The following is a 230,686-nucleotide window of genomic DNA, read 5'->3' on the forward strand; positions in this document are numbered from 1 at the left end:
CTTGTTCTCCTACTGTTACAGGTACTTTTATGTGATCTTCTGTTCCATCTGGATATGTCACTGTCACATCTACTTCTGTTGTGCCTGGTGTATTGCCATCTGGTAATTGTGTTTCGTCATCCACCGTAATTGTTGGTTGATCTTTATCCGTTGGATAGTCTGGGATTGTCACTGAACCTGTTACATCGTCTGTTGTCGTTGGTGTGCCATGATCTTTCGTTACACCGTCTGTAGTTGGTTCGTATTGTCTGTTATCCATAACTTTTACGATAAATGAATCAGCTGCTACATCATTGTCTCCTACTACTAAATATGCCGTGTAAATATCTCCATCTACCGCACTATCTGGAACAATAAATGTACCTTGTTGTTCACCATCTTCTAACGTATTAATGTCGCCAGTTTTTTGAACTACATTTCCGTTCTTATCTCTCCACTCAACGCGCGTTGGTAGTGGTGAAATATTTGAACCTGTTAAGTCAATGTGAACTTCATCACCTGGAACTGCCGGTTTATCTGTATTATTATATTCCAACACATCTAAGTTAATATCATTAGATGGAACCAATGCAAAGTTAACGTTATACCACATTGGATTAGCAACTAAGTTTTGAGCCGGTGCTGTTTGTGGTGCCCATGACAAGTTACTGTTTGGTGCTCTAAATTGAGGGCTTGTATAAGATGAATATGCATTCACTACATTACCATCTGGATCCATCACATAACCATACATATAGCTTGTATTTAACGTACCATCTGGGAATCTCAAAGTATATCGACCGGTATCATCTGTTTCACCATAAACAGTTGCTGAAATATAGTCAGGATTTGCTTCTAATAATGCTTTAGCTGCTGCTGCTCTTTCTTTTTCTGGTAAACTATTAACTTGAGCTTTATATTGTTTGGCACCTTCTTCAGTTAATGAAGACATAACAACTGTATAACCAGCAGCTTCTGGATCTTTACTATTATTATTTGGTCCTGTAGCTGAGTTAGCATAGTCTCCAGCACCTGTTTCAAACCAAACTTGTCCTGAAACTGAATTTTTTGCTTTTGTATCTACTGCTGGACTACTAATCGGACCTTCTTCATCATGAATCCAATTAGATTTATCTGTAGTCATATAATCATTAGTAGGTTTAACTCCCATGTATATACCAGTACGTTGCATGTTAGTGCCAATTAGTGGGAATTGCCCTAAATTAGAATTACTTACTGAATTTGTATATCTTCCAGGATAAAATCCACCAGCTTGACGTATCATTGTTGCAGTATTACCGTTCTCTGTTTCAAAATCTTCAATCCATAGACGATATAATTGACCACCAGAAGAATTATATTTATGCTCTTTTCCATTTGCGTCAGTCCAAGCGTCTCTTAAGTCAAATGCATATGCACCTGGACCTACTTGAGAACCATCTGAAGAGCTTAATTTGTTAGATGTTGTAGCCATATATGTTGGTGATACAGCTCCATCTTTATCGATCCATTGTAAGTATACTTTCGTACCTTCAGGAACTGCTGTAAGTCCATTAGACATTGTTGCAGGCGTTCCTTTATCAACAATCCAGGCTCTTCCTGACAAAGTATTTACAGCGTTAGTTGCGTCAGTTTGTGATTTGATATATCCATTCTTAATCGCATCTGCTTCGATTACTTTTGATTTATCTGTTACTGCTAATGTATTGATTAATTCATTTGAAGCAATATTTAAAGATTCTTCATCTTTTGGTGATGCCACTCTTAATGCAGTTGCTAATGGTTTATTGTTTTTCTGCTTGTTTGCTAACGCTTTGATCAATTCATATTGTAATTCTTGTTCACTTAAATTTTTAGTATCTAAATTTAAATTACTGATTACTTCACGAGCTTGTTTATCAGAAACGTTGGCAGCTTTTTTATAATATGTAGCAGCTGTTTCTTCATCACGAACTTGTGAGATTGAATAATCATCGTTTTTATTTGCGGTATTAGATTCTAAAGTTGATTTAGCTGACTGAGCTTTTTCTGTTGCTACTTTGTTTGTAGTTTTTGGTGTTGCCTCAGCTTCTGGTGCTTTCTCTTCTGTGCTTGCTTCTTCTGTTTTGTCAGCTTCTGGTGCTTTCTCTTCTGTACTTGCTTCTTCTGTTTTGTCAGTTTCTGGCGCTTTTTCTTCTGTACCTGCTTCTTCTGTTGACTCAGTTTCCGATGCTTTTTCTTCTGTGCTCGCTTCTTCTGTTGACTCAGCTTCTGGTGCTTTCTCTTCTGTACTTGCTTCTTCTGTTGACTCAGCTTCTGGTGCTTTCTCTTCTGTACTTGCTTCTTCTGTTGACTCAGCTTCTGGTGCTTTCTCTTCTGTGCTTGCTTCTTCTGTTGACTCAGCTTCTGGTGCTTTCTCTTCTGTGCTCGCTTCTTCTGTTGACTCAGCTTCCGGTGCTTTCTCTTCCGTACTTACTTCTTCTGTTGACTCAGTTTCTGGCGCTGTTTCTTCTGTGCTCGCTTCTTCTGTTGTCTCAGTTTCTGGCGCTGTTTCTTCTGTGCTCGCTTCTTCTGTTGAGGCAGATTCTTGAACAGAATCATCTATGTTTGCTTTATCCTTATTCACACCATCATCTTGTACAGTTGAATGACTCGCTTGTTCATCCGCTTTAGCTTCACTACCTATACCGAAAAGTAAAGCTGAACCAACTAAGATTGAAGCCGTACCAATCGTGAATTTTCTAATAGAATAATGATTTAATCTATTAGGTAAAAAATCTAATTTTTTAACTCTTTTTCTTTTCTTTTGTTCCATTTATATACCTCCAGAATTTTTTGGATATTCGATAAGCATTTCGAACATCAAGCACTTATCATGTAAAATTATACTAGCGCACTTTAAATTGTACAACATTTATTTTAAAAAGTTATTATTTGTATTTATATTTTGTATATTACAACGTTTTAATTTTAAGAGTATCTAAAATATATTTTATTTTTAATATCAGTAATTATTTTTCCGACAAATTTCAAATACCAATTTACTGGCATAAAAAAGACCCTGTCATTATGTATGACAAGGTCTGATTGTATTATTTAAGTTCTTCACCGTTTGTATCGATGACATTTTTATACCAATAGAATGAGTTCTTCTTAGTACGTTTTAGCCCACATCTTAAATGTTTAATTTATTTATCTTCATTTCTACGGCGACCAAATAAGAATAATGAACCAATACCAGCGAATAAACTACCTATTAATGTTGTATTATTTAGAGTTTGCTCTCCTGTAACTGGTAAATCTTTTTCTTTATTTAACTTATTAGAATCATTTATAGCAGCAGCTTTAGCAACACCTGATCCACTACTAGTGCTTGAATCATTTGAACCCATACCCATATCTGAATCACTATCTGAATCTGAATTGCTGTCTGAGTTTGAGTCGATGTCTGAATTTGAACTCATATCAGAGTCTGAGTCGCTGTCAGAATTTGAATTCATATCAGAGTCTGAGTCGCTATCAGTGTTTGAATTGCTGTCTGAATTTGAATTCATGTCAGAGTCTGAGTTGCTATCTGAAGATGAGTTGCTATCTGAGTTTGAATCGCTGTCTGAATTTGAATTCATGTCAGAGTCTGAGTCACTATCTGAGTTTGAGTTGCTATCTATATCAGAATTGCTATCTGAATCAGAATTGCTATCTGAATTTGAATCATTATCAGAATTTGAATTCATATCAGAGTCTGAGTCGCTATCTGAGTTTGAATTGCTGTCTGAATTTGAACTCATATCAGAGTCTGAGTCGCTATCTGAGTTTGAATTGCTATCTGAATTTGAATTCATGTCAGAGTCTGAGTTGCTATCTGAGTTTGAATTGCTATCTGAATTTGAATCGCTGTCTGAGTCTGAATTGCTGTCAGAGTTTGAGTCACTGTCTGAATTTGAGTTCATATCAGAGTCTGAGTCGCTATCTGAAGATGAGTCGCTATCTGAAGATGAGTTGCTATCTGAGTTTGAGTCACTATCTGAGCTTGAATCGCTATCTGAATTTGAGCTACTATCTGAGTCTGAGTTGCTATCTGTATCAGAGTCGCTATCTGAGTTTGAATCGCTGTCTGAATTTGAGTCACTATCTAAATCAGAGTTGCTGTCTGAGTTTGAATCATTATCTGAGTTTGAATCGCTGTCTGAATTTGAGTTCATGTCAGAGTCTGAGTTGCTATCTGAAGATGAGTTGCTATCTGAGTTTGAATTGTTAACTGAGTCTGAGTTGCTATCTGAGTTTGAGTCACTATCTGAATTTGAATTCATGTCAGAGTCTGAGTTGCTGTCTAAGTCTGAACTGCTATCTGAATCTGAATTCATATCAGAGTTTGAGTCGCTATCTGTGTTTGAATTGCTGTCAGAGTTTGAGTTCATATCAGAGTTTGAGTCACTATCTGAATTTGAATCGCTATCTGAATTTGAAATCATGTCAGAGTCTGAGTTGCTGTCAGTGTTTGAGTTGCTATCTGAGTTTGAGTTCATGTCTGAGTTGCTATCTGGGTTTGATTCACTATCTGATTCTGAATTGCTGTCTGAGTTTGAATCGCTATCTGAATTTGAATTCATATCAGAGTTTGAGTCACTGTCTGAATTTGAGTTCATATCAGAGTCTGAGTCACTATCTGAATTTGAATCGCTGTCAGAGTCTGAGTCGCTATCTGAGTTTGAATTGCTGTCAGAGCTTGAATTGCTGTCTGAATTTGAATCGCTATCTGAATTTGAATTCATATCAGAGTCTGAGTCGCTATCAGTGTTTGAATTGCTATCTGAATTTGAATCCCTGTCTGTATCAGAATCACTCTCTGAGTCTGAGTTGCTGTCAGTGTTTGAATCGCTATCTGAATCTGAATTTGAATTCATGTCAGAGTCTGAATCACTATCTGAGTTTGAATTACTGTCAGAGTCTGAGTCTGAATTGCTATCTGAATCAGAGTTGTTATCTGAGTTTGAATCGCTGTCTGTATCAGAGTTGCTATCTGAATCGATAATATCTTCGTCAGGTAATATAACCTCTGATACTACTCCAATATCCGCGTGATCTTCATTTACAGGAGCATAATAAGTAACAGCAGGATTTGCACGTAAGTTAAATATTTTTACATAATCAAATATTCCTGTTGATATATCTGGACCAATCGTATCCCAACTTCCAGTATTACGCGTTACCGCAATACCAGGTTGAGTATACAAGCCGTGTTCATCAAAATCTCCTGGTCTTATTAATTCTGGATGTTCTATAAACTGGTATGAAGATCCTTCACCATAGTTCTTTGAATTACCAATTGTATTCGGCCTATAATCATCCATAGATTGAGCACCATTCTCATAGCTTAAGAGAACAGCTGGTTCAAATTTTCCTCTCCACGCTAGCCTTGCATCTAAAGGTAAATATTTTGTTTTTTCAAATTGTTCTTTTGAAATATCAAATTCAACTTTGATACCAACTGGGCCAAAAACAATCGTATTAACACTAAATTGACGAACTAAATCATTAAATGTTGAACCACCTGTATAATAATACGTATCTTCACCATCTTCTTTTTCTATTTTTTTCTCAACAACTGAAAGAGGGATATTACCACTTTCTTTAAATTCTAAGTATTCTTCATACGTTGGAATATTATTATATCTCTCTTGATTCTCATCATATTCATCGAAGCTCATTATTCCTAATTCTAAATCAACATTATGAGGTTTATAACTTTCTTTCTCCCTTGTACCAATCAAAGTGAATTTTACATTTTCAGCAAATTTTGGAATTGTAATATTAAATGTACTAGCAGTTTGAATATGATCACTTGATTGAACTGGATTTAAGGAAACTATATAGTCATATATAACTCTCCCGTTTTTCTGTACTCTAGCAACACCTGGAGTTACATTGACTCCCCCTCCTCCAATTACCTTTATATTATCTGATAATACATAATTATCTGTCGCACTATAATTACTAATATAACTAACTGGTTCTGCTGCCACTCTTAATACTGGTTCTGCTACATCCTTACCTTCTGCTTCAGTTGACTCTGCTGTTTCACTCGTTTCTGGTTCTGTAGCCTCTGCTCTTTCTGGCTCTGTTGCTTCACTTGCTCCTGATTCCGTAACTTCTGCTCTTTCTGGCTCTGCTGCTTCACTTGCTTCTGGTTCTGTAACTTCTACTCTTTCTGGCTCTGCTACTTCACTTGCTCCTGATTCTGTAACTTCTGCTCTTTCTGGCTCTGCTACTTCACTTGTTTCTGAATTTTTCGGTTCCGTTACAACCTTATTTGTTTCTTCTGATAGAGACTCATTAACTTCACTGCTTATATCATTTCCATTTTCTGCTGCATAAACAGAATTGCTCACACCGAAGAATAAAAGTGTAGTTAATAAAGCTGATCCAGTTCCAAAAGATAATTTTCTAATTCCAAAAACTTGTTTCCTTTTTACATATTGCTTATTATTCATAAGTAAAACCCTTTCTTATTTTATACAAATTAACCTTCTAACTTTCCCGTGTTATACAATAGTGATTTTATTCTACCTCCTTATTTTCAAATTGTTTTTTCGAATGAATTCATAAATAAACAAATATACTAACTTACTAAAGTTATTGAAAAGTGAATATGCAATATATGTTCTATAGATGCACTTCTACTAATATATTTAATGCTTTTATAGACGTTGAATGTATAACATAGTAATAAAATAATCGTCTAAAAATTACTTTTCTAAAAAAATGTATATTTTTATAGGCTAAAAATATCTTATATACATAAAAATATCCTATTAAATTGTAAAATGATTATCAACAAATTGTTTATATTAAGTTTTTATTTACTTATGTTTTTATTCCTGTAAATTCTATATCATTAAATATTCATTATAATTATGATATAATCATTTAAAAATATTTTATCCTTACTGTTTTTATCTGATTTAAAAGAGGAGGGATTCTGAATGATTCCAAAATTCTATTATTTAGATAATCCTATGAAATACCCAAGTCGTGCTTATGATGGTTTAATCTTAGTAATATCTTTGAAGGGAAATGTAGAAATCTATATTGAGGGAAATAGTTATAATCGCAAAAATTTATATATTATAAATGAATCAGAATTGTATTATATTAATACTAATGATGTTTTGTTGTTATATTTACCTAGCTCAATTTTTAAAGAATATAATATAAATATATTTAACCAAAAGTATTCTTTATTAGAACGCGAAGAATTGATGTACGATTTATCAATTCTATTCAAAAGCTATCTAAGTAGAAATTTCCATAAAACTGAAACTACTAGACTAATTAAAAAAATTATAAATTCCATTACAAAATATAGAAGAAATATTAATTCTAATGCTAACGACACTTTTTCAAATATCACTAATTACATTACTAATCATTTAACTGATAAAATTACGCTTAAAGATTTATCTCAACAATTTTATATGTCTACAACTAGTGTTTCTACATTATTTAAGAGCAACACTAATTTAAATTATTATGAATACACTAGATCACTCAGACTTTCAAAATCTATGAAAGATATTGGAAACGGAAAAGTAAAAATCGAAAGCATTGCAAGAAAATGGGGGTATGCAAATACAACTGTTTACATAAAACATTTTAAAGAAGAATTTGGTATTACACCTAAAAAGTACAGACATATGCCTATTGAAAATAAGAAATTAAATATAGAAGGTATTAAAGAGGATTTAGCTACATTATCTAAAGTAAACTTTGATTTCCAAAAACATTTAAGTAATGTTGATATATTAATTAATGACAAAAATATTACTCAACCTGCATTTTCATTTTTTAATTTGATAGATATTGGGGAATACAATAATTTAGACCTAATTATCAATGAAGCAATCTTTACTTATAAAAATTTTAACAATTATCGACTTCCTTCATACATATATATAAGTGAAAATATAGAAAATTTTATTAACAATGATTTCCACAATATAGTATCAAGACTTAGAAAATTATTAAAAACGAAATTTTCTGTCGCTTTAAAAATTAATAGTTTAAAGTACTTTTATTTCATTTTGAAAGTGATAAAAGAATTACAAATATTAGAAGATGAACATTTGAGTACCTTCTCATTTAGCGATAGAAAAATTCTATTATTATTAGATTTAAAATATTTTTCTATTGATGATATTAAACATATTAAAAGAGATTCATACGGTAAAAGTATTCAAATTTCAATTGATATTACGGAATACTACATTAAAAATTTGGAGGTAGATTCAAGGTTGCTTCAATTGTCTCCAGATTATTTTACAATTGATTTTTTATTTTATGATGGTAAAAGAACAAAAAAACAAAATGATACTTACAATATTCTGAATAAGTCTTTACCAAAATATATTTCTAAAATTAATGCGAATAAAAATGTAATTATATTAAATTATGATAATTTATATAATGAACTCTCCATATATAATATAGGGTATTTTTTAGAAAACTCAATTTCAATTGTTAAATATATTGCTGGGGCAAGCATTCCTTTTTCAAAAGAAAAAAGTAGTATGAATCTAATATCTATTTTTGATGAAACAGAAAACAAAACACCATTTTTCTTTCTTGGTTTGATGTTATATAATTTTTCAAAAGCTAATTGTTATTATGGAGACGGATATTTAATAACTAAAAACATGTACGGTTACAATATACTTTTATACAATAGCGATGACTCAGACACTAACAATATAAGAGAATTCACTAAAAAATACTTTATTGATTTTGGTCATATTAACTCATCAAATATGATTATTACTAGCGAATTATTAAATACTAAATTTGGCAGTATAGATGGTATAATAAGTTCCAACCTCACAGAAAGAAATTGCCTTCCAAATACTTTAAAATATAAAATTAGTCAGTACAATGCTCCACTATTTAAAGTACGCAAACACAACTTTAAATTGGGACCATTTATAGCAAATGTTCCACCAAAATCGGTAATGATGATTACTATATATCATTAATATTTCTATTAGAGGAATTTACATAACCCCCTTTATTTAATGAAAAGGAATAATTTTTTAATACATTAACAAAAACAAAATAACATCTCATTTTTAACGATTAAATCATTAAAATGAGATGTTATTTTCTTTAGGTTAGGAATCATTCCTAATCTTACAAATTGTTTAATTAGTTGTATTATTTAAGTTCTTCACCGTTTGTATCGATGACATTTTTATACCAATAGAATGAGTTCTTCTTAGTACGTTTTAATGTTCCTTTTCCTGCATTATCACGATCTACGTGAATTAAACCATATCGTTTTTTCATTTCACCTGTTGTAAATGATACGATATCAATTATGCCCCATGGTGTGTAACCCATTAGTTCAACACCGTCTTCATCAACCGCTTCTATAGACGCTTGAATATGTTCTCTCAAGTAATCGATTCTTTCTTGGTCATCTATTGTACCGTCTTCTTTAAATTCATCTGTTGTACCGAAGCCATTTTCAACGATAAATAATGGTAACTGATAGCGATTGTACAGCGCATTTAAAGTATATCGTAAACCAATTGGATCTATTGCCCAACCCCATTGGCTGACTTTAATGTATGGATTCTCTACTGAATTTGGTAATCCACCATTCACAACATTACCATCAACACTTTGTTCTGCATCATGTTTAACGACTGTAGACATATAATAACTGAAGCCGATATAATCTACCGTACCTTTTTTCAAGATTTCATCGTCGCCTTCTTGCCACTTAATGTCGTAACCTTTTTTCTCAAACATTTTTAATGCATAACCTGGGTAATACCCTCTTACTTGAACATCTGGGAAGAAATATCTTAAACGACTTGCAATTTCCGCTTCTAAAATATCTTTAGGATTACATGAATATGGATAAATAGGTACGTGAGAAATCATGTTCCCAATAACAAAGTTTGGATTAATTTCTTTACCTTTTGATACAGCAAGTGCACTTGCGATTAATTCATTATGCGCAACTTGATATAGTACTTCTTCAGCATCATCTTCTTCTGTTAAAGTGACACCTGAATTCGTCCATAAGAAAATAGGATTACTTGTATCCATTTGGTTATTAATCTCATTAAATGTCATCCAATATTTCACTTTATCTTTATAACGATTGAAGACAGTTTCAGCAAAACGCACGAAAAAGTCTACAACTTTACGATTTCTAAAACCACCATATTCTCTTGCTAAGTGTAATGGCATTTCAAAATGAGATAACGTTAATACCGGTTCAATGTTATATTTTAAAAGCTCATCAATAACATTATCATAGAACTTTAGACCTTCTTCATTAGGCTCAGTTTCATCACCATTTGGAAAAATACGTGTCCATGCGATAGATGTTCTTAAACATTTTAATCCCATCTCATTGAACAAACCAATATCTTCTTTATATCTATTATAAAAATCAATACCTTCATGGTTAGGATAGTATTTGTCCGCTTCAACCTTTTCAGTAATTTCACGTGCTTTACCATGCTCACCTGCAGTCATCACATCATGAACACTTAACCCTTTACCACCTTGATCATATCCACCTTCGAATTGATTAGCAGCTAAAGCGCCACCCCATAAAAAGTCTTTGTTTAATTTAGCCATTTGAAACGCTCCTTTATTTTTTAATAATATTTAAAATAATATCGTCTTTATCTATTGATGATTTTGTAGATGGTATTACTTCACTAAATTCTGCACTATTTGTCACTATAATTGGCGTTATTGTGTTATAACCTTGCTCTTCTAATGATGATTTATCAAATTCTATAAGTGGTGTTCCAGTTGAAATTGCATCGCCTTCTGACACTAATACTTCGAATCCTTTACCATTAAGTTCTACTGTTTCTAAACCAATATGAATCAATATTTCTACTCCATCTAAAGTATTTATCCCAATTGCGTGTTTAGATGGTGCAATCATACTAATCTTCCCATCAACAGGGCTACAAATCGTATTATGAGCTGGTTCTATTGCAATACCTTTTCCCATTAAACCTTCTGAGAATACAGGGTCTGGAAAATCTTCAAGTTGTACAAGATTTCCTTCAACTGGTGCATTAATATCTAGTTCTAGTTCTTCATTTTGAGCAACTACATTAGATTGATTAGCATCCGCATCTTCAACCTGTTCTGTCGTATCTTCACCATATCCAAAAATCTGAATTAATATGATAGGAAGAACAATCGCAATTGCAGTACCTATTAAAATCCCCCATATAGATGATGCATTATCAGCATTATAACCATTTACAATCGTTAATGGTCCCGGTAATCCAGCGTATGCATAATATTTCGGATTAAAGAAACTTGCTACAAACGCTCCTATTGCACCACTAATACATGCAATAATAAATGGTTTCTTAAATCTCAAGTTAACACCATAAATTGCCGGTTCTGTAATACCAAAAATACCTGTTATACCAGCTGATGATGATACTCTCTTTATTTCTTGAGTCTTTGCTTTAATGAGTACCCCTACAACTGCTCCAACTTGCGCTATAACAGCAATTGTTTGGTAAGCTTGGAATGAATCACTTCCGTATTGTTCAAAGTTAGCAAGTACCACTGGTGTAATACCCCAATGTACACCAAATATTACAAATACTTGCCATACACCACCTATAATTGCTCCGGCAAGCCAAGGCGCAACTTCTACCAATGAATTATAACCATTTGCAATACCGTGTGCCGCTAGAGTTGAAATAGGACCAATTACTAACAATGTCACAGGTACCATAATAATGATTGAAAGAAATGGTACAAACAATGGTCTAACTACTTCATGTATCGTCTTATTAAGGAATTTTTCTAAGTAAGATAAAATCCAAACAAGAAGTAATGGTGGTAGTACAGATGATGTGTATGCTGTTTCAGTTAGTGGCATACCAAACAATCTCACTGTTTCCCCATCACCGATTCTTTCAAGAATTGCTGAGAAATCAGGACTGACTAAAGCAGCCGAACATGCAATAGCTATGTACATGTTTACGTTAAAATGTTTTGATGCTGTTATTGCAATAAAAATAGGTAAAAATGTAAATGGTGCCCATGATATAAAGTTAAATACCTCATAAGTTCCCGTTTTAGCAAATGAAGGCACAATCAAATTTATTAAGATAAGTAAACCTTGTAATATACCTGCAGCAGCCAAAATATAAATAAATGGCGCAAATACTGCTGACATTGTGGCAATAATTCTATTTAGAACACTACCTTTTTCTTCCGGTGCTTCATTATTTTGCTGGTTATTTGTGTTACCTAATAACTTTTCAAATGATTTATATACATCACTTACATTATTCCCAATAACAATTTGAAATTGACCATTATTTTCAACAACAGTCACAACACCTTCTATTTTCTTAACTTTTTCTTTAGCAGTTGGATCTGATCTTTTTAGTACGAGTCTTAGTCGTGTCGCACAATGAGTACTTTTAAGAACGTTATCTTCCCCGCCAATAACATCAAGAATTTCTTTAGCAATTCTTTCGTTCTTGTTTGACATAATTACACCTCAATTAATCTATATTCTATTTTGTATACACTTACATTATAATTATACCGATACAATTTGTAAAGATAGGTATATATTTAGTTGGTGTTATTAATTTAACTAGTGCTATAATATGAGTAATATCTATCATAAAGTGGGGATTAATATGCTTAAGTACGAGCTTATTGCTGAACGTATTGAGTCGCTTATCAATAATGGGCATTATGAAGCTGGGGATAAATTACCGAGTGTTGAAGTTTTAAGAAGTGAATTTAACGTGAGCAAGAGTACGATTATCAATGCTCTCAAAAATCTAGAAAAAACAGGTTTAATCTATCAAGCTAGAGGCAGTGGCATCTATGTAAGAAATCCGAAAAGAGATGGATTTGTTAACTTATTTACTGCTGATGGATTTTCAGATGAATTTAAAGGGCACGAGGTAACGAGTAAAATCTTAAAAGTTGCGGAGATTCAACCTGAAGATGAAGTAAAACAACAATTAAAGTTAAAAGATAATGATACTGTATATCTTGTCGATCGTGTTAGATATCTTGATGGAGAAGTATTCTGTATTGAAACTTCTTATTTTAGTAAAAATGTTGTCTTATACATAAATGAAGAAATTGCCAATGGTTCTATCTTTCATTACATTGAAAATAATTTAAAAGTCAAAGTAGGATTCACTGATATATATTTCAATATTGGTAAATTAAATAAAGAAGATGCGACACACTTGGAATTAAATGAAGGTGATCCATCGTTAGAATATGAACAAATATTCTACACAAGTACAGGTATTCCTTTCGACTACTCTAAAATCATATTCCATTATGAAAATTCTAGATTCTATATACCTTCAATTAAATAATAGAACGGGACAGTCATCATGTACGATGGCTGTCCCGTCTTTTTATGCTATTTCTGTTGGATTAATGGCTTGTATAAATTTAAATGTATTGTCTTCAAATTCAAATTCGAGTATGCAACAATTGGAGAATTTCACTTCTTTAACTTTTTCAAATGATAACCATAGTTGTAAAAACATATATAATGCCCCACCATGACTTACTGCTAAAATTGTATCGGCTTCATCTGTATTCATGATATCTGTTAAAGTTTCATTCATTCTATTTTGCAGTTCTTCACTAGACTCACCGCCATAATCAACAAAGAAGTCTCCATAAGAAGTTTCACCTGGCTTATGTGGCGGATTTAAAGTTTCACTTTCAGCTTCATAAAGTCCAAAGTTCCATTCTTTTAATCCTTTTAATCTTACATATGGCCTTTCTGGACATATAATTTCAAGTGTATCACTCGCACGTTCTTGTGTAGATGCGTAAAGCGACTCAAATGTTATATTCGATTCATCGAAATACTTTTTTGCCATACGCGCTTGTTCAATACCTAATTGTGTTAATGGTGAATCAGATGCACCTTGAATTTTCTTCTTCTCATTAAATAATGTTTGTCCGTGTCTCATTAAGTATAATTTCTTACTCAAAATCCATCATCCCTCTTATCAAATTATCATTCATTACATTTATCCTACCATTATTAAAACTTAAGTGTAAAATAACATTTATTTTCATGAGCATTCCTATTGCTTTGCTAAAGAATTTAAGTATAATAATTATAGTTAGTTTAATTTTTATCACAGAGGAGAAATATTATTATGTCACAAGTATTATTTATTACAGCTCATCCACATGATGAAACTGTTTCTTTTTCAATGGCAACAGCTAAATCATTTATCGAAAGTTATAAAGCTTCAAACCCTAATGATGAAATCGTTCATATCGATTTATACAATTCATACATTCCACAAATTGATGCAGATGTATTTGCTGGTTGGGGTAAATTACAATCAGGACAAGGATTTGAAGAACTTTCAGAAGGCGAACAAGGTAAAGTACGTCGCTTAAACGAATTAAGTGATCAATTTGTTAATGCAGACAAATATGTATTCGTCACACCATTCTGGAACTTCTCATTCCCACCAGTTATGAAAGCTTACTTAGATTCAGTATCAGTAGCTGGCAAAACATTCAAATATACAGCTGAAGGTCCAGTTGGTTTATTACCAGATAAAAAAGCATTACACATTCAAGCACGTGGTGGATATTATAGTGAAGGACCAGCAGCTGACTTAGAAATGGGTCACCGTTACATTGGACAAATGATGAACTTCTACGGAATTACTGACTTTGACGGTTTAATTGTTGAAGGTCATAATGCTAACCCAGAAAAAGCAGAAGAAATCAAAGCAGACGCAATCGAACGTGCAAAAGCATTAGGACAAACATTCTAATTTAATATTGTAATATTGAACCTGAGTCATCGTGCGATGACTCAGGTTTTCATTTATCGGCCTGATAATCTCATTTTCGGGTCGATATTTATTTTTATCGGCCTGTAAATCCCGTTTTCGGGTCGATATTTATTTTTATCGGCCTGATAATCTCATTTTCGGGTCGATAATTTTATTTATCGGCCTGGTAATCTCGTTTTCGGGTCGATATTTATTTTTATCGGCCTGGTAATCTTGTTTTCGGGTCGATATTTATTTTTATCGGCCTGTAAATCCTGTTTTCGGGTCGATAAATTTTTTTATCGGTCCATATTTCTCGTTTCTGGACCGGTAATTATTTTTATCGGTCCATATTTCTCGTTTCTGGACCGGTAATTATTTTTATCGGTCCGTATTTCTCGTTTCTGGACCGATAATTATTTTTATCGGTCCGTATTTCTCATTTCTGGACCGGTAATTATTTTTATCGGTCCGTATTTCTCTTTTCTGGACCGGTAATTATTTTTATCGGTCCATATTTCTCATTTCTGGACCGATAATTTTTCGTATCGGTCCAGAAACCCACACATCCTCCGCAAATTTCCTTCTAATCCTAAAATATATTACATTTTATTCAAAAGTTTCGTTTATACTATATTTATCAAGGAATTATTTTATGATTGGAGGCTTTTTCATAATGAAAGAGATTGTAATTTTAACGGTGAGTGATATTCATGGCTATATCTTCCCTACTGATTATCAAGAGGCTCATCAAGACTTACCTAAGGGGTTACTTAAAATTAATCAAATGATTCAAGATATCAAGCAAACTCACGAACATGTCATCGTAATGGACAATGGTGATTTTCTACAAGGGTCACCTCTATGTTCGTATTTGGCTTCGGAAACAAAATCAAGCAAGCCTTTAACGGATCTATACAACCAGATTGGTTTTGACTTCGGTGTTATTGGAAATCATGAATTCAACTATGGCTTACCTTACCTTTATGACGCGATTAAATCTTTAAACTACCCTGTGCTATCGGCAAATATTTTTAAAGATCATAAACCTTTCACTGGTAATGATGTCATTTATTTAGAAAAAGACAAAACAACTTTCGGTATTATCGGCTTAACGACTCAATATATACCACATTGGGAGAAACCCGATACAATAGCTGAATTAAGTTTCCAATCTGCTGTTGAAACTGCGAAAGAACTGATACCAGAAGTGAGACGTAACGCGGATATTGTTGTCGTGTGTTATCACGGAGGATTTGAGCGTGATTTACATACTGGTGAAGAAACTGAATTACTGACTGGTGAAAATGAAGGCTATGATTTACTAACAGAATTAGAAGGTGTTGATGTATTGATAACCGGTCATCAGCATAGAGAAATTGCAGAAGTCATTAACCAAACAGCAGTCATTCAACCCGGTGGTAAAGGAGATTGTCTCGGTAAGATCACATTGAAAATTGATGAAGAAACAAACAAAGTGTTATCAGCAGATTCAGAATTACTATTTGTTAAAGACTATCAACCACAAATTTCAATTCCACAAAATCTTACAAACTTAGAAAAAGAAATTAATGACTGGTTAGATACTGAAATCTCTCAACAATCTCAAACGATGTATGTCGACGATCATTTTAAAGCAAGAATAGAGCCACACCCACTGATTAACTTTATTAATTATGCGCAAATGAAGCTTAGTGGTGCTGATATATCCGCTTCAGCATTATTTGATAGTGGTGTTGGGTTTGGACAAACTATTACGATGCGTGACGTTATAAATAATTACCCATTCCCTAATACTTTCTATGTATTAGATATTACAGGTAAAGATCTATTACTAGCCTTAGAAAGAACCGCTTCATACTTCGATATTGAACAAGGTGAACTCGTTGTGAATAAGGCTTTCATTGAACCTAAACCACAACATTATAACTATGATATGTACGCAGGTATTTCATATACATTCAATATTCAGAAACCTATTGGCAATCGTGTAGAAAATGTTTTATTTAAAGGCAAACCTATAGAATTAGACACACATTATTCTATCGTTCTTAATAATTATAGAGCAGTTGGTGGCGGTGATTTTAACATGTATAGTGCTGATAAAATCATCAAAGATATTCAAGTTGAAGGTGCTGAAATGCTGATTGATTTCTTAGAACAACACAGTATAGAAGATGTGCCAAAAGTAATGAATTTTGAAATTAAATATTAACTAAACTCTAAAAATATGATGCATCAGACAAATCTTTAATATCCTTACAATCATTTAACAAAATTTTCTATTTTTATGTAAAAAAGCATAAGATTTTGTGGTAATATTTTTATGTAAATGGAGTCCATACAAATTATGGCATTAAATAGAAAATATATGCATATTCATGTTGTAATTTTACATAATCGAAGGGTATAATTAAATTTGTATCGAGATTTTATTTATTTGTAGTGATAATACATATTTGGAGGTTTAATTAATGGACATGAAAAAAAGTTTTAGTTTTGTAACCATACTTTTGTTGGGGGCAATGATTTTACTAGCTGCATGTGGCAACGGGAAATCAAGTATTGATTCAAAATCGTCAAGTGATGGGGATAGCAAAGGGGACAGCTATAAACCTAAAGAACTTACTATTCAATTCGTTCCATCTCAAAATGCTGACACATTAGAAGCAAAAGCAAAACCGTTAGAAAAATTATTATCAAAAGAATTAGATATTCCAGTAAAAGTTTCAGTTTCTACAAATTACAACACAATCGTTGAAGCAATGAAATCTAAAAAAGTAGACGTTGGTTTCTTACCACCTACTGCTTACACATTAGCACACGATCAAAAAGCTGCTGATGTATTACTACAAGCACAACGTTATGGCGTTAACAAAGACGGATCTAATAATGACAAACTCGTTAAAAGTTATAAATCACAATTTGTTGTTAAAAAAGATTCTGGCATTAAATCTTTAAAAGATATGAAAGGTAAAAAAATTGCCTTACAAGATGTTACATCAACTGCAGGATACACTTATCCAGTAGCTGAATTATTAAAAGAAGGCATCAATCCAATCAACGACATGAAAATTACAAATGTTAAAGGACATGACCAAGCTATTATTGCATTATTAAATGGTGACGTTGATGTAGCAGTAACATTCCAAGATGCTCGTAACATTGTTAAGAAAGACCAACCAAACGTCTTCAAAGATACTGAAATCGTAGAATTAACTGAAGATATTCCAAACGATACAATTTCAGTAAGAAGCGATATGGATGACAAATTTAGAGATAAACTTAAAAAAGCTTTTAAAGATATCGCAAAAACTAAAGAAGGTCACAAAATTGTAAGTGAAGTTTATAGTCATGAAGGCTATGTTGATAGCAAAGACTCTGAATTCGATATCGTACGTGAATACGGTAAAAAAGTAAACGATAACGAAAAATAATGATGAGATTTAATATAAAAGCTCAGCTCCTATTATGAGCAGAGCTTTTATTTTTTAAGGGGGATACATATGAGTCAAATAGAATTTAAAAACGTGAGCAAAATATATAAAAATGGTCACCAAGGTCTGAAAGATATCAATTTAAATATCGAAAAAGGCGACTTTGCAGTAATTGTAGGTTTATCAGGTGCTGGTAAATCTACCCTACTACGTTCAATCAATCGTTTACATGATATTACTGAAGGCGATATTTTAATTGATGGTAAATCCATCTCTAAAGCATCAGGTAAAGAATTATTGATGATGCGTCGCAATATAGGTATGATTTTCCAACATTTCAATTTAGTCAAACGATCATCTGTTATTAGAAACGTGTTGAGTGGCAGAGTCGGATACCACCCTACTTGGAAAATGGTACTCGGTTTATTTCCGAAAGAAGATAAGATAAAAGCATTAGAGTCATTAGACAGAGTGAATATACTAGAAAAAGCATATAACCGTTCTGATGAATTATCTGGTGGTCAACAACAACGTATTTCTATTGCACGTGCTTTATGTCAAGAATCGTCTATCATCCTTGCAGACGAACCTGTCGCGTCATTAGACCCACTTACAACGAAACAAGTTATGGATGACTTAAAGCGTATTAACGAAGAATTAGGTATCACGATTATCATCAACCTGCATTTCGTAGATTTAGCAAAAGAATATGGTACTAGAATTATTGGACTACGTGCTGGTGAATTAGTTTATGATGGTCCTGCATCAGAAGCAACGGATGAAACATTTGCCGAAATTTATGGACGCCATATTAAAAATGACGAGAAGTTAGGGGTGCAGTAAATGGACTCTAACCAAGAACGCTTTGAACCTTACTTACGTCGTAAGACTTCTTTAAAAGTTGTTTTATCAATCATTATCGTCGCTATTTTAGTCGTTTGGAGTTTCATGTTTACGAACTTTAGTATTGGTGATTTAATGTACGGTATTCCACAAATGGTCGAACTGTTCAAAAGTATGGTTCCACCAGATTTAAGTTATATTTCTAGTATCACTAAACCAATGTTAGATACCATCCGAATGGCAGTTGTAGGAACATTTATAGGTGGTCTACTTTCAATTCCTATTTCAATCCTGTGTGCCCGCAATGTAATTCGTTCAAGTTGGATAACTTATCCTTGTAGATTTATCTTGAATATTGTTAGAACAATCCCTGACTTATTACTTGCAGCAGTATTCGTTGCAATTTTTGGTATTGGTCAAATTCCAGGGGTACTCGCAATCATCATTTTATCTATTAGTATCATATGTAAATTGATGTATGAATCATTAGAAAGTATTGATGATGGTCCATTAGAAGCTATGACTGCAGTTGGTGCAAATAAATTAAAATGGATTACATATGCGATAATCCCACAAGCTATTGCGCCATATATGTCTTATGTATTATACGCATTCGAAATTAACATAAGAGCAGCAGCAGTATTAGGTTTAGTAGGTGCTGGTGGTATTGGTCTGTATTATGATCAAACATTAGGTCTTTTCCAATATCCTAAGACATTAACAATCATACTTGTAACACTTGTTATTGTTGTAATCATTGACTTAGTAAGTACGAAAGTGAGGGAAAAATTAATATGACACAAACTTATTATCAGTTAAAGCCAGAAAGACAACGCAAATCCATTATTTCTCGATGGATTACAAGTATCATTCTTGTCGTATTATTAATTTGGGCTTTTGTAGGATTACCCGCTTTCGAAATCAAATCACAGTCAGGAACAATTATGAAATCTATTGTAGATGGATTATTTCATCCTGATTGGAATTATGTATATATTCCTGAAGGTGAGGACCTTCTAAGAGGTTTATTAGAAACATTTGCAATTGCTGTTATCAGTACATTTTTATCAGCCATTTTATTTATACCACTTGCATTTATTGCTGCTAAAAACATGGTAAAATTTAAACCTGTTTCTAGCATTAGTAAATTTATTTTGAGTGTTATCAGAGTGTTTCCTGAAATTGTTATGGCAATTATCTTTATTAAAGCTGTAGGTCCAGGTTCATTTTCAGGTGTACTTGCACTAGGTATTCATTCTATAGGTATGATGGGTAAATTGTTCGCTGAAGATCTAGAAAATCTAGATTTAAGTCCAACAGAATCACTCGTAGCAAGTGGCGCCAATTCGATTAAGACACTTATGTTTGCAGTAGTACCACAAATACTACCTTCATACATATCATTAGTATTATATCGATTTGAGTTAAACTTAAGATCTGCTTCAATACTCGGTTTAATCGGAGCTGGCGGTATCGGTACACCATTAATATTTGCTTTGCAAACTCGAACTTGGGATCGAGTAGGCATAATATTAATAGGTTTAGTCATAATGGTAGCAGTAGTTGATTTTATATCAGGTAGTATTAGGAAGAAACTCGTTTAATAAAGATGAAGCGACCACGGAAATTGCGATTTCCGGGTCGCTATTTTATTTTATCGGTCCGTATTCAAACCTCATCACCTTATTCAATCTCTATTACATTTGTCTTTTTGTTTGTTCTAGAAAACGATTACAATTATAATGTAATTATACACTAAAGATTGAGGTGATGATTTATGGTAAATGTAAATAATCAAGGAATAAAGCTTTATGTGCTCGACAATGGTCGTATGAAAATGGACAAGAATCTAATGATTGCTGGGTCTAATCAAGCTACTTTGGATAATCCTAATGCACCTAATGAAATGTTTGAATTCCCTATTTACACCGTATTTATTGATCATCCTGAAGCAAAGATTTTGTTCGACACGGCTTGTAATCCTAACTCTATGGGGGAAAATGGTAGATGGATTAACCAAACTCAAAAAGCATTCCCGTATACTGCTGATGAATCTTGCTACTTACCTAATAGACTTGAACAAATTAATGTCGATCCAAGCGAAGTTGATTATGTCGTAGCTTCTCACCTTCATTTAGATCATGCGGGTTGTCTTGAATATTTTACAAACGCAACTGTAATTGTGCATGATGATGAACTTAATGGAACGATGCAGACTTATGCGCGTAACCAAAAAGCTGGTGCCTACATTTGGGCGGATATTGATGCTTGGATTAAAAATGATTTAACATGGAAAACGATTAAACCCTATGAAGATAATTTAGAAATTGTTAAAGGTGTTAAAGTACTGAATTTTGGTAGTGGTCATGCATGGGGCATGATTGGACTAGAAGTAGAAACTCAGGAACTCGGTACACTGATATTGGCTTCAGATGCTATTTACACAGCTGAAAGTATGGGAGACATTTTAAAGCCACCAGGTATTTTATATGATTCAATTGGTTGGGCAAGATCTGTTGAAAAGATTAAAAGACTCGCTAAAGAGAAAGACGCACAAATTTGGTTCGGCCATGATGGCAATCAATTTGAAGGCTTTAGAAAATCAACAGATGGATATTACGAATAATGTTAATCATATAGGAGTGAAAGCTAATGAAGACACGAGCAGCGGTATTGCACGAAATGGGTTTACCTAGTCCATATTCAGAAAGTAAACCATTAAAAATTGAAACACTTGAATTAAATAAACCGAATCAAAATGAAGTGCTCATTAAAATTGGAGCGGCAGGTTTATGTCATTCAGATTTATCTGTTATTAATGGAAGTAGACCACGCCCTACTCCTATGGCACTTGGACATGAAGCGGCAGGAGAAATCATTGAAATTGGGGACAACGTAACAAACTTTGAAGTTGGTGATCATGTTGTCTGCACATTTATTCCAAACTGTGGTCATTGTCTACCATGTAGTGAAGGTAGACCTGCACTATGTGAGAATGGCGCTGCTTCTAATGAGCAAGGAGAACTACTTGATGGTGGCATAAGACTACATAATGAAGAAGATAATATGCATCATCACCTAGGCGTTTCTGGCTTTGCAGATTATGCTGTTGTTTCACAGCACTCTATCGTAAAAGTTGATAAAGACATTCCTTTTGAAAAAGTAGCCATATTTGGATGTGCTGTTATTACAGGTATAGGCGCAGTTATTAATACAGCACAAGTAAAACCAGGCAGTTCAGTCGCAGTTGTTGGATTAGGCGGTATCGGTTTGAATGCTATTTTAGGCGCTAAATTAGCTGGAGCAGGAGAAATCATTGCATTAGATATTAATCCAGGCAAATTTGAATTAGCTAAAAAACTCGGTGCAACTGCAACTTTTAATTCAGGAGACGATGATGTCGTTGAACAAGTTAAAGCTTATGTAAAAGGCGGCGTTGAATATGCATTTGAAACTGCCGGTGTCGTGCCAGCAATGGAAGTTGCATACAAAATCACTAAACGTGGCGGATCAACAGTAACAACCGGATTACCAGACCCTAAACATGAATTTTCATTTCCACAAGTTACTTTAGCAGCGGAAGAAAGAACTATTAAAGGTTCATATGTAGGTAGCTGTGTACCAATGAGAGATATCCCAAGATTTATCGCGCTTTATAAACAAGGTCGCTTAGATATTGATTCATTACTAACAGACACGCTGCCTCTAGATGAAATTAATGAAGGATTCGACCGACTAGCAAAAGGAGACGCCGCAAGACTAGTAGTCAAAATGAATAATGGATAACTGAGATGCAAAATATGGACCGGTAAATTTTTTTATCGGTCCGTATTTCTCATTTCTGGACCGGTAATTTATTTTATCGGTCCAGAAATCTCATTTTCGGGTCGCTATTATATTTTTATCGGCCTGGAAATCCCATTTTCGGGTCGATATTTATTTTTATCGGCCTGGAAATCCTATTTTCGGGTCGCTAATTTTATTTATCGGTCCAGAAATCTCGTTTTCGGGTCGATAATTATTTTTATCGGCCTGATAATCTCGTTTTCGGGTCGATAATTATTTTTATCGGCCTGGTAATCCTATTTTCGGGTCGCTATTTTATTTTATCGGCCTGAAAACTCCATTTCCGGGTCGCTATTTTATTTTATCGGCCTGAAAACTACAATCCTACCTGCTCACTTCCTGCCCACACCCACATTCCTACATCCACCCATCCCAAATATCATTATCTTTGTGACTTTTACATGGAAAGTATACAATTATATTTAAAGAATGATTCATTATTTATAAGGGGATGAACAAATGGATACTTCATTTAATACAACAAAAGAATTTGCCGAAGCTTTGGATAAAGCGGATGTGTTACATCATGTTCGTGATCGATTTTATATACAACCTAACGAAATTTACATGGATGGGAATTCTTTAGGTCTTGCTTCTAAAGATGCTGAGGCATCATTACTCAATGCGTTAGAAGATTGGAAAAAAGAAGGCATCAAAATTTGGAATATTGAAGACAGCAAATACTATCATTATTCTAAGCACATTGCTTCAAACATGGCGCCATTAATTGGTGCGAGTCCTGAAGAAGTTGTAGTAGTTGGTAGCACGACATCCAATATACATCAAGCTATCAGTACTTTTTACGAACCAACTAAAGATAAATACAAAATATTAGTTGATGACTTAAACTTCCCTACTGACCGTTATGCAGTAGATAGTCAAGTGCGTCTAAAAGGATTAGATCCAAACGATGCAGTTAAAGTTGTTAAAAGTTCAGATGGTGTATTCATTGATGAAGATGCCATTATTGAAGCAATGACAGATGATGTTGCACTTATTCTATTACCTACCGTACTCTACCGAAGTGCTCAAGTATTAGACATGGCAAAAATAACAATGGCTGCGAAGGAACGTCAAATCTTCATTGGATGGGACTTATGTCATGCAATCGGCGCGATTGAAATGGACTTAACCCAAATTGATGCAGACTTTGCTGTATGGTGTACATATAAATATTTATCAGGTGGACCTGGTTCAACTGCTGGCTTATATATCAATAAGAAACACTTTAATCGCAGTCCTGGTACGGCCGGATGGTTTGGGAATAAAGACGAAACACAATTCCAACTTAATCATACATTTGAACATCAACGAGATGCTTCAGGGTGGCAAGTTGGAACGCCAAATATTCTATCTATGGCACCATTAGAAGGTGTGCTTAACATTTTTAACGAAGTTGGCATGCATGCTATTAGAAAGAAATCACTTCATATTACGTCATACTTAATGTATTTAATTGATGAAAAGTTAACTGACTATGGTTATTCAGTTGGGAACTTACGTGATGATTTTAAACGAGGTGGACATGTTTGTTTAGTGCATGATGAAGCATATAGAATCAGTTTAGCGTTGAAAGATAAAGGTGTGATTCCTGATTTTAGAGAACCAAATGTGATTCGATTAGCACCTATTGCTTTATATACATCATATGAAGAAGTCTATAAAGTCGTTGAGATTTTAGAAGAAATTGCACAAGATCATTTATACGAACAATATAGTACTAAACGTGGCCTGGTCGTATAATAAATTGCGTACTTAAGGAGTAGCTATATGTCCAAGAAACACGGAGAAATCATTCGATTTATACTTGTAGGTGGCATCAATACAGTTAATTATTACTGGATATATTTATTATTATTAAAAGTGTTCGGCATTCAATATTTAGTGAGTCATATATTGAGTTTCATAATAAGCTTTATCATTTCATTTTATTTGAATTGTTATTTTGTTTATCGTGTTCAACCTACCGTAAAAAAATTCATTCAATTTCCTATTACACAAGTTGTAAATATGGGGCTACAAACATTATTATTATTTGTGTTTGTACAGTTACTTCATGTAAACGAAACTTTTGCACCATTTATCGGATTAATTTTTACAATTCCAATAACATTTATATTATCTAGATGGATTTTAGTAGGTAAATAAAACGACAAGCGCCTGTAACATAAACATGTTACGGGCGCTTGTCATTTTTCTCTATAATAAGAACATAACAAAGAATGGAACGACTGCTACGACTACGATACCAACAAGAACGAGTGAAATACTGGCCATTGATTCTTCTACTTCACCTAATTCTTTTGCTGCTGCGACACCGAGTGTGTGTCCACTTGTACCTAAGGCTAATCCTCTTGCAATCGGATTTGTAATATTAAAGAGTTTCAATAATTTATTTCCTAATGCCATAATAATAACGGCATTTAAAATCACGGCTAATGATGTGAGTTCTTTAATACCTGAAATACCTTCTGAAACTGGCAATGCAATTGCAGTTGTTGCTGCTTGTGGTAACATTGATGCGATAATATCATCACCAAATTGGAATGCTTTCGCTACAATATAAATAATAACAAGTGCTGCTACTGTTCCAATCGCAATACCACCCATGATATGATGCCAATGCTTTTTAAGTACTTCACGTTTTTTGTATAAAGGAATTGCGAAACAAATTGTTGCTGGTTCTAGGAAGAAATTAATAATATCTCCACCTATTTTGTAATTTTCATATGGTATGCCTGTCGCTTTTAAAAATACAATGCCACCAACCATACTGAAAAATAATGGCGCAAACAAGAAGAATCCATTTGTTTTTTTAAATAAATAAGTACCGACTAAGAATAATATTACAGATAATCCGATACCGAAATATGGTGTATTAAGGCCTAAATGTTCCATCATGCATAATCACCTGCCACGCGTTTATTGTTAATTTCTTTCGTACGTTTAACTGATTTTTCACTTGGTTTAATGATCATTTGTGAAAAGATACCCGTACAAACAAGTAATAAAATTGTAGAAATAATAATTAGTAATATGATAAGTATTGGACTCGTACTTAAGATGCCTAATGAGTTGATTACTGAAATACCCGCTGGAACGAATAAGAATCCGATATTATTCGTTAATGCAGTACCAACCGCTTCTACTTGTTCTAACTTGATAATACCTGTCGTTAAAGCGATAAACATTAGCACTAATCCGATAACTGATGCCGGCATTGGTATAGGCATAAAGCTTTCTATGACATGTGAAATTAATAATACAATTGATATTGTTAATACTTGATGAAAGAAGTTATTGACTTTTTTCATTTAGACAACCTCCCGAAGTAATCTCTTAAGGTTATCTTAATATGAAAATCAATTTTTAAAGCGTTTTCAATGCGAAATGCAATAATTGACCTCTAAGTTACAAAATCTATGCTCTGAAAATTATACTAACCCTATTTCTGATTTAAACGACTTCATATATGATCGACTAACTTGTAATTTGATATTCCCCGTCAACGTCACTTGATACGTCGAATTAAACCAATGTTCAACCGATTGTATATGCCATTTATTAATAATACTTGCGCGATGAATACGAATAAATTTAGCGTGACTGAGCTTTTTCTCATAGAAACTGAGTGGCTCGTTTGTCGTATATTCATTGTCAGTCGTATTAATCGTCGTAATACCTTGATTGACAGATATCGCAATAATATCATCTACATTCAATACATAAATACGATCATCAATTTCAATAGGCAAGACTTCATCGTGATTAACCGGTTTCGGCTCCACTGATTGTTGTGTCTCGCTATTCGTAATTTTATTAATCGCTTGTTCAATTCTCGATTTCTCAAAAGGTTTCAAGATATAGTCTGTTGCTTCTAATTCAAATGCTTGTACAGCATATGTGTCATGAGCAGTCGCAAAGATAATATGCGGAACATGTTTCATTTTGTTGATTTTCTTCGCTAAATCTAAGCCACTTTCTTCCATCAAATTAATATCTAAAAATATAACATCAAATTCGTGTGACAGTAGTTGTTCCAATGTTTCTTCAACATTTTCTGCTTCTTCAATTTGACTAAATGAACCAATTTGATTCAATAAATATTTCAGTTCATTACGTGCTAATGGTTCATCATCAACAATTAACGCATGCATTACATTTCCTCCTCTCGATATTTGTGTGGAATAATCGTACATACTTTCGTTCCTTTATCACTTGAATCGAATTGTAATTCTGCATGATTTCCAAATAATCCTGTTAATCTTCTATTTAAATTCTCTAACGCACTTCCAGTTCCAGACTGAGAGGCAACTGTTGTCTTACCTAAAATAGCAATTTTATCTTCATGTATACCTTGCCCGTTATCTCTTACACATAATTGAATCGATTGATGATTACGACTCACTTTAACCCAAATGCGATTGTCATCTTTTCTACTTGTAAAGGCATGTTTAATTGCATTCTCTACTAATATTTGTATAACAAAAGGTGGGACAAGTGCAGAATAATGTTCTTCGGGTATATCAAATTCAATTTTAAAGTGATCGGGATATCTTGCTTGTTCTAAAGCAATATAAGCGCGTACTTGTTCTAATTCTTTTTCAATTGTAATCGTATTGTTTCTCGCACCTTGTAAATTCGACCGGAAGAAATGACTCAATTGTAATAATAATTGACGTGCTTTCTCATGATCTATTCGAACCAATGCTGAAATTGTATTAATCGCATTAAAGAAGAAATGTGGATTAACTTGAGCTTGTAACGACTTAATTTCAGCATCTTGTAATAATTTTCGTTGTGTTTCAACAGCACCAAGTTCTAACTGACTAGAGAATATTTTAGCTAAACCTTCAGCTAGTTGTTTCTCTACAAATGTTAAATCATGATGATCTGTAAAATACAACTTCAATGTCCCTACAATATCATCATGTACATATAATGGAATAACAATCGCCGCTTCAAGAGGACAGTTCGGATGTTGACACCCTATATCTTTACTAGAATAGACTTCTTTTTGCTGACCTGTTTCAATAACTGCTTTAGATAAATCAGTAATGATGGTCTTATCAGGTGTGTGATGATCACTAGCTACACCAACATGCGCCAATATATGCGTCTTATTTGTAATAGCAACAGCAGAAACTTTCATAAGATCTTTGATAACTTTTGCTGATTGATGTGCAGATGACTCAGTTAATCCTTCTTTAAAATAAGGCAATGTCTGATTGACGAGCTTTAATACATCATGCGTTTGAATCGCTCTCATTTGTTCTTCTTGTTTAACTGTCGAAATAATAATAGACATAAATATTGCAGTACCTAATCCATTAATGATAATCATCGGCAATGCAATAAGTTGAACAAGTTCCCATGCATCTGCTTTTTGAGATGAGAATATCAATATACAAATCATTTGAATAACTTCCGTTGATGCACCAACTAATGCACTTTGTTTCACGGATAAATAACTTTTTGACTTCATTGCTTGTGCACCAAAGTAACCTGCGACAAGTCCAATGACGATTGATGATATTAAATATGTATATGCATCTGCACCGCCAATATAAACTCTAAATATACCTGATAGCACACCTACGAATAAACCTACAAATGGTCCACCTATTAACCCTGAAACGCCTATTGTTAACACACGTGTATTCGCAAGTGACACTTCTGGTCCGAGATGTAAATAAATCATACTCGATACAATTTCTCCATTATGAATCGCGACACCTGTAAAATTAGATAGCAATGCAAATGATGAAAATACAATGATCAATCGCCATTTTACATACCATTTTTCGCGCTCACCCATCATATTTTTAAAATACGTGGTATTCATTAATATGTAAGCAACGAGTATAATTAAACCAACACGTTCTAATAATAAGACAAATAAATTTAACATATAAACACCTATCGTTTCTTTACTTTTCTATACGTTCATACCAACAAATATTTTACCATATGATTGTTAGAAATCTCGGAATAATGTTTAAATGATATAATAAGGAGAGCCATGCAGAAAGGGGATAATATCATGAATTTACAAACTGCATCACCAGAGGAAATTAGAGCAAGTATAAGACAAGGCGCATTAACACGACCAACTAGTGGGATGGCTAAAGGGTATGTCCAAGCAAATGTCGTCATCTTGCCTTCTAAATATGCTTATGATTTTTTGAAATTTTGCTTTAAAAATCCGAAGACATGTCCATTACTTGATGTATCCGAAGTAGGATCGCCGTCATTTAGTAAATATGGAAAAGAAGCGGATATTAGAACAGATGTTGGATTGTACAGACTTTATAAAGATGGCAAATTTGTTCAAGAATACGAAGATATTAAAGCGTTGTATTCAGATGATATGGTCAGCTTCTTGATTGGATGTAGCTTTACATTTGAACATGCTTTGCTTGAAGCGGGCATTCCAGTACGTCATATAGAAGAAAATCATAACGTACCAATGTACATCACAAATATACCAGCTCAACCAAGTGGTACTTTTAAAGGAAACATTACAGTAAGCATGCGACCTATGACGATGGCTGAAGCAATTAAAGCTACTGAAATCACAACACATTTCAAAGAAGTACACGGTACACCAATACATATTGGAAATCCAAGTGAAATCGGTATCGGAAACATTGACCAACCTGATTTCGGTGAAGCTGTAACAATTAAAGACGGAGAAGTTCCTGTATTCTGGGGATGCGGTGTAACACCACAATCTGTCGCATTAGATGCCAAACCAGATATCATGATTACGCACGCACCCGGACATATGTTTATAACAGATGTTAAAGATAGTGAAATGAGCTAGACTTAGAAGCACTTTGAAAGCAGAAAGCTGAGGCAACGGTCATTGCCTCAGCTTCATTTTCATTTCTGGACCGGTAATTATTTTTATCGGTCCATATTTCTCATTTCTGGACCGGTAAATTTTTTTATCGGTCCATATTTCTCGTTTCTGGACCGGTAATTATTTTTATCGGTCCAGAAATCTCGTTTCCGGGTCGCTATTTTATTTTATCGGCCTGAAAATCCTTATACTTCCATTCTCAACTTATAACTCTGTACGCAATTCCCACAATTCTGGGAAGAAGTTCTGGTCAATAACCCGTTTTAAATAGTTTACACCTGAACTTCCACCTGTTCCTGTTTTGAATCCAATTATTCTTTGTACGGTCTTCATATGTCTAAATCGCCACTGACTGTATCTATCTTCTACATCTGTTAATTTCTCTAGTAGTTCATACAATTCAAAGTATGCGTCTGATTGTAAATATATTGCTTTAAAAGCTTCTTTGACTGAATCATTCCGCATATAATTTTGCGTAACTTCCCTATTTAACACTTCGGAATCTATGTTAAATCCTGCTCTATGTACTGCTTTAATTGTTTCATCATATATACTTGGTCGTTCTAGTTGTGTTTTCAACTGCTGATATATATTTGGGTCTTTTTCATAGATTTTTAAAGCGTGTGTTGTTTTATATCCTAAGCTATATTCAATCATTCTATTTTGAAAAGATTGAAATCCTGAAGAATTCCCTAAGTCATCTCTAAATTTCAAATAATCACTTGGTGTCATGGTTGATAATACTTCCCATACTTGAATGAGTTGTTTTTGTATATTACCTACACGAGCTAATTTTTTAAATGCTTGTTTATATTGATCAGATTTAATATCATCACTTGCAGAATTTAATTCATGAATAATTAAGTTCATCCACAGTTCTGATACTTGATGGACAATTATGAATAATTTCTCATCGTGCGCATCTGTTAATGTATGTTGTGCTGATAATACTTTATCTAAACCTAAATATTCACTATACGTCATGTCCTTCGAAAAATCTGTCTTCACACTTTCCCCTTTAAGTGATTCATCTTGAAATTCGCTCACATCTACTCCCCCTTTTTAGAAATGACCGCTCTTATTGGCGAACCGTCTGCACCTACTATATTTAAAGGTAATCCAATGAAGTTATAATAACCTTCTGAAACATTTTCTAATAATAGATTTTCAATATTAATAATGTCGTATTGATTAAATGCATGATGATTGTCTAAAGTTTTAGAGTCGATATCATCTACTGATGGCACGTCTATACCGAATACTTTAATTCCTATTGAAGATAAATATTGAATGGCATCTTCCGTTAAGACAGGTACTGACTCTGGAAACACTTCAGAATGTGCTTCTGATTTAGTCTTTATCATTATAATAGTCCCTTTAATCTCATATTTCTTGAGTATTTCCTGGGTGATTAAAGTTTCATCCATAATTTCAATTAATGTTGCATCGCCAATTAAACGATTGACGTCAATTTCATGAATCTTGATACCTTCTTCATCAAAGTGATATGGCGCATCCATATGTGTGCCTATATGTGTGCTTGTTGAAATACTACCAATATTTACAGAACCCGTTTCTTCTTTAGTCGCTGAAAGTTTAAAATGAAATGGCTCATCACCTGGCCAGTGTGCAATATTGTTCGTCAATTGTTGTGTAATATCAATCCACATAATCATGCTCCTTTATTAATGTAATCGCTACCATATTACCTTTTAATCCAACTTTTGTACATTAATTTGTAATAATGAAAAAAGTAAAAGCCGAGACATATACATATGTCCCAGCCTTTTTTAAAATTATACAATTAAATTGACGATTAATATTAATATCAAACCTAATACAGAAAGTACAGATTCTAGAAGTGTCCATGTTAAGAACGTTTCTTTGATTGTTAAACCAAAGTATTCTTTGAACATCCAGAATCCTGCATCGTTCACATGTGAGCAGAATATACTACCTGCACCAATCGCAAGTACGACAAGTGAAATATTCACATCTGAAGCTTGTAATAATGGTAATACAATACCAACTGAAGATATTGCTGCTACTGTCGTTGAACCAAGTGCTACTCTTAATAAAGCAGCAGCTAACCATGCTAGAAAAATTGGTGACATTTCTGTACCGTGGAATATTTCTGAAATTGTGTCACCAACACCACCATCAATGAGGATTTGTTTAAATGTACCGCCCCCACCAATAATTAAAAGTAACATTGCTATTGGTCCAATAGCTTCTTCAAATGATTTCATAATCGTTGTCATATTCTTAGATTGTTTAATACCCATTGAATATATCGCAAATAATACAGCTAATAACATTGCTGTAACAGATGAACCAAGTAAGTACACGATAGATTCAAACCAGTTTGTTGGTTCTTGATCATGACCAGTTATAAGTTGGACTACTGTAGCAAATAACATTAAAATAACTGGGAATAATGCTGTTAATAAACTAATACCAAAGTTCGGTAATTTTTCATTACTAAAATCATTCATTTTACCTATACTTGCTGTGTTCCCTTTCTTTTCAAATGCTACAGGTGCAATAGCATATGCAAATTTAGGGAAGATACCACCTACTACAATTGCTAAAGGTACACCAATGATAAGACCATACATCAGTACTTCGCCAATATTGGCATTAACCGCTTCTGATATTGCTACTGGACCTGGATGTGGTGGTAAGAATCCATGCGTTACAGCAATTGAAGTTGCCATTGGAATACCAACTTGTAAATTAGAAATTTTCATTCTTTTAGCCAACGTAAACACTAAAGGAATTAATAATACAAATGCAACTTCTAAAAATAAAGATATCCCGATAATAAATGATGCAATAATCATTGCCCAAGTTACATATTTTTTACCAAACGTATTAATCAGTGTATCTGCAATTCTTGTTGCACCACCACCGTCAGATAATAACTTACCTAAAATCGAACCTAATCCAAAAATAATCGCAATATGACCGAGTGTATCGCCCATACCTTTTTCAATGGTTTCCACAATTTTATCAAGTGGCATACCTAAAATAATACCTGTTAACATTGAAGTGATAATTAAAGCAACAAACGTATTTAATTTAAAGTACATAATAAGCGCTAATAAAATTAATACACCAATTACAACACTAACCAGTGGCCAGTACTCTCCCAACATTTAAATCCCTCTCTCTTTATATATTTAACGATTTAATTCATATACACTGCTTAAAGTTTCTTCATCTCCGACATTTCCTGGGAATATAACATAAGGTATATTTTGATATTTCGCTTCAGAACCTGTTAGCCATACTGGAACCCCTTGTGTAATTTGACCGATGACTTTTGCTTTTTCAATTTTTAATCCTTTTGTCGCAACATCGCTTGAAGTTATACCACCTTTAGCGATAATAAACTTCGGTTGTACATCTAAATTTGAAACGATCGATACTAAACTATTTGAAATAGCAGTAGAAATACTTAAATTATGCTGCAAGTTCTCAGTTCTAATAACATCTCTTGACGTATAAATGACAACATCTTCTCCGTTATCAATATATCGCTCAACGAGTTGTGTAATGTCATCAACATAAGCTTGTAAATTGGATGACGCTATTTGCGTAACGTCAAATTCTATTTCACTAATAAATGAATGGTCTAATAAATATTTCAGTTGGTCTGATGACTTTTTAACATGTGAACCAACAACAATGATGCCACCATTATCATTTTCTTTATAAGAATTTAAATTGATAATTTCTCCAGGTGTTTCACAAATTGCTTTAACAAAAGATGCCGCTGTTCTAAAGATAAAGCGTTTATCATGTTGTGCTAAAAATTCAGTCAGACAAGCTACAAAGAAATCCATATCCTCATCATTTACAGCATCTACCACGACTTGATCAAAGTCATTTAAATTTGAAAATACATTAAAAATCGTTTCTTTATCTCTTTGTCGTAAATTTTCTAATGTGATGTGATAAACTTCGTCAGATTGAACTTCACCATTACTTTTTTCGCTTATAAAGTCATTCATATGTTTAGACTTAAATCCAAATGTTGTATCTTGTGCAAATTCACTTTCAGATACCGGGATATATTGCTCGCCTTCTTTAAGATAATGAATACCTTCATATGTATATCTATTCCCTTCAAAGAAAGCTGGAATATAGAATACGGCATCAAAAGCTTGGTCACTAGAATCACTTAACACTTTAGGTTCTAAATAGAAATGACCTCTTAATGTTGAATCTCCTCTACTAATAATTAGATAAGGTATATCCAACTTATTAGCAACTTTTTGTATGTTAGCGCTTACCTCCTGGTGTAAAGAAATCGTCTCTTGTTCATTTAACGCTCTAGAATTCGTCAAAATGTAAAACATATTATGGGATTGAAGAAAACCATCTTCAATCCATTCCTCAGTCCACTTCGTATATACAGGTAAATCTTTAACTGTTTGAGTGCCTGTAGGATCATCATCTAGTACAATAATTTTATATTTTAAATCTGCTAAATGTTTGTTTATATCATCATGTTTAAATACATTTATTAAATCTTTTGTTAACATCACTATCACCTACATATTATTTATTTTTTCGAAGTATTGAATGATACCTGAATGGTCATTTAAACCATTACCTTGCGCAACTTCTGATTTATAAATTTCTTTAATTTGATTAACAACTGGTAATGTTAAACCTGCTGTATCTGCTGTTGACGATACATTTTTTAAGTCTTTTAAATTAATGTTTAAAGTGCCACCTGGTTTATAATCTTGTTCAATCATTTTAGGGAATTTGGCTTCCATAACCGCTGAACCTGCTAAACCATTTTTGATTGCTTCATGCATTTCTGTCAAATCAATATCAAATTTCTTAGCGAGTACAACCGCTTCTGACAATGCTGCAATATTTGTATTCACGATAATTTGATTCGCCAATTTAACGACACTACCAGAACCAACATGACCAACTCTTACAACAGATCCAGCAATTGGACGAAGCACTTCTTTAATATCTTCTAATAAATCTTCATCACAACCAACCATTACAGCTAGTTCTCCTGTAATCGCAAGTGGTTCTCCTCCACTAACTGGTGCATCTACATACTGAATATCTTTTTCTTCAAGTACTTTACTAATTTCTAAAGATTCATTAGGTGTTAAAGAACTCATATCAATTACCATTTTGACATTAATTTCACTTTGGTTTAATACTGCCGTTTCACCACTGTATAAAACTGATTTAACAATAGCACCATTAGGCAACATCGTAATCATCACTTCAGCATCTCTAGCCATTTCTTCAATAGATACAACTTTCGCACCTAATGCCTCTACCTCTTTTTCAGCTTCTTTATTTAAATCATTCACTAATACTTCTTTATTAGCTTTGATTAAGTTTTTCACCATTGGCTTACCCATAATACCTAATCCAACAAATCCAATTTTCATTTTTATGCTCCTTTTCTGTAAACGTTTACAGGTATTGTATACCAAATTTTAATAAATGTATACATTTTATTTCAAATTTTTTTATAGTAAGATGAAGTTAACGAGGTGAAAACGATGGTAAATAAGGAATTATCCATATATCAAAAAATAAGAAATGACATTATAAATGGTGACTTAACGCAAAATGAAAAAATAACAGAAAGCAAACTTGCACAAAGATATAATGTTAGTAGAACACCGATAAGAGAAGCTTTAAAACAACTAGAATTAGAATACTTCATAAGAGATGGTTATATTTATGTACCAACAGTAGAAGAATATCGAAATATATTTGAGATGCGCATTTTAATAGAAACACACGCAATTAAAAAAGCGAGTATCGTATTCACACAAGACGATATCGAAGAATTAAAAAGTTACGCAACAATCGGAGACGACAAAACAGAAGAAGAAATCATACAAATCAACGATCAATTCCATCAAAAAATCATGAGCGCCACAAAAAATAGTTTTATAATAGATACGTATAGTAAATTGAAAAGTTATATATACCTATTCAGTAAAACAGTTATCAATAAAAAACGCCCAGGTCTTATAGAAGAACATCAAAAAATAGCAGAAATGCTAGAAAAAAGACAAACCGAAGCGGCAATAGAACTCATGAAAGAACACTTATTAAACGACTTAGAATTCAGTCTATACTATTTGAAATCATAGGAAGATGTAGTGTGGGGAAGGGTAAAAGTTGGTCTAACGATCTTGTTTTCCATTCTTGAGCGTTAGAGCGACATTTTTTCATTTTTTGCGCTAGTTCTCATGCGCTAACGATCTTGTTTCGATTTCTTGAGCGTTAGAATTTCTAACGATCTTGTTTTCCACTCTTGAGCGTTAGAGCGACATTTTTTCTGTTTTTGCGCTGGCTTACGTGCGCTAACGATCTTGTTTCGGTTTCTTGATCGTTAGAATTTCTAACGATCTTGTTTTGCAGTCTTGAGCGTTAGAGCGACATTTTTTCATTTTTTGCGCTGGTTCTCATGCGCTAACGATCTTGTTTCGATTTCTTGAGCGTTAGAATTTCTAACGATCTTGTTTTCCACTCTTGAGCGTTAGCGGGCGCAAATCCGGTCCAAAATCCGATACAAACCCCTTACAAAACCTATATATAATATGAAAAGCGACACCTTTTTCTGGCGTCGCTTTATTTTTATCATGATAACTTCTCTTTTACGTAATCATAATTTCCTTCATATTTTGTGAGTTGTTTATCTTGTAGTAAATACGTTATATCAAATAGTTTATTTAAGAAATATCGATCATGTGATACGGCTATTACGGTACCTTCGTATTCTAACAGTGCTTCTTCTATTGTTTCTTTTGAATCTATATCTAAATGGTTTGTTGGTTCATCAAGTATGAGCACGTTAAAGTCTTGGTTAACGATTTGTGCCCATCTTAATCTCATTTTTTCTCCACCACTTAAACTTTCCACTTTGTTAAATACATCTTCTCCATAGAACATAAATTGTGCAAGTATGTGTCTTGCTTGTCCTTCTGTTACATGCACGACATCCCTAAAAGTTTCTATGACTGTTTGATTTTCTATATTTTCAAACGTATGTTGAGATAAGTAACCTATTCTTAAGTTTGAAGCGCAATGAACTTCTCCATCGTCTGGTTCTACTTGATGCATCATCATTTTTAATAATGTGCTTTTCCCTGTACCGTTGTTACCTATAATGGATACGTGTTCTTTTCTTCTAATAAGTAAATCGATATCTTCGAATAGTATATCTTCATACATTTTAGAAACTTTTTTGAATTCAATCACATCATTTGAGACACGCTGTCCTTCTGTTAAGTTTACATTCATTTTTTTATTTTCTAGTACTGGTTTATCTAATCTTTTAATTCTATTTAATGCTTTTTCCATACTTTTCGCACGTTTATACATTGCAGCATTTGGTGGCTTTGCTTGACTCGCCCATAATCTTAATTGTTTAATGGAGTCTTCCATTTTTTTAATTTTCTTCTGTTGTGTCTGATATGCTTCAAATTCACGTATAATGCGTGCTTCTTTTTCTTTCACAAAATAACTATAATTACCGTGATAAATGTGCAGATGCCCTTGATCGATTTCTAATATTTGATTGACTGTTTCATCTAAGAAGTATCGATCATGCGATACAATCATAACTGCACCATTATATTGTTTAATAAAATCTGCTAGCCAATCAATGGATGAAATGTCTAGATGGTTCGTTGGCTCATCTAATAATAGTAGTTTAGGCTGTTGCAATAATATTTGTGCAAGTCCTACTTTAGTACGTTCTCCTCCAGAGAGTTTCCCCCATGTTTGATTTAATAATTGATTGATTTTCAAACCATGACTGACTCTTCTAATAAGTGCATCTCTTTCATACCCACCTATTTCTTCAAATGTTTCTTGCAATGCGCCATATTGTTTTAATAAACGTTCTAAATCATCCGTATTATTTGCCATTTCATCTTCTAAAAATTTCATTTTTTGAGAGACGTGATTAATTTCTTTAAATACTTCTGATAAACATTCATAAATTTTTTTATCTTCTTCATACTGTGGTAACTGGTTTAAATAACCAATTGAAATGTTCTTTTGCCAGCTTATTTGCCCCTCTGTCGGCACTTCAATACCAGCCATCAATTTCAATAATGTACTCTTACCCTCACCATTTCTTCCAACGAGTCCTACGCAATCTCCTTCATTCAAGTCATATTTAATATCTTCAAAGATGAGATCACCTGTGTAAGACTTCGATAGTTTAGACATATTAATAATATTCATTTTGCTTCCTCCAAAATCGGTCTATAAGGAAGCTGGTGTTAGACATTCCTTATAGCTATATTTTTCTTCAAAAAAGACATACTCCGCCAATTTTGGAAGAACATCCGCAAATTTGTTGCGTACGATTACGAAAAATCTGCAACTATGAGCTAAAAGAAACATCTAAAACACCTCCGTTAATTTAAGTTAGTTTCATTATATAGTTGTAAAAATAATAATTCAATGTCTTTATGCTATTTTAAATTCTCACCAATATTAACGGTTGTGACGTAATTATCATCTATTGTAAATATGATAAGATTGCCACCTACTAGGAATCTATATTCATCTCCGTTACTAGTTTCTTCTATAGTATAATCATTTCCGTAAGCTTTAAGAATTTGTGCTTTTGAAATGTGATGCTTTTTCACTGGGAATTTAGCACTTGCTGCATATTCTTCTTCATATTTTCCACCAAAATAGAATGTTTGATCATATGAAGTTCTATGCGTATAAATATTTCCTTCATAAGATTGTGGTTGAACAATTCTATAATTATTCATTGTAACGTTCTTATACACTAAAGCATTGATGAAAGCTGAATCTAAAATAAAACTACCGTCATGACCGGTGTAACCTTTATAAGTGTAGTAAGGTGTTGTGGCTGCTTCAACTTCATGACTGTCTTGACCAGGAAAATCTACAATGCCAAAAATTGTTCCGAAAGAAATTCCTGTTGCAATTGTTAATTTAGTTATTTTATTCATTATCATCACTCCCTTTTAGTATAATTGTACACCTTAATGTTACAACAATATTACAATGATATCAAAAATATTACACAAGAGGATTGTAGGTGTATCACTAGTAATATTACTGATAATTCAGTCTATTATCGTCAAAATTACGCTGAAACTTACGCGCACTAACTATAGAAGCATTATAAGAAACATTAAATTCTTGCTATGAACTTTTCATAATCAAAATATGATTGATTCATTTTACACATCTAAAATTTTACATTTTTATTCTATGATCTTATTTCTTAGTAATGAAATCGACTTTAAAATTTTATATATCTACTTTCAAAACCGTCATGAAAGGATTCTATTTCATTATATAAAATCCGACTATTTTATCATCCAATTGTATACAATCGGTAAATTTAGGTGTAATATTACAAAATATAACGAACGTAATTCATTATTACATTATTTCTTCTACATTGTAATCTTTTGTTATTTGACTGTAATTTACAAAGCCTCTATATATGTTATTGTTGTCTTGTCCTAAATTTAAGGGAAGAATTTTTAACTAACAAAGAAATTATCATCTTAAAAAAGATACTATAAATAAAAAATTTATTCGGAGGGTTTTAAAATTATGAAAAAAGCATTTTTAACTTCATCATTAGCAGTAGCAATCGGAGCAACAGGTGTTGCATCTACACAAGTAGCAGACGCAGCTGAACAGGACGTAAATAAAGAGCAATTAGCTCAATTAGCTCAATCTAATTCACCAGAACTTAATGAGCATGCGATTCAAGAAGGCGCATATAACATTAACTTCACATTAGATGGTTTCGAGTATAACTTCCAATCAGATGGTCATAACTTTACTTGGGAATACCATGCAACTAATGCAGCTGACTCTGAAAGCACTCAAGCTCCTGTAGCTGAGCAACAACAACCAGTAGCTGAAGAAAACGTAGCTGAACAAACTCCAGCTCCAGCAGCAAACAACACAGCTAATGAACAAGCAACTCAAGAAGCACCTCAACAAGTAGAAGCACCAAAACAAGAAACACAACAAACTCAACAAACTACTACACAAACAACTCAAACATCTACAACTTCATCTTCAGCTTCTGAAGGTTCAAGTGTAAATGTTAATGATCACTTAAAACTTATTGCTCAACGTGAATCTGGCGGAGACTTAAAAGCTGTTAACCCAACTTCAGGTGCAGCAGGTAAATACCAATTCTTACAAAGCACTTGGGATTCAGTAGCACCATCTGAATGGGTAGGTAAATCTCCAACAGAAGCTCCAGAATCAGTACAAGATGCAGCAGCTGTTAAATTATACAACACTGCAGGCCCTTCACAATGGGTAACTGCATAATATATAAGCAGTATTAAAATTTTATTCAACACATTAATCCAACGCCCCCGGCAATAGCCAGGGGCGTTTTTTTGTATATATTTTTATTTATTAAACATATTATTTACGATTTGTGCAACTTCTGGAAACTCAGTATAACCGTCTGAATCACAGAAATGACCTTCATGTTCAACAATAACCTCTTCAGATTGAAGCTTTTCTGCTAATCGTTCACTTAAATTTCTCGGGACTAAACAGTCATTAGATGCTATGACACTCACAATGTTTGGCACTTGTTTAATAATCTTTTCAAAATCTACTTGTGTTTGATCCATGTAAGTATCAATTTTATTCAAGTTAGGAATCTTTTCATAAAAACCTGCCACAAGAACAAGTCCTTTAACATTCCATTCTCCTTCAAATCTAGATAGATAATCTAATACAGTCACAACACCTAAACTATGTGCAACGATTACATTATTACCACTCGTTATATCTACTTCATCTAATAAAGTCTTATTCCAATCTTCTAACACTGGATTTGATGAATTAGGAAAGTCCAATATTTTACTATCTATATCGTCAAATTGTTCTGTTAACCATTTAAACCAATGCTTTTTACTGTTTGCAGTATAGCCATGTGCTATATATAAATGTTTATCCATATTCATCACCTCTTCTATTTATTGTAAGAGCGCATTAATGATACCTATTATAATACCTCCGAATGGAATTACGACCCACCAATATCTTGATAGGAACTCCCAACCATTCATCGGGCGATTATAATAATTTTGATTATAATTAGGGTCATTTCGATAAGTCTCAATTATCGTGTTTTTTAAATTTTTATCCCCTTTGATTAGCTCATCTAAAGAAACATCAAAGATATCGCTCATTTGCACGAGTATATCTATACCTGGATATACTTTACCGAGTTCCCATTTAGAAACACTTTGTCTTGTGACATGTAATTTGTTAGCAAGTTCTTCTTGAGACCATCCATTAATTTCTCTCTCTTCTTTAATTCTAGCTCCAATATTCATATCAACCAACTCCTTATGTTTACTATATAACGACTACTTTAAAATATCCCGATACTATACTTTGCACCGTGAGCAACTTGAAGTTGCAAACGCATGATACTAACCTTTAACACCATTATATACTTTTTTAACAATACGTCATTTATTTTTAGAGGTTACTCTGCCTTCTGTCTTATTTTCAAAAAATGCTATTAATCGTACATTCCGTAATTATAATTGTACTTTGTTATACTATATATATCATATCGATAAAGGAGCGAACAACATGACAATCCCGATTATTATTGACACGGACCCTGGAATTGATGATATTATAGCGATTTCTGCAGCACTACATAGTAAAGAATTAGATGTAAAATTAATCACAACTATTGGTGGTAATGTAGGCATTGAACGCACAACTCAAAATGCATTAGATATTGTAAGTTACTTTCATTCAAATACGCCAGTTGCTAAAGGTGTAGACAAACCACTCATCAATACACTTGAAACTGCAGAACATGTACATGGTCAAAATGGTATAGGAAATGCTCAAATCAAGACCAATTTACATAATGATATTTTAGAAGAACATGCTGTTATCGCAATGAGAGATACTATCTTGAATTCTGAAGAACCTATTACACTCGTACCAATTGGGCCACTAACAAATATAGGGCTGTTATTCTCACTATTTCCTGAAACTAAAAAGAACATTAAACAAATCGTGTTAATGGGCGGCGCAGCAGTTGGAGGAAACGCTACACCCGTTGCAGAATTTAATATTTTTGTAGACCCACATGCAGCAAAAATTGTCTTCGATCAAGATGTCCCAATCGTAATGTGTGGACTTGATGTAACAAGAGAAACTATGATCAATAAAGATGATTTAAGCATCATTAAAACACAAGGAGACTTTGGAAACATCATTATAGATATGTTATCTTCATACAACGATGTAAATGCCGGCGAAGAACATGAACATATCATTCATGACTTATGTACAATTTTCTACTTATTATATCCAGAAATGTTTACAACACAGCGTGCCGATGTATCTGTCATAATAGAAGGACAAGCAGCAGGATGTACAAACACTGAATTTAGTGATGAAGGTAAAGTCGAAGTATGTATGCATGCACAAAACGAACAATTCCGAGAAAAATTTGTAGACTTTATTAAAGCAATACATCAAGATCAATAACTATACTTTGTTTATATAAAATAATGAGACTGGAATATTGCATTCCAGTCTCTTTCATATGGGAAATTTGAGGGAGACGAGCTCTATGTTGCTTGTTTGGAGAGTCTTGCAACATACGGTGGCTCTATGTTGCTTGTTTAGGCAGTCTTGCAACATACGGGTGTTCTATGTTGCTTGTTTGGGCAGTCTTGCAACATACGAGCGTTCTATGTTGCTTGTTTAGGTAGTCTTGCAACATACGGAGTTTCTATATTGCTTGTTTGGGCAGTCTTGCAACATACAGGCATTCTATGTTGCTTGTTTGGTCAATCTAGCAATATACGGGCGTTCTATGTTGCTTGTTTGGACAGTCTTGATAAATACGAGGCGCCTATTTATCTTGTTTGGCCAGTCTTGATAAATACGAAGCTTCTATTTATCTTGTTTGCTCAGTCTTGATAAATACAACGCTCCTATTTATCTTGTTTGCTCAGTCTTGATAAATACAACGCCTCTATTTATCTTGTTTTGTCAATTTTGATAAATACAATGCCCTGAATATTGCTAGTCGCTCCTCACTTGCAATATTCAGTCCTCCAACATTGCTTGTCGCACCTCACTTGCAATATTCAGTCCTCCAACATTGCTAGTCGCACCTCACTTGCAATATTCAGCCTCTCAACATTGCTTGTCACGCCCCACTTGCAATATTCAGCCTCCCAACATTGCTAGTCACACCTCACTTGCAATGTTCAGTCCTCCAACATTGCTAGTCGCACTCCACTTGCAATGTTCAGTCCTCCATCTACATGTTTCTGAAAATATGAAAAAGCGTTTGAGACATAATTCCTAACTCAAATTAAATAACACCTCATTTACTGATTTAATCAGTAAAAATGAAGTGTTACTTTTTTATAATCTACGTTTTTGTTCGTGCATGTTTGCCTAAGGTATGGCTCGATCTTGTAGTCTCTGGCTCATACGATTCCCTCAGACATCAGCACTTTACAAAATCGATATACATTTCCACTTTATACAAAAAATAGAACACTCTCGTATAGTGTACTTGAGTATCTCAAAAACTACATTAACGAGGTGCTTATCTAACTTAAGTAGATAATGTATATCAAACTGTAACCAAAAATTTATGAAGAATAATGTGTGGAATACTTCAAGTATAAGAAAAAATGGTAGCTCTAATAGCTACCAAAAAGATTTAAAAGAGAAATATAGTGGGAATTCAAATTTACAAATGAATTTCCACTATATTTTACTTTCTAAAATATTTAAGTCTCAATACGAAAGAATTCATAAATGGTGATTGCTAGATGTATATATATATAGGTAGTCGTTTTTCAAAAACAACAACTTGATTAATTCCCTTATTCTTTATAAACATTTTTGCAGATTCGAAATTATAAAAAATATCTTTAGCTCTATGTGCATCTGAACCTAGAGTAAACATATGACCCCCTAAACTTAAATACCTATCTACTACATAATCATATAAATCTAAATTATTGTATTTATACATACTTTTTGTATTAAGTTCTAAAGCAATGTTATTTTCGATACACACTAAAAGAATTTTATTAATAATAACATCATACTTTTTTATATTTTCTAAAGTTATATCATGTATTCTTAAGCCATAATCAAAATGAGCTAAAATATTAAAATCAGACATATCTATAACAGCTTGATATAAATGATTAAAGTAATCACAAATTATATCATTACTACTTTTTTTTATATTTTCATCCATATAATCATAATAATTATTATGATGACAACTTAATATAATAGAATCGTATTCCTTATTATAAAGGTATTCTCGAATCTTGTTTTTGTCTCCTAAAGAATAACCAACTTCAATCCCCAATAAAATATCTACTTCTTCACTAATTTCTAAACTATCTTTGATTTCTAATAATTTATTATAATTAGGAATATCATCATTAAAATTCGTCATTGGATTATTTAAATCAAAGTGATCTGTATAAATTACTTTTTTACTATATTTCAAATAATTTTCTGGTAATTCCTCACAATCATATGAAAGATAAGAATGTACATGTTGATCATATAAAATAATCTTCCACCAGCCTTTTAACTATTTACAAAGTCTGATTCACGTTTCCATAAATCGGTTTATTTTATAATAGTTTTCATTCTCTTTTAAAGTCAATTTTATTAACTCGACCAAATCAATCAGAGAGATTTCAGACATAAGTTTACGCATTCTATATTTCTTTTTTACATTCTAATAAATCTATCACTATCTCTCAAACCAAAATAATTTTCTGTTTACAACTAAGGTCGTAAAACATTATTTTTCAGTGTTCTATATTATATAGTAGTTATTTAAATCTTCTTCAAATTATAAGATACATCAAATCTTGTATAACAGCTATATTCAATAATGCAGAGAACATTTCTGTCCTAGACGCTTTATATTAAAGGCTTAATATTCACCTTTATCTTCTTTATGATAACCTCTTAAGAAGTATATGATTGCCATTACGGATAAGAATACAATACCGATAATAACAGAAACGCGTGTTTCTGAATTGAACAACATACCGATTAATACTAAGATAAAGAATCCTAATGTTAAATAGTTAGAGTATGGTGCAAACGGCATCTTGAATGGATGATCTTTAATTTCATCTGAATGATTTCTTCTAAATTGAATATGACTAAATAAAATCATAAACCAAGGAACCATACCTGGTAGTATTGATGCACTGTATACATACACAAAGATATTTTCAGAACCATCAATCACTAATGGTAATACAATATTTAAAATAACACCTACAAAAATACCAATTGAAATTGCTAATACTGCAAAGAATGGTACCCCTGTTTTCATAACTTTTGTGAAAATACGAGGCATTTGTCCTTTTTGAGCTAATGTATAAACCATACGGCTTGAACTGAATATACCTGAGTTACAACCTGACATTGCTGCTGTTATAACAACAAAGTTAATTAATCCTGCCGCAATTGTAATACCTACTTTTGCGAATGTTGCAACAAATGGACTACCTACGTTACCTAATTGATCCCATGGATAAACTGTTACAATAACGAATATTGCACCTATGTAAAAGATTAAAATACGCCAAATTACACCATTAACGGCTTTTTTAATATTTTTCTGTGGATCTTTCGTTTCACCAGCTGTAATCCCTATTAATTCTACCCCTTGATAAGAACCTACAACCATAGATAATGCAAAGAAGAAACCTACGATACCTTTAGGGAAGAATCCACCATGTTCTGTTAAGTTTCCTAATCCTATAGCATTCCCGCCATTTCCAAGTCCAAAGAAGATTAGACCGAAACCAGCTATAATCATTAAAATAATTGTTACAACTTTAATCATTGCAAACCAGAATTCAAATTCACCGAAAGCTTTAACTGACGTTAAATTTGCTGCAGCTAAAGTTACTACTACTATTACCCCTGGTATCCATGTTGGTAAATCTGGCCACCAGTATTGCATATATTGACCAACAGCGATTACTTCACTCATACCTACTACTATCCACTGGAATATGTTACTCCAAGCTGTTACATAACCAGCTACTGGATGTAAATAATCACTCGCATAGTTGGCGAATGATCCTGTAGTCGGATACAAATAAACTAATTCTCCCATTGCTCTCATTACTAAATACAAGAAAAGGCCTGCTACTAAATAAGCGAATATTGCAGATGGTCCCGACCATTTGATAGTGCTTGAAGCACCCATAAACAAACCAACACCTATTGTTCCACCAAGTGCAATCATCTGTACTTGACGTGAACTCAGACCCCTTTTTAAATGATTGTCTTCCATTCTTTCGTGTCACTCCTCATTACAAACTTTTCAGTTAAGATTTATCTATTTAATTTTATTCAAACTTCATGGGACAATTATACTATAAATAATCAGAAAATAAAGCACTACTAGAAAGCGTTTTCCTTTTTTTATAAAATTATATGTATTTTGTTCATAATATTGTAATTTATTTATAATTAATAAATAGAAATAAAGAAAACGAGACATTAATTTAATGTCTCGCTCCTAAAGTTTGTTCTATTGTAATATTTCTACCAGCACGTGATCCTATAATCATAATGATAATTGACGTAACAAGTAGTATGCTAAATGACGTATTCCAACTATTTGTAGCATCGTGCAGTATACCGAATAGTAATGGACCAATCGCAGCAAATAAATACCCTACTGACTGTGACATACCTGATAATTTAGCTGCCGTTAAACCATTTTCTGTTCTTAATCCAAAGAATGTATTAACAAGACCAAATGCTAAACCACTGGCAATACCAATCAATATAATACCTAAAAATGCCCAGTTAGGTTGTAACATTAACGTTAGTATACCTAATACGAAAAGTAATCCTGTCACAAAAGTAATCAGAACTTGGTTCTTCATTTTTTCAGCAAATATAGGTGTGACAAAAGTTAGTGGAATAATGGCTAATTGAAGAATCGATAAATAAATCCCCGCTTCATTAATCGGCGTACCATGACTTAATAAAAATTCAGGTAACCAATTTATCAATGAATAAAATATCATTGACTGACCGCCCATTAATAGCGTAATTTGCCATGACAATGGTGATTTCCAAACATTTATATTTGTCGTTGTTTGAGAACTATTAACTGTTTCATGTTTGTTTAACTGGAATGACCATATAATAATCCCAATAAACGTTACAATACCAATTAAACTGATTGCTATGTTGTAATTAAAATGTTTAACAAGTGGTGCTGTAACATATGATGAAGCACTTCCGAATATATTCATCACAACTGTGTAATAACCTGTCATGATACCTATACGTAAAGGGAAGTTCATTTTAATGATACCTGGTGTTAACACATTTCCAAACGCAATCCCCACACCTATTAATATCGTACCGACATATAACCAAGAGACGCCCGTAATCGCTCTTAAAGCAATACCTATACAAATTAATATGAGTGCACCAAAAACTGTACGTTCTAATCCAAATTTATGACTAATTTTAGCAGCGAATAGTGAAATTACTGCAAATGAAAGCAATGGAATAATTGTGATTAAACTGACAGATGTATTGGATAAATTTAAAGTTTCTTTAATTGAAGGTAATGCAATCCCTACTGAAGTAATAGGTGCTCTTAAACTTGCTCCAATTAGTAAGATACCAATAAATAATATTAAAGTTTGTTTTTTACTTCTATTTATTTGATCCATCTTTTTATTATCTCCCTAAAGTGAATTTCTGTTATACTGTTCTTAACGTTCGTTATAAAGAACACAGTATATTGTACAACGCGTTCGTTATAAAGTAAATAGGAGTGTTTATATTTATGAAAGATATCCATACAATTGTTGCGCATAATTTGTCACAGTACCGAACTTCGCAACAATTAAGCCTAAGCACAGTATCTAAATTGACAGGCGTTAGCAAAACAATGCTCAATCAAATTGAGAATGGACAATCTAATCCTACCATTACAACTTTATGGAAAATAGCAAATGGCTTACATTTACCTATATCCGATTTAATTTCTAACAAAGAAGATAACATTAATTGTGTGTCTAAATCAGACATTACACCTATATATAACGATAATCAATCCGTCACGATATACCCATATTTCCCATTTAATATTGATAAAAATTTTGAAATGTTTAATATGATTTTACAAAGTGGAGCTGAAATGATATCAGAAGGCCATCACAATGGATCTGAAGAGTACATTATCGTTCATAGCGGTACACTTGAAGTCGATATCAATGGCGTTAAACACATAGTTCGTAAAGATGATGCTATACGTTTTGAATCTGACGTAACACATACTTATCGTAATATAGGTGAAGATAATGTTCATTTAACAGCAACTATACAATATCAACACAATAAATAAAGGATTGGGATAAATTTTTATCCCAATCCTTTTACTTATCATTTAATATGTCATCCATTGTTCTCTGAACACTACCTGCATACATTGAACCAAACTTCACTAAGTGCACCATCAATAAGTAAAGTTCATAAAATTTAATTCTTTCATTTGCACCTTTACTTAAAGGTAATGCTTCATCATAAGCTTTATAAAATGCCTCCGTGAAACCACCAAAGACTCTTGTTGCTCCTAAATCAAATTCACGATCTCCATATAATGGAGAAGGGTCGAATAATGCTGGTTCCCCGTTGGATAAGAACATATAATTACCTGCCCACAAGTCTCCATGTAGTAATGACGGTTTACTTTTATGTTCTGTTAAGGCTTCAATAATGACTGTACGTACTTGTTCAAATTGTTGAAGTTCGTCCTTAGACCAAAGTCCTCTTCTTACAATTTCGTCTCTTAATTGGTCTAAACGTTGCTCGACAAATATATTAATCCATGTATCTTTCCAACCATTTTCGAACGTAATATCACTACCATGATAAGGTAAATGAAATCCAAATTTACCATCTTGTTGATAATGACTATGCAATTTCGCTACCAGTTTGCCGAGTTCACTTTGACTACCTCGACGACCTTCTTCAAGATAACTTAGTATTAAATACGCATCTCCATTAATTTGACCGTAACCTTTAACAACAGGCGCTGTAACACCCGCTTCTTCAAATGCTTCTAAACCAGCAATTTCGGCAGCGTAAAAATCTTCGCTTCTATTATGTTGAACAAGTAGAAAATCCGTTCCACTCTGTCTTTCAATTCTATATGCTTCATTCACATCTCCACCACTTACTGGTATGAGCTCTTTAATATCATCTATAGGTAATTGTGATTGCCAATCTTTATTCATGACGATCCCTCCTATGTGTTATTGTATTAAAAATTATTCAAAGTTCAAAACAACAGCTATTTATTATTGTTTAACCTACTCAAAGGTTAATGATTCAAACTTATAAATCATCTGCAAAATCAACTCGCCATCTTTCGTAAGATGATAATAGATGTTTGGGGGCATAATCTCTTCAGTTCTAATATTGATAAGATTATTTTCCTTCAACAATTCTAGAGATGCTTTAATAATACTACTATCCACTTTCTCAAACGCTGAAAGTAATGCTTTTTCTTCTCTTTCACAATCACTCATATAATTTAATAGTTGAATACCGTAATTTTGAATAAGGTGATTCATATTTTGTTCAACCTTCACTTCATTAATTGAAGTCACTTAAATAACCCCATTTCATATTAAGTAAATTGATACATCCATATGTTAGCTTTTTAAATTATTTTTATACGATTTCACAATTTGCTGTTTCGCATCTTTATCTGCTTCGAAATACCAAATACCATCACTCTCTACTTGATTCACACCATCGATAGATATCTTCTCAAAATGTTCTGTTGCACTTTTATAGTCAGTGATTAGTTTTCTTGTGTCATTTAAATTAAAGCTTGTTGTAATGTTATCTTGAGCGACATTCATCAACTCATTGAAATTATTGACATTCAAATTATTTTTAAGTTTTTTACTTGTTGCTTCTATTACAATACGTTGTCTTTCTTGTCTTCCTTCATCATCTCCAGCGCCTTCTTCTTTACGGCTACGCACAAAGTCTAATGCTTCTTGTCCATTTAATTTCACTTTCTCTCCAGCTTTAAATTTTGTACCGTTAAAAGTAAATGATTTATTACTTTTAACATTTACACCGTCTAGGGCATCGATTGTCTTTTTAAAGCCATCCATATCTACTGTTATATACCCATCTATCGGTATATTGAATTCATTTTTTAATGTTTGTACTGCTGTTTTTGATCCACCGTATGCATATGCATGTGCAACTTTATCATGACTACTATATCCAGGAATATTTACTGCCATATCACGTGGAACACTAACGAGTTTCGTTGTTTTAGTTTTAGGATTAATTGAAGCTAACATGATTGAATCCGTTCTTTCACCTATATTTTCTGATTCTCTTTCTTTGTTAGAATCTACACCAAAAATCGCGATAGAAATCGGCTTATTGTTTTTAATTTTTTCTTTCACATGTTTTGTATCTTGTTTATTGATGGGTTGATAAACTTTGTTATTTATATTAATCGCCTTTACTGTTACAAATATACCAGCAATTAAGACGATGGCTGCAATAATAATTGTTACTTTACCTCTTCTTGTTAGCTTCATAGTCACACTCCTAGTTTTTATTTATAATTACCATGATAGCACTTTTAAGTAAATTACTAAATGATATTTAGGTAGTCCTAAAGTCCTATTGTCTAAAATTATTTTTATATTTACAATAGAAAAAAAGTCTAAATATTTACGTTCAAAGGAGCTTTAAGCACAATGAAGAAAGATTCCAAGCTCATTATTTGTTATGCTATTTTATTAATTTTAATCGTGTCATTGATTTTTACAAATTATATCAATCCTATTGATCAGTATGTCTATCAATTTATACAGACCCAAGCATTAGCATTTAGATTACATAATTATCTATCCATTATTTCATTTTTATTTTCACCTCTACATAGTGGTATATTAATATGCGTATTATTAATTGGATTATACTTTTATAATAGAAGAAATTTGCTACAGTATTTAATATTCTCTTTCTCATCACTATTTATCGGAACAGCGTTAAAGTATATTATTCAACGACCAAGACCTTCTGATTTAATTGATGGATACAGCTTTCCAAGCATGCATACACTAACATTATTTGTAGCCATTTTTCTCATACTAGCGTTATACAATCATGTAACGGTTAAATGGATTACTGCGATATTAATTTTATCTATGATGTGTTCAAGAATTTATTTAAGTGCACACTTCTTTTCTGATACTGTCGCAAGTTTAATTATTGTTCATTTAGTTTATTTAAGCGTTACTAAATTTATGCATCAGTACGCGCGCTCGTAAATTTCACCTCCTTTATTTTATGCTATGATAAAAATAAAGGAGGATTTTTTATGAGATATAATACTTTTAATCAACCAATTGGTGATGAAGTAGAATCATTTAAAGAACCGAATATGCCTAGTGTTGATATGCTTGAAGGTAAGTACAGTAAACTTGAACATTTAAACGAAAGTCATATCGATCAGTTATTCCCTTTATTATGTTCATCAGAAAATGATGCAAACTGGACGTATTTACCTCATGAACCGATTCACGATAAAGCTTCATTTACGCAATTAATCGAAGAAAGAATCATTTCTAAAGATCCTTATTTCTTTGCGATTGTCGACAAAGAAACACATCAAGCATTAGGTATAATGTCACTTTTAAGAATTAATCCTAAAGCTTCAACGATAGAAGTTGGCCACATTCATTATTCTTCACTACTTAAAAGAACGCGCATTGCTACTGAAGTACAATATTTACTTGCTCGATACGTTTTTGAAACTTTAAAATATAGACGTTATGAATGGAAATGCGATAGTTTGAACGCACCTTCGAAACATGCTGCCGAAAGACTTGGTTTCAAATATGAAGGTACTTTTCGACAAGCACTCGTATATAAAGGAAGAAGCCGCGATACAGATTGGTTCTCTATCATTGATAAAGAATGGCCATCCATCAAAAATCATTATGAAGAATGGCTAGATGAAAGTAATTTTAACCATGATGGTACACAAATTAATAAACTCTCAATAAACTAAATGTTTATATTTATAACGATGGGTATAATAAGTAAAAAGGATTGAGGAGATGAAGAAATGAATAATCAAAGAATTGTTCCGCATTTATGGTTCGATAACGAAGCGCAAGAAGCCGTCGATTATTATATGCAAACTTTTCCAGAATCAGAAATCATTTCAGATGTAACGTTTACAGATACACCATCCGGAGATGCAAAGCAGCTCACTTTTAATGTTTTTGGTTATAAATTTATGGCAATCAATGCTGGTCCTTATTTCACAAAAAATCCTTCCATATCATTTACAGTACTTTTCAATCAATCTGAAGCAGCGTTACTCGACAAAGTTTGGACTGCACTCGCACATAACGGGAAAATTATGATGGAACTTGGTGCTTATGACTTTAGTGAAAAATATGGATGGTTGGAAGATCAGTTTGGTGTTTCATGGCAACTCCTCATCACAGACCAACCATTCGATGATCGTATTAGACCATCATTTATGTTCATTAATGATAATGTCGGTAGAGCTGAAGAAGCAATTAACTACTACACAAGCGTATTTAAAAACAGTGGTGATATTAGTAAATTTTATTACCCAGAAGGCATGGAGCCAGACAAGCCAGATACACTCGCTCATGCAGAATTTAAATTAGAAGAGCAATATTTTGTCGCACTTGATAGTGCACATAAACATGAATTCAACTTAAATGAAGGTATTTCATTAATGCTATTTTTAGAAGACCAACAAGAAATTGATTATTATTGGGATAAATTATCTGCTGTACCAGAAGCCGAACAATGCGGATGGGTCAAAGATCAATTCGGTGTCTCATGGCAAATTGTCCCTAAAATCATGGACCAAATGGCAGAAGAAGGCACACCAGAACAAATCAGTAACGTTACAAAAGCATTCCTTAAGATGAAAAAATTCGATGTAGAAACTTTAATAAAAGCCTATGAAGGCAAATTATAGTAGTAAAAAAGACAGAAGCGTTGTGCATGCTTCTGTCTTTTTAATTTATTTAACCGGTACTGGCCATGTTTCTAAATGTTCAGCCATATCCCAGAACATATATTCATAGTAACTCGTTTTAACAATAATGTCTTCTAAGCGTTGTAATTCCGCTTCTGTCTTACCTTCTGCAACTTGATCCATCAACTGAATACAATCTTCTTTGTACTGACTAAATTCGTCCGAAGCATACATATTAATCCATTCTCCATATAAAGGATGGTCTGATGCTCCTTTAATTTCAGATAATTTTAACCCTATATAATTATAACTCCAAGTACATGTCAAAATAGCCGCAATAACATTCTCTATACCACCTTGTTGTGCCATATTCAACATATAACTCGTATAGCCAACAGTCGTTTGAGCTGGTTCTGTTTCTTCTAATTCCACTTCTGATATACCAAATTGCTTAGCATAACCTCTATGTAATGACATTTCAGTATTTAATGTACCATTCGCTAAATCAGCATAAGTCGCCATCATTTTTAAATCAGTTGATTTAGCTGCACCAATTGAGAATAGTCTCGCATATTCTATTAAATATATATAATCTTGCTTCAACCAATGTTTAAATTTTTCTTGATCTAACGTACCATCACCTAATCCTATAATAAAAGGATGTTCCATATAAGATTGCCAAATCGGTTCAACTCTATTGAATACTCTATCTGTAAATTTCATTTATAAATCCTCCTTATAATTAAAAAAACGCTATTTTCATTAAGAAAATAGCGTCATGAGTACCTTAAAATCAATACGCCACTTTCCTACGCCAGTATAAGCTGGATCAGGTTCAAGGAATTTTAAAGGTAATACTTTAATCTCAGCCTTTATAAAGGCACTTCCAGTGGTTTAAAATTATTTAATTTCTATACTCTTTCAACATATCTGTTTTATCCTAGGATTGCAAATAAAATTACATACAACTTTTATTACATGATTCTAAATAAGCTTTAGCCTGTTTATTTACTTCTTTAAAATCTATACCTTGCTTCATAGCTGCAAACACACAACCACAATAGCATTGTCTAAAAATTTCATACTCATTGCACATTTTAATCGATCTTTCATACCCCTTGTTCTTCTTAAAATCACTCGGTAAATAGTAAACATGATATAAATCTTGAACATCCATACCAAGTTCATTTATCAATTGTGCATTTTTCTTAGGTGACAACGTTAACGCACTCGCAAAATAATCATATCCAAGATCAGCTGCCGCTTCTGCAACGAGTTCTAAACGCATTTCGAAACAAGCCGTACATCTTAGCCCACCTTCATTTTCATCAGCTAAATCTTTACTTTTAACCATTTTCATAAATTTATGTGGTTCATAGGCTGCTTCAATATATTTAACATTAGAATTTGTACGCTCATTAAACTGTTCAACAAACGTTTCTTGAACTTTCGCCCTACGTTCATATTCACTTTTCGGATGAATATTTGGATTCGCAAAATAAATCGCAACATCTGCATATTGTGTTAATAACTCTAACGTATAAGTACTACAAGGCGCACAACAACTATGAATTAAAATAGAAGGTCTTGTTTCAGAACGTTCCCATTCAGAAATCATTTTACGCATAACCTTATCATAGTTAATCTTTTGATTTTTCATCTTAGCAATAATACCATCAGCTGAAATCACCATATCCCTAACCATTCCTTTATACAAAAATTGTCATTTTTACAATATTTTATAACATTCAAAAGGTGATAGCAATATGATGATTAGAGATAGTATAGGGATTTTAATAAATGACTTTTGCAATATTATCTTCACTTTGAGATTGGCCAGTTTTTAATAAAAATTGTGGCTAGGATAAACTATGTTACCCCAGCCACAATCAAATTTAAGCACTTGTTATTCTTTTTTACGATTTTTTCTTCTATTAAATAACATAATAGATCCTAATCCTGCGAATAATGTTGCGAATAAAGTACCATTATTATTGTTATTTTCTCCAGTATCAGGTAACTTACCATCGTTATTTTCATCATCCGATATTTCTGTTTCTGTATCAGCGTTCGCTACAAAATTTGTAGTAGTGTCATGATTACTTGAACTAATATTTATCAGGTCTTGATTATATTCATTGCTAACGTTACCTAAACCAAAGTCCTTATTTAAGTCATTCACTTCTGCTGTTTTGTTATCAGCATCTATTACAGAATCACTATCAACCGTTTCTGAATTTGTGCTTTCATCAGTAGCATTATTTCCTTCTAGATCTTCCTCTACATCCGAATAATTATTTCCGTTTGCATTTGTATCTTCACTTGGAACTGAATCTCCAACAGCATCTGGGTTATTATCACTTTCCGAATCAGTACCTTTTTCATCTTCAGTGTCTTCACCCTTATTGTTGTCTTTATCAGAACCAGTATTAGAACCATCTTCTGATTCTCCTCCTGATTCTTCAACTGTATCATTATTTTCTTCAGCAGGATCTGTTTCTCCTTCGTCTACATCCGAATCTTCTTCTGTATCTTCTGAGTTGTCGTCTCCGTCAGCATCTTCGTCAGTATTTGGATTTTCTTCTGAGTCTTCTTCCTCGTCTACATCTGAATCAGTATCATCGTTCTCATCCGAATCTTCGTCTGGTTCTTCTGGGTTGTCGTCTCCGTCAGAATCTTCTTCAGTATTTGGATTTTCTTCTGAGCCTTCATCCTCTCCTACATCTGAATCAGAGTCTTCTGTATTATCTTCGTCTTCGGATCCAGCATCGGAATTGTCCTCAGAATCTTCATTTTCACCAGTTCTGTCGTCTCCGTCAGTATCTTCTTCAGTATTTGGATCTTCTTCTGAGTCTTCTTCCTCACCTACATCTGAATCATCATTTTCTTCAGCATCTGGATCTTCTTCTGAGTCTTCTTCCTCGCTTACATCTGAATCAGGGTCTTCTGTATTACCTTCGTCTTCGGATCCAGTGTCGGAATCTCCATCGTTATCCTCACCTGGTTCTTCTCCTGTGCTGTCATCATTAGTATCTTCGTCGGATCCAGCATCGGAATTGTCGTCTGCATCTTCACCAGGTTCTTCTGTGTTGTTGTCACCATTGTCTTCTTCACTATTTGGTTCCTCTTCTGAGTCTTCATCATTGTCTTCGTCTGGTTCAGTTTCTTCTCCTGATTCTGAATCATCATTTTCTTCAGCATCTGGATTTTCTTCTGAGTCTTCTTCCTCGCTTACATCTGAATCAGAGTCTTCTGTATTATCTTCGTCTTCTGATCCAGCATCAGAATTGTCCTCAGAATCTTCATTTCCACCAGTACTGTCGTCTCCGTCAGTATCTTCTTCTGAGTCTTCTTCCTCTCCTACATCTGAGTCAGTGTCTTCTGTATTATCTTCATCTTCGGATCCAGTGTCTGAATTGTCATCTGTATCTTCACCAGGTTCTTCTGAGTTTTCATCTTCTGTATCTGGTTCTTCTGAGTCATCATTTGGTTCTTCTTCTGGGTCTTCATCCTCGCCTACATCTGAATCAGGGTCTTCTGTATTACCTTCGTCTTCGGATCCAGTGTCGGAATCTTCATCGTTATCCTCACCTGGTTCTTCTCCTGTGTTGTCATCTGAATCTTGGTCTTCGTCACCAACATCTGAATTGTCATCCTCAGGATCCGTTTCTTCTGAGTCATCATTTGGTTCTTCTTCTGGGTCTGGTTCATCACCAGTGCTGTCATCGTCATTCTCGTCTTCTGCTTCTGGGTCAACTTCAATAATTATAGAATCTTCATTACCATTTTTTGTTAATAAATCAAGATTTATTATTCCTGTTCCAACATCAGATTTAAAGTTATACTCGTGACTACCTGGTTGGTCAGAACCTGGTAAAATACCATCATCTGTTAATTCATTTAAATCTAACGTTAAAATATACGCCATATTAGTACCAATACTAAGAGAAACTAAACTTGATATCTTGCCGTATATCACACCAGTATTAGGATCAATATTTAAATCATTCCCCGTAATTGATTTATTATCCAACAACTTTAAATTCAAAACATCACGTGCTTCATAATCAATTCGTACTGCGTTTCTAAAATTAGGATTTGACATTAAATCTTTAAACTGAGGAGGCAACTGGAAAGTAGGGTAAGTACTTCCAATTCCCAGATTTACTAACGATCTACCTTCCATTTTTAATTGCAATTTACCATCGCTATGTGTAGCGTCAAGCTTCTTATTACTAAGAACTTCTACGTCAATTAAAGCATTGATGCTAATGTTCTCTTCTTTCGAATTTAAAGATTCTGGTTGTACGTTATCCGTTATATCTTCCGAATATGGTACATCTTCACTAATTTTTTCATCCACTTTAATATTTGTTTCTGAAGCGTTATTTGTTGTATCTACTTCATTATTTGATCCTTCTGTATTATCAAGTTCTGTTTTTTCTAGACTGTCTTCTACACTACCTTGTGTATCTTCAGATTCTTTAGCAACTTCTGATGAGCTGTTTCCATCTGTATCTATAGCATCTTCAACTTTCTCACTAGTATCTGAAGATTGATTAATATCTACTACATTTGTTCATCTGTTGAAGAAACTTCTTGTTCACTCTGTTGTTCTGTTTGTACTTCTGTTGCTTTTTCTGTATTTTGTTCTATTAAGTCACTATCTTTAACTGGATGCTCTTGAGACGATTGGTCATCATATGTAGCTTCCTCTTGTTCATTTGTTACTTTTTCATTATTTTCAACAATAGAAGCACCTTCTGAAACACTAGTATCTTCTTTATGCTCTTGTTCTAGAGTTGATTCTTCACCTAAAGATTCATTTGAGTTATTTCCCGTATTATCAGTTGTTTCATTAACTTTTGTATCTTGACCAGTTGATTTTATTGGTGCTTGTACTTGTTCAGTATTTAAGTCATTATCTTTTATGACTTCTTTTTTCTCTGAAGTTCCATCATCTTCTGATGAATTATTCGTAACCTTAATTGATGTTTCATAATTATTTTCACTTGCTTCTACTGTATTTATTCCCGAATACAGCGTTAAACCTATTAAAACTGATCCTGCTCCAACTGTAAATTTGCGTATTGAGTATCTTCTCTTTTCTCTCATGTCTTACTCCTCCCAAATTAATTAAATACACTTTTATAATACTACATAATTTTAATTTTGCACTATTTTTCTTTTACTAAAATCTAATAATATACAATCGATTTATATTTATATAAGATTTTAGTAATGTTATAAAATTACATTTAAGGCAATGTTAGAATATATTTATCCATTTAATAGTATTTATTTGTTTCGTAATATACACCGTTTTATATAGCTATAAAGAATTGTTGTATTATACAAATTATTAGTGAGACATATTTTGTACGAGTGCATACTAGATTAATAAGTGGAAAAGTAATAATCACACTATTTCGAAAACTTTATTTAAATAATAAAATTTACACAAAAAAAAGAAACAGATTTACTGTTTCTTTACTCACGTATTGTTCCTAAACCGATATTCATTTCAAATATAAATTCTATAAGACTATTCCTATAAGGAATAAATAAACCTTCTTTAATCATGCCTAATAATTCATCTTTTGTAACCCATTTTACTTCTTGTACTTCTTCTGTTGGAAAACTTAGTTTTTCTATATTTACTTCCTCGTGAATAACAAAGAAATCATCAAATGCATCATAGTAATTAATTGTGAAATGTGGTCTTTGATTAGACAAGTCTAATTGAATACCTAGTTCTTCATATGTTTCACGTTCTGCTGCATCTCTATTAGTATCACCTTGAACAGCACTACCTCCTGCTGAGAAATCCCACTTACCTGGCCACCCTTGTTTGTCATCTCTTCTTTTTTGTATTAGTAATTGTCCCTGTTTATTAATAATACAGACATGAATCACAAGATGATATCGATTAGCAGGTACTTCATTTCCTCTTGTCATCGTTTCATTTAATAACTGCCTATTTTCATCGTATAAATCCCAAGTTTCCATTCTCACCACTCCGTAATCATAGTAATTTTATTTTATCATATTGAAATTAACACCTTGTTATAGCTATTCATAAGTTATGTGTATTATTACAACTATCCATTTAGGTGTATGGTGTAAGGAAAGGGGATGATATTTTGAATAATATTTTTCATGATGAGCATAATAAGTATATGTATAGTGGACGAAAGGTTGATTATAATTGGGTAACTTTGATAAGAAGCATCATCAAACAATCTAATATTGATAAGCATAATGCACTAGACATCGGTTGTGGCGGCGGCATTTACACAAATCAATTAAGTGAATTTGGATTCAAGCATATCTTAGGTATAGACCAATCTGAAGTAATGATCGCATCAGCTAATGAACAAGCTTACAATAACCATATACAATTTGAAGTTGGAGATATATTCAATAATCATTTAGCCAACCAGTCACAGAATTTTATCCTTTCAAGAGCGCTCATTCATCATATTAAAGATTTACAAAAAGCTTTTTTAGAAACAAAGCGTATTCTAAAAGATAACAGCATATTTGTCATTCAAGATCGAACTATTGAAGATTTAGCGATTCCCGCTTCTTCAACCAATCTACGCGGATATTTATATGAGCACTTTCCAAAACTGCGGGATTTTGATTCAAAGAGAAGACATTCAGAAGCAGATGTTACAAAGGCATTATATGATGTTGGATTTAATAATGTTGAAACTTTAAAAATTAATGAAATTAGACAAACATATGCAACGATAGAATCCTTACAGCATGATTATTTATCAAGAAAAGGTCGTAGTATTCTATTTGAATTATCAGACCAAGAATTAAAAACATTTGTAGCACAATTTCCTAAATATGTAGGAGACGATTCTCCGATAATAGAAAAAGATCAGTGGACACTTTGGGTAGCATATCATTAAAAAAAGCATGGGAGGATACCCCATGCTTTTACTTCATATTCACCTAAATATGTTTTCTTTTTTCTTACCTCTCGCTAACTCATCTATTAATTTGTCTAAGTATCTAATTTCTTGCATAAGTGGTTCTTCGATTTCTTCAACTCTTATGCCACATATGACGCCTTTGATTAGTTTACGCTTTGGATTCATATTTGGTGCTTCTTCAAAAAATGTTCTAAAATCAGTTTTGTTCTCTAATTGCTGTTTTAATGATTCTTGACTATAACCTGTTAACCAAATGATGATTTCATCTACGTCTGCTTTTGTTTTACCTTTTTTCTCAGCTTTTGTGACGTAATGTGGATAAACATTTGATACTGGCATGTCGTATATTTTTTCATTCTTCATTATGCATCCCTCATTTTTTATCTTTATTTTATTATAAAGGGTAACAGCATTTATTGACTAATTTTAATCGTTATTCATCATCTTCGTCTAAGTCTTGTAGTAAATCATTTACTTTTACAATACTTTTTTGTGTTTCATTAATGATGTCCGCTTCTTGATTCAACATTTCTCCATTTAAATATGCTATAACCATAGGCAAATTCATCCCGGCATATAAATCAAACTGCTTTCCAGTCATTAAAGTTTTAGAAATGACATTGGCTGGTGTACCGCCTAGTAAATCAGTAAATACAGTTACTTGTTCATCATTGATTGCTGCTAGAAATTTCTTTTCAAAGTCTTCTTGTCCCTCGTCCGGCAAAAGCGCAACAGTTTCAATATTATCTTGTGGTCCTAATATCATTTCGACACTTTCTTTTAAACCTTCACACATTGAACCATGACTTGCTAAAATTAATTTTCCCATCGTGAAAACTCCTATTGATTAAATTTTTGCTAATACGCCTAGTGCAGATAATATAACCGTTACAATGATAACGATAAAGATTGCACGTGTTGAATTCATATGTTTTTTGCCTAATAACCAATAAATACCTAGTACAATTGCTAATGGTAATAATTTTGGTAAGATCATATCGACATTATTTTGAATATTAACCGTTAAATCACCAATTTTTGGTTCCCAAGCAAATTGAACTTTAACCATCGTGGCGACGAGTGCTCCGACCATAAATACCCCAAGCAATGTAGCAGCATTTGTTAATGATTCAAGCTTATGTTGCATCGTTGTTACTAAAGATATACCCTCTTTATATGCAAATTCTAATTGTTTCCATCTGAAGACCATAACGGCAATTTGTGCTGCTAACCATATAAAAGCACCAAACGGATTTCCGTTAATCGCCATATTGGCAGCTAACGCCCCAAATATAGTTGGAATTAATGAACCGAATATAGAGTCACCTACTGCGGCGAATGGTCCCATTAAACCTACTTTCATACCACTTACAGATTCTTTAGATTTAATTTGTTCTTGTTCTTCCATCGCGATATCAATACCCGTTACAATTGTGTTGAAAAAGTTACTCGTATTGAAGAATTGAGCATGTGTATGCATCATTTCTTTTAGTTCTGGTGTATCGTCACCATAAATTTTGCGTAATTGTGGAAGCATAATATATAAATAACCAGATCCTTGCATACGTTCATAGTTCCATCCTGCTTGGAAGCCTAATAAACTTCTTCTATTAATTTGTCTAAAATCTTTTTTAGTTAATTTATACTGACCTTCTGTTGTGACATTTTGTTCTTTAGGATCAACATTTTGATTATAGTTCGTCATCTTCAATCTCCCCTTCATCATCATTTTGAGAATTAGAAGTATTCATTTCTCCAGGTTGTACTGGTTTTGCTAAAGAAGTACGTTTGTATTCCATTGCAGCAAATGAAAATCCGATTAACGCAATGGCTAACATAGGTAGAGGATTGAATACCGCATCAAATTTCTTATCAAGTCCTGATACAGCTGTACCTAAACCACTCATACCATCAAATACTGTAGCTAATAACGCTGTTAATACAAATCCTAAAATGAAATACATATAATGTTTCTTAATAGGTAAGTATCTCAATAAGATTGCAAAACCGACTGCTGGTAATACAGCTCCTGCAGTTGTTAATCCATCTCCAAGCCACTTTAAGTCAGCGTTCAAGTAATTCACAACTGTTTTAACGACAGAACCCCCAAATGCTAATGCTAAGAATACTGGAATCATTCTTGATAATGCCCATGGAATAATACCTGCAATATAATAACGTTCAATTCCTTTATAATCCATTTGTTCGATTTTAGCGTCTATACGATGTGCAAAGAATGTATTTGTAAATCGAGCTAGAATATCTGTTTGAATCATCAAACTCGCAACAGGTACGGCTAATGTAGCAATTGCTTGCGTCGGTTGCATACCTAATGCAACTGAGAAAGCTACCGCTAAAATTGTACCTGAGTTCGCATCAATTCTAGATGCACCTCCGAATGTACCAACCCCTAAAATTGTTAACTGCATACTACCACCGATAATTAAACCAGTTGTTACATCTCCCATTATTAACCCTGCAATTAAACCTGCGAATACGGGTTGACTTATTGAAGAATAAAGATGAAGCTCATCCCATATTTGATAACCCGCATATAATGTTAAAAGCAGAACTTGCCACCATAATATTTCCATAATTAAAAACCCCTTTTTGTTTAAATATTATTTAATCAATGACATGAAATCTTCACTATTATCATTTGGAACCATTTGCGAAATAATTCGAATACCTTTGTTGTTAAGTTCTTTAAATGTTTCTATATCTTTGTCTGTAACATTAATCGAACGTTTAATTGATCTTGTTTCATTCGTTTGAGACATATTACCAACATTTAACTCATCAATTTTCACACCGTAGTTTACAAGTTCTAAAAATTGTTCAGGTCCTTTGGCAATCACCATTAATCTTTGAGAGTCATATTTACCGTTTAGTATGTTATCAGCTGCCTTTTTAACAGGTAATACACTTAATTTAACACCAGCTGGCGTTGCTAATTTAAGACCACTTTTATCTACTGTACTTTCTGCGACAACATCATCAATAACCATAAGTCTTGTAATATCTAGCTTTGTCGTCCACAAATTTGCTACTTGCCCGTGAATCAGCCTACCATCAATTCTATTCGCTATAATTGTCATTTAAATCTCTCCCTTTTTTTGAATAAATTTAGGTTCTTTCACCAAATTAATTTCTTGGTTATATGTCCCCTCAGTATCAAAAATAATTATTTCGTTTTCCCCTTCATGAAGCAGTGCTTTTGATATATATAAGGATGCTGTTGGTCCAACATTCCAATATCTACCTATGTTCACGCCATTCACTAATACTACACCTTTCGAGAAAGCGGTTACATCAATATGCGTATTGTTTGCTTCATTTAACGTAAACACATACCTGTAAAATGCAGGTGTCCCTTCAATCCATTCCTTTTCAAAATGCTCCTTGTTTAGTTGCTCTAATTGAATATGGAATTGTTCATAGTCTTGAACAAAGTGCAAATCTTGCATTAAACCTTGTCCTAAACCTTTTCTTTGTGTACTCGCGAGCAATTTATATCCATAATTGACACGCCCCATATTTTCAACGAGTATATCGATCTGAGGTTCTTCTGAGTGTAACTCAACTTCAAAAGCATCGCCGATTTCTTGTTGATAAGCCGTATAAACATGTTTACCATCGATATACATCTTTACTCTATCTCGTGCATCAACAATTCTAAATTTTTCAACTGGTGAATCTTTGTGTATTTTCGTACGATAAAGCATATAACCAAGACCATCACCCGCTTCTTCCATCGTTTCTGGATATTTAGAAGTCGTCTTGTACGATATTTCATCTAGAACATTAAACAAACTGACTTTATCTTGTAATTGAATGTGATCCAATTCAATAAAATCTTTTATTAAAGGTTCTGATTGCTCGATATGTGGTATTTCTTCTTTAAGCATTTTCTGCAAATCATAATACTTTTGAGTCGGATTGCCCATTTCATTAAGTGGTGCATCATAGTCATAAGAAGTAATTTGAGGTAAGTCTACCGTACCTCTAGCTGAACAACCGTTCCAAAATCCATAATTCGTACCACCATGAAACATGTATAAATTGATATGTCCTTGTTGAACGCAAGTTCTTACTTCGGCAACTAAATCATCACTTTCTCGTTTAATAATGTCATCGCCCCATCTATTAAACCAACCATCCCAAAATTCCATACACATGAGTGGCCATTTTTTCTGAAATTCTTCATGGAATGATTTTAAATTTTGAAAGTTTAAATCCGTCTTAGATCCAAAGTTAGCAGTTGGTAAAATATTATCTTCAGCCATACTGCCCGCTCTCAACGTTTGTGCCCATCCACCATCAGAAGTAAATAGCGGCACTGTTGTACCATGTTTAATCATTAAATCTTTAATCATATTTAAATATGATTTATCCTCACCGAATGAGCCATATTCATTTTCAATCTGCATCATGATAATCGGTCCATTATGATCAATTTGTAACGGCTTTAATATTTTAAATAATTGTGTATAATATCGGTCTACTTTATCGATAAATCGTTGGTCTGATGAACGAATTCTCATGTCTTTGTAATTGAGCAACCATGAAGGTAAACCACCAAACTCCCATTCTGCACATATAAATGGAGATGGTCTTATAATTACGTAAAGACCTAATTCTTCAGCCAATTGAATAAAGTATTGGATATCTTTTTCGCCACTAAATTCAAAGTGTTCTTCCCGAGGTTCGTGATAATTCCACGGAGTATAGGTTTCAACTGTGTTAAAACCGAGTGCTTTCAAATTGTATAACGAATGATACCAGTCATCTTTAGGAACTCTAAAATAATGAATGGCACCAGACAATATTTGAATAGGTTTATCGTCTAATAAGAAATCAGTGTTAATTTCAAATTTATGCATCTTTACACCACCTGTTTTTTGTTTATCTTATTGGAGTTGCTGTTTTCTGTATGATGTCATTGAGCGTTTTTAAATTATGAATGCCTTCACTGTTCAACCATTCTTTAGCAGCTTCTTGACCTTGTTCTTTAAGCACAACAGTTCCACCTTGCCATGTAGCACGTCCGCACAATACACCATTGAAATGCGCACCACTTTCATGTGCAAAGACAAGTGTATCTTTAAATTGTTGTGAAGTTAAACCCCCACTTAAATATATGTAAGGTATTGAAGTTGCATTGTCTTGTTCTTTAAAATATGATGCCGCTTCATCTTTACTAAAGGCATAGTCTTCTGCAAAACCTTCGACATAGTTCATATTAACGGGTGTTTCAACTTTAAGGACATCGACGTTATACTTTTCATCACTAAAAGCTTTCATCGCCTCTATCACTTTATGTGGTCTAACTTTAGCATACGATTGACCTTTTTCATCACCTATTTGATCATCATAAGTTAAGATTTCTAATAGGAATGGAATATTCTCTTCGACCGTTTCTTGTCCAACTTGTTGCACTAATTCTTTCTTTACATCATTAATATCATCCGGTTCATCGACGTCATAATAGATGAGTAATTTAATACCGTCAGCACCCATCTCTTTTAATTGTTTAACAGATAAACCTTCAACTAATCTTGGTAATCTACCGACTACTGATTTATCGTATCCAGTTTGTTCATAAGCTAAAATTAATCCAGCATCTTTAGCCTTAGCTTGTATGCCATCTTTACCATATTCAGGGTCTAATAGAATACTAGAACCACTTGGTGAAAGTGTTTCAGATACAAGCTTTTTAAATAATGCTACGTTGTCATCCGTTCCTTGTTCACCTAGTAATCTTTTGAGTGCCCCTCTTTGGTCAACAGCAATTGCAGCGAATATCCCTTTGTCATCGACGAGTTTATTAATATCTTTATTTGTCATCCTAATTTCTCCACTCCCACTTTTTTGATTAAATCATCCACATCTTGTTGAATGATTTTTCCCGTTGCAGCTTGCATCGCATTTGAAGTACCACACGCTAATGCTGTTTGAATTGTCGTTACAGGATCTAAATCATGCTCCACACTATAAGCGATACCTGCCACAGTAGCATCTCCTGAACCTACAGGATTAACCGCATTTATATTTGGTAAAGATGCTTTGTAAATTGTCTCTTTCAATTTAATAATCGCACCTTCAGAACCAAGCGTTACAAATACATCCACATCTTTAAACAACTGATTTGTTTTTAGAATCTTGAAAATATCTTGGTGACTTAACCCCTTTTGATTAACTAAGTCTTCAAATTCTGATTGATTAGGTTTTATCGCATGAATATGAGCACTCTGTCCTAAAATTGCTTTTAACGATTGACCATCTATATCGACTATGTTGTAACTATTCGTTAATGTATTTAAAATTTTAATCATATATGCAGTCTTTGACTGATTCATTAACTTTGGTGTGCTTCCGCTGATAGTTACAACTTTGTATTGATGGGCAATATCCGCCAATTGTTTAAGATACAACGCTTGAGATGCTTTAGATACTTCAGGTCCACCTTCAAGAATTTCCGTTTGATGTTCACCATCGTTAATGGCGATACACTGTCTTGTATTACCTTCTATATCTATGAATTGAAGTTGAATATTTCTTTGTTCGAGTTGTGTTTGAATCCATTGTCCATTCGTTCCACCTAAATAACCTGTAGCTGTCACGTCTGCACCTAAATCATCTAGAACTTTAGTCACATTTATCCCTTTACCGCCAGCATTTTTAATCATTTGCGTTGGTCTATGCACCGCCCCAATTTCAAGACTTTCAACTTGATAGCTGATATCGATAGATGGATTTAATGTATTGGTCAAAATCATTCTTCTCACCCTTTAGCTATATGAATATATTGTTACCCCTTTAACAACACGATTGATAAAGCCATCTGGACTCGGATTATCAGGATTCAAGCCAAGTTCGACAGATTTTTTACTTGCTAATAATTGACCAAACATTAAATAAATCAGCCCTATTTCAAAGTCGTTATAATCCTCGATATTCGGTATTTGTGTACTTTCATCTGAAGATTGACCATCTAAGATAAGCAACTGATACTTATCTTTAACTTTGTTCACTTCATTTAATAAGTCACTTTCATAGTCACGTTTATACGTTTCATTACTTCTAAGCAATATAAAAATAGACCCTTTCTTTAGTCCTGCTTTTGGACCATGTCTAAATCCTAATGTCGTTTCTCTAGCAATCTCAACATGACCGCCTGTTAGTTCGTTTAATTTCAAGCTAACTTCTTTAGTAAGTTCACCTAACAAACCAGTTCCTACGTAGAATACTTTTTCAAATGATTTTTGTAATGTTTGATCTGCTAGTTCTTCCAAATATTCAAATAGCGAATCTGCAGTATCATAAAAGCCATTCGTAATCGATCCATTAAATAATAAATAACCTGCGACAAGCATTGAAGAAAAGCTTGATGTCATTGCTAATGATTTATCATTTGTTTGTTTAGGTAGAATCACTTTAAAAACATGTTTTAAACTTTCTTCAGTTGCTAAATAACCACTTTTATTATTTGTGATAAATAAATGATGTACGTTATCTGATAATTGTTCGACTAAATCAATCGTTGCTTTCGTTTCAGGACTATTACCAGATCTAGCAAATGATACAATTAAATACGTCGTTTCTGAATCTATATACGCTTCAGGACTCGTCACAAAGTGTGTCGTTGGCACAGATTCAAAATCCCACTTAGGCATATGTTTCGTATCAATTGCTGTTCTTAAAATATCTCCGACATATGCTGATGACCCTGCTCCCGTAAATAGTACCTTTAACTTCCCAGTTACGTTTTCCTCTATATCTTTAATGAATTTGTCAAAATCTGATTTAATATCTTTAATAATCTCTTCTGTTAATTGCCACATTTCAGGTTGTTGTTTTATCTCTGAATATGTGTCCGTTGTGTTTAACAATACTTTCCCCTCCAATATTGGTAATGTTGTCATAACCAGTTTATATATATAAAGACTATATTAAGTCTACTGTGTACTTATAGTCTTTACCGCTTGTAACACTCTCTGTGTACTCAATAATCTCATCATTTACAAAACTATATCTTTCTATAAACATACATGGATCATTAACATGCTTTTCTAAATGTTGCGCTTGTTCTTTAGTTATATTTTTTGCTGTTAATGTTTCATAAGCATGATTGATTTGAATATGGTAATGCGTATTTAATGTTTCATATAATGAAACTTCATTAAAATCAAATCGATCTAACCCTTCGCAATTCTTTAAAGGTAAGTAACTAGTCTCAAACACTAACGGTTTATCATTGGCTAATCTTAACCTTTTAAGTTCATACACTTCTTGAAATGATTTGAGCTGCATTTTTTCTTGGATATAGATACTTGGCTGTATTCTTTGAATACTTAACACCTTTGTACTTGCTTTGTCGCCGCTTTTTTCAACTTCATCTTTGAAACTATAAAGATTATTCATCTTCTGATTATATTGATTACCTAATACAAAAGACCCTTTACCATGTTCTCTTTGAATTAAGCTTTCCGCTTCTAAGTTATCTAGCGCTTCTCTAATTGTAATTCTGCTAACATCATATTCATCGCAAAGCTTTCGTTCTGACGGTAACTTGTCGCCTTCTTTGTATTCACCAGAAATAATCTTATCTTTAATCTTTGTGTAAACTTGATAATATAAATGTGTATTTTTTAACATCTCAATCATTCCTATTCCAACTGGTTATAACCAGTTTTAATTATAAATCATTCTCCTTAAAATGTAAACGCTTTATAAAATTGTATATTTCCACTACTCTAACTTTTAGGTCGATACGGTCTTATGCTCATAAATATTGCGACAAGAGCGAGTATTAATAATGAAGAGGCAAATATCAACGCACCATTATAGTTATTAGAACTTCCGATAAGAATACCTGCAAAATAAGGTGCCACAACTTGTCCGAGACTATAGATAAATGTTAGTAAAGCGACTAAATTTCTTCCTGAGACAGCACTCATAAGCTGGCCACGCGACATAAATAAAGTCGTTAAGCCTAAGAATGTCCCACCAAACAGACATGAACTTATGACTAAACTTATAATATTATGCGAAAACACTGGTAAAATCACGCCAATAATTTGAAGAATGAATGCTAAATATATCGCTTTAATAAATCCAATTTTATTGCCTAAAATAGACCATAATACACATGACGGTATTGCTGCCATACCCACAAACATCCAACTAAGGGCTGCATATTCTTTTAAATCAGGAATTGATTCAACAATCGCAACTAAGAACGTACCTGTGACAATATATCCTGCACCTTCTAACAAATAAGCAATTGAGAAACATACCATAAACCATTTTGTATATAATGTGCTATTTTGATCATTTATATGTATTGTCTTTTGTTTTAAGTTAACAGGTTCTTTAATTTCTTTCATAAAGAATATAACAATAAAACCTAGTACCAATGAAGCGATACCTAAGATAATCCATGTTGATGCCCAAGTATTATAATCCGTATAAATTTGAATAAATATACTACTTGTAAAGATACCAATCCCTACACCACTATATAAAAATCCAGATAAATGAGATTTCCCGCCTTTATTTAAAGACTCGAGCACAACATTTGAAGCTAACACAAATACAGTACCACTTGTTATACCAGCAATGAATCTCAAAATATTCCATACAAGAAAACCTTGTGTAACACCCATCAATAGAACAGAGATAATATTGATTAATAAATAAATTTTTAAATCTACGACTTTACTTTTAATAATTAAAAAGGTCGGAATCATCGCACCAATTAAATATCCTAAGTAATTGACCGTAGCCAGTAAACCAGCATTTTCGTTTGTTAAATGAGTCGCCTTTTGCATAAAAGGTAAAATAGGCGTGTACGAAAATCGCCCAATTGCCATGACAATAAATAGTGATAACATTCCTAGTAGTAATTGTTTATATGCTTTATTTGCTGACAATTTATGCACCTCATTTTCTATATTTAAACATTATTATCCTCCTCATAGTATTAATATACAAGATGAATTTATAGGAGAAAGATATGGAGGATGAGTGTGATGAGGGTTGTTGCGGGTTCTTATGAACACTTTCGCCCAAACTTGTTCATAACGGAGGTGTTAGTTACAAAACTCGGCTGAAGTGTTACTATGGGCATCCTTAATTACAAAACTACTAAGAATTGTAATTACTGGTATCCTTATTTGCACTTCTTACCAAACTTGCTAAAAACAGCACTAGTATTTGCACTTCTCACCAAAACTGCTAATAACAGCACTAGTATTTGCACTTCTCACCAAAACTGCTAATAACGACCTCAGTATTTGCACCTTCAGCCAAACTTGCTAATAACGACCTCAGTATTTGCACTTCTTACCAAACTTGCTCATAAAAAAACGGGACATGCTCAATGTCCCGTTTCAAATCATTACTTTTACGCGTGTGTTCTCTTAAATCTTAATGTATATTCTTTAAAAGTAATGAAGCATTTATTTTTCTCGTCATATAATTTATATTTCAGTGATTCTAAACTCTCTTTAATTGTTATGGTTGTTGCGTGATGTAATGGTGGTGTCTTTTCGTGTGCTTGTTCTAATTGATAGTTTGGAATTCTTGGACTTAAATGATGAACGTGATGGTAGCCAATGTTCCCTGTCATCCATTGGAATACTTTTGGTAATTTATAATATGAACTGCCTTCTATAGCGGCTTTTACATAATCCCACTCTGATGATTCTTCGAAATATGAATCTTCAAATGTATGTTGAATATAAAATAACCAAATACCTAACATACCTGCAATAAACAACATTGGTAGAAATACAAGTACAAATGGAACGGCACCTACAATAAAGAAAATACCTACATAAAGAACTAGCAAGATTATATTATGCAACCAAGTGTTACGTTTTTCTTTAGCTTTCGCATCTTTAGCATTCATTCTATTTGAAATAAACATAAGGAATATTGGTCCTAAAATAAACATCACAAACGGATGTCTATACATTCTATATTTAAATTGAGTGAATTTTGAAGCTTCATGATATTCTTCAATTGTCATGACCCAAATATCACCAATACCACGTTTTTCTAAATTCCCGCTACTCGTATGATGTATAATATGCTCTCTTCTCCACTTTTCATATGGGAAGAATGTTAATAGCCCAGTTATATTTCCTAACAAATCATTGTTCTTTTTCTTACTCAAAAATGATCCGTGGCAACAATCGTGAAAAATGATAAATGTTCTAATAATAAAACCAGATGCCAATACACCACATAGGATCGATAATGACCAATGTAATTGATAACTTACCAAGCCAACAACAATAAGCGCAATTAATGGGATGATTGTGTTTATAATTTGAATTGTACTCTTCTTTAAATTGTTATTTTCAAATGGTTTAACCATTTTTCGAAGTAACTTTTTCTTTTCTTTTTCGATGATTTACACTTCCTTTTTATTCAATAAATATAAAAAAAAGAAGCACTTGAATGAATCAAGTACTTCCATCTCTATTAATCATGATATAGCATATTTACAAGCTTTACAAACAAAAAATAAACCCAATAAAACGATTACTATACTACTAAAATTTATTTTATTATAATAACAAATTATAACTTGGTCATAACAGTTGGTAACAATGACTTTTACTAAAAATTTATTTCTACTTTTTTGAAAGAAATATTATTTTGATGGTCATAATCCAATTGATAAATGTCAGGCATCTTCATACCTCATTCTCTCCGTAAACAAAAGAGAAACCAAATTGTTATTCAATTTGATTTGTCTCATGTTTAAGATATATCTTTTTTTATTCTTTACGATTCCTTACCACATAATATTTTTAACTGTTTCATCGTTTAATGCTTTTACGATTTCAGCTACTAATTTTACTGCGTTTAAGTAGTCTTCTTTATGAAGGATTGATACGTTTGAATGCATATAACGTAATGGAACGCCGATTGAGATTGTTGGTGTACCTTCGTTTGCTACGTGAATACTACCTGCATCTGTTCCGCCACCTGTTATGTTATCCCATTGCACATCAATGCCTTTTTCTTTTGCTACGTTTTTGATAAATTTTCTAAATCCAACGTGACCGATATTCGTACCGTCCATTAACAATACAAGTGGTCCGTTACCTAATTTCGTTTCGTGATCTTGCCCTTTCATTCCTGGTGTATCATAAGCAATACCTACGTCCACTGCGATAGATAAATCTGGCTTAATTTTGTTTGCAGCAACTTTCGCACCACGTAAACCAACTTCTTCTTGTACAGTTGCACCTGAAACTAAGTTTATACCAAGCTCATCATCTTTAAGTTCATTTAATACATCAACACTTAACGCACAACCGAATCTGTTGTCGAATGCTTTTGCTGTTAAGTAGTTTCCATCACCTAAAGTTTCAAACTCAGAATAAGGCGTCACCATATTGCCGATTTCAATACCTAAGCCTTCAACCGCTTCTTTATTATCAACACCTATATCAATAAACATGTCTTTAACGTCGACAGGTTTTTTACGTTCTTCTGGACTTAACACATGTGGAGGTTTAGAACCAATAATACCTCTAATTTCTTTACCTTCATCTGTAGTAATCGTTACTTTTTGTGAAAGCATCACTTGGTTCCACCATCCACCAATTGTTGTGAATTTAATGTAACCATCTTCATCGATACGTGTAACCATAAATCCAATTTCATCTAAGTGACCCGCTATTAAAATTGTTTTAGAACCATTTTTAGCGTTCTTTTTCCCGAAAATACCACCTAGATTATCTTCAATAATTTCATCACTTACAGGTTCTAAGTATTCTTTCATTTTAGATTTAACATTATACTCAAATCCCGAAATACCATTAATATCTGTAAGTGTTTTTAATAATTTTACTGAATCTGCCACAAAAAAATCCCCCTTAAAATTAATTAACACTTTTACTATATCATTCTATTTAAAAAATGTATCAAACAAAGTTTTAATTTAATTGATTTTTCAGGATTTTAAACAAATCATTACCTTCACTCATCATTTAGCCCTTTGCCGTCCAATATATGATCGATATATTTTTCTACTCGACTAACGCGTGTTGCTGGACGCTTTGCTTGGCTAATATAATAAATATATTGTCGCTGTCTTCCTGGTGTCAAATTATAGAAAGCTTCTTTTAAGTTACTATTTTGATCAAGTTGTTCTTGTAGTTCAACTGGCATTTCATATTCTTCTGTTTTCTTTAATTCTACTTTAGCACCTGATTTTTCAAGCTCGATTGCTTCTTCAACATAAGATTTAATAATATCTCGTTGTTCTTTAATCTGATCTACATTGGTAAATCTCAATTGTCTAGCGGCTTGAACATTTTTCGTTTGTTGAATCAATATTTTTTCAGTATCTTTAAGTAATGAACCTTTATGAAATAAAAGTGCGCAATATTCTTTAAATCCATGTATCAATACAACATTCTTACCTTTCAATGTATAACATGGATGCATCCACTTATAATCTTCTTCTAAATCACATTCACGTATAATTTCTCTTAATAGTTCAAATTCATCTTTCCACTTTTTTTCACGTTGCATAAAAGCTTCAACTTTAGGATTTTTCTCCATTTTTTCACTCCTCAATATTATTTCCTGAATGATTTTAATTTATTATATACTAAATGATTAAAAAAGAGCAGATATCCTTAAATATAAGAAATTCCTGCTCTTCTTTGTGACTAATGTATTAATTTTTGTCTATTTTTATCATACTTTTATTCGTATCATGATAAATTTCATCATTCATTTCTTGCATTTTGCGTTCTACATTTGTTATTTCTATTGAACATTCTTTTAACTTTTCTTCATATTGTTCAGTAGATACATGAGAATTCTTATATCTTAATTTATGTTCCAAGCTTGCCCACATATCCATTCCAATTGTACGAATTTGAATTTCAACAGGTATCATTTGAACACTTTCTGCTAAAAATACAGGAATAGATACAACTAAATGTAAACTTTTATATCCATTCATTTTAGGATTTTCTATATAGTCTTTTCTTTTTAATAATTTTACGTCTGTTTGTCTAAGTAATAATTTTTCAATTGTATAGACATCTTCTAGATAATTACAAATCACTCTTATTCCCGCGATATCTTGAATATTCTCTTTTGCTGAATTCGCATTTAAAGGAAATCCTTTGCGTCTTAATTTCTTAATAAGACTTGGAAATTCTTTAACACGCTTTTCCATATGGTGAATTGGATTATGTTTATAAGCAACTTGGAATTCATCGTCCAATATTTTCAACTTTGTCCCGATTTCTTCTAAAGCTGCAGCATATTGATGTTGTAGTTCTACAAAATTAAACAACTCTTCTAGCGCTTGTTCAGAAGACTGCGCATATTCAATTTCACCTATATTATTCGTAAATTCCTTCTTTAATTCTGCTAAATTGATTGTTGGTTTTCTTTCTATATACATAGATATGCTCCCTTATATTTTTAAATAAAAAATATATATCACTTCATCTAATTATATCATTTAAAAGTTTGCGATTAAAGAAAGTCGATATACGATTGATTGTTCTTAAACGTTTGTAAGACAAAGAAAAACGCGCAAGACTCGTAAGCCTTGCACGCTTATAAATACAAATATATTTCTCAATACTATTTCAATTCTGGCCAGTATTCTTTATTTGCTTCAATAAGGTCATCTAGTATATCTTTAGCTACTGATGCACTCGGAACTGTGCGAGATAACGTTAGTGCTTGCCATAGTTTTTGATAAGATTGTTCTTCATAAGCTTCAACTGTTAATTTCTCAACACCTACTTGTTGTTCCATTAAACTTTTTTGGAATCTTGGGATTTCACCAACTGATAATGGTTCTGGACCTTCGCTACCAACTAAACATGGAATTTCAACCATCGCTGTTGGTTCAAAGTTTGAAATGGCACCTTTATTCTCAACAATCATTAACATTCTTTCTTTCGTATTAAACGCAATCGCTCTTGCTAAGTCTACGATATAAGATGCATGTTCATCTATTGTTAATTCCGTTCCTTTAGCTGTGCCTTGAGCAATAATTTTTTGACATTCGCCGAACACAAATTTTTCTCGTCCTGCCATTACTTCATTTGCTCTTGTATAGTCTTTGTTTGAATGTTCCACAACATAATCAGGGAAGAAGTAATATTTTAAATATGTGTTAGGTAACGTATCTTTATCAAGCGCTTGTACATCACGTGCTTTCTTGAACGTGTCATTCCAACTTGCTTCTTGTTCAATATCGCTGCCCGTATCAGTCGAATACCCAAATTGTTCAACGTGTTTAATGATACTTGGCATTAAATCATTACCTGACTTATCTCTTATATCTGTCCACCAACCGAAGTGATTTAAACCATAATATTTAACGACCATTTCTTTTCTAGATTTCAGCCCAATATTTGTTGCCATCAGTTCTTCAATACCGATTGGCATATCACAAATATTTAAAATTTTAGAGTGAGGTCTTAATTTTCGAGTTGCTTCAGCTACAATTGCTGCTGGGTTTGAATAATTTAACATCCAAGCATCTGGTGAATATTGTTCCATATAATCTACAATTTCTAGTACGCCTGTAATAGAACGCATACCATAAGATATCCCACCAGGTCCGCACGTTTCTTGTCCAACTACACCGTGTTTCAATGGAATCTTCTCATCTTGTTCTCTCATCGCATATTTACCAACACGTATGTGTGCCATAACGAAATCTACATTTTCAAAAGCTGTTTTAGGATCCGTACTCGCCAGTAACTTAACACCAGGCGCTCTTTCACTAAGAAGTATTTTACAAGCATCCGCAATGGTTTGTTGTCTATCACCATCATTGTCGTATAGTTTAATCGTATCAATCGGAAAATCTTCTAAATGGTCCAGTAACATTAATATAATACCTGGCGTAAATGTACTTCCGCCACCTGCTATTGTGATGTTAAATTTCTTCATTATTTATGACCTCCATATATTTATATCATCGTTTCAAATGAATCTCTTACTTGAGGTACACTAAGTCCCACAATTACTTGAACATTTGTACCACTTTTCGCTACACCATGTGCCATTTGATTATGTGTGAAATAGTCATTATCTTTTACTAAACTTGGATCTTTAACCGTTACCCTTAATCGTGTCGCACAATTTGTAACGTCTTTAATATTGTCTTTGCCACCTAATCCTTCTAAGAAATAAATAGCTTTCGTATCATATTCTGATGCATTGTCATCCATTTGTGTATCAGCACTTGCTTTCTTAGATTTATAATCTTCTTTCGTATAAAGCTTAGCTTCTCCATCATCAGGCACACGTCCAGGTAATGGTACATTAAATTTCTCAATAATAAACTTAAATACAAAGAAGTAAATGACAACAAAGATGATACCAATGATAAATTGTGCAACGTAAGTCATACCGTGATTAGAGAATAATGGAATCCAGTTTATAGCCGCGATTTCTATCGCACCACCACCTTGAATACCCACTACACCAAATAGGTACATAATTGTAACCATTGTCGCACCTAATAATGCATGAATTAAGAATAAGTATGGTGCTATAAATAAGAACGTAAACTCTAATGGTTCTGTAATACCTGCGAAAATTGCTGTTAATCCAGCTGGTAATACTAATGCTAAGACTTTTTTCTTGTTCTCTTTCGGTGTTGAAGCGTACATCGCTAACGCAATACCTAAACAACCAAATATTTTAATGTTACCTTGTAACAAGAATCCATATGGATAAAGTTCTTTAAGAGATTTAGCAGAATTTGAGAATTCTGTTAAGTGTTGAATCCAATAAGGTTTCAATCCACCGTTGACCGCTGCAGGTCCATATTCAAATGGTGTGTATATGAAATGATGTAACCCTGTAGGAATCAATATTCTTTCTAAGAAGTGGAATAGCCAAACCCCTACAAATCCTGATTTCAACATAACACCTTGTAATGAACCGATACCTGCTTGTACTGTTGGCCATACCGCACATACGATAAAAGCGATTGGGATCATAACAAAGAATCCAATGATAACAACGTATGGTAGACCTTGGAAAATACCAACCATTTCAGGTAATTTCTTATCATAGAAACGATTATGTATCCAAATAACAATTGCTGATATGAAAATTGCACCAATAATACTTGTGTCTAATGTTGGAATACCAGCTATTTCTTTTACACCCGTTAAATTTTCAACACCCTTTGATAAATCTACACCGAACGTCTTTGGCCAAAGGGTTAAAATTGCATTAATAAAATTGTTAAATACTAAATAAATCATTAAAGCTGCTAGTGTTGCTCTACCTTGAGCTTTTTTAGCAAGTGAGATTGGAAGTCCAATCACAAACGCTAGCTCCATATGGTTGAATATTGTCCAACCACCCGCTTCAATTAAACTCCAAATTTTAAACCACATTGTGCCATCTTCAGCTATTGAACCCATAATATTTGGATTTTTAAATAATGTTGCAAATCCTACAACAATACCAAAAAATGCAAATAGTAATACCGGAACAATCATGGCACTACCAAATCGTTTAATTGCATTCATATTTTAACCCCTTTTCCTCATCAATTTATCTCAACAATATAGGAAGCGCTTACATTTGCCAATAGGTTTGACGTAAATAGAAATCACATAGTAAACTTAGATTATATTTTCATAACATGAAAATTTTTTCACTTCGAATGGAGGATTATAATGATTTTGGATAAACTGATTAATGAACATTATCAACAACTTAATGACAACGATATACATATCATACAAATGATTAATCAAAATATTCACTTGATTCATCGATTAAAAATACAAGAAATCGCCGATATATCACACACTTCAATTTCTTCTATTCACCGACTCGCTCGCAAACTTGGCTTTGATGGTTATAGTGATTTTAAAGCTTACATTAAATTAAATAGACAAACATCTAAACCATCGACAGATATCATTGAAAGTTTAGAGCAAGATTTACAACAAACTATGAAACATTTAAAAATGATCGACTTTGATTATATAAGCGAACAAATCAATCAAGCGCCTTATATCTACATATATGGTACAGGTGTCGCACAATTAAACGTTGCACGTGATGCTCAACGACACTTTCTTTCTATCAATAAAAGAGTAATGGTTATTAACGACGAGAATGAACTTAAAATCGCTATGAATCAAATGAATAAAGATGATTTAATTTTCATCATTTCATTATCAGGCGAAACATCACACTTAAGAGAGAACGTCGAAATTATGCATACACGAAATATTAGTTATATTTCTATTACAACATTAAAGGATAACTATTTAGCTCAGAATGCGAGCTACAATATATATGTTAATAGTTCACCGATAGAATTATTTAATCAAACTTCTTATTCCAGCTTCTTACCGTATCACATTGCTTTTGAAGTCATCGTACGTAAATTCAGTGAATGGAAACTTGCTCATTAGGGTATAATTATCATATAAACGATGAAAAGTTCTATAGGAGGTTACATCATGAATAAAGTATTCATAACTGGAGAAATTCCAACAGAAGGATTAGAAATGCTACAAGAACATTTTGAAGTAGAAGTCTTTGAAGGGGATCAATTAATTACGAAAGATACTTTACTTCAAAAAGTAACAGACGTAGATGCAATTATTAGTCCACTATCTACAAATATCGATAAAGAAATTATTGATCAAGCACCAAACTTAAAAATCATCGCAAATTATGGTGCTGGTTTCAATAACATTGACGTTAAATATGCGAGAGAAAAAGGAATAGATGTTACAAATACACCAAAAGCCTCAACAAATGCTACAGCAGATTTAACGATTGGCATTTTACTTGCCGTATCTAGAAGAATTGCTGAAGGCGATCAACTTTGTAGAACAACTGGATTCAACGGTTGGGCACCATTATTCTTTAGAGGTAGGGAAGTCTCCGGTAAGACTATCGGCATAGTTGGACTTGGTGAAATAGGTTCTGCTGTTGCTAGACGTGCCAAAGGTTTTGACATGAACATCCTTTATACTGGACCACATAGAAAGCCAGAACAAGAAGCTTCATTAGGGGCTACTTACGTCAGTCTTGATGAGATGTTAGAACAAGCAGATTTCATTACAATTAATGCTGCCTACTCTGATGATTTACATCATTTATTCAATAAAGATACTTTTGAAAAAATGAAAGATACAGCATATATTATTAACGCATCTCGCGGACCTATCGTTGATGAACAAGCTTTAGTTGAAGCTCTACAATCTAAAACAATCGAAGGTGCTGCATTAGATGTATTTGAATTTGAACCAGAAATTACAGATGCACTTAAAACAATGGACAATGTCGTGATAACACCGCACATCGGAAATGCTACATTTGAAGCACGTGATGAAATGGCAAGAATCGTCGCAAATAATACGATTAAGAAACTACAAGGTGGTACACCAGACTACATTGTGAATAAATAATAAAAAGATCCTCGCACTCATATTAAGAGTCCGAGGATTTTCTTTTATTTAACAAGTTTTCTTTATCGATGATCGTTCTTAATTTATAAATACTTTCTTTTATATCATGTTCATCAATATATGAATAAGAAAATCTTAAACTATGCTTTTCTTTTTCTGAATATATCTCCCCTGGATGAATGAGTAACCCTTCCTCTATGGCCAGTTGGAATAACCTTTTTAAATCAATACTTTCATTAAATTTGAACCATATATAGAAAGACCCTTCTACTTTAGACCATCTACCAATATCTGAGAAAGATTCTGTTAAAGCATCTTCCATCATATCTTTGCGTCTTTTTAAATTACATTTAATGTCTTCAATATGTGTCTCATGGTAATGTGCTAACCATTTAGTAGCTATAAATTGAGAAATCGAACTTGCACCATAGTCATTTTGCATTTTTAAATCTGCTAAATGATTAATGACCCGTTCGTTACCAATTAACCACCCTATTCTGAGGCCGGGACTAACTGTTTTAGATAGACTTCCTAAGTACAGCACATTATGACTTGTATCAAGCTCTTTCATAGATTTAGGAATCGGACCTTCAAACCATAGCTCACTATAAATATCATCTTCCACAACAGGTATACCCTTTGCTTTACACTGTTCAAGGATTTGTTCCTTTTCTTTCAATGTATATGTGTGTGATGTAGGATTGTGCAATGTAGGATTACAATAAAATATACTATTACTGTAATCTTCATCTTCTTTAAAAATCGCCTGAATATTATTTCTTATATAATCAATTGATAATGGAATCATTTTGGAATGGATTTTGTGCCACGTTCTAATTGAATTGATATAAGATGGTGTTTCAACGATAATTTTTGATTTGGGGATTAATAATCCATCAGCTATCAACTTCAAACCTTGTAATGCACCAGAAGTGATACAAATTTCTTCTACACTACACTCAATACCTCTTTTTTTAACTAGTTCTTTAACTTGTTGTCTCAACTGAATATTCCCTTTAGGTGCTTCGTAATTTGAAGTCAATTGACGACTTAAATCTTTAGAAATGATTTCATGAAATGCATCATTAGGTATTAATTCTGGCGAAAGTTCACCCGTCCCTAATCTCACCATGTCAGGTATAAATTCGCATCGATTAATTTCTCTAATATAATATTGATTGTTCTGGTTAATACTATTACCTATATAATCTTGCCAATTCAAATTATTACTCACATACTCATTCCATTTATTTTTCGAAACATATATCCCTTTTCTTTCCTTACTTTCAAGCACGCCATAACTTTTCAAAATATCAATCACATGTACAATTGTTGATCTATTTACACCATACTTTTGTGTTAAAGCTCTTTGCGAAGGTATTTTCATACCAACTTCTAATTGACCATTATTAATATCTCTTAACATATCATCTATAATTTTTTGGTAGATAGGTTTTTCCATAAATGTAACTCCAATCTGGTTGGGCATAAATTTAATTCTGGATGATTTCATTGTAGCTTATTTCTTTTATACTATACAAAAAGGAGGTTCAATCAAATGTTTCAAGCAGTCATCCACGGTCTTTTATTAGCACTCGGTTTAATTTTACCATTAGGTGCTCAAAATATATTTGTTTTTAATCAAGGCGCAAATCATAAAAGCTTAAATAAAGCTTTACCTGTTGTTATTACAGCTGGTCTATGTGACACATTACTCATATTACTTGCGGTGTTTGGCGTATCACTTATCTTAAATCATTATCCATCACTGCAATTAATCATATATATCGTTGGATTAATTTTTCTATTGTATATGGCTTGGACGTTATGGAACGAAAAATCATCAAGCAATGGTTCAGACTTAGCAATATCAGCTAAAAAACAAATCAGCTTTGCACTATCTGTATCATTACTCAATCCACACGCCATTATGGATACAGTCGGTGTTATCGGTACAAGTGCATCACTATATTCAGGGTATGAAAAAGTCGGATTTACAGTAGCAACAATCTTTATCTCTTGGTTCTGGTTCTTCGGACTCGCTATAGCAGGTAAACAAGTCGGCATGTTTGATAAATCAGGTAAATTTATCATCATATTGAATAGAGTATCAAGCATCATCATCTTATTCGTCGCAGCACTCATTATTAAAAATATAATCAATATGTAGAATGAGGTAAAAATGTTTTGGTTGGGATTTAAGGTGGGGGTTGTGGGGCTCATTTTCGCGTATTTTTAAAATTTATTGACCGCTAACGATCTTGTTTCGTTTTCTTGAACGTTAGAATTTCTAACGATCTTGTTTGCGAGTCTTGAGCGTTAGCGCCCCGTTTTCACGCATTTTTTAAAATTTATTGACCGCTAACGATCTTGTTTCACTTTCTTGAGCGTTAGAATTTCTAACGATCTTGTTTGCGAGTCTTGAGCGTTAGCGCCCCGTTTTTGCGCATTTTTTAAAATTTATTGACCGCTAACGATCTTGTTTCACTTTCTTGAGCGTTAGAATTTCTAACGATCTTGTTTTCGACTCTTGATCATTAGCGCCTCGTTTCCTCGCATTTTTTAAAATTTATTGACCGCTAAAGATCTTGTTTTACTTTCTTGAGCGTTAGAATTTCTAACGATCTTGTTTACGATTCTTGAGCGTTAGATTAGTTTAAACAAAATAAATGCTGGCACTAATTTATTAATCAGTGTCAGCATTTATTAAAAAAGTAGAATTTCATCATTATGTTTAACTTTTTATAAAGTTCCATTCAAAAATTGTGCTTCTCCTTTGAAGAAACTCCAATCTTCATCTGTATTCTCGACTATACTAAACATAACGTCTTCTTTTCTTATATTTAATTTGTCATGCAACTCATTTACAACTTCTCTATAGAACTGTACTTTTTGTTGTTGGGTTCTTGGTCTTGTAATAATCGTGAAAATTATAACACCCTCTGTTCGCTCTACACCTAATCCAGTATCTAATATTTCCATCTCATAATCTTCATGTTGCGTAACTATTTGATATCTATCACCTATTGGCGCATCAAATGCAGTTAACATTGTTTCATATGCTATATCTAATATTTGTTTGATTTCACTCTTTTTTCTTCCTTTTATTATATCTATTTTCATTAAAGGCATATTATCCACCACTTATCGTCTAATTATACTTTGCCATTAGATTGGCATTTATAAATAATTGATTCAACTGTTCGTTCGATTGCTTTTTTACTTGGATTCAAGATTTGCTGTGGATTAAACAAACTCTTATCATTAGTTAATACTTCTCTAAGTTCATTACTCCACGCAATATTTATTTCTGTATTAAAGTTAATTTTTGCGTGACCTAATTTTATCGCTTTCACTAAATCTTCGTCTGATATACCTGATGCACCATGTAATACTAAAGGTATATCAATTGTTTCTTGAATTTCTTTCATTTCTTTAAATCCTAAATTAGGTTCACCTTTATATTTACCATGTACTGACCCGAGTGCTGGTGCCAATGTATCTATATGTGCTTTTTGTGCTAAGTTTATACAATCTTCTAACTTCGCATATTGTACATTTCCTATGACACCGTCTTCGTTTCCACCAATTGCTCCAACTTCACCTTCTACAATCACGTTATTTTTATGTGCATATTCTACTACTTGTTTGGTAAGTTCTATATTTTCTTCAATTGGTAATTTAGACCCATCAAACATAACAGAATCATAACCAGCATCTACTGCTTTCTTACACCCTTCAACAGTTAAACCGTGATCTAGATGTATAATTACTGGTACTGTTATATTCATTGACTCTATTTTATTTCTGATTGTTTTACAGATAAAATCATACCCACCTAAAAAGTCTATAATTTTATCTGTCGTTCCTAAAATAATGGGGGAACGTGTTTTCTCAGCAACTTTTAAAATACATTCAATCCATATTAATCCGTTAACATTAATTTGTGGAATAGCATAATGTTCTGTCTTTGCTTTGTGTATAAATGTATTCATTCTATAACGTTCCACCTTCCTTTTTTAAAGTGTCTTTGATTGTTTATTTAATAGCGACTTAGGTTCATTTGATAGTAACGACTCTTTACATTTCACAGCAATTTCTTGAGCTTTATAGCCATCTTCTATTGAACAAATTACTTCAGTGTCATTTAAGATAGCTTCAATAAATCCATCCATTTCTACTTTATAAGCGTCACTATAACGTTCTAAGAAGAAGTATGGCGGATTGTCTTTAGATATTCCTTCAGCTCTATGATAATTTAATGTCGTTGTTTGTTCATTACCTACATCAATTGCACCTTTATCACCCAATACTTCAACTCGTTGATCATATCCATATACACTTCTTCTACAGTTTTCAATCATGGCCATTGAGCCATTTTCGAATTTAAGTGTTACAAGTGCTGTATCGATATCATCATATTGAGCAATTTCAGGATTTACAAGTGCACCACCAGTTGCATACACTTCTGTTATTTCAGATTGCATTAAATATCTTGCCATATCAAAGTCATGAATCATCATATCCATGAAAAGCCCACCTGAGCGTTTAATATATTCTACTGGTGGTGGCTCTGGGTCTCTTGAAGTAATCCTTAATGTTTGAATATTACCAAGTTCACCTTTATTTAAAATATCTCTTAACTCTTTGAAGTTTTTATCAAAACGTCTATTAAAGCCCATTTGCAGTTTCACATTTGATTGTTTTACCGCTTCTAATGCAATTTTTGCTTCATCAATAGACAAACTAATCGGTTTCTCGCAGAAGATGTGCTTTCCTTTTGCACTAGCTTCTTTAATGATATCTACATGCGTATCGGTAGGTGAACATATTACTACTGCATCTACCTCAGGATCATTAATAATATCCATATGATCCTTAGTTTTATTTTCTATTCCTGCTTTTTTGATCCAATCTTCCATCTTGTCGCAATATAAGTCTGAAATCCACTTAATATTTACATCTTTATGTGTTCTTAAATAATTTATATGTAATTGGCCAATTCTACCTGCTCCAATTACTCCGAATGTTAGTGTCATATTTTTCTTCCTCCTATGCTAATCCGAGTGGTGAGAATAATACGTATGTGCCAATAACTACAAATATGATAATACCACCTACTAAATATCTATGTTTCCATGGTGTGATATCTACTTTTGCGTAATTTACACTGAAATCAAACTCATCAGATGGTTTCCATTTATTGAATAACATCACTATAAGTAAATCTACAAAGAATAGTACACTTAATACATATAAGAAATGTATTTCTGTAATCAAAACTTTTGAAAGCGCATACAATACAATGTGTAAAATAAACATCACTTTAGCGCCAAGCTGTGATGTACGTTTTACAAAAAATCCTACCAATACAAGTACTAAAAGTGGCATGTTATAAATACCATTAAACTCTTGTACAACTGCATATAAACCTTGTGGGAACAGAGAAATCATTGGTGCAATTATTACAACAATTACACCTACTAATACTGTAACCAATCTACCAATTCTTGATACTTGTTTATTACTAGCTTCTTTGTTGATAATTGATTTATAAAAGTCTAAAGAGAACAAAGTTGCTGTACTATTTAAAGATCCAACAAACGAACTTAGAATAGCACCAAAAATAACTGCTCCAAATAGACCATATGCCCATTCTGGTAATACTTCATTAACTAGCATTGGATAAGCATTATCAGGATTTGTAACTTTGTCTCCTAACATATTGAATGCTAATACACCTGGAAATACTAAGAATAAAGCACCAAAAATTTTAAATGTACCTACATACATAGCACCCTTTTGTGCTTCTTTTAAACTTTTACCAGCAAGTGCTTTTTGAACAATCATTTGGTTAGTACACCAGAAGAATAAATTGTTGAAGAACATACCAAAGAACAACGTTGGCCATGGTACTATCTTAGAATCAATCGCACCCAGTGAATTGAGTTTTTCCGGCGTGTTCTGAACCACTTTATCAAACCCGTGTAAGAAGTTTCCATCTCCAAAAATAATGAGACCTAAAGTTGGTATAGCAAGTCCACCTATAATTAAACCGACACCGTAGATAGAATCACTATGTGCACTTAAAGATAATCCACCTATGAATAAGTATATAATTCCTACTATACCTATTACTGTTGATATTAAAATAACTGCAGTCATATCGCTTATATTTAGCATTTCACTTACATTGAAAATTTTATTAAACACTAGTGCACCAGAATATAAGACAACTGGTAAGAATGAAACAACATAAGTAAATATGAATAATAAAGATACGAGTCGTTTCGTGAAAGTATCAAATCTCATTTCAATAAAATCTGATATTGTATCTACACCATACCTAAAATATCTAGGTAAAAAGACAAGTGCTAATATTACAATGGCTACTGATGATGTTACTTCCCATGCCATAACTTCCATACCTGCAACGAAACTTTGACCATTTTGACCAACTATTTGTTCTGTAGATAAATTAGTCATAATAATTGTAGAAGCAATTGTAAAACCTGTTAAACTTCTACCACCCATAAAGAATCCATCTGAATCTTGAGTATTAATCTTTCTACTTCGTAAGTAAGCATATACACCGACACATATAACAACTAAAACAAATGAAATTGCTGCAAACATACTCATGATAATTCTCTCCCTTTAGGAGCCCTTAACTCCTATACCATTTTGTTTAAAATTTTATTGATATTGTGCTATATATTCTTTTGCTTTTTTTGCATATATAAATGGATTTGCAATCGCTGGATCTTGTTCAGCTTCAACTACAATCCACCCACTGTAATCAGATTTATAAATTAAATCTAAGATAGGTTTAAAATCTATTACACCATCTCCAGGTACTGTGAACATACCTTTTTTTACACCATCCAAGAAGCAACTACTTTCTTTATCTACAGCTTCTTTAACATCTTGTCGAACATCTTTAAAATGAATATGTTTTATCCTATCTTCATATCTTTCAAATATGTCTATCGGATCTTCGCCAGAAAGGACAAGGTGTCCTGTATCAAATAAGAGAGAAACATTATCTTTGTTTGTTCTTTCCATTAATTCATCTATTTCTTTTGTCGTTTGTACACCTGTACCCATGTGATGGTGGTATACGATTTCCATATCTTTTTCATGTGCTAATTGTCCTAGCTTCTCTAATCCGTCTATTAATAATTGCCATTCTTGTTCGGTGAATATAGGTTTTTCTTTAAATAATGCTTTCGTTAAATCTCCTTGAATACTATTGCCTTGTTCTGACACAACAATAACGTTAGCGCCTAATGCATGTAAAAAATCTCTATGTTTTATAAATGCTTCTTCTGTTACTTCATATGGTTCGGAAGTTAAATATAAGCTTAACCATGCACTTGCGACTGATAGTCCTCTTGGTTCCAAATATGATTTCAAAACTTCAGGATCTTTCGGGTACTTGTTACCAATTTCTGTACCTTCATACCCAGAGAGTGCCATTTCACTTATACATTGCTCAAATGAATTTTCACGCCCTAGTTCTGGCATATCATCATTTGTCCAAGCTATCGGTGCACAAGCGTATCGAATATTTTTAGTCATTTACTTCACCTCACAACTTAATGATTGTTTTCTTTTCATAAGATTCTTGCATTGCAATTGCAACCTCTGTACTTTTCAATCCATCAATACCTGTTATTGATGAAGGAACATTGTTATTGATAGATTCTATAAATGCATTAATTTCATTAATAAATGCTAGTTTGAATCGTTCAGGAAAATGACCTGAAGTCGGTCTAACGACGCCGTTTTTGTCATAAAGTGTAACTAAGTTTTTCTCAGGTGCATTTCCGATTCTTATCATGCCTTCAGTTCCTATGATTTCTGTTTCAACATGGTATCCATGTTGTGCATTTCTTCCTGCTAATAAGTATGCGATTGTACCGTCATCTAATTCTGCCAGACATGCACCTGTTTCCAATTCTTCACATTCTGTTAATTCAGGTGCTGCTATGTTATTACCTAGTGAATAAACAGTTTTAAATTCTGAACCTGTGAACCAGCGTACTAGATCAATATCATGAATCGACATATCTAAAAATATGCCACCACTCGCACTGTTCTTCGCAAATTGAATAAAGCTATCTAACCCTGCACTAGGATCAATTCCATAACATCTCATTGCTGTAATTTTACCTAGTTCACCATTCTGAACAACGTCTTTAGCAAATTGGTAAGAATCATCAAATCTACGCATAAAACCTAACTGAAACACTTTGTCTGAGTGACTATTTATTTTTTCAACAACTTGTTTGATATTATCTAACTCAAGTCCAATAGGTTTTTCTGAAAAGACATGCAAACCTTTATCTAATGCTTGTGAAATTTGAACTGCATGAAATCCACTTGGTGAAACAATTACAACTGCATCTAGCTCATCGTTTTCTATCATTTCTGAATAGGATGTATAGCAATTTTTTACACCTAATTCATCTTTGGCGTATGCTAATTCTTGCTCAACAACACTTGCAACAGCGAATAATTCTGCGCCTTTCACATGATTAACAATGTTTTCTGCATGCACTTTTCCTAATCTACCTAAACCAACTTGACCAATTTTTATTTTTGTCATGTTATGAATCTCCTTATTAATATTGTTTTGCTTTTTTCATAGCTTGAACCTTTTCTTGATATGATGTATTTATATTTGATTTTTCACTATGTTCGGATACACCAACATTCCAGAATGATTCATATCCGTCAGTCATTGTTTTAGGTAAAGTCTTAATTTCTATTAATGTAGATTTTGTTTCTTTTTTAGCATCTTTAATTGCATCTTCTAAAGCTTGAAGACTGTTAACCTTGTATGAAACAGCACCATATCCTTCTGCAATTTTCTTATAATCTACATTCATGACTTTGCCGTTATAATCATTAAATTCAGTACAAAAACTTTCACTACCATTACCCATTTGTAAATTGTTGATACAACCAAATCCACTGTTATCGAATAATACAATGTTAATTTTATAGTTATATTGCAATGCAGTTAGTAATTCAGTGTGCAGCATCAAGAAACTTCCATCACCAACTAATGCATATACTTCTTTTTGGGGATTTGCTATTTTTGCACCAAGTGCAGCTGCAATTTCATACCCCATCGTAGAATAACCATATTCCATATTGTAAGTATTAAATATATCGGTCTCCCACAATCTTTCTAAGTCTCCTGGTAAAGATCCAGCAGCGGCAACGATTATTGCATCATTATCGATTGTTTCATTAACTTTAATAACCGCATTTGTTTGTGGTAATTCCGTTTCTAAGGCTTCAATGTATTGATTAAGTTTTTCTTTACTAAAATGACCTGATATTTCAGCTTCAAAATCATTTTTATTAATATCTACATGAGATAATCTTTCTCTTTCTTCTGACCATTTATTTTTTAAATCATTTACTTCATCTAATGTATTAAATTGACATTTACTTAATGCTTTATCCAATAAACTAATTGATATTTTTGCGTCTCCAACTACTTGTATCGCATCTAATTTATAAGCATCAACTCTATTAACATTAATGTTTATAAATTTTGCATTATCAAAGTTAGCTACTGTCTTTGAGCTAGTTGTAAAGTCTGAATACCTTGTTCCAATACCAATAATGACATCAGCTTCTTTTGCATATAGATTGGCTGCTAAATTTCCTGTAACGCCAAGACCACCAAGATTCAATGGATGAGAGGCTTCTATTGTTGATTTACCTGCTTGAGTTTCTGCAATAGGAATATTCGTTTTTTCTATAAATGCTTTTATAGCATCTTGAGCTTCTGAATACTTAGCACCACCACCAACAATTAATAGTGGTTTTTTAGCTGTCTTCAATAGTTCAACTGCTACATCTATTGATCTATTAGAAGGTTGAAGTCTATCAACATAATGTACGCGCTTTTCAAAAAATGTTTTTGGGAAATCGTATGACTCTCCCTGAACATCTTGGCTCAATGCTAATGTCACAGGACCCGCTGTTTGAGGGTTTGTCATGACCTCAAATGCACGAATTAAGGCAGACATGATTTGCTCAGGTCTCGTTATGCGATCAAAATATCTCGAAATTGGTTTTAACGCATCATTTGTAGTAATACCAATACTTTGAGGGTTTTCAATCTGTTGTAATACTGGATCTGGTTGACGAGTTGCAAATGTATCTCCTGGTAAAAATAATACTGGTATATGATTTGCTGCGGCTGTACCTGCTGCCGTTACAAGGTTAGCAGCACCTGGACCGACAGATGTTGTCACTGCAAATACTTTTTTTCGTAAACTTTGTTTACTAAAACCAATTGCTGTATGTGCCATACCTTGTTCATTTTTGCCTTGGATTATTTTTAATTCTTTTTGATAATTTGATAGTCCTTCTCCTAAACCAAGGACATTACCGTGGCCAAAAATATTCATGACACCTTCAACAAATCTTGTCTCTTTTCCATCAATCGAAATATATTGTTTCGTCAAAAATCTAACAATTGCTTCTCCAGTTGTTAACTTCACTGTATTAACCATGTTTAATACCACCTTAAGATTGTTCTTTAATTAAATTTTCTATTTTATCAACTGTAGGCATCGCTTCAGATGAACTATGACTACTTACAACAATCGCTGCTGAAGCTGCACCATATTTCAATGCTTCTTCAACTGACTTACCTTTAACCAATGCATAAATAAATGCGGCTGCGTATGAATCGCCAGCTCCAAATGTTTTAACGACATTCGCTTTAAATGCTTTACCTTCATAAGTATTGCCTTCTTTATCAAACGCATTTGAACCTTGTACACCATGTTTAATGACAACTAAATGTGGATTAGCTTTAAATAATAGTTCACTAATTTCTTTGTCTGATAATGCTTTATATCTTTCGACCATATCAAATTCATCACGTGTTCCAATTACGACATCAGCTTGTTCAGCGACTAACTCATAGTAAATAGAAGTTTCTTCTTCGTCTTTCCAACTATAAGGTCTATAATCCAACTCAAAAATTACTTGTACATTATGTTTTTTCGCTAGTAACAGCGCTTTTAATACTGCTTCTCTTGATGGAGATTTAGCTAACGCAGTTCCTGAAATAAGCAAATATTCCGAATTTTTAACGTATGATTCATCTACATGTTCAGGTGCTAAATATAGATCTGCTACTTCTTCTCTATACATTAATATGCTAGACTCACTCGGACTTTTAATTTCTGTAAACGTTAAGCCAATTTTATGTCCATCTTCATCTACATGTATTTGAGAAGTATCAACGCCTACTTCTTCAAAGTAATTCGTAATAAATCTTCCATGTTGATCATCTGATACATTAGCAATCATACCCACATCTAATCCTAACTTTGCCGTACCAATCATGATATTAGCTGGTGAGCCACCAACATATTTGCGAAATGATTCTGTTTCTTCCATTGGTCTATTAATTTCTATTGAGTTTAAATCTATTGCTGCACGACCTATTGCTATAATTTGTTTTTTATTAGACATTCACGTACACCCCTTATTCTCTATCAATAATCCATTCATGATCTGGTTGATTATAAAATTTCCAAACTTTTTTAGGTCCTGCCATAACATTTAAGTAATAACCATCGTAACCATCAGGTACAGCTACTGGATGATAACCTTTAGGCACAACAACAACATCACTATTCTCTACTGTCATCGTTTCATCTAATGAAAGGTCGTCTGTAAACACACGTTGAAAGACGAAACCTTTACTTGGATTCATTTCATGATAGTAAGTTTCTTCAAGTAATGATTCATTTGGTAAGTTATCAACGTCATGTTTATGTGGTGGATAGCTCGACCAATTACCTTGATCTGTATACACTTCAACGACAAGTAATTTTTCGCTCGCTGTATGTGTATCAGGTAAAATATTATGAACATGTCGTTTATTTGAATATTTACCTCTATCTTCTACTGAGTTCTCAGATGCTGGGATTAATTGTGTTGCTCTTTCTTCATCTGCTGGTGAATAACAAAGTACAACTCTTGAATCTTTATTCGCTTTAATTGTCACTTCATGATTTTTAGAAATATAGATACTGTCTGTTGGTATTTTTTCAAATACTGAATCTCTTGTTCCTAAATCTTCATAAGAACTTTCTCCATCTGACACATCAATATTGCCAGTTAAAGCGACAATACATAGTTCAAAATCACCTGTTGATTCTGTGTAAGTACCTTGTGATTTTATGTCTAAAACTTTAAAACCAATATAAGCTAAATCAATATCTTCAGGTTTCAAATCATGTATCACTTGTACATCATCACTTAATGGATGATGTACAGGTTTATTTAATAATCGAGCCATCTCTATTTTTCACTCCTTAAAATTGTGGATTACCATGTCTTGCAGTTACGACCTTACGATGTGTGTAGAAATCAATACTATCTTTACCGTTTGCATGTAATGAACCATAGAATGATGATTTCCATCCTGAGAATGGGAAGATTGCCATTGGTGCTGGTACACCTAAATTAATACCTAACATACCTGCATCAATATACTCTCTGAAGTATCTAATAGATGATGCACTGTCTGTAAATAAACATGCACCGTTCGCAAATTCAGATTGATTCGCTAATTGAATGCCTTCTTTTAGATCTTTTACTTTAACAAGTGATAGCACCGGTGCGAATATTTCATCTTGCCATAATTTCATATCAGTTGTAACATCTTCAAAAATAGTCGGTTTTACGAAGAAACCATCTTTGTTGTTGTCTTCTCTACCATCTAATACGAGTTTGGCACCTTCTTCGACACCTTGATCAACGTAATTTAATGTACGTTCAACATTTTCTTCTCTAATAACTGGACCTAAGAAAACATTATCTTCTAAGCCATTTCCGATAACGATATCTTTAGAAGCTTGTACAAGTTTTTCTTTAAATTCGTCATAAACACCTTCTTGAACAGCTACTACAGCTGCTGCCATACAACGTTCACCTGCTGATCCAAATGCTGCACCAATTACATCTTTAACTGCGCCATCAATGTTCGCATCATTTAAAATGATTGTATGGTTTTTAGCACCTGTTAAACATTGCGCACGTTTTAAGTTTTCAGTTGCTTTTTTATAAACATATTCACCTACTGGTTTAGAACCAACGAATGATACAGCTTTAATATGTTCATTTTCACAAATGCCATTCACAACATCATGTGCACCATGTACAACATTGAATACACCTTTTGGAAAACCTGCTTCTTCAATTAACTCTGCAAGTTTATTAACAAGTAATGGTGTCTTTTCAGAAGGTTTAATCACAAACGTATTACCTAACGAAATAGCCATCGGGAACATCCAACATGGCACCATCATTGGGAAGTTGAATGGTGTGATACCACCTACAACACCTACTGGATATCTATAGCTTGTTCCTTCTATATTTGTAGCGATACTTGAAAGTGAGTCACCCATCATTAAAGAAGGAGCACCTGCAGCGAATTCAACATTCTCAATACCTCTTTGTACTTCACCTAAAGCTTCTGTCGTATTCTTACCATTTTCTTTTGTAATAATTTCAGCTAATACTTCTCTATTGTCTGTTAGTAATTGTTGAAGTTTGAATAAAAGTCGAGCACGTTTAGGTACAGCAACTTCTTTCCATTCTTGAAACGCTTCATGTGCAATTTTTGCCGCTTCATCTAATTCTTCTCTAGTTGAAACAGGTACTTTAGCAATCACTTCTTTAGTAGCTGGATTGTATACATCTATTGTTTCCTTACTTTTCGACGCTTGCCATTGTCCATTAATGTAATTCTTTAAGATTTCTACCATTTACATATCCTCCAGTTATAAATATTAAAGTAACCGCTTTCATCACCTTTTTAAAAAATGAGTATATATTGATTAACTATTGGTTACTTGTTGAAATAATATTATAATAACGAGTAGAATATGTCAAATTTTGAGTAACTTATATTTTTTATAGTTGTTATATAAGCAAATTTTGGGTATATTGTAAGAAATGGGGGAATCGTATATGAAATCTAAACGAATTTATGAAATAGAATCTTTCATAAAAAAAAACAAAACAGCTTCAATTGATGAATTGAAGGACACATTTAATGTATCTGTTAATACAATAAGGCGTGACATCAACCTTTTAGTAGATATGAATGTAGTTAAAAAAGTTTATGGTGGTATTGAAGTTATCGAGGATGAATATAAAGCGGTTGATTATCAAAAAAGAAATGTTGAGAATTATCAATCAAAAAAACATATCGGTCAATTAGCTGCTGCACATATCGAAACTAACGACATTATTTATATTGATACAGGAACAACAACAATACATGTATTAGATTATGTCGACAAAAAATTATCATTTACAATTATTACGAACAGTCTTGATATCATGAATAAAGCTTCACAATTTGAAAATGTAACTTTATTTATCATTGGCGAAAAATACAAACCACGTACACGATCATTCATAGGAATAGATACTAATATTTTATTGAATAAATTTAATATTAATAAATGCTTTATGGCAGCTACTGGTGTTAATATTCCAAATGGTCTATCTAATTCAGAGATGGAAGAAAATTTAATCAAACAACTTATTACAAAAAAAGCACGAGAAACTTATGTTTTAGCGGATAATAGTAAGATAGGACATTCAACATTACTAACATACTGCAATTTAAGTGACGTAGACAAAATAATTACTAATAAAGTACTCCCTCAAGAAATACAACAGTTCTGCGATGAAAATGATATTAAGGTACTATATTAGTTAATAAATATAACACGCGTGGATTTTGTGGGGCACTAACGATCTTGTTTTCAACTCTTGAGCGTTAGCGCCTCGTTTTTGCGCATTTTTTAAAATTTATTGACCGCTAACGATCTTGTTTCGGTTTCTTGAACGTTAGAATTTCTAACGATCTTGTTTTCGACTCTTGAGCGTTAGCGCCTCGTTTTTACACATTTTTTAAAATTTATTGACCGCTAACGATCTTGTTTTACTTTCTTGAACGTTAGAATTTCTAACGATCTTGTTTTCAACTCTTGATCGTTAGCGCCTCGTTTTCGCGCATTTTTTTAAATTTATTACCCGCTAACGATCTTGTTTCACTTTCTTGAGCGTTAGAATTTCTAACGATCTTGTTTGCGACTCTTGAGCGTTAGCGCCTCGTTTTTGCGCATTTTTTAAAATTTATTGACCGCTAACTATCTTGTTTCACTTTCTTGAGCGTTAGAATTTCTAACGATCTTGTTTTCGACTCTTGATCGTTAGCGCCCCGTGTTCACGCACAATAAAAGACGTGATACACTAATTTCTATCGGTATCACGTCTTTATTTATCTTATATTAAGATGTTAAGGCTATTTCATTATAGAATTCGTCTATATTTATGGATTGCCCGTGGTTCAGTCTTGATTCTTCTGCTGCGAATGCCATTAAGTGACTGATTAAGGATTTACTTGCTATGGATTTAGATACATTTTGATCTGAGCTATTAATTGCATCTATAAAATCTCTTATAATACCTTCATCTCCGCCTCCATGTCCACTGCTCACTTCTGGGAATTTAATGACTTTTTCTTCTCTTGTTAAAAAGTCAAAAATACTTATTTCATTTGTTTCCATATTCCCTCTTATTTCCCCTTTTGTTCCCATTATTTGTACTATTCTTGTTTGTTCTCTTGTAAATGCGCTCATACTAAATGTTGCTGTTGCGCCATTTTCAAATTCCATATTCACAACTTGGTGATCGACAACGTCATTATCTGATTGGAAGACGCATTTTCCATAATCCGTATGATTTAATCTTTCAATGATCGCTTCGTTAGAATTTTCTTCTGTAAATTTCATCGCCCATCCTCTACCGATACCTAAATAATACCTTCCAGCGTGAAATGGACATTCATTTTCTGCTGGACATCCGTCTAAACATCTTAATGGTGCGCCTTCTGGTTTGTTAGCTTCATTAAAGTACATCAATGAACCAAAGGAATTGATCCTTTTACAATCTTGATCCATGATATAACTGATAATATCCATATCATGGCAAGATTTAGCTAATATCATTGGACTTGACTGTTCTTTACTTTTCCAATTTCCCCTTACAAAACTATGCGACATATGCATATATTCTACATTTTCATTGAGTTGGATAGATGCAATCTGACCAATATCTCCATTTTGAACGATAGATTTTATTCTGCTCCAGAATGGTGTATATCTTAATACGTGACAAATCGTTAATGTTCTATCCATTTCTTTCGCTTTTTCTACCATTTTAATGCACTCTTCAGGACTAGGAGACATCGGCTTTTCAAGCAACACGTGATATCCTAAATCTAATGCTTTCATCGTTGGTTCAAAATGGGCTTTATCTTGAGTACATATAATTGCTATATCAGCTTCTGGCTTTAAGTCCAATAATGCTTTCCATGATTCTTGTACGTATCGTTCATCAAGATTATGGTGACTGCTTACACGTTCTCTTCTTTCTTTAACAGGTTCTGCTACCCCAATTAATTTAATTTTATGGGGTAAAGATTTTATCAAATTCGCGTAAACTCTTCCCCCACGGTCACCTGCACCTAACAAAATCGCTTTTTTTATACCCATTGAATCGTCCCCCTTTATCATTCAATAGTTTCATATTACTACTATAAAAGTAAAAAATCACACATTTATCATTATTTTTTTGTTCATATTTGTTCAAAATTGTTATTATTATAAATAAAAAAACAGTAGGCATTCAAATTATAAAAATGAATGTCTACTGTCTAAGTATTGATATATTCAATTACTGACCTTGATTTTGTTGCATTTGCATCAATTCATCTGCTGTAAATTGTACATCAGTTCCAATAATAATTTGGATATTTTTATCACTAATTACTTTGTTTCCTAATGCGCCAGATTGTTTGATTTTATCTTGATCAACAACACTTGTATCTTTTAATGTTAGACGTAATCTTGTTGCACAGTGATCGATAACTTCTATATTATCATTACCACCAATTGCTTCATATATAAGCTTTGTCTTATTAGATACTTTCACACCACTATTGTTTGTTGAAGTACCCGCTTCATCTTCTTCAAGACTAGGATCTTGCTTTGCCGCTTCTTCCATTAAGCCATCTCTACCTGGTGTCTTAAGATTAAATGTACGAATCGCAAAATCAAATACAACGAAGTATACGACACCCATAATCAAACCAAGGACAAGTAACATTAATGGCTTATTCGCAATTGGAATACTTAAACTTAATAAATAATCTATTAATCCTGCACTAAATGTAAATCCTGCAGTCCAATGGAATGTTGCTGCTATAAATAATGAAATACCTGTTAATAACGCATGAATTCCAAATAACATCGGTGCTGCTACTAAGAATGAGAATTCTAATGGTTCTGTGATACCAGTTACGAATGAAGCGATCGCTGCTGTAACCATTAAAGAACCTACTACTTTTCTATTACGCTTTTCAGCATTTTTCCAAATCGCTAATGCTGCAGCTGGTAATCCAAACATCATAATTGGGAATAAGCCTGCTTGATAACGACCTGTTATACCCGCTTCACCCTTACTAGACCAGAAGTTTGCAATATCATTAATACCCGCAATATCAAACCAGAATACTTGGTTTAATGCGTGATGCAATCCAAAAGGTAATAATAAACGGTTAAAGAATCCGTATAACCCTGCCCCAAGAGGTCCAAGTTTAGAAATCATTTCCCCAAATGACACTAATCCATTATATACTGGTGGCCAAATAAACATAAGCGCGATAGAAATCACTAACATTGCCGCCGCTGATAATATCGGCACAAGACGTTTACCACTAAAGAAAGCAAACGCTGTTGGTAATTTCGTATCTTTAAATCTATTGTAAATTGCAGCTGTAACTAGACCACAAATAATCCCGATAAATACATTACTAATACCCGTAAATGCGATATCAACTTTATCCTCAGCAATATGCAATACTTTCGCCATTGCTTCTGGCTTTAGTACTTGTGTAACCACTAAAAATGATACAAGTCCACTAAGTGCAGCTGCTCCATTTTTATCTTTAGACATACCGAATGCTAACCCTACCGCAAATAGTATTGGTAAATTATTAATAACGGCTAAACCACCATTTGCTAAAAAGTTCGCAACGCTATTTCCTTCCCCGTTAATTGCACCTGAATCAATAAAAGATGCGATACCTAAAAGTAACCCAGCTACCGGTAAAATGGAAATAGGTAGCATTAGAGACTGTGCAAATTTTTGCATATAAGCCTTCATATTTTTCTCCCCTTATATATTTGTTGGAAACGTAATCTCTATTACATATTTACCACAAAAAACATTTGATGTATATAACGAATTAATATTTCAAAAACTTAAAATAATCAATTAATTATTTTTAACAAAAAATAATAAGCATTTCGTTAATATTTATATCAACATACTTTCTAAAAAATTAAGAGCCTGCAACAATTTCAATGTTTCAGACTCTTATACGCTTATTTATTCACTTTTTTAACAACTGATGACTTCAATCCGATTTGTCCAAAGCCAGGTATTTTACAATCAATGTCATGACCATCTTCTGGGTCTACTAATTTGATACCTTTAACTTTAGTACCTTGTTTAATAGAATTAGATGATCCTTTTACTTTTAAATCTTTAATGACCGTTACAGTATCTCCATCATTTAATTCAACACCATTTACATCTTTAATAACTGTGATTTCTTCATTTGATGCATCTTCGTCGTTTATAGACCATTCATGATTACACATTGGACAAATATAAAATTGTCCGTCCTCGTAAGTATATTCTGAATCACATTTAGGGCAATTTGGTAATGTTGCTTCCATCTTTCAACCTCCGAAAGTTTATAATAACCTCTATAATTTATCACATTTTCATAAATACTGGTATTGGATTTTTCATAAATTTAAGGTTTCATGATGATATATGACGTAATCTCTTTCACTTTAGCGTCTTTTTTATGATTTTCAAATTTATACATTTCAGCAAAATAAATTTCTTCACCAGAATTCAATATAATTGTGCCATGTGTAGAACCTTCTTTACCGTGCGTAAGCATTGATTTAATTTCAAGGCTAGATACTTTTTGCAAGTGTTCATTTATTTCTTCTAAAAATGCTTTTCTACCTATTAGTTCAAAAGAACCAGGTACATTCCATACTAAATCATCTGTTAGCCATTCAGTGAGATACTTTTCGTCACCAACTATTGAAGCAATCACAATATCTCGTATAATTCTTCTTTTTGGTGCATTATCACATTTTAAATCTCCCAGTACAGTGAATTTCACATTTTTTAATTCCTTATCTAATTGACTAAATGATAACCCTTGATCTGATAATGCTTCTTTCAAAATGCCTATTGCTTTTGGTCCCATACCATGAAGTTTCGCTAAATTATGTTCATCTAATTGAGCAACCTGTTCTAACGTCGTAACATTGATCGTATTCAAAGCATTTGTTGCTGGTTTCCCTATTTTCGGCAAATTTGTCATCCGAACACAGCTCCCTTTATGAAATGTCTTTTCGTTTAAACCCTATAAATCCAATCATGATGAGCACTATAGATATTATGATTAATATACTTATACCCGAATAATTCATATCTTCAACAGGTATTTGAGGAATATGATGAAATGGCGTTATATCTTTTAACCAGTCTTTAATATTTAACAATTGTCCTAAGTAAACCACGAAAAATGTATAAGTTAAATATAAATAAACGATAAAGTGTCCTTTATTAAACCATCCTAAAAGTACAACACCGAGTGCTACGAAAGATATAATCGCTGGTATATGCACAATCCCTGCCTTTATAATTGTCCAAAAACTAAATGGATCATCTAACACAGATGCTTGGGCAATATACAAACCGAATGCAGCTATAAAAATCATAAGAATAGCATTAAATAATGAAACAACTAAATAACTACTCAACAATTTAATTCTTGAAATAGGTCGAGACATTATAAGTTCTATTCGATGAGTATCTATTTCGTTTTTTATTTTGTATAAACTTAATAGTGCAGGTATTGTTGATACGATAGCCATTATAATCATTAAAGTAGGTAAGAATGCTTCTATATAATGATCACCTTTACCAGCTACCATTTGCTGCAACATTTCATTATCTTTGATAAAATCGTCTAACTCACCAAATATTGATCCATACGAAGCGCCAAATACAAACATCCCTATTGCCCAGGAAATAAGCCCTACTTTATACAATTTAAGCTGTAAACCGAGTGGAGATAGCCATATTTTATGTGCTGTTCTTTTACCTGGTTTAGAAGGCAGTAAGCCAGACTCTATATCTCTTCTGAAATAAAGTATCATCGCTATCATTAAGAATATAATAGCCGTTATCAAAGTTATGACGATTGGCCACCAATTATTTTCAGAATAAGCAAACGTTCTTGTAATCCATCCTAGAGGTGAAACCATAGAAATATCTTCATTTATGACATCACCAACCGCTCTCACTAAATAACTTAAGAGCAATACTGTAATACTATAGCCTGTAACACTACTACTTGTTTCAGTTAACTGTGCGAATATAGCTGTCATCATACCAAATAGAATACCAATTGCCCCTAATGAAACTGCATAAACAATTGAACCTTGCCAATCCACACTATCAATATTCATTAAAGGTAATATCACCATAATCAAAATGGTTATCATGATATTCACAATTATCATCTCAATAAGTGCACTTACGAGAGGTGATACTTTTCCAACTGGCAATGCTCGAATCATTTCAATTCGACCTGCAGATTCATCTCCTCTTGTACTTTTTGAAACAAGTAAAATACTCATTATTGCAACGAGAATACCTGTAAATAGTAACATCTCATGTGTAAATAACACGCCAACTGATACGTGTTCAAATTGTCCTGGTCCTAACATTGCTTTCATTGCAGGATTTTTAGAAGTTTCAACAATTGGTTGCATATCTGATTGGTGTGGATACATACTTTTAAATGTTGGTGGTATGATAACTGTTAAAACGACAATACCTAATATCCAAAACACCATTTTCCATTTATGAGTCTTGAGGTAAAATAACGTCAATTGTCCAACACCGCTAAAGAGATTATTCATATTACTCACCTCTTTCAATATTCACACCATAATGTCTCATAAATAAATCTTCTAATGTAGGTGGCATACTTTCTAATTTCAGCAACTCAAATCGACTTAAATATTTAATAATATTAGAAACTTTCTCTGAATCCACTTGAAAATGATACATCTCTCCTTCTTTAGATATATCATGTACACCATCTTGCTCTTCTAAATCTGTTAAAGCTCCTTTAGACTGAACGACGAAATGCATTCTCGTTAAATGTCTCAAATCATCCAACGTTCCCATTTCTACGATTTCACCTTTTCTAATAATGCCGACTCTGTCACATAATTTTTCTACTTCACTTAATATATGACTCGATAATAGAACACTTTTGCCCTCTTTTTTCTTTTCTAATACACATGCTTGGAATACTTGTTCCATTAAAGGATCCAATCCAGATGTCGGTTCATCTAATATAAGCAGTTGTGCATCAGTAGTAAATGCAGCGATAAGTGCAACTTTCTGTCTATTACCTTTAGAATATGACCCACATTTTTTAGTAGGGTCTAAATCAAATTTTTTAATCAGTTCATCTCTTTTTTCATCATTTCGAGCACCACTTAATTTCAGAAATAAATCTATCACTTCTCCACCTGTTAAGTTTGGCCACAAATTCACATCACCTGGAACATAGGCTACTTGTTTATGAATTTGAACTGCATCTTTCCAAGCATCTTTATCAAATGCCTCAATAGTACCAGAATCAGGTTTAAGCATGCCTAAAATTGCTTTAATGGTCGTAGATTTCCCAGAACCATTTGGACCGATAAATCCAAATATTTCTCCTTCTTCAACAGTGAAATTTACACCGTTTAAAGCTTTAAATTTACCAAACGTCTTCGAAACATCATTTACTTTTAACAATGTCATATTAATCACGATCCTTATAGAAGATTTTACGCATTTCCTTAATATATAAATCAAATTCATCATAAAAGCTTTGATAATCATTCTGCTCAATCATTTGATGCGTTATTCGTGTCTTCATAGATTCTGCTAAACCATCAATCGAGTACTTTATAATATTGATAGACATTTCAACATTTAAATTATCTTTAAAAAGATCCTTATCTAAATCTTCAAATAGTGCATTTTGAACTTTACTTTGTAATTGTTTAATATGTTGGTCTTGTTCTTCAGATATATAATGATGTTCAGATTCCTCCAGAACAATTTTCGTTAAAAACTTCGACATATGAGGATGAATCGTCATTAAATTAGATTTTATTTTTGCTTGTTTAACTAACCTATTAAAAATATCTTTCTCAGAAGTATCAATCTGTTTAAAATAATATTCCTCAATGAAATCTAATGAATAATCCACAAGAAATTTAAATAGTCCTTTTTTATTTTTAAAGTAATAAAAAAGCATCCCTTTACCAATACCAGCATTTTCAACAATACGATTCGTAGAACTTTGTTGATAGCCATAATTAGAGAACTCCATCAGCCCTGAATTGATTATTTTTTGACGCTTTTCTTCATCTAAATTATAGAATGCATCATTCATCATATACACCTTCCAAAACATATTAGACCAGTTCGGTCGACTACATCATAACGCTATCGACCACATTGGTCAACTATTATTACTAAATAAAAAAGCCGCCAATTCGCAAAATACGAATTGGTGGCTTTTTTAGTACTTACAGCACTATGTACTGACCCCTTTGTTTGCATACACAGATAAAAAATAAATCCAATTTAAATTAAAGACCTAAAGCTGTAATCAAATCTACGATTGGTTGTAAGATACTTGTTAATATAAGAAATCTCCTCCTTTGTTTAAGTTATTCTTATTCTATATCAAATAATTATAAGTACAAAAAATGAGTAAACTTACATTACTCATCGTGTTATATATCCTCACCTTTGTCTTACATTTAAAAACATTTATTTATATTAATATGCAAAATACAAATAATCGTAGTATAATGCTTTTTATATTGTTTTTTAAATCTTATTGTTTACATATGTTTTATTGCATCTAAGGAGAGCGAATAGAAAATGGAAAATCATGAGTTAAAAAGAAGTATGTCTAACCGGCATATTCAGTTAATTGCTATTGGTGGCGCGATTGGTACCGGTCTTTTTCTTGGGGCTGGTAAGAGTATTTCATTAGCGGGTCCATCTATTTTATTAGTTTATATTATTATTGGTTTTTTCTTATTTATTATGATGAGAGCTTTAGGGGAATTATTACTTTCAAATAGTAACTATAATTCTTTCATTGATATTGCTGAACATTATTTAGGTCCTTTATTCGGATTTTTAACTGGATGGACGTATTGGTTTTGTTGGGTTGCAACGGGTATAGCGGATATTACGGCGGTTGCTAAGTATATTCAGTTTTGGTATCCGGATGTTCCTGCATATGTTTCTGCAATTGCGACTGTTGTTATTCTCTTAGGTTTAAATCTTATGACTGTTAAATTATTTGGTGAGGTCGAATTTTGGTTCGCACTTATTAAAATTATCGCCATTATATTATTAATTGTTATTGGTTTATGGATGATATTTAATGGCTTTAAATCTAGCACGGGTATTCAATCTGGATTTCATAATTTATATAGTCACGGCGGTTTCTTCCCAAATGGTACTATGGGCTTCTTACTGGCATTCCAAATGGCGGTATTTAGCTTTGTAGGAATTGAACTTGTAGGTGTAACAGCTCGTGAAACGAAAGATCCTGAAAAGAATTTACCTAAAGCGGTTAATTCTATCGGTATTCGTATTTTAATTTTCTATGTATTAAGTTTATTAATCATTATGAGTATTACACCATGGAATAAAATTGATCCTGCTGAAAGTCCTTTTGTTAATTTATTTGTATTAGCTGGTATTCCAGCTGCTGCGGGTATTGTTAACTTTGTCGTGTTAACTTCAGCTGCAAGTGCTGCAAACAGTGGATTATTCAGTAATAGTCGTATGGTTTATGGTTTAGGTCAAACAGGCCATGCTCCTGAAGGATTAAGCAAGACAAATAAACGTGGTGTCCCTTATCCAGCATTAATATTCTCAGGCGTTGTATTATTCTTCGCTGCGATATTAAATTATTTTATACCGGATGATGTATTTACACTCGTTACGACATTGGCAACGATATTCTTTATTTTTATTTGGTCTATCATTTTAATTTGTTATATCAAATTTAGAAAAGAAGACAAATCTTTACACGAAAAATCTAAATTCAAAAACCCATTCGGTGTGATTGGATCATATCTTGCATTAATATTCTTTGTATTTGTATTAGTTATTTTGTTCTTTGCAAATGATACACGTACAGCATTAATGTACTCACCTTTATGGATTATACTATTGCTTGTTGTTTATTATTTGAATCAACGCAAGCAATCTACTTCAAATAAATAATTCTTATAAACAGTAAACATCGTCATATGACATGTTTACTGTTTTTTTATTGAACAAATGTTATATACCATCGAATAATATTTAAATTCTTGTTATATATTGAATGCAATTAATAGTGTAATATTTATCTATATATTCTAAATTTTTAGAAAATACTATTAACTTCTTGATTTAGATATGCTAAAGTTTGACTATTAACTTTAAAAAGGAGGGAATGCTAATGGTTAGTGAACCGCTTATTTCAGCAACAATACTATTCGCATTAATCGTTCTCGGGGAAATTATATCTTATCTTACAAAGGCTCGTGTACCAATGCTCTTAACAGCAATGGTCAGTTACTTGCTTTTATCTTGGGCAGGCGTCTTACCTGAAAAGATATTAGATAATGCCATTTTACCTTCGCTAGGCGCGCTTATTATTGCACCAGTTATCATGCATATGGGTACAATGATGCCGCTTCATATACTTAAATCACAATGGAAAGCAGTTGTTATATCAATATTAGGTATATTGGGTTCTACAACCTTAATATTAGTCTTCGTTACGCTCCTATTTGATTTCCGTACTGCCGCTTCAGGTGTTGGACCTATTGCTGGAGGTATCGTCGCGCTGCTCATCACAGTCGAAAAGCTTCAAGATTTAGGATTGGCCAATCTCATTGTTTTACCAGCTATCGTGCAAGCACTTCAAGGTGTTATCGGTATGCCATTAAGTTCTATCCTTATGAAGCGCTATTCAAAATATTACTTAGCAAATAGACATTCAGATAAAAATGTCGCTAATATTTCTAATAAAAATGAATCCAAGAAAGAAACGATATTTAATAAGAATCCGTTACTTCAAAACAATGTCATCAGACTCTTTATTATGTTCTTCTTAGCAAGTATTGCCTTCATGATTGGCGAAGTAACAGGCATTCATTTCACACTCATCAGTTTATTATTTGGTGTCATCGGCTTGAAAATTGGCTTGTTTGAACAAAAAGAACTGGAACGTAATCAATCATTCACAATTATGATGGTTATTATCATTTTAATCGTTATCGGTTCTATGGGCGGCATTAAACCACATGATTTATGGGAATACCTACCTGCTATTTTATCTATTCTTGTTATAGGTACAATTGGTATTTTAATTGGTGGATTTATCGGTGCTAAATTAATTGGATGGAAACCAACTAAAGCATTACCTGTTGCTTTAACAGCATTATATGGTTTTCCAGGTGATTTTATTTTATGTGAAGAAGTCAGTCGATCTGTTACTGACAATGAGGAAGACAGAGAAGATGTATTTAATGAGTTATTGAGCCCAATGATTATTGGTGGGTTTACGACAGTTACTGTTGCATCTGTTATTTTAACATCTATATTAATGAACTTTATTAAGTAATTGAGGAGGACTTAGATATGATTATAAAAAACATCAATTTAATAGACGGTACTGGAAAAGACATTCAACGAGGTGTTGATATAAAGGTTGAAAATAATGTCATTTCTGAAATTGGTACTCATTTAAATGGAGACAATATAATAGAAGGCAATGGTCAATATCTATTACCAGGTATGATCGATAGTCACGTACATGTTATGTTGGAAATGGAACCTTTAGAGAGAAGATTAGCTACACCTTTTTCATATAACTTCTTCAAAGCAATTGATCATTTAAAACGAACAGTTGATGCAGGTGTTACAACCGTTCGAGATGCTTTAGGCGCAGATTTAGGTTTAAAAGAAGCTGTGAATGATGGTTTAATACTCGGACCACGTTTACAAATAAGTGTTAACGCATTGACCATTACAGGTGGCCATGGAGACAGTTATACTAAATCTGGTATACAACTCCCTATTTTGCAAGATGGCTATCCTGGATTACCGAGTGGTATATGTGATGGTGTGAATGAAGTCCGTAAAAAAGCACGCGAAATGTTAAGAGCTGGTGCTGATGTATTAAAAGTACATGCAACGGGTGGTGTAACAAGTGCAACTGACCATCCAGATTATACGCAATTCTCATTAGAAGAATTAAAAGTCATTGTAGAAGAAGCGCAATTTAGAAATAATCGAAAAGTTATGGCACATGCTCAAGGTTTACAAGGTGTTAAACAATGTATAGAAGCAGGCATTCACTCAATTGAACATGGTATCTATTTGGATGATGAAGCTGTTCAATTAATGAAAGAAAAAGAAATGTACCTCGTACCCACATTACTGGCACCTCTTTCTGTTATAGAATTCGCTGAAGAACTAGGTATGAGTGAAAATTCTATTAAGAAATCTAAACAAGTCATGCAAGACCATATTGATAGCTTTAAAAAAGCACATCAAGCTGATGTGAAAATAGCAATGGGTACAGATGCAGGTGTATTCAAACATGGAACTAATTTAAGAGAATTAGAGCTTATGGTTGAACACGGCATGACAGAAATGGAAGCCATTGTTTCGTCTACTAAGACAGCTGCTGAATGTTTAGGTTATGACGAAGACTTAGGTACAATTGAAGTAGGCAAGAAAGCAGACTTTATTTTACTAGATCAAAATCCTTTAGAAGATATCAAAGTATTAAGAGATCCAAATAACATTAAAGTTGTTTCAATAGACGGTCAAATCGTCAAAGACATTAGATAATATCATAGTATTTAAAAATGTATTCTAGAAATAGATACATATGAAAACCCCCTAAAAGTTGTCACTTTTAGGGGGTTCATTTATTACATATTACCGATTGATAAATATTTAGTTTCTAAATAAGGTTCAATACCTTCGATACCGCCTTCACGACCATATCCACTTTCTTTAAATCCTCCAAATGGCGCATGTGCTGCTGATGGCGCACCATCATTCCAGCCTATAACACCGAAATCAAGCTTCTTATAAATATCAAATCCTGTACGATAGTCATTCGTGAAGAAATAAGCGGCTAAACCATATTCTGTATCATTGGCAACTTTAATAATGTCATCTAAGTCTTCGTATGCCATGACTGCAGCAATTGGTCCGAATGTTTCTTCGTGCATTACTTTCATTTCAAGATTAGCTTGTCTAATAACGACTGGCTTTAAGAAATTTCCACCTAATTTTAATTGTTCTAATGGTAATGACAATTCTCCACCATTTTGTACAGCATCTTCAATTTGGTCAATGACTTTATCTACAGCTTGTTGATTAATAAGAGGTCCCATTTCAACGCCTTCCTCTAAGCCATTTCCTACATTTAATGCATTTACTTTTTCAGTTAAACGTTCTGTATAAGCTTGTTCTATATCTTGATGTACATAAATTCTATTTGCGCTTATACAAGTTTGACCTGAATTTCTAAATTTAGTCGCGATTGTTTGATCAACTGCAAGTTCAATATCTGCATCTTTATGAACAATAACTGGTGCTAATCCACCTAATTCCATCGTGACATTTTTAACTGTATTTGCAGAATCTTTTATTAAATGTTTACCAACTGGTGTAGATCCAGTGAATGTTATCTTCTGTATAATTGGACTTTCAGTAAATATTCTACCTGCGTCTTTACCACTTAATACAACATATTGAATGGCATCTTCAGGGATACCCGCTTCATGTGCCAATTCAACCATTCTTATCGTCGTTAATGGTGTTTCTAAAGCTGGTTTACAAACAATTGTACAACCTGCTGCTAATGCTGGCGCCATTTTTCTCGCAATCATTGCTGCTGGGAAATTCCAAGGTGTAATTGCACCAACAACACCTACAGGGAACGGATCAGTGATAATTTTTTTACCTTTTTGATTAGCAGGTATTGTCTTACCATAAATACGTTTTGCTTCTTCTTGATACCATTGAATGTAACTATTCGCATAGGCAACTTCGCCTAATGCTTCTTTATAAGGTTTACCGTTCTCTAATGTAATTAATTCTGCTAATTCTTCTTTATGTTCATCAATTAATTGATACCATTTTAATAAAAGAGATGAACGTTCATGTGCGTCTTTTTCACGCCATGATTCATATGCAACTTGCGCTTTATCAATTTGTTGAATGGCTTCTTCTTCAGAAGTATAAGGAATCGACTTAACGACTTCATTCGTTGCTGGATTGTATACTTTTAGCTGTTTCAAATACTTCATCCCCTTTTGATTTTGTTAAATATAATACTGCTGCTATGCCGTACCATACGAATACGATAATCCATTCATGTGGCCAAATAAGTGATGACGGCATTCCTGGTAAATAAATTGCGATAAATGCAATACTTAAAATAACAGCAATCCAACCGACTACTTTACCACTTTTAATACGATATGGTCTTTCTAAGTTAGGTTCACTTTTTCTTAATTTCAAAAATGCACATGCAACTAAGAAGTAACCTAATACAACACCGATGCCACCAGCATCAACAATCCATACTAATGCAGGTCGACCTAATAAAGGTGCAACAAATGCTAATACACCAAGGAATATAATACCGTGTGTTGGTGTTTTGTATTTAGGGTGAATGTATGCAAACCACTTAGGAATCATATTATTTTTTGCCATCGCATATAAAATACGACTACCACCAATAATAAATGCATTCCAACTTGTGATAATACCAGCAATTCCACCTAATACGAGTAATATACCAAATCCACTTGATCCAAATAAATTCACCATTGCATCTGCCGTAGCTAATTCACTTGTATTTAATTGACTTGGTGTTAAACCAGTTGCAACACCAAACACAATTAATAAATAGAAGATAACCGATGCTATGATAGAGACAACTAAAATACCACCAATTTTTTTAGAAGGTGCTTTTACTTCTTCAGCTATTTGTGGAATAACATCGAACCCTACAAATAGGAATGGAATCATGATTAGTACAGACATTGTTCCACCTACACCACCATTAAATAATGGTTTAAGATGTGTAAAGTCACCATTGAAACCTGCACCAAAGAATAATAATAAACCGACACCTACAATAAATATTGTAAATACAGTCTGCATAACTGCAGCTGGTTTAACGCCAAAGTAGTTTAATGACGTTAATATAACACTACCTATAGAACCGATAAGTACCCAAGTTAAGTAAACATCCCATCCAGCTAAATTCCACAATAAGCCAGAATGTTCAAATGGTATGACATAGTCTATAACAGTTGGCAATGCGACTGCTTCAAATGTAATAACAGATACATAGCCAAATAACACTGACCAACCAGATATAAATGCTACACCTGGACTAAATGCTTTCTTAACGAAGACAAATCCGCCACCTGTTTCAGGAATTGCAGAGGCAAGCTCTGCATATGTTAATCCAATAAAAATTACTAATAATCCACCAATTACAAATGCGATAATACTACCTAGAAATCCTGCTTGTGAAATCCATTCTCCCGAAAGAACAACCCAGCCCCATCCAAGCATGGCGCCAATCGCGAGAAATAATACGTCTGCTATGTTCATTGATTTATTAAATTGAGAATTCATAATTATACCCCATTTTTATTAGTCAAATTTCTTAAAGACTAGATTCTAAGATTGATAATCCTTTGTTTAATTCTTGATCTGTAATGACTAATGGTGCTAAAAATCTAATCACATTTCCGTTAATACCAGCTGATAATAATAATAAACCATTTTCATTTGCTGCTTTAACAATTTGTGACGTTTTAACTTTATCAGGTGATTGCGTTTCTGGATCAACAATTTCCATTGCGACCATTGCGCCTAATCTACGAATATCTCCTATAAATGAATGTTCTAATTTAAATGCTTCTAATCTTGATTGAATCGTTGCACCAAGTTGTTCAGCTTTAGCATTTAAGTTTTCTTCTTCAATAATTTCAATTACTTTTAATGCTGCTTCACATGCAAGTGGATTTCCTGCATATGTACCACCAATTTCGCCTGGATTTGGGCTATCGATAATTTCACTACGTCCAACAACACCACTTAATGGGAATCCTGCTGCTAGAGATTTTGATACAGTCATTAAATCTGGAATAACATCAAAATGCTCAATTGCAAATGTCTTACCAGTACGTGCAAAGCCTGTTTGAATTTCATCTGCAATAAATACGATACCATGTTCTTCACAAATATCTTTTAATGCATGGATAAATTTCTTATCTGGAATGATAAATCCACCTTCACCTTGTACTGGCTCAATCACTACACATGCCACTTCTGAAGGATCCACTGTTGCGATAAAGAAATTCTTCAAATCTTTAATGACTGAATCTATGTATGCCTCATCACTTAATCCTTCAGGTTTATCTGCTAAATAAGGATATGGTGCTTGATATACTTCTGGTGCAAATGGGCCAAACCCAAATTTGTATGGTCTTACTTTGCTTGTCATAGACATTGTTAAATTTGTTCTACCATGGAAACCTCTAATAAATGATACAACTTGCTGTCTACCTGTATATTTTCTAGCGATTTTCACAGCATTTTCTACTGCTTCTGCACCAGAATTTAGCAATACTGTTTTCTTTTTATGGTCACCTGGTGTAATTTCTGCTAATTTCTCTGCTAATTTAATATAGCTTTCATACATAATCACATTGAAACCAGGTAAAATAAATCTTTCAAGCTCGTTTTTTAAATGTTCAGTTATTTTAGGATGTGAATGACCAACGTTTAATGTTCCGATTGCTCCTGCAAAGTCAATCCACTCTTTACCATCTTTATCTGTAACTGTTGCCCCTTTTGCAAAATCAGCAATATGTGTATTACCATTACTGACACCTCTTGCTACATATTCGTTACGTAAAGATTCTAATTGTTCTTGAGTCTTACCCATCAAAATCCCTCCTATTGTTTATTTAGTACATATTAAAAAAAGATTGGTATAATGAAAAGTACCAGTTTTTAATTTTTAATAGTACCAGAGGGGGCGAACGATATGACTCAAACTTACAAATATAGAGAAATTTATCTCAAATTAAAACAAGATATACTCTCTCAGAAATATAACAGTCACGAAAAATTACCATCCAAAAGACAACTTTCAATCGATCAAAATGTCAGTATTAACACCGTTAAGAATGCTTATGAACAACTTTTTGCTGAGGGTTATATTTACACAAAGGAAAGACAAGGTTACTTTGTTGAAGCATTAAATAAGTTAATCATTCAAGATCAACATATTACGCAACCTTTAAACAATAGCCCAACTCAAATTAAATCTTCATATCGTTATTCTTTATCACATATGACAACAGATATCTCACAATTTCCAATAGACTTATGGTCAAAATATGTGAAAGAAGCTTTTCACCTTTTCAAACATGAAATGTCAGAAATTCCTGTTTATAAAGGACCGCTTGAACTAAGAAAATCAATCGCTCAATTGATTTCATACAAAAGAGGTGTCGTCTGTTACCCTGAACAAATCATTGTCGGATCAGGTACAGCGAACTTACTCAGTAGCTTATTCAAAGCAATTTCAAACAATCAAAAAATTGCTATCGAAAATCCCGGCTATTCAAGGATGAGAAATCTATTTATCGGCATGGGACAGGATGTCGTTAATATTCCACTAGACAACAAAGGATTATCTGTTGAACATGTGAAACAGGCTAAGCCTGACTTTGTCGTGACAACACCTTCACATCAATTTCCAACAGGTACGATTATGCCAATTTCAAGAAGAATTGAATTACTCAACTGGGTAACTGAACATAATAAATATATTATAGAAGACGATTATGATAGTGAATATAAATATGGTACAGACAATATTCCTTCATTATATAGTTTGGATAAGAATGAACGTGTCATATATTTGGGTACATTCGCGAAAACATTAATGCCAAGTTTGAGAATAAGCTATATGGTCTTACCCTATCCACTTTTATATAAATTCGATGCGATAACAGATACATCCATTACAGATTTAAGCTTAATTAATGCTTACGCGCTACATTTATTTATTAAATCTGGAAACTATGAGAAGTATATTCGTAAAATGCATCATACTTATACTGAAAAGAGAGAGCTTTTTCTTAAAGTATTAAAAAAAGCATTTAAAGAAGATGTCTCAATATACGACATGGAGGCAGGACTGCATTTTCTAATTAATATTAAGACAGACTTAAGTTATCAAGAGATTGAACAAAAGGCGCATGACCACGATATAGAATTATATACGATTAGACGTTTCATGGCTGATGAACCTGAAAACACACCATTTAAGACACTCATTATCGGGTTTGCGAAAATAAATCGAGAAGATATCGAACCTGCTATTTTAAAATTAAAAGACATTATTTATGAGAGTCATCGATAAATAAAAAAAAATACTTTCATAACCAACGCTTCTAAACAAGTTTGGTCATGAAAGTATGATTGTCTTCTATTATATAAACTATTTCTTATAATTGATTTGATAACTTGTGACACTATTAAATGTGTCGCCTTTTCTTAAAATTGATGGTGCTGTTTCATTTAATAAATTAATATCATTAGGTAATGATTGCGTTTCTAATGTAAAGCCACTATGTACATTAATAGAGTCTTCATGATCATTCCAATCTACTTCGTTCAATGTAAATATGACAACTTCATTCTGATCAGTCGTCATTTCAAGTTCCAATTCATCATTCGACACTTTGAAAGTGCCATCTTCTAATGTCACTGGATGATCAATACCATTAAATTGATTGATTTGTTGAAATCCACTGTCGAATATATCTTTAAAAGTTATACTATCTTTCCCAATTTCTACATTAATATTCTCTGTATCAAGAGATTCCACAATTTGATTATCTTTAAGCGGATAGAATTGAACGTTATGATGAAGTTGATGATTTTCAATAGAAGCATTTGTTTCATTCAAATTAAAATACACATGATTCATCGGATTCAATAAAGTATCTTCAGTACTCGTTGCTTCATATATAATTGTCCATTTCAAATTTGTTAAATCATATTGATGTGTTACGGTCATGTTAATATCACCTGGGAAATGATCAACTGAATGTTTCAATTCTACATGATATACAATGCGAACAATATCATCTTCATTAACAATGTCATAATCACACACTTGAGTATATAAACCGTTAGAGCCACCATGTAAATTATGAACACCATCATTTTGTTCAAGCTGATAGGATTCACCATTTAATACAAACTGACCATTTTCAATTCTTCCACCATATCTTGCAACAGTCGCACCAAAGAAATAAGGATTTTGCTCATAATATTCTATTAAATCATCACTTTCAGTCGGACCAAGGATAACGGATCTATCATCAATTTTCCAATCGACAATCCGCATACCAAAATTCGTAAATTGAATCTTTGAACGCTCATCATAGATTGTAATCAAATCTATATTCTTCTCTTTATCTAAAGTCTCAATCTCAAATGACATTAGCCTCATCCTATTCTATAAAGTGTACATGCAGTTAGTTAAAGTTTAGCATATTGTTCCAATCAATTCTCATTTACATGATCAAACGAATCAGCGTAAAAGTCATATTTCATATTATTCGTTGGTAAAATTCTTAATTTAGCTTTCCCTACAATTTGTTCGTCGGTAATGAGTCCAACATCTTGGCGACTATCGTTACTATTCAAACGATTATCACCGAGGACTAAATATTTACCTTCTGGAATTACTTTTTCACCATCAGAATTTTTTGTATCTGAAACATCAAAGTTTTCCGTTAAATACTCCGTGAATTTATGCTTCTTATTAAAATCTAAATAAGGTTCTGCAACTTTTTCATGATTGATATATAATTGATCATTCTTATAACTGACAGTGTCACCAGGTACACCTATTAATCTCTTAATATAATCCTTTTCTTCATTCGCATGAAAAATAATCACATCACCTCTATCAATCGTACCAAGCGTTTTCGAAATTTTACTAACAATCAAATTGTCTTTATCATTAAACGTAGGATACATAGACTGTCCATGCACCTCATATCTACTAAATAAAAAAGTCGTAATAAGCCACGCCACAACAATAGCAATAACGATAGACGCAACCCATTCCATTAAATTCTTAACCACTGTAACCCTCCTCAAACTCATACTATTATTTACATGTTATTCAAACGATAGCATATATTCAAGCATTCTTCCCTTTATTGCTCATTTAATATTTAAATGATAATATTACATTATTATATTATACTGAAAAGAGGTATTCTCATGAAAGTATCTTGGATATTGTGGTGGATTTTAACTATCATTGAAGTTGGTGCATTTTTAACGTTCTCAATCTTTTTATGGTTTAGAGAAGTTGATGCCACTGGAGCTGTGCAAACAACAGAAATAAAATGGTTCTCTATCGGTATCATGGCAACACTTTTTATCATTCCATTCTTAACACAACTTGTTTGGTTAATCGTCAATCTCATCACTTCTAAAAAGTTAAAAGCTCAAAATCAAAATATGTAAATATAAATTAACGATACACTCCGTCACTTTCACTTAGATAAGAGATAAAGTCATAGAGTGTATCGTTTGTTTTTTTATTCTTTATTTTGGCCATCCTAAATAAATAGCAAAGATAATAAGAACCGCACCAACAACTATAGATCCTTTATAAATATTATGTTCTTTTCTACGTTTTATGCCAACTACTACAATCACTAAACCTAATATAAATGAAAGTAACATTATATAAAAACCCATATGACATACCTCCTCATTTTATATATAATTTTACCATAAAATGTCATAAATGGTATAATGTTATATAATCAGAAAAATAACGCTATGAAAAAAGTTTAAGGAGTGTTACGTATGAAAGTTAAAGAATTAATTAAGCAAAGCTACGATGACTTATTAGAGTTAGAATTAACAAGCTATAATATAGCAGTCGTACTAGTTGCGGTTGTTGTCTTAAGTGTCCTCATCACACCTTTATTTGGGATTCCTGTCGGACTTTTAGGTGGCGCATATTACTTAAAAAATTATAAATAATAATTAAAGCCCGTTTTCAAGGAAACGGGCTTTATTGATCAATTCATTATATACTTGCTTGAATTAAACCTATTCCAATTACGACAACAAGATAAATCACAGTCCATATTACTGCTGTCTTTCCTTTAAATCTACTTGTTGCATATAATACAACTCCAAATAAATATGCTGCTAATAATGTTGATAAATCAAATACCCCGAGATAATCATTACTTTGGCTAAATACTGCCAAACTTGTAATAGAGTGTTTAACTGGATCTAAACCTACAATTGCTATAATAGCTAAAACAATGAAATTAAAGATAGTTGTAATTAATTTTACAAACGTTGCAGCTGCAAATAAACTTGAAGCTTTAACATCAGATTTCATAATTTTTGAGATGATAAGAAATATTAGAAATGAAAAAGCAATGCCTATAATTGGTGCTAAAATACCACCTATGTATGCAAATACTGTAGTAAAGGTAGACATTTGATCAATTTCAGTTTCATTTAATCCAGCTTCTTTTAAATCAGCAGTAAGATCCGTTGTTATTGATGTAATCCATATTGAAGCAACTGATAAAATAATGACTAAAATCATATTTAACAACCACTTAGGTCGTTCTCTATAGTTGGTTAAAGTTGGTGCAAATAATAAATTTGAATGTTTCATCACTATACTCCTTTGCTTTTTGTATAATTTAAGGTTAACATTCATAAAGCATTAATAAAATACTTAATTATATAATTAATATTCTTAAATTTTATAATCGTTATTTAATTTTTGCATAGAATATGATATTCATGTACTTCTTAAAGAACTATGCAAATTAAATATTCATATGATTACTCAACAGAAATAGACAAAATATACCAAATTATGCTATTATGTAAATGAAAAAGGCAACGTGCGGTAACACATTGCCTATGAGCCCGTTAAAAAGACGGTGGAAAATTTATTAGTTATTAAATAACTATCGCCTCCTCCAAAGTTAGCGATGGTTATTTTTTTGTGCTTTTTTATAGATATTTTTAATTTTACGCTCTATCAATCATGTATGATTCCACTATTGTTTGTGAATTACATAAAAAAACATGAATAATTAATTACAAATTTAATATTCTTAAATCTCATAAGTATTATTTTTTATTGTTCCTAACTGTGATAACATTTCCCATGTGAGAATAAAAATATATAGGAGTGGAATAAATTGAAGCGTAAATTATTTTGGATAATCGGGATTATCGTTATCGTTTTGTTAGTTGTTGTTGCGCTTATTGTAAAACAAACGACAAATGACACAGATGATAAAAAAGACGGTTATGATACATATAAAGTTAAAAAGGAATCTCCTTTAAGTATTTCTGGTAAGGCTGCACCTACTAAAATTAAAACTTATAACAATAATGATCAGTTAGGTGAATTTGTGAGTACTGTTGTTGAAGATGGTCAATCTGTTAAACAAGGTGATCAATTGATTAACTATAATGTGAATGATCAAAAGCGCCAAGATTTACAAGATAAAGTAAATGCTGCACAAAACAAGGTGGATCAAGACTACCAAAATATTAATCAGCAACCGAACAATAATGATTTACAAAACACTTTATCTAAAGATTTAAATACATTAAGTGAAGCTAACAAGCAATTATCACAGTATGATCGTCAAGTAAATGAAAGTATGTATGCTTCATTTGATGGTAAAGTCGAAATGGAGAATGATAATGACGCTAACAGTGGTGAAGCGATTTTAAAATTAGTCGCAAGTGAACCTCAAATCAAAACTTCTGTATCAGAATTTGATATTACTAAAATTAAGGTTGGCGATGCAGTTAATGTAACGGTGAACAGTACTGGTGAACAAGGTAAAGGGAAAGTGACAAAGATTTCTGAATTACCTACAAGTTACGATGATAGTAACCAAAGTGAATCGATGAATACTGCTGATCCAGAAAGTGAAACAACGCAGACTTCTAATCCTGTTTCAAATAATCCAAGCATTGGAAAAGGTAATTCTAAATATCAAGTAACGATTGGTAAATTAGACATTTCTGTACGTAGTGGATTCTCAACTGAAGGAGAGATTCCTTTAGATACGATTAAATTACCTAAGTCTGTATTAACAAAAGGCAATCATGTATTTGTTGTCGATAAAAATCATAAAGTTCATAAACGACATATTAATATTAAACGACAAAATGGTGAAATATATGTTGAGAAAGGACTTAAATCTGGAGATAAACTGATCATTTCACCTAAGAAAACATTAAATAATGGTGAAAAGGTTGAGATAGCATCATGATTAATTTAGTAAATGTTAATCGACACTTTAAAAACGGAGAAGAAACAAATCATATATTGAAAGATATTAATATATCTATTGATACAGGTGAATTTATCGCGATTATGGGCCCTTCAGGTTCTGGGAAAAGTACATTGATTAATATTTTAGGTTTTATAGATAGAGGATACACAGGTGAATATCTGTTTGATAATGAGAATTATCAACAAGTTTCAGATAATAAACTTGCCTTTATTAGAAATAAAACAGTCGGATTTGTCTTTCAAAATTTTAAATTGATACAAAATAATACGATTATGGAGAATGTTAGTATCCCCCTATTATATTCAGGTATGTCTTCAAAAGAACGTAAACAACGTGTTGAATCTGTCTTAAAAGACGTTGGAATAGCAGATAAAAAACATCTTGTACCGAATAAGTTATCGGGTGGTCAACAACAACGTGTCGCCATCGCGCGCTCGATTGTCAATAAACCTAAATTCATTATTGCTGATGAACCAACAGGTGCGCTTGATTCTCAAACTTCTAAAGATATTATGGATTTATTTGTGCGACTTAATCGTGAACAAAATACAACGATGATTATTGTTACGCATGATCGTAAAGTAGCTGAACAAGCTGATCGCGTGATACACATATTAGATGGCCGTGTTCAGCGAGAAGAGGTGATAGAATGAAGAACTTACCGAATATCATATCAGTCTCTCTCAAATCTATCATGAAGAATAAACGCCGTAACATCTTTACGATGATTGGTATTATTATCGGTATAGCTGCAGTCATTACCATTATGTCTTTAGGTAATGGTTTTAAAAAGACAGCATCTGATGAATTTGCTGATACGGGTGCGAGTAAAGGACAAGCTATGATTAGCTTCATGCCTGAAAATATGGAAGGCTCTAAAGAAAATCCATTCGACAAACAAGATATTGATCTCGTCAAACAAATAGACGGTGTCACAGACGCTAAAATTAAAGAAGATGACAGTCAAAGTTATGGGGCAAAAATGACCAATTCACAAAAGCAATCTGACATCAATATCTTTAAAAAAGACTATGTCGACAATGCATCTGAAGGTAAAGGTTTCACACAATCAGATAATGAATTGAAAGAAAAAGTCGTCACAATCGATCAAACAATTGCTAAAAAAGCGTTCAAAGGTGACGCGATTGGTAAGACGTTATTTATAGATGACCAAGGATTTAAAATTGTAGGTATTGTCAATAATCCTATGTATGAAAATACAGTGAATATGCCAAGCGAAACTTTCAATCGATATATGGGTGACTTAAGCCAGGACCTTCCACAACTTGAATTAAAAGTAGATAACGATGATAACAAAAAAGAAATCGCGAATAAGGCAGCTAAGCTCTTAAACAAAAGAGGTTCAGGTATGAGCGAAGGTAGTTATCAGTATTCAGATATGGAAGAAATCATGAAAAGTATCACACAAGTATTCGATGCCATTACGTACTTTGTTGCAGCAGTAGCAGGTATTTCATTATTCATTGCGGGTATAGGTGTGATGAACGTTATGTATATTTCAGTCGCTGAACGTACAGAAGAAATTGCGATAAGACGTGCTTTTGGAGCTAAAGGTCGAGACATTGAAATACAATTCTTAATAGAAAGTATCGTGCTATGTCTGATCGGTGGCATTATCGGATTAATCATAGGTATTTTGATTTCTAAACTTGTAGAAGCTGTTACGCCTGATATGGTTCAAAGTGTTGTAAGTCTAGGTTCTATTCTACTTGCTGTCGGCGTTTCAACATTAATTGGTATTGTATTTGGCTGGATACCAGCAAGATCGGCATCTAAGAAAGAATTAATAGATATTATTAAATAGTTTAAATATAATTTAACCGCCACATGAGTTGTCGTCCAACTCATGTGGCGGTTTTATTCATTATACTTCTGTTAATGCATCATTAAAATCTGCTTTCATTTTGTGCCATGCTTCATCGATACGTTCATCTAAACCGAATAGACCGCTTCTTCCCAATATATAAATATCTGGATTGGCTTTTTGAATTTTACTAAATGTCTTCTTATTTGAAGAGCCATCCATTTCAATTAAATATTTGTATTGATGCTCGTCTCTTAACTTTCTCAATTCTACTATTTTATCTAATGTTTCATCGATAAATTTTTCTCCAGCAAATCCTGGGTCAACGGTCATAATTGTGATCTTATCTAAATATTGAATATAAGGTTTAATCACTTCAACGGGTGTTTCTGGATTTAATACGATGCCTACTTTTTTACCATGATCATGGATTTTATGAATCAATCGGTAAGCAACACCATTGACGACTTCTGCATGTATGCATATATAATCTGTATCTACTTTTAATAATTCATCCACCCAAAATGATGGTTCAGTGACCATTAAATGTGCAGAAATGGGTACGTCAGAAATTTTCTTCACTTGTTCAATAAACCAAGGTGACAGTGTAATATTCGGGACATAATGACCGTCCATAATATCTATATGATAAGATTCTACGTGCTCATTCAAAAATGTAATCTGCTCGCTAAATTTATCTAAGTCCATCGTCATTAATGATGGTGAAAACTTTACATTCTCCATGTATTAAACCTCCATTAGTATACTTTAATATCGCCTAATTCTATGTCATCTTCTTCGATTTCATCGATCATTTCTTCTGATTCATTTACAGGTTTCTTAAGTAGTACAAGTACTAGAGCTGTAACAATAACATTTGCTACGATAGCGATGACGAAACCTAATGGCTGAGACATTGTTGGAATTGCTAACATGCCACCAAACGGCACTTTCGAGTCAGCGTTCATCACCATTGAAATCGCGCCACCTACTGCACCACCGATTCCTGTTGCAATAACACATCTAATAATGTCGTTTAAGACAATCGGTAAGACACCTTCAACAATTTCAATAATACCCATTGGGAATGCTGTTTTTAATGTTTCTACTTCTACTTTTTTATAAATATTTTTACGCATTAATCTTCCAATCCAATATGCAAATGCGAATCCAATTGGCGTAGCTGTGTTAACGACTATCAACGCTGTTATAGGTTCATGAATACCTTGTGCTTGTAGTGTTAATACAAATGCAAATACTGTCTTATTAATTGGACCACCATAATCGACACTTGCTAATACTCCGATGATAATGCCATAAATTAATTTAGAAGTACCACTTAGAGATTGTAAATACTCAGTTAAAATATGCGTAAATTGTGTAATTGGTGCTCCGATTACATAGACCATAATGAGTCCACCTACAAGCGAAGCAATAAATGGAATTACAAGCATCGGCATTAAGCCTTTAGCCCAATTTGGCATTTTGATATATTTAATAATTAATACAACAAGATAACCTGCCAAGAAGCCACCTATTAAACCTCCGATAAAACCTGATCCAACTGCATTAGCTGTTAAACCAATAACGAGGCCAGGTGCTATACCCGGTTTATCAGCAATTGAATAAGCGATACCTGTTGCAATGACAACTGGTAACATGCCCAGTCCAGCACCGCCAAGTGTTGCAAGTACATCCCAGAATGAATAGCCAGTCTTCGTTAAATCTGTTGATGAATCTCCACCTAACGCCATCCCAATTGCGATCATGAATCCCGCTCCACATACAACTGGAATTAAATAAGATATTGCCGTAAGTAAATGACCTTTTAAATTCAACTGATTAAAAAATGTTTTCACGTTATCTCCCCCTTTGTTAGTTAGATAAAATTGCTACAACTTCTGTTTTATTTTTAGAATTTAATAATTGTTCAATCACTTCATCATTACTCAACTTTCTTGCGATTAATGATAAGAGTTTCAAATGTTCTTTAGAATTGTCGCTATCTTCGCCAACTGCAAGTAATATAACGACTTTCGCACCTGTATCATCTAAAGATGGCCACTCTACTTCATCTTTTAAAACACCAATTGCAATACCAACTTTGTTAACGCTACTACTTTTCCCGTGTGGAATCGCCACAAAGTTACCAATACCTGTTACGCCTTCTGACTCTCTTTTATAAACAGCTTCTAAAAATGCTTCTGAATTGTCTATATATTGTTCTTTATCAAATAAATGAACGAGTGTTTCTAAAGTTTCTTCTCTATTATTTGTCTCAAGTTCTGTTAAGATTGTGTTCTCATCTAATACATCTATTAAATTCATATGGCATCTCCTTTATTGTTGTGAAATTTGTTCGATTTTTTCTATTAATTTATTTGGAGATTTTATTGCGACATCTGTCGGTATTTCGATGACTTTTTTACCTTCAAATCTTTCTTTAGCGCTTACCTTTACATCTACAGCAAGTAACACGATATCAGCTTGTTTAATATCTTCAGGTGACAATTCATTTTCTACACCTATTGTCCCTTGTGTTTCAATTTTGATATTATGACCTTTCTTTTCAGCTGCTTTTTCTAACTTTTCAGCTGCGATATATGTGTGTGCAATACCTACTGTACAAGCACAAATACTCACGATATTCATATTTCATTCCTCCAATTATAATAATGACTCTACAAAGTCTTCGTCTGCTAAATTTCTCATAAATGCTTGAATATCTTGCAATACTGCTTGATCTTCTTGTGGTTTAAGATTTAACAAAATAATCAATTTCAATGACTGGTCATGCCAGTTCATAAGATTTGTCTCATTTTTTATTAAAAATATTTTAGTCTTTAAAATATTCTCACTTTGAATATGTGGTAAAATCACTTCTGGAAAAATTTCAATATTCCCATGTTGTTCTCGCTCGTGTACTTCTTCAATAAAAACACTTTCAGACTGAATGTACTGATCTTTCTTTAACTGACTACCTATTTCTTCAATGACATCTTGATATATTATGTTAGCTGTTTTAATTTCATAAAATAACGATTCATTCATTGTTATCACCTAACATTTCTATCATCTTTCGCAATTTAATTTGATCATTCTTATTAAACATTGCGCTGATGACCACGATTGGAATTTGCTTTACTTCAGGTATATGAACAGTTGAAATAATCAAATCGATTTTATGCAAGTCATCTTCTTGTAAATCAAAAGAAGATTTAACATCTACAATCTCAATTTCTGGTACGTTTCTGTCTATTTTTGTTTTCAATAATTCAGAAGTACCTATGCCTGTAGTACAAGTAATCAGTGTTTGTATTTTCTTCGGGTTTCTCTCAAGTTCTTTCGCAAAATACAATGTTAAAAAGCCTATTTCATCGTCATTCATTTTTTTAATATGATATGTTTCAGAAATTAGATCTGAAATCTGTCGAATAACTGTAAAAACATGTGGATATTCAATTTTAATTTGTTCTATTAAAGCATTCCTGACATTTAACCCATGTTCAATTCGATTGAGCATCGGTTTAATATGTTTAAGAAGTTGCTGCTCTAAATCAATATTTTTAAATGAATGATTTAATTCTTGACTCGCACCATCTATCAATGCATTTGTTATATCGATGACTTCTTGTGAATATTGCATGTCTTCTTGATTATGCTGAACATTTTGCGTTTCAAATCTGGAAGAAATAAGATATTCAAACAAATAAATTCGTTCATTTTCAGGTAATTGAGTATGAAGATATTGTTCAACATTGCCAATTACCATGTCACTCATTCTATAAAATGATTGATACTCATTTTTTAACTTTATCAATTCAGGTGTCTTTCTATCTTTGTCTTGTTTGATCACACCTCTTTTTCTAAAGCGCATGATTAAAATATATAAATGAGAGAAAATGTTCACATTATAAGGATAAGGAATAATCATATCTTTATAACTCTCAATCTTATTGATTTGTTCTTGCACAAAATGTGCATCTTTATCCTCATTTTGATCGATAACATTATAAGCAGAGAAATTAGACAGTTGCCCATCTCCAATGAGTTCTAACAATGCATTTCGAATATCACTTTCATCACCATTTATAGATAAATGACGATTCTTTCTTTCTAAATTTAAACTAAAACGTTTTAACATCTCTTCAATTTTTTTCTCATCTGTGTTCAGAACACTCTCAGAAATATAATAACGTTCGATAATATTAAAGATAGATATCGACTTAGGGGAGATTAACAATAAATCTTTTGTCATCATATTTCGTCTTTCAATAGGAGAAAACAAATCATTTTGATGAAGATGCCCCGTTTCATGCTGTTCAATATATTCTTTATCATCAATACGATAGCCCTTACCTTTTTCAGATATAATAAGAGGCTCTTTATAATAATCATTTATACGTTTAACAAGTCGATAAATCGTTTTAGTAGAAACATCTAGATGTTTCGCCAATCGATTCGAATCGACAAACGAATGCGCATTTAATAAGTAATGAATTAACTTCTCTTGATTATCACCTTCCATGACTTTTACAACCTCCCTGTAGCTTCATCATAAAACAAATATATGTAAGCGTTTTACTTTTGTTTGTCCATTACAATAGACATTAAAATATCATTCATTATAAACTATCATGTTACTAAAGTAATGAATTAACCTCTTTTACACTTCTACATTTGTAAAAAGTCTGCATGCCAATTAAAATTGCGCACAAAAAAAACTCACTTTAGCAAAATTGCTAAAATGAGTTTGAATTTAAAGTTCTATTAAACGCCTGAATACGCCATAAACCCGCCATCGACTGGTACAGTAATGCCATTTACAAATGATGAATAATCTTTATCTAATAACCATAAAATCGTACCGATAAGTGCTTCTGGTTTCCCAAATTCTCCAAGAGGTGTTTGACTTAATATTTTTTCTGAACGTGCCGTCAGACTTCCGTCTTCATTTAATAATAAGTCTCTATTTTGTTCTGTTAAGAAAAATCCTGGTGCAATCGCATTAACTCTAATATCTTCCTCTGCAAAATAAACAGCCAACCACTGCGTAAAGTTATTAATAGCAGCTTTTGCAGCACTATATGCTGGCACTTTAGTCAATGGTGCATAACCACTCATGGAAGAGAAATTAATAATGCTTGCATGTTCTGACTTCAGTAATTCTTTGCCGAATACTTTAGCAGCGACAAATGAGCCAATAAAATTATTATTAAATACATGTTCAAATCCACTTTGTTCTAAATCAAAAAAGTTCTTTTTATCTTCAGCATTATATGACTCTGAATCTGTAATAGCGTCAGGATTATTACCACCTGCACCATTAATTAAATAGTCAATTTTTCCAAATGCTTCTAAAATTTCATCTTTAGCTTTCGTAAGCGATTCTTCATTCGTAACATCAACTGAATAGTTACGAGCAATACCACCTTCAGCTTCTATTTCTTTAACAACTTCTACACCTTTATCATAAGTACGATTTAAAATGGCAATTTGCATGCCTTGCTTGCCTAGTTCTTTCGCAATTGTTCTACAAAGCACACCGCTTCCACCTGTAATTACAACAACTTTATCTTTTAAACTTTCATGTTTACTAAACATTTTTACCAGACTCCTTTTCAAGTTGATATGCATCCCATAATCCATTTAAGTACATAATGCCTAATGCTCTATCATATAATCCGTATCCTGGACGACATTCTTCATTCCATAAATGTCTACCGTGATCTGGTCGAATGTATCCTTTATAATCTGCATCTGATAAATGTTTCATAATTTGTGCAATATCAATATTACCGTCTTCTGTAAAATGAGAAGTCTCTACAAAACTGCCATTTTCGGAGATGCGAACATTTCTAATATGCATAAATGGTGCATGCTCATGGTATTTCAAAGCAATTTCTGCCATATCATTATCTTTAGAAGCACCCATAGAGCCCGTACATAACGTAATCGCATTATTTGGACTATTATTAATCTCAAACATTCTTTCGTAGCTATCTGCACCAGTTATAATTCTTGGTAAATTGAAAATAGAATATGGTGGATCATCTGGATGAATTGCCATTTTAATCCCACAACGTTCTGCAGTTGGAATGATTGCGTTTATAAAGTATGCAAAGTTTTCCCATAATTTTTCTTCATCTATATCTTTATATGCTTCAAATAGTTCTGAAATTTGATCTAATTTTTCTGGTTCCCAACCTGGCATTGTTAGATTTTTACTCGCACTTGAAACAGTTTCTATTAATTCTTTCGGATCTAAATTTTTAACTTTTTCATAATCAAAGTATAGTGCTGTAGAACCATCTTCTAATGGATGGAACATATCTGTTCTAGTCCAATCAAATATTGGCATGAAGTTATAACAAATAACTTCCACACCATATTCAGCTAAATTCTCAATTGTTTGTTTGTAGTTTTCAATTAATTCATCACGTTCACTATTACCTAATTTAATAGATTCATGAACATTCACACTTTCAACAACTTTTGCATTAAATCCATGTGATTCAATATATTCAACTTCTTCTTTAATTTCTTCTTTTTCCCAAACAGCACCAACTGGCTTTTCATGAAGTGCCCATACAATCCCAGTTGTATTAGGTATTTGTTTAATATCTTCTAATGTAATTGTGTCATTGTTTCTTCCGTACCAACGAAATGTCATTTCCATTTTATCCATCTCCTAATTGCCGATTATCTTTCTATTATACCTTTACCACTCAAGAAACTTTCTACTTGTTCTAAATATGGCAATCCTTCGTTATCGCCTATTACTTCTGTAACCATTCCGCCTACTGCATTTGCGAATCTTACACGCTCTTTTGCTGTATATCCTTTACTTAAAGCAAACAAGTATCCGCTTGAAAAGCCATCTCCAGCGCCTACTGTATCGATTGGACTTACTGGAAAGACTTCTGTTTCAAATTGTTCTTCATTGCTTACAAATTGTGTAGGTAAATGTCCACCTTTGACAATGATTTCTTGTAAGTCTTGTTCTTTTAATAAATCTTCAATATTTTCAAATGGTGTTGCTATTTTAAGAATTTCTAGTTCTTCATCGCTTGTTAACAGAATATCAGTATAAGGTAATAATGCGCCTAGACTTTCACTTGCTGTTTCTTTAGACCAAGTTTTTAATCTAATATTTGGATCTAAAGTTACAGTTGTATTTGCTTTTTGCGCTTTTTTCATCATTGATTGAATCAGTTCGATTTTATGATGTAATAATGCGACAAACACACCACTGACGTGGAAATAATCAATATCATCAAAGTCAATATGTGCGACATCTTCTTCTGTTAAGTCTTTAATGGGTGCATTGTCTCGATAATAAAATGAAGCACCGCTTCCATCTGCATTGATTTGTTTAAAATAAACGGACGTGTTTTTACCTGGTACTTGTTCGATATGCTCTGTATCAATACCTTCTCCACGTAAATTATTGATAATGTGTTGACCAAATTCATCTTTACCAACTTTTGAATAAAAAGTTGTTTCTAACCCTAATCTACTCGCACCGATTGCTACATTTAATTCCGCGCCTCCAATTGTTCTTTGGAATGTATGATTAAATTTCAAAGGTCCTTTATTACTAGGATTCATGGCTATCATGGAATCACCTATTGTGAAAAGCCTCATTTCTACCACTCACTTTCATCGATTTCTAACAGCTTCTACATACTTTTGAGCTTTTTCTGAAATAACTTCATAATTATTTCCTGTAAATTCTTTCGTTAAGTCGCCACCAATACCTACAGCGAATGAACCTTTTTCAATCCAATCTGATACGTTATCTAAATTCACGCCACCAGAAGGCATTAGTTCTACATTAGGTACTGGACCTTTAATATCTTTAATAAATCCGGCACCTAATTGTCCTCCTGGGAACAGTTTAATTAAATCAGAGCCATAGCGTAACGCTTCTATAATTTCTGTTGCACTACTACAACCTGGTAAGTATGGAATAGAATATACATTACATAATTTAGATATATTGGTGTCTAAATGTGGACTTACAATATATTGTGCCCCTTTATTAATTGCAATTTGTGCAGTAGCAGCATCTAACACTGTTCCTGCACCAAGAACGATATCATCACCGTATTGTTTATGTACTTGATTAATCACTTCTTCAGCATTCGGTACAGTAAACGTAATTTCTATATTTTTAAATCCACCTTTAATGATTTCATCAACTATTTTCTTTGTTTCATCCTCGTCATTCCCTCTAACAACTGCAACGAGGTAATTTTCATGTAACTGGTTTAAAATTTTATACTTTTTCAAAATAGCCCTCCGTTCCACATTGTGATACAATGTATTGTATAGTAATATTTAGTATTATTATAACGTTTGTGAAAACGTTGTCAATTATTTATTTTCATCTATGTTACTTAATTCATAGAATAATTTATGCTATATTTTTATCAAAGAGGTGATGATTATGGCTTCTAACGTTCAATCGATTGACCGTGCATTAAACATTTTAGAAATCATATCTGAAAAAGAACAAATATCATTAAAAGACTTAGTAGATGAAACTCAATTATCTAAAGCAACTGTACATAGACTTGTTAATTCATTGATTAGCAATGGCTACGTTCAACAAAACGCATTGACCAATCAATATGAAATAACTTTTAAAATGTTCCAACTTGGAAACAAACGTGTACAAAATATTGATTTTTTAAATGTAGCTAAAAGTATGATTAGTCAGCTGATGACAACAGTTGGGGAAACATGTCATTTAGTAGTGGAAGACAATAACGAAGTGGTATATATAGATAAATTTATACCAAGTAATAACAATCGATCGATGGCATCAAAAATTGGGAAACGTGCACCTATGTATTGCACAGCAGTAGGTAAATCTATCCTTTCGACGTATGAGAATGAAAGAATCCAAGAAATATGGAATCAATCAAATATTGTTAAACTAACCGAGAATACAATCACAGACTATGATCAATTCATTGATGAAATAGCAGTCATCCGAGAACAAGGTTATTCAGTAGATAATGAAGAAAACGAAAAAGGCATATATTGCGTAAGTACTTATTTCGTAAACTATCGAAACGAAGTCCAAGGCGCTATCAGCCTTTCATTCCCTACAACAGAATTAGATAAGAAAGAGTTCTTTGTAGATGAATTAAAAACATGTGCTAACAAAATTTCTAGATTACTTGGGTATCATTAAGAAATTTAGTAATTTTAGAGCGGGGGTGGCGCACGATATCTCTCAGTCTTCGTGCGTTACACTCTGATTTTATACCCTAGCGCACGATATCTCTCAGTCTTCGTGCGTTACACCCTGATTTTGTACCTTATCGCACGATATCTTTCAGTCTTCGTGCGTTACACCCTGATTTTGTACCTTATCGCACGATATCTCTCAGTCTTCGTGCGTTACACCCTGTTTTTATACCCTAGCGCACGATATCTCTCAGTCTTCGTGCATTATGATGAATAGTTTATAAGGGGGCGTTTACATGTATGTACCAAAATATTATCAGATGAGTGATTATGAAAAAATCAAAGATTTTATGATGCATAATAATTTTGCAACCATCATTACTTATGACGAATTAAAACCTCTTGCTACACATTTACCTGTTAATATTGAAGAAAAAGATAATACCTTATATGTATCAGGCCATTTTGCAAAGGCTAATAAACAATGGCAAACAATCGAATCAAACGAACATATCCTTATCATATTCCAAGGTCCTCATGCTTACATTTCTTCTACATGGTATGAAAAAGAAGATGTTCCAACTTGGGATTACCAAAGTATACATGCGTATGGTAAAGGGCATTTGTTAAGTGAGTCAGAGTTAGTAGATGATTTGACGATCCTTTTAAATAAATATGAAAACCATCGACAAAATGGTGCTACTTGGAACAATTTATCAGATCAAACGAAAAAACAAGTTAAAGGTATTGTAGGTTTTAAAATGGAAATTGAAGAAATTGATGCTGCTTATAAACTAAGCCAGAATCGTAGTGACATTGATAAAAAGAATATTGTTTCGGAGCTTAATAAAAGTGAAAATCCTGTAGATACAGTATTGGCCAAAGAAATTGAAAATAATAAATAAATGTTGTTACATATAAACCCCCTCACTTTTAATATTAGTGAGGGGATTTTTTTATTTATCTAAACTCATAGTTCTTAATTTCATTTACGATCGTATTATATTTATTTGTCTTGTATCTTGATTTGTTAGACACTACAAAGAAATTTCGATTTAAATCTAAGTCGTTTGTGACGATATAATCTTCATCAAATGATTTTATAGAGAAGTTGGATAATATCGTAAAGCCCATATTTTGTTTAACGAGTTCTAAAATTAATTGGTTATCGTTAATGACGACTTTACGAGATGTTAAATTCAATTGCTGTAATAACATATCTTGATAATATCTTATTCCCGATCCTGTTTCTCTAACGTAACATCTTAATTGATTTAAATTTTGGTTTGTTTGTTTATTTTTCACGAGTAATAATTTATCTCTTGTTAGGACTTCACTATTGATTTTGTCGTCCAGTACTGGCTTTTCGATAATGCCTAGGTCTAGTGAGTAATCTTTCAACTTACTTAATATATCAGCTGAGTTATAGACATAAATATGAATATTGAGTTTCGGATATTTTGTTTGTAGATAGATTGTTAAATCTAATAACATCGATTGGCCAAATGTGTGACTCGTTCCTATGACAAACTTCCCTTTCACATCTTCTTTATGCTGATTAATTTTCGTTTGCAACTGCTCATCTAATATTGCTAATTGGCATGCATAGTTATATAACTCTCTTCCCTCTTCTGTCAAAATTATATGTTTTCTTGTATTTTCAAAAATCTTAATTTGATATTTCTCTTCAAGTGTTTTGATATCTCTACTTATTGATGGCTGTGATTTATATAACTTTTCGGCAGCATTCGTAAAGCCCTCTTCTTCTACAATAACTTTTAAGATTTGTAATTTATCTTCCACTGCAACCACCTCATATCATTTTTGTTATATTATATATTTAAAAATAACATTTCACAAATATTCATCTTGCGCTTAAACTTACGTTGAGGTGAACATTATGGGGGAGAAATTTAATAAACGTTTTTTACTCGGTATTGGCTTTACTTTTTTAGTTGCTATTGTCAGTATACTTTTATCGTATTTACCGGTATTTAATAAAGTCGGGGCACTCGCAATTGCGATTATTACAGCTATTTTATATAGACATTTCAGAGGATATCCTACGCAAATCGAATCGGGGATTGCATTTTCATCAAAAAAATTATTAAGATTTGCGATTATTCTATACGGGCTTAAGTTAAATTTATGGACGATTATTCATCAAGGTAGCACATTATTATTACTAGATGTTGGTGTCGTCGCTTTTGCGATATTGTTTATTTTGTTTTTAAATAAAATCATTAAAGGAGATAACAATTTAGTCTTGTTATTAGGTGTTGGAACTGGTGTTTGTGGTGCAGCTGCAATTGCCGCGATATCACCTATCCTTAAATCTAAAGATAGTGATGTTGGGATTAGTGTAGGTTTAGTGGCCATAATGGGTACAATATTCTCTTTAACTTACACGTTATTATTCGCTATTTTTCCAATGAATGCTCAATTTTATGGTATTTGGTCAGGTTCAAGTTTACATGAAATTGCACACGTTATTTTAGCAGCAGATGCCGGTGGTCAGTCATCATTAGGCATTGGCTTATTAACAAAATTGGGTAGAGTATTTCTATTAATACCATTAAGCATTATTTTCTTAATCATCGTTAATAGAAAGAGATCACATAAAGTGTCACAAAAAATAGACTTTCCGTACTTTTTAATTGGATTTTTAATTATGAGTGCTGTGAATACGTTCATTCCTATTCCTGAAGCCATATTAAATGTAATCAGTACATTTACAACACTCATATTAATTATGGCAATGGTCGGTATCGGTTTAAATGTATCTTTCAGTGACTTAAAAACAAAAGCATTCAAACCAATGATAGCAATGCTTATAACGTCAGTCGTGTTATCAGTAATCACATTTATTGTCATTGGATTTTTATAATAGCAATATCAGGGTATAACATAGAGATGATTCAATTTGAGAAAGATTGTGATTAAATGCTGTTATACCTCAAATTATATTTAATACTCATAATTTCCATGTTCAATTATTTATTGATACCAACTGATGTCCCTGCAACTTATAAAGATACATTTACTAAAGCAACACATCATGATTATCAAGAAGCTTTTAAATTAGGTTCACAAATTCCAAATGAACAGCTTAAAATCAAACCATTTCATTCAAACGATAAAACTATCAATCAAGCTGTTGGTAAAGTCACATCTGATAAAACAGGCAAGTCAGGAAATGGCGCAACAGGGTTTGTCGTCGATGATCATACAGTTATCACTGCGTCACATGTCGCAAGTGATGATGACGGAAACAAGGAAAAGAAACAATTTTATTTCTTTCCTGCTAAATCTAACCAGTATACTCCGCTGAAATTCAAAATTAAGCAATTTTATAAATCAAACGAAAGAGATGTCACAGTACTCATTACTGAAAAATCATTAACACCTAAAATAAAACCTTTAACTATAGCATCCGAACGTGAAATTCAACATTTGAAACCTAAATCAGCACTATTTATGGCAGGTTATCCAAATGAAGAACCATATGACGGTCAATATATGTATCAATCAAAAGGATTCTATCTTAAACCAACTCAAGACTATATCGAATATATCGGACACATGCATCGAACAATAGGATTTTCAGGATCTCCAGTATTTAATCAAGACAATCATGTCATCGGTATACATGCACATGGCATTCGTCCAACAGAAAAAGTCAAAAACCCATCAACTAGAGACAAATACACAGGCGGACCACTCATCACCGGTAAGACAAAAGCATTTATAGAAGAACATAAAAAATAAAGCTGGGATATAAAATCCTAGCTTTATTTTATCTATTTATATAGATATTAAGACATACAAGCATCTAGGACAGAAATGTTCTAGACTTTTTTCATATTTTTAGAAATAAAGGCTGAATATTGCTAGTGGGGTGTGACTAGCAATGTTGGAGGGCCGAATATTGCTAGTGGAGGGTGACTAGCAATGTTGGAGGGCTGAATATTGCAAGTGAGACGCGACAAGCAATGTTGGAGGGCTGAATATTGCTAGTGAGGCACGACAAGCAATGTTGAGGACCCTGTATTTATCAAGACTGACCAAACAAGCAACATAGCTGCTTCGTATGTTGCAAGATTGATCAAACAAGCAACATAGAACTCCTGTATATTGCAAGACAGCCCAAACAAGCAACATAGAACCTCTGTATATTGCAAGACATACCAAACAAGCAACATAGAGCTCTTGTATATTGCAAGACAGCCCAAACAAGCAACATAGAACCTCTGTATGTTGCAAGACGCATCAAACAAGCAACATAGAGGCTCACGTTTACATTGATTTTTCCATATAAAAAAGACTGGGACACAATGTAATGTCTCAGTCTCATTTAATATTTCTATGCAGTATTAATTTTTGTATCTGCGCTACAACGCCGATTATTATATATGCAGTATTAATTTTTATATCTGCGTTACAACGCCGATTATTATATGTGCAGTATTAATTTTTATATCTGCGCCACAACGCCGATTATTTCTGTGCAGTATTAATTTTTATATCTGCGCCACAACGCCGATTATTTCTGTGCAGTATTAATTTTTATATCTGCGCCACAACGCCGATTCTAATTCGTGCAGTATTAATTTTTATATCTGCGCCACAACGCCGATTCTAATTCGTGCAGTATTAATTTTTATATCTGCGCCACAACGCCGATTACTTATTAATGAGATTATACTAATTCATGTTAAATTATACAATAATTTTCACTCTAAAATTCGAGATATTTTTCATTATTGTCTGTCAGATAAAGCTCTATCTAGATTTTTATCTATTAACCATTTATAACAGGAATGAGTAAATGAGAATCATATTTATCACCTGCGTAAATATTGTGAACGCCTTTATTAACTGTTTCTTCGTGTTCATAACGTGTTTTGAGACCTGGTGTACTATTACCTTTAACGACTTCACTTGCTTTTACGACTACTTCAAGTTGTTCACCTTTTTTAAATAATGTACTTGAAGGTAAGATTTCAATTTCTACTGGCACGATTTCATCTTTAGCTAATTTAAGCTCAGTTTCGTGTTTATGCCATGGTTGTAATGGTGTTGATTTTTCAGTATCTAATTCTCTGTGTGATATACGTAACCAACCTGATGCGACTTGACCATGTTCAATATGGTTGAAGTCTGGGAAGTTTACTTCTTCACCTTGTTTATTGATTTTTTTAATGCCTACAAATAAATCCATATCATCCGCTTCTTCTGCAGATACCCATAATTTCAATTTCATATTACCAGTTAGTTCAGTATCTTCATTAAATACTTTATTAAATCTTACTTCGTCTTTGCCTTCTGATTCACTATTATAAGAAACTTTAGTTGACGCTTCTGGTTGCAAATCTTTTAAAGTCATATCTGATCCATCTAAATATAAAGCAGTTTCTTTAGTGTTAGGTAATGGGAAGTTTGTTGCTATTTTAGTATTACCTCTATAGAATTTATCTCTTACTTCATAACTTACTTTAGGTGTATCTTTCCAATCATTTTCAATACCTTTTAAATAATAATCGAAGAATTCTTTTTGTTGTTCAAGAGATTCACGTGCATAATAAGATTCCCATTCTTTACGGCCATGTATTTTGAGCCATTTATCTTCTGATGATGCTTGTTTAAATCCTTCAAAAGTACCGCGGTTATGCAATCCTTGAGTTGACCAACTTGCACATACAAACATTGGTACTTTAATTGCTGATAAATCTGCTTGTTTACCTTTCCAATATTCGTCAAACATCGTATGAAGTTTTTGTTCTTTTTTCAAATCTTCAATTTCTGTTTCTGGCCATCTTGCAACAATACCTTCATACCAGAATCTATAGAAACCAGTATCTGGTATACCACCATGGAATGCAATTTCTCTGTACATATCATTTAAACCTTCCCAAGGTATCATCGCTTTTAAGTGTGATGGATTTAATGAAGCTACCCACCATTGTGTTACAGCTAAATATGAAACACCATTTGTACCGACATTGCCGTTACTCCATTCTTGTTGTCCAGCCCATTCGATAACTTCTGCGTAATCTTTCGCTTCTGAAAGCCCCCAAGGATATAGTGCACCTTTAGATTTCGCACTACCTCTTAAAGCAACTTTTACAACAACATAATCATTTGGTACCCAGAAACCTGGATCTGGTGATTCTTCCGGCGTAATACTTGATGTAGGAATTGCACCAAGTGTTGGCCATAATGAGCCCATATTTGTAATTTTTGGTTTGTTATCTTTACCATATGTGTCAGCTGACATGACAACCGGGAATTTCCCAGGTTTATTAGGGCGAATGACGTTTACATATAATACTGCACCGTCTGACATTGGTACAGCAACATCTTTTTCCATAATCATTTCTTGATTACCATATTGAATACTATCAACAACAATATGATTGATGCCTTCTTTTATATCTTCAATTGGTGTTACTGTTAATTTTGGATTACCTAGCATTTGTTTAGTCATATATTTCAAACCCTTTCTATATATAGTGTTATTTTGAATACATACAAAGCTTAATCCCCATACACATATTTCACAATCATCACGACAACTAAAGGTGTTCGAAAATGAACAAACTGATTAAAATTGTTCATTATTTATGCTTGAAATGGCATTTTATGATTTATTTAAGGTAATTCTTTATACTAAATATACAAGTCTTGATAAGAGGAGATGTTATGAATGGCACAAGATAGAAGGAACCGAAAAACTCAAAGTGCTATTAAAGATATTTTTCTAAAATTACTACAAAAACATTCATTTTATGACATTACAGTCCAACAAATAGCTGATCTTGCTGATATTAATAGAGGTACTTTCTATTTTCATTATGTAGATAAATATGATTTATTAGAAAAAATGGAGAACGAAAAAATAAATGATATCCAAACATTTATCACTGAGCAAAATAAAAACGCTGTCTCTGATTCTCCAAAAGATATTGTCCATAATATTATGGCGTATTTAATTGAACATATTGATCATCATTTAGAGTTTTATAAAACGATGTTTAACATTGGGCAAGTTTCCATGTTACAAGAAAAGCTTTACCAATTGATATTTGATCATTTAAGTTCATATAAGAATATCAACAACACTATTGGTGATATTCCATTACTATATTTCACAAGCTATGTATCAGGTGCAGGTATTTCATTTATTAAACATTGGATACAAGACGAAAATAGAATCGATAAATCTCATTTAATCAAACATTTCACAACCATCGTCAATAATGGTCCCGTCCCATTAATGGAAAAAGAACAGTTCCCAAAATAATTTTAGGAACTGTTCTAAGTTTTTTTATGCTCATCAATTTATAAACCAGCTTGATTGTACATTTGGTCCTAGTACATTGGCATCGACATTTTGATCAAGTTCTGATGAATAGTAACTATCTGTGTATTGCCATAATACATGTTCTCTTTCAGGTTGTGTTTCTTGATATGAGGCTAACCAATAACCATCATAAGAGCCGACAGCATTCGCTGTATGATTAACCATAAAGTCTTCATAAGAGTATAATAATACTTTCTTATCGCCTGAATACTTCCTCATTTCATTCAACCAAGCGAGTGTACTTGCATTCGTATCTCCTGAAGCAACTGATTCTTCCTCATAATCATTGATATAGAAACTTGCATTAGGTGCTCTATTATATAGCGATTTCGCTTCTGTTCTTGCTTCACTTGCATTTTCATACATACTATATGTATATACACCATACTTCATATTATTGGCAGAAAGTAATTTTGAATTTGTATCAAATGTTGCATCTTTATAGTCTGAACCATACTGTGCTCTTAAAATAATAAAGTCATAATTGGCTTTAAGCTTTTTAACTTGAGCTGACGTTAATTCACCTTGCCATTCTGATAAATCAAGTATCGAATCATCTTTAGCTACTGTCGAAGATTCCTCTATTTCTTGTTTGTTTCTAAAAGTATTTTGATTTTCTATGTATTTCTTATAACCATGACCCATCGTACCTTCTTCTTGGGCCGCTTCTACTTTTTCAGATGATACATTGATGATAAACATCATCGTCACGACTGTTATCATCATTTTTAGAAATCTTCTAGACATTTAAATACTCCTTTGTCATTGATGCATATTTTATTAAACTTTATCTATTACAGGTTTTCCATTCTCGTCTAACAATGGTGTTAAACCACTGCCTGTACCTACCCAAGCATTGATATAATTAACACCTGTTTCACGATCAACAAAAATCGAAATGCGACCTAATCCTTTAACATTATCTACCGATTTAACAAAAAATCGATTATTATCTTTTGAATCATTATCTTTGTTACCAAACATATTTTTCCCTCCTTTTCTCATATAATGGTATAATATTTGCCATTATAATTAAATGATAGGAGCTAAATTTCATGAAAATCATCACAACTTTTGATGAATTAAATAAACAGATTGATGCACATACATTCACACTAATCTATGTATCTAGCGAGAATTGTTCGGTATGTAAAGCTGATCATCCAATCGTTCAAAAAATGGTGGAAGACTATGACATTCCAGCATACGAAATTGTTGCTAACCAAATGCCAGAAGCAGTCGGACAATTAAATTTATTCACTTCACCTGTCGTATTACTTTATTACAACCAAAAAGAAGTTCACCGACAAGCCCGTATAATAGACTTTGATGAACTTCAATATCGTATAGAGCAATTTAACAATCTATAACACTATTCAACAATCGTATAGAAATCAATTCTCGTTACAGTGCCTGTTTCGTCAGAAGTGAAGGCAATTTTATAACCATTTAAACTCCAAGAATATTGACCTTCAACACTTCGTGGACTGCCTGATTTACTGAAATCTGTACCGTAAGAATCAACAACATCATCTATCGATAAATTAAATTGATTTGCATTTGTCGGTTGTGCATTAGCATCTAAACCGTAGTTACTATATACATTTAAATTTTGATCATATAAATTTATATTTTTAGCCTTATCTTGATGTTCTTTAGCATAATCTTCATGTGCAGGTGTTTCATATCCATTTAACGTGAAATTACCTGATTCAAATCCTTTTTTGAATGTATCCGTTATGAAAAATCCAGGGTCATAACTCACATACCCATTGTAATAAGAAGTATAAGGTTGAGAAGCTTGGCTATCCATATTACTGTTGCTCGCCGCATCAATGGAATGACCGTTACCTGCCGCGCCTACTGTAAATACTGTCGCTACTGCTAAACCGGTTGAAACAAAAACTTTTGAAAATTTGTTCATTCGATTACTCTCCCTTTTATAGATTATGTATCATAAGATGATACACCTTCATCCTACACTTTTAAATTTCAATTACAAGGAATATTAAATAAAACATTTATTTGTTTTTATTACTTTTGTTTAATAGTAATCATTTTAATAAATTTAAAAACCCCAACCCGATATTTTCGAGTTGGGGTTTAATATATTCTTTATTCTAATACTTCTTTTGCTTTGTCAATAATGTCTCAAATTACACCGTCATGTTTTTTAATAAATGTGTAAAGATATGCCAAGATAAAGCATAATATTGCTGTAATGCTGAACGAAATAATATAGAATACTGAATTAATGTCAAAAAGTATACCTGCAACTAAAATTCCAAAAGGCATCATTACTTGTGACATTGTTTGTGACAATGCTAAATATTTACCTTTTATTTGTTCTGGCACATTTTTTTGTACATAAATGTTTATCGGTACATTACTCAGTACAACGCCGCTTCCGATAATAAATATACTTATAAAATATATTACAAGTATCGATAATTTATATAAATCTGTTATAAACGGAATACATAATATGAGTATTCCTACAGCTAAAGTAATCATGGCAACTTGCATATTTGCTACAAGTGTTCCTTTATTCTTCAACTTAGGATAAATCAAACCAAACAATATACCTGCTAATGGAAATCCTGTTTCAATGATTCCTAACTGTTTAGAATTCATATTAAATATAGTGACAAAACTTCCTGGAATACCTACCGTAACGAAACCAAACATAAAGTTAATGATAGATCCTGATAATAGTATTAAAAATATATCTTTATTTGATTTCAAAAATTTAAATACAACTTTATAACTGTTAAAGAATGTATCCTTAACTTCTTCATAGACTTTATTTACCGGAACTTTATTAAACGCAATATTAAGCACTATTATTAATGAAATGAGCTCTGTTACAAACATAATAATCATAAAAGTCTTAATATCGAAATAAGCGTATACTATTCCACCTAAAATTGGAGCACCAATTTGTAATACATTCTGAATGACATTTCTATATGAAACTGTTTGATCTATAAAACGTTCACTAACTAAACTTAATAAACCACTGTTAAAAGTGAGTGATACAGCCATATCTGTAACTGTCAAAATGATTACAATTATGTATATGTATAGAAGTTGGTTTAAACTATTTGGTATTAAGTAAATACTTATAATTGATAAAATCGAAATGCACTGCATAGATATAATAAATGCTTTTTTATTAATCTTATCTATATAATATCCGATAGCAGTACTGCCCAATATAAATATGAGCGAATATATAATCATAATATTAGAAAAGGCTTGTACACTTCCTGTTATCTTTAAAACATGAAATGAAAGCGCAAAGGTAAATAATTTACTGCCTATAATGCTAAAAAAGGTGAATAAAATAATAAATATATAGTTTTTCTTCATATTGCATACCACCATATAATGACTTACTTTGATTATATACAAATTATCCTATGTGTGGAATAAGTAATTATGCAACCTCTAAAACATTTCCAATTTTTAAGATTAGCACTTGTTATTCTCAAATAATTTTGTATAATTGAGAAATGTTATCAATTAGAAAATGGGAGGCAATCATGAAAAAGTATATTACCGTCATCGTTTGTGTACTTTTATTATTATCTGCGTGTAGTAATAGTAAAGATGAAGTCAGTCATAAAGATACTGTCACAATTAAGAAGACTTTTGAATATAAAGAAAAGAATAAAGATCATAATAGAGGCAAGAAAAAAACTGAAACTGTAACAATACCTAAGAATCCTAAAAAAGTTATTGTCATGGATTATGGCGCTCTAGATATTATGAAAGATTTGAAATTACAAAATCATATAACAGCTATTCCTAAAGGTCCAAATGGTGATTTCTTACCAAGTTATTTATCAGAGTTTAAAGATGATAAATATACCAATTTAGGGAATCCCGGCAGACCAAATTTTGAAAAAATTGCTGAAGAAAATCCGGATTTAATTTTAATATCATTTAGGCAAGCTTACACTAAAAACTTAAAAGAATTTAAAAAAGCCGCGCCTAACGCAAAAGTACTTTACGTGAGTCCTGATGATGATCGTTACATAGAATCTGTTAAGGAAAATGCACAAAATATTGGAAAAATATTCGACAAAGAAAGTGAAACTGAAGCACTCATAAAGAAACTTGATCAAAAAGTTAAATCTGTTAAAAGTAAAGTGAATGATGATACCGTTATGTTTGCGAATATTGACCAAAAAGGCATTAAGACATACGGTAAAACTGGTAGATATGGTGGCTTTTTAAGTGGTGATTTAGGTATCAAACATATTGATCCAGACATGCCAGCAAACTCAAGCGGCCAGTTAGTATCATATGAATATATCGCCGAAAAGAATCCAGACAAAATCTTCTATATAAATAGAACAGATGATGATTCAAAAGGATTACCACAAGAACTTAAAAATCCAGTTATTAAAAACGTCAGTGCAATCAAAAATAAAGATATACTGAAATTTGATTCCAATACATGGTTCTTCGGTTCTGGTGGCATTAGTTCAACAATTAAACAATTAGATGATATAGAGAAAGCTTATTAATTCAATATTTTATACAGCCCTTTTGTAATGATATAATGTAATAAATTACACATATTTTTACAAAGGGGATTTTTAATGTATACAGATAAAGAATTAACTTTCCGTACGAATAGGTTGACGATTCGACCTTTAAATTATGATGACCACAAAGGTTGGATTGAAGGTTTTGAAAATCGATATCCTTCGCAATATAAACACGACAAAGGGAAAATCAATATGGAAGAATGCGACGAAACTTGGTTTAAAGAACTCGTTGATAAACAACAAGCGCTCATTAAACAAGACGATACTTTTATATTTGGAATATTTTTAGAAAATGGCAAACATGTAGGCATGCTGGATATTAAAGTATTAAGCAGATCAGACTTCCAATGGGGAGAATGCGGCTATTTCTTACACAATCAATTTTGGAATCAAGGTTATGCATTTGAAGCTATGAAAGAAGTCATCAGTCAGTGTTATAAAACATTAAAACTACATCGAATAGAAGCACATATTAATGTGGATAACGAACCTTCTAAAAAACTCATAAAAAAATTAGGATTTGAATTTGAAGTATTAAGAAAGAACTTTATTTATGAATTTGATGAATGGACAGATAACGAAGTATATTATATTAACTTACATAACGAAAAATTGATAGAATCTTAATCATTGAGCGACCCGAAAACAAGGTTTTCGGGTCTATATTTTTATTTATCGGCCTGCAAATCCTGTTTTCGGGTCGATATTTATTTTTATCGGCCTGCAAATCTCGTTTTCGGGTCGATATTTATTTTTATCGGCCTGGAAATCCCATTTTCGGGTCGATATTTTTATTTATCGGACTGATAATCCCGTTTTTGGGTCGATATTTTTATTTATCGGCCTGTATTTCTCATTTCTGGACCGGTAAATTTTTTTATCGGTCCATATTTCCCATTTCTGGACCGGTAAATTATTTTATCGGTCCATATTTCTCATTTCTGGACCGGTAATTTATTTTATCGGTCCATATTTCTCTTTTCTGGACCGATAATTCCCACGCATCGGTCCAGAAACCTCCTCTTCTTCCTCCTCCTTCTTCTATTTCACCTTTATTTCCTATTTTATATTCCTTAACAGTATGAAGCGCCTCTTCAAAAGTGTATAATTACATTACAAGTGTGTATAAGCTATTTGAATACCCCAAAATAAATGTTTATGACACGCATGTCAAAATGGATGTGACAAAGTTGCATTTACTAATCATTGTATATGTACATACATCTTCGTATGATTAAGTTACAAAATACTTTTTATATAAGGGAAGGTGTGTTCAATATGGCAGAACAAGCTGAAAAGAAAAAAGGCATTGGTCCTAAGGTTCAAGCTTTTGGTTCATTTTTAAGTAGTATGATTATGCCAAACATTGGTGCTTTTATTGCTTGGGGGCTAATTACAGCACTGTTTATCAAAGATGGTTGGCTACCTAACGAAGAACTTTCTTCAATGGTTGATCCAATGATTAAATATTTAATTCCATTACTTATTGCATTTAGTGGTGGTCGTTTAGTTCATGGTTTACGTGGTGGTGTCGTTGGTGCGACAGCTACTATGGGTGTTATCGCGGCATTCCCAGACACGCCGATGTTAATCGGTGCAATGATTATGGGTCCATTACTTGGTTGGTTAATGAAAAAAGTTGACCAATTCTTAGTTCCTAGAACACCTCAAGGCTTTGAAATGTTATTCAATAACTTCTCAGCTGGTATTCTAGCTTTCATCATGGCGATTGTTGGTTTCAAAGGATTAGCGCCATTAGTTGAAGGACTTATGAAAGTCTTAGGTATGGGTGTTGACTTCTTAGTTTCTCATCACTTATTACCATTAGTAAGTATTATTATTGAACCAGCTAAAACAGTATTCTTGAACAATGCAATTAACCACGGTGTCTTAACACCTCTTGCATCTGAACAAGTAGCTCACGCTGGTAAATCTATTCTTTATACTTTAGAATCAAATCCTGGACCAGGTTTTGGTATTCTATTAGCTTATATGGTATTCGGTAAAGGTACTGCAAAAGCAACTTCATATGGTGCTGGTATCATCCACTTCTTAGGTGGTATTCATGAAATTTACTTCCCATATGTTTTAATGCGTCCTTTATTATTAGTTGCCGTTATTTTAGGTGGTATGACTGGTGTTGCAACATTTAGTATGTTTGACTTCGGTACTACTGGACCAGCATCTCCAGGTTCAATCTTAGCTTATATCGCTATTACACCTAAAGGAAGTTACTTAATTATGTTACTTGGTATCTTCTTAGCAACATTAGTTTCATTTGTAGTTGCATCTATCATCTTAAAATTCACTAAAGACCCTGAAGGCGACATTGAATCAGCTACTGCTGATATGGAAGCTCGTAAAGGTAAAAAATCTTCTGTTAGCGGTGCTTTAACTGGTTCTAAAGAACAAGAAAAAGGTGAAGCTTCTGAAGAAACAGAAGAAAAAGATGAATCTGAAGAACTATTAGATCAATATGACACAGAAAATATTGATGCACATGATTTCTCTAATGTTAAAAAAGTTATTTTTGCTTGTGATGCTGGTATGGGCTCAAGTGCTATGGGTGCTGGTATGTTAAGAAATAAATTCAAAAAAGCTGAGTTAACTGATATTGAAGTTACAAATACAGCTATTAACCAATTACCAGACGATGCTGATGTTGTCATTACGCAAAAAACATTAACAGATAGAGCAATTAAGAAAAATCCTAAAGCCATTCATATTTCAGTAGATAATTTCTTAAATTCACCAAGATATGAAGAATTAATTAACGAACTGAAAAAATAATTTTTATACAAAGGAGTGAAGAACGATGATGATCAGTAACCGGGAAAAGAGTATTCTCAAATTACTATCTGAGCGTCTTCACTCTTTTTTAACAATTCATGATATTGCACAAGCACTTGGTATTTCCTCTCGAACTGTTCATAGAGAGATGAAAAGCGTTGAAGATACACTGAATAAATATCACTTATCTCTGACAAGAGTTCCTAAATTAGGATTACGTATTGAAGGAGAACCAGAAGACATTGACAATTTTGTACAATCATTGACTGAACAAAATACTATTGATTTATCTGATGAAGAAAGAAAAGTTATTATTCTATACAACCTTATTCAATCTAAAGATCCAGTGAAATTATATAGTCTTGCGAATGAAATTGGTTCATCTACGCATACACTTAACAAAATCATTGAACAATTGGAACCTGAATTACACACCTTTGAACTTTCATTAGAACGAAGACGAGGCGAAGGTTTAATTCTGAATGGTGAAGAAGTCAACAAAAGACAGTTACTTGCTAGAATCATGTTAGAAAAATTAGATGGTGACAGCGTGTACTCTGTAGTAGAAGATCATTTCGTATATCATACGTTAAACGAAACACATCTTCGAGGTATTGTTGATATAGATAGATTGTTTAATGTTGAACGCTTGTTAATGGATGAACTCGGTACATTACCTTATACATTAACTGAAGCAAGTTATCTCACATTAACGATTCATATCGTTTTAGCAATTGAACGTATTAAGCAAGATGGACATGTAGAAATTGAGGATGATATTTTAAATGAATTGATTTCGACTGATGAATTTAAAGTATCAGAGAGACTTACCAATGTATTAAGCGATATATATGATGTAACATTTAATCATTCTGAAATTGCTTTTATTACAATGCATTTAAGAGGCGCAAGACGTCGCCACGAAACAACTTATGAAAACAATGACATTCATAAGCAACGCGTTACCGAACTTATAGAATTTGTAAAAGATCAAGGATTTTCATTTAAAGATGAAGATGCCCTATTCAAAGGATTAAATTTACATTTAGAACCTGCGATTAATAGACTTGAGGCAAACATTGAAACCTACAATCCGCTTACCGAAATGATAGAAACCTATGATCAAGAGTTATTTGAAGCTGTTTCATCAGGTTTAAAGATTGTATTCATGAATTATCATTTTCCAAAAAGCGAAGTTGCTTATATCGCACTTCACTTTGGTGGCATGTTACAAGCAAAACAAAGACGTTCATTACATGTTCTCGTTGTATGTAGCAGTGGAATTGGTACAAGCCGTATTCTATCCAATCGTTTGAAACAGCATTTTTCTGAAATCACGCAAACTACCGAAGTTTCTGTCAGTAGTTTGAAGTCGATTGATTTTTCAAAGTATGATGGCATGATTTCAACTGTAGCTGTAGACACAAAGTACCCACACATTACAGTTAATCCTTTATTACCAAAGCAAGACGCTGAAAATGTGAAATACTTTTTGAAATTACAGCAATCTGTTGTCCATGATCCTCAAAATACGCAAAATCAAGAACAACCACTATCATATGAAGATTATGATCGCACTGTAACTTTTATAGAAGAAAGTTTGGCACTGATTCAAAATATGATCGTTGAAAAGAAAAAAGTAACACAGTTAGAACGATATCTCATTCAAACATTGTCGAAGCATCGTGTGATTGACAATACACATACGTTCAGTGAAAAGCTTAACAGCCGGATGAATTTACAAGGCTTTGCATTAACTGGTTATCCAGTTGCTATTCCCCATCTTTCTGATGAATCAATCAAAAAGCCACAATTGATTATTACGGAATTAACAAAACCATTAATGCTAAAAACGATTGAAAATGAACAACAAGAAGTAAATTGGCTTGTATGTATGTTTATTCCGAGAAATTCGGAACAAGGACAACTTATGAGCGAAGTGTCATCCTTAATTACAGAACATTTGGATGATATTGATCAGTTGTTAAATGATAGAGTAAAGATAGAGAACACACTCAAATCATTTTTCTTAAATAAATTAAAACAAAAACTAACGAAAACGGAGTGAATTAACATGACAAAATTATTTAATCCAGAAAACATTTTTATGAATCTTTCAGTAAATTCTCAAGAGGAAGCTATCGAAAAAGCTGGCCAAGCATTAGTTGAAGAAGGTGCTGTAACTGACAAATATATTACTGCAATGAAAGAACGCGAACAAATCGTTACAACATATATGGGTAACTTCTTAGCTATCCCACACGGTACAGATGAAGCTAAAACTGAAGTATTAAAATCAGGTCTTGTATTACTTCACATTCCTGATGGCGTAGATTGGGACGGCAATGAAGCTAAAGTAGTTGTTGGTATCGCTGGTAAAGATGGCGAGCATTTAGATATTCTTTCTCAAATCGCTATTGTATTTAGTGAAGAAGAAAATGTTGAACGTGTTATCAATGCACAATCTAAAGATGAAATCCTTGCAATCTTTGAGGAGGTTGAACTTTAATGAAAGCCATTCACTTTGGTGCTGGTAACATCGGACGTGGCTTCATAGGTAAAGTATTAAATGATAATGGCTATGAAGTAACATTCGTCGATGTTAACGAAACAATTATTAATCAAATTAATGAAGAAAAAGCTTATCAAGTTGTTATCGCAAATGAAGAAAATACTAAAGAACCTGTTTCAGACGTTAAAGGTATCAATAGCATTACTGAAACAGACAAATTAAAGGAAGCGATTTTAGAAGCAGACGTCATTACGACAGCTGTAGGTGTAAACATCTTACCTATTATCGCTAAATCATTTGCATCATTCTTAAAAGAACGTGAAGCTGGTAAACCATTAAATATCGTTGCTTGTGAAAATGCTATTATGGCAACAGATCAACTGAAAAAAGCCATTTTAGATATTACAGGTCCTTTATCAGATGACATTAGCTTCCCTAACTCAGCAGTTGACCGTATCGTACCTCAAGGTCAAAAAGAAGGATCATTAGACGTATTAGTTGAACCTTTCTTTGAATGGGTTGTAGAAGCTTCAAAATGGCAAGGTACACAATTACAAGATGTACACTATGTTGATGATTTAACACCTTATATCGAAAGAAAATTATTAACAGTTAATACAGGTCATGCTTATTTAGCATACTTTGGTCAATACAAAGGTTACAACACAATTCTTGAAGCGATTCAAGATGAAGAAATTAATGCAGGTTTACGTGAAGTATTAAAAGAAACAAGTGAATATCTTGTTTCTAACTTCGCTGAGTTTACAAAAGAAGATCAATCTTACTATGTTGATAAAATAATTGGTCGTTTCCAAAACCCATATTTATCTGATGATGTAACAAGAGTTGGTCGTGGCGTATTACGTAAAGTTGGACCAAACGATCGTATCGTTAAACCGCTAGTAGCTTTATCTAAAACGAATAAAAAACATTCTGAACTCGTTAAAGCACTTTGCTATTTATTAGAATATCAAGATGAAAACGATAAAGAAACAGTAGAGAAAAACGACTATATCAAGGAACATAGCGTTGCGGAATTCTTAAGTAAATATGCAGAATTAGAATCTGACATTATCGAAGAAGTAATCATTCAATATACTTCAATCAATAAATAATTTTTAAGAAGTCGTATGTTAAATACGACTTCTTTATATGGTTAATTTTATAATATTCTCATTTAATATCGGCATATTTCGTAATTTTCAATTTATTTTATTGATAGAATTAATAATAACCATGCACTTTAATTTTTTGAGATTATATTATACCTACCTTTCGTTTGTGACAGTTATATTATTTATATTATTATTTAATTAAATCCTACTCTTATTAGTTTACATACAGTTATTTTTAGGCTAAAATAAGTAAATAATTGATAAACTGTATTTATGAATTAAAAATTTAAAACGCTTCCATGTTGATAATGCGAGGCTTTACCACCAAACTGTATTATTTCAATTACAGAAGCAAAATACTCACTTCTAGGGGGATTCAAAATGGCAATTTCTAAAATAGAAAATTGTTCCGATTTATTAGCACTTGTAACATATGTGGACAAATTAAAATCAATCATTAAAAAGGATTTTTCACTTAGCTTTGAAGAATTCGCAGTATTAACTTACATTAATGAAACAGACGATGAAGAATATCATCTTAAAAAAATCATTAGCAAGTTAAACTACAAACAACCACAAATTGTAAAAGCAGTTAAAAACTTATCACAACAAGACTACTTTACAAAAAGAAGAAATGAATATGACGAGCGTACAGTTTTAATTCTAGTTAATAAAAAACAACGTAAATCAATTTCTGAAGTGCTTGAAAAAATCGATAACGAAATCGCTAAAACTGAAATTAACGAATAATATGACGAAGCGGAGACATTCTATGATGTCTCCGCTTTTTTGTGTGGTGAGGGGTATGGGTGATCTTGGCTTTATTTAGGACTTAAGCCATGACTTAGACAATCTCTTGGCTTTATTCAACACTTAAGCCACGACTTGGATGATCTCTTGGCTTTATTCACTACTTAAGCCACGACTTAGTCAATCTCTTGGCTTTACTTTGGACTTAAGCCACGACTTAGTCAATCTCTTGGCTTTATTAGACACTTAAGCCATGACTTGCCTCATCTCTTGGCTTTACTCTGGACTTAAGCCATGACTTGCCTCATCTCTTGGCTTTACTCTGGACTTAAGCCACGACTTGCCTCATCTCTTGGCTTTATTCAGTACTTAAGCCATGACTTGGGCTATCTCTTGGCTTTATTCACTACTTAAGCCACGACTTAGTCAATCTCTTGGCTTTATTCACTACTTAAGCCACGACTTAGACAATCTCTTGGCTTTATTAGACACTTAAGCCATGACTTGCCTCATCTCTTGGCTTTACTCTGGACTTAAGCCATGACTTGGATGATCTCTCGGCTTTATTCAGTACTTAAGCCATGACTTGGACTATCTCTTGGCTTTACTTAGGACTTAAGCCACGACTTGGACTATCTCTTGGCTTTATTAGACACTTAAGCCAGGACTTGGATGATCTCTTGGCTTTACTTAGGACTTAAGCCACGACTTTGATGTGCACCCCAATATTTTGATTTGTTTAGGTCAAATATTTGGGTGCACATCACTTCTCAACCGCTCATCCTACTCAAAACCACTTCACACCCACTTCACACCCCACCTTCCTCACCTTACCAATAAAAAGCTAAGACATCATCAAATGTCCTAGCTCGCTTTATTATATGACTTGTTTATCTCTTACAGGTTGGTTTAAAAAAGATGATACGACTTGTTTGAATTTTTCACTTTCTTCAATAAATGGTGCGTGCCCTGAATGTTCAAATATTTCTGTTTGAGCGTTCTTAATATTTTCCGAATCATTATCAATATCAAAAGGATCATGTTTACCTTTCACGATAAGTGTTGGTATATCTATATGATCTATTTTGATATTTATACCATTTATAGATCTAACAGAAATTGCATCTTCTTCTGGTGTCATTCGATAATATTTTTTCACTTCTTGATACCATTTAAAAGTCGATTTAACATCATGAAATATTTCATTGAACAATATTAACATTGCTTCTTCTTTACTAAATCCTGCGACTTTATCTCTATGTTTAGCTATTAATTTAATAAGTGGTTGTTTCCCTTGATTGGAAATTGAAGATACGAGTACTAACTTTTCTACTTTATCTGAATGTTGGTTTGTAAATTCTTGTGCAATGACGCCACCCATATCATGTCCTAATATATAAGCTGATTCTATGTTTTCAGCATCCATTAAATCTACAATATCATCTATATGATTTTGGATGGAAATTTCTTGTTGTTTATCTGATTTACCATGTCCCCTAGAATCCATTGTATATATTGTAAATTGATCTTTCAGAAGCTGTACTGTTGAATTAAATGTCGCTAAATTCATATTTAATGCATGTAACATAATTAATGGTTTCCCTTTACCGTGTTTTTCATACACTATATGAGTCCCATCCCTTGTTAATAATTCTCCCATAATGAGTACCTCCCTACTTTACAGTAATAATATACCCATTTAACAATTTTTCACACTTATAATATTAAGTTAATGCCATAAAAATAAATGCAAAAAATGATTGTAGCCAATACATCATTTTCTGCATTTATGTTATACATATTTTCTTGTAGAATACATCATTACAAAATAAAGGATAATCACGAGGATAATAGACCAACTTGCAAATGTAACAATCATAATTACTGTTTCATTCATCGTTATAGCTGCGATTGTTTTTTGAATAACTGCTAATCCCATTGCAGCGACTTCGAGCTTTTTCATAAATATTGCGAGTATGACGAGAATAATCCCGATGCCAAATATGGCTTGAAAGACTTGTAACGGTAATACATACATTCCTAACGTAACATTAAATATTTTAAGCATACATAGAACAATTCCTATACTAAATAAGAAAATATTGGTCATCATCAATTTCTGATTAGGATAGAGATAACTATGTTTTTTTATAATTAAATATATAACGAGTGAAATAGACAATATAATTACAAAATAAAATATATACAATCCCGTTACGGCATTAAACGGAATGAGCTTTTTATCAAATAAATATGCTAATAATAAGAAGTGTAGTGTATAAAAAATGATTGGATTATAATTAACAACCACAATATTTCTCTCTATGATTTGAAGTATTTCAGCGTGAGATTTGTGTCGATATTCTGCATAATCTATATCTTTCTCATCTGACTTTTTCATATCCTTCTTTAATGAATGTTGCACTTTATCAATTTGTTTAGGTAATACACCGACATGCTGTAAATAATCATTTACATTTTCCAGCAATACATTATTGTTCGGACGCAAATAAATACACCACCTTCATTATAATATTGTATAAATTAATCCCCTATTATGCAATATGTATATAACATAACAGGGGATTAAATTCGCTATTGATTTAGTATTTACCTATATCAACACGATATACTTTAAATTGTTTACTATCAGGTGTTGCTTTTGAAAGCTGGAAGTGTGCTTGTCCATTATTCACGTATGCATAACCGCCCGTATACTTATTATTTTGTACACGTTTAGTCGTATTGTCACCAAGAATTGAGACAAGCGAATCTAATTTCACATTTGTTAATTTGTCATAAATCATTGTAACGCGTTTAACTGTTTCTTTATTACCTTTAACTTTGGCAGTAATAATCATATGTCCATTTTTAGTATCAAATTCGTAATAATTTTCTCTATCATTACTATCATCAGAATATGAGAACATTAAATTTGGATACTTTGATTTAATTTTAGAAATCTTATCACCAATTTTAATACCTTCGATTGTTACTGTACCGTCTTTATAGGTCTGCACATTATTTTCGTTAATATTTAATTGATTTTTAGTTGCAGCATTTGCCTCAGCAAAAGTTGAAAATGGCAGAACCATAAGTACCATTGCAATTATTAAGAGACATTTTTTCATATGAGGTTCTCCTTCAGTCTGTGTCTTATATGCTATGCATTGAACTGCGTTAATTATAACATAAAGATTACAAAATGACCACTTTTATTACAATCATGTAACAAAACCGTGAAATATCGCTTGATTAACTTAAAAATTCTTCCAATACTTTAATGAATTTCTCTTTTTCTTCAATAAAAGGTAATTCGCCTGAACCTTCAAACAGTTTAAATTCAGCATTCGGCAACAGTTCACTTATTCTTTTACCTTCGCTATATAATATTTTGCCATCGTATTGTCCAGAAATGACGAGCGTACGAGTTTCAATATCTGGAAGTAACGATATAATATCAAAGTCTTTAAAAGAGCGCTTAACAGCAATTTCTTCTTCCATCGTTTGAAGGTCATTCGACGGAATATGTGATTTTACAAACTTTTTAGCTTGTTTAATATTTTTATATCTGAATCTTAATAAATATTTTTCCTTGTCCTCATCAGACATCGTTCTAATTTCATCAGCATGTCTATCATAAATACGGTTATCTGGGAACGTTGAATGATCGTCTGTAGGATTAATTAACACCATGCCATTGATCAAATCAGGATTCTTATATGTGAGACCTGTTGCAATTGTTGCGCCAAGTTCTAGGCCAATTACATATGCTGAATTAATGAATAATGCATTTAATAGTTGTTGAATATCTGAAATATAGTCATCTACTCTACTATCATGTGGTGTATCACTTAAACCATGACCTCTTAAATCAATAGATATAACTTGATAATTTTTACTTAATTTTTTAATCAGTGGTTCAAAGACATCCATGTCTTGAAAAACACCATGTAACAAGATAATTGGATAGCCGCTTCCTTTTGTATTATAGTGTATGGCAACATTTTCTTTCGTTAAAAATAAGTTCATCATGCTTCACCTCTTTCGATTAGTTTACAAACATCTATGAGATCACTTAAACTTTCGATTGTATAATCTAATTCATGCTCCTCTGGTGTGCCAATGACTGAATTAGCCATCCATGCAGTCTTCATGCCCATAGCATGTGCTGCTGCGATGTCATTTAAAGGACAATCTCCAACATATAATGCATGATGTGCCGTTATGCCAAGATGTTTCAATATATCTTCAAATATGATTGGGTCTGGCTTCATAGCGCCCACCTCATCAGAAGTTGAAACATAATGAATATATGGATAAATACCGATTGCATTCATAACGTGTGTAATTTCTTCACTCTTACCATTCGCTACAACACCTAATTTATAACCCATGCTGCGTAGTTTATCCAATGCTACCAATGTATCATAGAAAGGAAAATGGTATCTGTAGTGATGCATTTTATAGTCGTTATAAAATGTCTTCCACGATATCCTTTCTATATTTAATCTCTTTACGAGTTCTTGATATACCCATTCAACATCTTCTATACCATAGGGATTTAACGTTAAATATACCTTTTCAAAATCACGTCTTTGGACTGTTACCATTAACTCATGAAACCTCTCAAACTGTTCTTCCAAAAACTTCATTCGCGATTTCTCACGATCTACAAGCGTATCTTCTAAGTCAAAAATAATCGCTTGAATATCACACGAACACATGTCATCATCCCTTTCATAGAAACATTTTAAACTATTCCATAAAGAAAGCAATACAATTTTTACATACAAAACACCAACCCTCTATCATAAAGTTTAAAGGATTGGTGTCCGTATGCTATTGATTGTGATTTAATACTGATAGATACATTAAATATTCAGTAAGTTCTTTCTTTTTTTCGCTGTTCTGTAATCATTAAATACATCATAATCGGTATGGCAATAATTGAGAGTATAATGCCAACCGGAATTTGAATCGGACTTATGATAATTCTGCCAACAGTATCTGCAATTAATAAAAGTGCGCCGCCGATTAATAAATTCAATATCATTTGAACGTTAATAGGTACCTTGTACACCCTTCTAACAACTTGAGGTACAATCATACCAATAAATCCAATAATACCCGTAAAACTAATAATAACGGCTGTCATTATAGCAGCTAATAGCAAACATGTCCATGATATCAATCGAACATTCACACCCAGTGTAGTTGCTTTATCTTCACCTAATTGAATCATTTTAATATAATGACTCATCATAAACAAGATTAAGATACAGATTAAAGTAACAATCCCAGTGATTTCTACAGTTATTTTTTCGGCAGATGAAACACTACCAAACATATATGACACCATGCTATTAACTTTATCCGGCTTAAGCAATAAAAGGATATAGAGTGCCGAACTAAAGAACGCACCAATAAAAATACCTGAAAGTATCATTGTTGCTACATGAAATGTTTTAACCATCGTTTCTGTAATCAGTACAACTACGATAAGCGTTAACAAGCTGAAGAATATAGAAAATAGTGGCACAAACCAAATGGATACGCCGATAAATACGGCAAGTGCACTTCCGAATGTTGCCCCGCTTGCTAATCCTAACGTAAAACTATCCGCAAGTGGATTATTCAATATCGTTTGATAGATTTGACCACTCATGACTAGCCCCATACCAGCAATTAATGCTAACAGTGTCCGCGGTACTCTTAACTTGTAAAAAATCGTCCATTCTAGTTGATTATCAAATTTCCATGTTATACCCGTAGATCCTACGAATAAAGAAATGCCAATTGCAAACAATAGAACGAGAAACCATATCACAACATGGCGATAAACGTTATGATTATTAGTCATAAACTTTTTCAGAAAGTTCTTTTAGACCTTTCGCTAATCTTGGTCCTGGTCTAGAAATCATATCTGCATTGAGTGCATGAACGTGTTTCTCTTTAACAGCATTAACTTGGTCAAAGCCATCTCTATTGTTATTTAATTTTTGATATTCCGCTTCAGACTGTCCACTTGTTGTAATCATTACATCAGGATTTCTTTTAAGAATACTTTCTTTATCCGTTTTAATCCATCCTTCTTGATCATGATAAAGGTTCTTAGCTTTGATAGAAGTTAACATATCATCATAAAACGTATTTGATCCTGAAGTGTAAATGTCAGGTTGAGAAGAAATTTCCATAAATACTTTTTTACCTTGTTGGTCTTTAGGAACATCTTTTACAACATCTTCTATTTCTTTCTTCACTTTACTTACTAATTTATCCGCTTCTTTTTCTTTACCTGTTACTTTTCCAACTTGTTTGAATGTATCATACATTTCATTAATTGAATTTGCATCATCTATGTAGACGACTTTCACGCCTGCATCACTTAATTTTTTTAAATCTTTTTCTTGTGTAGATTTGTTCGACTCATGCGCCAAAATTAAATCAGGTTTTGCTTTTAATAACGCTTCTGTATCAAGTTTAAAGGCATCGAATTGTTTTTTATCTTTCACATCTTTAGGATAATCATCAACAGTTGATACCCCAACGACTTTATCTCCAAGTCCTAACGCGTATAATATTTCTGTATTACTTGGAATAAGCGATACAATACGCTTATATTCTTTCTTATCAGTTGTTTCTTGTTTCGTTTCTTTCTTGTTATCCGTATTATCTCCGCTTTGGCAACCTGTCACGATGATCATAGCAGCAAAGATTAAATAAAATATTTTGTTTATTTTCATACTTAATCCCTCCATATATTTAATTAAAAAATGGTACATAAAAAGGCGCAACTCAAATAAGATTGAGCTGCACCTCAATTAAAATAATGATTAAATTACATAGATTCTGGAGCTGACACACCTACTAATGCTAACGCATTGCGAAGTGTAATACGCGCCGCTTCAATTAAAGCTAAATGCGCTTTAGTCTTCTCTGCATCATCTGTTAATACTTTCTCTGCATTATAGAACTTATGGAACTGTGCAGCCAAATCTTGAATATAATTCGTAATACGATGTGGACTGCGTGATTCTGCAGCAGAAACAATTGTTGGTTCAAATTCAGCAATTTTCTTCAATAAATCAAATGCTTTTTCATGTGTAATTAAAGATAAATCAACATTTTGATCAATCGTGATACCTTTTTCTTCTGCTTGGCGAATAATAGATGATATACGCGCATGTGCATATTGTGCATAATACACTGGGTTATCTTGTGATTCTTTCTTAGCTAATTCCATATCAAAGTCAAAGTGTGTATCAGGACTACGCATCGTTAAGAAGTAACGAGCAGCATCAATGCCCACTTCATCCATAATGTCACGTAACGTAATAGCATTACCTGTACGTTTACTCATTTTCACTTCAACGCCGTCTTGTAATAATCGTACCATTTGCATAATTTGTATTTCAAGACGTTTTGAATCTACGCCAAATGTTTCAAGAGATGCTTTTAAACGATTAATATAACCGTGGTGATCAGCACCAAATAAATTAATTAACTTGTCAAAACCACGTTCTACTTTATCGTAATGATAAGCGATATCTGGTAAGAAATACGTATACGTACCGTCTTGTTTAATTAACACACGGTCTTTATCGTCACCAAATTCTGTTGTTTTTAACCATGTTGCGCCATCTTGTTCATAAGTATAGCCTAATTCTGTCATTTTATCTAAAACAGCTGAAATTTTGTTTGTTTCATATAATGATGTTTCACTGAACCAATTATCAAAATGAATATTAAAATCTGCTAAGTCTTGTTTTAATTTTTTCATTTCATAATCTAAACCAAGTTTACGGAATGTCTTAATACGTTCTTCTTCCGCTTCATCTTTAATTTCAGGATGTTTTTCAGCTAAGTCTTTACTGATTGCGATAATATCTTTACCATAATAACCATCTTCAGGTAATTCAGCATCTAAACCTAACGCTTGGTTATAACGCGCTTCAATAGAGTGCGCTAAATTTTCAATTTGTTTACCTGCATCGTTAATATAATATTCACGTGTTACATCATAACCAGCTGCACTTAACACGTTTGATAACGTATCACCTACTGCTGCATTACGTGCATGTCCAATATGCAAATCTCCTGTTGGGTTTGCAGATACATACTCAACGATGATGCTTTCATTTTTACGTTCTTCTGTTTGACCAAATGTTTCGCCTTTTGTTAAAGCTGTCTTAATAATTTCAGTTAAATATTGTTGATCTAAGTAGAAATTAATAAATCCAGGACCTGCAATATCTACTTTTTTAACATTCGCTTTATTTGTGTCTAAATTTTCTACGATTTGATTCGCAATTTCACGAGGATTTTTACGCGCTAATTTTGTTAATACCATCGCAATATTTGAAGAGTAATCTCCATTTGCAGGGTCTTTAGGTGTTTCGATTTTAATTTCTGGAACTGTTTCTACAAGTTCAGATTTAATGATACTTGCTTTAATTTCTTCAATTAACGTTTCTTTAACTTGGTTAATAATGTTCATTCATTTATCTCCTTATAATTAATTTGAAATTGGTATGTTCCAAGTAACCCAGTTTGATCACTTAGCTGATAATGTATCCTGAGTTTACCTTGTTGATCGTCTATAAAATGTTTGATTGATAATGTATTAACGTGCATTGTCATGCGTCCTGCATCAGTATCATAATAACTAATCGTTTCTTGTCCTTCAACAAAGTGAAAGACTGTTTTGACCGCGCCAGTACGGTGGATTTTCACGCCATCATCTTCTATTTTAAGCATATTTTTTACGATTTGTTCATCAATCGTTTCTTCATATCTAATTATATCGCTATTTCTTCTATGAAATGTACCTGATGTTTTTGTTTGAAATGTTTCTTTCTCGCCATTTTGTTTCACGACTTGTTTAATATTTATATTAATATTTTCTTTCATAATTGGCCACCTCACCGTTTAAGAACGTATATCATTATAGCATATTTGACAATTAAAATTAAAAAAAGCAGGGCGAAAAGCGCCTGCTTTTTTTAGTGTCCTAGCTATAGTAGCTATCAACTATTTTACTTATGATATTGTGAAAAGACAATAGCTATTTAGTTGAATTGTGATAATTCACAATTAAGTCACAAAATAGACATATTTAATTTATCTCTAAAGATGATTTTAGTTCATCACTGCTGTTATGCCACATTTCAGAATTATGTTCTTGAAGGAATTTTTTAAGAATTGCTCTATTTTCGTCACCAATTTGGTCAATCTTCACTTGATGTTTCATAGATTTATCCATCATATTCACATGTTCTGGCATACTTTTATATCCACGCTTTTTAGGTTTATTGACCATTAAATAGCAACCTGTTAGCCCTGCATAATATGGACCTTGTTCGCCACGTTCAGTTGTAACCCAGCAAAGCCAATATTCTTTTGCTTCTTCACCTTTGACTTCTTCTATATCTTTAACCCATTTCACACGCTTTTCTACTTCAGCTCTAGCATGCATGGCACCAATATCGATAAATGCAGTTTGTTCTGATACATCGACAAATACTGGCGCAACGTTGTCTAAACTTATAGAGCCTATATTTGTACCTTTATGCCCATCTAATGGATCATTTTTAATGATATTAAATTGAAATCCTTTCTTTTCAGCCACTTGTTTCACCTCATTTAATTCATGATTACATCATACTAGAGTATCAGACTGACATTCAAGTTTGTAATCTACACGAGTTCATTTAATATATTGATAATATCGCCTTTAATCGTTTCGTCTTCCATTTCTATAATTAATTCTTTAGGATAATACAGTTTATAGTCTAAACGTTTAATCCCTGTAATACTATGGATGATGACTGACTGGCTACTAATCTCTTTAATACGACCTGTCTTCTGTAATAGATGTATCGGCTGTCTATTTGATCCTGGTCGATCATAATCATACGGTAAGTCTGAGAACGAGTCACAAACGAAATAATATTCTGGGTCAATGCCACCTTTTTCAAATAGATCTGTCAGTTCACCAATCGTAATAATAGATCCATCAAATGGTAAGTATTTAAATAAATCACGATTAACAAATCTTTTACTTAAATCACTTAAGATTGGATCATCTTCTTCAGTCCACTCTTCTAAATAATACATCACGACCGCTTCATCAAGACGAATATAATCAGCGATTGAAACGTCTTCTTCAAAAAATGGAATTAAATATTTGGGTTGTTCTTTAAATGAATACCCTTGATCATAAAGTACTTTCGCACGCTTAAAGCAGCGATTAAGCAACACTTCTCCACCTCGACTCACCGGGTGAAAATAAATTTGCCAATACATTTGATAACGACTCATTAAGAAGTTTTCAACTGCATGCATACCACTTTCTTTAATCAACACTTCATCTTTAGACGGACGCATCAATCTCAGCACACGTTCCATATCAAATTGACCATAACTCACACCTGTAAAATATGCATCACGCTGTAAATAATCCATGCGATCTGCATCTATTTGAGATGAAATCATTGATATGACTAATTTATTTTCATGTGTCTTATTAATCACGTCTGCTACTTCAGCTGGAAAATCAGGCGACACTCTACTCAACACTTCATTAACTTCTGTATCACCTTTAATGATCAGCTGTGTAAATTTTTCATGATCCGTTAGGAAGATTTTTTCAAAACAATGTGAAAATGGACCGTGCCCTAAATCATGTAAAAGTGCTGCACATAATGCGAGTGGTCTATCCTTATTATCCCAATGTGCACGTCCTTCAAATACTTCGTCTATCATACGTCGTACAATTTCATATACACCTAGAGAATGTCCAAAGCGACTATGCTCAGCTGTATGGAAAGACAAATAGAGTGTTCCAAGTTGTTTAATTCTTCTTAAGCGTTGAAATTCTTTCGTTTTGATAAGATCCCAAATTAATTGGTCTCTTACGTGTATATAACGATGAACAGGGTCTTTAAAAACTTTCTCTTCAGGTAATTTTTTTGTTCCATAAGCTTCCTGTGTCACTTTGTTCCCTCCATTTCATCCAATTATTCTACAATAAACTCTATTTCTCCGACATTTTCATATACGGCTTTATACTCCCCTTGTGATAAAGGTTTAGGCAAAATAAATGTTCCACTTGAAATAAACATGCCAGGTTTTAATGAACGATTATATTCTTTAATTTCATTAATCAACCACTTAACAGCTTTAGCAGGATGTCCTTCAACTTCTGTACTAAATCCAGAAGCTAATTCTTTACCGTCTAAATATAATGTCCCTTTAATGTTATCTATATCTTCATAACTTAATTTCTTAGGTTCACCGTAAACAACGCCACCACTTACTGCGCTATCAGCAATAATTTCTGTTACAGATAAATTAGGGAACCAGTTACTAAAACGTGAATCTGGAATCTCTACCCCTGGTGCAATCAAACATTTATTCATAATATCTTCAAGGCTATCTTCTTCTGTTAATTCTTCTTGAACAATAAAGACTAATTCTAACTCTGCTAAAGGCTCATTTAAATCATTTAAATAAATATGTTTGTCCAGAATAGTTGTTTCTCCCATTGCACCATATAATGGCGTTGTTGAAGAAAAGATATCTCTCGTTTCTTGACTCGTTAAACTAATTTTATAACCTTTATGAATTTCAGTTTCTTCCTTACGCTGCAACACACCTTCTTGAATATCATATGCAGCATGTTCAGTTATATTCGATGGTAAAACACCATTTGGAATAATTGATTGATTCTCATAAGCTTCATAAAATTGTGAAATCCATTTATTTAGTGATTGTTCCATTACAATCAACCTCCTAAAAAGTTTTTTTCATTAACGTCGTGCGCATTGTGTCACCAAAAAGTAATTCTTCATATTCACGTATCACTTCAAAACCTTCCTTTTTATAAAAGGCTATACCGATATCATTCTTGCCATCCACTTCTAAATAAACTTCATGATATAAATCTTTGTATTGATCTAAACCTGCTTGTAATAAAGCTTTCCCATACCCTTCACGTTGCGCTTCAGGTAGAACATAATGAGAAGATAAATACAATTCAGTACCTTTGATAAAATTAGCAAAACCAACAATCTTATCTTCATCTTCTGCAACAAAGAAATCAGAATCATTAATGCGCTTTTGAAGCATCTCTTTAGAATAAGACGCATTTAAAAATGCCGTCACAGTGCTCGCAGTATAAATATTGGTATACGTGTCATACCAAGCCTTAGACGCTACATTTTTAATACCTGAATAATCTTCAATTGTTGCTTTTCTTACATTTGCCATAAATATCTCTCCTCTATCTACCTTACACATCAATCGTCAATTCATGATGTCTATTAATCTATGTTTGTAAATCCCCGTTTAATAATGTTCTAATGTACACATTTTAAATAACTTTATATCTCACGTTATAAATAATTATATCATTTATATATTAAAAACTATAATATTCAGAATACTTAATTATACCCGAAAACCCTACAGAAATGTAATATTTGTTAAGTATGTTAACACATATTTAAAATACAGAACTTCAAAATATAAAAAAATGGAAAACTAACAATCATTTTTACTAAATAATAATCCCCTTCCATTTATATATAGATTTTTAGGATGTTCATTTTAATTTGTCATTTATAAGTATAAATCATTAATTTTCAGAATTATCCGACTTGTTATTTTATTAACCGTATGCTATTTTTATTTTGTAATTTTATAAAAAGGAAATGATGATGCAATATTAAGTAGGAATTTCAAAGAAGATTTCTTACTGTACTTAACAGTTCAAATACCAAATTAAAAAGGATGGCGAAAAAATGTAATATTACTAACCCTTAATAAAAACAATTGAATAGTAAAATCTTTAAAGGGAGTAATATTTTTATGCATAAATCATCATTTCGCTTTTTATGGATTGGCCAATCTCTCGCAAATAGTGGAGATGTCTTTTATATGGTTGGTTTAATAGCAATCATATATGGAATATCAGGATCTGTAACTTATATGGCATTTGTGCCCTTTTTTATCACAACATCGCGTTTTTTAAGTGGTATGATTGCGCCATTGATTATTGAACGTGTCCAATTAAAATCATTGTTGGCATATTCACAATTTGGAAAGACAATTCTTATTCTCATTCTTGGATGTTATACAGAAATTTTTCCTTCTTCTAGCACCATTTTCCTGATTTTTTTATTAGTAATTGCTATTTCTTTTTTAGATGGATGGGCAAACCCAGCAAGAAATGCTTTAGTCCCTATATTTATTGAACAGGATTTTCTAGTGAAAGCTAATAGTTTTCTTGCCATTCTTGACCAAACGATTCGTCTTGGTGGATGGACAGTTGGGGGAATACTCGTTGCTATTATCGGTGGTGAAAATGTTATATGGTTAACATTTTTCTTATTTGTAGCATCTACTATCATGATGTTTCTAATTCAAAACGTCGATAAAAACGGATTTAGTCAAGAAAAACAAAAAAAGCCTACGAATTGGGACATATTAAAAGAAGGCTGGATAACCATATGGCATACGCCTACTTTACGTACCATAAGTATTGTTGAATTTTTTGAATCTATAGCAAACGTGGTATGGGTAGCTGCAATTATGTATATTTATGTTGAGCAAGTCTTACAAACGAGTGAACAATGGTGGGGATATATAAATGCCAGTTTCTTTGCTGGATTAATGATAGGTGGCTTTTGTAGTTTAAAATGGTCACATTTAGTAACTCGACTTTCTAGTTATGTTATTGTAGTGGGTTCATTTGGGGCTAGTTTGACGACTCTAATGTTTGGTTTAGTATCGACTCCATGGATCGCACTAGTAATATCTCTGATATTTGGAATAGTAAATCAAATTAAAGATGTAGCTCAACAGACAGCAGTACAAAAGAGTGTTGTTCATAGACTTCTTCCTAAAATATACTCTGCAAAAGACGCTCTAGTAACTGCGACTTTTGGAGTTTCTTCATTAGTTTTAGGTAACTTGACTGATATGTTTGGAGTGAGGTTCACATTTTTATTAGCAGCAACACTTCTCTTCATTTCTACAATTTTTCTGATGACAAACCGTAACAAGATTAGCTAATCGAATTAAAAAATATGTTAAATAAATATAAAGCGAAGTACAAATTCCATGTACTTCGCTTTTATTATTATAGTGTTTTAAAAGTGTGCTGTTCTTTAATGAAAACATGTTTTATTTAATCGGGTGCATACCGTCTTTCCAAGTTGTATAAATAAGTTTACCGCCTTGGTCTTTAAATTTCTTATTTGTTACGCCGCGCTCAAATGGTGCTGCTGGCTCGATGTTTAGCGTTGGTGAGACGTTTAATTCGTTGGCATACCATTTAGCCCAATCGTCTCCTTTTACAGGATCATCATCTGCTACGTTATAAATACCTGATTCAAAGTTTAATGCTTGAATGGCTGTTTCAACTGCATCATCTATATGAATAAATGATTGTACGCCGTCTGTCATCGTAACTTCACCATTTATAAATTGATTATAAATCATTCCATCTTTACCATACCAAGTACCTGGTCCGTATAATAAACCGTAACGTAAAATAACATGTTTGTTTAATCTAGCTGATTCTTTTTCTAATCCTTCTACACCATCAACTGTTATTTTACGATCACCGCTAGCGTCATAGTCTAAACTTGTTTCTTCTGTTGCTAATGTATCTCCAGCTTCATAAACAAATGCAATACTTTGTGATTGAATATGTGGTACATCATGTTTAATTGCCGCTTCTACAAGATTTCTTGTACCTTCTATTCTAACTTTCGTATTAGCTGACATATCAACTTGTTTTAAGTCTGTGATTTCGTTCATGATTATATCTGGTTTAAAATCACCGATACTTTTTTCTATTGTGTCATATTCTAATATGTTGCCTATATATGCTTTTACACCTGCATTATCAAGTTTTTCTTTACCTTTTTCAGAAGTCGTTAACCCAGCTACTTCATAACCTTCTTCAATTAAGCGTTTAGTTAATTTTGTACCTATTAAACCAGTAGCACCTGCAACAAAAATTTTAGTCATGATAATCCACCTTTTTTATTTATATTTTCATTGAGATATATACCCATTTTCAGAGTATAAAAACCATCCTAAAAAATATCAAACTTTTTATTATGTAATTACATAATAATTTATAATGTCACTATTATTAGGTTTCTAGGCTAATTGACTTCTGTAAGCGCGTTATTATATCATTATGTCAATACAAATAAGGAGTGTTTATTTTGATGAAATATTATACAATTGATGACCTTTGCCGAATGATTGATCACACTAACTTACATGCAGATGCAAGCCCAGAAGATATAAAACAACTTTGTGAAGAAGCAAAGAAATACCATTTTAAGATGGTTGCTGTTAACCAAGTACAATCTAAATTATGTTCAGAAATATTAGCTGGAACCGATATTGGAATAGGTGCTGCCATTGCTTTTCCATTAGGTCAGACTTCTATTGAATCTAAGAAGTTCGAGACGCAAGATGCAATTCATAACGGTGCGACAGAAATTGATTATGTTATTAATGTTACTGAATTGAAAAATGGCAATTTAGACTATATCAAAGAAGAAATGTCTTCAATAGTAGAAATTTGTAAAGCACACAATGTCACTTCAAAAGTTATCTTCGAAAATGCCTATTTAACTAAAGATGAAATCAGAACTTTATCACTTATCGCAAAAGACGTTAAACCTGATTTTATTAAAACATCTACTGGCTTTGCGACATCAGGTGCAACTGTAGAAGATGTTAAATTAATGTACGAGACTGTAGACGGCGAAGTTAAAGTTAAAGCAGCTGGTGGTATTCGTGATGCTGATACATTTATTAATATGATTAAAAATGGTGCAGAAAGAATTGGCGCTAGTTCAGGTATCAATATCATCAAAGCATTAGAAGAACGTCTTACAGAATCAGATCAGAAAACGATAGAAATTGGATGATAAATTATGATAAACAAACCTTTACATCAACAAATTAAAGAAGATTTACTGAATAAAATTGAATATGAAGACTATAAAGTTGGCGATAAAATTCCAAATGAAGTTGATTTGGCGACGCATTATAAAGTAAGTAGACCTACTGTTAGACAAGCGATCAATGCACTTGTTATTGATGGCTTTTTAGAACGTCGAAAAAAGCGAGGTACAATCGTTCGACAACGTAAAATCAATCAAGAATTTACACACGTCATCGAAAGCTATAATGATGAAATGACAAGAAAAGGATTAATCCCAAAGACAAAAGTTCTATCATTGAAATCAGAAGTTGCCAATGAAGAAGTCATGCAACAATTAGAACTAAAACCTGGAGAATCTGTATATAAATTAGTCCGTTTAAGATATGCAGAAGAAGACCCAATCGTACTTGTAACAACTTATATTCCATTATCCTTAGTACCTAATTTAAAAGAAATTGATTTTACTACGACACGATTTTACGAAGTGTTAGAAAAAAACCAAACACCTATCAAAGAAATTACGAGAAAGCTTGAATTAATCACAGCAGATGAAACCGTAAGTGATTTATTATCTGTAGAGATAGATGCCCCACTCTTCTACTTCCATAGTGTGGGTTATATAGAGAATCGTGTACCAATAGAATATTCCGTCTCTAAATACAGAGGCGATTTAAACTCATTTATCTTTAATATTTCATCATAATTTAGCCATGTTCAAACCATTATAAGCTCAACGATAGTAATAATGCAGTTCAATCATAAATAAAAAGGTGATATGCTATGACAAATATATTAGAGCACTTCAAATTACAAGGTAAAGTTGCAATCATTAGCGGTGGCACAATAGGAATAGGTCAATCAATGGCATTAGCATTAGCACAAGCAGGCGTTCAGATCATCATTGCAGATCATAACGCCTCATCAACAAACAAAACACTCTCTGGAATTAAACAGAGCGAAAACATTGAAACAGTTGCATTAAAAGTAGATATAACCGATCCAACATCGGTAAATCAAATGCTCAATAACGTCATAGAACAATTTGGCAAAATTGATATGTTAGTCAATAAAGTTGGGATGACATACAACGTAACAGAAGAAGAACTCACATTTGAAAATTGGAATAAAGTTATGAATCTAAACTTGAATGGAATATTTTGAGTGAGTTGATGTTTGAAGGCTGTGTTCTCACAAACACAGTCCTTTTTATATTAAATTCTTTTAAGTTCTATTTATTTCATACTTTAAATACGGTAAAATTATATATAACTTGAAATGAAAATGGAGTTTTTCATATGAAATATAAAGGTTTCGAACAAAATAAGATATTTATGATTTTAAACTGTATTATTTTCTTGATAGCTTGTTTACTACTCAAAAGATTCCCTATTTTTAATTACTCGGGCTTTTTAGGAACGATTCTTTTTATTGTTATGATACTCATATTAAGTGTTGTCATATATCAAGTTAACTTCTTTATCTATAGAAAAATCAAAAACTATACAAGTGAAAATAAATATGATTAGAAGTATATAAAATTAATGCATAAGCTCTGTAATGTTATGTAGCTTGATTCTGTGTAAATATATATATCGTAATAAAAAATCACTACAAGCATTGTTAAAAAAACAAATTGTAGTGATTTTTTTCTATTAAACTAACTTTTAAATAATGAACTATTTCAAAGGAGATACATCATGAAACTGTTATACACTTTTTTAATTTATTATTTTTCAATAATGATAGTATTTATCGTAGTCGAAAGTATACTTCAAGGAGAATTAGAGATATCAAGAATCCTCATAGTCCCTTTAATTTCAAGCATTATTATGATTGCATTTAAGAAACAAGAATGAAGACGTCTAGAAATTTTTAATTCCTTGATAAACAATTTTCAAATCAATGTTCTTATACTTTAATACATACGTATACATTCATATACTAGATCGAAGAATTCGTCGACTTTGACGTTTTTGGCTACTTTAACGTTATGTTCTTTTTTGAGTACATCGGATTCGTCACATACTGTTCGTCCGTAACTTGGTCCGCGGTTAATGTCGATTTCTACGTACATATCTTGAACTTCAAATAAGTCTTTATTTACGAGATAGCCTATTGTTGTTGCATCGTGTAATGGACCTGCTTCTAATCCAAATTCTTGGAATTGTGTTTTTAAAGTAAAGTTCATTAAATCACTAAACAATTGCCCAGCTTTATTATTTGTTGATTCCATACGTTTGATAATTTCAGGTGTACATAGTGTCTTGTTTGTTACATCTAGACCCATCATGACGATTGGTACACCTGATTTAAAAACAATATGTGCCGCTTCTGGATCAGCAAAAATATTAAATTCTGCTGATGGCGTAAAATTCCCATTACCGTATGCACCACCCATTAATACGATTTCTTTAATTTTAGATGTGATGGATGGTTCTAATTTCATCGCTAAAGCAATATTCGTTAATGGTCCAGTTGGTACTAGCGTAATATCTCCTTCGCTATCTAATAAAGTATCAATGATAAATTGTACTGCTCTTTTATCTTCGGGTTCTCTATTTAACGTATCAAATACAGGACCATCCATGCCTGTTTCTCCATGGACATTATCAGCAACTACACGTTCTCTCACTAAAGGTTCAGACGCCCCACTATATATTTTAACGTCCATATTCAAGTGTTGTGCGACACTCAAACCATTCTTAACAGTTTTCTCAAGCGTTTGATTCCCTGAAACAATTGTTATACCAAGTAAATCAATATTAGGATGAATGTATGCCATTAACATCGTTATTGCATCATCATGACCAGGGTCGCAATCCAAAATTATTTTTTGTTTTTCCATTATAATTCCTCTCCTTTTTGTAAGCCTTTTCTTTATTCTTGTATTATACTTCTGCAAAGATTAAAGTAAGTATGAGAAATATCATATAAGAGGTGTGAAATATTGAGAGAAATTTATAATGACAAACTTAAACAAGATTTAATAGACCAATTCAATTATCTCGATCTCTTTGGATTTGATGTGCAACAACACGTAAAACTCTTTTTCATTTCTCAAAAAGATCATATTATTCAAGACACTCAAAAACCCGAATATTTATTTTATCTTGTTAAAGGAAAGTCAAAATTATACGAATACATGGAAAATGGCCAAGTTTCTTTAATCGATTTTTTTGCGCCTTCTTCTTTCATAGGAGAAATGGAATTGATAGATGAACACGCTGCACCACTTAATGTCCAAGCAATAGAAGATTGCTGGTGTTTGGCAGTACCACTTAATGAACTTAAAGACACTTTATTAACGGATCCAGTATTATTAAAGAATTTATTATCTTATATCGCACATAAGAATATGAAAAACATTCGAACTTCGACACGTAACCAATCATATCCATTGTCTAAAAGACTCGCTTCTTTTATTTTAGTTACAGAACAAAATGGTAAATATGAAGAAAAACATACACAAGTCGCACAATATTTAGGCGTATCTTATCGACATTTACTGTTTGTTATCGCAGACTTTGTACAAAAAGGATATTTAGCAAAAGAGAACAATAGCTATAACATATTAAATATGGATGAACTAAAAAAGTTAGCAAATATATAATATGGTATAAAAAAGCATATTTTATTTAATTTGATGCATATCGTCTTTACAAGTTGTATAAATAATTTTACCTCCTTGGTCTTTAAATTTCTTGTTCATAACGTCGCGCTCAAATGGTGATGATTAGAGTTGGTGTGACGTTTAATTAATTGACATACCATTTTTAAACACAAAAAAGATTTAAAAATAGAGATAGAGAGTCCTTTTGAATATATATAGTATAGTGAAGATAGAGTAAAAGCACCCATATAATCAACAGGTGCTTTTTTAATATATTTTTTCATCATTATATTTTAATATCTTAGCACAAAGTCTTATTTGCATTAACATTGAGTAACCAAATGATAATGCTCCTACAGATGAAACTTGAAATGATAAAGCAAATATTTTTATTAAAGCAACATAACTAATAAAAAATGGTATTAAAAATATAAAAATAAAGTTAAAAATTATATTTCTTTTGGATATATTACCTCTCCTTTAATTTAAAATCCAAAAAACAAACCAAAGAATATAATTGGGTATAGTATCACTATATTAATTACATTTAATATAATACTTATCACTAAATATTTAATAATTTTTTTGTTTTTAAAATAATTATATAAGAATAATAAAATTGACATTACTAATAAAAGAGCTGAAGCGTCAGTAAATATCACAAGTGCATCTCCACCATAGAAATTCGGGAAAAGATTATTGCCGAAAAATAAAAGTATAATAAATAAAATATAATTTAATAGATTTATCACATTGATTAATTTCAAAATTATACGCCTCCTTTTTTACTCATATACCAATTATCCAAAAATATGTATATAATTAGCGATAAATAATATGAATTTTCACATAAAAATAACCCCATCACACATTGTGACAGGGTAAATAATATAAAATTCAAAAAGTTAGCAAACATCTAATATAGTATAAAAAAATCCCCCACTACATGTTGTAGTAAGGGGATTTATAGCTAATATTTATATTATGACTGTGTCTTTTTCAACTTCTTATTTAACTTCTCGTCTAATTCTTTTTGTCGACGTTTTCGTTCTTCATTTCTAAGTCGCAATCTTTCTTCTTCTTCTGGATCGCGTTTCTTTTGAAGTTGTTTTTGGATTTTTTCCATTAGTTCGTCTTCTGTTAAAGCGGCACATGGGCGGTTATTTACGAATGCGAATGTCTTTCTTCTACCTGGTCCACAATATGATTGGCATGCTACTTCTATTTCAGCTTCTGGGTCTAATTTTTTAATTTTTTTCAAAAGTGATGGCAAGTTAACCGCTTGGCAATCATCGCAGACTTGAAATTTATTTCGCATTTGTTTCCCCACCTTTCTTAATTGTTAATTTTGCAATAAATTATTATACCACCTTAACAGTTGTTTGAGAATGTCATTTTATCGTTTTTCCATATTTCGAATCATTTTATCATTGCGTTCTATCATTCTTTCGAAATATTTATCGTACAATGTCCATTCTTCCGTTGTGACAGGATCCATATTCAAAGTTGCACCTAAATTTTTCAAACTTCCTAACAATTTAAATAGTATGTCGTTAGTTGTATATTCAGTGCCTAATAATTCGTTCAATGAAGCCATGCTTTCAGGTATGATAGTCGGATAAATGAATTTTGTCTTTTCGTTTTTCAGTGCATGTTCATAGAATGCTTTCATCATTTCGGCACGTTCAGCGCCTGATCCTTCCACACATAAATAGATTTGAACTGCTATACCACCTCTCACTCTTCGTTGTGATATACCAGCAAATTTTTGATTATGAATACTTAAGTCATAACTACCAGGGCAGTATGATGCAGTAATTTCTTTATTCTCAATTTCATTAGTATCTTCTTTAAACATTTCACGAATAAGACGTAACATCACTTCATATCCTGTATCAATGGATACATCATGCTTACCTTTAAAGATTAAAGATATATTCAGGACACCTTTATCTAACACAACACCTAATCCGCCAGAATTTCTAACGATTGCACTATAACCTCTAACATCATTTAAATATGCAATACCGTCTTTTAGATAAGGTAATCTAGAATCATGTATGCCTAATATCACGACGTGATTGTGTATCCATGTCCTAACAACACTTGGACTTTTATCATTTCCTACTTGATCACAAAATGTATCATCGAAACTAAAGGACTGCATTGGCTGCAGTCCTGAAGTGTGGTCAATGTATCGCCATTCTTGTGTAAAATAATCTTGCAAATTTGCCATGATTATAATGTTTGAGCAGCTGTAATGATTGAAAGACTATATACGTCTTCAGCTGAACAGCCACGAGATAAATCGTTAACAGGTGCGTTTAAGCCTTGTAATACAGGACCAACTGCATCAAATCCACCTAAACGTTGAGCAATTTTGTATCCAATGTTACCCGCTTCTAAGCTAGGGAAGATAAATACATTTGCATCACCTTGAATTTCAGAATTTGGTGCTTTCTTAGCAGCAACTTCTGGTACGATTGCTGCATCGAATTGGAATTCACCATCTAATACAACATCTTTTAAATCTGTTTCTTTTAAGTTTTCTTGAGCAATAGAAACTGCTTCAGATACTTTTTCAGTATCAGGTGATTTAGCTGAACCTTTAGTTGAGAAGCTTAACATTGCTACTCTTGGAGACATACCAAATGCTTGAGCAGTCTTAGCACTTTCGATTGCAATCTCAGCTAAGTCTTGTGCATTAAGTTCTGGGTTAATTGCACAATCACCGAATACATATTGTTCTTCACCTTTAGTCATGAAGAATACGCCAGATGTTTTTGTAACGCCTGGTTTAGTTTTGATAATTTGTAATGCTGGACGTACAGTGTCTGCAGTTGAATGTGCTGCACCACTTACTAATCCGTCAGCTTGATTTGTGTAAACTAACATCGTACCGAAGTAGTTAACGTTATTTAACAATTCTTCAGCTTGTTCTTGAGTTGCTTTACCTTTACGACGTTCAACAAATTTTTCTACTAAATCTGCTTTTAGTTCACTTGTTTCTGGGTTGATGATTGTAAGACCATCGATTGATAAGTCTGCACCAGCTGCAGTTTCTTTAATTTTTTCTTCATTACCAAGTACGATTGGTGCAACCAAATCTGTAGCTTGTAATTTAACTGCTGCTGTTAATACACGCGCATCTTCACCTTCTGGTAATACGATACGTACATTTTTACCTGATAGTTTGTCGCTTAGAACATTAAGTAAATTAGACATAATTGCCTCCTATATATGATTGCTATTATTTTTCCATTCACAATTATAACATTTTTTCATAAATTTTCACGTATCTAAACTGTGAATTTATAATGGATATTTTTAAAATATTATCATTTATATTCTGAAAGCAACATTTTCCATTTTTTATTTAAAATTTTATCCTTTGAAACTATGAATTTTTCGTTTGGTTTTAAGTTTGGATCTTTACCGTTGTAATCTTTAGTTGCAAATCCTGTTGATAGTGATGGTTCACTATTCGCCTTGAATTGATATTCGTATACTTTACCGTTATCTGCAAACAAATATTTCGTAATCGGTTGATCCATTTTAGCGACACTACTGTATCCTTGAATATTAGTTAAATCTTGTGCTCGTTCATCATAACCAACTTGAGTATGCTGTCCTTGATACATCGTTAATCCGACAACATTATGGATCTTAAAATGTTTCCTCCCTGGTTTATTATGATCTGTTATTTGTATTTCACCATCATCAGTAATCGCATAGCCATCACCTTCCATTTGTTCGTTTCGACTAAAATAACGATTAGTTACTGCTTTATGCTGATCTTGGCCATATTCGTCAGCTATTTTTAGTAATTTTTGTTTCAATGCATCTTTGTCTTGCTCTGAAAGTTGAATCTGCTTAGTTGCTGCATGTTTCGTTTCACTATGCTGCTTTGTTTCTTCTTGCGAACCATTTTGACAACCGCTTAATATCATTATCATCACAATGGCCACACTTAAATAATTGAATACTCGTCGCAAAGTAACCGCTCCTTCTATTAACAAATAGGCGCCTCCATATCATCATATTTGAAGGAGACGCCTTATGGATATTTATTTAACTTTGAAATCTATGATTAGTCTTTTTTAATACCGAATTCATCAACTAATTTAACTGTTCTTTGTTCACCTTTACTAATATCGCCATGTAATTGATAAATTTTAACGACTAATTTACCTTCAGATACATCATAAACTGAGAAGTTCTGATCAGATGAATCTCGATTATTTTCATGACTATCATTAAAAGCATCTGTCTTATGAGGTTGCTCTCCTATCGCAAACAAACTATTATAATGATCTAATTGTTCTTGAGTTAAATCTTCTAACTCTGGTCTAACTTTCTTAATATGTTCTAAAGGACGGTCATATATACTGTCATACGCTTTTGTACCACCTGTATTAGGCAGTACGTAGACTGAACCTTCTGGATTGTCATAGTAAGTAATGTTATCTTGACCTCTAATTTGTTTGGCATCTTCTTTCTTAGCATTTACAAAGCTATTTTTAGTCGATGTATGTTCTAGTGGTTTCGTACGAGAAAGCACATGATCATGACCTTGTAACACTAAATCCACATCTAAATCATCAATTTGTTGAGTCAGTTCGTCACGTATTTTAGCAACATCTTCATCTGATACTGCATGATACGATTTAGAATACATTGGTTTATGCAGATTTAAGATAACCCATTTAGAGCCATTCTTTCTTGCATCTTTAATATCTTGTTTAATCCATTCCATTTGTTCTTTGCCAATTGCTTTTTCTTCAGGATTATCTTTAGATTTCTTATTATCATTCGTATTAGCGACAACCATATGTGCACCATTATAATCAAACGAATAATAAGATCCGCCATTGACCGCATTGTTTTCTTTAGGCACATTGACGTGTTCGTTATACTTTGTCAGTAATTTTTCATCATCTTCACTTAACGCATATTCGTCATGGTTACCTGGTGCAGAAGCTACAGGTAGTGACATAAATGATGGACGTGATTGATCATATAAATCTAACCACTCGTCTTCAATTTCTGCAGTTTCTACAAAGTCTCCTGTGTGTAATGCGAAGTTTGGATTGCCTGCTGTTTGAATGGCATTGCTTAACGTATCTGCTCCAAATTGTGCTTCATTTCTTACGTGTTCATTCCAATAAGCATTTTGTGTATCTGTATACTGTACGAATTGGAAAGGATCGCCGTTGTTGCCAGAAGTCTTAAATTGTCCAACTTCACTTTGAGGACCACTTGCACTACCTACGCGATAATAATATGTAGTATTCGGCTTTAATCCCGTTGCTTTCGCTTTATAATTATATTCAGGAACTGTCATTAGTTCAGACTTCCCATGTTTATCACCGCGCGTCCATTCAGCACCTTGTGCATGTTCATCTGTATAATATCCATTTATTTTCTCTTTACCTTGAGCATCTTTTACAGGTTCACCTTCGTCATCTTTTTCTACATCCGCAAAGATGAAATTGCCGTTCTTATCTCGTTCAACATATTTAGAATCCACTTGTTTAGAAGTTGCATCAAACGCTTGTGCATCATCAAATTGACCCGTCTCTGACACCCAAACTTTAGCATCATTAAATTGATCTGTCGTATACCAATTAAAAGCCATTTCTGTTTTCGTATCACCATTAAAATTCGTAATAATACGATTCGGTTGATTTTTCTTAGGTACAGGCGCTACCTCCGGCTTCTGTGACATCACTTTAATATCCGAATGAGCTTGTTGATTCACAACAGACGAATCACCAGAACCACCAGCACCACTCGCTTCAACCGTACCAGTTGTCGAAATCCCTAATAATAACATCATACATGCCGTACCACTAATGAATCTCTTTGCTATTGACTGATTATACATGTACACTTCCTCCTAATTAACCCTATAGTGATTTAAAAAGCAATCTATTAAGAAGTGTATCAATCATATTTTAACCCTATGTAAAGATAGTATGAGTATTGTATGAATGTAATATGAAGGGATGAGTTAGGCAAAAGTACACCAGTCAATATTAATGAATCTATAATGTAAAATTGGTAAAATCATTACATAAATAGAGTACATATAATAATCATTTGGAGGTTGTATATTTCATAAAAATCTTAGTTTTATTATAAGGAGGGTTTATTCTTGATTAAAGCAATAGCGGTTGATATGGATGGGACTTTTTTGAATTCAGAAGGTTCTTATGATAAAGATTTATTTAAAGATGTATTCTCGTATTTAAAATCACAAAACATAAAATTTATCGTAGCGAGTGGTAATCAATATTATCAACTTAGAAGTTTTTTCCCAGGGGAAGATAAATATATTTCTTACATAGCAGAGAATGGTGCTATATACGCTGATTATAATCATATTACCAATGTCGCAGAATTTGACGAACAATTATTAATGAATATCTTGGATGAATTAAGTAAGCATAATATTGAGTTTGTTTTGTGTGGTGTAAACAGTGCTTATATTTTAAGTAACTCAAATGATGCTTTTAAATCTGATATGTCAAAATATTATTATGAACTTAAAGAAGTGGATCATTTAAAAGACTTGCCTGAAGATAAGTTTGTTAAATTGGCTTTATCCGTTTATGATAATGGCCACGAATTTAGAGACTTATTAAATAAAAAGTATGGAGACCAAATTGTAGCCGTTTCTAGTGGGCATCATAATATTGATATTATTCTTAAAGGTGTTAATAAAGGTAGTACGCTTAATAGTTTATTGAAAGAATTAGGATTAACTCGAGAAGAACTGATGGCTTTTGGTGACGCTGGAAATGATAAAGAAATGTTGGAGTTGGCAAATTATAGTTATGCAATGAAGAATGCCAGTGAGGATATTAAATCAATCACAAAAGAAATTGCGCCATCTAATGATGAAAATGGTGTCTTGTTAACAATTAAAAAAGCACTAAACATATAATTCAAAAATTGATACAAAGGGAGATTATTATGAAAATAGAACATGTAGCATTGTGGGCAGACGATATTGATAAACTGAAAGATTTTTATATAAAGTATTTTAATGTAACGAGTAGTGAATTATATTTCAATGAAAAAACGAAATTCAAATCATACTTTTTGCATTTTGAAGAAGGTAGTCGCTTAGAAATAATGAATAAACCATTTTTAAAAGGTCATTTAGGAGATGGTAAAGGCTATGCTCATATCGCTATTTCAGTTGGTGATAGAGAAGCGGTTGATAGCTTTGCTCAGCAATTTAGCCAAGATGGATATCCATTGTTAAGTGGTCCAAGAGTTACAGGTGATGGTTATTATGAAGCGGTCATTCAAGATCCAGAAGGAAACTTACTTGAGTTGACAACTTATTAATAACTTAGCCTATAAAATAACAAAAAAGAAGCTCAACTCGAGCTTCTTTTTTTATATTACTTTATTTTTTTAATAGTTCTTTTTTAAATGTTTCTGCTTGTTTCTCTACTGAGATTAAATCTCCGTATAATGCTTCATTACTTGTGTAGTAAATGACGTTATTGTTTTTAACTGCTTTATTATTTTTCCAGATAGTTGAATTTGTAAATTCATTATTTGGTTTTTTACCGTCTTTTGTTGGAATAAATAAGTAGTCTCCTGAATAATCGTTAAATTTTTCTTGAGGTACTTTCATGAATTTTTCTTTTGGCATTGCTTTTTTAGCTTCTGGATCTTCTTTTAATTTGAAACCATCGAATAGTGCGTCACTACCTCTACCGAATCTTGCGCCGAACTGATAAATATCTTTAGCTTGTACGTCCATAATTGAAGCTGTTTTATCTGCTCCGATATGTTTTTTAATTTCTTTACCGTCTTTTAGTAGTTTATCTGATAGTTCGTCTGCTTGTTTTTTAGCTTTTTCTTCTTTGTTCACTAATTTACCGTATTCGATATGAGTTTGTTTATAATCTGTGTCTTGTACTTTTAGTGATACAGTTGGTGCTATTTTTGAAAGTTTATTATTATTTTTATTTTCTTTATACGTTACGATTAAATCTGGTTTAAGCTTCGCTGCCGCTTCAACATCTTCTGGATCTATTTTCTTAACATCTTTCATATCTAAATATTTAGAATCTGGGAATACACTTGTGATTGCTACTGGTTCTACACCTAATTTTTTCAAGTTACCATAGTTAGCTGTCAGTAATAGAATACGCTTTGGATTTTTAGGAATTTTTACTTTTTCGCCGCCTTCAGTCGTAAATGTTCGTTCTTTACTGTCACTTTTACTACTTGATGCTTCGTTCTTATTACCACATGCTGCTAACAATAACGCTAAACATAATACAAAACTTAATAATTTTTTCATTTCTACACCTCATATATTATTTTAAAACGATGGAATTAACGTATCTTCATGTTTTTCTTTTAGATATTTTTTAACTGCATCACTTTTCATAACTTTGTGCAATTCTTTAATCTTTTCTGAGTCTTTATTATCTTCTCTTGCAACGAGTTGAATTGAGAAACGTGAATCAATATTTTTCTCTAAGAACAATGCGTCAGCAGGTTTTAAGCCAATTTTAGAAATATAAGTTGGATAGTTATAGACAAGTGATACATCTTTTTCACTGTACGTTTCTGCTAAGTTCAGTAAGTCTACTTTCAACCATTTGAAATCTTTAGGATTTTCGACAATATCTTTCGTAGTGCCATTTACACCAACGCCGTCTTTCAATTTAATAAGACCTTGTTCTTCTAGAATCGCTAATGCTCTACCTTCATTTGAAATATCATTTGGTATTGCTACTTTTGTACCTTTTGGAATGTCATTGATGTCTTTATATTTTTTAGAATAAAAACCAACTTTTGCATCATAAATCGGTTGAATTGCGACTAAATTTGCTTTACGTTCTGAGTTGTATTTTTCCATAAATGGTTTATGCTGTGCGAAGCTTGCATCCGCTTCTTTACTACTTACCATATCGTTATAAGCAACGTTGTCATTCACTTGGACAAGTTTAATTTCCCAGCCGTCCTTTTTAGCTTCTTTTGCTGCTTGTTTAACGACGTCTGTCATTGGTGGTGCTTGAGAAGCTACTTTAATGACTTTGTCTTCATTATCTTTTTTATTCGCGCCACAGCCTGCGATGATAATGCTTAACATTAATAACATAACAAATAAACTTTTTTTCATTTCTACACTACTTTCTTTTATCTATTTTTTGAGCTATAAAGTTTCCTAACATTTGTATGATAAATACACTGATAATGATGATGATGATTGAGAAATACATGATTTCATTTTCATAACTTTGGTAACCGTATCTGATTGCGAAATCACCTATTCCACCACCGCCAACAATACCCATGACTGTTGAATAAGACACCATGCTTACTGTCGTCGTTGTATATGCCAATATAATGCCGCTACGTGATTCAACTAATATGAAATTCCAAATATATTTATATGTTGTGGCACCTAGAGATTCTGCTAAGACTTTAATATCACCAGGAATATCTAATAATACTTGCTCAACCAATCTTGAAAATATCGCAATACCTACAATACTTAAAGGGATAATCGATGGGTACGGGCCAAATGCACTTCCTAAAATCATACGTGTAAGTGGGATTAAACTGATTACAAATAGTAAGTACGGGAATGAACGTATAAATGTAATCAAGAAATTAAATGACCAATAATAATTGATATTTAAAGCTTTAATACTTGGGTTTGATAAAAATAATGCGATGCCTAGAGGTAGTCCAACTAGTAAAGTGATGAGCATTGAATAACCTAACATGATGCATGTTTCTTGTAAGGACTGAATCAATTCTGGTAAGTAGTAATTTATCTTCTCTAAAAATGTCATTCTTCTAAACTCTGCCTAACATTCTCTAAATAAGAATTCGTGTTTCTTTCTACACTTACTACTTTATTATCCATAACCTCTAACAATTGACCGTCCTCCATAACACATACTTTTTCACATAATTGTTTAACAACGCTCAATTCATGCGTCACAAAAATAATCGTAATGTTATATGCTTTATTCACTTTCTTCAACATCTTAATGATGATTTCCGTGTTATGTTCATCTAAACTACTTGTCGCCTCATCACACAATAAAATATCCGGGTTTCTCACGAGCGCTCTTGCTAATGCAACACGTTGTTTCTCACCACCGGATAATTGTGCTGGATAATAATCCTTTTTATCATTTAACCCTACAAACCCTATTAATTCATCTACTTTTGCATTATCTTGCTGATTAATAATTTTTAAAGGCAAAGCGATATTTTGCTGAACGTTAAGGTTATTCAACAAATTATAATTTTGAAATACCATGCCTATTTTTTCTTTATACTTCCTTACAACACGCTTTGATAATGCTTCTGTGTCTTTCCCGTCAAAAACAATGCGCCCTTCTGTTGGTTGTTCTATTAAATTCAATAATCTCAGTAATGTCGACTTTCCCGAACCACTTTTTCCGACAATACCTGTAACAGATCCTGGTTCTATCGTTAAAGAAAAATCTTTTATAGCAAAATTGTCATTATATTTTTTTGAAACATGTTCTAATTTATACAACTTTATACTCCTGTAAAATTATTTTAAAAAGGAAATCTATTTTCATTATCTAATAATTGAAATCGATAATCAATATCAATTAATACATTTAAGTATTCTTTCTTTCACAACAATGTAAAAAGTTGAGTCCTTTCAACCTTATCTAGTATGATAGACTTGTAATGAAGATATCTTTTCTAAAAGGAGCGAAAGTAAAATGAACGAAGCAGCAAAAACATTAGATGGTTGGTACAGCTTACATTTATTTTATGCAATTGATTGGGCAAGCTTAAAAACTGTACCTGAAGAAGATCGAAACACAATGATCAGCGAATTCAAGACTTTCCTTGAAGCGTTGGAAACAGTTCATAATAATAAAGAAGGTTCTCATGCTTTCTATAACATAACAGGCCAAAAAGCAGATTTAATGTTATGGTTCTTAAGACCAGACGTTAAACAATTAAATGCCTTAGAAAATGAATTTAACAAGTTAGATATTAGCGACTTCTTAATTCCAACATATTCATACGTATCAATCGTAGAACTTTCAAACTATCTTGCAGGTGACTCTAACGAAGATCCATACGAAAATCCACATGTTAAAGCAAGATTATATCCAGAAGTACCACGTTCACAGTACGTATGTTTCTACCCAATGGATAAAAGACGTGACGGCGAAGACAACTGGTATATGTTAGATATGGATCATAGACGTAGCTTAATGCGCTCACACGGTTTAATCGGACGTAGTTATGCAGGTAAAGTAAAACAATTTATTACAGGTTCAGTAGGACTAGACGATTACGAATGGGGCGTAACATTATTCAGTGATGACATGTTACAATTCAAGAAATTAATCTATGAAATGCGTTTCGACGAAGTATCAGCAAGATATGGTGACTTCGGAGCATTCTACGTAGGTAATATATTAAACATTGATGAATTAGATACATTCTTTAAATTGAAATAATATAGAAAGAGCCTGGAACTGAGTGAAGTTCCAGGCTCTTCATATTTTAAGTGCTAAAGATGTTGATTTCCAGGCCGATAATTTTATTTATCGGCCTGGAAATTCCGTTTTCGGGTCGATATTTATTTTTATCGGCCTGGTAATCCTGTTTTCGGGTCGATATTTTTATTTATCGGCCTGGAAACCCTGTTTTCGGGTCGATATTTTATTTTATCGACCTGGAAATCTCGTTTTCGGGTCGATAATTATTTTTATCGGTCCATATTACTCGTTTCTAGACCGGTAAATTTTTTTATCGGTCCGTATTTCTCATTTCTGGACCGGTAAATTTTTTTATCGGTCCATATTTCTCGTTTCTGGACCGGTAAATTTTTTTATCGGTCCATATTTCTCATTTCTGGACCGGTAAATTTTTTTATCGGTCCATATTTCTTATTTCTAGACCGATAATTTTCCGTAACGGTCCAGAATATTAATTAAGGCTGGGACATAATATAATATCCCAGCCTCAATCTCATTGCCAACTATATTTAACTAAATATATTGATGAATAATGTAACAATTGGTACGCCTAGTAAATCTATTAGGAAGGCGCCAACTACTGGGACTACTAAATATGCTTTTGGTGATGCACCGAATTTTTTAGTTATAACATCTAAGTTAGCCATGGCATTTGGTGTTGCGCCTAGTCCATGTCCGATAAATCCACCTATCATAACTGCTGCATCATAATTTTTACCTAGTCCTCTAAACACGACAAATACTGAGAATAGTACGATAAATACAATTTGTACTAATACAATAATTGTTAACGGTAGTGCCAACTGATAAATTTCTGTTAATTTAATACTCATTAACGCGATTGATAAGAATAAACTTAATGAAACATCACTTACTTGGTTTGTAATTTTCATATCAATGATGTTTAAGTTTCCGTAATCAGAGATGTTTCTTATGATAACTGCGACAAACATTGCCCCAACATAAACCGGAATATTAATTCCTGTTAAATTCGTAAATCCATCTCCAATATATGTACCAATCGCCATACATACTGCAATAATTGTAAATTGAACAATAAATACTGTTGTAGGGTTCATTCTACTATGTAAGTTCTCGTTATATCCCACTTCACTAAAATCAATACCTGTATCTTTAGCATCTCCAGGTTTCAAATCGAACTTTTTAATTAAATATCGAACCACAGGGCCACCTATTAATCCACCTGCAACAAGTCCTAATGTCGCTGCAGCAAGTGCCGCTGTTACCGCAGAGTCTACACCTAATGATTCTAAAGTCTTACCGTATGCCGCTGCATTACCATGACCACCTTCCATGGACATTGATCCAGCAGTTAAGCCAAGTAGTGGTGGTATATTTAACACTTTAGATAATGAAACACCAATTACATTTTGACAAAATGCTAAAATTCCGCAAAAAATAAAATATAAAATCAGTACTTTTCCACCAAGTTTTAATAATTTTAATGACGCACCTAAACCTATTGTTGTAAAGAATGCCAACATAAAGAAGTCCTGTAGAAAATCAGAATCTAATTTAATAGTAATGACATTTAATGATTGTAAAATAGCAACTACAATAGCAAATAACAAGCCACCTATAACAGGTGCAGGAATACATAGACGTCTCAATATAGAAACTTTATTTACAATACCCTCACCTAATAAAAGTAAGACACATGCTATAGCTAAAGTTGTGACAGCATCAAACTGTAACATTATCGTTCCCCCTAAAACCTTATATTTTTATCTAGAAATCGTTTTCAAACACTGATGAACATTATACCTATCTCAAGTAAATAATGCTACCTTCTATAAATGAGAAATAAAATAAATTCACAAAAAGATTATTATACAAATTTCTTTTATTAAAAAATAAGTGTAAAATATTCACATAGTTATATATCTAAAGAATTAGAAAAACGATAGAAATTCATTTTAATTTTGAATTTCTACCGTTTATTGTTTTCAACACCAATTATTTACGTCTCTTTATCTTATTAATCAAATTTTACTTTCTTTGCTATTTGATGTAATAAATTTCTTTGCTATTTTGAAGTCTCCTAAATATGGTTCATAAATACCATTAACTTTTTGATATGGATCAGCACCTTTGCCAGCAATAATTAGAACTTGATTGTCTTTTAAACTTGCTATAGCTTTTTGAATGGCTTGCTCACGATCAATAATAATTTCAATCTTTGATTTATCTTCTATATAACTTGCAATTTCATTACAAATTTCCATAGGTGATTCAAAATCCGGATCATCTGCAGTTAAAAATACATGATCTGCATATAAATTGAGTAGACTTCCAAATTCCTTCCTTCGTGATTCAGCCTTATTTCCTGTACTACCAATCAAAATATTTACCTTTGAATTAAGATGCTTTTGTTTAACTAATGAAATTAAATTATCTAGACTCACATAATTATGAGCATAATCAACATAAATATATTTATTATCGAAAGTAATATTTTCCATTCTTCCGGGTATTCTAATATTTTTTATAATATCTTTAAAATTAACATCTCCATCAAATTCAGATTGAATTAGCGATATAGCACTAAACACATTATAAATATTAAAATCTCCCAATAACGAAATATTCAAGTTGTCTAAAACAGATTTATTTATATTATTAGTTATAGAAAATGAGAAATCATTTCTAATATTTAAATAAAAATCTGCTTTTTCATTTTCAGAAGAAAAATTTAAAATAGGTTTTCTCTCTTCATTACAAATTTCCTCAATAATTTTATATACTGAACTATCATAATTCGCAATTACTTTCTTTGAATTGTGTATTAATTGTAATTTGCATGATAGGTAATCCTCAAAATCTGGATGTTCAACCGGACTTATATGGTCAGGCGTAATATTCAGAAAAACTCCTATATCAAATTTTAAATTATATAGTCTATTTTTTTTATATCCTTGAGAGGACGCCTCCATCACTAAGTGAGTTATTCCTTTTTGAGTAGATTCATGCATCATTTTATATAAATCTAAAGACTCTGGCGTAGAATTATATGATTTAACGTATGTAATGCCATCTATTGAATTTTCCATAGTCGTATACATAGCAACTTTATTTTCACAATAAATATGATCTAATAATTTTTTTGTAAAATATGCCGTAGTAGTTTTCCCCTTAGTTCCTGTATAGCAATATATAGATAATTTATTTTGAGGATAATTATAGAATTCCATTGCAATAACAGCCATCGCTTTTTGAATATCATTAACTATGATTCCCTCAGTAAATTCATTATCTATACTTGAATGATAGCTAGTTTCAGAAATATAAGTATGTACACCATTATTTATTGCTTCTCGTAAATAATCATATTTAAAAGTATTCCCTTTGCAAAAAAACAAGGTGTTCCCTTTTATATCTTTAGAATTATATGAAATGTGATCATACAATTTATTATCTTGATGCTTATAGTAATACATTCCATTTTTAACAATCACTTTTAATAAATTATGTTCTTTTAACACATTTAAGATTCTAATAGTATCTATACTTAGCAATTTTATCACCTTTAATATATTAATTTTATTAGTGTTAATATCAATTTTAAATTTCTAACTAAATTAATCTTCGGTCTATTTACTTTAGAAGACATTAATTTTTATAGCTCGTAGTATCTATATGATTTATATAATCTCTACTTTATCTATTACTTATTCACATTTTATTACATAATATCATTTTAAATTTAACAATAACTAGTTATATTTACAATCTATTACTTTTTAACATAAAAATGGTAGCATTGATAAAAAAAGAGAATAAGCAACGTTAAATTGCTTATTCTCTAATATTTTATTTTTTCACTTCTGTTTTGGCTTCCAAATCTATCATTTCTTCTTTTGTCTTATCTAATACTAAATAGTTTAACTCATCGTTCGTCATTTTCTTAAGTGATGGATATCTTATCATAAAGAATACAATACCTAGCACTAACCAAATGAACAACGCGATATAAGATGGTAATGATAAACTTGCTGGTGATCCTGGGATAAGTAATAAACCTAAGAATATACCAGCGATAATTGCACCGATAATCGCAAATGTTTTGTATTTTGGATGATACATCATGCTTCGTTTATCGTATGAAAATAGTTTAAATGCTGATAAACATGTTATGAAATAAGCGATTGAAACACCTGTTGATGACATATCTACAATCCATGTTAATGCTGTTCTACCTAACCATGGTGCAGCGAGTGCCATTACTAATATAAATATAATACTCACATACGGTGTATTATATTTTGGGTGTAACTTTTTAAAGACGCTTGGCATAACAGATGCTCTACCCATAGAGAATAACAATCTACTCGAACTCATAAAGAATCCGTTCAATCCTGTGAATATCCCCATCAATATTGCGACGATTAATACTGCTAAACCAACAAACGAGAAGGCTTCTTGAACGACTGAACCTGTCACCCATAAATCTCCACCTACAGATGATGCATCTTTAAACAACCAACTTGTTAAAAGTATCATCATCACATACGTAAGCGCTGAAGCAATCAAACTAAATACGATTAACTTGAACGTCTTACTTGGTGAAAAGTTAAATTCTTCTGCGGTTTGCGGAATATTATCAAAGCCTACATATGCCCATGGTGCAACTGCCAGAATTACAACGATTGAGGCAAGCCATCCCATGTCATTATTGACAACAGGCTTAAGATTTGAGAATGAAAAATCATGCGTGAAAAATGATCCTGCAAATAAAAGTATAACAACAACTGCTAATACCACACAGAATATATATTGCAGACTTCCTGAAAAACTAGAACCTTTTATACTTATCCAAGCAAATATTAACAATATAAGTGAAGATAGTATAATTTCAGTTATGTACACATCCCAACCTGCTACTGTATATAATTTACCTTGTTCTAAAAATCCCGGCATAATAAATTTAAAAAGCAAACTAAATGCTGAGGCGTTTAAAGCAACGATACAAATATATCCAAAAGTTAAAAACCATGATGAGAAGAATGATACATATTTACCGAATCCTAAGTATCCGAATGCAAAAGCACCACCTGATACTGGGAACTTTTCAACTAATGCACCGTAACTAACGGCAATAACAATCATCAATAATGCCCCGATAAATATACCGATTGAAGCGCCTAATGGTCCAGCCTGACTAATCCAGTCACCTGGTAGTATAAATGCACCCCAACCTATACTTGAGCCGTAAGCAATGGCCCACACAAATTTTTCTGATAAGTTCTGATCTAAATTTCCTCTTGATAAATCTTTCTTTTTCCTAGCCATACATGTTCCACCCTTATTTTTTTAAATTTCGTGAAACGTAATTAACCTTTAATTAAATTTTCCAAACAGCAATTACGAGTAATAACCAACTTGCTATAAATAACACGCCGCCAATTGGTGTAATAGCGCCAAGTATTTTAATTTGAGTTACAGCAAGTATATATAATGAACCACTAAAGAATACTATGCCAAACGTCATTAACCATCCAGCTACGTTTAAACTGATAGATGTTGTGCCCGAAATAATACCAATTAAAATTAAACCGAGTGCATGATACATTTGGTATGTTGTTGCTTTACCCCATATATCTAAGTATTTAGCCGATAATTTATTTTCTAAACCATGTGCCCCAAATGCACCTGCTGCTACAGCGATCATTGCATTAATTGCACCTATTATAATAAATAATTTCATTTGTTATCTTCCTTTCTTATTTAAAAATCAAATATTGAATCTCCATTACCTATACCATCATCTGTTGTTAATTGATTTTCTGTTTTATTTACAGATGGTTCGTTACGCACTTTACCACCCATTTTTCTAATTTCTTCATCTGAAATTTGTGGTTTTGCTTTTGGTGTTGGTTTAGGTGTTGAAGAAATATTTTGTTCTACTTTAATATCGTGCGTTAAATCGTCTTCTTTATCTACCAATCCACTTAACGTATGAATGGCATGCATGTGGCGATTAAAGACTTCATTTGTTGAAGCATTGTCAGCAGCAACGAGTTCTTCTTCTATTGCAGCAATTAATTGTGATCTACTTATCATTAAATGTCACCTCCACACCAATTAATGGGTTCTTTACCACTCGCAATAAGATATTCATTCGTCTTACTAAATGGTTTAGACCCGAAGAATCCTCTATAAGCCGATAATGGACTTGGATGTACAGATTGTATAATATGATGGCGTTCTGTATCAATAAGCTTGATCTTAGATTGTGCAGGTTTACCCCAAAGTATAAACACAACATCTTCTAATTCACTGGAAACATGTTTAATAATTTCATCCGTGAATATTTCCCAGCCAATATTTTTATGTGAATGTGCTTGATGTGCTTCTACTGTTAAGACGGTGTTTAAAAGTAATACACCTTCCTTAGCCCAATCTTGCAAGTGAGGTGTCGTTCTCTTACAACCTATATCGTCTTCTAATTCTTTATAAATATTTCTTAATGAAGGTGGGAATTTTGCGTCTGGTTGTACTGAAAAAGCTAAGCCATGCGCTTGATTCGGACCATGATAAGGATCTTGACCGAGAATAACCACTTTCACACTTTCTAAAGGTGTTAAATCAAATGCTTGATAAATATTTTCTCTATCAGGATAAATCGTCTTACTTTTATATGCTTCTTCTAAAAATGACTCCATTTCAGAAAAATCATGTTCGGATTTTATTTTATGAAAAATTTGTTGCCAATCCATATTATTCACCTCAATAAAAATGATAACATAGCACTCAAGAAAAGGTCATAACTATTTTTTACAATTAAAAAACGTGATATGATGAAATATATGAATTATTGGGAGGAATCATCAATGGCATTAAAAAAAGTCTTAACAATAGCAGGATCAGACACAAGTGCTGGAGCTGGAATGCAAGCAGATTTAAAGACATTCCAAGAGCATGACACATATGGAATGGTTGCATTAACAGCAGTCGTTACAATGGACCCACAAACATGGTCACATGACGTAACACCATTACCTCTTGATTTACTAGATAAACAATTAAACACAGCTATTTCAATCGGACCAGATGCAATTAAAACAGGTATGCTTGGTTCTGAAGAAATTATTAAACGTGCACGTCAAACATATGACGAAGCAGACGCTGAAATTTTCGTAGTTGACCCTGTAATGGTATGTAAAGGTGAAGACGAAGTACTTAACCCGGGAAATACTGATGCAATGATTAAAGAACTATTACCAAAAGCAACAGTCGTTACACCAAACTTATTTGAAGCAGGTCAACTATCAGGTTTAGGTAAACTAACTTCAATTGATGATATGAAAAAAGCAGCAGAAAAAATCCACGAACTAGGTGCACAATATGTTGTCATTAAAGGTGGAAAAGCTTTAGAATCAGATAAAGCTTATGACTTATATTATGACGGACAAAAGCATGTCCTATTATCAACAGATAAATTCCAATCAAGTTATAACCACGGTGCAGGTTGTACATTCGCAGCAGCAACAACAGCTAACTTAGCAAACGGCGAATCACCAGAAGATGCGATTATACATGCAAAAGCATTCGTAGCATCAGCTATTAAAAACGGTTGGAAAATGAACGACTTCGTAGGTCCAGTAGATCACGGCGCTTCAAACCGTATCGAAAAAATAGAAGTATATACTGAAGAAGTATAATAAAAAGCTGTACGCGTGTGCGTACAGCTTCATAATGTCGACAAGGTCTTAGACTTTGTTGGCATTTTTTTGTAGTTTTAATAGGAAGTGTTAGTAACGCGAGGGTCTTGTGAACACTTCTTACCAAACTTGTTCATAACGGGGGCGTTGTGAACACTTCTGGCCAAACTTGTTCATAACTGGGGCGTTGTGAACACTTCTGCCCAAACTTGTTCATAACGGGGGCGTTGTGAACACTTCTCGCCAAACTTGTTCATAACGGGGGTGTTAATTACAAAACTCGGCCGAAGTGTTACTAAGGACGTCTATAATTACAAAAGTCGGCCAAAGTGTTACTAAGGACACCCTTAATTACAAAACTCAGCCAAAATGTTACGAACGGCCGTCTTATTTACAAAATTACTACGAAGTGTTACTATGGACAGCCTTAGTTACAAAACTCGTAACAACTGTAAACATGGCACTCACTATTTGCACTTTCTACCAAAACTGCTAATAACAGCCCCACTATTTGCACTTTCAACCAAAACTGCTAATAACAGCCCTACTATTTGCACCTTCAGCCAAAACTGCTTTTAACGATAAGAGTCCACCACATGGAATTCTCACAACCAACCCTCAAATATAAACAAAAGCCGAGACAACGTTTCTTGTCTCGGCTTCATTCAATACGATACGCACATGCGTACAGCTTTTCTATTATGATTTCATGATACTAAATTCTGCTGTGACTTTTGCCACTTCTTTGCGGTTCTTAAATAATGTCATTTGATATTGATAAAATGCATTATCTCCCTCTTTTGTTTCATTTAAACATTCTAATTCTGCGATGTAATTTTCTAACGTCATAATACGTTCTGTCTGTTCAAACTCACTTTTAATTTGTTTAAGTTTTGTATCATTTCTCATAAATGGCTTAAAACTATTAAACTCTCGAAGTACGCTTAACAAGTATTGAACTGGTACTTCTTCATAATACTGATATCCCATTATATTACAATAATCTAAAACCGCTTCATCGTTAAATGAAATGCGCATTGTTTCCAATAATTCCACCCGCCATTTCTTGAGGCTAATCTCAGTTGTAATTGTACTTTAAAGAGTATCATCATTCAAGTGAATTTTTACTACGACTTATTACTCTAAATGTCTTCTTCTTCACTTAAATACGCATTATTATCTAGTATAACTTCTACATTAGGATGATTATACAAAACAGATGCTGGTAAGTCTGTTGTAATGTCACCTGTTAATAATCGTTTAATCGCTTCTGCTTTCTTCGGTCCATAAGCTAATAGAATTATACGTTTAGCTTTCATAATAGATTGAATACCCATAGAAATGGCTTGTTCTGGTACTTCTTCAATTGTTTCAAAATATCTACTATTCGCTTCTATTGTAGACTCCGTTAAATTCACAATACTTGTCACACTATCAAATGGAGTGCCTGGTTCATTGAAACCAATATGACCATTTTCTCCAATACCAAGTATTTGAACATCTATTGGTCCTTCTTGATCTAATAAAGCTTCATAACGTTTTGTTTCTGCTTCTAAATCTTCTGCCGAACCGTTTGGTAAATGTATACGCGATTCGTTCCAAGATGGTAAATGATTAAAGAGTACGTCATGCATATATGTGTAGTAACTTTCTGGATGATCATAATCGATACCAATATATTCATCTAAATTAAATGTCGTGATTTCACTCAAATCAATTTCATTAATTCTAATCAAGTTCACAAGTTGTTCGTATACACGAACCATCGTTCCACCAGTCGCTAATCCAAGCACACTTTTTTTATTTGAAATAATTTGCTTTAATAACTCATTCGCAACATAGTGGCATGCTTCCTCTTTAGATCCTAAATTCATGATTTGCATAATTATCCCTCTATTTCTTTTATAAATCTTTTCGCTATTTCTAAAGGTCTCGTAATAGCGCCGCCAACAACTGTACAATGTACGCCTAAATCTGTTACACGTTTAAACATTTCAGGTGTAATAACGTTTCCTTCTGCGATTACTTTTGCGTTAACATTGTCTAATACTTCTTTTAAAAATTGAAAATCATTTTCGTATAATACATGACCTTTTGTATATTCTGTATAACCTCTTAAAGTTGTACCAACGTAGTCAAATCCTAATTTATCAGCCTGAATAGCTTCTTCTAAATCAGAGACATCTGCCATAATTTCAACGTTTGGTGCATGCGCTCTAATATATGAAACAAGTTCTTCAAGTGACTCTTTAGGTCTTTCTTGTTTCGTCGCATCTAACGCAATAACTTCACAACCACTTTCAATTAATTCATCGACTTCTTTTGAAGTTGCTGTGATAAATACTTTTGAACCTTCATAATCACGTTTTACAATGCCGATTACCGGTAAATCAACTTCTTCTTTAATAGCGATAATATCTTCTTTCGTATTCGCTCTAATACCTTTAGCACCTGCTTGAGATGCAGCTAACGCCATCTTACTCATAATAAAAGATGAATGTAATGGTTCCTCCGGTAAAGCCTGACATGACACGATTAATCCTTGTGGTAACATTTATAAAAACACTCCTTATTGATTTTCTAACGCTTCTTCTACTTCATTTTTTATAGTCGTAACATGCGGACCATAAATGATTTGAATACCTGTTCCTTTTTTGACGATACCTCTTGATTCTGTCGTCTTAATGAGATCTTCGTTAAACAAATGCTCATCATTAATCGTTACACGTAATCTTGTTGCGCAACAATCGACTGTATCTATGTTTTCTTTTCCACCTAAACCTTTAATAATTGTTTCGGCACGTTCACTTGCTTCAACAGTTTGAACCGCTTCATTATCTTCACGTCCTGGTGTCTTAAAGTTAAATTTCGTAATTAAAAATCTAAAAGTCACATAGTATAAGAAGAACCAAACTATACCGATAGGAATGACTAATAAATAGTTCGTCTTACTATTCCCTTGTAACACACCGAAGAGGATATAATCAATGAATCCGCCACTAAAGGTTTGACCGACAGTGATGTTAAATATGTCAGCCATCATAAATGCTAAACCATCAAATATTGCATGGATAACATATAATACTGGTGCTATGAATAAGAAACTAAATTCAAGTGGTTCAGTAATACCTGTTAAGAATGATGTTAATGCTGCAGAAAGCATTAAGCCACCTACTACTTTTTTCTTCTCTGGTTTAGCTGTGTGGTAAATTGCTAAAGCTGCACCAAGCAAACCGAACATCATTGTAATAAAACGACCAGACATGTATCTTGAAATACCTGAATAATAATGTGTTAAATCTGCATCTCCTAATTGTGCGAAGAAGATATTTTGAGTCCCTTGTATAATTTTCCCGTTGATTTCCATCGTACCACCAAGTGCAGTTTGCCAGAATGGTAAGTAGAATATATGATGTAAGCCAAATGGCCCAAGCATACGTAATATAAATCCATAAATAAACGTCCCGATGACTCCTGTTTTATTAACAAGACCACCCGCATTGAATATCCAACCTTGAATCGTTGGCCAAACAAAGAACAAAATAACACCTAGTACGATTGACGCAATTGACGTTACAATCGGTACGAATCTTGATCCACCAAAGAACCCTAAGAACGGTGGCAATGTGATTTTGTTATATTTATTGTGTAGCATGGCAGTCATAATACCGACGATAATCCCACCGAACACACCTGTTTCGACAGTTTGAATACCAAGTACCATACCTTGTCCTGCTTTAGCTAATGCTTCTGGTGCTGCAACATTATCCGTAATCGTTAATAATGCGTTCATCGTCGCATTCATAATTAAGAATCCTAACATTGCTGCTAAACCTGCTGTACCTTTATCACTTCTTGCCAAGCCTATCGCAACCCCGATTGCGAATAATACTGGTAAATTCGCAAAAACGATATTCCCCGCTGATGACATCAAAATAAATATATACTGTAATAAATCTACGTCTAAAATCGGATATGCTTTAATTGTGTTTGGATTACTTAAAGCACCACCGATACCTAATAACAACCCTGCTGCAGGTAAAATTGCTATGGGTAACATAAATGATTTCCCGAATTGCTGTGCTTTATCAAAAATTTTACTCATTCGAACACCTACCTCCCTATTTACCCTAAATATAACACCATGAAAATTATAGTCAACTTTATTATTTGTTTTGAAAAATATTTTCAATTATAATGTTATTTATTCTATAAATTGAGGTGTCCTTCATGAATTTTGAAAATCGTATTCAACAATTTTCATACCTTTTCACAAAGTCCGATGAAAAGATTGCTAGATTTATACTCGATCATCCAGTTGGTGATCATTTTTCAACAATTACTTCTTTAGCTTATGCAATTGGTGTATCAACTTCTAGCATTACAAGATTTAGTCATAAATTGAACTATCAACATTTTCAAGATATGAAGTTCAATATTCAACAAACTTATGAGAAGACGGATATTCAAAACGTTCCGCTCATTAAAAGAATCCATGAATATCATCAAACGCTTATACAACAAACTGGTGAATTTATATCTAATGATAAAATTAATCAACTGATTGATATTTTGACTAATAGTCGACAAACACTTTTTGCAGGTTTAGGGAGTTCTGGTTTAACGGCAACTGAATTCTATTATCGAACGATGAGAATGGGCATAGCTGGAAGTTCTGTAACTGATGCGCATCAAATGAAAATTGGTGCTTCGCTATTAGATAGAAATGATGCGTTAATTGCTTTTTCTAATAGTGGCAAGACAGAAGAACTGATTAATGCTGCTAAAATTGCGAAATCTCAAGGGGCAACTGTTATTGCGATTACAAACTATGCTGGCAGTGAACTGACTGCTTATTCTGACATTGTCATCATGACGATTGATCAAACGAGAGTGAACGATAAACAATTTATTAACACACAAATTTCAGCACATTTCTTGATTGATGTTGTCAGTTATATGTTGTTAGAGCGACAAGATAATATGAATCTTTATCAGCATACGAGAGATGTCATACTTCAAGACAATAAATCATAACTTGTGAGCAGAATGTATATAAATTTACTCAAGAATTTAGTAGAATAGTAAAGTATATACTATGAGGAGTGAAAGGCATGGAATTAATTCAAGTAGATCAAGTACAATCACTAATATCGGAATATGAAAATAAGCCAGTTTATCTCCATGTAGAAACAACAAATGGTGCTTATGCAAACCATTTTGATAGCAAAGTATTTAATGCTGGTACATTTTTAAGAAATATTCAAGTTACTTTTACACACGCACATTTAACGGGCGGTAATAAAGAACCTTATCGTGTTGGTTTAAAATTAGACAACAACGGTTGGGTTTATGTTCAAGGATTAACACATTATGAAGTAACTGAAAATAACGAACTATTAATAGCGGGACTAAATTACGAAGGACAACTTGCTGCAACTTTAGAAATTAGTAGCAATCCTTTCAAGGATTAAGAGGTGAATACAATGAATGACGAAAGACAAGTATTAGTTATTTTTCCACATCCAGACGACGAAGCATTTGGAACATCTGGTACATTAAGTAAGTTCGTGGACAATGGTACACCAGTAACTTACGCATGTTTAACGTTAGGACAGATGGGCCGTAACCTAGGTAACCCACCTTTTGCTACACGTGAATCTTTACCATTTATAAGAGAACGTGAATTAGATGCAGCAGCTGAAGCGATCGGTATCACGGATTTAAGAAAAATGGGCTATAGAGATAAAACAATCGAATTTGAACCTAAAGATGAATTAGATAATATGGTAAAATCATTAATAGATGAACTTAACCCATCATTGATTATTTCATTCTATCCTGGTTATTCCGTTCACCCTGACCATGAAGCAACTGCAGAATCAGTTGTAAGAACAGTCAGTCGTATGGAAGCATCAGCAAGACCTAAATTACACCTTGTGGCATTTAGTAATGACACATACAGCGATTTAGGAGAACCGGATATTAATATAGATATTACTGGATACGAAGAACGCAAGATGAAAGTCCTTAAAGCTCATGCGTCTCAAACAGGTCCAATGTTACAAAACCTTGCTTCAAATACTCAAGAAGGTGAAGCGGCTAAAGATATGTGGATGAAGACAGAACATTTCTGGACATATCATATTGAATAGATAGTGGAGGCAATGTGAATGACACAATTAGATTTATCAACACGTGAAGCGCGCTGGAAATATTTCGGTTCAGTTGACCCTATTAAAGGTACGAAGCCAACTGAAAAAGAAAAGATGCCTGATTTACAAAGCTCTAAGAAAGATTTCCTGTTCGAAATTGAACATGTTGGTATCAAGAACTTAATTTACCCTGTAAGAATTGATGATTTTCAAACAGTTGGAAACTTCGAATTTTCAACAAGTTTAAATCAAGACGAAAAAGGTATTAATATGAGCCGTATTATCGAAAGTGTTGAAAAACATTATGATAACGGTGTGAAACTAGATTTCGATCATTTAACAACATTATTAAATACACTACAAACTGCAATGATTCAAAATACTGCATCAGTAGATGTAACAGCAAAATGGTTCTTTAACCGCTTTAGCCCAGTTACAAACCAAAAGGCAGTCGGTCATGCAGATATTAGATATATCTTATCCGTTTCAGAAGATAAAATAACAAAGAAATCTTTAGGTATAGAAGTACCTGTAACAACGTTATGCCCATGTTCTAAAGAAATTAGTGAATACTCAGCTCATAATCAGCGTGGTATTATCACAGTCCTAATTGATTTAGATCCAGAAGTAAGCCTACCAGATAACTACAAAGATATTGTATTAGACGGTATGGAGGCTAACGCAAGTTCAATGTTATACCCAATCTTGAAACGAACAGACGAAAAAGCCGTTACAGAAAGAGCATATGAGAATCCAAGATTTGTAGAAGATTTAATTAGATTAGTAGCAGCTGATTTAGTAGAATTAGAATGGATTCAAGGATTCGAGATCGAATGCCGAAATGAAGAATCTATACATCAACACGACGCATTCGCAAGATTAAAATATACTAAGTAATTTAAATAGAGAACGGACCGACGTAGAACAGTCGGTCCGTTTTTTTGTTTGTGGATACGGGAGGGCTATTGGTTGATCTTCATGAAAGCAGTACAGCCATACTTATCTAATGACAATAACTCATTCTTTTCATAAAAATTGATAGTCTTTTCTGATGTATCCGTCATTAATACAACTTGTCTGACATGATTAAATCGTTCTTTAATCATATTTAAAAGTTTGCTACCTATTCCATTACCTTGATAATCAGGATCTATAAGAATATCTTGTACATATGCAATTGAATGGTCATCACTAATAACTCTAGTCAATCCAACTAAATGATCATTATCCCATACAGTTACAAAGTAACATGCATTTTTTAAAAGCACAGTCATATCTTCATTATTCTTTACATATACATCCCAACCGACACTTAAATATAACTTTTGTAAATCTTCATTGCCAGGTATTCTCTTTATTGAATATTCCATAGTAATACCTCCTATTAATGCTTGATCATCAAGTTATCAAAATCACTTATTATTGCATTAAGGTAATTATACATTATTATGGTGGATTGTGATGTTATATGGGGTGGTAGGCTCGTTTTCGGGTCGATAAATTTTTTTATCGGTCCATATTTCCTGTTTCTGGACCGATAATTTTTCGTATCGGTCCATATTTCCCACTCCCATCCCGACATTTCCACCTTTCTCTATAAAGAAAAGAGCAACAGCCTAAGCTGTTGCTCTCCTCTTATTATGAATTTACTTCTTCTGTTTCAATCCATGGGTTATTTTGTATTAATTTTGTGATTTGTTCTGTAAATAATTTAACGCGTAATTTAATATCATCTACATCTACATAATATGTGCCGTCTTCTGTTTTACCATAGTCTGCATCTTGTGTTGAGATTTGAACTGGCACAGCAATACCTAATAAGTTTCTCATAATAATACGTAAATGTGATAATGGTTCTGTACTGCGCATACCACCACTGTTACATATTAAGCCAACTGGTTTCATTTTAAATTGATCCATCGTTAAATGATCTAATGCATTTTTCAGTATACCTGAATATGAACCGTGATAATTTGGTGTACCGATAATAATTGCATCGGCTTCTTCAGCTTTCTCACGTAATTCATTTACATTATCTTTAACGCGTTCGTCATTTAAATGCTTGCCTGATACATCTAAAAACGGTATTGGTTTATCATATAAATCAAACAATGTTACTTCTGCACCTTGTTCTTCTAAATTACCTCGAACAAATTGTGCTAGTGCATGTGTATGTGAATATTGTTTTGCGCTACCTACAATAAGTAATACTTTCAATGTTGTCACCTCAAAATTTTAATGATTATCATTACCGACCATTATAACATACAAAAAAAGTATGAATTTAAATTTATAGAAAAATCATTCTTTTGGACGATGTTTTAGCGGTCATAATCTTTGAGTGCATGTATAATCGCTTTACCTACGCCACTGTGTTCATTAGTGTCTGTAACATAATCTGCTATCTCTTTAACTTCGGGCGCACCATTTTCCATGGCAACTGCATAGCCTGCTTTTTCTAACATAGAAACGTCATTTAAATTATCACCAATTGCCATTACATCTGACATTGGGATGTTTAATTGATTTGCGATTTCTTCTAAAGCGATACCTTTTTGAGCATCTGAATGTGTAATTTCGATATTCCCTCTTGATGATGAAGATACAGCTAAACTTTTTGATTCAGAAATTTCAGCTTTGGCTCTATCAATTTTAGATAAGTCACTCGCGAATGCTAATATTTTCAAAATGATTTCGCCTGGTCTATTTTCGATTTCATCGTAGCTATCAACCGTTTTTAAAGTACCGTTGTCAATTCTACTTTGAATGTTGGCACGAATTTTTTTAACATCTGCTTTTTGACCTGCTTTTTCAGCGATATCAACGTAGATTTCTAAATCTTTTTCTGGGTCTTCTGTATATATACCGAAGTTTGTATATACTTGATAATAAATATCTTCTTTATTTAAGACGCCTGTGATTTTGTTGATTAATGGACGTGTTAATTTAGATGTATGAACGATGTTGAATTCTTCATCTCTTACTTCTGCACCATTCAAACAAATATATGGTAATGTTAAATCTGTTTTTTCAATTGGACTGTTTGCTTCATAAAATGCTCTACCCGTAGCTATAACGACAGTTATCCCTTTAGATTGTGCATACTTTATTGCTTCATAATTTTCATTAGAAACTTCATGTGCAGCGTTTAATAAAGTACCATCCATATCTGTTGCGATTAACTTAATCATGAAAGTAACCTCTTTTCTTTATATTCAACATAAATTTTAACAAATAACCGTAATAATCTCTATGAATCTGTATTATTCTGCTTAATTTGTTTTTTTAAAATCCTTTTTTCCTTAAAAAATGTTCGTAACATGTCACCACATTCTTGTTCGAGTATCCCTCTTTCAACTGTAGCCCGATGATTGAATCGTGTATCTTCTATTAAATTCATTAAGCTACCACTACAACCGCCTTTTAAATCTGTCGCGCCGTATACGACATGAGGAATTCTACTCATAACAATAGCGCCTGAACACATCACACAAGGCTCTAACGTAGCATATAATGTTGTCTCTTCAAGACGCCATGAATTAAGGTGCTTGGCCGCTTCTTGTATCGCAATCATCTCAGCGTGCGCTACAGGACTTTGATCATGTTCTCTTAAATTATGCCCTCTGCCAATTACTTCATCTTTATAAACAATTATTGCGCCAATCGGTACTTCATCCATTGCCCAAGCTTTTTTTGCTTCTTCAATTGCAAGTTTCATATATTTTTCATGCACGTCACATTTCACTCCGTTTAATTTGTGATAGAATAGGTATGTCTATTTTAACATCTGGAGAGATATATATGAAAAAAACCTTTATCGCAATTGAAGGACCAATCGGCGTCGGGAAAAGCTCTTTAACGAAAAAGCTTGCTGAAGCGCTCCATTACACTGAAGAATTTGAAATTGTTGATGAGAATCCATATTTAAGTGATTTTTATGACGATATTTCTAAATGGAGCTTTCAAACCGAAATGTTCTTCTTGTGTCATCGTTACAAACAGTTAACCGATTTAGAAAATATTAATGGTATTGTGAGCGACTATCATATCTTTAAAAATAAGATTTTCGCTAAAAACACATTAAATGAAACTGAATTTGATAAATTTAGTAGAATTTATGATATCTTAACTGAAGATATTCGCATGCCTGACCAAATTATCTTTCTCGATGCATCCCTCGAAGTACTTCAACAACGAATTGCCCATCGAAATAGATCGTACGAAACTCAAATTGAAAATGATTATTTAGCTCAACTTAAACGTGACTATAATCAATTTTATGAAGAAGTAAAAAACGAAATTGATGCTATTCAAATCGATACTTCTCATTTAGATTTCGTGAATAACACCGCAGATTATCAACAAGTCTTAAACTTATTACAACCTTTGATTGGAGAGATTATACATGACAAATAAAGTCATACCAAATGATGCTATCATCACAATTGCTGGTACTGTTGGTGTTGGAAAATCATCTTTAACACAAGCACTTAGCGAACGACTAAACTTCAAGACTTCTTTTGAAAAAGTCGATAACAACCCTTATTTAGAAAAATTTTATCACGACTTTGAACGTTGGAGCTTCCATCTACAAATTTACTTTTTAGCAGAACGCTTTAAAGAACAAAAGAGAATGTTCGAATATGGTGGCGGATTTATTCAAGACCGTTCAATATATGAAGACGTTGATATATTTGCTAAAATGCACGAAGAACAAGGCACAATGACTGAAGAAGATTATGCGACGTATAGAGAATTATTTGAAGCAATGGTTATGACACCTTACTTCCCTAAACCAGACGCATTAATCTATTTAGAATGTGACTATAACGACGTCATTCAACGTATCCAAAGACGTGGACGTCAAATGGAAATCGAAACAGATGAAGCATATTGGAAAAAATTATTCTCACGTTACGATAATTGGATTAACAACTTTACAGAATGTCCAGTTGTACGTGTAAATATTAACGACTATGACTTATATGAAGATCCAGATTCCATTAACCATATTATAGATAAAATTGCGCATGTGATTGAAACACACCGTTCAATCGATACACGCGTGAAATAATAAAAAGGCCATAAACATGCTGTTATAAGCATATTTATGGCCATTTATTTTATTTACTCCATTCCGCTTCTTGTGCGTAAAATTCATTAATATCTTGATAAATAAAGTCTGCATCTGATAAATCTTCTTTATTACCTGTACCGCTCAGAACGCCAATAACTTTCTTGAAGTGTGCATTCTTACCCATTTGTATGTCTGTTGGTGTATCGCCTATAATCACAATTTCGTCTGGTGATACGTTCCATTTTTCATAAAAGTCTTCTACCATTTTTGGATTTGGCTTTTGGTAACCGTTAATAGATGCAGTTATTTTTTCATCTATTAAATGACCTACACCTGCATCTTGAATAAATCGATTTGTCCCGTCGATATCATCACTTGTTATAATTGCGATTTGGTATGATTTCTCTTTAAATGCGGTTAATGTTTCTACCATTCCTTCTATAACGATCGTTTCTGGTTCGTACTCTGCGATTAAATCTTTGCTTAATTGTACTGTCCAGTCTTCAATTTCTTTTGGATCAGCATTTTCTTCAAATTGTGTAAACACACGTACGATATCAGCTAATGTTCCTGATGCTAATATACCACTTGATAGAAATTGTCCGTCTACATATCCTAACGCTTCTTGTAATGCTTGTTTCTGCTCTATATGATATTTCTCAACAAAACGATCGATCATCACAAGTGATATTTCAGACCATGTTTCATCAAACTTAAGCAATGTCCCATCTTTATCAAATAATAACCATTTAATCATCACTTTACTCCTTTAAAAAAGAGCCTGCTACAGATACTGTCTCAGACTCTTTTCTTATTATTGAATTTATTTACACAATTTCAATGTGGCTTTCTTGTCCTACAACAACTCTCCAACCATGTTTATCTTCTTTCTTACCTGTTTGGATTGCTGTATATTCATCAAATAACGTTTGAGTAACCGGACCGATTTCATTATTATTAATTGTAATTTCAGCTTCTTCGTATTTTAGGAATCCTACTGGAGAAATAACGGCTGCAGTTCCTGTCCCGAAAATTTCTGTTAAACGACCGTCATGATGAGCATTTATAATATCATCAATAGATAATCGTTTCTCTTCAGTTTCATAACCTAACTCTCGAGCAAGTTCGAGAACTGTTTTACGCGTAATACCTGGTAAAATACTACCATTCAACTCAGGTGTCACAACTTTACCATCGATGACGAAGAATATATTCATACTTCCGACTTCTTCGATGTATTTTTGTTCAACGCCGTCTAACCATAATACTTGATCAAATCCTAGTTCATTAGCACGTGTTTGCGCGATTAAACTTGCTGCGTAGTTACCACCACATTTAGCAAATCCAACGCCACCTCTTACAGCACGTACATATTCATCTTCAACATATATACTTGTTGGTTTCATTTGATCATCACCGTAATAAGCGCCTACTGGAGAAAGTATTACTAAAAATTCGTAGTCCGTAGAAGAACGCACACCTAAGTATGGTTCAGTTGCATATACAAATGGTCTAACATATAAAGATTGACCTTCTCCACTTGGAATCCAATCGCGCTCTAAATCAATAAGTTGAATTAAACCGTTCAACACTTTTTCTTCATCGATTTGAGGCATTTCAAGTCTTTTTAAAGATAAATTAATTCGCTTGAAATTTTGGTCAGGTCTGAATAACGTAACTTCATCACCATCTTTATATGCTTTCATTCCTTCGAACACTGTTTGTCCATAATGAAGCCCTTGCGCACTTGGTGACAACGTAATCGGCCCATATGGAATTATTTTAGGCTCTGACCAGCCTTCACCCTGTTTATATGACATAGATAGCATATAATCAGTAAAGATTTCGCCAAAGACCAAATTTGAAAAATCCGGTTTCTCTTTAAGCTGTTCACGCTTTTCTACGTAAAATGTTTCTGTCATAATGATTCCTCCTAGGCTAATTAATAATTAATGTTATCAAGTATATCAGTCATAGAGGCGTTATTCAATGAATTTTTGGAAAATTTAAAAAATATACACAATAAAATTACTGTTTAGCTAAATTATCTTTTTCTTCAATAGCTTTAAGCATTAATGAAGTCATTTTTTCTAAATCATAAGTTGGTGAGAAGTCCCACTCTTCTTTCGCGCAAGTTGAATCAATAGAATTTGGCCAGCTATCAGCAATTGCTTGTCTTTCTGGATCCACATCATAACCTAATTCGAAATCAGGCATATGTTTTTGGATAGCTGCTTTAATTGTTTCAGGATCAACGCTCATTGCGCTCACATTATATGCATTACGGTTAATTAATCGTGAACTATCCGCTTCCATCAATTTAATGATTGCATCAATAGCATCATCCATGAACATCATATCCATAAATGTACCTTTATCAATATAGCTATCGTATCTTCCTTCTCTGATAGCTTTGAAATAAATTTCCACTGCATAGTCTGTTGTACCGCCACCTGGTTCTTTAACGTAAGAGATTAACCCAGGAAATCTCATACTTCTAGTATCTACGCCAAATTTCGTGTAGTAATAGTCACATAATAATTCCCCAGCTACTTTGTTTACACCATACATTGAAGTTGGTCTTTGAATAGTAACTTGTGGAGTCATATCTTTAGGTGTATTTGGTCCAAACGCACCGATTGAACTTGGTGTGAAGAATTGCATATCGAATTCACGTGCTATTTCAAGTGCATTCACTAATCCACCCATATTTAAATTCCAAGCGAATAGTGGATTCTTTTCAGCAGTTGCTGAAAGTAATGCCGCCATATGCATTAAAGTATCTGCATTGAAATTTTTAACTAATTCATGAAATCTTTCTTGATCTGTAACATCTAAAATTTCAAATGGTCCATTATTAATTTCGCTGTCACTTTCTGGTTCTCTAATATCAGTCGCTAATACATTTTCATTACCATATTTATTTCTTAACTTTATAACTAATTCTGTCCCTATTTGTCCTAACGCCCCAGTGATTATTATCTTTTTCATTTTAAATCCTCCTGTATTGTTGAAATGTTCATTTGTACGCACAAGAAAGACAAAAACGCTTTCTTCAATGATATTTTACTATATTTTTATCGTTTTGTATACTTCAGAAGTACATTAGAAAGATAAATAAAGTTACCTAATACAAAAAACAATCGTATTGTAATACATAAGTTGAGAATAAAATGTTAGTTACGGTACGTTTCGTTACAAAAGTACAGAGTTTTGTTACTAACGGCTCCCTTAATTACAAAAGTACAGAGTTTTGTTACTAACAGCTCCCTTAATTACAAAACCCGCAAGTTTTGTTACTAACTATCGCCTCAATCGCTATAAATTAAAAGCGCATGGGACGTTTTCATTTGTCCCATGCGCTTGATGAAATATTAATTATAGTAATCCTAATTCTTTACCTATTTTTTCATAAATATCAATTGCTTGATCTAGTTGTTCTTTTGTATGAGCGGCTGTTGGCATGTTTCTTACACGGCCTGTACCTCTTGGAACTGTTGGGAATACGATTGCTTTCGCATACACACCTTCGTCCATTAATTTCTTACTAAATGTTTGAGCTTTTTTCTCTTCACCGATAATTACAGGTGTAATTGGTGTTTCTGAATGACCAATATCGAAGCCTTTTGCTTTTAAGCCTTCTTTTAAGTAATTAGCGTTATCCCATAATTTATCATGTAATTCTGTAGAAGCCATTAATTTTTTAACTGATTCTGTAATAGCTTTAGTATCCCCAGGTGCTAATGAAGTTGAGAATAAGAATGGTCTTGAAGCAACTTTTAACCAGTCGATTAAATCTTTAGTACCAGCTACATAACCACCTACAACACCAATTGCTTTTGATAGTGTTCCGATTTGGAAATCAATTTTGTCTTGAAGTCCGAAATGTTTAACTGTTCCTGCGCCTTTACCCATTACACCAGAACCATGCGCGTCATCAACATATGTGATTAAACCAAATTCTTCAGCAATTTCTACAATTTCAGGTAATTTTGCTACGTCTCCATCCATTGAGAATACGCCATCTGTAATGTACATAACTTTATTATATTGACCTGATTCAACCGCTTCTTTAGCTTTCGCTCTTAAATCATCCATATCTGAGTGATTAACACGAATAATTTTTGCTTTAGATAGACGACAACCATCAATAATTGAAGCATGGTTTAATTCATCAGATAAGATTGCATCATTTTTATTCATAACAGCTGAAATAGCAGCCATGTTACAGTTAAAGCCTGATTGGTATGCAATTGCACTTTCAGTACCTTTGAACTGAGCTAAAGTTTCTTCAAGTTCTCTGTGTAAGTCTAATGTACCGTTAATTGTACGTACTGCCCCCGCACCTACACCGTGAGAATCTATCGCATCTTTAGCAGCTTTCTTTAAATCTTCATCTGTTGCTAATCCAAGATAGTTATTTGAAGATAAGTTAATGTAATTTTTACCTCCAATTGTAATCTCAGCACCATTTGCACCTTCAACGACATCAATCTCGTTATATAGGCCATTGTCTTTTAATTCATTTAAATTTGTTTGTAAGAATGAATCTAATGTTTGTACCATTTAAACCTTCTCCTTTAGCACTTTTTCTCAATCATAACACATCAAAATCAAAGAATTAAGCGTTATCATCTTAAATTGAATTGTTTAAATTTTCTATAAATTTTGCTACAATTATCATATTATATTTTTAAAGAACTGAAAGAAGGTTTATTAATGGTTAATTGGAAAGAAGAAGTAGATAAAAAATTCGATCGACTTGTAGACATCAGAAGATATATGCATAAAAATCCTGAACTATCCTATCATGAGGAAAAAACTCATGATTTTATTTTATCTGAATTAAAGAAACTAGATAAATTAGAGATTAAAGCGCCAGTCGGGGAACGTGGTATTGTCGCTAAATTAAAAGGGAATGAACCTGGTCAAACGATCGCATTTCGCGCTGACTTTGATGCTTTACCTATTCAAGATGAAAAAGACGTACCTTATAAATCGACTGTTGATGGTGTAATGCATGCTTGTGGTCATGACGGTCATACCGCTACACTCTTAACATTCTGTGAAATACTGCATGAACATCAACATTTGCTTAAAGGGAATGTTGTTTTTATTTTTCAATATGCTGAAGAATTAAGTCCTGGTGGTGCTAGCCCAATGGTTGATGATGGTGCATTAGAAGGTGTGGATAAAGTTTATGGAAACCATTTTTGGAGTGGTCATGAAACATCTTCAATTAAGACACGTCCTAATGAAATGATGGCATCACCTGACTACTTTGAAGTGACCATTCAAGGTAAAGGTGGTCACGGTGCTAAACCTCATACATCAATCGATCCAATTGTAATCGTTGCTGAATACATTTCTAGCATCCAAAAAATCATTTCTCGAAACTTAGACCCAATAGATCGAGGTGTGATTACAGTTGGGAAAGTAGATGCGGGTACTGCATTTAATGTTATAAGTGATACGGCTACTTTAGCGGGTACTGTTAGAACGTTTAAACCAGAAGTTAAAGACACAATAGAAGCTGAGCTTGAACGTGTCCTAAAAGGAATTTGTTTAGCCAATAACGCGACTTATGACTTTGAATACCGTAGAGGCTATCCTACAGTCGTCAACCATGAAGAACAATATGAAGTGGTTAAAGAAGCTGCTGAGCGCTTAGATTTAACTTATGAAGACATCCCTCCTATGATGATAGGTGAAGATTTCTCATACTACTTACTTAATCGTCCAGGTTGTTTCTTCCTAACAGGTAGTGGTAATGAAGATAAAGGCTCAACTGCCCCTCATCATCACCCTATGTTTGATTTAGATGAGGAAGCAATGAAGACGACGACACAAATGTTTATTCAAGTACTTGAGATAGAAGGTGTTCTATAAGAATGAAAAATATTTTATTACAAAAAGTTGAAGACTATTATGATGAAATGATTGAAATCAGAAGATATTTACATATGAATCCAGAATTATCTTTTGAAGAAGTGAAGACACCTGCTTATATTGCACATTACTTAAGAGAGTTAGGCATTGACGTTCGTGAAGGCGTTGGAGGACGTGGTGTTGTAGGTACATTAAACAAAGATAAAGAAGGTCCTACATTAGCGATTAGAGCTGATTTTGATGCATTACCTATCCAAGATGAAAAGGAAGTACCTTACAAATCAACTGTTGATGGTGTCATGCACGCTTGTGGTCACGATGCCCATACGGCTGTATTATTAATGACTGCGAAAATTTTATCTGAACATAAAGATGAAATTAATGGTCGCGTTGTCTTTATTCACCAACATGCTGAAGAAGTCGATCCTGGTGGTGCTATTCAAATGATTGCTGATGGGTGTTTAACAGGCGTTGATGCGATTATCGGGCAACATGTATCTAGTCATTTAGATGTTGGTAAAATCGGCTATAAATACGGTACAACGACAGGTATTCCGGATGACTTCTGGATTACTTTGAAAGGTAGAGGTGGACATGCTGCTCATCCAGATCAATTAATTGATCCACTCGCTGCAGGTATACAATTATGTAACGATTTACAATACATTGTTTCACGTAAAACAAGTGCACTCTCTCCTGCCGTTTTATCCATTACAATGTTCAATGCTGGAGAAACGAATAATGTCATACCAGATACATGCAAAATTGGTGGAACGATTAGAACTTTCGACTCAGATACACAAAATAGTGTCATAGAAGGCTTTAAGAAAGTATTAGAAGGCATTGCGACTTCTACCGACGTTACTTACGACTTGAAATATAGTAAGGGGTATCCCCCTGTCATTAACACGGAACGTGAAACTGATCTTATATTAGAAGCGACTAAAGAAATTGATAGCGTTGAAGAACTCGTAGAATTAGAAGCAAGTTTAGGTGGAGAAGATTTTTCTTATTATCAACAGCGTGTTCCAGGTGCATTTTTCTATACAGGCACGAGGAACGAGCATTTCAAAGCTGACTTCCCTCATCACCATCCAAAGTTTGATATTGATGAGCAAGGCTTAATAAACGCTGTACGCATCTTCTTACTCACAACATTTAAGTTTATGGAAAGGAATGATATTCATGACATTAACGACTGAAGTTAATCAATACATGGATGAATTAATAGAAATTAGAAGACATTTACATCAGCATCCCGAACTTTCTTTTCAAGAAGAAAATACAAAGAAATACATAGCTGATTATCTTGAAAACCTTGGAATTGAAGTTAAAAGAGATGTCGGTGGTAATGGCTTATTAGGTTATATTAAAGGTGGACATGAAGGCCCAACGATTGCATTAAGAGCTGATTTTGATGCATTGCCTATTCAAGACGAGAAAGATGTACCTTATAAATCTAAAGTCGATGGTGTGATGCATGCTTGTGGTCATGATGCGCATACAGCAAGTTTACTTATCACTGCAAAAATACTTAAAAAGCACGAGCAAGATATTCATGGGAATGTCGTGTTAATCCATCAACATGCTGAAGAGTCACTTCCTGGTGGCGCTAAAGCGATGGTAGAAGCTGGTGCACTCGATGGTGTGGATTATGTCTTCGGAACACATACAGCAAGTCATATTGACGCAAATAAAGTTGGATTTTGTTCTGGACCAGCATATGCTGCAGCAGATTCATTTGAAATTGATATACAAGGACTAGGCGGACATGGTGCTATGCCTCAACTAGCTAAAGATCCAATCGTTGCTGCATCTTCATTGATTGTCCAAGCACAAAGTATCGTTTCAAGAACAGTAGATCCATTAGAATCGGCTGTCGTAACGTTCGGTACATTTAAAGGTGGTAATGCATTCAATGTTATCGCGGATAAGGTTCAATTATCAGGCACTATTAGAACGTATTTACCATACGTTAAAGATCAAATTAAAGAACGTTTGAACGGTATATTAAACGGTATCGAATCAAGTTATGGTGTTAAATGTCATTTGAAATATCACGATGGCTATCCACCAGTAGTAAATCATGAGAAAGAAACAGAATGGGCTAAAAAACTTGCATCCGAAATTGATTCAGTTGAAGAAGCTTTCGATTTCCCTCCTTCTTTAGGTGGCGAAGATGTTGGTTATTTCTTACAACATGTTCCAGGAACATATTTCTTTACTGGTGTAGGTAACGAAGCACTTAAAGCGACTTATCCGCATCACCATCCAAAATTCGATTTAGATGAACAAGCATTACAAAATAGCGTCAAATTATTCTTATCTATTATTGAACATAGTGATGAATTAGAAAAATAAGCAATAAAAAAACCGAGACAACTTAATGTCTCGGCTTTTATTTTGTTTAATCAAGTTTGTTCAATATCGAATTAAGCTTCGATGATTGTAACAACGCCTGATCCAACTGTACGTCCACCTTCACGGATTGAGAAACGAGTACCGTCTTCAATAGCGATTGGTGAAATTAATTCAACGTCCATTTCAACGTTGTCGCCAGGCATAACCATTTCAGTACCTTCTGGTAAGTTAACTACACCAGTTACGTCAGTAGTACGGAAATAGAATTGTGGGCGGTAGTTTGTGAAGAATGGAGTATGACGTCCACCTTCGTCTTTAGATAATACATAAACTTCAGCTTTGAATTTAGTGTGAGGTGTGATTGAACCTGGTTTAGCTAATACTTGACCACGGTTAACGTCTTCACGAGCAACACCACGTAATAATGCACCGATGTTATCTCCAGCTTCAGCGAAGTCTAATAATTTACGGAACATTTCAACACCAGTTACAGTTGTTTTAGAAGATTCTTCAGTTAAACCGATGATTTCAACTTCTTCACCAACAGTGATTTGACCACGTTCAACACGGCCTGTAGCAACAGTACCACGACCAGTGATTGAGAATACGTCCTCAACTGGCATCATGAATGGTTTGTCAGAGTCACGTTCTGGAGTTGGAATGAATGTATCAACAGCTTCCATTAATTCCATGATTTTGTCTTCGTAAGCTTCGTCGCCTTCTAATGCTTTTAATGCTGAACCAGCAATTACAGGAACGTCGTCGCCTGGGAAGTCATATTCAGATAATAAGTCACGAACTTCCATTTCAACTAATTCTAATAATTCTTCATCGTCAACCATGTCAACTTTGTTTAAGAATACTACTAATGCAGGAACACCTACGTTACGTGATAAAAGAATGTGCTCACGAGTTTGAGGCATTGGACCGTCAGCAGCAGATACTACTAAGATACCGCCGTCCATTTGAGCAGCACCAGTGATCATGTTTTTAACATAGTCAGCGTGTCCTGGGCAGTCAACGTGCGCATAGTGACGTTTTTCAGTTTCATATTCGATGTGTGAAGTATTGATTGTAATACCACGTTCTTTTTCTTCTGGAGCGTTATCGATTTGGTCGTAAGAACGAGCTTCTCCGTCACCAGAACGTTTTGCTAATACAGTTGCGATAGCAGCTGTTAAAGTAGTTTTACCATGGTCAACGTGACCGATAGTACCAATATTGGCATGTGTTTTTGAGCGATCAAATTTTTCTTTAGCCATTATGAAATCTCTCCTATTCATATTAAAAATTATTTTTTATTTAAGCCTCATGATGGTTACTCACCATCATGAGGATAACCTATAGTTAATTTATAAATCATTTTGATGAAAAAATCAATTTATTAAAGCGAATGTATTATTCACCTTTGTTTTTCTTGATAATTTCTTCAGAAATTGATTTAGGAACTTCTTCGTAGTGGTCAAATACCATAGTATAAGTACCACGACCTTGAGTGTTAGAACGTAAGTTTGTAGCGTAACCGAACATTTCTGAAAGTGGAACAAATGCACGAACAACTTGAGCGTTACCGCGTGCTTCCATACCTTCAACACGTCCACGACGACTTGTTACGTCACCCATGATGTCTCCCATGTATTCTTCAGGCATAACGATTTCAACTTTCATCATTGGCTCTAAGATTACAGGGTTACATTTTTTAGCTGCTTCTTTAAGTGCTAATGACGCAGCAACTTTGAAGGCCATTTCAGATGAATCGACATCATGATATGAACCATCATATAGTTTAGCTTTAACGTCAACTAATGGATATCCAGCTAATACACCGTTTTCCATAGCATCTTTAAGACCAGCTTCAACTGATGGAATGTATTCACGAGGAACTACACCACCGACGATAGCATTTTCGAATTCGAAGCCGCCACCTTGTTCGTTAGGTGTGAATTCAATATGAACATCACCATATTGTCCACGTCCACCTGATTGACGAGAGAATTTACCTTGAACTTGTGCAGATTCTTTGAACGTTTCACGGTAAGATACCATTGGAGCACCAACAGTACATTCTACTTTGAATTCACGTTTCATACGGTCTACTAAGATATCAAGATGTAATTCACCCATACCACCGATGATAACTTGTCCAGTTTCATGGTCAGTGTGTGCATGGAATGTTGGATCTTCTTCTTGTAATTTAACTAATGCGTTAGTCATTTTATCTTGGTCAGCTTTAGATTTAGGCTCAACAGATAAGTGAATAACAGGTTCTGGGAATTCCATTGATTCTAAGATAATGTTATCTTTTTCATCACATAAAGTATCACCAGTACCAGTATCTTTAAGACCAACAGCACCTGCAATGTCACCAGAATATACAGTAGAAATCTCTTCACGAGAGTTAGCGTGCATTTGTAGGATACGACCTACACGTTCACGTTTACCTTTAGTAGAGTTTCTTACGTATGAACCAGATTCCATTGTACCTGAATAAACACGGAAGAATGTTAATTTACCTACGAATGGGTCAGTCATTACTTTAAACGCTAATGCAGCGAATGGCGCTGAGTCATCAGGTTTAGCAATTACTTCTTCATCTTCGTTATCAGCTCTATGTCCGATAATAGGTTTAACATCTAATGGTGATGGTAAGTAGTCAATAACAGCGTCCAACATTAATTGAACACCTTTGTTTTTGAATGCTGTACCACATAATACTGGGTAGAATTCAACGTCACAAGTAGCTTGACGGATAGCCGCTTTAAGCTCATCAACTGTGATTTCTTCTCCACCTAAGTATTTTTCCATTAATTCGTCATTTGATTCAGAAACAGCTTCAATTAAAGCTTCACGAGCTTCTTCAGCTTGTTGTTTGTGAGATTCTGGGATCTCAACTTCGTCAATTTCAGTACCTAAGTCATTAGTGTATTGGAAACATTTCATTTCTACTAAGTCAATAATAGCGTTGAAATCGTCTTCCGCACCAATTGGTAACTGAATTGGGTGAGCATTTGCTTGTAAACGCTCATGTAGTGTACCAACTGAATATTCAAAGTTAGCACCCATTTTGTCCATTTTATTAATGAATACAATACGAGGTACTCCGTAAGTTGTAGCTTGACGCCAAACTGTTTCAGTTTGAGGTTCAACACCTGATTGCGCATCAAGAACAGTTACAGCACCATCAAGTACACGTAATGAACGTTCAACTTCAACTGTGAAGTCTACGTGTCCTGGTGTATCGATGATGTTTACACGGTGACCATCCCATTGTGCAGTAGTCGCAGCAGAAGTGATTGTAATACCACGCTCTTGCTCTTGTTCCATCCAGTCCATTTGTGAAGCACCTTCATGTGTTTCACCAATTTTATGGATACGGCCTGTGTAATAAAGAATACGTTCAGTAGTAGTAGTTTTACCAGCATCGATGTGAGCCATGATACCGATATTACGAGTGTTTTTCAAAGAAAAATCTCTTGCCATAGTATTCTTACTCCTTCCAAAACATTGGATATTTGGTTGTTGTTTATATAGATACTTTGATACCCTAAGTGTTTAAAAAACTATAGATGACCTATAAATAAGCCTCTTTATAATTTTAACGCTTAGGGTTCTAAGTTCTATCTTACCAACGGTAATGAGCAAACGCTTTGTTAGCTTCTGCCATTTTGTGAGTGTCTTCACGTTTCTTAACAGCACCACCAGTGTTATTGGCAGCATCTAAGATTTCATTAGCTAAACGCTCTTCCATAGTTTTTTCACCACGAAGACGCGCGTAGTTAACTAACCAACGTAAACCTAAAGTAGTACGACGTTCTGGACGTACTTCTACAGGTACTTGATAGTTTGAACCACCTACACGGCGAGCTTTAACTTCAAGTACAGGCATGATGTTGTTGATAGCTTCATCGAATACTTCCATAGCATCTTTACCTGAACGTTCTTGAACAAGTTCGAATGCAGAATAAAGAATTCTTTGAGCAGTACCACGTTTACCATCAAGCATGATTTTGTTGATTAATTTTGTTACTAATTTAGAGTTGTGAATTGGATCTGGTAAAACATCTCTTTTTGCAACTGGACCTTTACGAGGCATAATCGTAATCCTCCTTCCTCATTATAAAGTTTAATTGATTTATCGTCATTTAAAAAACTGTTATTTACAGAAATTTAATGTCAAATTATTTTTTAGCAGCTTTAGGTTTTTTAGCACCATAAAGTGAACGGCTTTGCATACGACCGTCAACACCAGAAGTGTCTAAAGCACCACGTACGATATGGTAACGCACACCAGGTAAGTCTTTTACACGTCCACCACGAATAAGTACAACACTGTGTTCTTGTAAGTTGTGACCAATACCAGGGATATACGCGTTTACTTCGATGTTGTTTGATAAACGAACACGAGCATATTTACGTAAAGCTGAGTTAGGTTTTTTAGGTGTCATAGTTCCTACACGAGTACATACACCACGTTTTTGAGGAGAGTATACAGTAGTCATTTTTTTCTTCATGCTATTGTAACCTCTGTTTAATGCTGGTGCAGTTGATTTTTGTGTTTTGCTAGTACGAGGTTTACGTACTAATTGGTTAATAGTAGGCATCTTTAATGTCCTCCTCTCTTCATTTCTTAATTCCACACATCCAGGTGGTTCATTTTAAGTCAAATAAAAATAGTAAGCACAGCTTACACATTTATTTAAGCAATGCAACAACTGTCGCATTAACTTCTATTCCATAGCGTGATCCAAGTTCTTGTCGACTAGGACTATAACTTATCGGAACGCCTGTCTCAAATGCTATCGATAACACTTTCGACAAAATATGAATATTGACATCTTGAGCAATGATTACTTGACGTACATCATGCTTCAATAATGCTTTAGTGGTCTGTTTTAAACCAATGACATAACTGTCTTGATTTAAGCTTAAGGCTTTTTCATTAGACATTTCATATCCTCCAAAGCGTCTGCTTTCATCAACCTTAACAATAATAACATTGCACAGTTATAAAGTCAATCATTTTTAAAGTGTTTTTATAATAAAATACAAGCTGTTCTAGGAACCTAGAACAGCCCATATATATTAGTCAGTCACAACTTGTTCTTCAGGTACTACTTCTTTTTCAACTTTTTCAAAGTCAACACCAGTATATCTTCTCATACCTGTTCCGGCAGGGATCAATTTACCGATGATAACATTTTCTTTAAGTCCAAGTAAGTCATCACGCTTACCTTTAATAGCAGCATCTGTAAGTACTCTTGTTGTTTCTTGGAATGAAGCAGCTGATAAGAAACTTTCAGTCTCAAGAGATGCTTTCGTAATACCAAGTAATACAGGTTTAGCAGTTGCTGGACGTTTACGCGTCGCAAATACTTCTCTGTTTGCATCAGTGAATGTATGAATATCAACTAATGCACCTGGTAATAGTTTAGTATCTCCTGCTTCAATAATTCTTACTTTACGAAGCATTTGTCTAACCATAACTTCAACGTGTTTATCTGAAATTTCAACACCTTGCATACGGTAAACTTTTTGTACTTCTTTTAGTAAGTAACTTTGAGTTGCATTTAAGCCTGCAACAGCTAGTAATCCTTTAGGTTCAATTGAACCTTCAGTCATAACTTCACCACGTTCTACGTATTGACCTTCTTCAACTTTAAGTCGAGCAGTACCTGGTGCGTTATAAGTACGGATTTCATTTTCGCCTTTAACTTTAATTTCTTGTTGACGATCTTTAACGATCGTAATTTCAGTTACTTCACCATTAATTTCAGAAATAACAGCTTGTCCTTTAGGATTACGTGCTTCAAATAGCTCTTGAATACGAGGTAAACCTTGAGTGATATCGGCACCTGCTACACCACCTGTATGGAATGTACGCATTGTAAGCTGAGTACCTGGTTCACCGATTGATTGTGCAGCAATTGTACCAACTGCTTCACCAACTTCAACTTGTTCACCAGTTGCTAAGTTCTTACCATAACATTTTTCACATACACCGTGACGAGTGTTACATGTAAATGCAGAGCGAATATGCATTTCAGTAATACCTGCGTCAACTATTTGTTTAGCAATATCTGCAGTTATTAATTCATTAACTTTAATAATTACTTCATCTGTTTCAGGATGACGTAATGTTTCTTTAGAGTAACGACCTTCAATACGTTCAATGAATGGTTCGATTAACTCTGATCCTTCTCTAATATCTGAAACAAGTAAACCACGGTCAGTTCCACAGTCTTCTTCTCTAACGATAACATCTTGTGCTACGTCAACTAGACGACGTGTTAAGTAACCTGAATCGGCAGTTTTCAGTGCTGTATCGGCAAGACCTTTACGCGCACCGTGAGTAGAGATGAAGTATTCAAGTACTGTTAAACCTTCACGGAATGAAGATTTAATAGGTAACTCGATAATTCGACCAGATGGGTTAGCCATCAAACCACGCATACCAGCTAATTGAGTGAAGTTTGATGCGTTACCACGGGCACCAGAGTCACTCATCATGAAGATTGGGTTTAAGCTGTCTAATGACATCATTAATTTAGCTTGAATATCATCTTTAGCTTTTGTCCAAATTTCAATTACAGCAGCATAACGTTCGCTTTCAGTAATTAAACCACGGCTAAACTGTTTCTGTACTTTATCTACTTTGACTTCTGCTTCTCCAATAATTTCTTGTTTATCAGGAAGTACCACAATGTCAGAAACCCCAACTGTAATACCAGCTTTAGATGAGTATTTAAATCCTAAATCTTTCATCTTATCAAGCATTACTGATGTATCTGTAATGTGGAATTTATTAAAGATTTCCGCAATGATTTGACCTAAGAATTTCTTGTTAAATGGTTTAACAAGTTCAACATCTTGTAAGTACTCGATTAATCCACCTTCTGGAATATCAGTAGGTGATACAAAGTATTTGTCAGGTGTTGATTTTTCTAAATTGAAATTCGTTGGTTCATTAATATACGGGAATGAATCCGGCATAATTTCATTGAATATCACTTTACCAACAGATGTGATAAGTAATTTATTGTTTTGTTCTTCTGTAAATGTTGGGTTCTTTAATGATCTTGCATGAACAGCTATACGTGAGTGTAAATGAACATAACCATTTACATACGCTTTAATAACTTCATCTGTTTCACTAAAGATTTCACCAGCTCCTGTAGCCCCTTTACGTTCAAGTGTTAAGTAATAGTTACCTAATACCATATCTTGAGAAGGTGTTACGACTGGTTTACCATCTTTAGGGTTCAAGATGTTTTGCGCTGCAAGCATTAACATACGTGCTTCTGCTTGTGCTTCTTTTGATAATGGAACATGGACAGCCATTTGGTCACCATCAAAGTCAGCGTTATAAGCAGTTGTTACAAGTGGATGAAGTCTGATTGCACGACCTTCAACTAGTGTAGGTTCAAATGCTTGAATACCTAAACGGTGAAGTGTTGGTGCACGGTTTAATAGTACTGGATGTTCTTTAATAACATCTTCTAGTACATCCCAAACTTCTTCTTCCATTCTTTCTATTTTACCTTTTGCATTCTTGATGTTTGTAGCAATTTCACGTTCAACAAGTTCTTTCATAATGAAAGGTTTGAACAATTCTAATGCCATTTCTTTCGGTAAACCACATTGATACATTTTAAGGTTTGGTCCAACTACGATAACTGAACGACCTGAATAGTCAACACGTTTACCAAGTAAGTTTTGACGGAAACGACCTTGTTTACCTTTTAACATATGTGACAATGATTTTAATGGACGGTTACCTGGTCCAGTTACTGGACGACCACGACGACCATTATCAATTAAAGCATCTACAGCTTCTTGTAACATACGTTTTTCATTTTGAACGATAATACCAGGTGCACCTAAGTCTAATAAACGTTTCAAACGATTATTACGGTTGATAACACGACGGTATAAATCATTTAAATCACTTGTTGCGAAACGTCCACCATCTAATTGAACCATTGGACGAATTTCAGGTGGAATAATTGGTAATACATCTAAGATCATCCAAGATGGATCATTACCTGAGTGACGGAATGATTCAACAACTTCTAGACGTTTAATTGCTCTTGTCAATCTTTGTCCTGTTGCTGATTCTAATTCTTCACGTAATTCTTTTAATTCTTTATCTAAGTCGATATCGCTTAATAAGTCACGGATTGCTTCTGCACCCATTTTTGCTGTGAATTTACCTGGATATTTATCATAATACTCACGGAATTCACCTTCAGTTAATAATTGTTTCTTCTCTAATCCAGTTGGACCTGGATCAATTACAGTGTAAGAAGCAAAGTATATAACCTCTTCAAGTGAACGTGGTGACATATCAAGTAAAAGTCCCATACGACTTGGGATACCTTTGAAGTACCAAATGTGTGAAACTGGAGCTGCTAATTCAATGTGCCCCATTCTTTCACGACGCACTTTTGATTTAGTAACCTCTACACCACAACGGTCACAGACCATGCCTTTGTAGCGTACTCTTTTATATTTACCACAACTACATTCCCAGTCCTTAGTTGGACCAAAAATTTTCTCACAGAATAAACCATCTCTTTCAGGTTTTAACGTACGGTAGTTAATTGTTTCTGGTTTTTTCACTTCACCAAATGACCAAGAACGAATCTTTTCAGGTGAAGCAAGTCCTATTTTCATGTAATGGAAATTATTTACATCAATCAAGGAGCCTACCTCCTTCAATTTAAATTAGTTGTGCCGGTTGATTGATAATGTATAACAAATGAAAAGCGCAAATGTTTAATCAAATGCGCTTTATTAACTTTTAGTCAGTTACTTGTTGTCCTTCTATTGATGCATCTTGTGAAACACCTAAATCAACTTTCTTGTCCATCATATCTTCATCTTCTAAATCACGCATTTCGATTTCGTTATCGTGTTCGTCCATAACTTTAACGTCTAGACCTAAACTTTGTAACTCTTTCATTAATACGCGGAATGATTCAGGAACACCTGGTTTAGGGATGTTTTCTCCTTTTACGATAGATTCGTAAGTTTTAACACGACCTACTGTGTCATCAGATTTATAAGTTAAAATCTCTTGTAAAGTATATGCTGCACCGTAAGCTTCAAGTGCCCATACTTCCATCTCACCGAAACGTTGTCCACCAAATTGAGCTTTACCGCCAAGTGGTTGTTGTGTAACAAGTGAGTATGGTCCAGTAGAACGCGCATGTAATTTATCGTCTACCATGTGTGCAAGTTTAAGCATGTACATTACACCTACAGATACACGGTTATCAAACGGTTCACCAGTACGACCATCGTATAGTACAGTTTTACCATCACGAGCCATACCTGCTTCTTCAATAGTTGACCAAACATCATCATCGTTTGCACCATCAAATACTGGTGAAGCAACATGAATACCTAAATTCTTAGCTGCCATTCCAAGATGAAGTTCTAATACTTGTCCGATATTCATACGAGAAGGTACACCTAATGGGTTTAACATGATGTCAATTGGTGTTCCATCTGGTAAGTAAGGCATATCTTCTTCAGGTAAGATACGTGAGATAACACCTTTGTTACCGTGACGACCACACATTTTATCTCCGACATGTATTTTACGTTTTTGAACGATGTATACACGTACTAATTGGTTTACACCTGGAGATAGTGAGTCATCGCCTTCTTCTCTGTTAAATACTTTAACATCTAATACAATACCACCTGCACCATGAGGTACACGTAATGATGTATCACGAACTTCACGAGCTTTTTCACCAAAGATTGCATGTAATAATCTTTCTTCAGCTGTTAATTCAGTTACACCTTTAGGCGTTACTTTACCAACTAGGATATCTCCGTCTTTAACTTCAGCACCAACATAAACGATACCACGATCATCTAAGTTCTTAAGCGCATTGTCAGAAACGTTAGGAATATCACGTGTGATTTCTTCAGGTCCTAATTTAGTGTCACGAGCTTCTGATTCATATTCTTCAACGTGAATTGAAGTATAAACATCATCTTTAACAAGACGTTCACTCATGATTACAGCATCCTCATAGTTATAACCGTCCCAAGTCATGAAACCAACGACTACGTTACGTCCAAGTGCCATTTCACCAAGTTCCATTGAAGGACCATCAGCTAAAATTTCACCTTTAGAAACAATGTCTCCGCTCGCAATGATTGGACGTTGGTTGTAACAAGTACCTGAGTTACTACGTTTGAATTTAGATAATGGGTAACGATCTAATTCTGTTTCGATCTCTTTACCGTTCTCTTCAACAATACGTCTAACAAGGATTTCTTTTGCTTCTACGTGCTCAACTCTACCTTTATACTTAGCAACTACTGCTGCACCTGAATCACGTGCAGTTACGTGTTCCATACCAGTACCAACAAATGGTGCTTCTGGGTTCATTAAAGGTACCGCTTGACGTTGCATGTTCGCACCCATAAGCGCACGGTTAGAGTCATCGTTTTCTAAGAACGGAATACATGCTGTCGCTGCAGAAACAACTTGTTTAGGAGATACATCCATGTAGTCCATACGTTCTTTAGGTTTCGTAGTGTTGTCCCCACGGAAACGACAAAGTACTTCGTCATCTACGAATTTACCTGTTTCATCAAGTACAGAGTTTGCTTGCGCAACTACATAGCTGTCTTCTTCATCAGCTGTTAAGTAGTCAATTCTGTCAGTAACTTGGTTTGTTTCGATGTTTACCTTACGATAAGGTGTTTCAATGAAACCAAATTCATTAACTCTTGCATAACTTGATAATGAGTTGATTAAACCAATGTTTGGTCCCTCAGGCGTTTCAATTGGACACATACGACCATAGTGAGAGTAGTGAACGTCACGTACTTCCATACCAGCACGTTCACGAGTTAAACCACCCGGTCCTAATGCTGATAGACGACGTTTATGCGTCAACTCTGCTAATGGGTTTGCTTGGTCCATGAATTGAGATAATTGAGAGCTACCAAAGAATTCTTTAATAGATGCAATTACTGGACGAATATTAATTAATTGTTGAGGTGTGATTGAATCAGTGTCTTGAATTGACATACGTTCACGTACAACACGTTCCATACGTGATAAACCAATTCTGAATTGGTTCTGTAGTAATTCTCCTACTGAACGTAGACGACGATTACCTAAATGGTCGATGTCATCTGTGTAACCTACACCATGTAACAAGTTGAAGAAATATGATAGTGAAGAAATAATATCTGCTGGTGTAATACATTTCACTGCTTCATCAGGGAATGCATTACCAATCACTGTTGTCGTACGTTTTTCTTCATCACCAGGAATATAAATTTTAACTGTTTGAACTTCTACTGGCTCATCTAATACACCACTATTAAGTTCATAAACATGAATATTAGCGTTTGATTCTAAAACATCGATGATTTTATCTAAATTACGACGGTCTAAAACAGTACCTTCTTCAGCCGCAATTTCACCTGTTTCAACGTCAACGATAGGCTCAGCTAAAGTTTGGTTGAATAAACGATGTTTAAGATGTAATTTTTTATTCATTTTGTAACGACCTACTGCCGCTAAATCATAACGTTTTGGGTCAAAGAAACGTGAATATAATAGACTTTTAGCGTTCTCTACTGTTGGTGGTTCTCCCGGACGTAAACGCTCATAAATTTCAAGCAATGCTTGGTCTGTTGTTTCAGTATTATCTTTGTCTAATGCATTTCTTAAATACTCATTGTCGCCAAGTAAATCAATGATTTCTTGATCTGATGAGAATCCTAAAGCACGGATTAATACTGTAATTGGTAATTTACGTGTTCTGTCTATTCTTACGTAAGGAACATCTTTAGCATCTGTTTCATACTCTAACCATGCACCACGGTTAGGAATTACAGTAGTTCCAAAACTCACTTTACCGTTTTTATCAACTTTTTCGTTGAAGTAAACGGATGGTGAACGTACAAGTTGAGATACAATAACACGTTCTGCACCGTTAATTACAAAAGTACCAGTGTCAGTCATTAATGGGAAATCACCCATGAATACTTCTTGATCTTTCACTTCGCCTGTTTCTTTGTTAATTAAACGGACTTTAACGCGTAATGGTGCTGCATATGTTGCATCACGGTTTTTAGATTCTTCTAAATCATACTTTGGTTCACCTAGACGGTAATCTACGAACTCTAAAGAAAGGTTACCTGTAAAATCATCAATTGGAGAAATGTCGCGGAACATTTCTAGTAAACCTTCTTTTAGAAACCATTCATATGATTTCGTTTGAATCTCTATTAAGTTAGGTAGTTCTAAAATCTCGGAAATTCTCGCATAACTTCTACGAACACGATGTCTTCCATACTGGATAAGTTGACCTGTCAACAGATTCACCCCTCAAATATTGTGAATATAACTTTGCGCCTTACAAAATAAATATAATAAGACAAAAAGAAAACGGAAAGTCAATGATTCCATTTTCTATTTCGTACGACTTATTCCTAACATTCAATTAAGGGCGACGCAAAAGTACACACTTATTGAATATAATTTTTAACATTCTATTACTATATCAGAACAAAACACCAAAATCAAGCTTTTACACTTTTTAAAATGTAATAACCCTTGCTTTTTTCGATTATTTCTGCATTACCAAAAACATCTTGCATTTTTTTCTTTGCAGAAGGCATACCTTGCTTCTTCTGAATTACAACTAATAGCTGTCCACCACTCGATAATACTTCGATGCTTTGCTCAAGAATTTTATGAACAATTTCCTTCCCTGCTCTAATTGGAGGGTTTGTTAATACAAAATCAAATTCTAAATCTAATACATCATCTAAACAGTTACTTACTTTCAACTGAGCATTTTGAATGTTGTTAGATCGTTGATTATCTTTTGCCAAATCCAATGCACGTTCATTAACATCTACCATTGTCACTTCACTATGCGGAAGTACTTTCGCACACATTAAACCTATTGGACCATAACCACAACCCACATCCAATATTTTCTTTTTAGGACCAGGGGGATTTGCATTTAAGAAAGTTGTTACGAGTAAATCAGACCCAAAGTCTATTTTCCCTTTTGAGAAAACACCATGATCTGTCTGAAGAGAGAGTTTGTTATCGCGATAAAAATAATCGAAACTTTCTCGTTCCGACTTCACGTTTGGATCGTTATCAAAATAATGACTCATTACGCCACCTCTTTATTGATTAAATGAGTAAATAAAAACCCGTTATCATGATAATAACGGGTTTTTTGATTTAATACAGAGATTATTTTAATTCTACAGATGCGCCAACTTCTTCTAATTTTTCTTTTAAAGCTTCAGCGTCTTCTTTAGATAAACCTTCTTTAACAACTTTAGGAGCGTTGTCTACGATTTCTTTAGCTTCTTTTAAGCCTAAGCCAGTTGCTTCTTTAACCGCTTTAACAACTTTAATTTTTGAATCTCCAGCTGAAGTTAATTCAACGTCGAATTCAGTTTTTTCAGCTGCTGCGTCTCCACCAGCTGCGCCAGCTGCTGCTACAGGAGCTGCTGCTGTTACACCAAATTCTTCTTCGATAGCTTTTACTAAGTCATTTAATTCTAATACTGACATTTCTTTAATTGCTTCAATAATTTTTTCATTAGACATGATATATATCCTCCATTAAATAGTTTTATTTGTTGCTGAATTATTCAGCACTTTCTTCTTTTTGTTCTCCAACAGCTTTAACTGCATAAGCAAAGTTACGAACTGGAGCTTGTAATACAGATAGTAACATTGATACAAGACCGTCTTTTGATGGTAATGAACCGATAGTGTTAACTTCTTCTGCAGATACAACTTGTCCTTCAATAACACCTGCTTTGATTTCTAACGCTTCGTTTTCTTTAGCGAAGTCAGCAAGAATTTTAGCTGGTTCAACAACTTCTTCGTTTGAAAAAGCAATTGCGTTAGGACCAGTTAATGTTTCTTCTAAACCTTCGATACCAGCAGCTTCAGCAGCACGACGAACTAAAGTGTTTTTGTAAACTTTATATTCGATACCTGCTTCACGTAATTGTTTACGTAATTCAGTAACTTGCGCAACTGTTAAACCACGGTAGTCAACAATAATTGTTGAAACAGAATTTTTAAGTTGTTCAGTAATTAAATCAACTTTTTGTTGTTTAGCTTCAACGATTTTTGAATTAGACATCTCTACACCTCCATATTAATTGTCCGTGCTTTTATGATGAGGTTTCTCAACAAAAAAGCACTTTTTACCCACGGCAAAAAGTGCTTGAATTTTATACGTTCAAGTCAATTTAAGCCTCGGTAGGATCGCTTTTTAAGTTCAAAATTGAACTCCTACTGTCTTAGGTTAAATATTACACATCCAAAACTATAACGCGTTTTGGAGTTGAAGTCAATATTTTTATATTATAATTTAAAGCTTGAAGTATCAACTTTGATACCAGGACCCATTGTTGTTGTAACAGCAACAGATTTGAAATAAGTACCTTTAGATGATGCTGGTTTAGCTTTAGTTAATGTATCTTGAATTGTTTTGAAGTTATCAACTAATTGTTGCTCGTCAAATGATACTTTACCAATAGATGCATGAACAATACCAGATTTTTCAGCACGGTATTCTACTTTACCTGCTTTAATTTCTTCTACTGCTTTTTTGATATCCATTGTTACTGTACCAGTTTTAGGGTTTGGCATTAAACCTTTAGGTCCTAATACACGACCAAGTTTACCAACTTCACCCATCATGTCAGGTGTTGCAACGATTACATCAAAGTCGAACCAACCTTGGTTGATTTTGTTAATGTATTCTTCACCTACATAATCTGCTCCAGCTTCTTCTGCTTCTTTGATTTTATCGCCTTTAGCGAATACTAATACACGTTGTGTTTTACCAGTACCGTGTGGTAATACTACAGCACCACGGATTTGTTGGTCATTCTTACGTGTATCAATGCCTAAACGAAATGCAACTTCTACAGATGCATCAAAGTTAACAGTACTTGTTTCTTTTGCTAATTTAATCGCTTCTTCAACAGCGTATGTTGCAGTACGATCGATTTTAGCAACTGCTTCTTGATACTTTTTACCTTTTTTAGCCATTTTGTTTTCCTCCTTTAGTGGTTTTAGCGGAATGTTACCTCCCACGTGCATTATCATAAAGACAATGCAATAGCAGACAGCGAAATAGCCGCCTGCTTAAACTTTAAAACTCAATTATTCTACGACAATACCCATGCTGCGTGCAGTACCTTCAACGATACGCATAGCTGCTTCTTCAGATGCCGCGTTTAAGTCAGGCATTTTAGTGTTAGCAATTTCACGTACTTGGTCTTGAGTTACTGTAGCAACTTTAGTTTTGTTAGGTTCACCAGAACCTTTTTCTACTTTAGCTGCTTTTTTAAGTAATACTGCTGCAGGTGGTGTCTTAGTGATGAAAGTAAATGAACGATCTTCAAATACTGTAATTTCAACTGGAATGATTAAACCTGCTTGCTCTTGTGTACGAGCGTTGAATTCTTTACAGAATCCCATAATATTCACACCGGCTTGACCTAATGCAGGACCAACTGGTGGTGCTGGGTTTGCTTTACCTGCAGGAATTTGCAATTTAACAACTTTAACTACTTTTTTAGCCACGATGTGCACCTCCTTGATATCGTGATGTGGTCATGGGGTAATGATATTTTACCCTCCCACTCTTCATTTCGTGACGAAATGGTTGCGCATAGTCCGAGCGCGACCTTTAAATAATAACATTGAAATTATGAAATTTCAAGTGTTTTTTTACAACTTTTCAATTTGATCGAATTCAACTTCGACTGGTGTTTCTCTGCCGAACATATCAACAAGTACTGTTAATTTGTACTTCTCAACATCGATTTCTTTGATTTCACCAACTTGGTTACTAAATGGTCCACTTGTTACGCGAACTTGTTCACCTAATTCAACTTCTACGTCGACAGTTTTTTCTACCATACCCATTTGTTTAAGGATGAATTTCGCTTCCTCAGGTAATAATGGATTTGGTTTAGATCCTGCACCTGCAGAACCAACGAAGCCTGTAACACCAGGTGTATTTCTTACGACATACCATGATTCATCAGTCATAATTAACTCAACTAATACATATCCAGGGAAAGTCTTCTTGATTTGTGTCTTCGCTTTACCATCTTTAATAGATGTTTCTTCCTCTTCAGGAATCACAACTCTAAAAATTTGTTCTTGCATGTTCATTGTATCAACACGCTTTTCTAGGTTTGTTTTGACTTTATTTTCATAACCTGAATAAGTGTGCACTGCATACCATCGTTTAGCGCCTATCTCTTCTGACATTTTGCCACTCCTTACTATCTAATCAAATTAATTAATTCTGTAATTCCTAAATCTAATGCATAGAAAAAGATTAAGAAAAAGATTACTGTACACACTACTATTGTTGTATATTTAACAAGTTCTTTGCCAGTTGGCCAACTTGTTTTCTGCATTTCTGATTTTACGCCTTGAAAGAAGTTTTCTTTTTTAGCCATTGATTTTCCTCCTTTTAGATGGATTCTTTATGCAATGTATGCGTATTACAAGTTTTACAAAACTTTTTTAGCTCTAATCGTTGATCTGTATCTTTTTTAGGGACTGTATAATTCCTAGCTCCGCATTTCTCGCAATTTAAAGGGACTTTTCTCATCTTATCACCTAATTCATTCTAATCCTAGATTAATATACAAAACAAAACACCTAATTGTCAAACAAAGCTGAAGTAATTTCAGCCTTGTTCAGTTTCTTTTTTAATCTGTATTGTGCGTTATATATATGTTTCACTGGTACATCTAGTTCATTTGATATTTCTTTTTTTGTTTTTCCTTGTGCCGTTAATTTTAGGATGTCTGTTTCTATAGGTGATAGTTTATTTGAATCCATCAAATAGGATAGTGAACACTCAGTTAACATTTCATTTTCAAAATCCTGCCCATGACCATCTCTAAGACACTCTATTAAATTAATCGAATCACTTTTTGTTTCATCAATACTCAATGAATCTTTTAATATTTGATACTTAGTACTTTTAACTTTTCTTATATAATCAATTTTAGCATTTTTAATAATGACATTCACACAATGTATAAAGGACTCCTGCTTGTCACAATCAAATGTGAGTGCTTGCTTATACAATTTATATCTTATAATTTGTGCGATGTCCTCTTTATCATTATAAGGTAGTCTCAATGTGCCTACCCGCTTCTGAATGTCACTTTCAAAAACATTTAATAATTGATTAAACGCTTCTTTGTCACCGTTTTGAATATCAGCAATCCATTTTAACAACTGATTATCAGTATTCATGTCATTCATCATGCTCATCCCTTGTTGTTGTTTTGAGCATATTTTACAGAGCGACTTCCTTATAAATCAAACTTCAAAAAATCATTTTTATCGATTATTTCTTCTCCATTTTTCAAATTGCTGTAATACTTCATCTGGCAAGTTCAATCTATTCCTAGGCGTCTTAGTTTTAATTTCTGATAGATGCTTTGTAACTACAGATTCTTGATTTGCAATTGTTGACCACATTTCTCTTGATGAGATTCTATACGCACCTGAACCAAAAATAGCATGTTGTTCACTCATATCACTTGTGACTACTGTAATATGCGTAATATGCTTTCGATATAATTCATACGTTAGTCTTTCGATATAACTATCTGCTGTTTCTTTTCCTTTCGTATAAACAACTTTCACACCGTGCTTAAATTCTACTGATTCAGTACCTTCTACACCATATGCATCAAAAACAACAATCATTTCACCATCATGCTGGGTATTATAATTGATAAGTGTGATTAACAATTTATCTCTCGCTTCTTCTAAAGAAACTTGAGCAATGGAAGACAATTCGCTTGATTGTCCTATTAAGTTATAGCCATCAATAATTAAATAGATATCTTTCATTATGATTGTCCTATTGGATGCCTTTTTCTATAAACTTCATACATAAGCAGACTTGCTGCAACAGAAGCATTTAAGCTATTAACGTGTCCAACCATTGGTAATTTAATATAAAAATCACACTTATCTTTCACTAATCGACTCATACCTTCGCCTTCACTGCCTATAACGATAACAAGTGGCATTCCAGCATCCATTTGTCTATAATCAGTCGCATTCTTTGCATCTGTACCTGCGACCCAATATCCTACTTCTTGAAGTCTTTCAATTGTTTGCGGTAAATTCGTCACGCGAATAACTGGAACATGTTGAATGGCACCTGTTGAAGCTTTTGCTACTGTTGCATTTAACTGCACAGATCTTCTCTTCGGAATAATAATGCCATCAATACCTATTGCATCAGCTGTTCTCATAATAGAACCTAAATTATGCGGATCTTCTAAACCATCTAACATCAATAAGCAAGGTACATGGTCAATATCTTTAGTTTCTGAAATGAAATCTTCTAATTCTTTATATGGATATGGTGCAATTTGAGCAGCGATACCTTGATGTGGAACATCAGTTAAATAATCAATTTTTGATTTAGGTACAGTTTGGACGACTATTTTTTCAGATTTTGCAATTTTTAAAATTTCACCAATTTGTTTCTTATTGATACCTTCTTGAATCAATATTTTATTAATCGTATGTCCTGAAGTTATCGCTTCTTTGACTGCATGCCTACCAACTATAATCGATTCATCCATTGGCTCCCACCCTTTCTTCTGTTATTTCAATCATTTTATTAACGAGTTCTTCCAAGCGTTCTGTTTCATCTATTAAGAATAAATAACCGATGACCGCTTCGATTGCTGAACTTTTTCTATACGTTTGTATATCTGTATTCTTCGCTTTCGTATAACTTTTTGCGTTACGACCTCGTTGTATAATTTCTAATTCTTCTTCTGTAAAAAATTCATTTTCCATCAAAATATTAAGTGCATAAGCTTGTCCCTTTGCAGAAACATATTGTTTAGACAATTGATGTAATCGATTAGGTTTCCCTTTTATTTTAAGGATAATATGCTTTCTGACATACGTATCTAATATCGAATCACCCATGTAAGCTAAGGATAACGGATTTAACATTTTAATTGTTAATTTATCCACGTCTAAACCTCACACCTTGAGCTGTGTCTTCAAGAATAATATTTTGTTCTTTTAGTGCGTCTCTAATTTCGTCCGCTCTTTGGAAGTTCTTAGCTTTTCTTGCTTCATTACGTTCTTCAATTAATGCTTCAATTTCTTCATCAAGCAATTCATTTTGTTTTTTACCTACTAACGGTACACCGAGAACTTCACTAAAGATTTCATACACTTCTTTGAAACGATTAATTGTTTTTGTAGAAGTTGTATTTTCAAGTAAATATTTATTAGCTAATTTATTCAAGTCATACCATGCAGTCATTGCATTAGCTGTATTGAAATCATCATCCATAGATGTTTCAAAGTCTTTTAATATTTCATTAATACGTTCGATATGTTGTTCTGTTTCATCTTCTTCTAATACAGCATGTTGTGCTCTATCAACTAATGATTGATAACTGTTTCTTATTCTTTCTAAACCTCTACTAGCTGCTTGTACAAGTTCTAAATCATAGTTAATTGGATTTCTATAATGCGCACCTACCATAAAGAATCTTAATACATCAGGGTCAATTTCTTTTATAATGTCATGAACTAAAATAAAGTTACCTAATGATTTACTCATTTTTTCATTGTTAATATTTACAAAGCCGTTGTGCATCCAATAATTCGCGAATGTCTTATCATTGTGTGCTTCTGATTGGGCAATTTCATTTTCGTGGTGAGGGAATTGTAAGTCTGTTCCTCCAGCATGGATATCAATCGTATCGCCTAAATGTACTTGTGCCATTACAGAACATTCGATGTGCCAACCTGGTCTACCTTCACCCCATGGGCTATCCCATTTAATTTCGCCTGGTTTAGCTTTTTTCCATAAAGTGAAGTCTAGCGCATCTTCTTTTTGTTCACCAGATTCTATTCTAGCGCCAACTTTTAAGTCATCTAATGATTGATGGCTCAACTTACCATAATCATCAAAACGTCTTGTACGATAATATACGTCACCACCACTTTCATATGCATAGCCTTTTTCGACTAATACAGCTATAAACGCAATAATATCGTCCATGTGATCCATTACTCTTGGGTTCGCTGTTCCACGTTTACAATTTAAAGCACCTGTATCTTCGTAGAATGCTTCAATAAAACGATCCGCAATTTCCGGAACCGTTTCACCTAATTCATTAGCAGCTTTGATTAATTTGTCATCAACATCTGTAAAATTAGATACATATTGTACATCGTAGCCACGGTATTCTAAATATCTTCTTACGACATCAAATGCTACTGTTGCTCTTGCATTACCAATATGAATGTAGTTGTAAACTGTCGGTCCACATACATACATTTTTACTTTTCCTTCTTCGATAGGAATAAATTCTTCTTTTTGTCTTGTTAACGTATTATATAACGTAATCATCAACAATCTCTCCATTCTTCGTCTTTTCAAGTTGACGTTCTAATTCTTTTAATTGTTCATATATTGGGTCTGGTAAATTTGTATGATTAAAGTTCTTACCAATTTTCAATCCATCTTGTTTCACAATTCTACCTGGAATACCAACTACTGTAGAATAATCTGGTACATCTTTGAGAACGACTGAGTTCGCGCCAATATTCACATTGTTGCCGACTTCAATATTACCTAATACTTTTGCACCAGCAGCTATCAGTACATTATCACCTATATCTGGATGTCTTTTTCCACGTTCTTTACCTGTCCCACCAAGTGTTACACCTTGGTAGATTGTTACATTATTGCCGATACGACATGTTTCACCTATTACAATACCCATGCCATGGTCGATGAATAACCTCTTGCCGATTGTAGCACCTGGATGAATTTCAACTCCTGTGAAAAATCGAGCAATTTGAGATATAGACCTTGCTATAAAGTACATTTTTTTCTTAAAGAACCAATTAGCGATCAAATAACTCCATATAGCATGTAGTCCTGAGTAAGTCATAACGACTTCAAATGAAGATCTTGCTGCAGGGTCTTGATCGAAAACCATTTGAATATCATCTTTGACTCGTTTAAACATTTAAATCCCCCCTCAGATAACAAAAAGGCGCCCCTAACAATAATTGCTAGAGGTGCCTTTTTGCACGGTTCCACTCTTTTTAGCATTAAAAAATGCTCACTCTTTTAAATATTAACATCATCATATTTGTAATAAAGGTGCATTCGCTTAAGTAATGTGGCACATTTTCAGCAACCATGTACTCTCTAATTTCACATTAACTAATCTACTTGTCCTTTAAGTCATTTATATAATAATTTCTCGTTCTAAAAAAATCAAACAAAACGTTTTAATCTGTTAAGCACTTTATCTCGACCTAACAACGCAATTGTATTTGGTAATTCAGGGCCATGAGTTTGACCTGAAACAGCAACACGTATAGGCATAAATAATTGTTTACCTTTGATGCCTGTTTCTTTTTGAACAGCTTTAATTGATTTTTTAATTTCTGCTGGTTCAAACGGCTCTAAAGTTTCAAGTTGTTTCACAAGTTCAGCCATAACAGTTGGAACTTGTTCACCATCTAAGACTTCTTGTGCTTCGTCACTGAAATCAAGATGTTCTCTGAAGAATAACTCAGATAAAGGAACAATTTCTCCTGCATAACTCATTTGTTGTTGATATAAACCTACTAAGTCTCTTGCCCAAGATAATTCAGCTTCAGATGGACTTTCAGGTAATAAACCTGCTTTAACCATATGTGGAATTGTCATTTCAAAGACTGTTTCAGAATCTTTTTCTTTCATGTATTGGTTATTAATCCATTCTAATTTTTTCTTATCAAAGAATGCTGGTGATTTAGAAAGACGTTTTTCATCGAAGATTTTAATAAATTCTTCTTTAGAGAAGATTTCTTCTTCGCCTTCAGGAGACCATCCTAATAAACCAATAAAGTTAAAGATTGCTTCAGGTAAATATCCTAAATCTTTATATTGTTCGATGAACTGTAGAATTTGACCATCACGTTTACTTAATTTTTTACGCTCTTCATTAACGATTAATGTCATATGCGCAAATTGTGGAGGCTCGAATCCAAACGCTTCATAAATCATAAGTTGCTTAGGTGTGTTTGAAATATGATCATCACCACGAATAACGTGTGAAATTTCCATGTAGTAATCATCAATTGCAACTGCAAAGTTATAAGTTGGGATACCATCTTTTTTAACGATTACCCAGTCACCGATACCATTTGAATCAAATGATACTTCACCTTTAACGATATCATCGAATTTATATTCTTTATCTTGTGGCACTCTAAAGCGAATACTTGGTTGTCTACCTTCTGCTTCAAATGCTTCTTGTTCTTCTTTTGTTAAGTGTGCGTGTTTACCACCATAACGAGGCATTTCACCTCTTGCAATTTGCTCTTCGCGTTCTGCTTCTAATTCTTCTGAAGTCATATAACATTTATATGCTTTATCTTCAGCTAATAATTTTTCAATTAATGGCTTATAAATGTCGCCACGTTCAGATTGACGATATGGACCGTATCCTCCGTCTTTATTAACAGACTCATCCCAATCTAAACCTAACCATTCAAGGTTAGAAAATTGTGATGCTTCTCCGTCTTCTAAATTTCTGGCTATATCTGTATCTTCAATACGTATAACAAAGTCCCCATTATAATGTTTCGCAAATAAATAGTTAAATAATGCGGTTCTTGCGTTACCGATGTGTAAGTAACCAGTCGGACTTGGCGCGTATCTTACTCTTACTTTGTTACTCATCGTCTCACTCCTGTTTTATTCTTTACTTGTTAATAATACCACAGCTTGTGCTTGTATGCCTTCTTCTCTTCCTAGAAATCCTAATTTTTCATTCGTTGTTGCTTTTACATTTATATCTTCAATAGACACGTCTAATACTGAAGCAATTGCACTTCGCATTTGATCTATATAAGGCCTGAATTTAGGTTGTTCCGCTACAATTGTAGCATCTACATTCCCAAGTTTATATCCTTTTTTCAAAACTTGTTCATAAGATTCTTTAAGCAATAACTTTGAATCTGCATCTTTAAAAGCTGGATCTGTATCTGGGAATAGCTTCCCTATATCTCCTAGACTTGCAGCACCTAGAATAGCATCCGTAATTGCATGGAGCAACACATCTGCATCACTGTGACCTTTCAAACCATGTGTATGTTCAATCTCAAGACCACCAATGATCAATGGTCTTGCCGGATCAAATTCATGCACATCATAACCGTAACCTATTCTAAACATCGCAAATACCTCGCTTCTCTAGTATAGAATGTGCAATGATTAAATCTTCGTGTGTTGTAATTTTGATGTTGTCGTAATCACCATTTGATATATGTACTTGATACCCTGCTCTCTCTACTAACGAAGCATCATCCGTACCTAAGTAATTTTGTGTTTCTGCTTGTTCATAAGCTTCTAAAATTATGTCTCTTTTGAACGCTTGAGGTGTTTGAACTTGCCACATTGTTGAGCGATCGTAAGTTTGTTCAACAACACCATCGATCACTTGCTTGATTGTATCCTTAGCTTGAACTGCTAAAATCACTGCATCTTTTGTTAAGGCATCTTGATATAATTGGTTAATTTTTTCTTGTGTAATAAATGGTCTTGCACCATCATGAACCATCACAACTTCGGTATCAATCAATACTTTCAAGACTTCATTAATGCTATGTTGTCTTTCTTGACCACCTGGAATAATACCAGCAACTTTACTAAAATCTTTTAAATGTTCTTCCATTAATTCAACTTCGTCTGGATGTGCAGCAATAAAAATCTGTTCACATGAATCTATTTCTTGAAACACGGCAACAGTTTGACGAATAATTGTTTCACCGTTAATTTCTAGAAACAATTTGTTGATTTCAGTTCCCATCCTTTTACCTTGTCCAGCTGCAGGAATAATTGTCGTAAACCCCAATTTATGACACCTTCTTCGCAAATATAATTCTACCAGAGGAAGTTTGTAGTAAGCTCATCACTTCAACAGGAATTGTCTTTCCTATATATTCTCGTCCTTTTTCAATGACGACCATTGTACCATCATCAAGATAACCAACACCTTGATCATCTTCTTTACCTATTTTCGTAATTAATAAATCGAAAATATCCCCTTGGTGTAGTACTGGTTTAATCGCTTCTGATAAATCATTTACATTTAGAACTTTTATACCTTGAACTGCACATACTTTATTCAAATTATAATCTGTTGTAATAATACTTGCTTGATATCGTTTAGCTAAATTGATTAAGAGGGCATCTACATCTTTATGTGTAGACGTTGGTTCAATAATTGAAATCGAGAAATCTGTTTTCTTCAATTCATTTAATATATCTAACCCACGTTGTCCTTTATCGCGTTTAACACTGTCCTTTGCATCCGCAATGACTTGTAACTCTTCAATAACACCTTGAGGTACAAGGATTTCTCCATCTATAAAATGACACTTCACGACGTCTAATATTCTTCCGTCAATAATAGCACTTGTATCTAAAATTTTTGCGTATTTCGAAGTTGTTTGTCTCGTTAAAGAATTAGATATACTTTCAGGAAATAATCGTAAAATTTCTTCTCGTTTTTGCAAACCAATCTGAAAGCCTAGATAACATAAAAAAGCAGCAATAATAATAGGTAAGATATGTTTCAGAACTGGTGCACCGATCATTTCTAATATAAACGAAACCATAACCGCGATCATTAAGCCTATCATGACACCAACTGTGGCGAAGAATATTTCAAGAATACTCCTTTTTAATAAATATTTTTCTCCTTGATCAGCCATGTCTACAATCTTATCAATCAAAAACCCAAACAATAGGAAAATAACAACTGCACCTATAAGACCATCGATATATGGATTTGTCAGTACTTGTTCGGGTTGGATACTAAACGCATTAATCAGTTCTGGAATCACCATAATGCCTAGTGAGGAACCTATGACTAAATAACACAGTATGATTAGTCCTTTTAAAATTTTCATACGTTAACCTCCTAATGGTTAATTATGCATTAAAAGCAATTTTCAATGCTTCTCTTGTTGTTGATACGCCAATAACTTCTGTACCTTCAGGGAATTCTAAACCTTTAATATTATTTTTAGGTATGATAATACGTTTAAATCCTAATTTAGCCGCT

General features: G+C 33.2%; 221 protein-coding genes, 1 riboswitch and 1 other annotated feature (1 of these 223 cut by a window edge). Of the genes, 66 read left to right on the forward strand and 155 right to left on the reverse strand.

Annotated elements, in window-relative coordinates; translation table 11 throughout:
* The coding region (locus LQ673_RS09445; RefSeq protein WP_239745046.1) for a YSIRK-type signal peptide-containing protein at positions 1 to 2,773 on the reverse strand (2,773 nt) is incomplete at its 3' end.
* A 373-nt stretch (positions 2,774 to 3,146) separates the two neighbouring features.
* A complete protein-coding gene (locus LQ673_RS09450; protein ID WP_191836664.1) occupies positions 3,147 to 6,449 on the reverse strand; it encodes an LPXTG cell wall anchor domain-containing protein in 3,303 nt (1,100 codons plus the stop codon).
* A gap of 492 nt (positions 6,450 to 6,941) precedes the next feature.
* On the opposite strand from LQ673_RS09450, the gene LQ673_RS09455 reads away from it, so the two are divergent.
* Positions 6,942 to 8,984 (forward strand): helix-turn-helix transcriptional regulator, encoded by a 2,043-nt coding sequence (locus tag LQ673_RS09455; protein ID WP_191836665.1) that lies wholly within the window; start codon positions 6,942 to 6,944, stop codon positions 8,982 to 8,984.
* A 178-nt stretch (positions 8,985 to 9,162) separates the two neighbouring features.
* Here the strand turns inward: LQ673_RS09455 and LQ673_RS09460 are convergent, their stop codons facing one another.
* Together LQ673_RS09460 and LQ673_RS09465 are read right to left on the reverse strand one after the other, a co-directional pair.
* Positions 9,163 to 10,605 (reverse strand): 6-phospho-beta-glucosidase, encoded by a 1,443-nt coding sequence (locus LQ673_RS09460; RefSeq protein ID WP_191836666.1) that lies wholly within the window; start codon positions 10,603 to 10,605, stop codon positions 9,163 to 9,165.
* 13 nt (positions 10,606 to 10,618) lie between these two features.
* Positions 10,619 to 12,508 carry a beta-glucoside-specific PTS transporter subunit IIABC gene (locus LQ673_RS09465; RefSeq protein WP_191836667.1) on the reverse strand — a complete coding sequence of 630 codons (1,890 nt, stop codon included), beginning with the start codon at positions 12,506 to 12,508 and terminating at the stop codon, positions 10,619 to 10,621.
* Between the two features lie 154 nt (positions 12,509 to 12,662).
* Here LQ673_RS09465 and LQ673_RS09470 point away from each other — a divergent pair, with 154 nt between their 5' ends.
* The gene (locus LQ673_RS09470) at positions 12,663 to 13,364 is read left to right on the forward strand and encodes a GntR family transcriptional regulator (protein WP_191836668.1); all 702 of its coding nucleotides are present in this window, start codon (positions 12,663 to 12,665) and stop codon (positions 13,362 to 13,364) included.
* Positions 13,365 to 13,406: 42 nt separating this feature from the next.
* On the opposite strand, the gene LQ673_RS09475 is transcribed toward LQ673_RS09470, so the two are convergent.
* Positions 13,407 to 13,997: a histidine phosphatase family protein gene (locus tag LQ673_RS09475; protein WP_204171101.1), complete on the reverse strand. Its 591-nt coding sequence runs from the start codon at positions 13,995 to 13,997 to the stop codon at positions 13,407 to 13,409.
* 171 nt (positions 13,998 to 14,168) lie between these two features.
* On the opposite strand from LQ673_RS09475, the gene LQ673_RS09480 reads away from it, so the two are divergent.
* From LQ673_RS09480 to LQ673_RS09525, 10 genes are all read left to right on the forward strand, one after another.
* The gene (locus LQ673_RS09480; protein WP_191836669.1) at positions 14,169 to 14,804 is read left to right on the forward strand and encodes an FMN-dependent NADH-azoreductase; all 636 of its coding nucleotides are present in this window, start codon (positions 14,169 to 14,171) and stop codon (positions 14,802 to 14,804) included.
* Between the two features lie 676 nt (positions 14,805 to 15,480).
* Positions 15,481 to 17,019 carry a bifunctional metallophosphatase/5'-nucleotidase gene (locus LQ673_RS09485; RefSeq protein ID WP_191836670.1) on the forward strand — a complete coding sequence of 513 codons (1,539 nt, stop codon included), beginning with the start codon at positions 15,481 to 15,483 and terminating at the stop codon, positions 17,017 to 17,019.
* Positions 17,020 to 17,284: 265 nt separating this feature from the next.
* Positions 17,285 to 18,241, forward strand: coding sequence for a phosphate/phosphite/phosphonate ABC transporter substrate-binding protein (locus LQ673_RS09490; protein ID WP_025906906.1), 957 nt, complete (start codon positions 17,285 to 17,287; stop codon positions 18,239 to 18,241).
* Between the two features lie 69 nt (positions 18,242 to 18,310).
* A complete protein-coding gene (gene phnC / locus LQ673_RS09495; protein ID WP_025906907.1) occupies positions 18,311 to 19,084 on the forward strand; it encodes a phosphonate ABC transporter ATP-binding protein in 774 nt (257 codons plus the stop codon).
* Positions 19,085 to 19,882 carry a phosphonate ABC transporter, permease protein PhnE gene (gene phnE / locus LQ673_RS09500; protein ID WP_025906908.1) on the forward strand — a complete coding sequence of 266 codons (798 nt, stop codon included), beginning with the start codon at positions 19,085 to 19,087 and terminating at the stop codon, positions 19,880 to 19,882.
* Entirely contained in the window at positions 19,879 to 20,688 is an 810-nt protein-coding gene (gene phnE / locus LQ673_RS09505) for a phosphonate ABC transporter, permease protein PhnE (RefSeq protein WP_204258174.1), read from the forward strand. The genes phnE (LQ673_RS09500) and phnE (LQ673_RS09505) overlap by 4 nt, the downstream gene beginning before the upstream one ends.
* A gap of 173 nt (positions 20,689 to 20,861) precedes the next feature.
* Positions 20,862 to 21,710: an AhlS family quorum-quenching N-acyl homoserine lactonase gene (gene ahlS, locus LQ673_RS09510; protein ID WP_191836672.1), complete on the forward strand. Its 849-nt coding sequence runs from the start codon at positions 20,862 to 20,864 to the stop codon at positions 21,708 to 21,710.
* A gap of 26 nt (positions 21,711 to 21,736) precedes the next feature.
* A complete protein-coding gene (locus LQ673_RS09515; protein WP_191836673.1) occupies positions 21,737 to 22,870 on the forward strand; it encodes a zinc-dependent alcohol dehydrogenase family protein in 1,134 nt (377 codons plus the stop codon).
* 519 nt (positions 22,871 to 23,389) lie between these two features.
* A complete protein-coding gene (kynU, locus tag LQ673_RS09520) occupies positions 23,390 to 24,673 on the forward strand; it encodes a kynureninase (RefSeq protein WP_191836674.1) in 1,284 nt (427 codons plus the stop codon).
* Positions 24,674 to 24,700: 27 nt separating this feature from the next.
* On the forward strand, positions 24,701 to 25,078 hold the full coding sequence (locus tag LQ673_RS09525) for a GtrA family protein (RefSeq protein WP_191836675.1): 378 nt from the start codon (positions 24,701 to 24,703) through the stop codon (positions 25,076 to 25,078).
* Positions 25,079 to 25,129: 51 nt separating this feature from the next.
* Here LQ673_RS09525 and lrgB read toward each other — a convergent pair whose 3' ends face one another.
* The 4 genes from lrgB to LQ673_RS09545 all read right to left on the reverse strand — a co-directional run bounded on the left by lrgB (position 25,130) and on the right by LQ673_RS09545 (position 28,841).
* Positions 25,130 to 25,831: an antiholin-like protein LrgB gene (lrgB, locus tag LQ673_RS09530; RefSeq protein WP_025906914.1), complete on the reverse strand. Its 702-nt coding sequence runs from the start codon at positions 25,829 to 25,831 to the stop codon at positions 25,130 to 25,132.
* Positions 25,828 to 26,244 (reverse strand): antiholin-like murein hydrolase modulator LrgA, encoded by a 417-nt coding sequence (lrgA, locus tag LQ673_RS09535; protein WP_159316200.1) that lies wholly within the window; start codon positions 26,242 to 26,244, stop codon positions 25,828 to 25,830. The genes lrgB and lrgA overlap by 4 nt, the downstream gene beginning before the upstream one ends.
* Positions 26,245 to 26,364: 120 nt before the next feature.
* Positions 26,365 to 27,087, reverse strand: a complete 723-nt coding sequence (locus tag LQ673_RS09540) for a response regulator transcription factor LytR (protein ID WP_191836676.1) — start codon at positions 27,085 to 27,087, stop codon at positions 26,365 to 26,367.
* On the reverse strand, positions 27,087 to 28,841 hold the full coding sequence (locus LQ673_RS09545; RefSeq protein ID WP_191836677.1) for a sensor histidine kinase: 1,755 nt from the start codon (positions 28,839 to 28,841) through the stop codon (positions 27,087 to 27,089). Before LQ673_RS09545 ends, LQ673_RS09540 begins: the two co-directional genes overlap by 1 nt.
* 132 nt (positions 28,842 to 28,973) lie before the next feature.
* Here LQ673_RS09545 and LQ673_RS09550 point away from each other — a divergent pair, with 132 nt between their 5' ends.
* A complete protein-coding gene (locus tag LQ673_RS09550; protein WP_191836678.1) occupies positions 28,974 to 29,756 on the forward strand; it encodes a putative hydro-lyase in 783 nt (260 codons plus the stop codon).
* Between the two features lie 243 nt (positions 29,757 to 29,999).
* Here the strand turns inward: LQ673_RS09550 and kynA are convergent, their stop codons facing one another.
* The 5 genes from kynA to LQ673_RS09575 form a co-directional block, all read right to left on the reverse strand.
* Positions 30,000 to 30,842 (reverse strand): tryptophan 2,3-dioxygenase, encoded by an 843-nt coding sequence (kynA, locus tag LQ673_RS09555; protein ID WP_025906919.1) that lies wholly within the window; start codon positions 30,840 to 30,842, stop codon positions 30,000 to 30,002.
* Between the two features lie 2 nt (positions 30,843 to 30,844).
* Positions 30,845 to 31,465, reverse strand: a complete 621-nt coding sequence (locus tag LQ673_RS09560) for a cyclase family protein (protein WP_191836679.1) — start codon at positions 31,463 to 31,465, stop codon at positions 30,845 to 30,847.
* A 126-nt stretch (positions 31,466 to 31,591) separates the two neighbouring features.
* A complete protein-coding gene (locus LQ673_RS09565; protein ID WP_159316196.1) occupies positions 31,592 to 32,953 on the reverse strand; it encodes a gluconate:H+ symporter in 1,362 nt (453 codons plus the stop codon).
* A gap of 24 nt (positions 32,954 to 32,977) precedes the next feature.
* Positions 32,978 to 34,345, reverse strand: a complete 1,368-nt coding sequence (locus LQ673_RS09570; RefSeq protein ID WP_191836680.1) for a four-carbon acid sugar kinase family protein — start codon at positions 34,343 to 34,345, stop codon at positions 32,978 to 32,980.
* A gap of 9 nt (positions 34,346 to 34,354) precedes the next feature.
* Positions 34,355 to 35,230: an NAD(P)-binding domain-containing protein gene (locus tag LQ673_RS09575; RefSeq protein WP_107576667.1), complete on the reverse strand. Its 876-nt coding sequence runs from the start codon at positions 35,228 to 35,230 to the stop codon at positions 34,355 to 34,357.
* A 114-nt stretch (positions 35,231 to 35,344) separates the two neighbouring features.
* Here LQ673_RS09575 and LQ673_RS09580 point away from each other — a divergent pair, with 114 nt between their 5' ends.
* The gene (locus LQ673_RS09580; RefSeq protein WP_191836681.1) at positions 35,345 to 35,947 is read left to right on the forward strand and encodes a GntR family transcriptional regulator; all 603 of its coding nucleotides are present in this window, start codon (positions 35,345 to 35,347) and stop codon (positions 35,945 to 35,947) included.
* 490 nt (positions 35,948 to 36,437) lie between these two features.
* Here the strand turns inward: LQ673_RS09580 and abc-f are convergent, their stop codons facing one another.
* A complete protein-coding gene (gene abc-f / locus LQ673_RS09585) occupies positions 36,438 to 38,051 on the reverse strand; it encodes a ribosomal protection-like ABC-F family protein (RefSeq protein WP_191836682.1) in 1,614 nt (537 codons plus the stop codon).
* 233 nt (positions 38,052 to 38,284) lie between these two features.
* Positions 38,285 to 38,797 carry an immunodominant staphylococcal antigen IsaB family protein gene (isaB, locus tag LQ673_RS09590; RefSeq protein WP_119488974.1) on the reverse strand — a complete coding sequence of 171 codons (513 nt, stop codon included), beginning with the start codon at positions 38,795 to 38,797 and terminating at the stop codon, positions 38,285 to 38,287.
* A gap of 616 nt (positions 38,798 to 39,413) precedes the next feature.
* Between isaB (LQ673_RS09590) and LQ673_RS09595 the strand changes: the two genes are divergently transcribed.
* Entirely contained in the window at positions 39,414 to 40,151 is a 738-nt protein-coding gene (locus LQ673_RS09595) for a transglycosylase family protein (protein WP_191836683.1), read from the forward strand.
* A gap of 83 nt (positions 40,152 to 40,234) precedes the next feature.
* Here LQ673_RS09595 and LQ673_RS09600 read toward each other — a convergent pair whose 3' ends face one another.
* Together LQ673_RS09600 and LQ673_RS09605 are read right to left on the reverse strand one after the other, a co-directional pair.
* Complete coding sequence (locus LQ673_RS09600) at positions 40,235 to 40,795, reverse strand: RBBP9/YdeN family alpha/beta hydrolase (RefSeq protein ID WP_191836684.1); 561 nt, start codon at positions 40,793 to 40,795, stop codon at positions 40,235 to 40,237.
* An 18-nt stretch (positions 40,796 to 40,813) separates the two neighbouring features.
* The gene (locus LQ673_RS09605) at positions 40,814 to 41,176 is read right to left on the reverse strand and encodes a helix-turn-helix domain-containing protein (protein ID WP_037590219.1); all 363 of its coding nucleotides are present in this window, start codon (positions 41,174 to 41,176) and stop codon (positions 40,814 to 40,816) included.
* Positions 41,177 to 41,441: 265 nt separating this feature from the next.
* Here LQ673_RS09605 and LQ673_RS09610 point away from each other — a divergent pair, with 265 nt between their 5' ends.
* Entirely contained in the window at positions 41,442 to 42,359 is a 918-nt protein-coding gene (locus LQ673_RS09610; protein WP_239705505.1) for a nucleoside hydrolase, read from the forward strand.
* A gap of 1,303 nt (positions 42,360 to 43,662) precedes the next feature.
* Here the strand turns inward: LQ673_RS09610 and LQ673_RS09615 are convergent.
* The 3 genes from LQ673_RS09615 to LQ673_RS09625 all read right to left on the reverse strand — a co-directional run bounded on the left by LQ673_RS09615 (position 43,663) and on the right by LQ673_RS09625 (position 47,590).
* Positions 43,663 to 44,433 carry a PHP domain-containing protein gene (locus LQ673_RS09615; protein ID WP_308193321.1) on the reverse strand — a complete coding sequence of 257 codons (771 nt, stop codon included), beginning with the start codon at positions 44,431 to 44,433 and terminating at the stop codon, positions 43,663 to 43,665.
* Between the two features lie 369 nt (positions 44,434 to 44,802).
* Positions 44,803 to 46,185 (reverse strand): amino acid permease, encoded by a 1,383-nt coding sequence (locus LQ673_RS09620; RefSeq protein ID WP_191836098.1) that lies wholly within the window; start codon positions 46,183 to 46,185, stop codon positions 44,803 to 44,805.
* A gap of 214 nt (positions 46,186 to 46,399) precedes the next feature.
* Complete coding sequence (locus LQ673_RS09625) at positions 46,400 to 47,590, reverse strand: CynX/NimT family MFS transporter (protein ID WP_191836099.1); 1,191 nt, start codon at positions 47,588 to 47,590, stop codon at positions 46,400 to 46,402.
* A gap of 116 nt (positions 47,591 to 47,706) precedes the next feature.
* On the opposite strand from LQ673_RS09625, the gene LQ673_RS09630 reads away from it, so the two are divergent.
* Positions 47,707 to 48,267: a helix-turn-helix domain-containing protein gene (locus tag LQ673_RS09630; RefSeq protein WP_037590546.1), complete on the forward strand. Its 561-nt coding sequence runs from the start codon at positions 47,707 to 47,709 to the stop codon at positions 48,265 to 48,267.
* A gap of 31 nt (positions 48,268 to 48,298) precedes the next feature.
* Here LQ673_RS09630 and LQ673_RS09635 read toward each other — a convergent pair whose 3' ends face one another.
* The 3 genes from LQ673_RS09635 to LQ673_RS09645 form a co-directional block, all read right to left on the reverse strand.
* Positions 48,299 to 49,159, reverse strand: a complete 861-nt coding sequence (locus LQ673_RS09635; protein ID WP_037590547.1) for a fructosamine kinase family protein — start codon at positions 49,157 to 49,159, stop codon at positions 48,299 to 48,301.
* A 75-nt stretch (positions 49,160 to 49,234) separates the two neighbouring features.
* Complete coding sequence (locus tag LQ673_RS09640; protein ID WP_191836100.1) at positions 49,235 to 49,534, reverse strand: winged helix-turn-helix transcriptional regulator; 300 nt, start codon at positions 49,532 to 49,534, stop codon at positions 49,235 to 49,237.
* A 45-nt stretch (positions 49,535 to 49,579) separates the two neighbouring features.
* Positions 49,580 to 50,494: an LCP family protein gene (locus LQ673_RS09645; protein ID WP_191836101.1), complete on the reverse strand. Its 915-nt coding sequence runs from the start codon at positions 50,492 to 50,494 to the stop codon at positions 49,580 to 49,582.
* Between the two features lie 162 nt (positions 50,495 to 50,656).
* Between LQ673_RS09645 and LQ673_RS09650 the strand changes: the two genes are divergently transcribed.
* The 3 genes from LQ673_RS09650 to LQ673_RS09660 are packed head-to-tail and all read left to right on the forward strand — an operon-like array spanning position 50,657 to position 52,929.
* Complete coding sequence (locus tag LQ673_RS09650) at positions 50,657 to 51,232, forward strand: phosphatase PAP2 family protein (protein ID WP_191836102.1); 576 nt, start codon at positions 50,657 to 50,659, stop codon at positions 51,230 to 51,232.
* A gap of 50 nt (positions 51,233 to 51,282) precedes the next feature.
* Positions 51,283 to 51,975 carry a GNAT family N-acetyltransferase gene (locus LQ673_RS09655; RefSeq protein ID WP_191836103.1) on the forward strand — a complete coding sequence of 231 codons (693 nt, stop codon included), beginning with the start codon at positions 51,283 to 51,285 and terminating at the stop codon, positions 51,973 to 51,975.
* A gap of 57 nt (positions 51,976 to 52,032) precedes the next feature.
* Entirely contained in the window at positions 52,033 to 52,929 is an 897-nt protein-coding gene (locus tag LQ673_RS09660; protein ID WP_191836104.1) for a VOC family protein, read from the forward strand.
* A gap of 45 nt (positions 52,930 to 52,974) precedes the next feature.
* Here the strand turns inward: LQ673_RS09660 and tenA are convergent, their stop codons facing one another.
* The 5 genes from tenA to LQ673_RS09685 form a co-directional block, all read right to left on the reverse strand.
* Positions 52,975 to 53,652 carry a thiaminase II gene (gene tenA / locus LQ673_RS09665; RefSeq protein ID WP_239705501.1) on the reverse strand — a complete coding sequence of 226 codons (678 nt, stop codon included), beginning with the start codon at positions 53,650 to 53,652 and terminating at the stop codon, positions 52,975 to 52,977.
* Positions 53,653 to 53,718: 66 nt separating this feature from the next.
* A riboswitch (TPP riboswitch) is annotated at positions 53,719 to 53,827 on the reverse strand.
* Between the two features lie 60 nt (positions 53,828 to 53,887).
* Positions 53,888 to 54,619 (reverse strand): epoxyqueuosine reductase QueH, encoded by a 732-nt coding sequence (locus tag LQ673_RS09670; protein WP_037590558.1) that lies wholly within the window; start codon positions 54,617 to 54,619, stop codon positions 53,888 to 53,890.
* Positions 54,620 to 54,835: 216 nt separating this feature from the next.
* Complete coding sequence (locus LQ673_RS09675; RefSeq protein WP_239745048.1) at positions 54,836 to 57,292, reverse strand: LPXTG cell wall anchor domain-containing protein; 2,457 nt, start codon at positions 57,290 to 57,292, stop codon at positions 54,836 to 54,838.
* Positions 57,293 to 57,498: 206 nt separating this feature from the next.
* Positions 57,499 to 58,044 carry a YSIRK-type signal peptide-containing protein gene (locus tag LQ673_RS09680; RefSeq protein ID WP_239705487.1) on the reverse strand — a complete coding sequence of 182 codons (546 nt, stop codon included), beginning with the start codon at positions 58,042 to 58,044 and terminating at the stop codon, positions 57,499 to 57,501.
* 375 nt (positions 58,045 to 58,419) lie between these two features.
* Positions 58,420 to 58,938 carry an NUDIX hydrolase gene (locus LQ673_RS09685; RefSeq protein ID WP_185805762.1) on the reverse strand — a complete coding sequence of 173 codons (519 nt, stop codon included), beginning with the start codon at positions 58,936 to 58,938 and terminating at the stop codon, positions 58,420 to 58,422.
* Positions 58,939 to 59,072: 134 nt separating this feature from the next.
* On the opposite strand from LQ673_RS09685, the gene LQ673_RS09690 reads away from it, so the two are divergent.
* The gene (locus LQ673_RS09690; protein ID WP_126476443.1) at positions 59,073 to 59,852 is read left to right on the forward strand and encodes a class I SAM-dependent methyltransferase; all 780 of its coding nucleotides are present in this window, start codon (positions 59,073 to 59,075) and stop codon (positions 59,850 to 59,852) included.
* Between the two features lie 39 nt (positions 59,853 to 59,891).
* On the opposite strand, the gene LQ673_RS09695 is transcribed toward LQ673_RS09690, so the two are convergent.
* From LQ673_RS09695 to LQ673_RS09775, 17 genes are all read right to left on the reverse strand, one after another.
* Positions 59,892 to 60,239, reverse strand: a complete 348-nt coding sequence (locus LQ673_RS09695; RefSeq protein WP_191836106.1) for a DUF2200 domain-containing protein — start codon at positions 60,237 to 60,239, stop codon at positions 59,892 to 59,894.
* 70 nt (positions 60,240 to 60,309) lie between these two features.
* The gene (locus LQ673_RS09700) at positions 60,310 to 60,705 is read right to left on the reverse strand and encodes a PTS sugar transporter subunit IIA (RefSeq protein WP_037590375.1); all 396 of its coding nucleotides are present in this window, start codon (positions 60,703 to 60,705) and stop codon (positions 60,310 to 60,312) included.
* 18 nt (positions 60,706 to 60,723) lie between these two features.
* Positions 60,724 to 61,581 carry a PTS system mannose/fructose/sorbose family transporter subunit IID gene (locus LQ673_RS09705; protein WP_126476441.1) on the reverse strand — a complete coding sequence of 286 codons (858 nt, stop codon included), beginning with the start codon at positions 61,579 to 61,581 and terminating at the stop codon, positions 60,724 to 60,726.
* The gene (locus LQ673_RS09710; protein WP_025906947.1) at positions 61,568 to 62,470 is read right to left on the reverse strand and encodes a PTS mannose/fructose/sorbose/N-acetylgalactosamine transporter subunit IIC; all 903 of its coding nucleotides are present in this window, start codon (positions 62,468 to 62,470) and stop codon (positions 61,568 to 61,570) included. Before LQ673_RS09710 ends, LQ673_RS09705 begins: the two co-directional genes overlap by 14 nt.
* A 27-nt stretch (positions 62,471 to 62,497) precedes the next feature.
* Positions 62,498 to 62,974 (reverse strand): PTS sugar transporter subunit IIB, encoded by a 477-nt coding sequence (locus LQ673_RS09715; protein ID WP_037590373.1) that lies wholly within the window; start codon positions 62,972 to 62,974, stop codon positions 62,498 to 62,500.
* On the reverse strand, positions 62,975 to 64,759 hold the full coding sequence (locus LQ673_RS09720; protein ID WP_191836107.1) for a glycoside hydrolase family 35 protein: 1,785 nt from the start codon (positions 64,757 to 64,759) through the stop codon (positions 62,975 to 62,977).
* 22 nt (positions 64,760 to 64,781) lie between these two features.
* A complete protein-coding gene (locus LQ673_RS09725) occupies positions 64,782 to 65,723 on the reverse strand; it encodes a tagatose 1,6-diphosphate aldolase (RefSeq protein ID WP_191836108.1) in 942 nt (313 codons plus the stop codon).
* Complete coding sequence (locus tag LQ673_RS09730; protein ID WP_191836109.1) at positions 65,720 to 66,655, reverse strand: 1-phosphofructokinase family hexose kinase; 936 nt, start codon at positions 66,653 to 66,655, stop codon at positions 65,720 to 65,722. The genes LQ673_RS09725 and LQ673_RS09730 overlap by 4 nt, the downstream gene beginning before the upstream one ends.
* Positions 66,656 to 66,667: 12 nt before the next feature.
* The gene (locus LQ673_RS09735) at positions 66,668 to 67,768 is read right to left on the reverse strand and encodes an SIS domain-containing protein (protein ID WP_191836110.1); all 1,101 of its coding nucleotides are present in this window, start codon (positions 67,766 to 67,768) and stop codon (positions 66,668 to 66,670) included.
* Positions 67,769 to 67,823: 55 nt separating this feature from the next.
* Positions 67,824 to 68,534, reverse strand: coding sequence for a GntR family transcriptional regulator (locus LQ673_RS09740; protein WP_037590368.1), 711 nt, complete (start codon positions 68,532 to 68,534; stop codon positions 67,824 to 67,826).
* A gap of 98 nt (positions 68,535 to 68,632) precedes the next feature.
* Positions 68,633 to 69,811, reverse strand: a complete 1,179-nt coding sequence (locus LQ673_RS09745) for a YbfB/YjiJ family MFS transporter (protein WP_239705462.1) — start codon at positions 69,809 to 69,811, stop codon at positions 68,633 to 68,635.
* A 473-nt stretch (positions 69,812 to 70,284) separates the two neighbouring features.
* The gene (gene desA / locus LQ673_RS09750; protein ID WP_275583270.1) at positions 70,285 to 71,262 is read right to left on the reverse strand and encodes a Delta(5) desaturase DesA; all 978 of its coding nucleotides are present in this window, start codon (positions 71,260 to 71,262) and stop codon (positions 70,285 to 70,287) included.
* A gap of 423 nt (positions 71,263 to 71,685) precedes the next feature.
* Positions 71,686 to 72,762: a M42 family metallopeptidase gene (locus LQ673_RS09755; protein ID WP_159316173.1), complete on the reverse strand. Its 1,077-nt coding sequence runs from the start codon at positions 72,760 to 72,762 to the stop codon at positions 71,686 to 71,688.
* Positions 72,763 to 72,878: 116 nt separating this feature from the next.
* A complete protein-coding gene (locus LQ673_RS09760; protein ID WP_239705460.1) occupies positions 72,879 to 73,466 on the reverse strand; it encodes a YdeI/OmpD-associated family protein in 588 nt (195 codons plus the stop codon).
* 118 nt (positions 73,467 to 73,584) lie between these two features.
* Positions 73,585 to 74,325 carry a GTP pyrophosphokinase gene (locus LQ673_RS09765; RefSeq protein WP_191836111.1) on the reverse strand — a complete coding sequence of 247 codons (741 nt, stop codon included), beginning with the start codon at positions 74,323 to 74,325 and terminating at the stop codon, positions 73,585 to 73,587.
* Between the two features lie 185 nt (positions 74,326 to 74,510).
* Positions 74,511 to 75,836, reverse strand: a complete 1,326-nt coding sequence (locus LQ673_RS09770; RefSeq protein ID WP_191836112.1) for a 6-phospho-alpha-glucosidase — start codon at positions 75,834 to 75,836, stop codon at positions 74,511 to 74,513.
* 20 nt (positions 75,837 to 75,856) lie between these two features.
* Positions 75,857 to 77,434: an alpha-glucoside-specific PTS transporter subunit IIBC gene (locus tag LQ673_RS09775; protein WP_037590360.1), complete on the reverse strand. Its 1,578-nt coding sequence runs from the start codon at positions 77,432 to 77,434 to the stop codon at positions 75,857 to 75,859.
* A gap of 150 nt (positions 77,435 to 77,584) precedes the next feature.
* Between LQ673_RS09775 and LQ673_RS09780 the strand changes: the two genes are divergently transcribed.
* Complete coding sequence (locus LQ673_RS09780) at positions 77,585 to 78,334, forward strand: MurR/RpiR family transcriptional regulator (RefSeq protein WP_037590359.1); 750 nt, start codon at positions 77,585 to 77,587, stop codon at positions 78,332 to 78,334.
* A 48-nt stretch (positions 78,335 to 78,382) separates the two neighbouring features.
* Positions 78,383 to 79,339 carry a 2-hydroxyacid dehydrogenase family protein gene (locus tag LQ673_RS09785; RefSeq protein WP_191836113.1) on the forward strand — a complete coding sequence of 319 codons (957 nt, stop codon included), beginning with the start codon at positions 78,383 to 78,385 and terminating at the stop codon, positions 79,337 to 79,339.
* Between the two features lie 22 nt (positions 79,340 to 79,361).
* Here the strand turns inward: LQ673_RS09785 and LQ673_RS09790 are convergent, their stop codons facing one another.
* Positions 79,362 to 80,801, reverse strand: coding sequence for an aminotransferase-like domain-containing protein (locus LQ673_RS09790; protein ID WP_191836114.1), 1,440 nt, complete (start codon positions 80,799 to 80,801; stop codon positions 79,362 to 79,364).
* 96 nt (positions 80,802 to 80,897) lie between these two features.
* On the opposite strand from LQ673_RS09790, the gene LQ673_RS09795 reads away from it, so the two are divergent.
* Positions 80,898 to 81,509, forward strand: coding sequence for a LysE/ArgO family amino acid transporter (locus tag LQ673_RS09795; RefSeq protein ID WP_107576715.1), 612 nt, complete (start codon positions 80,898 to 80,900; stop codon positions 81,507 to 81,509).
* A gap of 572 nt (positions 81,510 to 82,081) precedes the next feature.
* Here the strand turns inward: LQ673_RS09795 and LQ673_RS09800 are convergent.
* From LQ673_RS09800 to LQ673_RS09845, 10 genes are read right to left on the reverse strand one after another with little or no spacing between them, the layout of a single operon-like run.
* Positions 82,082 to 82,471 (reverse strand): tautomerase family protein, encoded by a 390-nt coding sequence (locus LQ673_RS09800; protein ID WP_191836115.1) that lies wholly within the window; start codon positions 82,469 to 82,471, stop codon positions 82,082 to 82,084.
* A gap of 23 nt (positions 82,472 to 82,494) precedes the next feature.
* Positions 82,495 to 83,334: a class II fructose-1,6-bisphosphate aldolase gene (fba, locus tag LQ673_RS09805; protein WP_037590354.1), complete on the reverse strand. Its 840-nt coding sequence runs from the start codon at positions 83,332 to 83,334 to the stop codon at positions 82,495 to 82,497.
* 24 nt (positions 83,335 to 83,358) lie between these two features.
* Positions 83,359 to 84,378, reverse strand: a complete 1,020-nt coding sequence (iolG, locus tag LQ673_RS09810; RefSeq protein WP_191836116.1) for an inositol 2-dehydrogenase — start codon at positions 84,376 to 84,378, stop codon at positions 83,359 to 83,361.
* A 13-nt stretch (positions 84,379 to 84,391) separates the two neighbouring features.
* Entirely contained in the window at positions 84,392 to 85,981 is a 1,590-nt protein-coding gene (locus tag LQ673_RS09815) for a solute:sodium symporter family transporter (protein ID WP_037590352.1), read from the reverse strand.
* Between the two features lie 54 nt (positions 85,982 to 86,035).
* The gene (gene iolE, locus LQ673_RS09820; RefSeq protein ID WP_037590351.1) at positions 86,036 to 86,920 is read right to left on the reverse strand and encodes a myo-inosose-2 dehydratase; all 885 of its coding nucleotides are present in this window, start codon (positions 86,918 to 86,920) and stop codon (positions 86,036 to 86,038) included.
* Between the two features lie 10 nt (positions 86,921 to 86,930).
* Entirely contained in the window at positions 86,931 to 87,950 is a 1,020-nt protein-coding gene (locus tag LQ673_RS09825) for a Gfo/Idh/MocA family protein (RefSeq protein ID WP_037590350.1), read from the reverse strand.
* 16 nt (positions 87,951 to 87,966) lie between these two features.
* Complete coding sequence (gene iolD / locus LQ673_RS09830) at positions 87,967 to 89,880, reverse strand: 3D-(3,5/4)-trihydroxycyclohexane-1,2-dione acylhydrolase (decyclizing) (RefSeq protein ID WP_159316166.1); 1,914 nt, start codon at positions 89,878 to 89,880, stop codon at positions 87,967 to 87,969.
* 13 nt (positions 89,881 to 89,893) lie between these two features.
* The gene (gene iolC, locus LQ673_RS09835) at positions 89,894 to 90,853 is read right to left on the reverse strand and encodes a 5-dehydro-2-deoxygluconokinase (RefSeq protein WP_084755318.1); all 960 of its coding nucleotides are present in this window, start codon (positions 90,851 to 90,853) and stop codon (positions 89,894 to 89,896) included.
* 13 nt (positions 90,854 to 90,866) lie between these two features.
* A complete protein-coding gene (gene iolB / locus LQ673_RS09840) occupies positions 90,867 to 91,685 on the reverse strand; it encodes a 5-deoxy-glucuronate isomerase (RefSeq protein WP_037590347.1) in 819 nt (272 codons plus the stop codon).
* A 16-nt stretch (positions 91,686 to 91,701) separates the two neighbouring features.
* On the reverse strand, positions 91,702 to 93,156 hold the full coding sequence (locus tag LQ673_RS09845; protein ID WP_037590346.1) for a CoA-acylating methylmalonate-semialdehyde dehydrogenase: 1,455 nt from the start codon (positions 93,154 to 93,156) through the stop codon (positions 91,702 to 91,704).
* A gap of 205 nt (positions 93,157 to 93,361) precedes the next feature.
* Here LQ673_RS09845 and LQ673_RS09850 point away from each other — a divergent pair, with 205 nt between their 5' ends.
* The gene (locus LQ673_RS09850) at positions 93,362 to 94,117 is read left to right on the forward strand and encodes a DeoR/GlpR family DNA-binding transcription regulator (protein ID WP_185805808.1); all 756 of its coding nucleotides are present in this window, start codon (positions 93,362 to 93,364) and stop codon (positions 94,115 to 94,117) included.
* A 578-nt stretch (positions 94,118 to 94,695) separates the two neighbouring features.
* Here LQ673_RS09850 and LQ673_RS09855 read toward each other — a convergent pair.
* The 7 genes from LQ673_RS09855 to LQ673_RS09885 form a co-directional block, all read right to left on the reverse strand.
* Positions 94,696 to 95,961 carry a Gfo/Idh/MocA family oxidoreductase gene (locus LQ673_RS09855; RefSeq protein WP_126477342.1) on the reverse strand — a complete coding sequence of 422 codons (1,266 nt, stop codon included), beginning with the start codon at positions 95,959 to 95,961 and terminating at the stop codon, positions 94,696 to 94,698.
* Between the two features lie 181 nt (positions 95,962 to 96,142).
* Positions 96,143 to 97,633: an N-acetylglucosamine-specific PTS transporter subunit IIBC gene (nagE, locus tag LQ673_RS09860; protein ID WP_191836117.1), complete on the reverse strand. Its 1,491-nt coding sequence runs from the start codon at positions 97,631 to 97,633 to the stop codon at positions 96,143 to 96,145.
* A gap of 221 nt (positions 97,634 to 97,854) precedes the next feature.
* A complete protein-coding gene (locus LQ673_RS09865) occupies positions 97,855 to 98,211 on the reverse strand; it encodes a zinc ribbon domain-containing protein YjdM (RefSeq protein WP_126477344.1) in 357 nt (118 codons plus the stop codon).
* A gap of 80 nt (positions 98,212 to 98,291) precedes the next feature.
* A complete protein-coding gene (locus LQ673_RS09870) occupies positions 98,292 to 98,879 on the reverse strand; it encodes a helix-hairpin-helix domain-containing protein (RefSeq protein WP_191836118.1) in 588 nt (195 codons plus the stop codon).
* A 16-nt stretch (positions 98,880 to 98,895) separates the two neighbouring features.
* Positions 98,896 to 100,488: an ABC transporter permease gene (locus LQ673_RS09875; protein WP_191836119.1), complete on the reverse strand. Its 1,593-nt coding sequence runs from the start codon at positions 100,486 to 100,488 to the stop codon at positions 98,896 to 98,898.
* A 1-nt stretch (position 100,489) separates the two neighbouring features.
* Positions 100,490 to 101,386 carry an ABC transporter ATP-binding protein gene (locus LQ673_RS09880; RefSeq protein ID WP_191836120.1) on the reverse strand — a complete coding sequence of 299 codons (897 nt, stop codon included), beginning with the start codon at positions 101,384 to 101,386 and terminating at the stop codon, positions 100,490 to 100,492.
* A gap of 1 nt (position 101,387) precedes the next feature.
* Positions 101,388 to 102,029 (reverse strand): TetR/AcrR family transcriptional regulator, encoded by a 642-nt coding sequence (locus LQ673_RS09885; protein ID WP_126477348.1) that lies wholly within the window; start codon positions 102,027 to 102,029, stop codon positions 101,388 to 101,390.
* A gap of 494 nt (positions 102,030 to 102,523) precedes the next feature.
* On the opposite strand from LQ673_RS09885, the gene LQ673_RS09890 reads away from it, so the two are divergent.
* The 3 genes from LQ673_RS09890 (at position 102,524) to LQ673_RS09900 (ending at position 106,513) form a co-directional block, all read left to right on the forward strand.
* Entirely contained in the window at positions 102,524 to 103,888 is a 1,365-nt protein-coding gene (locus LQ673_RS09890) for an amino acid permease (RefSeq protein ID WP_191836122.1), read from the forward strand.
* 220 nt (positions 103,889 to 104,108) lie between these two features.
* A complete protein-coding gene (locus LQ673_RS09895; protein WP_037590096.1) occupies positions 104,109 to 105,278 on the forward strand; it encodes a hypothetical protein in 1,170 nt (389 codons plus the stop codon).
* 17 nt (positions 105,279 to 105,295) lie between these two features.
* Positions 105,296 to 106,513, forward strand: coding sequence for a metal-dependent hydrolase family protein (locus tag LQ673_RS09900; RefSeq protein ID WP_191836123.1), 1,218 nt, complete (start codon positions 105,296 to 105,298; stop codon positions 106,511 to 106,513).
* 83 nt (positions 106,514 to 106,596) lie between these two features.
* Here the strand turns inward: LQ673_RS09900 and LQ673_RS09905 are convergent, their stop codons facing one another.
* Genes LQ673_RS09905 through gabT form a run of 3 tightly spaced genes read right to left on the reverse strand, consistent with a single transcriptional unit; the run spans position 106,597 to position 110,648 of the window.
* Entirely contained in the window at positions 106,597 to 107,976 is a 1,380-nt protein-coding gene (locus tag LQ673_RS09905; protein ID WP_191836124.1) for an NAD-dependent succinate-semialdehyde dehydrogenase, read from the reverse strand.
* On the reverse strand, positions 107,939 to 109,330 hold the full coding sequence (locus tag LQ673_RS09910; protein ID WP_119498862.1) for an APC family permease: 1,392 nt from the start codon (positions 109,328 to 109,330) through the stop codon (positions 107,939 to 107,941). The genes LQ673_RS09905 and LQ673_RS09910 overlap by 38 nt, the downstream gene beginning before the upstream one ends.
* A gap of 31 nt (positions 109,331 to 109,361) precedes the next feature.
* Positions 109,362 to 110,648: a 4-aminobutyrate--2-oxoglutarate transaminase gene (gabT, locus tag LQ673_RS09915; RefSeq protein ID WP_037590092.1), complete on the reverse strand. Its 1,287-nt coding sequence runs from the start codon at positions 110,646 to 110,648 to the stop codon at positions 109,362 to 109,364.
* Positions 110,649 to 110,750: 102 nt separating this feature from the next.
* Between gabT and gabR the strand changes: the two genes are divergently transcribed.
* Complete coding sequence (gene gabR / locus LQ673_RS09920) at positions 110,751 to 112,136, forward strand: MocR-like transcriptional regulator GabR (protein WP_191836125.1); 1,386 nt, start codon at positions 110,751 to 110,753, stop codon at positions 112,134 to 112,136.
* Positions 112,137 to 112,214: 78 nt separating this feature from the next.
* On the opposite strand, the gene LQ673_RS09925 is transcribed toward gabR, so the two are convergent.
* Both LQ673_RS09925 and lepB read right to left on the reverse strand, forming a co-directional pair.
* The gene (locus LQ673_RS09925; protein WP_191836126.1) at positions 112,215 to 113,225 is read right to left on the reverse strand and encodes an aldose epimerase family protein; all 1,011 of its coding nucleotides are present in this window, start codon (positions 113,223 to 113,225) and stop codon (positions 112,215 to 112,217) included.
* 62 nt (positions 113,226 to 113,287) lie between these two features.
* Positions 113,288 to 113,875: a signal peptidase I gene (lepB, locus tag LQ673_RS09930; RefSeq protein WP_191836127.1), complete on the reverse strand. Its 588-nt coding sequence runs from the start codon at positions 113,873 to 113,875 to the stop codon at positions 113,288 to 113,290.
* A 141-nt stretch (positions 113,876 to 114,016) separates the two neighbouring features.
* Between lepB and LQ673_RS09935 the strand changes: the two genes are divergently transcribed.
* A complete protein-coding gene (locus tag LQ673_RS09935) occupies positions 114,017 to 114,265 on the forward strand; it encodes a DUF3923 family protein (RefSeq protein WP_037590089.1) in 249 nt (82 codons plus the stop codon).
* Between the two features lie 81 nt (positions 114,266 to 114,346).
* On the opposite strand, the gene LQ673_RS09940 is transcribed toward LQ673_RS09935, so the two are convergent.
* Positions 114,347 to 114,502, reverse strand: coding sequence for a hypothetical protein (locus tag LQ673_RS09940; RefSeq protein ID WP_037590088.1), 156 nt, complete (start codon positions 114,500 to 114,502; stop codon positions 114,347 to 114,349).
* Positions 114,503 to 114,613: 111 nt separating this feature from the next.
* Here LQ673_RS09940 and LQ673_RS09945 point away from each other — a divergent pair, with 111 nt between their 5' ends.
* Positions 114,614 to 114,793 carry a VraH family peptide resistance protein gene (locus tag LQ673_RS09945; protein WP_037590087.1) on the forward strand — a complete coding sequence of 60 codons (180 nt, stop codon included), beginning with the start codon at positions 114,614 to 114,616 and terminating at the stop codon, positions 114,791 to 114,793.
* Positions 114,794 to 114,839: 46 nt separating this feature from the next.
* Here LQ673_RS09945 and LQ673_RS09950 read toward each other — a convergent pair whose 3' ends face one another.
* Entirely contained in the window at positions 114,840 to 115,448 is a 609-nt protein-coding gene (locus LQ673_RS09950; protein ID WP_191836128.1) for a YIP1 family protein, read from the reverse strand.
* Between the two features lie 538 nt (positions 115,449 to 115,986).
* On the opposite strand from LQ673_RS09950, the gene LQ673_RS09955 reads away from it, so the two are divergent.
* Genes LQ673_RS09955 through LQ673_RS09965 form a run of 3 tightly spaced genes read left to right on the forward strand, consistent with a single transcriptional unit; the run spans position 115,987 to position 118,927 of the window.
* The gene (locus LQ673_RS09955) at positions 115,987 to 117,078 is read left to right on the forward strand and encodes an efflux RND transporter periplasmic adaptor subunit (protein WP_191836129.1); all 1,092 of its coding nucleotides are present in this window, start codon (positions 115,987 to 115,989) and stop codon (positions 117,076 to 117,078) included.
* Positions 117,075 to 117,755, forward strand: a complete 681-nt coding sequence (locus tag LQ673_RS09960) for an ABC transporter ATP-binding protein (protein ID WP_037590084.1) — start codon at positions 117,075 to 117,077, stop codon at positions 117,753 to 117,755. The genes LQ673_RS09955 and LQ673_RS09960 overlap by 4 nt, the downstream gene beginning before the upstream one ends.
* A complete protein-coding gene (locus LQ673_RS09965) occupies positions 117,752 to 118,927 on the forward strand; it encodes an ABC transporter permease (protein ID WP_037590083.1) in 1,176 nt (391 codons plus the stop codon). The genes LQ673_RS09960 and LQ673_RS09965 overlap by 4 nt, the downstream gene beginning before the upstream one ends.
* Positions 118,928 to 118,987: 60 nt before the next feature.
* Here the strand turns inward: LQ673_RS09965 and alsE are convergent, their stop codons facing one another.
* From alsE to LQ673_RS10015, 10 genes are all read right to left on the reverse strand, one after another.
* Positions 118,988 to 119,671, reverse strand: coding sequence for a D-allulose 6-phosphate 3-epimerase (gene alsE, locus LQ673_RS09970; RefSeq protein WP_159316148.1), 684 nt, complete (start codon positions 119,669 to 119,671; stop codon positions 118,988 to 118,990).
* A gap of 14 nt (positions 119,672 to 119,685) precedes the next feature.
* On the reverse strand, positions 119,686 to 120,786 hold the full coding sequence (locus LQ673_RS09975) for a PTS fructose transporter subunit IIC (protein WP_037590081.1): 1,101 nt from the start codon (positions 120,784 to 120,786) through the stop codon (positions 119,686 to 119,688).
* 16 nt (positions 120,787 to 120,802) lie between these two features.
* Positions 120,803 to 121,255 (reverse strand): PTS sugar transporter subunit IIA, encoded by a 453-nt coding sequence (locus LQ673_RS09980; protein ID WP_037590080.1) that lies wholly within the window; start codon positions 121,253 to 121,255, stop codon positions 120,803 to 120,805.
* Between the two features lie 12 nt (positions 121,256 to 121,267).
* The gene (locus LQ673_RS09985) at positions 121,268 to 121,579 is read right to left on the reverse strand and encodes a PTS fructose transporter subunit IIB (RefSeq protein WP_037590079.1); all 312 of its coding nucleotides are present in this window, start codon (positions 121,577 to 121,579) and stop codon (positions 121,268 to 121,270) included.
* Between the two features lie 15 nt (positions 121,580 to 121,594).
* The gene (locus tag LQ673_RS09990) at positions 121,595 to 121,978 is read right to left on the reverse strand and encodes a PTS sugar transporter subunit IIA (RefSeq protein ID WP_191836130.1); all 384 of its coding nucleotides are present in this window, start codon (positions 121,976 to 121,978) and stop codon (positions 121,595 to 121,597) included.
* Positions 121,971 to 123,455 (reverse strand): BglG family transcription antiterminator, encoded by a 1,485-nt coding sequence (locus LQ673_RS09995; protein ID WP_204171097.1) that lies wholly within the window; start codon positions 123,453 to 123,455, stop codon positions 121,971 to 121,973. The genes LQ673_RS09990 and LQ673_RS09995 overlap by 8 nt, the downstream gene beginning before the upstream one ends.
* A gap of 242 nt (positions 123,456 to 123,697) precedes the next feature.
* Positions 123,698 to 124,531, reverse strand: a complete 834-nt coding sequence (locus LQ673_RS10000; RefSeq protein ID WP_037590076.1) for an SDR family oxidoreductase — start codon at positions 124,529 to 124,531, stop codon at positions 123,698 to 123,700.
* Entirely contained in the window at positions 124,524 to 125,606 is a 1,083-nt protein-coding gene (gene uxuA / locus LQ673_RS10005; protein WP_107572855.1) for a mannonate dehydratase, read from the reverse strand. Before uxuA ends, LQ673_RS10000 begins: the two co-directional genes overlap by 8 nt.
* Before the next feature lie 23 nt (positions 125,607 to 125,629).
* Positions 125,630 to 126,574: a sugar kinase gene (locus LQ673_RS10010; protein ID WP_191836133.1), complete on the reverse strand. Its 945-nt coding sequence runs from the start codon at positions 126,572 to 126,574 to the stop codon at positions 125,630 to 125,632.
* Between the two features lie 15 nt (positions 126,575 to 126,589).
* Positions 126,590 to 127,222 (reverse strand): bifunctional 2-keto-4-hydroxyglutarate aldolase/2-keto-3-deoxy-6-phosphogluconate aldolase, encoded by a 633-nt coding sequence (locus LQ673_RS10015; RefSeq protein ID WP_107572852.1) that lies wholly within the window; start codon positions 127,220 to 127,222, stop codon positions 126,590 to 126,592.
* Positions 127,223 to 127,379: 157 nt separating this feature from the next.
* Between LQ673_RS10015 and LQ673_RS10020 the strand changes: the two genes are divergently transcribed.
* Both LQ673_RS10020 and LQ673_RS10025 read left to right on the forward strand, forming a co-directional pair.
* A complete protein-coding gene (locus tag LQ673_RS10020; RefSeq protein WP_191836134.1) occupies positions 127,380 to 128,132 on the forward strand; it encodes an IclR family transcriptional regulator in 753 nt (250 codons plus the stop codon).
* 292 nt (positions 128,133 to 128,424) lie between these two features.
* Positions 128,425 to 129,033, forward strand: a complete 609-nt coding sequence (locus LQ673_RS10025; protein ID WP_191836135.1) for an FMN-binding negative transcriptional regulator — start codon at positions 128,425 to 128,427, stop codon at positions 129,031 to 129,033.
* A gap of 55 nt (positions 129,034 to 129,088) precedes the next feature.
* Here the strand turns inward: LQ673_RS10025 and LQ673_RS10030 are convergent, their stop codons facing one another.
* Complete coding sequence (locus LQ673_RS10030; protein WP_126476426.1) at positions 129,089 to 129,931, reverse strand: LysR family transcriptional regulator; 843 nt, start codon at positions 129,929 to 129,931, stop codon at positions 129,089 to 129,091.
* A 97-nt stretch (positions 129,932 to 130,028) separates the two neighbouring features.
* On the opposite strand from LQ673_RS10030, the gene LQ673_RS10035 reads away from it, so the two are divergent.
* Both LQ673_RS10035 and LQ673_RS10040 read left to right on the forward strand, forming a co-directional pair.
* Positions 130,029 to 131,015 (forward strand): YeiH family protein, encoded by a 987-nt coding sequence (locus tag LQ673_RS10035; protein WP_191836136.1) that lies wholly within the window; start codon positions 130,029 to 130,031, stop codon positions 131,013 to 131,015.
* Positions 131,016 to 131,071: 56 nt separating this feature from the next.
* On the forward strand, positions 131,072 to 131,896 hold the full coding sequence (locus LQ673_RS10040) for a trypsin-like serine peptidase (protein ID WP_239705456.1): 825 nt from the start codon (positions 131,072 to 131,074) through the stop codon (positions 131,894 to 131,896).
* 1,033 nt (positions 131,897 to 132,929) lie between these two features.
* Here LQ673_RS10040 and LQ673_RS10045 read toward each other — a convergent pair.
* Complete coding sequence (locus tag LQ673_RS10045) at positions 132,930 to 134,615, reverse strand: CocE/NonD family hydrolase (protein ID WP_239705453.1); 1,686 nt, start codon at positions 134,613 to 134,615, stop codon at positions 132,930 to 132,932.
* Between the two features lie 219 nt (positions 134,616 to 134,834).
* Here LQ673_RS10045 and LQ673_RS10050 point away from each other — a divergent pair, with 219 nt between their 5' ends.
* Positions 134,835 to 135,431 carry a TetR/AcrR family transcriptional regulator gene (locus LQ673_RS10050; protein WP_191836138.1) on the forward strand — a complete coding sequence of 199 codons (597 nt, stop codon included), beginning with the start codon at positions 134,835 to 134,837 and terminating at the stop codon, positions 135,429 to 135,431.
* 33 nt (positions 135,432 to 135,464) lie between these two features.
* Here the strand turns inward: LQ673_RS10050 and LQ673_RS10055 are convergent, their stop codons facing one another.
* Positions 135,465 to 136,238: a GH25 family lysozyme gene (locus tag LQ673_RS10055; RefSeq protein WP_191836139.1), complete on the reverse strand. Its 774-nt coding sequence runs from the start codon at positions 136,236 to 136,238 to the stop codon at positions 135,465 to 135,467.
* Between the two features lie 33 nt (positions 136,239 to 136,271).
* Positions 136,272 to 136,475: a DUF6440 family protein gene (locus LQ673_RS10060; protein WP_239705441.1), complete on the reverse strand. Its 204-nt coding sequence runs from the start codon at positions 136,473 to 136,475 to the stop codon at positions 136,272 to 136,274.
* A 71-nt stretch (positions 136,476 to 136,546) separates the two neighbouring features.
* Here LQ673_RS10060 and LQ673_RS10065 point away from each other — a divergent pair, with 71 nt between their 5' ends.
* Positions 136,547 to 136,861 (forward strand): thioredoxin family protein, encoded by a 315-nt coding sequence (locus LQ673_RS10065; protein ID WP_058590832.1) that lies wholly within the window; start codon positions 136,547 to 136,549, stop codon positions 136,859 to 136,861.
* Positions 136,862 to 136,863: 2 nt separating this feature from the next.
* On the opposite strand, the gene isaB (LQ673_RS10070) is transcribed toward LQ673_RS10065, so the two are convergent.
* A complete protein-coding gene (gene isaB, locus LQ673_RS10070; RefSeq protein WP_191836140.1) occupies positions 136,864 to 137,415 on the reverse strand; it encodes an immunodominant staphylococcal antigen IsaB family protein in 552 nt (183 codons plus the stop codon).
* A 227-nt stretch (positions 137,416 to 137,642) separates the two neighbouring features.
* Entirely contained in the window at positions 137,643 to 138,863 is a 1,221-nt protein-coding gene (locus tag LQ673_RS10075) for an MFS transporter (protein ID WP_191836141.1), read from the reverse strand.
* A 173-nt stretch (positions 138,864 to 139,036) separates the two neighbouring features.
* Between LQ673_RS10075 and LQ673_RS10080 the strand changes: the two genes are divergently transcribed.
* From LQ673_RS10080 to sarA, 7 genes are all read left to right on the forward strand, one after another.
* A complete protein-coding gene (locus LQ673_RS10080) occupies positions 139,037 to 140,026 on the forward strand; it encodes a siderophore ABC transporter substrate-binding protein (RefSeq protein ID WP_191836142.1) in 990 nt (329 codons plus the stop codon).
* 75 nt (positions 140,027 to 140,101) lie between these two features.
* Positions 140,102 to 140,677: a GNAT family N-acetyltransferase gene (locus LQ673_RS10085; protein WP_159316134.1), complete on the forward strand. Its 576-nt coding sequence runs from the start codon at positions 140,102 to 140,104 to the stop codon at positions 140,675 to 140,677.
* 651 nt (positions 140,678 to 141,328) lie between these two features.
* Positions 141,329 to 142,840, forward strand: coding sequence for a PTS mannitol transporter subunit IIBC (locus LQ673_RS10090; protein WP_037590058.1), 1,512 nt, complete (start codon positions 141,329 to 141,331; stop codon positions 142,838 to 142,840).
* A gap of 25 nt (positions 142,841 to 142,865) precedes the next feature.
* On the forward strand, positions 142,866 to 144,908 hold the full coding sequence (locus LQ673_RS10095) for a BglG family transcription antiterminator (RefSeq protein WP_025905500.1): 2,043 nt from the start codon (positions 142,866 to 142,868) through the stop codon (positions 144,906 to 144,908).
* Positions 144,909 to 144,914: 6 nt separating this feature from the next.
* Entirely contained in the window at positions 144,915 to 145,349 is a 435-nt protein-coding gene (locus tag LQ673_RS10100; protein WP_025905499.1) for a PTS mannitol transporter subunit IIA, read from the forward strand.
* The gene (locus LQ673_RS10105) at positions 145,349 to 146,467 is read left to right on the forward strand and encodes a mannitol-1-phosphate 5-dehydrogenase (RefSeq protein WP_191836144.1); all 1,119 of its coding nucleotides are present in this window, start codon (positions 145,349 to 145,351) and stop codon (positions 146,465 to 146,467) included. Before LQ673_RS10100 ends, LQ673_RS10105 begins: the two co-directional genes overlap by 1 nt.
* Before the next feature lie 381 nt (positions 146,468 to 146,848).
* A complete protein-coding gene (gene sarA / locus LQ673_RS10110; RefSeq protein WP_025905497.1) occupies positions 146,849 to 147,217 on the forward strand; it encodes a global transcriptional regulator SarA in 369 nt (122 codons plus the stop codon).
* Between the two features lie 877 nt (positions 147,218 to 148,094).
* On the opposite strand, the gene LQ673_RS10115 is transcribed toward sarA, so the two are convergent.
* The 13 genes from LQ673_RS10115 to LQ673_RS10175 all read right to left on the reverse strand — a co-directional run bounded on the left by LQ673_RS10115 (position 148,095) and on the right by LQ673_RS10175 (position 159,490).
* Positions 148,095 to 148,877, reverse strand: a complete 783-nt coding sequence (locus LQ673_RS10115) for an alpha/beta fold hydrolase (RefSeq protein WP_191836145.1) — start codon at positions 148,875 to 148,877, stop codon at positions 148,095 to 148,097.
* 132 nt (positions 148,878 to 149,009) lie between these two features.
* Positions 149,010 to 149,726 carry a hypothetical protein gene (locus tag LQ673_RS10120; protein WP_191836146.1) on the reverse strand — a complete coding sequence of 239 codons (717 nt, stop codon included), beginning with the start codon at positions 149,724 to 149,726 and terminating at the stop codon, positions 149,010 to 149,012.
* Positions 149,727 to 149,820: 94 nt separating this feature from the next.
* Positions 149,821 to 150,348: an SA0570 family protein gene (locus LQ673_RS10125; RefSeq protein WP_037590564.1), complete on the reverse strand. Its 528-nt coding sequence runs from the start codon at positions 150,346 to 150,348 to the stop codon at positions 149,821 to 149,823.
* Between the two features lie 124 nt (positions 150,349 to 150,472).
* Positions 150,473 to 151,252 carry an alpha/beta fold hydrolase gene (locus tag LQ673_RS10130; RefSeq protein WP_051575479.1) on the reverse strand — a complete coding sequence of 260 codons (780 nt, stop codon included), beginning with the start codon at positions 151,250 to 151,252 and terminating at the stop codon, positions 150,473 to 150,475.
* Positions 151,249 to 152,013, reverse strand: a complete 765-nt coding sequence (locus LQ673_RS10135; RefSeq protein WP_224658952.1) for an HAD family hydrolase — start codon at positions 152,011 to 152,013, stop codon at positions 151,249 to 151,251. Before LQ673_RS10135 ends, LQ673_RS10130 begins: the two co-directional genes overlap by 4 nt.
* Positions 152,014 to 152,099: 86 nt before the next feature.
* Positions 152,100 to 153,080: a FecCD family ABC transporter permease gene (locus LQ673_RS10140; RefSeq protein ID WP_191836147.1), complete on the reverse strand. Its 981-nt coding sequence runs from the start codon at positions 153,078 to 153,080 to the stop codon at positions 152,100 to 152,102.
* Entirely contained in the window at positions 153,073 to 153,963 is an 891-nt protein-coding gene (locus tag LQ673_RS10145) for an ABC transporter substrate-binding protein (protein ID WP_037590567.1), read from the reverse strand. The genes LQ673_RS10140 and LQ673_RS10145 overlap by 8 nt, the downstream gene beginning before the upstream one ends.
* Positions 153,964 to 154,058: 95 nt before the next feature.
* Positions 154,059 to 155,717, reverse strand: coding sequence for an arginine--tRNA ligase (gene argS, locus LQ673_RS10150; protein ID WP_239705439.1), 1,659 nt, complete (start codon positions 155,715 to 155,717; stop codon positions 154,059 to 154,061).
* On the reverse strand, positions 155,714 to 156,130 hold the full coding sequence (locus LQ673_RS10155) for a YwiB family protein (RefSeq protein WP_025904915.1): 417 nt from the start codon (positions 156,128 to 156,130) through the stop codon (positions 155,714 to 155,716). The genes argS and LQ673_RS10155 overlap by 4 nt, the downstream gene beginning before the upstream one ends.
* Before the next feature lie 205 nt (positions 156,131 to 156,335).
* Positions 156,336 to 156,848, reverse strand: coding sequence for a YwhD family protein (locus LQ673_RS10160; RefSeq protein ID WP_191836148.1), 513 nt, complete (start codon positions 156,846 to 156,848; stop codon positions 156,336 to 156,338).
* Positions 156,849 to 156,916: 68 nt separating this feature from the next.
* Positions 156,917 to 158,215: an HD domain-containing protein gene (locus LQ673_RS10165; protein WP_037590571.1), complete on the reverse strand. Its 1,299-nt coding sequence runs from the start codon at positions 158,213 to 158,215 to the stop codon at positions 156,917 to 156,919.
* 23 nt (positions 158,216 to 158,238) lie between these two features.
* Positions 158,239 to 159,000 carry a 2-keto-4-pentenoate hydratase gene (locus tag LQ673_RS10170; protein WP_126476407.1) on the reverse strand — a complete coding sequence of 254 codons (762 nt, stop codon included), beginning with the start codon at positions 158,998 to 159,000 and terminating at the stop codon, positions 158,239 to 158,241.
* 13 nt (positions 159,001 to 159,013) lie between these two features.
* Positions 159,014 to 159,490 carry a GNAT family N-acetyltransferase gene (locus LQ673_RS10175; protein ID WP_025904911.1) on the reverse strand — a complete coding sequence of 159 codons (477 nt, stop codon included), beginning with the start codon at positions 159,488 to 159,490 and terminating at the stop codon, positions 159,014 to 159,016.
* Positions 159,491 to 160,090: 600 nt separating this feature from the next.
* On the opposite strand from LQ673_RS10175, the gene LQ673_RS10180 reads away from it, so the two are divergent.
* On the forward strand, positions 160,091 to 161,296 hold the full coding sequence (locus tag LQ673_RS10180) for an MFS transporter (protein WP_191836149.1): 1,206 nt from the start codon (positions 160,091 to 160,093) through the stop codon (positions 161,294 to 161,296).
* 111 nt (positions 161,297 to 161,407) lie between these two features.
* On the opposite strand, the gene LQ673_RS10185 is transcribed toward LQ673_RS10180, so the two are convergent.
* Positions 161,408 to 162,259: an NAD-dependent epimerase/dehydratase family protein gene (locus LQ673_RS10185; RefSeq protein ID WP_191836150.1), complete on the reverse strand. Its 852-nt coding sequence runs from the start codon at positions 162,257 to 162,259 to the stop codon at positions 161,408 to 161,410.
* 206 nt (positions 162,260 to 162,465) lie between these two features.
* Here LQ673_RS10185 and deoC point away from each other — a divergent pair, with 206 nt between their 5' ends.
* The 4 genes from deoC to LQ673_RS10205 all read left to right on the forward strand — a co-directional run bounded on the left by deoC (position 162,466) and on the right by LQ673_RS10205 (position 164,722).
* Positions 162,466 to 163,179: a deoxyribose-phosphate aldolase gene (gene deoC / locus LQ673_RS10190; RefSeq protein ID WP_204171104.1), complete on the forward strand. Its 714-nt coding sequence runs from the start codon at positions 162,466 to 162,468 to the stop codon at positions 163,177 to 163,179.
* A gap of 6 nt (positions 163,180 to 163,185) precedes the next feature.
* Positions 163,186 to 163,899 carry a GntR family transcriptional regulator gene (locus LQ673_RS10195; protein WP_191836151.1) on the forward strand — a complete coding sequence of 238 codons (714 nt, stop codon included), beginning with the start codon at positions 163,186 to 163,188 and terminating at the stop codon, positions 163,897 to 163,899.
* Positions 163,900 to 163,976: 77 nt separating this feature from the next.
* On the forward strand, positions 163,977 to 164,357 hold the full coding sequence (locus LQ673_RS10200) for an SDR family NAD(P)-dependent oxidoreductase (protein WP_191836152.1): 381 nt from the start codon (positions 163,977 to 163,979) through the stop codon (positions 164,355 to 164,357).
* A gap of 134 nt (positions 164,358 to 164,491) precedes the next feature.
* Positions 164,492 to 164,722 carry a hypothetical protein gene (locus LQ673_RS10205; RefSeq protein ID WP_204256213.1) on the forward strand — a complete coding sequence of 77 codons (231 nt, stop codon included), beginning with the start codon at positions 164,492 to 164,494 and terminating at the stop codon, positions 164,720 to 164,722.
* A 389-nt stretch (positions 164,723 to 165,111) separates the two neighbouring features.
* Here the strand turns inward: LQ673_RS10205 and rihB are convergent, their stop codons facing one another.
* Positions 165,112 to 166,041 (reverse strand): ribosylpyrimidine nucleosidase, encoded by a 930-nt coding sequence (gene rihB / locus LQ673_RS10210; RefSeq protein ID WP_159316122.1) that lies wholly within the window; start codon positions 166,039 to 166,041, stop codon positions 165,112 to 165,114.
* Positions 166,042 to 166,143: 102 nt separating this feature from the next.
* On the opposite strand from rihB, the gene yeiL reads away from it, so the two are divergent.
* Complete coding sequence (gene yeiL, locus LQ673_RS10215; RefSeq protein ID WP_191836153.1) at positions 166,144 to 166,806, forward strand: transcriptional regulator YeiL; 663 nt, start codon at positions 166,144 to 166,146, stop codon at positions 166,804 to 166,806.
* Between the two features lie 982 nt (positions 166,807 to 167,788).
* Here the strand turns inward: yeiL and LQ673_RS10220 are convergent.
* From LQ673_RS10220 to LQ673_RS10240, 5 genes are all read right to left on the reverse strand, one after another.
* Positions 167,789 to 168,124 (reverse strand): YuzB family protein, encoded by a 336-nt coding sequence (locus tag LQ673_RS10220; RefSeq protein WP_025904905.1) that lies wholly within the window; start codon positions 168,122 to 168,124, stop codon positions 167,789 to 167,791.
* A 78-nt stretch (positions 168,125 to 168,202) separates the two neighbouring features.
* The gene (locus LQ673_RS10225; protein ID WP_037589955.1) at positions 168,203 to 169,042 is read right to left on the reverse strand and encodes a lipoate--protein ligase family protein; all 840 of its coding nucleotides are present in this window, start codon (positions 169,040 to 169,042) and stop codon (positions 168,203 to 168,205) included.
* 2 nt (positions 169,043 to 169,044) lie between these two features.
* A complete protein-coding gene (gene pta, locus LQ673_RS10230) occupies positions 169,045 to 170,031 on the reverse strand; it encodes a phosphate acetyltransferase (RefSeq protein ID WP_037589953.1) in 987 nt (328 codons plus the stop codon).
* Between the two features lie 113 nt (positions 170,032 to 170,144).
* Complete coding sequence (locus LQ673_RS10235; protein ID WP_159316120.1) at positions 170,145 to 170,825, reverse strand: hypothetical protein; 681 nt, start codon at positions 170,823 to 170,825, stop codon at positions 170,145 to 170,147.
* 71 nt (positions 170,826 to 170,896) lie between these two features.
* Positions 170,897 to 172,693 (reverse strand): purple acid phosphatase family protein, encoded by a 1,797-nt coding sequence (locus LQ673_RS10240; protein ID WP_191836688.1) that lies wholly within the window; start codon positions 172,691 to 172,693, stop codon positions 170,897 to 170,899.
* A gap of 270 nt (positions 172,694 to 172,963) precedes the next feature.
* Here LQ673_RS10240 and LQ673_RS10245 point away from each other — a divergent pair, with 270 nt between their 5' ends.
* Positions 172,964 to 173,755 (forward strand): Cof-type HAD-IIB family hydrolase, encoded by a 792-nt coding sequence (locus tag LQ673_RS10245; protein ID WP_191836689.1) that lies wholly within the window; start codon positions 172,964 to 172,966, stop codon positions 173,753 to 173,755.
* Positions 173,756 to 173,784: 29 nt separating this feature from the next.
* Complete coding sequence (locus LQ673_RS10250; RefSeq protein ID WP_107576876.1) at positions 173,785 to 174,165, forward strand: VOC family protein; 381 nt, start codon at positions 173,785 to 173,787, stop codon at positions 174,163 to 174,165.
* A 61-nt stretch (positions 174,166 to 174,226) separates the two neighbouring features.
* Here the strand turns inward: LQ673_RS10250 and LQ673_RS10255 are convergent, their stop codons facing one another.
* The 4 genes from LQ673_RS10255 to LQ673_RS10270 are packed head-to-tail and all read right to left on the reverse strand — an operon-like array spanning position 174,227 to position 177,361.
* Positions 174,227 to 175,135, reverse strand: a complete 909-nt coding sequence (locus LQ673_RS10255) for an ABC transporter substrate-binding protein (protein ID WP_159316116.1) — start codon at positions 175,133 to 175,135, stop codon at positions 174,227 to 174,229.
* Between the two features lie 21 nt (positions 175,136 to 175,156).
* The gene (locus tag LQ673_RS10260) at positions 175,157 to 175,963 is read right to left on the reverse strand and encodes a MetQ/NlpA family ABC transporter substrate-binding protein (protein ID WP_037589949.1); all 807 of its coding nucleotides are present in this window, start codon (positions 175,961 to 175,963) and stop codon (positions 175,157 to 175,159) included.
* Positions 175,964 to 175,970: 7 nt separating this feature from the next.
* Positions 175,971 to 176,642, reverse strand: a complete 672-nt coding sequence (gene emtB / locus LQ673_RS10265) for a metal ABC transporter permease EmtB (RefSeq protein WP_037589948.1) — start codon at positions 176,640 to 176,642, stop codon at positions 175,971 to 175,973.
* Complete coding sequence (locus LQ673_RS10270) at positions 176,639 to 177,361, reverse strand: ATP-binding cassette domain-containing protein (protein ID WP_126476309.1); 723 nt, start codon at positions 177,359 to 177,361, stop codon at positions 176,639 to 176,641. Before LQ673_RS10270 ends, emtB begins: the two co-directional genes overlap by 4 nt.
* A gap of 196 nt (positions 177,362 to 177,557) precedes the next feature.
* Here LQ673_RS10270 and hemQ point away from each other — a divergent pair, with 196 nt between their 5' ends.
* Entirely contained in the window at positions 177,558 to 178,310 is a 753-nt protein-coding gene (hemQ, locus tag LQ673_RS10275; protein WP_107576874.1) for a hydrogen peroxide-dependent heme synthase, read from the forward strand.
* A gap of 530 nt (positions 178,311 to 178,840) precedes the next feature.
* Here hemQ and gltS read toward each other — a convergent pair.
* The 6 genes from gltS to LQ673_RS10305 all read right to left on the reverse strand — a co-directional run bounded on the left by gltS (position 178,841) and on the right by LQ673_RS10305 (position 185,068).
* On the reverse strand, positions 178,841 to 180,049 hold the full coding sequence (gltS, locus tag LQ673_RS10280) for a sodium/glutamate symporter (protein ID WP_107576873.1): 1,209 nt from the start codon (positions 180,047 to 180,049) through the stop codon (positions 178,841 to 178,843).
* 285 nt (positions 180,050 to 180,334) lie between these two features.
* Complete coding sequence (gene murE / locus LQ673_RS10285; RefSeq protein WP_191836690.1) at positions 180,335 to 181,834, reverse strand: UDP-N-acetylmuramyl-tripeptide synthetase; 1,500 nt, start codon at positions 181,832 to 181,834, stop codon at positions 180,335 to 180,337.
* Positions 181,835 to 182,162: 328 nt separating this feature from the next.
* Complete coding sequence (locus LQ673_RS10290) at positions 182,163 to 183,641, reverse strand: APC family permease (protein ID WP_037589944.1); 1,479 nt, start codon at positions 183,639 to 183,641, stop codon at positions 182,163 to 182,165.
* Between the two features lie 52 nt (positions 183,642 to 183,693).
* Positions 183,694 to 184,056 (reverse strand): DUF423 domain-containing protein, encoded by a 363-nt coding sequence (locus LQ673_RS10295; RefSeq protein WP_025904893.1) that lies wholly within the window; start codon positions 184,054 to 184,056, stop codon positions 183,694 to 183,696.
* A gap of 20 nt (positions 184,057 to 184,076) precedes the next feature.
* Positions 184,077 to 184,412 (reverse strand): DUF5327 family protein, encoded by a 336-nt coding sequence (locus tag LQ673_RS10300; protein WP_107565237.1) that lies wholly within the window; start codon positions 184,410 to 184,412, stop codon positions 184,077 to 184,079.
* Positions 184,412 to 185,068 carry a uracil-DNA glycosylase gene (locus LQ673_RS10305; RefSeq protein ID WP_204171096.1) on the reverse strand — a complete coding sequence of 219 codons (657 nt, stop codon included), beginning with the start codon at positions 185,066 to 185,068 and terminating at the stop codon, positions 184,412 to 184,414. The genes LQ673_RS10300 and LQ673_RS10305 overlap by 1 nt, the downstream gene beginning before the upstream one ends.
* A gap of 114 nt (positions 185,069 to 185,182) precedes the next feature.
* Between LQ673_RS10305 and thiD the strand changes: the two genes are divergently transcribed.
* Complete coding sequence (gene thiD / locus LQ673_RS10310; RefSeq protein WP_025904890.1) at positions 185,183 to 186,013, forward strand: bifunctional hydroxymethylpyrimidine kinase/phosphomethylpyrimidine kinase; 831 nt, start codon at positions 185,183 to 185,185, stop codon at positions 186,011 to 186,013.
* Positions 186,014 to 186,712: 699 nt separating this feature from the next.
* Here thiD and LQ673_RS10315 read toward each other — a convergent pair.
* The 4 genes from LQ673_RS10315 to LQ673_RS10330 all read right to left on the reverse strand — a co-directional run bounded on the left by LQ673_RS10315 (position 186,713) and on the right by LQ673_RS10330 (position 190,118).
* On the reverse strand, positions 186,713 to 187,051 hold the full coding sequence (locus tag LQ673_RS10315) for a hypothetical protein (protein ID WP_228065195.1): 339 nt from the start codon (positions 187,049 to 187,051) through the stop codon (positions 186,713 to 186,715).
* A gap of 104 nt (positions 187,052 to 187,155) precedes the next feature.
* Positions 187,156 to 187,896, reverse strand: a complete 741-nt coding sequence (gene nagB / locus LQ673_RS10320; protein ID WP_037589941.1) for a glucosamine-6-phosphate deaminase — start codon at positions 187,894 to 187,896, stop codon at positions 187,156 to 187,158.
* Positions 187,897 to 187,898: 2 nt separating this feature from the next.
* Entirely contained in the window at positions 187,899 to 188,567 is a 669-nt protein-coding gene (locus tag LQ673_RS10325; RefSeq protein WP_191836252.1) for an N-acetylmannosamine-6-phosphate 2-epimerase, read from the reverse strand.
* Between the two features lie 15 nt (positions 188,568 to 188,582).
* On the reverse strand, positions 188,583 to 190,118 hold the full coding sequence (locus LQ673_RS10330; protein WP_037589938.1) for a PTS transporter subunit EIIC: 1,536 nt from the start codon (positions 190,116 to 190,118) through the stop codon (positions 188,583 to 188,585).
* A 125-nt stretch (positions 190,119 to 190,243) separates the two neighbouring features.
* Here LQ673_RS10330 and LQ673_RS10335 point away from each other — a divergent pair, with 125 nt between their 5' ends.
* The 4 genes from LQ673_RS10335 (at position 190,244) to folE2 (ending at position 193,065) form a co-directional block, all read left to right on the forward strand.
* Positions 190,244 to 191,050 (forward strand): MurR/RpiR family transcriptional regulator, encoded by an 807-nt coding sequence (locus tag LQ673_RS10335; RefSeq protein WP_037589937.1) that lies wholly within the window; start codon positions 190,244 to 190,246, stop codon positions 191,048 to 191,050.
* A gap of 77 nt (positions 191,051 to 191,127) precedes the next feature.
* Positions 191,128 to 191,487, forward strand: a complete 360-nt coding sequence (locus LQ673_RS10340; RefSeq protein ID WP_025904884.1) for a YojF family protein — start codon at positions 191,128 to 191,130, stop codon at positions 191,485 to 191,487.
* A 12-nt stretch (positions 191,488 to 191,499) separates the two neighbouring features.
* Positions 191,500 to 192,168, forward strand: a complete 669-nt coding sequence (gene bshB2, locus LQ673_RS10345) for a bacillithiol biosynthesis deacetylase BshB2 (protein WP_037589936.1) — start codon at positions 191,500 to 191,502, stop codon at positions 192,166 to 192,168.
* Between the two features lie 18 nt (positions 192,169 to 192,186).
* On the forward strand, positions 192,187 to 193,065 hold the full coding sequence (folE2, locus tag LQ673_RS10350; protein ID WP_048541390.1) for a GTP cyclohydrolase FolE2: 879 nt from the start codon (positions 192,187 to 192,189) through the stop codon (positions 193,063 to 193,065).
* Between the two features lie 65 nt (positions 193,066 to 193,130).
* Here the strand turns inward: folE2 and LQ673_RS10355 are convergent, their stop codons facing one another.
* The 4 genes from LQ673_RS10355 to tadA all read right to left on the reverse strand — a co-directional run bounded on the left by LQ673_RS10355 (position 193,131) and on the right by tadA (position 195,886).
* A complete protein-coding gene (locus LQ673_RS10355) occupies positions 193,131 to 193,538 on the reverse strand; it encodes a GNAT family N-acetyltransferase (protein ID WP_191836251.1) in 408 nt (135 codons plus the stop codon).
* Positions 193,539 to 193,806: 268 nt separating this feature from the next.
* Entirely contained in the window at positions 193,807 to 194,385 is a 579-nt protein-coding gene (locus tag LQ673_RS10360) for an NADPH-dependent FMN reductase (protein ID WP_037589932.1), read from the reverse strand.
* Positions 194,386 to 194,489: 104 nt separating this feature from the next.
* Positions 194,490 to 195,359, reverse strand: a complete 870-nt coding sequence (locus tag LQ673_RS10365) for a Cof-type HAD-IIB family hydrolase (RefSeq protein ID WP_107576865.1) — start codon at positions 195,357 to 195,359, stop codon at positions 194,490 to 194,492.
* A 59-nt stretch (positions 195,360 to 195,418) separates the two neighbouring features.
* Entirely contained in the window at positions 195,419 to 195,886 is a 468-nt protein-coding gene (gene tadA, locus LQ673_RS10370; RefSeq protein WP_107617734.1) for a tRNA adenosine(34) deaminase TadA, read from the reverse strand.
* 83 nt (positions 195,887 to 195,969) lie between these two features.
* On the opposite strand from tadA, the gene LQ673_RS10375 reads away from it, so the two are divergent.
* Complete coding sequence (locus tag LQ673_RS10375) at positions 195,970 to 196,584, forward strand: deoxynucleoside kinase (RefSeq protein WP_037589930.1); 615 nt, start codon at positions 195,970 to 195,972, stop codon at positions 196,582 to 196,584.
* Entirely contained in the window at positions 196,574 to 197,242 is a 669-nt protein-coding gene (locus LQ673_RS10380) for a deoxynucleoside kinase (protein ID WP_025904877.1), read from the forward strand. Before LQ673_RS10375 ends, LQ673_RS10380 begins: the two co-directional genes overlap by 11 nt.
* Before the next feature lie 49 nt (positions 197,243 to 197,291).
* Here the strand turns inward: LQ673_RS10380 and LQ673_RS10385 are convergent, their stop codons facing one another.
* The 4 genes from LQ673_RS10385 to LQ673_RS10400 all read right to left on the reverse strand — a co-directional run bounded on the left by LQ673_RS10385 (position 197,292) and on the right by LQ673_RS10400 (position 201,811).
* The gene (locus tag LQ673_RS10385; protein WP_191836250.1) at positions 197,292 to 198,002 is read right to left on the reverse strand and encodes an HAD family hydrolase; all 711 of its coding nucleotides are present in this window, start codon (positions 198,000 to 198,002) and stop codon (positions 197,292 to 197,294) included.
* A gap of 70 nt (positions 198,003 to 198,072) precedes the next feature.
* On the reverse strand, positions 198,073 to 199,167 hold the full coding sequence (locus LQ673_RS10390) for a branched-chain amino acid aminotransferase (protein ID WP_025904875.1): 1,095 nt from the start codon (positions 199,165 to 199,167) through the stop codon (positions 198,073 to 198,075).
* Between the two features lie 106 nt (positions 199,168 to 199,273).
* A complete protein-coding gene (locus LQ673_RS10395; RefSeq protein WP_037589928.1) occupies positions 199,274 to 200,236 on the reverse strand; it encodes an L-threonine 3-dehydrogenase in 963 nt (320 codons plus the stop codon).
* Positions 200,237 to 200,623: 387 nt separating this feature from the next.
* A complete protein-coding gene (locus LQ673_RS10400) occupies positions 200,624 to 201,811 on the reverse strand; it encodes a glycine C-acetyltransferase (RefSeq protein WP_191836249.1) in 1,188 nt (395 codons plus the stop codon).
* Between the two features lie 153 nt (positions 201,812 to 201,964).
* Between LQ673_RS10400 and LQ673_RS10405 the strand changes: the two genes are divergently transcribed.
* From LQ673_RS10405 to LQ673_RS10415, 3 genes are read left to right on the forward strand one after another with little or no spacing between them, the layout of a single operon-like run.
* Positions 201,965 to 203,134: an amidohydrolase gene (locus LQ673_RS10405; protein ID WP_159316108.1), complete on the forward strand. Its 1,170-nt coding sequence runs from the start codon at positions 201,965 to 201,967 to the stop codon at positions 203,132 to 203,134.
* Positions 203,135 to 203,136: 2 nt separating this feature from the next.
* Complete coding sequence (locus tag LQ673_RS10410; protein ID WP_025904871.1) at positions 203,137 to 204,336, forward strand: amidohydrolase; 1,200 nt, start codon at positions 203,137 to 203,139, stop codon at positions 204,334 to 204,336.
* Positions 204,320 to 205,495 carry a M20 metallopeptidase family protein gene (locus LQ673_RS10415; RefSeq protein ID WP_037589926.1) on the forward strand — a complete coding sequence of 392 codons (1,176 nt, stop codon included), beginning with the start codon at positions 204,320 to 204,322 and terminating at the stop codon, positions 205,493 to 205,495. Before LQ673_RS10410 ends, LQ673_RS10415 begins: the two co-directional genes overlap by 17 nt.
* Positions 205,496 to 205,566: 71 nt before the next feature.
* On the opposite strand, the gene tuf is transcribed toward LQ673_RS10415, so the two are convergent.
* The 26 genes from tuf to radA form a co-directional block, all read right to left on the reverse strand.
* Entirely contained in the window at positions 205,567 to 206,757 is a 1,191-nt protein-coding gene (gene tuf / locus LQ673_RS10420) for an elongation factor Tu (RefSeq protein WP_037589925.1), read from the reverse strand.
* A gap of 136 nt (positions 206,758 to 206,893) precedes the next feature.
* A complete protein-coding gene (fusA, locus tag LQ673_RS10425; RefSeq protein WP_126476317.1) occupies positions 206,894 to 208,975 on the reverse strand; it encodes an elongation factor G in 2,082 nt (693 codons plus the stop codon).
* 142 nt (positions 208,976 to 209,117) lie between these two features.
* Positions 209,118 to 209,588: a 30S ribosomal protein S7 gene (gene rpsG, locus LQ673_RS10430; RefSeq protein ID WP_025904867.1), complete on the reverse strand. Its 471-nt coding sequence runs from the start codon at positions 209,586 to 209,588 to the stop codon at positions 209,118 to 209,120.
* A gap of 85 nt (positions 209,589 to 209,673) precedes the next feature.
* A complete protein-coding gene (gene rpsL, locus LQ673_RS10435; protein WP_037589923.1) occupies positions 209,674 to 210,096 on the reverse strand; it encodes a 30S ribosomal protein S12 in 423 nt (140 codons plus the stop codon).
* 91 nt (positions 210,097 to 210,187) lie between these two features.
* On the reverse strand, positions 210,188 to 210,442 hold the full coding sequence (locus LQ673_RS10440; RefSeq protein ID WP_025904865.1) for a ribosomal L7Ae/L30e/S12e/Gadd45 family protein: 255 nt from the start codon (positions 210,440 to 210,442) through the stop codon (positions 210,188 to 210,190).
* A gap of 135 nt (positions 210,443 to 210,577) precedes the next feature.
* On the reverse strand, positions 210,578 to 214,195 hold the full coding sequence (rpoC, locus tag LQ673_RS10445; RefSeq protein ID WP_037589922.1) for a DNA-directed RNA polymerase subunit beta': 3,618 nt from the start codon (positions 214,193 to 214,195) through the stop codon (positions 210,578 to 210,580).
* Positions 214,196 to 214,295: 100 nt separating this feature from the next.
* Positions 214,296 to 217,850: a DNA-directed RNA polymerase subunit beta gene (gene rpoB, locus LQ673_RS10450; RefSeq protein WP_037589920.1), complete on the reverse strand. Its 3,555-nt coding sequence runs from the start codon at positions 217,848 to 217,850 to the stop codon at positions 214,296 to 214,298.
* 206 nt (positions 217,851 to 218,056) lie between these two features.
* Entirely contained in the window at positions 218,057 to 218,665 is a 609-nt protein-coding gene (locus tag LQ673_RS10455) for a class I SAM-dependent methyltransferase (RefSeq protein WP_126476318.1), read from the reverse strand.
* 82 nt (positions 218,666 to 218,747) lie between these two features.
* On the reverse strand, positions 218,748 to 219,110 hold the full coding sequence (rplL, locus tag LQ673_RS10460) for a 50S ribosomal protein L7/L12 (protein WP_153653597.1): 363 nt from the start codon (positions 219,108 to 219,110) through the stop codon (positions 218,748 to 218,750).
* Positions 219,111 to 219,150: 40 nt separating this feature from the next.
* The gene (gene rplJ / locus LQ673_RS10465; RefSeq protein ID WP_025904860.1) at positions 219,151 to 219,657 is read right to left on the reverse strand and encodes a 50S ribosomal protein L10; all 507 of its coding nucleotides are present in this window, start codon (positions 219,655 to 219,657) and stop codon (positions 219,151 to 219,153) included.
* Positions 219,658 to 219,699: 42 nt separating this feature from the next.
* Positions 219,700 to 219,840: a sequence feature (ribosomal protein L10 leader region), on the reverse strand.
* A 41-nt stretch (positions 219,841 to 219,881) separates the two neighbouring features.
* Positions 219,882 to 220,574: a 50S ribosomal protein L1 gene (gene rplA, locus LQ673_RS10470; RefSeq protein ID WP_037589918.1), complete on the reverse strand. Its 693-nt coding sequence runs from the start codon at positions 220,572 to 220,574 to the stop codon at positions 219,882 to 219,884.
* 114 nt (positions 220,575 to 220,688) lie between these two features.
* Positions 220,689 to 221,111 (reverse strand): 50S ribosomal protein L11, encoded by a 423-nt coding sequence (gene rplK / locus LQ673_RS10475; RefSeq protein ID WP_025904858.1) that lies wholly within the window; start codon positions 221,109 to 221,111, stop codon positions 220,689 to 220,691.
* 147 nt (positions 221,112 to 221,258) lie between these two features.
* The gene (gene nusG / locus LQ673_RS10480; RefSeq protein ID WP_025904857.1) at positions 221,259 to 221,807 is read right to left on the reverse strand and encodes a transcription termination/antitermination protein NusG; all 549 of its coding nucleotides are present in this window, start codon (positions 221,805 to 221,807) and stop codon (positions 221,259 to 221,261) included.
* A gap of 14 nt (positions 221,808 to 221,821) precedes the next feature.
* The gene (secE, locus tag LQ673_RS10485) at positions 221,822 to 222,001 is read right to left on the reverse strand and encodes a preprotein translocase subunit SecE (protein ID WP_025904856.1); all 180 of its coding nucleotides are present in this window, start codon (positions 221,999 to 222,001) and stop codon (positions 221,822 to 221,824) included.
* Positions 222,002 to 222,015: 14 nt separating this feature from the next.
* Entirely contained in the window at positions 222,016 to 222,156 is a 141-nt protein-coding gene (rpmG, locus tag LQ673_RS10490; RefSeq protein ID WP_075577615.1) for a 50S ribosomal protein L33, read from the reverse strand.
* A gap of 50 nt (positions 222,157 to 222,206) precedes the next feature.
* Positions 222,207 to 222,821: a sigma-70 family RNA polymerase sigma factor gene (locus tag LQ673_RS10495; protein WP_037589917.1), complete on the reverse strand. Its 615-nt coding sequence runs from the start codon at positions 222,819 to 222,821 to the stop codon at positions 222,207 to 222,209.
* Between the two features lie 78 nt (positions 222,822 to 222,899).
* On the reverse strand, positions 222,900 to 223,418 hold the full coding sequence (locus LQ673_RS10500) for an NYN domain-containing protein (protein ID WP_037589915.1): 519 nt from the start codon (positions 223,416 to 223,418) through the stop codon (positions 222,900 to 222,902).
* Complete coding sequence (rlmB, locus tag LQ673_RS10505) at positions 223,418 to 224,164, reverse strand: 23S rRNA (guanosine(2251)-2'-O)-methyltransferase RlmB (protein ID WP_025904853.1); 747 nt, start codon at positions 224,162 to 224,164, stop codon at positions 223,418 to 223,420. The genes LQ673_RS10500 and rlmB overlap by 1 nt, the downstream gene beginning before the upstream one ends.
* A complete protein-coding gene (locus LQ673_RS10510) occupies positions 224,157 to 224,546 on the reverse strand; it encodes a Mini-ribonuclease 3 (protein WP_037589958.1) in 390 nt (129 codons plus the stop codon). Before LQ673_RS10510 ends, rlmB begins: the two co-directional genes overlap by 8 nt.
* Before the next feature lie 13 nt (positions 224,547 to 224,559).
* Positions 224,560 to 225,963: a cysteine--tRNA ligase gene (gene cysS, locus LQ673_RS10515; RefSeq protein ID WP_037589914.1), complete on the reverse strand. Its 1,404-nt coding sequence runs from the start codon at positions 225,961 to 225,963 to the stop codon at positions 224,560 to 224,562.
* Positions 225,947 to 226,588: a serine O-acetyltransferase gene (cysE, locus tag LQ673_RS10520; RefSeq protein ID WP_025904850.1), complete on the reverse strand. Its 642-nt coding sequence runs from the start codon at positions 226,586 to 226,588 to the stop codon at positions 225,947 to 225,949. Before cysE ends, cysS begins: the two co-directional genes overlap by 17 nt.
* A 254-nt stretch (positions 226,589 to 226,842) precedes the next feature.
* Positions 226,843 to 228,297, reverse strand: a complete 1,455-nt coding sequence (gltX, locus tag LQ673_RS10525; protein WP_025904849.1) for a glutamate--tRNA ligase — start codon at positions 228,295 to 228,297, stop codon at positions 226,843 to 226,845.
* A gap of 15 nt (positions 228,298 to 228,312) precedes the next feature.
* Complete coding sequence (gene ispF / locus LQ673_RS10530) at positions 228,313 to 228,792, reverse strand: 2-C-methyl-D-erythritol 2,4-cyclodiphosphate synthase (protein WP_025904848.1); 480 nt, start codon at positions 228,790 to 228,792, stop codon at positions 228,313 to 228,315.
* Positions 228,785 to 229,471 carry a 2-C-methyl-D-erythritol 4-phosphate cytidylyltransferase gene (gene ispD / locus LQ673_RS10535; protein WP_191836247.1) on the reverse strand — a complete coding sequence of 229 codons (687 nt, stop codon included), beginning with the start codon at positions 229,469 to 229,471 and terminating at the stop codon, positions 228,785 to 228,787. The genes ispF and ispD overlap by 8 nt, the downstream gene beginning before the upstream one ends.
* A gap of 1 nt (position 229,472) precedes the next feature.
* The gene (locus tag LQ673_RS10540) at positions 229,473 to 230,531 is read right to left on the reverse strand and encodes a PIN/TRAM domain-containing protein (RefSeq protein WP_037589912.1); all 1,059 of its coding nucleotides are present in this window, start codon (positions 230,529 to 230,531) and stop codon (positions 229,473 to 229,475) included.
* Between the two features lie 22 nt (positions 230,532 to 230,553).
* A protein-coding gene (gene radA / locus LQ673_RS10545) for a DNA repair protein RadA (RefSeq protein ID WP_025904845.1) crosses the window boundary here: on the reverse strand, positions 230,554 to 230,686 show its final stretch. Its footprint extends 1,238 nt past the window's final position; the window shows 133 of its 1,371 coding nt (coding positions 1,239-1,371); the start codon falls outside the window, past its right edge — the gene reads right to left on this strand; the stop codon is at positions 230,554 to 230,556.

The sequence above is a fragment of the Mammaliicoccus sp. O-M54 genome (genome assembly GCF_022386035.1).
Lineage (GTDB): Bacteria > Bacillota > Bacilli > Staphylococcales > Staphylococcaceae > Mammaliicoccus > Mammaliicoccus sciuri_A.

Bases quoted from the DNA above. Each gene is read 5' to 3' on its own strand.
- LQ673_RS10020 (WP_191836134.1), top strand. From the start codon at position 127,380: ATGGCTTCTAACGTTCAATCGATTGACCGTGCATTAAACATTTTAGAA.
- rpsG (WP_025904867.1), bottom strand. From the start codon at position 209,588: ATGCCTCGTAAAGGTCCAGTTGCAAAAAGAGATGTTTTACCAGATCCA.
- LQ673_RS10105 (WP_191836144.1), top strand. From the start codon at position 145,349: ATGAAAGCCATTCACTTTGGTGCTGGTAACATCGGACGTGGCTTCATA.
- LQ673_RS09450 (WP_191836664.1), bottom strand. From the start codon at position 6,449: ATGAATAATAAGCAATATGTAAAAAGGAAACAAGTTTTTGGAATTAGA.
- LQ673_RS09790 (WP_191836114.1), bottom strand. From the start codon at position 80,801: ATGGAAAAACCTATCTACCAAAAAATTATAGATGATATGTTAAGAGAT.
- LQ673_RS09630 (WP_037590546.1), top strand. From the start codon at position 47,707: ATGAAAGATATCCATACAATTGTTGCGCATAATTTGTCACAGTACCGA.
- LQ673_RS10145 (WP_037590567.1), bottom strand. From the start codon at position 153,963: ATGAAAATAAACAAAATATTTTATTTAATCTTTGCTGCTATGATCATC.
- secE (WP_025904856.1), bottom strand. From the start codon at position 222,001: ATGGCTAAAAAAGAAAACTTCTTTCAAGGCGTAAAATCAGAAATGCAG.
- LQ673_RS09865 (WP_126477344.1), bottom strand. From the start codon at position 98,211: ATGGAAGCAACATTACCAAATTGCCCTAAATGTGATTCAGAATATACT.
- LQ673_RS10290 (WP_037589944.1), bottom strand. From the start codon at position 183,641: ATGGCTAGGAAAAAGAAAGATTTATCAAGAGGAAATTTAGATCAGAAC.
- LQ673_RS10385 (WP_191836250.1), bottom strand. From the start codon at position 198,002: ATGATTAAATGGTTATTATTTGATAAAGATGGGACATTGCTTAAGTTT.
- LQ673_RS10080 (WP_191836142.1), top strand. From the start codon at position 139,037: ATGAAAAAGTATATTACCGTCATCGTTTGTGTACTTTTATTATTATCT.
- folE2 (WP_048541390.1), top strand. From the start codon at position 192,187: ATGACACAATTAGATTTATCAACACGTGAAGCGCGCTGGAAATATTTC.
- LQ673_RS10225 (WP_037589955.1), bottom strand. From the start codon at position 169,042: ATGGCAAATTTGCAAGATTATTTTACACAAGAATGGCGATACATTGAC.
- LQ673_RS09980 (WP_037590080.1), bottom strand. From the start codon at position 121,255: ATGAATTTAATAGATGTATTAGATGAGAACACAATCTTAACAGAACTT.
- iolG (WP_191836116.1), bottom strand. From the start codon at position 84,378: ATGACACTAACATTCGGAGTAATTGGAGCAGGTAGAATTGGCCAATTA.
- desA (WP_275583270.1), bottom strand. From the start codon at position 71,262: ATGGTTAAACCATTTGAAAATAACAATTTAAAGAAGAGTACAATTCAA.
- LQ673_RS10540 (WP_037589912.1), bottom strand. From the start codon at position 230,531: ATGAAAATTTTAAAAGGACTAATCATACTGTGTTATTTAGTCATAGGT.
- isaB (WP_191836140.1), bottom strand. From the start codon at position 137,415: ATGAACAAATTTTCAAAAGTTTTTGTTTCAACCGGTTTAGCAGTAGCG.
- LQ673_RS09650 (WP_191836102.1), top strand. From the start codon at position 50,657: ATGAAGAAAGATTCCAAGCTCATTATTTGTTATGCTATTTTATTAATT.
- LQ673_RS09525 (WP_191836675.1), top strand. From the start codon at position 24,701: ATGTCCAAGAAACACGGAGAAATCATTCGATTTATACTTGTAGGTGGC.
- tenA (WP_239705501.1), bottom strand. From the start codon at position 53,652: ATGAAATTTACAGATAGAGTATTCAATAGAGTTGAACCGATTTGGCAA.
- LQ673_RS10200 (WP_191836152.1), top strand. From the start codon at position 163,977: ATGACAAATATATTAGAGCACTTCAAATTACAAGGTAAAGTTGCAATC.
- LQ673_RS09470 (WP_191836668.1), top strand. From the start codon at position 12,663: ATGCTTAAGTACGAGCTTATTGCTGAACGTATTGAGTCGCTTATCAAT.
- LQ673_RS09545 (WP_191836677.1), bottom strand. From the start codon at position 28,841: ATGTTAAATTTATTTGTCTTATTATTAGAACGTGTTGGTTTAATTATA.
- LQ673_RS09985 (WP_037590079.1), bottom strand. From the start codon at position 121,579: ATGAATATCGTGAGTATTTGTGCTTGTACAGTAGGTATTGCACACACA.
- lrgA (WP_159316200.1), bottom strand. From the start codon at position 26,244: ATGAAAAAAGTCAATAACTTCTTTCATCAAGTATTAACAATATCAATT.
- LQ673_RS09990 (WP_191836130.1), bottom strand. From the start codon at position 121,978: ATGAATGAATCGTTATTTTATGAAATTAAAACAGCTAACATAATATAT.
- LQ673_RS10185 (WP_191836150.1), bottom strand. From the start codon at position 162,259: ATGACTAAAATTTTTGTTGCAGGTGCTACTGGTTTAATAGGTACAAAA.
- iolE (WP_037590351.1), bottom strand. From the start codon at position 86,920: ATGACTAAAAATATTCGATACGCTTGTGCACCGATAGCTTGGACAAAT.
- LQ673_RS09925 (WP_191836126.1), bottom strand. From the start codon at position 113,225: ATGTCATTTGAGATTGAGACTTTAGATAAAGAGAAGAATATAGATTTG.
- LQ673_RS09800 (WP_191836115.1), bottom strand. From the start codon at position 82,471: ATGCCTTTAATGAAAATAGATATAATAAAAGGAAGAAAAAAGAGTGAA.
- LQ673_RS09880 (WP_191836120.1), bottom strand. From the start codon at position 101,386: ATGACATTGTTAAAAGTAAATGATGTTTCGAAGACGTTTGGTAAATTT.
- rihB (WP_159316122.1), bottom strand. From the start codon at position 166,041: ATGGAAAAACAAAAAATAATTTTGGATTGCGACCCTGGTCATGATGAT.
- LQ673_RS09885 (WP_126477348.1), bottom strand. From the start codon at position 102,029: ATGATGAATGATGCATTCTATAATTTAGATGAAGAAAAGCGTCAAAAA.
- gltS (WP_107576873.1), bottom strand. From the start codon at position 180,049: ATGTTACAGTTTGATGCTGTCACAACTTTAGCTATAGCATGTGTCTTA.
- LQ673_RS09715 (WP_037590373.1), bottom strand. From the start codon at position 62,974: ATGACAATTATAGCGAATAGAATTGATGGTAGGCTGATTCACGGGCAA.
- LQ673_RS10330 (WP_037589938.1), bottom strand. From the start codon at position 190,118: ATGAGTAAAATTTTTGATAAAGCACAGCAATTCGGGAAATCATTTATG.
- LQ673_RS10365 (WP_107576865.1), bottom strand. From the start codon at position 195,359: ATGATTAAGTTAATCGCAACAGATATGGATGGTACTTTATTAAACGCT.
- LQ673_RS09850 (WP_185805808.1), top strand. From the start codon at position 93,362: ATGAAATCTAAACGAATTTATGAAATAGAATCTTTCATAAAAAAAAAC.
- LQ673_RS10035 (WP_191836136.1), top strand. From the start codon at position 130,029: ATGGGGGAGAAATTTAATAAACGTTTTTTACTCGGTATTGGCTTTACT.
- LQ673_RS09565 (WP_159316196.1), bottom strand. From the start codon at position 32,953: ATGTTGGGAGAGTACTGGCCACTGGTTAGTGTTGTAATTGGTGTATTA.
- iolB (WP_037590347.1), bottom strand. From the start codon at position 91,685: ATGGCTCGATTATTAAATAAACCTGTACATCATCCATTAAGTGATGAT.
- LQ673_RS10315 (WP_228065195.1), bottom strand. From the start codon at position 187,051: ATGCGCATTTCATTTAACGATGAAGCGGTTTTAGATTATTGTAATATA.
- phnE (WP_204258174.1), top strand. From the start codon at position 19,879: ATGACACAAACTTATTATCAGTTAAAGCCAGAAAGACAACGCAAATCC.
- LQ673_RS10090 (WP_037590058.1), top strand. From the start codon at position 141,329: ATGGCAGAACAAGCTGAAAAGAAAAAAGGCATTGGTCCTAAGGTTCAA.
- LQ673_RS09605 (WP_037590219.1), bottom strand. From the start codon at position 41,176: ATGAATATTGGAGCTAGAATTAAAGAAGAGAGAGAAATTAATGGATGG.
- nagB (WP_037589941.1), bottom strand. From the start codon at position 187,896: ATGCAAATCATGAATTTAGGATCTAAAGAGGAAGCATGCCACTATGTT.
- iolC (WP_084755318.1), bottom strand. From the start codon at position 90,853: ATGTCTAATAAAAAACAAATTATAGCAATAGGTCGTGCAGCAATAGAT.
- rlmB (WP_025904853.1), bottom strand. From the start codon at position 224,164: ATGGATGAATCGATTATAGTTGGTAGGCATGCAGTCAAAGAAGCGATA.
- LQ673_RS09455 (WP_191836665.1), top strand. From the start codon at position 6,942: ATGATTCCAAAATTCTATTATTTAGATAATCCTATGAAATACCCAAGT.
- LQ673_RS09600 (WP_191836684.1), bottom strand. From the start codon at position 40,795: ATGGATAAACATTTATATATAGCACATGGCTATACTGCAAACAGTAAA.
- LQ673_RS09700 (WP_037590375.1), bottom strand. From the start codon at position 60,705: ATGGGAAAATTAATTTTAGCAAGTCATGGTTCAATGTGTGAAGGTTTA.
- abc-f (WP_191836682.1), bottom strand. From the start codon at position 38,051: ATGAATATTATTAATATGTCTAAACTATCGAAGTCTTACACAGGTGAT.
- LQ673_RS10415 (WP_037589926.1), top strand. From the start codon at position 204,320: ATGACATTAACGACTGAAGTTAATCAATACATGGATGAATTAATAGAA.
- LQ673_RS10065 (WP_058590832.1), top strand. From the start codon at position 136,547: ATGAAAATCATCACAACTTTTGATGAATTAAATAAACAGATTGATGCA.
- pta (WP_037589953.1), bottom strand. From the start codon at position 170,031: ATGTCTAATTTACTTAATGTTCTAAGCGACAAACTATCAGGTAAAAAT.
- LQ673_RS09900 (WP_191836123.1), top strand. From the start codon at position 105,296: ATGATTATAAAAAACATCAATTTAATAGACGGTACTGGAAAAGACATT.
- LQ673_RS10155 (WP_025904915.1), bottom strand. From the start codon at position 156,130: ATGAAAGAAAATATTAATATAAATATTAAACAAGTCGTGAAACAAAAT.
- phnC (WP_025906907.1), top strand. From the start codon at position 18,311: ATGAGTCAAATAGAATTTAAAAACGTGAGCAAAATATATAAAAATGGT.
- LQ673_RS09710 (WP_025906947.1), bottom strand. From the start codon at position 62,470: ATGGAAATATTATGGTGGCAAGTTCTGCTTTTAACATTATATGCGGGT.
- LQ673_RS09815 (WP_037590352.1), bottom strand. From the start codon at position 85,981: ATGAGTATGTTTGCAGCAATTTCATTTGTTTTAGTTGTTATATGTGTC.
- LQ673_RS09895 (WP_037590096.1), top strand. From the start codon at position 104,109: ATGGTTAGTGAACCGCTTATTTCAGCAACAATACTATTCGCATTAATC.
- LQ673_RS09870 (WP_191836118.1), bottom strand. From the start codon at position 98,879: ATGACAAATTTGCCGAAAATAGGGAAACCAGCAACAAATGCTTTGAAT.
- LQ673_RS09705 (WP_126476441.1), bottom strand. From the start codon at position 61,581: ATGACGAACTATAATCAAAATGTTGATCCTAAAGAACAAAATGTCACA.
- LQ673_RS09995 (WP_204171097.1), bottom strand. From the start codon at position 123,455: ATGGAAGGTGATAATCAAGAGAAGTTAATTCATTACTTATTAAATGCG.
- hemQ (WP_107576874.1), top strand. From the start codon at position 177,558: ATGAACGAAGCAGCAAAAACATTAGATGGTTGGTACAGCTTACATTTA.
- emtB (WP_037589948.1), bottom strand. From the start codon at position 176,642: ATGACATTTTTAGAGAAGATAAATTACTACTTACCAGAATTGATTCAG.
- kynU (WP_191836674.1), top strand. From the start codon at position 23,390: ATGGATACTTCATTTAATACAACAAAAGAATTTGCCGAAGCTTTGGAT.
- LQ673_RS10045 (WP_239705453.1), bottom strand. From the start codon at position 134,615: ATGACTAAACAAATGCTAGGTAATCCAAAATTAACAGTAACACCAATT.
- LQ673_RS09695 (WP_191836106.1), bottom strand. From the start codon at position 60,239: ATGAAGAATGAAAAAATATACGACATGCCAGTATCAAATGTTTATCCA.
- LQ673_RS09740 (WP_037590368.1), bottom strand. From the start codon at position 68,534: ATGTTAAAAAATACACATTTATATTATCAAGTTTACACAAAGATTAAA.
- LQ673_RS09785 (WP_191836113.1), top strand. From the start codon at position 78,383: ATGAATAAAGTATTCATAACTGGAGAAATTCCAACAGAAGGATTAGAA.
- LQ673_RS09795 (WP_107576715.1), top strand. From the start codon at position 80,898: ATGTTTCAAGCAGTCATCCACGGTCTTTTATTAGCACTCGGTTTAATT.
- LQ673_RS09725 (WP_191836108.1), bottom strand. From the start codon at position 65,723: ATGACAAATAAAGATATTAATAAACTCGTCGATGACAAAGGGATATTC.
- argS (WP_239705439.1), bottom strand. From the start codon at position 155,717: ATGAACATTATTAACCAAGTTAAAGAAACGTTAATTGAAGAAATTAAA.
- LQ673_RS10170 (WP_126476407.1), bottom strand. From the start codon at position 159,000: ATGGAACAATCACTAAATAAATGGATTTCACAATTTTATGAAGCTTAT.
- LQ673_RS10410 (WP_025904871.1), top strand. From the start codon at position 203,137: ATGAAAAATATTTTATTACAAAAAGTTGAAGACTATTATGATGAAATG.
- gltX (WP_025904849.1), bottom strand. From the start codon at position 228,297: ATGAGTAACAAAGTAAGAGTAAGATACGCGCCAAGTCCGACTGGTTAC.
- LQ673_RS09875 (WP_191836119.1), bottom strand. From the start codon at position 100,488: ATGAATAATCTCTTTAGCGGTGTTGGACAATTGACGTTATTTTACCTC.
- LQ673_RS09910 (WP_119498862.1), bottom strand. From the start codon at position 109,330: ATGAATTCTCAATTTAATAAATCAATGAACATAGCAGACGTATTATTT.
- LQ673_RS10390 (WP_025904875.1), bottom strand. From the start codon at position 199,167: ATGACAGAAACATTTTACGTAGAAAAGCGTGAACAGCTTAAAGAGAAA.
- LQ673_RS10095 (WP_025905500.1), top strand. From the start codon at position 142,866: ATGATGATCAGTAACCGGGAAAAGAGTATTCTCAAATTACTATCTGAG.
- LQ673_RS09625 (WP_191836099.1), bottom strand. From the start codon at position 47,590: ATGGATCAAATAAATAGAAGTAAAAAACAAACTTTAATATTATTTATT.
- LQ673_RS10075 (WP_191836141.1), bottom strand. From the start codon at position 138,863: ATGAAGAAAAACTATATATTTATTATTTTATTCACCTTTTTTAGCATT.
- LQ673_RS10375 (WP_037589930.1), top strand. From the start codon at position 195,970: ATGAAAAAAACCTTTATCGCAATTGAAGGACCAATCGGCGTCGGGAAA.
- LQ673_RS09845 (WP_037590346.1), bottom strand. From the start codon at position 93,156: ATGGTAGAAATCTTAAAGAATTACATTAATGGACAATGGCAAGCGTCG.
- LQ673_RS10335 (WP_037589937.1), top strand. From the start codon at position 190,244: ATGAATTTTGAAAATCGTATTCAACAATTTTCATACCTTTTCACAAAG.
- nusG (WP_025904857.1), bottom strand. From the start codon at position 221,807: ATGTCAGAAGAGATAGGCGCTAAACGATGGTATGCAGTGCACACTTAT.
- LQ673_RS10400 (WP_191836249.1), bottom strand. From the start codon at position 201,811: ATGGTACAAACATTAGATTCATTCTTACAAACAAATTTAAATGAATTA.
- LQ673_RS10380 (WP_025904877.1), top strand. From the start codon at position 196,574: ATGACAAATAAAGTCATACCAAATGATGCTATCATCACAATTGCTGGT.
- LQ673_RS10405 (WP_159316108.1), top strand. From the start codon at position 201,965: ATGGTTAATTGGAAAGAAGAAGTAGATAAAAAATTCGATCGACTTGTA.
- LQ673_RS09595 (WP_191836683.1), top strand. From the start codon at position 39,414: ATGAAAAAAGCATTTTTAACTTCATCATTAGCAGTAGCAATCGGAGCA.
- LQ673_RS10250 (WP_107576876.1), top strand. From the start codon at position 173,785: ATGAAAATAGAACATGTAGCATTGTGGGCAGACGATATTGATAAACTG.
- rpsL (WP_037589923.1), bottom strand. From the start codon at position 210,096: ATGCCTACTATTAACCAATTAGTACGTAAACCTCGTACTAGCAAAACA.
- tuf (WP_037589925.1), bottom strand. From the start codon at position 206,757: ATGGCTAAAGAAAAATTTGATCGCTCAAAAACACATGCCAATATTGGT.
- LQ673_RS10300 (WP_107565237.1), bottom strand. From the start codon at position 184,412: ATGATAAGTAGATCACAATTAATTGCTGCAATAGAAGAAGAACTCGTT.
- LQ673_RS10010 (WP_191836133.1), bottom strand. From the start codon at position 126,574: ATGAGGCTTTTCACAATAGGTGATTCCATGATAGCCATGAATCCTAGT.
- LQ673_RS09635 (WP_037590547.1), bottom strand. From the start codon at position 49,159: ATGAATAAAGATTGGCAATCACAATTACCTATAGATGATATTAAAGAG.
- LQ673_RS10500 (WP_037589915.1), bottom strand. From the start codon at position 223,418: ATGAAAGATATCTATTTAATTATTGATGGCTATAACTTAATAGGACAA.
- LQ673_RS09765 (WP_191836111.1), bottom strand. From the start codon at position 74,325: ATGTATATAGAAAGAAAACCAACAATCAATTTAGCAGAATTAAAGAAG.
- LQ673_RS09940 (WP_037590088.1), bottom strand. From the start codon at position 114,502: ATGGGTTTTTATATAATGTTACTTTCATTTATATTAGGTTTAGTGATT.
- sarA (WP_025905497.1), top strand. From the start codon at position 146,849: ATGGCAATTTCTAAAATAGAAAATTGTTCCGATTTATTAGCACTTGTA.
- LQ673_RS09960 (WP_037590084.1), top strand. From the start codon at position 117,075: ATGATTAATTTAGTAAATGTTAATCGACACTTTAAAAACGGAGAAGAA.
- LQ673_RS10325 (WP_191836252.1), bottom strand. From the start codon at position 188,567: ATGTTACCACAAGGATTAATCGTGTCATGTCAGGCTTTACCGGAGGAA.
- LQ673_RS10050 (WP_191836138.1), top strand. From the start codon at position 134,835: ATGGCACAAGATAGAAGGAACCGAAAAACTCAAAGTGCTATTAAAGAT.
- LQ673_RS09730 (WP_191836109.1), bottom strand. From the start codon at position 66,655: ATGATTTTGACCAATACATTAAATCCATCTATCGATATCAGCTATCAA.
- thiD (WP_025904890.1), top strand. From the start codon at position 185,183: ATGGCATTAAAAAAAGTCTTAACAATAGCAGGATCAGACACAAGTGCT.
- gabT (WP_037590092.1), bottom strand. From the start codon at position 110,648: ATGGGTAAGACTCAAGAACAATTAGAATCTTTACGTAACGAATATGTA.
- nagE (WP_191836117.1), bottom strand. From the start codon at position 97,633: ATGAAGGCTTATATGCAAAAATTTGCACAGTCTCTAATGCTACCTATT.
- rplL (WP_153653597.1), bottom strand. From the start codon at position 219,110: ATGTCTAATGAAAAAATTATTGAAGCAATTAAAGAAATGTCAGTATTA.
- rpmG (WP_075577615.1), bottom strand. From the start codon at position 222,156: ATGAGAAAAGTCCCTTTAAATTGCGAGAAATGCGGAGCTAGGAATTAT.
- LQ673_RS09580 (WP_191836681.1), top strand. From the start codon at position 35,345: ATGGTAAATAAGGAATTATCCATATATCAAAAAATAAGAAATGACATT.
- LQ673_RS09890 (WP_191836122.1), top strand. From the start codon at position 102,524: ATGGAAAATCATGAGTTAAAAAGAAGTATGTCTAACCGGCATATTCAG.
- LQ673_RS09935 (WP_037590089.1), top strand. From the start codon at position 114,017: ATGAAAGTATCTTGGATATTGTGGTGGATTTTAACTATCATTGAAGTT.
- LQ673_RS10295 (WP_025904893.1), bottom strand. From the start codon at position 184,056: ATGAAATTATTTATTATAATAGGTGCAATTAATGCAATGATCGCTGTA.
- LQ673_RS10340 (WP_025904884.1), top strand. From the start codon at position 191,128: ATGGAATTAATTCAAGTAGATCAAGTACAATCACTAATATCGGAATAT.
- LQ673_RS10495 (WP_037589917.1), bottom strand. From the start codon at position 222,821: ATGAATGACATGAATACTGATAATCAGTTGTTAAAATGGATTGCTGAT.
- LQ673_RS09825 (WP_037590350.1), bottom strand. From the start codon at position 87,950: ATGACAAAAATAAAAATTGGTCAAGTTGGTTTAGGTAGATTAGGAAAA.
- LQ673_RS10220 (WP_025904905.1), bottom strand. From the start codon at position 168,124: ATGCGAAATAAATTTCAAGTCTGCGATGATTGCCAAGCGGTTAACTTG.
- LQ673_RS09575 (WP_107576667.1), bottom strand. From the start codon at position 35,230: ATGAAAATTGGATTTGTTGGATTAGGTATTATGGGTAAGCCAATGGTG.
- cysE (WP_025904850.1), bottom strand. From the start codon at position 226,588: ATGTTTAAACGAGTCAAAGATGATATTCAAATGGTTTTCGATCAAGAC.
- LQ673_RS10000 (WP_037590076.1), bottom strand. From the start codon at position 124,531: ATGTTTAGTAAACATGAAAGTTTAAAAGATAAAGTTGTTGTAATTACA.
- LQ673_RS09465 (WP_191836667.1), bottom strand. From the start codon at position 12,508: ATGTCAAACAAGAACGAAAGAATTGCTAAAGAAATTCTTGATGTTATT.
- lrgB (WP_025906914.1), bottom strand. From the start codon at position 25,831: ATGATGGAACATTTAGGCCTTAATACACCATATTTCGGTATCGGATTA.
- LQ673_RS09490 (WP_025906906.1), top strand. From the start codon at position 17,285: ATGAAAAAAAGTTTTAGTTTTGTAACCATACTTTTGTTGGGGGCAATG.
- LQ673_RS09560 (WP_191836679.1), bottom strand. From the start codon at position 31,465: ATGTGGATTGATATTACACAACAATTGACGAACAATATTGCACACTGG.
- LQ673_RS10125 (WP_037590564.1), bottom strand. From the start codon at position 150,348: ATGAAAAAATGTCTCTTAATAATTGCAATGGTACTTATGGTTCTGCCA.
- LQ673_RS09950 (WP_191836128.1), bottom strand. From the start codon at position 115,448: ATGAAACATTCAAATTTATTATTTGCACCAACTTTAACCAACTATAGA.
- LQ673_RS10180 (WP_191836149.1), top strand. From the start codon at position 160,091: ATGCATAAATCATCATTTCGCTTTTTATGGATTGGCCAATCTCTCGCA.
- LQ673_RS09760 (WP_239705460.1), bottom strand. From the start codon at position 73,466: ATGGAGAAAAATCCTAAAGTTGAAGCTTTTATGCAACGTGAAAAAAAG.
- LQ673_RS09655 (WP_191836103.1), top strand. From the start codon at position 51,283: ATGAGATATAATACTTTTAATCAACCAATTGGTGATGAAGTAGAATCA.
- rplJ (WP_025904860.1), bottom strand. From the start codon at position 219,657: ATGTCTAATTCAAAAATCGTTGAAGCTAAACAACAAAAAGTTGATTTA.
- LQ673_RS10195 (WP_191836151.1), top strand. From the start codon at position 163,186: ATGATAAACAAACCTTTACATCAACAAATTAAAGAAGATTTACTGAAT.
- deoC (WP_204171104.1), top strand. From the start codon at position 162,466: ATGAAATATTATACAATTGATGACCTTTGCCGAATGATTGATCACACT.
- rplA (WP_037589918.1), bottom strand. From the start codon at position 220,574: ATGGCTAAAAAAGGTAAAAAGTATCAAGAAGCAGTTGCTAAAATCGAT.
- ispF (WP_025904848.1), bottom strand. From the start codon at position 228,792: ATGTTTAGAATAGGTTACGGTTATGATGTGCATGAATTTGATCCGGCA.
- LQ673_RS09620 (WP_191836098.1), bottom strand. From the start codon at position 46,185: ATGGAAGACAATCATTTAAAAAGGGGTCTGAGTTCACGTCAAGTACAG.
- LQ673_RS09945 (WP_037590087.1), top strand. From the start codon at position 114,614: ATGAAAGTTAAAGAATTAATTAAGCAAAGCTACGATGACTTATTAGAG.
- fba (WP_037590354.1), bottom strand. From the start codon at position 83,334: ATGAATACATTTATACACAAAGCAAAGACAGAACATTATGCTATTCCA.
- LQ673_RS09770 (WP_191836112.1), bottom strand. From the start codon at position 75,836: ATGAAGAAATTTAACATCACAATAGCAGGTGGCGGAAGTACATTTACG.
- phnE (WP_025906908.1), top strand. From the start codon at position 19,085: ATGGACTCTAACCAAGAACGCTTTGAACCTTACTTACGTCGTAAGACT.
- LQ673_RS10255 (WP_159316116.1), bottom strand. From the start codon at position 175,135: ATGAAAAAATTATTAAGTTTTGTATTATGTTTAGCGTTATTGTTAGCA.
- LQ673_RS10440 (WP_025904865.1), bottom strand. From the start codon at position 210,442: ATGTCTAATGAAAAAGCCTTAAGCTTAAATCAAGACAGTTATGTCATT.
- LQ673_RS09485 (WP_191836670.1), top strand. From the start codon at position 15,481: ATGAAAGAGATTGTAATTTTAACGGTGAGTGATATTCATGGCTATATC.
- gabR (WP_191836125.1), top strand. From the start codon at position 110,751: ATGACTCAAACTTACAAATATAGAGAAATTTATCTCAAATTAAAACAA.
- LQ673_RS09610 (WP_239705505.1), top strand. From the start codon at position 41,442: ATGACAATCCCGATTATTATTGACACGGACCCTGGAATTGATGATATT.
- uxuA (WP_107572855.1), bottom strand. From the start codon at position 125,606: ATGGAAATGACATTTCGTTGGTACGGAAGAAACAATGACACAATTACA.
- LQ673_RS09720 (WP_191836107.1), bottom strand. From the start codon at position 64,759: ATGCATAAATTTGAAATTAACACTGATTTCTTATTAGACGATAAACCT.
- LQ673_RS09480 (WP_191836669.1), top strand. From the start codon at position 14,169: ATGTCACAAGTATTATTTATTACAGCTCATCCACATGATGAAACTGTT.
- LQ673_RS09680 (WP_239705487.1), bottom strand. From the start codon at position 58,044: ATGAGAGAAAAGAGAAGATACTCAATACGCAAATTTACAGTTGGAGCA.
- LQ673_RS09780 (WP_037590359.1), top strand. From the start codon at position 77,585: ATGATTTTGGATAAACTGATTAATGAACATTATCAACAACTTAATGAC.
- LQ673_RS09570 (WP_191836680.1), bottom strand. From the start codon at position 34,345: ATGTTAACAAAAGATTTAATAAATGTATTTAAACATGATGATATAAAC.
- LQ673_RS10060 (WP_239705441.1), bottom strand. From the start codon at position 136,475: ATGTTTGGTAACAAAGATAATGATTCAAAAGATAATAATCGATTTTTT.
- LQ673_RS10260 (WP_037589949.1), bottom strand. From the start codon at position 175,963: ATGAAAAAAAGTTTATTTGTTATGTTATTAATGTTAAGCATTATCATC.
- LQ673_RS10130 (WP_051575479.1), bottom strand. From the start codon at position 151,252: ATGATGAACTTATTTTTAACGAAAGAAAATGTTGCCATACACTATAAT.
- tadA (WP_107617734.1), bottom strand. From the start codon at position 195,886: ATGAAACTTGCAATTGAAGAAGCAAAAAAAGCTTGGGCAATGGATGAA.
- LQ673_RS09965 (WP_037590083.1), top strand. From the start codon at position 117,752: ATGAAGAACTTACCGAATATCATATCAGTCTCTCTCAAATCTATCATG.
- LQ673_RS10395 (WP_037589928.1), bottom strand. From the start codon at position 200,236: ATGAAAAAGATAATAATCACTGGGGCGTTAGGACAAATAGGGACAGAA.
- cysS (WP_037589914.1), bottom strand. From the start codon at position 225,963: ATGATTACGTTATATAATACGTTAACAAGACAAAAAGAAGAATTTATT.
- LQ673_RS10115 (WP_191836145.1), bottom strand. From the start codon at position 148,877: ATGGGAGAATTATTAACAAGGGATGGGACTCATATAGTGTATGAAAAA.
- LQ673_RS10085 (WP_159316134.1), top strand. From the start codon at position 140,102: ATGTATACAGATAAAGAATTAACTTTCCGTACGAATAGGTTGACGATT.
- LQ673_RS10510 (WP_037589958.1), bottom strand. From the start codon at position 224,546: ATGTTAAATCCGTTATCCTTAGCTTACATGGGTGATTCGATATTAGAT.
- LQ673_RS10025 (WP_191836135.1), top strand. From the start codon at position 128,425: ATGTATGTACCAAAATATTATCAGATGAGTGATTATGAAAAAATCAAA.
- LQ673_RS10140 (WP_191836147.1), bottom strand. From the start codon at position 153,080: ATGACTAATAATCATAACGTTTATCGCCATGTTGTGATATGGTTTCTC.
- LQ673_RS09775 (WP_037590360.1), bottom strand. From the start codon at position 77,434: ATGAATGCAATTAAACGATTTGGTAGTGCCATGATTGTTCCGGTATTA.
- LQ673_RS09460 (WP_191836666.1), bottom strand. From the start codon at position 10,605: ATGGCTAAATTAAACAAAGACTTTTTATGGGGTGGCGCTTTAGCTGCT.
- LQ673_RS09540 (WP_191836676.1), bottom strand. From the start codon at position 27,087: ATGCATGCGTTAATTGTTGATGATGAACCATTAGCACGTAATGAACTG.
- iolD (WP_159316166.1), bottom strand. From the start codon at position 89,880: ATGGTTAATACAGTGAAGTTAACAACTGGAGAAGCAATTGTTAGATTT.
- LQ673_RS10205 (WP_204256213.1), top strand. From the start codon at position 164,492: ATGAAATATAAAGGTTTCGAACAAAATAAGATATTTATGATTTTAAAC.
- isaB (WP_119488974.1), bottom strand. From the start codon at position 38,797: ATGAATAAAATAACTAAATTAACAATTGCAACAGGAATTTCTTTCGGA.
- LQ673_RS10175 (WP_025904911.1), bottom strand. From the start codon at position 159,490: ATGGCAAATGTAAGAAAAGCAACAATTGAAGATTATTCAGGTATTAAA.
- LQ673_RS09550 (WP_191836678.1), top strand. From the start codon at position 28,974: ATGAATTTACAAACTGCATCACCAGAGGAAATTAGAGCAAGTATAAGA.
- LQ673_RS10040 (WP_239705456.1), top strand. From the start codon at position 131,072: ATGCTGTTATACCTCAAATTATATTTAATACTCATAATTTCCATGTTC.
- LQ673_RS10355 (WP_191836251.1), bottom strand. From the start codon at position 193,538: ATGGAATATTCAATAAAGAGAATACCTGGCAATGAAGATTTACAAAAG.
- LQ673_RS09660 (WP_191836104.1), top strand. From the start codon at position 52,033: ATGAATAATCAAAGAATTGTTCCGCATTTATGGTTCGATAACGAAGCG.
- LQ673_RS10100 (WP_025905499.1), top strand. From the start codon at position 144,915: ATGACAAAATTATTTAATCCAGAAAACATTTTTATGAATCTTTCAGTA.
- LQ673_RS09645 (WP_191836101.1), bottom strand. From the start codon at position 50,494: ATGAAGCTAACAAGAAGAGGTAAAGTAACAATTATTATTGCAGCCATC.
- fusA (WP_126476317.1), bottom strand. From the start codon at position 208,975: ATGGCAAGAGATTTTTCTTTGAAAAACACTCGTAATATCGGTATCATG.
- ahlS (WP_191836672.1), top strand. From the start codon at position 20,862: ATGGTAAATGTAAATAATCAAGGAATAAAGCTTTATGTGCTCGACAAT.
- bshB2 (WP_037589936.1), top strand. From the start codon at position 191,500: ATGAATGACGAAAGACAAGTATTAGTTATTTTTCCACATCCAGACGAC.
- LQ673_RS10305 (WP_204171096.1), bottom strand. From the start codon at position 185,068: ATGGATTGGCAACAAATTTTTCATAAAATAAAATCCGAACATGATTTT.
- LQ673_RS09515 (WP_191836673.1), top strand. From the start codon at position 21,737: ATGAAGACACGAGCAGCGGTATTGCACGAAATGGGTTTACCTAGTCCA.
- LQ673_RS10455 (WP_126476318.1), bottom strand. From the start codon at position 218,665: ATGAGTCATTATTTTGATAACGATCCAAACGTGAAGTCGGAACGAGAA.
- LQ673_RS10240 (WP_191836688.1), bottom strand. From the start codon at position 172,693: ATGTATAATCAGTCAATAGCAAAGAGATTCATTAGTGGTACGGCATGT.
- LQ673_RS09685 (WP_185805762.1), bottom strand. From the start codon at position 58,938: ATGGAAACTTGGGATTTATACGATGAAAATAGGCAGTTATTAAATGAA.
- LQ673_RS09855 (WP_126477342.1), bottom strand. From the start codon at position 95,961: ATGGGTATAAAAAAAGCGATTTTGTTAGGTGCAGGTGACCGTGGGGGA.
- LQ673_RS10055 (WP_191836139.1), bottom strand. From the start codon at position 136,238: ATGTCTAGAAGATTTCTAAAAATGATGATAACAGTCGTGACGATGATG.
- alsE (WP_159316148.1), bottom strand. From the start codon at position 119,671: ATGGAGAATGTAAAGTTTTCACCATCATTAATGACGATGGACTTAGAT.